This window comes from Cobetia amphilecti (assembly GCF_032923285.1).
GTDB classification, from domain to species: Bacteria; Pseudomonadota; Gammaproteobacteria; order Pseudomonadales; family Halomonadaceae; genus Cobetia; species Cobetia amphilecti.
On the sequence record NZ_CP136695.1, the window covers coordinates 2,303,753 to 2,534,438 of the forward strand.

At 62.2% G+C, this 230,686-nt stretch carries 190 protein-coding genes and 2 pseudogenes (2 of these 192 cut by a window edge); 90 read left to right on the plus strand and 102 right to left on the minus strand.

Translation table 11 applies throughout. The features are described 5' to 3' along the window. A protein-coding gene (locus R1T44_RS09880) for a DUF3581 family protein (protein ID WP_054556084.1) crosses the window boundary here: on the plus strand, positions 1 to 394 show its 3' portion. It extends 329 nt beyond the left edge of the window; the window shows 394 of its 723 coding nt (coding positions 330-723); its start codon lies off the left edge, out of view; it ends in the stop codon at positions 392 to 394. Positions 395 to 603: 209 nt separating this feature from the next. Here R1T44_RS09880 and selD read toward each other — a convergent pair whose 3' ends face one another. After that, positions 604 to 2,967 carry a selenide, water dikinase SelD gene (selD, locus tag R1T44_RS09885; RefSeq protein WP_197738735.1) on the minus strand — a complete coding sequence of 788 codons (2,364 nt, stop codon included), beginning with the start codon at positions 2,965 to 2,967 and terminating at the stop codon, positions 604 to 606. Positions 2,968 to 3,112: 145 nt separating this feature from the next. On the opposite strand from selD, the gene R1T44_RS09890 reads away from it, so the two are divergent. Further along, the gene (locus R1T44_RS09890; RefSeq protein ID WP_279836502.1) at positions 3,113 to 3,736 is read left to right on the plus strand and encodes an ACP phosphodiesterase; all 624 of its coding nucleotides are present in this window, start codon (positions 3,113 to 3,115) and stop codon (positions 3,734 to 3,736) included. A gap of 19 nt (positions 3,737 to 3,755) precedes the next feature. Here the strand turns inward: R1T44_RS09890 and R1T44_RS09895 are convergent, their stop codons facing one another. The 12 genes from R1T44_RS09895 to R1T44_RS09950 all read right to left on the minus strand — a co-directional run bounded on the left by R1T44_RS09895 (position 3,756) and on the right by R1T44_RS09950 (position 17,049). After that, positions 3,756 to 4,562: a carbonic anhydrase gene (locus R1T44_RS09895; protein WP_287020983.1), complete on the minus strand. Its 807-nt coding sequence runs from the start codon at positions 4,560 to 4,562 to the stop codon at positions 3,756 to 3,758. A 232-nt stretch (positions 4,563 to 4,794) separates the two neighbouring features. Next, a complete protein-coding gene (locus R1T44_RS09900; protein WP_287020984.1) occupies positions 4,795 to 6,114 on the minus strand; it encodes a molybdopterin molybdotransferase MoeA in 1,320 nt (439 codons plus the stop codon). Then, entirely contained in the window at positions 6,104 to 6,634 is a 531-nt protein-coding gene (gene moaB, locus R1T44_RS09905) for a molybdenum cofactor biosynthesis protein B (RefSeq protein WP_043333541.1), read from the minus strand. Before moaB ends, R1T44_RS09900 begins: the two co-directional genes overlap by 11 nt. A gap of 2 nt (positions 6,635 to 6,636) precedes the next feature. Beyond that, on the minus strand, positions 6,637 to 6,981 hold the full coding sequence (locus R1T44_RS09910; RefSeq protein WP_213113822.1) for a DUF1244 domain-containing protein: 345 nt from the start codon (positions 6,979 to 6,981) through the stop codon (positions 6,637 to 6,639). A gap of 279 nt (positions 6,982 to 7,260) precedes the next feature. Further along, on the minus strand, positions 7,261 to 8,307 hold the full coding sequence (locus tag R1T44_RS09915; protein WP_394805753.1) for a formate dehydrogenase subunit gamma: 1,047 nt from the start codon (positions 8,305 to 8,307) through the stop codon (positions 7,261 to 7,263). A gap of 9 nt (positions 8,308 to 8,316) precedes the next feature. Next, positions 8,317 to 8,976, minus strand: coding sequence for a formate dehydrogenase FDH3 subunit beta (fdh3B, locus tag R1T44_RS09920; RefSeq protein ID WP_043333544.1), 660 nt, complete (start codon positions 8,974 to 8,976; stop codon positions 8,317 to 8,319). Between the two features lie 130 nt (positions 8,977 to 9,106). After that, complete coding sequence (locus R1T44_RS09925) at positions 9,107 to 11,953, minus strand: molybdopterin-dependent oxidoreductase (protein ID WP_082388779.1); 2,847 nt, start codon at positions 11,951 to 11,953, stop codon at positions 9,107 to 9,109. Between the two features lie 214 nt (positions 11,954 to 12,167). After that, entirely contained in the window at positions 12,168 to 12,395 is a 228-nt protein-coding gene (locus R1T44_RS09930) for a twin-arginine translocation pathway signal (protein WP_175088725.1), read from the minus strand. Positions 12,396 to 12,480: 85 nt separating this feature from the next. Then, a complete protein-coding gene (locus R1T44_RS09935; protein WP_175088726.1) occupies positions 12,481 to 13,257 on the minus strand; it encodes a TorD/DmsD family molecular chaperone in 777 nt (258 codons plus the stop codon). 4 nt (positions 13,258 to 13,261) lie between these two features. Beyond that, complete coding sequence (locus R1T44_RS09940; RefSeq protein WP_175088727.1) at positions 13,262 to 15,178, minus strand: 4Fe-4S dicluster domain-containing protein; 1,917 nt, start codon at positions 15,176 to 15,178, stop codon at positions 13,262 to 13,264. 519 nt (positions 15,179 to 15,697) lie between these two features. After that, positions 15,698 to 16,495: a DUF3306 domain-containing protein gene (locus tag R1T44_RS09945; RefSeq protein WP_175088728.1), complete on the minus strand. Its 798-nt coding sequence runs from the start codon at positions 16,493 to 16,495 to the stop codon at positions 15,698 to 15,700. Next, positions 16,492 to 17,049 (minus strand): DUF3305 domain-containing protein, encoded by a 558-nt coding sequence (locus R1T44_RS09950; RefSeq protein ID WP_175088729.1) that lies wholly within the window; start codon positions 17,047 to 17,049, stop codon positions 16,492 to 16,494. The genes R1T44_RS09945 and R1T44_RS09950 overlap by 4 nt, the downstream gene beginning before the upstream one ends. A gap of 208 nt (positions 17,050 to 17,257) precedes the next feature. Here R1T44_RS09950 and R1T44_RS09955 point away from each other — a divergent pair, with 208 nt between their 5' ends. After that, positions 17,258 to 18,193, plus strand: a complete 936-nt coding sequence (locus R1T44_RS09955; protein ID WP_175088852.1) for a formate dehydrogenase accessory sulfurtransferase FdhD — start codon at positions 17,258 to 17,260, stop codon at positions 18,191 to 18,193. After that, positions 18,193 to 19,242 (plus strand): helix-turn-helix transcriptional regulator, encoded by a 1,050-nt coding sequence (locus R1T44_RS09960; protein WP_175088730.1) that lies wholly within the window; start codon positions 18,193 to 18,195, stop codon positions 19,240 to 19,242. Before R1T44_RS09955 ends, R1T44_RS09960 begins: the two co-directional genes overlap by 1 nt. Before the next feature lie 276 nt (positions 19,243 to 19,518). Here the strand turns inward: R1T44_RS09960 and R1T44_RS09965 are convergent, their stop codons facing one another. Further along, positions 19,519 to 20,157 carry a helix-turn-helix domain-containing protein gene (locus tag R1T44_RS09965; RefSeq protein ID WP_175088731.1) on the minus strand — a complete coding sequence of 213 codons (639 nt, stop codon included), beginning with the start codon at positions 20,155 to 20,157 and terminating at the stop codon, positions 19,519 to 19,521. Positions 20,158 to 20,729: 572 nt separating this feature from the next. Then, positions 20,730 to 21,662, minus strand: a pseudogene (locus R1T44_RS09970) (histone deacetylase family protein); the annotation flags it as partial. A gap of 201 nt (positions 21,663 to 21,863) precedes the next feature. On the opposite strand from R1T44_RS09970, the gene R1T44_RS09975 reads away from it, so the two are divergent. The 4 genes from R1T44_RS09975 (at position 21,864) to R1T44_RS09990 (ending at position 28,575) form a co-directional block, all read left to right on the plus strand. Continuing rightward, positions 21,864 to 24,953: a bifunctional acetate--CoA ligase family protein/GNAT family N-acetyltransferase gene (locus tag R1T44_RS09975; protein WP_317291938.1), complete on the plus strand. Its 3,090-nt coding sequence runs from the start codon at positions 21,864 to 21,866 to the stop codon at positions 24,951 to 24,953. Positions 24,954 to 25,438: 485 nt separating this feature from the next. Further along, entirely contained in the window at positions 25,439 to 26,647 is a 1,209-nt protein-coding gene (locus R1T44_RS09980; RefSeq protein ID WP_043333554.1) for a quaternary amine ABC transporter ATP-binding protein, read from the plus strand. After that, on the plus strand, positions 26,644 to 27,501 hold the full coding sequence (locus R1T44_RS09985; protein ID WP_043333557.1) for an ABC transporter permease: 858 nt from the start codon (positions 26,644 to 26,646) through the stop codon (positions 27,499 to 27,501). Before R1T44_RS09980 ends, R1T44_RS09985 begins: the two co-directional genes overlap by 4 nt. A gap of 153 nt (positions 27,502 to 27,654) precedes the next feature. Then, a complete protein-coding gene (locus tag R1T44_RS09990; protein ID WP_225348063.1) occupies positions 27,655 to 28,575 on the plus strand; it encodes a glycine betaine ABC transporter substrate-binding protein in 921 nt (306 codons plus the stop codon). Between the two features lie 170 nt (positions 28,576 to 28,745). On the opposite strand, the gene R1T44_RS09995 is transcribed toward R1T44_RS09990, so the two are convergent. From R1T44_RS09995 to R1T44_RS10015, 5 genes are all read right to left on the minus strand, one after another. Then, positions 28,746 to 29,417 (minus strand): RluA family pseudouridine synthase, encoded by a 672-nt coding sequence (locus R1T44_RS09995; RefSeq protein ID WP_153635733.1) that lies wholly within the window; start codon positions 29,415 to 29,417, stop codon positions 28,746 to 28,748. A gap of 84 nt (positions 29,418 to 29,501) precedes the next feature. Beyond that, positions 29,502 to 30,029 (minus strand): hypothetical protein, encoded by a 528-nt coding sequence (locus R1T44_RS10000; RefSeq protein WP_153635734.1) that lies wholly within the window; start codon positions 30,027 to 30,029, stop codon positions 29,502 to 29,504. A gap of 333 nt (positions 30,030 to 30,362) precedes the next feature. Continuing rightward, on the minus strand, positions 30,363 to 31,013 hold the full coding sequence (gene pdxH, locus R1T44_RS10005; RefSeq protein WP_043333565.1) for a pyridoxamine 5'-phosphate oxidase: 651 nt from the start codon (positions 31,011 to 31,013) through the stop codon (positions 30,363 to 30,365). A 70-nt stretch (positions 31,014 to 31,083) separates the two neighbouring features. Next, the gene (locus R1T44_RS10010) at positions 31,084 to 31,458 is read right to left on the minus strand and encodes a branched-chain amino acid transporter permease (protein WP_153635735.1); all 375 of its coding nucleotides are present in this window, start codon (positions 31,456 to 31,458) and stop codon (positions 31,084 to 31,086) included. Further along, positions 31,455 to 32,345, minus strand: coding sequence for an AzlC family ABC transporter permease (locus R1T44_RS10015; protein ID WP_215824395.1), 891 nt, complete (start codon positions 32,343 to 32,345; stop codon positions 31,455 to 31,457). Before R1T44_RS10015 ends, R1T44_RS10010 begins: the two co-directional genes overlap by 4 nt. A 339-nt stretch (positions 32,346 to 32,684) precedes the next feature. Between R1T44_RS10015 and R1T44_RS10020 the strand changes: the two genes are divergently transcribed. Continuing rightward, positions 32,685 to 33,443 carry a cytochrome b/b6 domain-containing protein gene (locus tag R1T44_RS10020; RefSeq protein WP_284726110.1) on the plus strand — a complete coding sequence of 253 codons (759 nt, stop codon included), beginning with the start codon at positions 32,685 to 32,687 and terminating at the stop codon, positions 33,441 to 33,443. 136 nt (positions 33,444 to 33,579) lie between these two features. Here the strand turns inward: R1T44_RS10020 and R1T44_RS10025 are convergent, their stop codons facing one another. The 4 genes from R1T44_RS10025 to R1T44_RS10040 form a co-directional block, all read right to left on the minus strand. Continuing rightward, complete coding sequence (locus tag R1T44_RS10025; RefSeq protein ID WP_172978663.1) at positions 33,580 to 34,068, minus strand: c-type cytochrome; 489 nt, start codon at positions 34,066 to 34,068, stop codon at positions 33,580 to 33,582. Between the two features lie 284 nt (positions 34,069 to 34,352). Further along, entirely contained in the window at positions 34,353 to 34,760 is a 408-nt protein-coding gene (locus R1T44_RS10030) for a DUF2069 domain-containing protein (RefSeq protein WP_153635739.1), read from the minus strand. Continuing rightward, positions 34,761 to 35,393: an NAD(P)H:quinone oxidoreductase gene (wrbA, locus tag R1T44_RS10035; RefSeq protein ID WP_043333572.1), complete on the minus strand. Its 633-nt coding sequence runs from the start codon at positions 35,391 to 35,393 to the stop codon at positions 34,761 to 34,763. It lies immediately after the preceding gene. A gap of 76 nt (positions 35,394 to 35,469) precedes the next feature. Next, positions 35,470 to 35,829: an arsenate reductase family protein gene (locus R1T44_RS10040; RefSeq protein WP_043333573.1), complete on the minus strand. Its 360-nt coding sequence runs from the start codon at positions 35,827 to 35,829 to the stop codon at positions 35,470 to 35,472. A gap of 105 nt (positions 35,830 to 35,934) precedes the next feature. On the opposite strand from R1T44_RS10040, the gene R1T44_RS10045 reads away from it, so the two are divergent. From R1T44_RS10045 to smrA, 6 genes are all read left to right on the plus strand, one after another. Beyond that, complete coding sequence (locus R1T44_RS10045; protein ID WP_317291939.1) at positions 35,935 to 37,218, plus strand: YihY family inner membrane protein; 1,284 nt, start codon at positions 35,935 to 35,937, stop codon at positions 37,216 to 37,218. 544 nt (positions 37,219 to 37,762) lie between these two features. After that, on the plus strand, positions 37,763 to 38,896 hold the full coding sequence (gene potA / locus R1T44_RS10050) for a spermidine/putrescine ABC transporter ATP-binding protein PotA (RefSeq protein WP_153635742.1): 1,134 nt from the start codon (positions 37,763 to 37,765) through the stop codon (positions 38,894 to 38,896). After that, the gene (gene potB / locus R1T44_RS10055) at positions 38,893 to 39,774 is read left to right on the plus strand and encodes a spermidine/putrescine ABC transporter permease PotB (protein ID WP_153635743.1); all 882 of its coding nucleotides are present in this window, start codon (positions 38,893 to 38,895) and stop codon (positions 39,772 to 39,774) included. Before potA ends, potB begins: the two co-directional genes overlap by 4 nt. Continuing rightward, positions 39,771 to 40,553: a spermidine/putrescine ABC transporter permease PotC gene (potC, locus tag R1T44_RS10060; RefSeq protein ID WP_043333579.1), complete on the plus strand. Its 783-nt coding sequence runs from the start codon at positions 39,771 to 39,773 to the stop codon at positions 40,551 to 40,553. Before potB ends, potC begins: the two co-directional genes overlap by 4 nt. Position 40,554: 1 nt before the next feature. Then, the gene (locus R1T44_RS10065) at positions 40,555 to 41,631 is read left to right on the plus strand and encodes an extracellular solute-binding protein (RefSeq protein ID WP_197738736.1); all 1,077 of its coding nucleotides are present in this window, start codon (positions 40,555 to 40,557) and stop codon (positions 41,629 to 41,631) included. Between the two features lie 155 nt (positions 41,632 to 41,786). Beyond that, positions 41,787 to 42,428 (plus strand): DNA endonuclease SmrA, encoded by a 642-nt coding sequence (smrA, locus tag R1T44_RS10070; protein WP_317291940.1) that lies wholly within the window; start codon positions 41,787 to 41,789, stop codon positions 42,426 to 42,428. Positions 42,429 to 42,577: 149 nt separating this feature from the next. Here smrA and R1T44_RS10075 read toward each other — a convergent pair whose 3' ends face one another. Beyond that, positions 42,578 to 43,135 (minus strand): hypothetical protein, encoded by a 558-nt coding sequence (locus R1T44_RS10075; RefSeq protein ID WP_284726108.1) that lies wholly within the window; start codon positions 43,133 to 43,135, stop codon positions 42,578 to 42,580. 267 nt (positions 43,136 to 43,402) lie between these two features. Here R1T44_RS10075 and R1T44_RS10080 point away from each other — a divergent pair, with 267 nt between their 5' ends. The 3 genes from R1T44_RS10080 to R1T44_RS10090 all read left to right on the plus strand — a co-directional run bounded on the left by R1T44_RS10080 (position 43,403) and on the right by R1T44_RS10090 (position 49,978). Then, positions 43,403 to 45,430 carry a BCCT family transporter gene (locus R1T44_RS10080; RefSeq protein WP_153635745.1) on the plus strand — a complete coding sequence of 676 codons (2,028 nt, stop codon included), beginning with the start codon at positions 43,403 to 43,405 and terminating at the stop codon, positions 45,428 to 45,430. A gap of 499 nt (positions 45,431 to 45,929) precedes the next feature. Further along, positions 45,930 to 47,663 carry a BCCT family transporter gene (locus tag R1T44_RS10085; protein WP_284726107.1) on the plus strand — a complete coding sequence of 578 codons (1,734 nt, stop codon included), beginning with the start codon at positions 45,930 to 45,932 and terminating at the stop codon, positions 47,661 to 47,663. A gap of 650 nt (positions 47,664 to 48,313) precedes the next feature. Continuing rightward, complete coding sequence (locus tag R1T44_RS10090) at positions 48,314 to 49,978, plus strand: AMP-binding protein (RefSeq protein WP_248378447.1); 1,665 nt, start codon at positions 48,314 to 48,316, stop codon at positions 49,976 to 49,978. A gap of 140 nt (positions 49,979 to 50,118) precedes the next feature. Here the strand turns inward: R1T44_RS10090 and R1T44_RS10095 are convergent, their stop codons facing one another. Together R1T44_RS10095 and R1T44_RS10100 are read right to left on the minus strand one after the other, a co-directional pair. Next, positions 50,119 to 51,375 (minus strand): dicarboxylate/amino acid:cation symporter, encoded by a 1,257-nt coding sequence (locus R1T44_RS10095; RefSeq protein ID WP_284726105.1) that lies wholly within the window; start codon positions 51,373 to 51,375, stop codon positions 50,119 to 50,121. A gap of 189 nt (positions 51,376 to 51,564) precedes the next feature. Continuing rightward, entirely contained in the window at positions 51,565 to 51,795 is a 231-nt protein-coding gene (locus R1T44_RS10100) for a hypothetical protein (RefSeq protein ID WP_317291941.1), read from the minus strand. Between the two features lie 228 nt (positions 51,796 to 52,023). Between R1T44_RS10100 and R1T44_RS10105 the strand changes: the two genes are divergently transcribed. The 6 genes and pseudogenes from R1T44_RS10105 to R1T44_RS10125 all read left to right on the plus strand — a co-directional run bounded on the left by R1T44_RS10105 (position 52,024) and on the right by R1T44_RS10125 (position 58,858). Then, positions 52,024 to 53,334 carry a thiamine pyrophosphate-dependent dehydrogenase E1 component subunit alpha gene (locus tag R1T44_RS10105; protein ID WP_284726232.1) on the plus strand — a complete coding sequence of 437 codons (1,311 nt, stop codon included), beginning with the start codon at positions 52,024 to 52,026 and terminating at the stop codon, positions 53,332 to 53,334. 149 nt (positions 53,335 to 53,483) lie between these two features. Further along, a complete protein-coding gene (locus R1T44_RS10110; RefSeq protein ID WP_284726104.1) occupies positions 53,484 to 54,452 on the plus strand; it encodes an alpha-ketoacid dehydrogenase subunit beta in 969 nt (322 codons plus the stop codon). A gap of 21 nt (positions 54,453 to 54,473) precedes the next feature. After that, positions 54,474 to 54,632 (plus strand): annotated as a pseudogene (locus tag R1T44_RS17500) (biotin/lipoyl-containing protein); the annotation flags it as partial. 138 nt (positions 54,633 to 54,770) lie between these two features. Beyond that, positions 54,771 to 56,282 (plus strand): 2-oxo acid dehydrogenase subunit E2, encoded by a 1,512-nt coding sequence (locus tag R1T44_RS10115; protein WP_457851505.1) that lies wholly within the window; start codon positions 54,771 to 54,773, stop codon positions 56,280 to 56,282. 40 nt (positions 56,283 to 56,322) lie between these two features. Then, complete coding sequence (locus R1T44_RS10120; protein ID WP_317291943.1) at positions 56,323 to 58,212, plus strand: protein kinase domain-containing protein; 1,890 nt, start codon at positions 56,323 to 56,325, stop codon at positions 58,210 to 58,212. A gap of 157 nt (positions 58,213 to 58,369) precedes the next feature. Next, positions 58,370 to 58,858, plus strand: coding sequence for a hypothetical protein (locus R1T44_RS10125; RefSeq protein WP_107334819.1), 489 nt, complete (start codon positions 58,370 to 58,372; stop codon positions 58,856 to 58,858). A gap of 137 nt (positions 58,859 to 58,995) precedes the next feature. Here R1T44_RS10125 and R1T44_RS10130 read toward each other — a convergent pair whose 3' ends face one another. After that, the gene (locus R1T44_RS10130; RefSeq protein ID WP_234368313.1) at positions 58,996 to 60,405 is read right to left on the minus strand and encodes an aspartate ammonia-lyase; all 1,410 of its coding nucleotides are present in this window, start codon (positions 60,403 to 60,405) and stop codon (positions 58,996 to 58,998) included. A gap of 321 nt (positions 60,406 to 60,726) precedes the next feature. Between R1T44_RS10130 and R1T44_RS10135 the strand changes: the two genes are divergently transcribed. After that, positions 60,727 to 61,659 (plus strand): LysR substrate-binding domain-containing protein, encoded by a 933-nt coding sequence (locus R1T44_RS10135; protein WP_054556694.1) that lies wholly within the window; start codon positions 60,727 to 60,729, stop codon positions 61,657 to 61,659. A gap of 150 nt (positions 61,660 to 61,809) precedes the next feature. On the opposite strand, the gene R1T44_RS10140 is transcribed toward R1T44_RS10135, so the two are convergent. From R1T44_RS10140 to R1T44_RS10150, 3 genes are all read right to left on the minus strand, one after another. Then, entirely contained in the window at positions 61,810 to 62,964 is a 1,155-nt protein-coding gene (locus R1T44_RS10140; protein ID WP_107334817.1) for a bifunctional nicotinamide-nucleotide adenylyltransferase/Nudix hydroxylase, read from the minus strand. A 388-nt stretch (positions 62,965 to 63,352) separates the two neighbouring features. After that, positions 63,353 to 64,306, minus strand: coding sequence for a nucleoside hydrolase (locus R1T44_RS10145; protein WP_317291944.1), 954 nt, complete (start codon positions 64,304 to 64,306; stop codon positions 63,353 to 63,355). A 142-nt stretch (positions 64,307 to 64,448) separates the two neighbouring features. Further along, positions 64,449 to 65,369, minus strand: a complete 921-nt coding sequence (locus tag R1T44_RS10150) for a ribokinase (RefSeq protein WP_054556692.1) — start codon at positions 65,367 to 65,369, stop codon at positions 64,449 to 64,451. A 170-nt stretch (positions 65,370 to 65,539) separates the two neighbouring features. Here R1T44_RS10150 and R1T44_RS10155 point away from each other — a divergent pair, with 170 nt between their 5' ends. Both R1T44_RS10155 and R1T44_RS10160 read left to right on the plus strand, forming a co-directional pair. Then, positions 65,540 to 66,202, plus strand: coding sequence for a hypothetical protein (locus tag R1T44_RS10155; RefSeq protein WP_317291945.1), 663 nt, complete (start codon positions 65,540 to 65,542; stop codon positions 66,200 to 66,202). A gap of 21 nt (positions 66,203 to 66,223) precedes the next feature. Further along, on the plus strand, positions 66,224 to 67,471 hold the full coding sequence (locus tag R1T44_RS10160; protein WP_317291946.1) for a hypothetical protein: 1,248 nt from the start codon (positions 66,224 to 66,226) through the stop codon (positions 67,469 to 67,471). 122 nt (positions 67,472 to 67,593) lie between these two features. On the opposite strand, the gene R1T44_RS10165 is transcribed toward R1T44_RS10160, so the two are convergent. Beyond that, positions 67,594 to 68,646, minus strand: coding sequence for a D-2-hydroxyacid dehydrogenase (locus tag R1T44_RS10165; protein ID WP_317291947.1), 1,053 nt, complete (start codon positions 68,644 to 68,646; stop codon positions 67,594 to 67,596). Positions 68,647 to 68,965: 319 nt separating this feature from the next. On the opposite strand from R1T44_RS10165, the gene R1T44_RS10170 reads away from it, so the two are divergent. From R1T44_RS10170 to R1T44_RS10230, 13 genes are all read left to right on the plus strand, one after another. Beyond that, a complete protein-coding gene (locus tag R1T44_RS10170; protein WP_043333602.1) occupies positions 68,966 to 69,190 on the plus strand; it encodes an FmdB family zinc ribbon protein in 225 nt (74 codons plus the stop codon). Positions 69,191 to 69,337: 147 nt separating this feature from the next. After that, complete coding sequence (aspS, locus tag R1T44_RS10175; protein ID WP_284726098.1) at positions 69,338 to 71,125, plus strand: aspartate--tRNA ligase; 1,788 nt, start codon at positions 69,338 to 69,340, stop codon at positions 71,123 to 71,125. 280 nt (positions 71,126 to 71,405) lie between these two features. Next, complete coding sequence (ruvC, locus tag R1T44_RS10180; RefSeq protein WP_043333606.1) at positions 71,406 to 71,984, plus strand: crossover junction endodeoxyribonuclease RuvC; 579 nt, start codon at positions 71,406 to 71,408, stop codon at positions 71,982 to 71,984. A gap of 312 nt (positions 71,985 to 72,296) precedes the next feature. Further along, complete coding sequence (ruvA, locus tag R1T44_RS10185) at positions 72,297 to 72,911, plus strand: Holliday junction branch migration protein RuvA (RefSeq protein ID WP_043333607.1); 615 nt, start codon at positions 72,297 to 72,299, stop codon at positions 72,909 to 72,911. A gap of 240 nt (positions 72,912 to 73,151) precedes the next feature. Next, positions 73,152 to 74,195, plus strand: coding sequence for a Holliday junction branch migration DNA helicase RuvB (ruvB, locus tag R1T44_RS10190; protein WP_043333609.1), 1,044 nt, complete (start codon positions 73,152 to 73,154; stop codon positions 74,193 to 74,195). Next, on the plus strand, positions 74,192 to 74,626 hold the full coding sequence (gene ybgC, locus R1T44_RS10195; protein WP_317291948.1) for a tol-pal system-associated acyl-CoA thioesterase: 435 nt from the start codon (positions 74,192 to 74,194) through the stop codon (positions 74,624 to 74,626). Before ruvB ends, ybgC begins: the two co-directional genes overlap by 4 nt. Before the next feature lie 135 nt (positions 74,627 to 74,761). Further along, complete coding sequence (gene tolQ / locus R1T44_RS10200; protein WP_054556734.1) at positions 74,762 to 75,439, plus strand: protein TolQ; 678 nt, start codon at positions 74,762 to 74,764, stop codon at positions 75,437 to 75,439. A gap of 14 nt (positions 75,440 to 75,453) precedes the next feature. Continuing rightward, a complete protein-coding gene (gene tolR, locus R1T44_RS10205) occupies positions 75,454 to 75,900 on the plus strand; it encodes a protein TolR (protein WP_284726097.1) in 447 nt (148 codons plus the stop codon). Between the two features lie 3 nt (positions 75,901 to 75,903). Next, entirely contained in the window at positions 75,904 to 77,103 is a 1,200-nt protein-coding gene (gene tolA, locus R1T44_RS10210) for a cell envelope integrity protein TolA (protein WP_284726096.1), read from the plus strand. Beyond that, a complete protein-coding gene (tolB, locus tag R1T44_RS10215) occupies positions 77,100 to 78,392 on the plus strand; it encodes a Tol-Pal system beta propeller repeat protein TolB (protein WP_107334808.1) in 1,293 nt (430 codons plus the stop codon). The genes tolA and tolB overlap by 4 nt, the downstream gene beginning before the upstream one ends. A gap of 70 nt (positions 78,393 to 78,462) precedes the next feature. Further along, the gene (gene pal, locus R1T44_RS10220; protein WP_054556684.1) at positions 78,463 to 78,972 is read left to right on the plus strand and encodes a peptidoglycan-associated lipoprotein Pal; all 510 of its coding nucleotides are present in this window, start codon (positions 78,463 to 78,465) and stop codon (positions 78,970 to 78,972) included. Between the two features lie 138 nt (positions 78,973 to 79,110). After that, positions 79,111 to 79,896, plus strand: coding sequence for a tol-pal system protein YbgF (gene ybgF / locus R1T44_RS10225; RefSeq protein WP_107334807.1), 786 nt, complete (start codon positions 79,111 to 79,113; stop codon positions 79,894 to 79,896). Between the two features lie 240 nt (positions 79,897 to 80,136). Further along, positions 80,137 to 80,901, plus strand: a complete 765-nt coding sequence (locus tag R1T44_RS10230) for a YciK family oxidoreductase (protein WP_054556682.1) — start codon at positions 80,137 to 80,139, stop codon at positions 80,899 to 80,901. A 227-nt stretch (positions 80,902 to 81,128) separates the two neighbouring features. Here the strand turns inward: R1T44_RS10230 and R1T44_RS10235 are convergent, their stop codons facing one another. Beyond that, positions 81,129 to 81,809, minus strand: coding sequence for an HAD-IA family hydrolase (locus tag R1T44_RS10235; protein WP_284726230.1), 681 nt, complete (start codon positions 81,807 to 81,809; stop codon positions 81,129 to 81,131). A 2-nt stretch (positions 81,810 to 81,811) separates the two neighbouring features. Next, positions 81,812 to 82,573 carry a bifunctional 2-polyprenyl-6-hydroxyphenol methylase/3-demethylubiquinol 3-O-methyltransferase UbiG gene (gene ubiG / locus R1T44_RS10240; RefSeq protein WP_240916590.1) on the minus strand — a complete coding sequence of 254 codons (762 nt, stop codon included), beginning with the start codon at positions 82,571 to 82,573 and terminating at the stop codon, positions 81,812 to 81,814. A gap of 225 nt (positions 82,574 to 82,798) precedes the next feature. Here ubiG and mtnA point away from each other — a divergent pair, with 225 nt between their 5' ends. From mtnA to R1T44_RS10255, 3 genes are all read left to right on the plus strand, one after another. Continuing rightward, on the plus strand, positions 82,799 to 83,983 hold the full coding sequence (gene mtnA / locus R1T44_RS10245) for an S-methyl-5-thioribose-1-phosphate isomerase (protein WP_317291949.1): 1,185 nt from the start codon (positions 82,799 to 82,801) through the stop codon (positions 83,981 to 83,983). Between the two features lie 185 nt (positions 83,984 to 84,168). After that, positions 84,169 to 85,053 carry a UTP--glucose-1-phosphate uridylyltransferase GalU gene (gene galU, locus R1T44_RS10250; RefSeq protein ID WP_054556681.1) on the plus strand — a complete coding sequence of 295 codons (885 nt, stop codon included), beginning with the start codon at positions 84,169 to 84,171 and terminating at the stop codon, positions 85,051 to 85,053. Positions 85,054 to 85,056: 3 nt separating this feature from the next. Then, complete coding sequence (locus tag R1T44_RS10255; protein ID WP_284726094.1) at positions 85,057 to 86,343, plus strand: nucleotide sugar dehydrogenase; 1,287 nt, start codon at positions 85,057 to 85,059, stop codon at positions 86,341 to 86,343. A gap of 191 nt (positions 86,344 to 86,534) precedes the next feature. Here the strand turns inward: R1T44_RS10255 and R1T44_RS10260 are convergent, their stop codons facing one another. Together R1T44_RS10260 and R1T44_RS10265 are read right to left on the minus strand one after the other, a co-directional pair. Next, the gene (locus R1T44_RS10260; RefSeq protein ID WP_284726093.1) at positions 86,535 to 87,662 is read right to left on the minus strand and encodes an alcohol dehydrogenase family protein; all 1,128 of its coding nucleotides are present in this window, start codon (positions 87,660 to 87,662) and stop codon (positions 86,535 to 86,537) included. 417 nt (positions 87,663 to 88,079) lie between these two features. Continuing rightward, positions 88,080 to 88,664: a superoxide dismutase gene (locus R1T44_RS10265; RefSeq protein WP_317291950.1), complete on the minus strand. Its 585-nt coding sequence runs from the start codon at positions 88,662 to 88,664 to the stop codon at positions 88,080 to 88,082. Between the two features lie 654 nt (positions 88,665 to 89,318). Between R1T44_RS10265 and R1T44_RS10270 the strand changes: the two genes are divergently transcribed. From R1T44_RS10270 to tamB, 3 genes are all read left to right on the plus strand, one after another. After that, entirely contained in the window at positions 89,319 to 90,527 is a 1,209-nt protein-coding gene (locus R1T44_RS10270) for a hypothetical protein (protein WP_284726092.1), read from the plus strand. 153 nt (positions 90,528 to 90,680) lie between these two features. Further along, positions 90,681 to 92,744 carry an autotransporter assembly complex protein TamA gene (tamA, locus tag R1T44_RS10275; protein ID WP_284726091.1) on the plus strand — a complete coding sequence of 688 codons (2,064 nt, stop codon included), beginning with the start codon at positions 90,681 to 90,683 and terminating at the stop codon, positions 92,742 to 92,744. A 92-nt stretch (positions 92,745 to 92,836) separates the two neighbouring features. Beyond that, positions 92,837 to 97,054: an autotransporter assembly complex protein TamB gene (tamB, locus tag R1T44_RS10280; protein ID WP_317291951.1), complete on the plus strand. Its 4,218-nt coding sequence runs from the start codon at positions 92,837 to 92,839 to the stop codon at positions 97,052 to 97,054. A gap of 176 nt (positions 97,055 to 97,230) precedes the next feature. Here tamB and R1T44_RS10285 read toward each other — a convergent pair whose 3' ends face one another. Next, positions 97,231 to 97,707, minus strand: coding sequence for a YchJ family protein (locus tag R1T44_RS10285; RefSeq protein WP_284726089.1), 477 nt, complete (start codon positions 97,705 to 97,707; stop codon positions 97,231 to 97,233). A gap of 49 nt (positions 97,708 to 97,756) precedes the next feature. On the opposite strand from R1T44_RS10285, the gene msrA reads away from it, so the two are divergent. Beyond that, positions 97,757 to 98,395 carry a peptide-methionine (S)-S-oxide reductase MsrA gene (gene msrA / locus R1T44_RS10290; protein ID WP_131432038.1) on the plus strand — a complete coding sequence of 213 codons (639 nt, stop codon included), beginning with the start codon at positions 97,757 to 97,759 and terminating at the stop codon, positions 98,393 to 98,395. A gap of 189 nt (positions 98,396 to 98,584) precedes the next feature. Here msrA and R1T44_RS10295 read toward each other — a convergent pair whose 3' ends face one another. From R1T44_RS10295 to can, 10 genes are all read right to left on the minus strand, one after another. After that, a complete protein-coding gene (locus tag R1T44_RS10295; protein ID WP_131432039.1) occupies positions 98,585 to 99,754 on the minus strand; it encodes a dicarboxylate/amino acid:cation symporter in 1,170 nt (389 codons plus the stop codon). Positions 99,755 to 100,086: 332 nt separating this feature from the next. Continuing rightward, complete coding sequence (locus tag R1T44_RS10300) at positions 100,087 to 101,145, minus strand: hydrolase (RefSeq protein ID WP_043334253.1); 1,059 nt, start codon at positions 101,143 to 101,145, stop codon at positions 100,087 to 100,089. Positions 101,146 to 101,492: 347 nt separating this feature from the next. Beyond that, a complete protein-coding gene (gene pepQ / locus R1T44_RS10305) occupies positions 101,493 to 102,857 on the minus strand; it encodes a Xaa-Pro dipeptidase (protein WP_317291952.1) in 1,365 nt (454 codons plus the stop codon). A gap of 129 nt (positions 102,858 to 102,986) precedes the next feature. Next, positions 102,987 to 103,898: a LysR family transcriptional regulator gene (locus R1T44_RS10310; protein ID WP_279838429.1), complete on the minus strand. Its 912-nt coding sequence runs from the start codon at positions 103,896 to 103,898 to the stop codon at positions 102,987 to 102,989. Positions 103,899 to 104,249: 351 nt separating this feature from the next. Then, on the minus strand, positions 104,250 to 105,329 hold the full coding sequence (locus R1T44_RS10315; protein WP_317291953.1) for an ABC transporter ATP-binding protein: 1,080 nt from the start codon (positions 105,327 to 105,329) through the stop codon (positions 104,250 to 104,252). Beyond that, the gene (locus R1T44_RS10320) at positions 105,326 to 106,378 is read right to left on the minus strand and encodes an ABC transporter ATP-binding protein (RefSeq protein ID WP_317291954.1); all 1,053 of its coding nucleotides are present in this window, start codon (positions 106,376 to 106,378) and stop codon (positions 105,326 to 105,328) included. The genes R1T44_RS10315 and R1T44_RS10320 overlap by 4 nt, the downstream gene beginning before the upstream one ends. 20 nt (positions 106,379 to 106,398) lie before the next feature. Further along, positions 106,399 to 107,382 (minus strand): ABC transporter permease, encoded by a 984-nt coding sequence (locus R1T44_RS10325; RefSeq protein ID WP_284726086.1) that lies wholly within the window; start codon positions 107,380 to 107,382, stop codon positions 106,399 to 106,401. Further along, positions 107,379 to 108,425: an ABC transporter permease gene (locus R1T44_RS10330; protein ID WP_317291955.1), complete on the minus strand. Its 1,047-nt coding sequence runs from the start codon at positions 108,423 to 108,425 to the stop codon at positions 107,379 to 107,381. Before R1T44_RS10330 ends, R1T44_RS10325 begins: the two co-directional genes overlap by 4 nt. 319 nt (positions 108,426 to 108,744) lie before the next feature. Further along, positions 108,745 to 110,340 (minus strand): ABC transporter substrate-binding protein, encoded by a 1,596-nt coding sequence (locus R1T44_RS10335; RefSeq protein WP_284726085.1) that lies wholly within the window; start codon positions 110,338 to 110,340, stop codon positions 108,745 to 108,747. Positions 110,341 to 111,357: 1,017 nt separating this feature from the next. After that, positions 111,358 to 112,011 (minus strand): carbonate dehydratase, encoded by a 654-nt coding sequence (can, locus tag R1T44_RS10340; protein ID WP_043334249.1) that lies wholly within the window; start codon positions 112,009 to 112,011, stop codon positions 111,358 to 111,360. A gap of 383 nt (positions 112,012 to 112,394) precedes the next feature. On the opposite strand from can, the gene gorA reads away from it, so the two are divergent. The 4 genes from gorA (at position 112,395) to R1T44_RS10360 (ending at position 120,240) form a co-directional block, all read left to right on the plus strand. After that, entirely contained in the window at positions 112,395 to 113,783 is a 1,389-nt protein-coding gene (gene gorA / locus R1T44_RS10345; protein WP_043334248.1) for a glutathione-disulfide reductase, read from the plus strand. A 542-nt stretch (positions 113,784 to 114,325) separates the two neighbouring features. Beyond that, complete coding sequence (locus R1T44_RS10350; RefSeq protein ID WP_215824541.1) at positions 114,326 to 115,309, plus strand: TAXI family TRAP transporter solute-binding subunit; 984 nt, start codon at positions 114,326 to 114,328, stop codon at positions 115,307 to 115,309. Between the two features lie 528 nt (positions 115,310 to 115,837). Continuing rightward, positions 115,838 to 118,420: a TRAP transporter permease gene (locus R1T44_RS10355; protein WP_225346674.1), complete on the plus strand. Its 2,583-nt coding sequence runs from the start codon at positions 115,838 to 115,840 to the stop codon at positions 118,418 to 118,420. A gap of 413 nt (positions 118,421 to 118,833) precedes the next feature. Next, the gene (locus tag R1T44_RS10360; RefSeq protein ID WP_043334244.1) at positions 118,834 to 120,240 is read left to right on the plus strand and encodes a PhoH family protein; all 1,407 of its coding nucleotides are present in this window, start codon (positions 118,834 to 118,836) and stop codon (positions 120,238 to 120,240) included. A 189-nt stretch (positions 120,241 to 120,429) separates the two neighbouring features. On the opposite strand, the gene R1T44_RS10365 is transcribed toward R1T44_RS10360, so the two are convergent. Beyond that, complete coding sequence (locus tag R1T44_RS10365; protein ID WP_284726084.1) at positions 120,430 to 121,395, minus strand: DNA-binding protein; 966 nt, start codon at positions 121,393 to 121,395, stop codon at positions 120,430 to 120,432. 482 nt (positions 121,396 to 121,877) lie between these two features. Here R1T44_RS10365 and R1T44_RS10370 point away from each other — a divergent pair, with 482 nt between their 5' ends. Both R1T44_RS10370 and R1T44_RS10375 read left to right on the plus strand, forming a co-directional pair. Beyond that, a complete protein-coding gene (locus R1T44_RS10370; protein ID WP_225346676.1) occupies positions 121,878 to 123,140 on the plus strand; it encodes a tyrosine-type recombinase/integrase in 1,263 nt (420 codons plus the stop codon). A 112-nt stretch (positions 123,141 to 123,252) separates the two neighbouring features. Beyond that, positions 123,253 to 123,684, plus strand: a complete 432-nt coding sequence (locus R1T44_RS10375; RefSeq protein ID WP_054556665.1) for a SufE family protein — start codon at positions 123,253 to 123,255, stop codon at positions 123,682 to 123,684. A 198-nt stretch (positions 123,685 to 123,882) separates the two neighbouring features. On the opposite strand, the gene R1T44_RS10380 is transcribed toward R1T44_RS10375, so the two are convergent. The 9 genes from R1T44_RS10380 to R1T44_RS10420 all read right to left on the minus strand — a co-directional run bounded on the left by R1T44_RS10380 (position 123,883) and on the right by R1T44_RS10420 (position 131,003). Beyond that, a complete protein-coding gene (locus tag R1T44_RS10380; protein WP_225346677.1) occupies positions 123,883 to 124,617 on the minus strand; it encodes an RES family NAD+ phosphorylase in 735 nt (244 codons plus the stop codon). Next, positions 124,614 to 125,015 carry an MbcA/ParS/Xre antitoxin family protein gene (locus R1T44_RS10385; protein WP_052384668.1) on the minus strand — a complete coding sequence of 134 codons (402 nt, stop codon included), beginning with the start codon at positions 125,013 to 125,015 and terminating at the stop codon, positions 124,614 to 124,616. Before R1T44_RS10385 ends, R1T44_RS10380 begins: the two co-directional genes overlap by 4 nt. Positions 125,016 to 125,164: 149 nt before the next feature. Continuing rightward, positions 125,165 to 125,446, minus strand: coding sequence for a membrane protein insertion efficiency factor YidD (gene yidD, locus R1T44_RS10390; RefSeq protein ID WP_206752250.1), 282 nt, complete (start codon positions 125,444 to 125,446; stop codon positions 125,165 to 125,167). Positions 125,447 to 125,483: 37 nt separating this feature from the next. Further along, on the minus strand, positions 125,484 to 125,930 hold the full coding sequence (gene hisI, locus R1T44_RS10395) for a phosphoribosyl-AMP cyclohydrolase (protein ID WP_225346678.1): 447 nt from the start codon (positions 125,928 to 125,930) through the stop codon (positions 125,484 to 125,486). A gap of 95 nt (positions 125,931 to 126,025) precedes the next feature. After that, complete coding sequence (locus R1T44_RS10400; protein WP_043334239.1) at positions 126,026 to 126,850, minus strand: metal ABC transporter permease; 825 nt, start codon at positions 126,848 to 126,850, stop codon at positions 126,026 to 126,028. Positions 126,851 to 126,928: 78 nt separating this feature from the next. Then, positions 126,929 to 127,759, minus strand: a complete 831-nt coding sequence (locus R1T44_RS10405; protein ID WP_082388762.1) for a metal ABC transporter ATP-binding protein — start codon at positions 127,757 to 127,759, stop codon at positions 126,929 to 126,931. 112 nt (positions 127,760 to 127,871) lie between these two features. Next, a complete protein-coding gene (locus tag R1T44_RS10410) occupies positions 127,872 to 129,062 on the minus strand; it encodes a metal ABC transporter solute-binding protein, Zn/Mn family (RefSeq protein WP_317291956.1) in 1,191 nt (396 codons plus the stop codon). A gap of 76 nt (positions 129,063 to 129,138) precedes the next feature. Continuing rightward, positions 129,139 to 130,476, minus strand: coding sequence for a dihydroorotase (locus R1T44_RS10415; protein WP_317291957.1), 1,338 nt, complete (start codon positions 130,474 to 130,476; stop codon positions 129,139 to 129,141). A 59-nt stretch (positions 130,477 to 130,535) separates the two neighbouring features. Beyond that, positions 130,536 to 131,003, minus strand: coding sequence for a Fur family transcriptional regulator (locus tag R1T44_RS10420; RefSeq protein WP_043334236.1), 468 nt, complete (start codon positions 131,001 to 131,003; stop codon positions 130,536 to 130,538). 283 nt (positions 131,004 to 131,286) lie between these two features. Between R1T44_RS10420 and R1T44_RS10425 the strand changes: the two genes are divergently transcribed. Next, positions 131,287 to 132,000, plus strand: coding sequence for a DUF1826 domain-containing protein (locus R1T44_RS10425; RefSeq protein ID WP_317291958.1), 714 nt, complete (start codon positions 131,287 to 131,289; stop codon positions 131,998 to 132,000). 141 nt (positions 132,001 to 132,141) lie between these two features. On the opposite strand, the gene R1T44_RS10430 is transcribed toward R1T44_RS10425, so the two are convergent. The 3 genes from R1T44_RS10430 to R1T44_RS10440 form a co-directional block, all read right to left on the minus strand. Further along, complete coding sequence (locus tag R1T44_RS10430) at positions 132,142 to 133,158, minus strand: alpha-L-glutamate ligase-like protein (protein ID WP_043334235.1); 1,017 nt, start codon at positions 133,156 to 133,158, stop codon at positions 132,142 to 132,144. A 1-nt stretch (position 133,159) separates the two neighbouring features. Then, a complete protein-coding gene (locus R1T44_RS10435) occupies positions 133,160 to 134,722 on the minus strand; it encodes an inactive transglutaminase family protein (protein WP_043334234.1) in 1,563 nt (520 codons plus the stop codon). 102 nt (positions 134,723 to 134,824) lie between these two features. Continuing rightward, positions 134,825 to 135,655: an ATP-dependent zinc protease family protein gene (locus R1T44_RS10440; protein ID WP_054556656.1), complete on the minus strand. Its 831-nt coding sequence runs from the start codon at positions 135,653 to 135,655 to the stop codon at positions 134,825 to 134,827. A gap of 1,236 nt (positions 135,656 to 136,891) precedes the next feature. Between R1T44_RS10440 and R1T44_RS10445 the strand changes: the two genes are divergently transcribed. Then, positions 136,892 to 137,476 (plus strand): DUF3833 domain-containing protein, encoded by a 585-nt coding sequence (locus tag R1T44_RS10445; RefSeq protein ID WP_284726083.1) that lies wholly within the window; start codon positions 136,892 to 136,894, stop codon positions 137,474 to 137,476. A 76-nt stretch (positions 137,477 to 137,552) separates the two neighbouring features. Here the strand turns inward: R1T44_RS10445 and R1T44_RS10450 are convergent, their stop codons facing one another. The 6 genes from R1T44_RS10450 to nfuA all read right to left on the minus strand — a co-directional run bounded on the left by R1T44_RS10450 (position 137,553) and on the right by nfuA (position 145,461). Beyond that, entirely contained in the window at positions 137,553 to 139,448 is a 1,896-nt protein-coding gene (locus tag R1T44_RS10450; protein ID WP_284726082.1) for an EAL domain-containing protein, read from the minus strand. A gap of 275 nt (positions 139,449 to 139,723) precedes the next feature. Continuing rightward, positions 139,724 to 140,116 carry an ectoine synthase gene (locus R1T44_RS10455; protein ID WP_043334232.1) on the minus strand — a complete coding sequence of 131 codons (393 nt, stop codon included), beginning with the start codon at positions 140,114 to 140,116 and terminating at the stop codon, positions 139,724 to 139,726. Between the two features lie 159 nt (positions 140,117 to 140,275). Further along, positions 140,276 to 141,541 carry a diaminobutyrate--2-oxoglutarate transaminase gene (gene ectB, locus R1T44_RS10460; RefSeq protein WP_043334231.1) on the minus strand — a complete coding sequence of 422 codons (1,266 nt, stop codon included), beginning with the start codon at positions 141,539 to 141,541 and terminating at the stop codon, positions 140,276 to 140,278. Positions 141,542 to 141,823: 282 nt separating this feature from the next. After that, positions 141,824 to 142,381 (minus strand): diaminobutyrate acetyltransferase, encoded by a 558-nt coding sequence (gene ectA, locus R1T44_RS10465; protein WP_378080068.1) that lies wholly within the window; start codon positions 142,379 to 142,381, stop codon positions 141,824 to 141,826. A 341-nt stretch (positions 142,382 to 142,722) separates the two neighbouring features. Continuing rightward, the gene (locus R1T44_RS10470) at positions 142,723 to 144,522 is read right to left on the minus strand and encodes a sensor domain-containing diguanylate cyclase (RefSeq protein ID WP_317291959.1); all 1,800 of its coding nucleotides are present in this window, start codon (positions 144,520 to 144,522) and stop codon (positions 142,723 to 142,725) included. A gap of 348 nt (positions 144,523 to 144,870) precedes the next feature. Continuing rightward, the gene (gene nfuA, locus R1T44_RS10475) at positions 144,871 to 145,461 is read right to left on the minus strand and encodes a Fe-S biogenesis protein NfuA (RefSeq protein WP_054556652.1); all 591 of its coding nucleotides are present in this window, start codon (positions 145,459 to 145,461) and stop codon (positions 144,871 to 144,873) included. A gap of 408 nt (positions 145,462 to 145,869) precedes the next feature. Between nfuA and metH the strand changes: the two genes are divergently transcribed. The 6 genes from metH to R1T44_RS10505 all read left to right on the plus strand — a co-directional run bounded on the left by metH (position 145,870) and on the right by R1T44_RS10505 (position 157,812). After that, complete coding sequence (gene metH / locus R1T44_RS10480; RefSeq protein ID WP_317291960.1) at positions 145,870 to 149,595, plus strand: methionine synthase; 3,726 nt, start codon at positions 145,870 to 145,872, stop codon at positions 149,593 to 149,595. 363 nt (positions 149,596 to 149,958) lie between these two features. Continuing rightward, positions 149,959 to 151,287, plus strand: a complete 1,329-nt coding sequence (locus R1T44_RS10485; protein WP_284726078.1) for an MATE family efflux transporter — start codon at positions 149,959 to 149,961, stop codon at positions 151,285 to 151,287. A 197-nt stretch (positions 151,288 to 151,484) separates the two neighbouring features. After that, the gene (locus R1T44_RS10490) at positions 151,485 to 152,825 is read left to right on the plus strand and encodes an ABC transporter substrate-binding protein (RefSeq protein ID WP_317291961.1); all 1,341 of its coding nucleotides are present in this window, start codon (positions 151,485 to 151,487) and stop codon (positions 152,823 to 152,825) included. Positions 152,826 to 152,880: 55 nt separating this feature from the next. Beyond that, a complete protein-coding gene (locus R1T44_RS10495) occupies positions 152,881 to 155,325 on the plus strand; it encodes a putative bifunctional diguanylate cyclase/phosphodiesterase (protein WP_317291962.1) in 2,445 nt (814 codons plus the stop codon). Positions 155,326 to 155,615: 290 nt separating this feature from the next. After that, complete coding sequence (locus R1T44_RS10500) at positions 155,616 to 157,268, plus strand: nitrite/sulfite reductase (RefSeq protein WP_284726075.1); 1,653 nt, start codon at positions 155,616 to 155,618, stop codon at positions 157,266 to 157,268. Continuing rightward, complete coding sequence (locus R1T44_RS10505) at positions 157,261 to 157,812, plus strand: DUF934 domain-containing protein (protein WP_082388755.1); 552 nt, start codon at positions 157,261 to 157,263, stop codon at positions 157,810 to 157,812. Before R1T44_RS10500 ends, R1T44_RS10505 begins: the two co-directional genes overlap by 8 nt. A 187-nt stretch (positions 157,813 to 157,999) precedes the next feature. Here R1T44_RS10505 and R1T44_RS10510 read toward each other — a convergent pair whose 3' ends face one another. Then, entirely contained in the window at positions 158,000 to 158,173 is a 174-nt protein-coding gene (locus tag R1T44_RS10510) for a DUF2970 domain-containing protein (protein WP_284726073.1), read from the minus strand. Between the two features lie 301 nt (positions 158,174 to 158,474). Between R1T44_RS10510 and R1T44_RS10515 the strand changes: the two genes are divergently transcribed. Then, a complete protein-coding gene (locus tag R1T44_RS10515; protein ID WP_284726072.1) occupies positions 158,475 to 158,834 on the plus strand; it encodes a hypothetical protein in 360 nt (119 codons plus the stop codon). Positions 158,835 to 159,109: 275 nt separating this feature from the next. On the opposite strand, the gene R1T44_RS10520 is transcribed toward R1T44_RS10515, so the two are convergent. Further along, positions 159,110 to 159,409, minus strand: coding sequence for a hypothetical protein (locus R1T44_RS10520; RefSeq protein ID WP_288388138.1), 300 nt, complete (start codon positions 159,407 to 159,409; stop codon positions 159,110 to 159,112). 464 nt (positions 159,410 to 159,873) lie between these two features. On the opposite strand from R1T44_RS10520, the gene R1T44_RS10525 reads away from it, so the two are divergent. The 10 genes from R1T44_RS10525 to R1T44_RS10570 all read left to right on the plus strand — a co-directional run bounded on the left by R1T44_RS10525 (position 159,874) and on the right by R1T44_RS10570 (position 174,607). Then, positions 159,874 to 162,363, plus strand: a complete 2,490-nt coding sequence (locus R1T44_RS10525; protein WP_317291963.1) for a cache domain-containing protein — start codon at positions 159,874 to 159,876, stop codon at positions 162,361 to 162,363. Positions 162,364 to 162,699: 336 nt separating this feature from the next. Beyond that, positions 162,700 to 163,497, plus strand: a complete 798-nt coding sequence (locus tag R1T44_RS10530) for a FadR/GntR family transcriptional regulator (protein WP_225996562.1) — start codon at positions 162,700 to 162,702, stop codon at positions 163,495 to 163,497. Between the two features lie 97 nt (positions 163,498 to 163,594). Continuing rightward, complete coding sequence (dgoD, locus tag R1T44_RS10535) at positions 163,595 to 164,743, plus strand: galactonate dehydratase (protein ID WP_317291964.1); 1,149 nt, start codon at positions 163,595 to 163,597, stop codon at positions 164,741 to 164,743. A 96-nt stretch (positions 164,744 to 164,839) separates the two neighbouring features. After that, complete coding sequence (locus R1T44_RS10540) at positions 164,840 to 165,631, plus strand: SDR family NAD(P)-dependent oxidoreductase (RefSeq protein WP_317291965.1); 792 nt, start codon at positions 164,840 to 164,842, stop codon at positions 165,629 to 165,631. Next, on the plus strand, positions 165,628 to 166,665 hold the full coding sequence (locus R1T44_RS10545; protein ID WP_317291966.1) for a 2-dehydro-3-deoxygalactonokinase: 1,038 nt from the start codon (positions 165,628 to 165,630) through the stop codon (positions 166,663 to 166,665). Before R1T44_RS10540 ends, R1T44_RS10545 begins: the two co-directional genes overlap by 4 nt. A 121-nt stretch (positions 166,666 to 166,786) precedes the next feature. Then, complete coding sequence (locus R1T44_RS10550) at positions 166,787 to 167,401, plus strand: 2-dehydro-3-deoxy-6-phosphogalactonate aldolase (protein ID WP_317291967.1); 615 nt, start codon at positions 166,787 to 166,789, stop codon at positions 167,399 to 167,401. A gap of 40 nt (positions 167,402 to 167,441) precedes the next feature. Then, positions 167,442 to 168,368, plus strand: a complete 927-nt coding sequence (locus tag R1T44_RS10555) for an SMP-30/gluconolactonase/LRE family protein (protein ID WP_317291968.1) — start codon at positions 167,442 to 167,444, stop codon at positions 168,366 to 168,368. A 44-nt stretch (positions 168,369 to 168,412) separates the two neighbouring features. Continuing rightward, the gene (locus R1T44_RS10560) at positions 168,413 to 170,635 is read left to right on the plus strand and encodes an alpha-galactosidase (protein ID WP_317291969.1); all 2,223 of its coding nucleotides are present in this window, start codon (positions 168,413 to 168,415) and stop codon (positions 170,633 to 170,635) included. A gap of 70 nt (positions 170,636 to 170,705) precedes the next feature. Further along, positions 170,706 to 172,694, plus strand: a complete 1,989-nt coding sequence (locus R1T44_RS10565) for a beta-galactosidase (protein ID WP_317291970.1) — start codon at positions 170,706 to 170,708, stop codon at positions 172,692 to 172,694. 524 nt (positions 172,695 to 173,218) lie between these two features. Continuing rightward, positions 173,219 to 174,607 (plus strand): GntP family permease, encoded by a 1,389-nt coding sequence (locus R1T44_RS10570; RefSeq protein ID WP_317291971.1) that lies wholly within the window; start codon positions 173,219 to 173,221, stop codon positions 174,605 to 174,607. A gap of 153 nt (positions 174,608 to 174,760) precedes the next feature. Here R1T44_RS10570 and R1T44_RS10575 read toward each other — a convergent pair whose 3' ends face one another. The 7 genes from R1T44_RS10575 to R1T44_RS10605 all read right to left on the minus strand — a co-directional run bounded on the left by R1T44_RS10575 (position 174,761) and on the right by R1T44_RS10605 (position 182,227). Beyond that, positions 174,761 to 175,084: a hypothetical protein gene (locus R1T44_RS10575; RefSeq protein WP_054556636.1), complete on the minus strand. Its 324-nt coding sequence runs from the start codon at positions 175,082 to 175,084 to the stop codon at positions 174,761 to 174,763. Between the two features lie 140 nt (positions 175,085 to 175,224). Beyond that, positions 175,225 to 177,468 (minus strand): FUSC family protein, encoded by a 2,244-nt coding sequence (locus tag R1T44_RS10580; RefSeq protein ID WP_317291972.1) that lies wholly within the window; start codon positions 177,466 to 177,468, stop codon positions 175,225 to 175,227. 3 nt (positions 177,469 to 177,471) lie between these two features. Beyond that, complete coding sequence (locus R1T44_RS10585; protein ID WP_317291973.1) at positions 177,472 to 178,452, minus strand: efflux RND transporter periplasmic adaptor subunit; 981 nt, start codon at positions 178,450 to 178,452, stop codon at positions 177,472 to 177,474. A gap of 104 nt (positions 178,453 to 178,556) precedes the next feature. After that, the gene (locus R1T44_RS10590; protein WP_054556634.1) at positions 178,557 to 178,799 is read right to left on the minus strand and encodes a DUF1656 domain-containing protein; all 243 of its coding nucleotides are present in this window, start codon (positions 178,797 to 178,799) and stop codon (positions 178,557 to 178,559) included. Positions 178,800 to 179,222: 423 nt separating this feature from the next. Continuing rightward, entirely contained in the window at positions 179,223 to 180,518 is a 1,296-nt protein-coding gene (locus R1T44_RS10595; RefSeq protein WP_131432069.1) for a TRAP transporter large permease, read from the minus strand. Next, a complete protein-coding gene (locus R1T44_RS10600) occupies positions 180,508 to 181,014 on the minus strand; it encodes a TRAP transporter small permease (RefSeq protein WP_317291974.1) in 507 nt (168 codons plus the stop codon). The genes R1T44_RS10595 and R1T44_RS10600 overlap by 11 nt, the downstream gene beginning before the upstream one ends. Before the next feature lie 223 nt (positions 181,015 to 181,237). Further along, a complete protein-coding gene (locus R1T44_RS10605; RefSeq protein ID WP_317292934.1) occupies positions 181,238 to 182,227 on the minus strand; it encodes a DctP family TRAP transporter solute-binding subunit in 990 nt (329 codons plus the stop codon). Positions 182,228 to 182,966: 739 nt separating this feature from the next. Here R1T44_RS10605 and R1T44_RS10610 point away from each other — a divergent pair. Beyond that, positions 182,967 to 184,568, plus strand: a complete 1,602-nt coding sequence (locus tag R1T44_RS10610) for an MFS transporter (RefSeq protein ID WP_317291975.1) — start codon at positions 182,967 to 182,969, stop codon at positions 184,566 to 184,568. A 200-nt stretch (positions 184,569 to 184,768) separates the two neighbouring features. Here the strand turns inward: R1T44_RS10610 and R1T44_RS10615 are convergent, their stop codons facing one another. After that, entirely contained in the window at positions 184,769 to 185,527 is a 759-nt protein-coding gene (locus R1T44_RS10615; RefSeq protein ID WP_317291976.1) for an RNA polymerase sigma factor FliA, read from the minus strand. A gap of 471 nt (positions 185,528 to 185,998) precedes the next feature. On the opposite strand from R1T44_RS10615, the gene R1T44_RS10620 reads away from it, so the two are divergent. Continuing rightward, a complete protein-coding gene (locus tag R1T44_RS10620) occupies positions 185,999 to 187,273 on the plus strand; it encodes a FliC/FljB family flagellin (RefSeq protein WP_317291977.1) in 1,275 nt (424 codons plus the stop codon). 211 nt (positions 187,274 to 187,484) lie between these two features. On the opposite strand, the gene fliE is transcribed toward R1T44_RS10620, so the two are convergent. Further along, positions 187,485 to 187,847: a flagellar hook-basal body complex protein FliE gene (gene fliE, locus R1T44_RS10625; RefSeq protein WP_317291978.1), complete on the minus strand. Its 363-nt coding sequence runs from the start codon at positions 187,845 to 187,847 to the stop codon at positions 187,485 to 187,487. A 269-nt stretch (positions 187,848 to 188,116) separates the two neighbouring features. On the opposite strand from fliE, the gene fliF reads away from it, so the two are divergent. From fliF to fliR, 13 genes are all read left to right on the plus strand, one after another. Further along, positions 188,117 to 189,895, plus strand: coding sequence for a flagellar basal-body MS-ring/collar protein FliF (fliF, locus tag R1T44_RS10630; protein WP_317291979.1), 1,779 nt, complete (start codon positions 188,117 to 188,119; stop codon positions 189,893 to 189,895). Continuing rightward, the gene (gene fliG, locus R1T44_RS10635; protein WP_288388090.1) at positions 189,888 to 190,886 is read left to right on the plus strand and encodes a flagellar motor switch protein FliG; all 999 of its coding nucleotides are present in this window, start codon (positions 189,888 to 189,890) and stop codon (positions 190,884 to 190,886) included. Before fliF ends, fliG begins: the two co-directional genes overlap by 8 nt. An 8-nt stretch (positions 190,887 to 190,894) precedes the next feature. After that, complete coding sequence (locus R1T44_RS10640) at positions 190,895 to 191,800, plus strand: flagellar assembly protein FliH (protein ID WP_317291980.1); 906 nt, start codon at positions 190,895 to 190,897, stop codon at positions 191,798 to 191,800. A 10-nt stretch (positions 191,801 to 191,810) separates the two neighbouring features. Next, the gene (gene fliI, locus R1T44_RS10645; protein ID WP_107334754.1) at positions 191,811 to 193,169 is read left to right on the plus strand and encodes a flagellar protein export ATPase FliI; all 1,359 of its coding nucleotides are present in this window, start codon (positions 191,811 to 191,813) and stop codon (positions 193,167 to 193,169) included. Between the two features lie 40 nt (positions 193,170 to 193,209). Then, positions 193,210 to 193,659, plus strand: a complete 450-nt coding sequence (gene fliJ, locus R1T44_RS10650) for a flagellar export protein FliJ (RefSeq protein ID WP_153635812.1) — start codon at positions 193,210 to 193,212, stop codon at positions 193,657 to 193,659. Between the two features lie 26 nt (positions 193,660 to 193,685). Next, positions 193,686 to 195,176: a flagellar hook-length control protein FliK gene (locus R1T44_RS10655; RefSeq protein ID WP_317291981.1), complete on the plus strand. Its 1,491-nt coding sequence runs from the start codon at positions 193,686 to 193,688 to the stop codon at positions 195,174 to 195,176. Between the two features lie 178 nt (positions 195,177 to 195,354). Beyond that, on the plus strand, positions 195,355 to 195,843 hold the full coding sequence (gene fliL / locus R1T44_RS10660; RefSeq protein WP_054556624.1) for a flagellar basal body-associated protein FliL: 489 nt from the start codon (positions 195,355 to 195,357) through the stop codon (positions 195,841 to 195,843). Positions 195,844 to 195,849: 6 nt separating this feature from the next. Further along, positions 195,850 to 196,866 carry a flagellar motor switch protein FliM gene (gene fliM, locus R1T44_RS10665; protein WP_107334751.1) on the plus strand — a complete coding sequence of 339 codons (1,017 nt, stop codon included), beginning with the start codon at positions 195,850 to 195,852 and terminating at the stop codon, positions 196,864 to 196,866. Continuing rightward, positions 196,859 to 197,329, plus strand: a complete 471-nt coding sequence (gene fliN / locus R1T44_RS10670; RefSeq protein WP_317291982.1) for a flagellar motor switch protein FliN — start codon at positions 196,859 to 196,861, stop codon at positions 197,327 to 197,329. The genes fliM and fliN overlap by 8 nt, the downstream gene beginning before the upstream one ends. 13 nt (positions 197,330 to 197,342) lie before the next feature. Further along, positions 197,343 to 197,966 (plus strand): flagellar biosynthetic protein FliO, encoded by a 624-nt coding sequence (gene fliO, locus R1T44_RS10675; RefSeq protein WP_317291983.1) that lies wholly within the window; start codon positions 197,343 to 197,345, stop codon positions 197,964 to 197,966. Next, positions 197,963 to 198,763, plus strand: coding sequence for a flagellar type III secretion system pore protein FliP (gene fliP / locus R1T44_RS10680; protein WP_394805754.1), 801 nt, complete (start codon positions 197,963 to 197,965; stop codon positions 198,761 to 198,763). Before fliO ends, fliP begins: the two co-directional genes overlap by 4 nt. Before the next feature lie 134 nt (positions 198,764 to 198,897). Then, positions 198,898 to 199,167, plus strand: coding sequence for a flagellar biosynthesis protein FliQ (fliQ, locus tag R1T44_RS10685; protein ID WP_054556620.1), 270 nt, complete (start codon positions 198,898 to 198,900; stop codon positions 199,165 to 199,167). Between the two features lie 60 nt (positions 199,168 to 199,227). Beyond that, complete coding sequence (gene fliR / locus R1T44_RS10690) at positions 199,228 to 200,025, plus strand: flagellar biosynthetic protein FliR (RefSeq protein ID WP_317291984.1); 798 nt, start codon at positions 199,228 to 199,230, stop codon at positions 200,023 to 200,025. 120 nt (positions 200,026 to 200,145) lie between these two features. Here fliR and flgL read toward each other — a convergent pair whose 3' ends face one another. The 11 genes from flgL to flgB all read right to left on the minus strand — a co-directional run bounded on the left by flgL (position 200,146) and on the right by flgB (position 211,688). Beyond that, complete coding sequence (gene flgL, locus R1T44_RS10695) at positions 200,146 to 201,405, minus strand: flagellar hook-associated protein FlgL (RefSeq protein ID WP_317291985.1); 1,260 nt, start codon at positions 201,403 to 201,405, stop codon at positions 200,146 to 200,148. 10 nt (positions 201,406 to 201,415) lie between these two features. Further along, positions 201,416 to 203,047, minus strand: coding sequence for a flagellar hook-associated protein FlgK (gene flgK / locus R1T44_RS10700; RefSeq protein WP_317291986.1), 1,632 nt, complete (start codon positions 203,045 to 203,047; stop codon positions 201,416 to 201,418). Positions 203,048 to 203,209: 162 nt separating this feature from the next. After that, entirely contained in the window at positions 203,210 to 204,685 is a 1,476-nt protein-coding gene (gene flgJ, locus R1T44_RS10705) for a flagellar assembly peptidoglycan hydrolase FlgJ (protein ID WP_317291987.1), read from the minus strand. Further along, complete coding sequence (locus tag R1T44_RS10710; protein WP_054556615.1) at positions 204,685 to 205,824, minus strand: flagellar basal body P-ring protein FlgI; 1,140 nt, start codon at positions 205,822 to 205,824, stop codon at positions 204,685 to 204,687. Before R1T44_RS10710 ends, flgJ begins: the two co-directional genes overlap by 1 nt. A 176-nt stretch (positions 205,825 to 206,000) precedes the next feature. Next, positions 206,001 to 206,702: a flagellar basal body L-ring protein FlgH gene (locus tag R1T44_RS10715; protein ID WP_394805777.1), complete on the minus strand. Its 702-nt coding sequence runs from the start codon at positions 206,700 to 206,702 to the stop codon at positions 206,001 to 206,003. A gap of 88 nt (positions 206,703 to 206,790) precedes the next feature. Beyond that, entirely contained in the window at positions 206,791 to 207,573 is a 783-nt protein-coding gene (flgG, locus tag R1T44_RS10720; RefSeq protein ID WP_054556613.1) for a flagellar basal-body rod protein FlgG, read from the minus strand. Between the two features lie 26 nt (positions 207,574 to 207,599). After that, complete coding sequence (locus R1T44_RS10725) at positions 207,600 to 208,367, minus strand: flagellar basal body rod protein FlgF (protein WP_317291988.1); 768 nt, start codon at positions 208,365 to 208,367, stop codon at positions 207,600 to 207,602. Between the two features lie 172 nt (positions 208,368 to 208,539). Further along, positions 208,540 to 209,940: a flagellar hook-basal body complex protein gene (locus R1T44_RS10730; protein WP_317291989.1), complete on the minus strand. Its 1,401-nt coding sequence runs from the start codon at positions 209,938 to 209,940 to the stop codon at positions 208,540 to 208,542. Between the two features lie 132 nt (positions 209,941 to 210,072). Beyond that, entirely contained in the window at positions 210,073 to 210,762 is a 690-nt protein-coding gene (locus R1T44_RS10735) for a flagellar hook assembly protein FlgD (RefSeq protein WP_317291990.1), read from the minus strand. Between the two features lie 54 nt (positions 210,763 to 210,816). Continuing rightward, positions 210,817 to 211,293, minus strand: coding sequence for a flagellar basal body rod protein FlgC (flgC, locus tag R1T44_RS10740; RefSeq protein ID WP_054556609.1), 477 nt, complete (start codon positions 211,291 to 211,293; stop codon positions 210,817 to 210,819). Then, positions 211,293 to 211,688 carry a flagellar basal body rod protein FlgB gene (gene flgB / locus R1T44_RS10745; RefSeq protein WP_317291991.1) on the minus strand — a complete coding sequence of 132 codons (396 nt, stop codon included), beginning with the start codon at positions 211,686 to 211,688 and terminating at the stop codon, positions 211,293 to 211,295. Before flgB ends, flgC begins: the two co-directional genes overlap by 1 nt. 668 nt (positions 211,689 to 212,356) lie before the next feature. Between flgB and flgA the strand changes: the two genes are divergently transcribed. From flgA to R1T44_RS10760, 3 genes are all read left to right on the plus strand, one after another. Beyond that, on the plus strand, positions 212,357 to 212,938 hold the full coding sequence (flgA, locus tag R1T44_RS10750; RefSeq protein WP_317291992.1) for a flagellar basal body P-ring formation chaperone FlgA: 582 nt from the start codon (positions 212,357 to 212,359) through the stop codon (positions 212,936 to 212,938). A gap of 315 nt (positions 212,939 to 213,253) precedes the next feature. Further along, positions 213,254 to 213,532: a flagellar biosynthesis anti-sigma factor FlgM gene (gene flgM / locus R1T44_RS10755; protein WP_317291993.1), complete on the plus strand. Its 279-nt coding sequence runs from the start codon at positions 213,254 to 213,256 to the stop codon at positions 213,530 to 213,532. Continuing rightward, positions 213,529 to 214,002: a flagella synthesis protein FlgN gene (locus R1T44_RS10760; protein ID WP_317291994.1), complete on the plus strand. Its 474-nt coding sequence runs from the start codon at positions 213,529 to 213,531 to the stop codon at positions 214,000 to 214,002. The genes flgM and R1T44_RS10760 overlap by 4 nt, the downstream gene beginning before the upstream one ends. A gap of 233 nt (positions 214,003 to 214,235) precedes the next feature. Here the strand turns inward: R1T44_RS10760 and R1T44_RS10765 are convergent, their stop codons facing one another. The 14 genes from R1T44_RS10765 to flhD all read right to left on the minus strand — a co-directional run. Further along, entirely contained in the window at positions 214,236 to 214,676 is a 441-nt protein-coding gene (locus R1T44_RS10765) for a flagellar protein FlhE (protein ID WP_317291995.1), read from the minus strand. Positions 214,677 to 214,903: 227 nt separating this feature from the next. Beyond that, positions 214,904 to 217,000 carry a flagellar biosynthesis protein FlhA gene (gene flhA, locus R1T44_RS10770; RefSeq protein ID WP_317291996.1) on the minus strand — a complete coding sequence of 699 codons (2,097 nt, stop codon included), beginning with the start codon at positions 216,998 to 217,000 and terminating at the stop codon, positions 214,904 to 214,906. A gap of 198 nt (positions 217,001 to 217,198) precedes the next feature. Further along, a complete protein-coding gene (flhB, locus tag R1T44_RS10775) occupies positions 217,199 to 218,539 on the minus strand; it encodes a flagellar biosynthesis protein FlhB (protein ID WP_317291997.1) in 1,341 nt (446 codons plus the stop codon). Positions 218,540 to 218,802: 263 nt separating this feature from the next. Then, positions 218,803 to 219,561, minus strand: coding sequence for a protein phosphatase CheZ (gene cheZ, locus R1T44_RS10780; protein ID WP_317292936.1), 759 nt, complete (start codon positions 219,559 to 219,561; stop codon positions 218,803 to 218,805). A 123-nt stretch (positions 219,562 to 219,684) separates the two neighbouring features. After that, positions 219,685 to 220,074, minus strand: coding sequence for a chemotaxis response regulator CheY (gene cheY / locus R1T44_RS10785; protein WP_131432094.1), 390 nt, complete (start codon positions 220,072 to 220,074; stop codon positions 219,685 to 219,687). Between the two features lie 167 nt (positions 220,075 to 220,241). Next, complete coding sequence (locus R1T44_RS10790; protein WP_317291998.1) at positions 220,242 to 221,462, minus strand: protein-glutamate methylesterase/protein-glutamine glutaminase; 1,221 nt, start codon at positions 221,460 to 221,462, stop codon at positions 220,242 to 220,244. 176 nt (positions 221,463 to 221,638) lie between these two features. Continuing rightward, entirely contained in the window at positions 221,639 to 222,484 is an 846-nt protein-coding gene (locus R1T44_RS10795) for a CheR family methyltransferase (protein WP_317291999.1), read from the minus strand. Between the two features lie 71 nt (positions 222,485 to 222,555). Next, positions 222,556 to 224,352: a methyl-accepting chemotaxis protein gene (locus tag R1T44_RS10800; RefSeq protein ID WP_317292000.1), complete on the minus strand. Its 1,797-nt coding sequence runs from the start codon at positions 224,350 to 224,352 to the stop codon at positions 222,556 to 222,558. A gap of 281 nt (positions 224,353 to 224,633) precedes the next feature. Further along, entirely contained in the window at positions 224,634 to 225,173 is a 540-nt protein-coding gene (locus R1T44_RS10805) for a chemotaxis protein CheW (RefSeq protein WP_176503356.1), read from the minus strand. Positions 225,174 to 225,248: 75 nt separating this feature from the next. Further along, on the minus strand, positions 225,249 to 227,591 hold the full coding sequence (gene cheA / locus R1T44_RS10810; protein ID WP_317292001.1) for a chemotaxis protein CheA: 2,343 nt from the start codon (positions 227,589 to 227,591) through the stop codon (positions 225,249 to 225,251). 82 nt (positions 227,592 to 227,673) lie between these two features. Beyond that, complete coding sequence (gene motB, locus R1T44_RS10815; RefSeq protein ID WP_317292002.1) at positions 227,674 to 228,648, minus strand: flagellar motor protein MotB; 975 nt, start codon at positions 228,646 to 228,648, stop codon at positions 227,674 to 227,676. A gap of 176 nt (positions 228,649 to 228,824) precedes the next feature. After that, positions 228,825 to 229,694 (minus strand): flagellar motor stator protein MotA, encoded by an 870-nt coding sequence (gene motA / locus R1T44_RS10820; protein ID WP_176677172.1) that lies wholly within the window; start codon positions 229,692 to 229,694, stop codon positions 228,825 to 228,827. 269 nt (positions 229,695 to 229,963) lie between these two features. Beyond that, positions 229,964 to 230,530 carry a flagellar transcriptional regulator FlhC gene (flhC, locus tag R1T44_RS10825; protein ID WP_054556600.1) on the minus strand — a complete coding sequence of 189 codons (567 nt, stop codon included), beginning with the start codon at positions 230,528 to 230,530 and terminating at the stop codon, positions 229,964 to 229,966. Beyond that, positions 230,527 to 230,686, minus strand: partial view of a flagellar transcriptional regulator FlhD gene (gene flhD / locus R1T44_RS10830; RefSeq protein ID WP_166018115.1) — the final stretch only. The gene runs 173 nt beyond the window's last position; only the last 160 of its 333 coding nucleotides appear in the window; the start codon falls outside the window, past its right edge — the gene reads right to left on this strand; it ends in the stop codon at positions 230,527 to 230,529. The genes flhC and flhD overlap by 4 nt, the downstream gene beginning before the upstream one ends.

The following is a 230,686-nucleotide window of genomic DNA, read 5'->3' on the forward strand; positions in this document are numbered from 1 at the left end:
CGATACCACCCATGACGAGGAAGTGGTCGCCAATTTCACTCGCCAGTATATCGCCTTCTCCGGGCGCAACTTCCCGCACTTCCTGCAGCCGTTGATGCTGGAGAAGGGCGTGATGTTCAACCCGGCCCGCCCGCTGGTGATCTACGACAGCATGGGCTTCTGTTTCGAGCGCCTGGATATCGCCGACCTGCACCTCGACTTCGTGGGGTCCTCGCTCGAGGTCAACGGCAAGCGCGGCGATACCCTGCTCGAGTTCAGCATCCATGATGGCGAGCAGTGCATCGGCAGTGGTTCCAAGAAGCTGGTCGTCAGTGGGCTGCGGGATTACTGCGCCGAGACCATGGATGCGTTCGTGGAGTCCTTCGAGGCGCTCAAGCGCGAAGCCGAAGCCTGAGGTAGCCGGTCAGTCTGAGGCTTGTTGCCAGACGCCCCGCGCATGAGTCGCCAGTCATGAAGATGCCCGCCAGAGAATTCTCTGGCGGGCATCTTGGCATCTGAATGTCACAACGCTTAATGTCACAACGCTTGTGAAGCATCGCTGGGTGTCGCCGGTTGTCATTGACCGCCAACTGGCTGGCTCACCGTGTGACCCTCTAACCGTGCTCAGTGCTTGATGCTGATCGGCGCCAGTGCATCGCCCTGGGGGGTGATGCGCCCGATGATGGCGCTGGCGTGATAGCCGGCGGCCTTGAGCGCGGCCAGACAGGCCTCGGCTTCCCCGGGCGGCACACTGGCCAGCAGGCCACCGGCCGTCTGCGGATCGAACAGCAGCGGATAGCGCGGATGATCGATGACGCCGGCTTGGTCCTTCAGGGCACGCTTGAGGCGCAGATTGGCCGGTTGCAGCGAGCTGACCACGCCGCGGGCGACACAGTCCTCGGCGCCGTCGAGCACCGGCAGGGCATCGATCTCGAGCTCGGCATCCACGCCGCTGGCGCGGGTCATCTCGACCAGATGGCCGAGCAGACCGAAGCCGGTGACATCGGTGGAGGCGCTCGCCTGATGCGTGCTCAGAATATCCGCCGCGCGCTGACTGGATTGCTGCATGCTGTCCAGCGCGGCGTCGATCCAGCGGCCGCGGGCTTCCAGGCGTGCGTGCGCTGCCAACAGCGTGCCGGTGCCGATGGCCTTGGTAAGCAACAGCACATCACCCGGCTGCATGCCGCCCTTGCAGGTGACGCCGGCCAGGCTCTCCTCCACCAGACCATTGAGCGCGAAGCCCAGTGCCAGCTCCTGACCTTCGCCGGTATGGCCGCCGACCAGACTGCAGCCCGCCTCGTTGAGCACCTCGGTCGCGCCTTGCATCAGCTCGCGTACCAGCGGCTCGACCTTGCGCTCGACCCCCTGTGGCACCGTGGCCACCGCCGTCGCCGTATGCGGCGTCGCGCCCATGGCGTAGAGATCGCCCAGCGCGTGATTGGCGGCGATGCGCCCGAACAGATAGGGGTCATCGATGAAGGCGCGGAAGAAGTCGACGCTGTGCACCAGCGCCTGTCCTTCGGGCACGCGCACGATGGCGGCATCATCCGGGGCATGCAGCCCGACCAGCACGTCCGGGTTCTCGCGCGGGGCCAGACTCTGCAGCGCTCGCGACAGCACGCTGGCGCCGACCTTGGCCCCGCAGCCGCCGCAGCGCATCGCCAGTGCGGACAGGGCCTGGTGTGCCTCCTGCTCATCCAGCTCGGCTGTCAGGTGCGGATGCAGCTTGCCAACGCGTCCCCTGAGTGCCTGCCAGGCAGCGCTGATGCGCTGGTGCAACCCGGAAAGGTCGCCGGCATTCGCGGCGTCCTGCATGCTGGGCAGTTCATTGAAGCGAGCCATGAACTGGCGGTCGATATGGTCCTTCCAGCGCCACAGCCACGGGCGCAGACGCGGCGCGACCAGCCCCAGCTTGCCGCGTGAGGCGATGGCATCGCGATCCCCGGTGCTGATCAGCGCCAGCCAGCGCGACTGCGGCACATGGTCCTTGAGTGGCTCGCCGCGCACGGCCCGTCGCAGATTGTCGGCCAGCGGCCGGGCCTGGCGCACGGCAAACACGCCGGCCTTCTCGCGGGGATGGTTGAGCTGATGTGCGATATCGCCCGCGGCGAAGATGGCGTCATCCTCAAGTGTCTGCAGGCTATCGCGAACCTTGAGGAAGCCATCCTCGTCCAGGCTCAGTCCGGTCTTCTCCAGCCAGCGCGCACCACCGGCCCGTGTCACCCAGATGGCCTCATCGGCCTGATGGCAGGCACCGCTGGCACTGATCAGCTGGCGCTGGGCGGTCGAGGATGCGCGTTCGACGGCCGTGATCTCCTCACCGAAATGCACCTGGATACCGCGCTCGTGCAGGGTAGTGGCAAGCGCCTCACTGACCGTGTGCGCATGGGTGGGCAACAGACGCTGACCGCGGGTGATCAGCGTCAGGTTCGGCGCGAGCGCATCGGGCAACTCGGTGGCAAGGCGCTGCTGGATGGCCAGCAGCAGTTCGACACCGCCGGCACCGCCGCCGACCAGCACGATATCGAGCGGACGCTCGGCGCTCCTGGCGCGCTCGAGCAGACTCAGCCAGCGCTGCTGGAAGGTGCTGATCGGCTTGACCGCCACCACGGGGGCGTCTGCGGCTTCAGGGTCACCGATACCATCGATGTGGGACAGGCGAGGCGTGGAGCCGATATTGATCGACAGCAGGTCGTAGTCCACCGCCGGGCGCTCGGCGCAGATCACGCGGCGCTCGCGGCGGTCGATGTCGATCACCTGATCGCGGTAGAAGCGGGCGCCGGCGAACTGACACAGCCGGCGCAGGTCGATATGCACATCGTCGAACGTATAATGACCGGCGACGTAGCCCGGCAACATGCCGGAATAGGGCGTGTCGGTGTCGCGACAGATGACGGTCAGGCGGACACCGGGCTCTGGCTGCATGGCAAAGCGCATCAGCACGCCGACGTGGCTGTGCCCACCGCCGATCAGGACGATATCACGCACGATAGGCGCTTTGACTGGCATGGAAGCGGACGGCATCGTGAATCTCGATAGTCAGTAGAGTTGGGAAACAGGAGCAGGGTATGCAGAGCCAGGGCGCGCCAGATGAGACCGGCGACAGGATTCGCAAAAGCAGGAGTCTAGCAACTTGAACTTTCTCGGTCATGCACGCCTGAGTCTGGCGGGCAGCGATAACTTCCTGTTTGGCAACCTGATTGCCGATGGCGTGCGCGGCAGTGACCTGAGCGGCTGGTCGCCGGAGGTAGAGGCGGGCATCCGCTTTCACCGCCGCTGTGACGCGGTGATCGACGCTCATCCCGAGACACGCTGGTTGTTGACCCAGGTGCCGCCTTCGTCGCGACGTGTCGCCGGTATCGCCTTCGACATGATGTGGGATCACCTGCTGGCCGCCGAGATGCACGATGACGATATCGACCGCCTCTATCGCCTGCTGGCGCGTGAGGAGGTGCCGTCGCGCCTGTCGAGCCTGATCGAATGGATCCAGGTGCGCGATGCACTCAGGCGCTATCAGGAGCTGGAGTTCACGCTCGCGACCATTGCCAGCATCGGCGAGCGCATGACGGCCAGACGCCGCTTGCGCCAGACAAGTGATACTCGCAATGGAAGGCATACGCACAAGGTGGGCAATTTGGATGCAGGCACCAATCCGCTGGCGGACATGACGCCGTGGCTGGCGGATAACCGCGCGATGCTCGAGGACAGCTTCGCGCGGTTGTGGCCGGACATGCTGGCATTGCGCCAGCCGGCCTAAGTAGACGTGTTTTTGTCAATCAGCGCTGAAGGGGGCGGGCATTCTCTCCGCCTTGCCATTCATGGTAGGCGTCGATCTGTGCTTGGGAGGCTTCGATCGGCGTCTGCATGACAAACCAGGTGACGGGCTCAGAGCATGGCGGGGTGGTAAGCGAGCCGGAGTACTGCCAGCCGGCATGTTCGCGTGGCAGCAGCAGGTTGGCAGACAGGCCGCTTGTCAGGGTCTCGGAGAGGCCGCGCTGGGGCAGACGGCTCAACAGGCGGCTGAGGGCCAGGTTGTCATGCCCTTCCTCGACCAGTACGGCCAGCACGGCCAGCTTGCCTTCCGGCGTGCTGTGCACCAGATGAATTTCCATGGCGGCACGCTTGCCGTCGATGGCGTGCTCTGACGGCACATGCAGGTGCACCTGCGACAGGGTGTACTGGGTGCCATCCAGCGTCATGGTATTGCCGCTGGCCCCTTCGATCTGCAGGGTGTGGCCCGTATCGCGCGTGACGAGCAGCGGCGAATGGTAGTCGAGTTTCGGGCCCGCTTCATTCAGCGTGCGTGACTGGCTGTCGATATCGATCGGCGACTGCTGGCTGCCGACCGAGCACTCGGCATAGCCCGGGGTGAGCTCTCCCCAATGCTCGGGGCCATTGGCTCCGGCGTTGGTGTCATCCGCGGATTCACTCGCATAGCTCCATTCGGTGACCGACGTGCCCGGCGCAGGCGACGTGGCAATGTCATCGGCGAGCGCCGGCAAGGATGACGACGTGGTGGCAAGCAGCACAGCCATGGCAAGTGGGCGTAACAGCGCGCGGGGCGACGAGGAAGAGGCTGGCATTGAGTTGTCCTTGCTCAAGAGTCCGTAACCGATCAGTGTTCTGAGCCGCCCTAGGCAGTCAGAACTCAGATGAATGAAGGCAGTCAGTGTGCCGGACTCAGGGGCGAGGTCAAGATGACGCTGGAGTGTCACTAGGGTGTCGCATTCCAGCGTCAGTTGTCGTGACAGTTATCGCGTCAGTAGTCACGACAGTTGTAAAGACAGTTGTGAAAACAGGGAGGGGGGAGCGGTGTCAGCGCTCGAGCCACAGGCATTCCACGCTGTCACCGTGGTTGAGCTGTGCGTGGGGCGGAATCACGGCCAGTGCCTGAGCACCGGCGCAGGAGGAGAGTACCGCCGAGTTCTGGTCCGGGAAGGCATGCGCCTCAAGCTTCCCATCACTGCCGGGCGCCAAGGTGACGCGCAGATGATCCTGACGGATGGCAGTGCGAGCTGAGAAGGCCGCGCGTACCGTGAGACGTTTCAGCTCGCGCAATGCAGCGCAGTCGGTCATCTCGCCCAGTAACGGACGAAGGAACAACCAGCCACCGACCCAGCTGGAGACTGGATTGCCCGGCAAGCCCACGACACGCACCGCGTCACCCCGAGGGCTGTTGATACGCCCCAGCGCCAGTGGTTTGCCCGGTTTGATGGCCAGACGCCACAGATCCAGGCTGCCGAGCGCCTCGATGGCGGGGCGGACGTGGTCTTCCTCGCCGACGCTGACTCCACCGCAGGTGACGATCAGGTCAGCCTGTTGCGCCGCCGAAGCGAGGGCGTCACGAGTGGCCTCGAAGGTATCGGCCACATTGAGCGGTGCCAGCACCACCTCAGCCCCGAAGTCGCTGAGCATCTGGCTGAGCATCACGCGGTTGGAGTTGTAGATCTGGCCGGGCTTGAGCGGCTGGCCGGGTTCGATCAGTTCATCGCCGGTCGCGAACAAGGCCACTCGTACTTTGCGGCGCACCATCACGTGACTTGCCCCCTGGCCATACAGAAGGCCCAGCGCGGCAGCGTCTAGTCGCGTGCCCGCCGCGAGCAAGCGATTGCCCTTGCTGACATCCCGGCCTTGAACGCGAATGTTGTCGCCGCGGGTGCGAGGCCCGGGCAGCCAGGCCAGGGTGGTGCCATCTTCGCCTTCACGCAGTGTCACCTCTTCCTGCATGACCACCACGTCGGCGCCGTCGGGGATTTCCGCCCCGGTGAACAGGCGCGCACAACTCGCCACGGCCAGTGGCGTGGCAGGCTGACCTGCCGCGATACGCTGACTGATCGGCAGCCAGGCACCGTCACCGATGTCTGTCACGCGGGCGCAATAGCCATCCATCTGGGAGTTGTCGGCAGGCGGTACGTCAAGCTCGGCATGCACGTCCTCGGCGAGCACACGTCCTGCTGCGTCACTGACTGCCACGCGCTCGGCTGGCATCAGCGGACAGCTGTCACGTAGCGCGGCGAGTGCACTGGCCAGGGGCGCCAGCCCCTTGGCGCCGACAGGCACGGCGTCGCAGCCACATTCTGCCGCCGCGGAAGGCGACGGGCGAGAATGCGGGTCTTTACTGGCGTCAGTGGGCATGGGTTCCGCGCTCCGGGATCACCAGGTTGGCGAAGTTGCAGGGGCGGTGGCGGCTGTCGAGCTGCTCCTTCAGGATGCCGTTCCAGGCCGTCTTGCAGGCGCCGGTGGAGCCGGGCAGGCAGAACACCACGGTACGGTTGGCCAACCCCCCAAGACAGCGGCTCTGGATCGTCGAGCTACCGACTTCCTGGTGGGAAAGCTGACGGAAGAGTTCGCCGAAGCCCTGGATTTCCTTGTCGAGCAGCACGCGAATGGCTTCCGGCGTGGAATCACGTCCGGTGAAGCCTGTGCCGCCCGTCGTCAGGATGACCTGCACGGCCGGGTCCGCGATCCACTCGCTGACCACGGCGCGCAGCTGGTAGACGTCATCGGGCACGATACGCTTTTCATGCAGCGTATGGCCAGCCGCCGTCAGGTTGTCGACCAGTGCGTCCCCGGAGCGGTCATTTTCTGCGGTGCGTGTATCGGAGACGGTCAATACTGCGATGGTGAGGCCGATCTGTTCGTCATTGCCGCTCATGATCAGTCCTTCTTGCCTTGTTGACGTGCCTCGAGCGCTGCCAGCTGCTCAGGGGTCGCCTTGGCTTGGTGATGTGTCTTCCACTCGGAATAGGGCATGCCGTAGACATGCTCGCGCGCCGCGTCGTAATCGAAGCTCACGCCACGCTCCTCGCCAGCGGCCATCAGCCACTTGGAGAGGCAGTTGCGGCAGAAGTCGGCGAGGATCATCAGATCGATGTTCTGGACATCCTTGTTGTCATCCAGATGCTTGAGCAGACGACGGAACGCGGCCGCTTCCAGTTCGGTGCGGGTCTGTTCGTCCAGTTCGCTCAGGTCTTGTACGGCTTGAGGGGTCGGGTCGCTCATCGAAATCTCCTGAGAAGGCGCAGCCAAGCGCCAGCCTTCATGCTGTCGGGGCGCCTGGTGGGCCCAGGCGGGATATCTGAAACTTTACGCAACTAATGCAGAGCTGTGAACCAGCGCTGCACGCCTGTGGTTTGGTCTGTGGTTTGGCAGGCGGGTTGGCCGGTGGAGTGCCAGTGGGTGGCAGAGTCGCGAAAGAGTGTGCGCTGGCAAGCGAAAACGCCCGGCAGGCGAACCTGTCCGGGCGTATCTTTACTCATCCAGCGGATGTCTGGCGCCGCGCTAATTCGGACGTTGCTGACGTGCCAGGCTATCGTCAGGTGCCGTGGCGGGATCTGCTGCCGGGTCCGCCGCTTCGGCCTGCTTGACCTCGTCGTACCACAGATTGTGGTGCTGCTTGGCCCAGGTCTCATCGACATAACCGGTCTTCATGCCCTCGAAGGCACCCTCGGTACCGGCGGTGCCGATATAGATGTGGCCGAAGGACACCGCGATCAGCATCAGCGAGGCGATGCCGTGGAAGACATTGGCCCACTGCATGTTGTCCCGCGTCTGGCCGAAGATCGGGAAGTCCAGCACCAGCCCGCTGGCAATCACTACCAGGCCGACCGTCGCCAGAATCCAGTACCAGGCCTTTTCCCCGCCGTTGGCGAAGCCGGCGTCCGGATGCTTGCCCTTCATCATGCCGCCACCCTGACGGAACCAGTCAAGGTCATGCTTCCTGGGAAGATTGAGCTTCAGCCACTTGGCCAGCACCAGGATCAGCATGATCGAGAACAGGGGCCCCACATAGTTGTGGATCACCTTGGTCGCCATGATCATGTTGGCCCAGAACACGTCCCCGAACACATTGCGGAACACGAACTTGCCCCACAGCAGATTGATGCCGGTGATGGCCAGCGTCAGGAACAGCGTCGCCAGCGTCCAGTGCATGGCACGCTCCAGCGCCGTCCAGCGCAGCATCAGCTTGCCGCTGCGCGGGTGGTCCAGATTGTTGCGTCCCACCAGCAGGTAGAAGATCACCAGCACGGCCAGCATGCCACCCAGTGCGATCAGGCCACCCGGTGAGATCCAGCGATTGCGGATCTGACGCCAGGTCTCGCCGCTCTGATTGATCAGGCTGTAGTTGGAGTCATGTCGGCTGTCGATGGAGTTGCCCCCATCCTTGACCTGCCGCCAGGTATCGGCGTCCACCGTGCCGACCGCCTGACCGATCTCGCCGTCAGGGTTCGCGGCCAGTGCCTGAGGAGCCAGCCAGAGACTGGCCAGCATCAGGCACAGGAACATGGCGACCACGGTCAACCGTGAAGCTGTAAAGTGCGCGCGCATGTCGCCTCCTTACCCCTTGCGGGCTGCGTCGTAGGCCAGGTGGTCCGCCTGCTGAACGCTGCTGGTGGTCAGGTTGGCAGACGTCTCCGGGTGGCTGGCCTTGTCGACCGGCGACCAGGCGCCGTCTTCATGGCCACGGTAGACCACACGCTGACGGAAGATGTCGGAGACGGTCTCGGCATCGCCGGCCAGCAGGGCCTTGGTGGAGCACATCTCGGCGCACAGCGGCAGCTTGCCTTCGCTGATGCGGTTGGCACCGTACTTCTCGAACTCTTCTTCCGGGCTCTCGGCCGGGCCGCCGGCGCAGAAGGTGCACTTGTCCATCTTGCCGCGCTCGCCGAAGGCGCCTTGCTGCGGGAACTGCGGGGCGCCGAACGGGCAGGCGTACAGGCAGTAGCCGCAACCGATGCAGATGTCCTTGTCGTGCAGGACGATGCCGTCATCGGTCTTGTAGAAGCAGTCGGTGGGGCAGACCGCCATGCACGGCGCGTCATCGCAATGCATGCACGCCACCGAGATGGAGACTTCACTCGGCTTGCCGTCGTCCAGGGTCACCACGCGGCGGCGCTGAACGCCCCACTCGGTCTCGTTGGCGTTCTTGCAGGCTGTCACGCAGCCATTGCACTCGATGCAGCGCTCTGCATCACACAAAAATTTCATCTGGGCCATGGTGCTTCTCCTTCACGGCCTGTCGCCGGGTTCCTCGGTCAACAGGCCGGATGATTCTGGTAACGGATACGTCCGATCGTGTCTTGCGCTGCGTCCGGGCCGCGTCACTCGGACGCGGCCGTCACTCGAGTCAGGCAAGGCTGACGCGGCACAAGGTGACCTTGGTTTCCTGCATCAGGGTCACGGGGTCGTAGCCGTAGGTGGTCGCGGTATTGGCCGATTCACCGAGCACATAGGGCACGGTGCCTTCCGGATAGCGGGACTCGAGGGATTCGCCTTCGTAATGCCCACCGAAGTGGAAGGGCATGAAGACGACATCCGGACCGACACGCTCGGTGACCATCGCCATCACCTTGACGCGGCCGCCCTCGGCGCCCTCGACCCACACCATGTCGCCGTCCTTGATGCCCTGGTCATTGGCCAGAGCCGGATTGATCTCGACGAACATCTCCTGCTGCAGCTCGGCCAGCCACGGAATGGAGCGTGTCTCTTCGCCACCCCCTTCGTATTCCACCAGGCGGCCCGAGGTCAGGGTGATCGGGTACTTGGCGCTGACGTCCTTCTCCTGGATGGAGGCGTAGAGTGTCGGCAGGCGATAGATGGACTCGGAATCCGGCCAGGTCGGGTAGTCCTTCACCAGGTCGCGACGCGCGGTGTACAGCGGCTCGCGGTGCTTGGGGATCGGGTCCGGGAAGGTCCAGACCAGGGCACGCGCCTTGGCGTTGCCATACGGCATGCAGCCATGCTTGATGCACACGCGCTGGATGCCGCCGGAGAGATCGGTCTTCCAGTTCTTGCCTTCCGCCGCCTGCTTTTCCTCGGCCGTCAGGTCATCCCACCAGCCCAGCTGCTTGAGCAGCTTGTCGGTGAACTCCGGATAGCCATCCTCGATCTCGGCGCCCTTGGACCAGGAGCCTTCCGCGAGGATGTTGGTGCCGTTGTGCTCCACGCCGTAACGCGCGCGGAAGTTGCCGCCGCCCTCGGCCACCGTCTTGGAGGTGTCATACAGGATGGGAGAGCCCGGGTGACCCATTTCCGGCGTGCCCCAGCACGGCCACGGCAGGCCGTAGAAGTCGCCATTGGCCGGACCGCCACGGGCCTTGAGCGTCTCGAAGTCGAAGGTGTGCCAGTTCTGCTGGTGTGCCTTCAGGCGCTCAGGGCTCTGGGCGGTGTAACCCACTGTCCACATGCCGGCATTGAACTCGCGCGTGATGTCCTCGACGACAGGCACGCTGCCCTCGACCTTGATGTTGCGGAACAACTCGTCGGCGAAGCCCAGCTTGCGAGACAGCAGGTACATGATCTCGTGGTCAGGCTTGGACTCGAACATCGGCTCGATGACCTGATCGCGCCACTGTAGGGAGCGGCTTGAGTTGGTCACGCTGCCGGTGGTCTCGAACTGGGTCGCGGCCGGCAGCAGGTAGACGCCGTCGGTACGGTCGTGCATGACGGCGGCGATGGTCGGGTAGGGGTCGACCACCACCATCATGTCCAGTTTGGCCATCGCCTTCTTCATCTCCGGCCCGCGGGTCTGGGAGTTGACGGCATGGCCCCAGTAGAACATCGCCTTGAGTGCGGTCCGCTGGGAGATACGGTCCGGGTTCTCGAGCACGCCATCGACCCAGCGCGAGACGGTGATGCCGTTGGTGTGCATCGGCTTGCCGTCGTGATATTCGGTCTGGTCGTAGCGGTTCTGGATCCACTCGAAGTCGACGTTCCAGACCTTGGACCAGTGCTTCCACGCGCCTTCTGAGAGGCCGTAGTAGCCCGGCAGGGAGTGGGACATCAGGCCCAGATCCGTGGCGCCCTGGACGTTGTCGTGGCCACGGAAGATGTTGGCGCCGCCACCGGACTTGCCGATGTTGCCCAGCGCCAGTTCCAGGATGCAGTAGGCGCGGGTGTTGTTGTTGCCGGTGGTGTGCTGGGTGCCGCCCATGCACCACACGACGCTGCCCGGACGGTTCTGGGACAGGCGGCGCGCGACGTCGAGCATGTCGGCCTCGGCTACGCCGGTGATGCGCTCGACTTCCGCCGGCGGGAACTTGGCGACTTCGGCACGCACTTCATCCATGCCGTAGACACGCTGCTGGATGTAGGCCTCATCTTCCCAGCCGTTCTCGAAGATGTGCCACAGCAGGCCCCAGATGTAGGCGACATCGGTGCCCGGACGCAGGCGCACGTACTTGTTGGCCTTGGCGGCGGTCCGCGTGAAGCGCGGGTCGACGACGATGATCTCGGCGTTGGAGCGCTCCTTGGCCAGCAGGATGTGCTGCATGGCCACCGGGTGCGCTTCGGACGGGTTGGAACCGATGAACAGGATCGAACGACAGTTGTGCATGTCGTTGAAGGAGTTGGTCATCGCCCCGTAGCCCCAGGTGTTCGCGACACCGGCAACCGTGGTGGAGTGGCAGATACGCGCCTGGTGATCGACGTTGTTAGTGCCGAACAGGGCCGCGAACTTGCGCATCAGGTAGGCCTGTTCATTGCTGAACTTGGCCGAGCCCAGCCAGTAGATGCTATCGGGGCCGTGCTCCTTGGTGAGCTCGAGCACCTTGTCGCCGACTTCCTCGATGGCCTGCTCCCAGGAGAGCTTCTTCCACTTGCCACCTTCGAGCTTCATCGGGTACTTGAGGCGACGGTCAGAGTGACCATGCTCACGCAGGGATGCGCCCTTGGCGCAGTGTGCGCCACGGTTGAAGGGGTGATCGAAGGCGGGTTCCTGCTTGGTCCAGACACCTTCCTGGACCTCGGCATAGACGCCGCAGCCCACGGAGCAGTGTGAGCAGATGGTGCGCTTCGTCTCGACCGGCGCATCAGACACTTCGGTCTTGGCTTCGGCGCGTTTCATCATCGGGGCGGCCATGAAGCTCGCGGCGGCAAGGCCGCCGGTGGCGACACCGCTGCGTTTCAGGAACTGGCGGCGGTTGATACCGAGTCCTGAGGTCTCTTTGGCAGAGGGGGTGGGGGTCAGTCGCATGACATCATCTCTCCTCGTCACCCGAATCATTGCCCGGGCCGCGTGAGCGGGTCAGGGGGCAATGTCGGGAGCGGCGGTCTTTCAGATCAGGGGCAGTCCTGATCCGTGCCGACTTGTCACTGTCGATGGCGGGCGGAAACCTCTCCGCGCTGCCCGTTGTTCAGGCCGCTGGCCGCGCGCATGGCGCTGGCTCGGGACACTGTCTGTCTAGCATTCAGTCACGCAGCGTGGCGTAGAAGGCCTTGACGTGATCACTCTCGCGATAATTGTCAGTGCCCTTGTCCTTGGCGGGTGCCTCTGGCGCGGCCTGGTCCGGAATCACGGCACCGGCCAATGACCCTGCTGCGGCTACCCCTACGGTGCTGGCGCCCAATACGCGCAGGAATTTGCGGCGCCCCTGGCGCGCCTGGTTATGGCTGTCTTTTGCGTCATCAGTCTTCATGCTGATCTCCTGTCGGCAATGCTGCTGGGTGATGCGAGATGGATAGCGTTGCAGTCTCGAATGTTGCTTCACGTCATGCGTGACATCAGTGTCTTGCGTCGGGCGCCACACTGGCTGGCGTGACGAGCTGGACGGCCTCGGCCGTCACCTGCTCGCCAGACCTGTTTTCGGTTGCCGCATGCAGCGGGATCGAGTCACCGAGGTTCAGGCGCTCTGCCCGCAGGAAGGCCTGCCCCAGGTAGCCGACGGCGGCATAGAAGGGGCTCTCGCGTCCCGCGAGGTCGGCGCAGCAGCGCTCGCCCCAGCTGGCCAAATGGCGGCGGAAGAAATTGACCTGCTCGCCGGGCACCTCATCGATCAGCATGGCCATCACTTCGCACAGTGCGCCGAGATGATCCTCGGGCTCATGCACATCGCTCTGGCGTTCGAAGCCGAGGCGTTTCAGGTCCTGGCGCAGGGCGACCAGCGGCATTTCCATCAGCGAGCCGGTGAGGTACCAGCTGGCGTAGGGCACTACCTCGCCCTGCACCACGCCTACCAGGCTCTGGAAGAAGTCGTCTTCCAGCCGGCGCGAGTCGCTGACGCGGGCGGCCAATGACAGCGACGCCAGCGCGCGCGGCAGTTGCTGCTCGGCGGCCCCGGGCAGGCTGATGGCGTCATGGTCGAGTTCGGCCAGAAAGTCGATCAGTTCCGCATCCGGCGCCGCGCGCAACAGCCGCGCCAGCAGCCGGTAGAGGTCGGCGCGCAATGCCTGCTGTTCTTCACTATGGCTTATCAGAGAGTCGGCCGCAGGGGTGTCAGGTGCACGATCGTCAGTCCCACCTGCTGCAAAGTCGTCGGGAGTCGACGTGGGTGATGTCATTGGCTCAAACCTTGAGTTGGGCATCGGGATTACGTGCCATTTCGTGCCAGATGTCCTTGACGCGGCAGTCGCTGCACATCTTCAGGCGCAGTGCGCCATCGCCCTGGAAGTAGGCATGCGAGGCCAGTTTGGTCTGCATCGCCGTGATGGTGGCGGTGGAGCCGAACGGCGTGCCACAGCTGATGCAGGGGAAGGGCACATCCTGCTTGATCAGCTGCGGTTCGCGGCGCACGTCGGGCTGCGGAGCAAAGCCTGGTGTCAGGGTGATGACCTGCTCCGGGCATGCCTGCTCGCACAGGCCACACTGCACGCAGTCACCTTGAGTGAAGGATAGTGCAGGCGACGTGCGATTGGCCGAGAGGGCGCTGGTCGGGCAGACGGCGACGCATCCCTGACACAGCGTGCAGTTGTCGCTGTCGACGTTCACCACGCCGAAGGGCGCGCCTGTCGGCACGGCGACGCTGTCCTGCGCCAGGTCCGCGACCGACAGTGTCGCCAGGTGGTCGAGCACCCGATTGAGGCGTTCGCGCTTGCCGGGGCGTGCCTGCGGCTGACCCAGCAGCCAGTCACGTGCGATCGGCTGGCTGGGCTGCTGCTCTTCTTCACTGTCCGCGCCCGGTGCCAGAGCGACACACAGCGGCGTGATCAGGGGCAGGGGGTCAGCCTCGTTGCTATCCATTTGTGGCAGGGCGGATGGCAAAGAGACGAAGCGAATGCGCGGCTCGCCACTGGCCGCATTGGCAAGCCCCATGCTGTCGAGCAGGGTCAGCGCCAGGCGACGTTCGCTATCGAGCTGCTGGTGTTGGCCTGCGGGCAGGTCGTGGGGCAGTTCGACGATGACCTGCGTCGCGCCGAGTGCGAGAGCGGCCAGCCACTCGTCGTGCCCGGTGGCGGAGATTTCCTCGAGGGTGATGTCGAGGCAGCGCTCCTGGTCGACACTCGCCAGGGCAGTCTGCGAGGCAGGGGATTGCTCCAGGCGATAGCGCAGCAGCGGGTAGAGGCCACCGCCATCCTGATAGCGCTCCAGCAGGCGCTGGATCTGCTCCATGCGCTGCTCGGCCGGGGGCTGGGTAAAGCTCAGCGCGCCGGTCGGACAGGCGCTGACGCAGCTGGCTGCGCCGTGGCACAGGTAAGGGTCGATCTCGATATGCGCATTGCGACGACCGGCTACCGAGAAGATAGCATCAGCGCTGCACGACGAAAGGCAACGCGTACAGCCGATATTGCCGGCACTGGAATGCGCGCAGGTATCGAGATTGACGGTCACGTAATTCGGTTTGTCGAAATTGCCGATCAGGCCTGCGAACTGCATCGCCCAGGCGGTCAGCTGTGACAGTGATTCCTGAGAGGCCTCAGTATCGGCGACCAGCTGATCCAGCTCGGCGATGACGTCCGCGCCGGCTTGCAGATAACCGGGCGGTGGCAGTTCCGCCTGGTTGAGCGGCTGGCTGGACAGGTCGGCGATCAGGTCGAAATGGGTCGCGCTGCCGGCACCTGCCGGCACCAGCGCGGCGGCCAGATTGACGCCATCACTGGCAAGGCTGAACTGGCCGAGGTGACCGCTCAGCGCGAGCATGTCACGCGGAGCACTGTGCGCAGGCAGCGACTCACTGGCGGCGAGATGCTGTTCATCCATCGTCACCAGCGCACTGTTGTCCTGCTCACTGATCAAGAGTGCCACCGGCAGCTGAGCGGTAGCCGGCAGGCGGGTCAGCAGACTCGCCAGTGCTCGCACTCGTGCTTCGCTGCCGATGATCACGGTGCGTCCCTGACTGTGATAGCGGATGGGGGCGCTACCGGCATCCGTCGCCAACAGCGGCAGACTGGAGGCAGGCGAGCCACCCATGGCGGATGACAGGGCGCGTTGGCGTGCTTGTTGATTGAGGGCGCGCTGAGCGCTCTCGAGGCTTGAGCTGAGCATCCTCATCCTTATTCGGTCGTGGCGGACCTTGCATGCAAGCTGCCGTCAGGTGGCAGGCGGATGATGCAGGTCCCGGTCGTCGCTGATTCTCGCGGTCTTTCGCGGTCTTTCGCGGTTAGGGCCGGGTCGGCGATCGACAGTCGTTCAGTGGGGGATTCATGACAGGCCAACCATCTTTGCATGCTGTTGATGACATTGCTGTTTTCACGCCCGGCGAGAAGAGGGGCGCGGTCAGGTCGCGCAGGCACTCATCAGCGCAGGCGGTTGACGTCAGTCATAATCTTCAAGGGTTGGCATGTCATGCTGAATCTTGCATGTGCGTTGCAGTCAGTGCGCCTTGATGAGGCGCGTCAGGGTGACCCATGAGGCATCAGGATGACCTCGGTCAGGCGTATCCGGCTTTCTCGTGGGTCATAATGACGCATTTTGATTGTGCGGCGCGTCATCCTGACGCCCTGGTGTCCTGAGCCCTGACGCGCTCAGCCCTGGCGCTGGAGGCGTTTATGGGGCCAGCCCGGGTCACGGCTTGTGGCGGACCCCGCTGTCATCATCTGACGCGGGAGCTGGCTCGCGCGAGTCTTCTGCTGGTATTGCTTGCGGGTCAGGCGACTCGACTATCTCGTCGCTGGGCGTCGCGTGTGACTCGCCCACTGGCACCTCACCGTCAGGCGCCTGCTCAGCGATCTGGTCGTCTGTCTCCTGCGCCGTATCCGCCGTGGGTGTCTCGCTTGCCTCATCAAGCTTTTCCAGGCCTTCTTCGACCTTGCGGGTCCAGCTGCGCAGCGTGTCGGCGACACCTTCGGCGAGCGGGCGCATCTGGGAGAAGTCCTGGTCGTAGTCATCCAGCCCATCGCGCACCGAGTGCTCGCCACCCATGAAGATACGTCGCAGCGCACGTTGGCGTAGCGTCGGGTCCACGCCGCTCTGCATGAAGGCGCTGATGTCGGCGTCTGGAGTCAGGGTGTCGGGGTCTGGCAGCTCGATGACTGGCGCTTCAGCGTTGTCAGCGTCTGCTGCCTGCTGATCGCTCTCGGTTGATGCCTGTTCTGCTGGCTGTTCGGCTGACTGCTCTGCTGCCGAGGAGGGGCTGTCGCCGCCCAGGGCTTCGTGCTGCGAGCCACTCGCTGCAGGGGCGTCAGCGCTGTGGTCAGAGGCGACTCCCACCTGTGACGGCGGGAGGCTGTCGCCCTTGGTCACCTCGGCGCTGTCCGGCTGTGCCAGTTGGTCTTCACGGCGGCTGTCGCCTTGCTTGCGGCGTGACCAGCGCGAGAACAGGCCTTCATTGGCAGGGCTTGCGTTATCGTCGTGCTGGCTCATGACGTGCTTTCCGTACCATCACCGGGCTGATGCGTCTTGTTGGGCGTCGCGGCGAGCTGCTCTGCCTGACTGGCGCGCCCGGCGCCCTTGCGTTTCTTCTTCTTGCCCTCGTCGAGTCGTTCGCCGTGACGCGCGAGGTAGGCTTCCAGCCACACCATCAAGGCAGGGGGCATCGGCACGTCCAGCACCAGCTGGTCGCCATCCATCCAATGCGATGCTACCTCCTGACAGGCCGTCACCACGCGGGGCTGCATGCCGTCGGCTTCGCGCTCGTCGCATTGGACGAACAGACGCGGCTGCTCACAGCGCAGGTTGTAGCGGTAATCGGTGCGCTCGGTGAGGTGAAGCTGCAGCGGCAGGATGCGGCGATGCGCTACTTCATCAGCGGTGGCAGGCTCTGCTACGTGCGATTCCGTCTCTGGCGTTGCAGAGGGCGAGAGGTCGGCAATCCGCCAGGTGTCGATGCTGAAACGCCCCAGCTTCTGCGTGGTGGGTGCCAGGGTGACGCTCAACCAGCGGGTGTCGTCACTGCGGGGAGGGATGGATTCAGACATGGCTTCCTTGTTCACTGCTGTACCCGCAAGCGGGTCTGAAAAGAATGCTGCGATGGTGCTAGTGTGCAAGATACATGCCGGCGCATGCGATATCAGGGTCACCGTGAGTCAGTGCGGGGACAGCTCTGCCATCAGGCTGGTACTCTACGGCGATTCAGCGCAAGAATTGCCATTCCAACCGGCTCGATCAGGGAGACCCGAGTTCATGATGCCCTCTGCACGGCCAGCGATCAGTCGCGCCACACTACCCACTACGCTGGACATCGAAGTCATGGATGAGCGCGGTGAGCGCCATCGGCAGTCCATTGCCGCCGAGCGCTCGCTGACCATCTATCTCAATCGTCGCGAGATCGTCACCTTGATGACCCTGGGTGCCGAACCTGAGGCGCTGGTGGCCGGTTATCTGCGCAATCAGGGCCTGCTGGGTGAGCTTGAGGACCTCGAGGCGCTGCAGGTGGACTGGGAAGTCGAGAGCGCCTCGGTGGTGACGCGTCATCTGCCCGAGGATATCGAGCAGCGCCTCGGCAAGCGCACCGTGACCACCGGCTGTGGGCAGGGCACGGTATTCGGCAATCTGCTGGAGCGTCAATCGCTGGCCGCGCTGGACGCAGGCCCCTTCAGTCAGGCCTTGTTGTATCGCCTGCTGGAGGCGCTGGCGGCGCACAACGCGACCTATCGCAAGGCCGGTGCGGTTCACGGTTGCGCCCTGTGTCGGGATGATGAAGTGCTGGCGTTCATCGAGGATGTCGGCCGCCACAACGCCGTCGATACGCTGGCGGGGCTGAGCTGGTTGGCGCCCTTGAGTGATGATGACAGTGATTATCAGGGGGCCAACATCTTCTACACCACCGGCCGCCTGACCTCCGAGATGGTACTGAAGGTGGCTCAGGCGGGGATCTCGGTGCTGGTCTCACGCTCCGGCGTCACGCAGAAGGGGGTGGAGCTGGCGGAACGCTTTGGCGTGTTGTTGATCGCGCGCGCCAAGGGGCGCCACTTCCAGGCGGTGGACCCTGCCGGGCGGCTGGTGCTGGACGCCATCCCGCCGCTGCGTGCCGGCGACGCTCTCAAGTCATCGCGCCATGATGCGTCAGGCAAGCCATCTTCAGCAGACGGCGCAGCCGGATATGACAAGGGGGCGCAGTGATGAGTCGTCTTTCTTCGCCGCTGGGCGTCATACCCTCACAGGGATTTTCCTCTGAACTCGGCGCGCCTTCAGGTGGCTCTGTCGCTGAGTCTTCAGGCGAGCCCCTGAATGCGGCCACCGGCCGGCAGGCTCCCGTCCCCCACGACAACCCCTTTCTGACGGTGCAGGAAGTCGCGCGCCTGCTGCACCTCAACGAGAAGAAGATCTATCAGCTGGCCAGTGACGGGACCATGCCGGCGACCAAGGTGACCGGCAAGTGGTTGTTTCCGCGGCGCCTGGTGGAGCAATGGATTCTCGAGTCCAGCCATCATGGTGTGCTGGCGGATCGCCTAATGATCACCGGCAGTGATGACCCGCTGCTGGCTGCGCTCTCCATGCGCCTCAATCAGCAGCATGCCGGTAGCTCCTTCTATGGCATGAGCGTCACCGGCACGCGTCTGGGGCTTGATCTGCTCAGCCAGGGGCGTGCTGACGTCTGCGCCATTCACTGGGGGCGCGCGGAGGAGGCGGCGCTGCGTCACCCGGCGCTGATTCGTGGTCACGATGGCTATCGCCAATGGGTGATGGTGCGGCTTGCGCGCCGTACCCAGGGGCTGATCATCCGCAATGATGATCGCCATCTGTCCATCGACCCAAGCGGCCTGTTCGGTTCGCAGCGGCGTTGGGCGGTGCGACAGGAGGGGGCGGGTTCGCAGCGCTTCCTGCAGGAGTGGCTGTCCGGCCATCAGATGCGTGCCGAGCAGCTCAATACCCTGGCGATCGCCTATTCCGAGCGTGAAGTGGCCTCGATGGTGGCGCGGGGCGAGGTGGACGTCGGCCCCGGTACGCTGTCGGCCGCCAATGAGTTCGGCCTCGGCTTCGTTCCGGTCTGTGAAGAGGCCTTCGATCTGGTGGTGCCGCGCAATGTCTATTTCCGCGATCTCTTCCAGGGATTGCTGGACTATCTGGCCACGCCGAATGGCATCCAGCTGGCGCAATCCCTCGGCGGCTATGATCTGCGCGAATGCGGTCAGTTGATCTGGCGCGGCGATGCCGCACAGCACGATTGAAGTGCTCGGTACGCTGAACACCCAGCGGATGCTGGCGGTCAGGACTCGGCGCAAGGCATGAGCGTCTTTGCGACATCCAAAAAATCGCCCATTAGCGCATGGCTAGTGGGCGATTTTTTTATTGCGGGCTGACGGCGAGCATGGTCAAGCAAGTCGTTGTTTTGAATGGACCGGCCAGGTGACGCTCGCGTGAAGGCTATCTTTACGGTTTAGCTTCCCGCCAGCGCGTTACGTGCCTATCTCACTTCAACACAGCCCGGCTCACTTCAAATCGGCTCAGCTCAGATCCGAATCATTGCGAGTGCACACCGACAGCACGATGGCATCTTCTTCGCTGGTAGAAACCAGGGCGTGACCCATGTCGGAGTCGAAATAGATGCTGTCCCCTTCGCCCAGCGGCAAGGGTTCATAGAATTCCGAATAGAGCAGAATGCTGCCCGCCAAGACCATCAGGAACTCCTCGCCGTCGTGACGCACCCAGTCGGGGAAGTCATCGAAGCTGCGCGCACGCACGCGAGTCTTGAAAGGAATCATGCGTTTCTGCGCCAGCTGCCACGACAGCAGCTCGTGCTCATAGGTCGGTGTCGGGTGGGACTTGCCATCACCGACGCGCGTCAGGTCGCGACGCCCGAGAGTGCCACTCTGGCGCTTGGGCGGGCTCAGCAACTGCGGCAGGTCGATGTTGAGACCATGAATCAGCTTCTGGACCGCCGTGAAGGTCGGCGAGATCTGCTCATTCTCGATCTTGGACAATGTCGAGCGTGCCAGTCCCGTGCGCTGGCTGACATCTTCCAGCGTCCAATGATGGGAGAGGCGGATCTGCTTCACGCGTTCGCCAAGCTTCAGGGGCTCAACGAAGGGTTTGCGACCGGAGGCGATCCGGACGGCGGCGTCCTTGTCTGTCGGTGTGCTCATGAGAGTAGCTTCGCTATGGGCGTGATATTGGCGGCGCACGACATCGGGAGTCGCAGTGCTGTCAGCTGGCGATAAAGTTTACTATCGGAAACTTTATCGCCAGCTTATCACAGCATGGCAAGTGCGCATCATCCCGACACGTAGCCAACATGGCAGTCCGCGACATGGCTGTTCGCGATACCTAAGGCTCGCTGGTACTCCCTTGATGCAGCGACAGGTTTCCTGGCTGCGGGAAACCTGTCGTGAGGTGTGATGTGCGCCAGGAGTGAAAGTCACCGGTGCGGGGGATGCCCAGCGCTAGAACAGCCGGGCACTAGAACAGCCAGGCGCTAGAATAGCGGGTGATCACGCTCATCCTCGGCGGGCTTGGAAAGCGGCGGCTGTACGCTGTCTGGTGTGCCAGAGGCGGAGCGGGGTGGTAGGGCATCCACGGTGGGAGGCGCGAGATCGAGCTGGTCTGGTTCGGGTTTCTTTGACTCGGGTCGCTCTGACGTGGGTTGCTCAGAAGCCGGTGGCTCTGAAGGGAGCTGGGCTGATGGGTGCTGGCTGCCGGCACGTGCATCGAGGCCATCCTGCATCGGCAAGCCCGCCAGCGCCTTGAGATGCGCCTCGGTGCTGCGCCCTAGCGCCTCCAGGCAATACCCGCCCTCCAGCACGGAGACGATACGCCCGTGGCAGTGACGCCGCGCGACATCCATCGCCAGTAGGGTGACCCAGTAATAGTCGTCATCTTCCAGGCACAGTTCTGCCATCGGGTCTTCACGGTGCGCGTCAAAGCCCGCCGAGATCAGGATCAACTCCGGCTTGAAATCATCAAGCTTCTTCAGCCATTGGGCTTCAATGGCGCGCCGGAAGGCCAGTGAGCCGCTGCCTTCGCTCAGGGGCGTGTTGTGGATGTGCTCCCAGCGGCTCTCCAGGTAGCGCCACGGGTACATGGCGTCCTGAAAGGAGGAGCACACCAGCGTATCGGGGTCATGCTTGAAGATATCGACGGTGCCGTTGCCCTGGTGTACATCGAAATCGAGGATCGCGATCCGCTTCACGCCGTAATGCTGGCGGGCGTGCAGAGCGCCCACCGCCACGTTGTTGTAGAAGCAGAAGCCCATCGCATCGGCGCGTTCGGCATGGTGGCCCGGGGGGCGCACGGCGCAGAAGACGTTGTCGGCCTGATCACGCATCACCTGGTCGACCCCGCGTACCACCGCGCCGGCGGCCAGTCGCGCCGCGACCAGGCTATCGGCACACATCACGGTGTCTTCGTTGATGGTCAGCAGCTGCCCGGCCTGGGGCGGACATTTCTCCAACGCCTGCAGGTGGCGCATGGGGTGCACGCGCGCCAGCTGCTCAAGCGTTGCCGCTCGCGCACTGTATTGCTGGACATGCTGAATCACGCCGCTCAGCGCCAGCTGACGCTCGATGGCCTGCAGACGCAGTGGGCTCTCGGGATGGGTGGGGCCCATGAAATGCTGACCGCAGTCGCGATGGGATATGTAGGAGGTGATCATCGGCATGCCTGCGTGAGTGTGCGGGTCATAATGGTCTGCACCATGACGTAACAGTAAGAGTCGTCAATGGCATGAGCCAGTCGCCGATGGTCTACCTTGTTTCACGCATGAAGGGCGCGAGGATGGCTGTTCAGACCTGCGCTTTCGCGGCATGCTGCTCATATCGCGCTGACGAGGCGCAACCGCTGACAGGACAAGCCTATGGGAACGCGATTTCTGCGCAATTTCTTCGAGCCCGCCAGTATCGTGGTGATCGGCGCCTCGGAAAAGCCGCATTCACTGGGCGGGCAGGTACTGCGCAATCTGCTTGAAGGGGGCTTCAAGGGCGCCCTGACGGTGGTCAACCCCAAGGGATATGAGACGGTGCATGGCGTGGCGTGCGTCAAGCGGGTCAGTGAGCTAGAGCAGGTGCCGGACCTGGCCATTCTGTGCTCACCGCCGGATACCTTGCCGCGTGTGGTCGAGAAGCTGGGCCGGCGCGGCGTCAAGGCGGCGCTGCTGATTTCGGGAGGTGTCGCGCCGACACCGGTCAGCTCGCTGGCCCGCGTCACCGGCAAGGGGCTTGAGATGCTGTCACGCCGCGACGGGCTGAACTTCACTGCCCCGCGTCTGCCGGGCATTCACAGGTCCACTACGGGCAAGCCAGGCCCCGAACCCTCCGTCACCGAGGCGTCGTCTTTGGATGAGGCCGGCGAGCCTGCCGCGCCGAGCGCCGAGCGCTACCCGCGGATCGCCGACAGCACGGACGACGTGCTGGATGCCTCGCAGGCACGAGAGCCGGGTGTCGAAGTCCCGCGTATCCACCGTGATCAGGAAAGCCTCAACAGTCGGTTGCTCAAGGCCGCCCGAGGCAGTGGGATTCGCCTGCTCGGGCCGGAATGCATGGGCATCTGCGTGCCAAATCGGCACCTGAATGCCTCCTTCAGCGGGCAGCCAGTGGCCAAGGGCAAGGTCGCCTATCTCGGCCAGTCGGGGATGCTGGGCAATGCGATGATCGACTGGGCGGCAGGGCGCGGCATCGGCTTCTCGCATCTGGTGACCCTGGGCGACAGCGTCGATGTGATGCTGCCCGATCTGATCGACTATCTGAACCAGTACGGGCCGTCGCAGGCCTTGCTGTTGCACCTGGAGCGCATTCACGACCCGATGCACTTCATGACCGCGCTGCGCGAGGCGTCCCGCAATCGGCTGGTGCTGGCGATCAAGAGTGGCCGTACCCCGGAAGCCGACCTGTTCGGCACACATGTCACACGTGGCGTGCCCAATCGCGACCGGATCGTCGATGTTGCCCTCGCGCGTGCCGGGGTGGTGCGCGTCAATGACAGCGAAGACATGTTCGATGCGCTGGAGACGCTGAATCGCATGAAGCCGTTGCGCGGTGATCGGCTGGCGATCGTCTCCAATGGGTTGGGCCCGGCCTTGCTGGCCATCGACAAGCTGATGGCGGGTGGCGGCAAGCTGGCCGAGCTGAGCGAGGAGAGCCGCCAGGCGCTGCTCAAGGCCGAGCTGGATGTCAGCCTGCCGGGGCGCAATCCGGTGGATCTGGGCGGCAATACCACGCCGGAAGATTTCCTGGCCGCGGTCAACATCGTGGCCAATGACCGTGGCGTGGACGCCGTGCTGGTCGTGCATGCGCCGACACGCCTTGCTCCCTCACGGGCAACGGCCGAGGCCCTGGTGGCGCATCGCAAGCAATTCCGACGCAACCTGCTGACCAGCTGGATGGGGCTCGAGCAGGCGCTTTCAGCCCGCCATGAATGCCATCTGGCCGGCATTCCGACCTATCTGTCGCCGGAGAAGGGCGTCAAGGCCTTCTTGCAGATGGTCGATTACCACCGTGTGCAGACACTGTTGCAGCAGACGCCGCCGAGCCTGGCCTTCTCGACCAGTGCCGAGATCCGCGCCCGCGCCCATGATCTGGTGCACAGTGCGCGGCGTGCCGGCCGTGAATGGTTGACCCACTCGGAAACGGCGCAGGTGCTCGATACCTACGGCATCGCGACCGCGCCCAGTCGCTATGTGCTCGACGCCGCCGAAGGCGCGCGCGCCATCGTCGAATTGCAGCGATCTGCCACGGATGACGACAAGCCTTCTCGCCAGGGCCCCTATGCGCTGCGCGTGGTGCATGAACACAACAGCCAGCCGTTCCGCTATCGCCGCTACCCACAGCGGCTGTCTTCCGGCGTGGTGCAGGACCTTTCCGGTCCGGAGGATATCGCGCTGGCGATTCGCCGCATCACCCAGAAGGTGGCGGAGGGCGATGCCGAGCGTGGCCGCGGTGACCACGAGCGCACGCGCATTCATGAGTTCTGCCTGCAGCCGATGCAGCGTGGCAAACACTCGCTGCAGTTGAGCGCAGGCATCACGCGCGATGACGAATTCGGCCCGGTGATCGTGTTCGGTATCGGCGGTTACAAGGTCAATGTGCTGGCGGACCGCCAGGTGGCCTTGCCGCCCCTCAACATGACACTGGCGCGTGAGCTGATCTCGCGCAGCCATGCCTCCCGCCTGATCGCCGAGCACTCGCCGGACCCGGAGCGCGATTTCGAGCGCGTCAGCACGCTGTTGATCAAGCTCTCACAGTTGGCATCGGATTTGCGTGACATAAGAGGGTTGGAAATCAATCCGTTGTTGCTCAATCGCGAGGAGGCCGTGGCAGTGGACTTCGCGCTGGATCTCGGCAAACCGGCCCGTTTCGCGATCATGCCGTATCCGGAGGAGCTGCGTGAATGGGTGTCGCTGGACAATGGCATGCACGTCGAGGTTCGCCCGATACGCGGCGAGGATGCGCCCTTGATCACGGCCTTCCATGCGCGGCTATCCGAGGAGAGCATTCGTTTCCGCTACTTCCACCACAAGGCGGCGCTGACTCAGCGAGATCTCGCGTTGCTCGCCCAGATCAATTACGACCGCCAGATGGCCTTCATCGCCGAGCGTGAAGTGGAAGCCCAGTCAGGTGAGTCGCCGCAGCGCGAGATGCTGGGGGTGGTGCGGGTATGGAATGACCCGGACAACATTCGCACCGAATTCTCCGTCATCATCCGTGATGACATGCAAGGCGAGGGGATCGGCAGTCTGCTGATGGAGAAGATGCTGCGCTATTGCCGCTCGCTGGGCACGCTGGAGATGGTCGGCAAGATCATGATCGACAACCACCCGATGCGCGCCCTGATGAAGCACCTCGGTTTCACCTGCCGCTACAACATGGAGGAGCAGGTCATCGATGCCAGCATCCGTCTCAACGAGCCAGTCAGTGATTGGCAGCGCCTGAGGCTGGAAGCCAAGGCCTGATGCGCCTTGATGGTGCAAGGGCCTGTTGATAGGCGTGTGCCTGGGCCTGTTGATAGGCGTGTGCCTGGGCTTGTTGATAGGCGTGTGCGGGGGTTGTTCAAGGGCGCGTGCGCGGGCTTGCCAGGCGGTTCTCGGCAACACGCAATGCGTCAGGGAATGGAGAGCAATAGACCAATAACAACATGCAATGTCGTGATTCAGGGAGGTATCAGCAGAAGCGTCAAGGGCATACCACCTTGGTCGTATAAGCGTCTGTTCGTGTTTGAGCGCTTATCAATAAAACTGTATTGTAATTACAAATATAAGAATCCTTTATGGATAATGGCGCAGGGGATGACACAGTATTCTGTCAGCAGGTCGGCAAGCGATGCTTGCGGCCAGATTGCGCGATGTCAGCGGCAGGGCGAGCCATTCTCCCTGCCGGATTGAGTGCGTAATTGACAGAATCCGTGGATATTTCCTGCCCGCTGACGACAGGAAAGCCAATGACTGACACTCGCGACGTGAAGATTCGAGTGCGCAATCTGAGCAAGGTGTTCGGCAATCAGCCCGACAAGGCGCTCAAATTGCGTGATGAGGGCATGAAACGCCCCGAGATTCTCGAGAAGACTGGCCAGACGTTGGGGCTTTCCAACGTGGACTTTGATGTGATGGAAGGCGAGTTGCTGGTCATCATGGGGTTGTCCGGTTCCGGAAAATCGACCCTGATCCGCTGCCTGAACCGGTTGATCGAACCGACGGAGGGCGAGATCCTCATCGACGGCGATGATGTCGCCAAGCTGGATGACAAGTCGCTGCTGCGCTGTCGTCGCAAGCATTTCTCGATGGTGTTCCAGAATTTCGCGCTCTTCCCGCACCGCACCGTGCAGCAGAATGCCGAGTTCGGGCTTGAGGTGCGCGGCGAGGAGAAGGAAGTCTGTTATCAGCGCGGTCGCGATGCGCTCAAGCAGGTCGGCCTTGATGGCTGGGAAGATGCCTACCCCAGCCAGCTCTCCGGCGGCATGCAACAACGTGTCGGCCTGGCGCGAGCGCTGGCCAACGACTCCACGGTGCTGTTGATGGATGAGGCCTTCTCGGCGCTTGATCCCCTGATCCGCAAGGACATGCAGCAGGAATTGCTGGCGCTGCAACACAAGATGAAGAAGACCACCATCTTCATCACCCACGATCTTGATGAAGCCCTCTCCATCGGCGACCGCATCATCCTGCTCAAGGATGGCGAGATCGTGCAGATCGGCTCCCCCGAAAGCATCCTCACTTCCCCGGCCAATGATTATGTGGCGCGCTTCGTCGAAGGCGTCGACATGTCGCGCATCCTCACTGCCCGCTCGGCGATGACCGATGTCCGTGCCACCGCACGCGATGATGATGGCCCGCGCACGGCGCTGCGCAAGATGGGCGACAACGGCCTCGATAGCCTGTTCGTGGTGCGTCGTGATCGCACTGTGCTCGGGATCATCACCGCCGAGGATACCGAACGTGCCGTGCGCGAGAATCTCACCGATCTCTCGAGCATCATCCACTCCGATTGCTGTCAGGTCTCGCCGGAAGAACCGCTGCACAACCTGTTCGCGATGTTTGCCGGTCATCACCATCCGCTGGCGGTGGTCGATGAGCAATCCCGCCTGTTGGGCGTGGTGATCAAAGGGTCCGTACTCGCGGAACTGGCGGAAGCAGGGGAGGCACACGCATGAGCGACGCAACCGGTTTTACCATCCCGAAGATAGAGCTGGGTGACTGGATCGAGACGGGGCTTGATTACCTGACGACCAACTACTCCAGCATCACGCGCGGCATCTCCAAGTTCACCGAGACCGGCATCGACGTCCTGAACGATGCGCTGATGTGGCTGCCCGAGTGGGCGCTGATCGCCCTGGTGACGCTGCTGTGCTGGCGGCTGGCCGGCACGCGCCTGGCCATCGGTTCCGTACTGGGGCTGGGACTGATCTGGAACCTGGATCTGTGGGACCCGATGATCGAATCGCTGACCCTGGTGGTGATCGCCACCCTGGTCGCCGTGGTCATCGCGGTACCGCTGGGGATACTGGCGGCACTCTCTGACCGCTTCTACAAGGTCATCATGCCGGTGCTGGATTTCATGCAGACGATGCCGGCCTTCGTCTACCTGATCCCGGCGATTCCCTTCTTCGGCATCGGCTCGGTCTCCGCCATCTTCGCCACCGTGATCTTCTCGATGCCGCCAGCGATTCGCTTCACCACGCTGGGCATTCGTCAGGTGCCCAATGACCTGATCGAAGCCGCCGATGCCTTCGGCGCCACCCGCAGCCAGAAGCTCTTCAAGCTGCAGCTGCCGCTTTCCCTGCCCACCGTGATGGCCGGCATCAACCAGACCATCATGCTGGCACTGTCGATGGTGGTGATCGCGGCCATGATCGGCGCCGATGGCCTGGGGAATGAGGTCTGGAAAGCCATCCAGCGCCTGCGTCCGGGAGATGGTTTCGAAGCGGGCATCGCGGTGGTCATCCTGGCCATGCTGCTCGACCGCCTGACCCAGACCTTCAGCAAGGAAAAGAAGCCCCGTTCATGAGGGGATTCACCAGCGGCCTCCGTGTATTGCCTGGCCCATGCGGAGGCCGCCTCGAGCACTTCCATACCCGACTCAACGTTTGGCCGTCGACACACGTTTTTCGACAGACGTGCTTCGATAAACAATGAGTAAATTCGAATAAAGGGGAAAATGATGAACAAGCAAGATGCCTCCCACACTACCTTGAACGTCACCGCGAAGATGAATGCCGCCACCAAGGCATTGCTGCTCGGCGCTGTCATGTCCTCCTCACTGGCCGGGGCAAGCGCCGTGTATGCCGCCGGTGACAAGGGCGATGTGACGCTGGCCTACGTCGAATGGTCCTCTGAAGTCGCCTCCACCAATGTGGTCAAGGCGGTGCTCGAATCACAGGGCTACAACGTCGAACTCAAGGCGCTGTCTGCGGCGGCGATGTTCCAGGCAGTCGCCTTCGGCGATGCCGACGGCATGGTCGGTGCGTGGCTCCCCACCACCCACGAAGACTACATGGCCAAGATCGCCGACAAGGTCGACGACCTGGGCGTCAACCTCGAAGGCACCAAGCTCGGGCTGGTCGTGCCGTCCTACAGCAAGCTCGAGACCATCGACGACATCAAGACCCACGCCGAGGATATCGATGAGCGCATCGTCGGCATCGAGCCGGGCGCAGGTCTGACGCGTCTGACCGAGCAGGTGCTGGAGGACTACGATCTCGAGGACATCGACCTGACCACCGGCAGCGGTGCGACCATGACCGCCGCGCTGAGCAATGCGATCAAGGGTGAGCGTGAGATCGTCGTCACCGGCTGGACGCCGCATTGGATGTTCGCCCGCTGGGACCTCAAGTATCTGGATGACCCGAAGGGCGTCTACGGCGGTGCCGAGGAGATTCACACCCTGGCGCGCAAGGGGCTCGAGGAAGACATGCCGGAGGTCTACGCGATTCTCGACAACTTCGCCTGGACCCCGGCTGACATGGGCGAAGTGATGCTCAACAACCAAGAAGACGACGCTGACCCCTACGAAACCGCCAAGGCGTGGGTGGAAAGCCATCAGGATATCGTCAAGGAATGGCTGCCGGCCGCGGCTGAGTGATGCCTGACGCATGACTCGCTGAGTCATGAATGACGAAACGCCCCCACAGGGTCTCCTGTGGGGGCGTTTCGTTGTGTGCCTGCAAATGACGCGTCGCTCACCCCGGGCGAGCGGGAGCGGAATGGCTCAGAACGGACTGGCTTAGCCTGACCTGATCAGAACGGGCGGGCTCAGAAAGGACAGGGACTGCGCACTTCCATGCGCTCACCACTCACCGGGTGATCGAAGCTGATCATCTCGGCATGCAGCATCAGGCGCTCGGCCATGAAGAAGGCCTCATCCGTCGCATAGAGGTCGCAGCCCAGGATCGGGTGGCCGATCTGCTGGCTATGGATGCGCAACTGATGCGTGCGACCTGACACCGGCGTGAACTCGACTCGCGTGCGCGCCGGATTCTCCAGGCGCTCGATGACGCGGAAATCGCTGATGGCGGTCTTGCCGGTCTCGTGGCAGATCTTCTGCAGCGGGAACTGGTCGACGTCCTTGGCGATGGGCAGCGAGATGCGCCCGCTGTCCTCCTCCAGATGGCCATGCAGGATCGCGGTGTAGGACTTGCCGATGTTGCGGTCCTGAAACTGGTGGGTCAGGTTGCCGTTGGCCGGCTTGTTGAGCGCGACCAGCATGATGCCGGAGGTGCCGAAATCGAGCCGGTGCAGCAGCTTGGCGCTGGGGTATTCCTTGACCAGGCGATGATGCAGCGAATCCAGATTGAGCGGATGCTTGCCGGAAAGGCTGAGCAGGCCACTGGGCTTGTGGATCAGCAGGATGTCATCGTCGGCGTACAGCACCGCGTAGGTTTCGTGGCAGACGGGAACGATGAACGGGTCGGCTTGTGGCTGCATAAGGGCTCGTCAGTGACATCAAGGAGGGCGGGGCGAAACGGCAAGTGAGGCAATTGCTGGCGTGCTCTAGAGCGCTGGCGCGGTCTAGAGCGCGATATCCTGCCAATGATACTCGTACTCGTCGTCCTCACCATCCTCTGGCGCACGACCGATGAAGAGGCTGGCGGTGAAGGCGCGCACGAAGATCACCTGGCTGCCATCCAGTGCGGTCAGCAGCTCACCCTTCTTGAGCTTCTTGATCTTGCGCTTGCGTGCTGCGGCGGCATCACGCGCCGCGCGGGTGTCGGCGCGCCACTGGGCGGCAATCTCACCGGGCGCTGTCGACTGTTCGAGCAGCTCCTCGGGGCATTGCAGCGGAATGTCTGGCGTGCCTTCGTCACGGATATGGTATTCCCAGCGGCTGGGGTCACCATTCTTGGGAGCCTGCATCAGGTGCTGGCGAATGAAGGTATGGCCGTGAGGATGTTCCAGCACGGTATACAGCACATTGCCGACCACGGCGTGATCGACCAGCGAGATGCCATGACTGTCGGACGGCGTATAACCGGCCAGCAGACGGTCTACCAGTGTCTGACGTGCCACCTTGGGGGTGCCGCTGTCATCCCAGGCCATGAAGCCTCCAATCTGAGCGTGTCTGGCATCGCAGGCCATGTCGGATGCGCTATGAATGACGCAGGCTGACTGGCGTTCGAGAGGCCGAAAGGGCGGCCATTGTCCGGCTTGTGCCCGGCGAGGGCAAGCCGCTGAACGCGCGAATCTGCGCCGGCGGGGTCTCAAGGAATAGCGCAAGCGATAACACAAGCGGCAACCCGGCCGGCGCCCCGCACGGTAACCCGAACGGCAACGCAAGAGGCCCCGCATGAGCGGAGCCTCGAGAAGAGCGCCTGTTGTGGCGCAGACTGGCTATCGGCACAGACTGGCTAGCGGCAGAGACTGGCTAGCGGGTCAGGGTGCCAGCAGTTGCTTGTGCCATTCGCCGTCTTCCGTGTCCAGGCGCTGGTAGCGTACGCGATCGTGCAGGCGCGAGGGCTGCCCCTGCCAGAATTCGATCATTTCCGGCACTACGCGGTAGCCGCCCCAATGCTCCGGACGCGGCACTTCGGTGGTGGCATAGACCTGCTCGAAGCGACCCTGACGCTCGCTGAGCCATTCGCGATCGGGAATCTCGACACTCTGCTGCGAGACCCAGGCGCCCAGCTGGCTCTCCTTGGGGCGTGAGGCGAAGTACTGATCGGAGGTGGCATCCGCGACCTTCTCGACGCTGCCTTCGATACGCACCTGGCGCTCCAGCGCGGGCCACCAGAAGGTCAGCGCGGCGAAGGGCACATTGGCCAGCTCGCTGCCCTTGTGGCTCTGATAGTTGGTATAGAAGATGAAGCCTTCACTGTCGCAGCCCTTGAGCAGCACGATGCGCGCATGCGGCTTGCCCTGGCTGTCGACGGTGGAGAGCGTCATGACATTGGCGTCGTTGTCATCGGCGGACAGGGCGCTGGTCAACCACTCCTGAAACAGCTCGAAGGGTTCCAGCGGTGTGTTCGCAAGGCTCAGGCCATCACCGGAATAGGTTCTGCGCACATCGGCGATATCGCGGTTCATGGTGGGCTCCCTTGATGAATTGCTCATGTAATGACATGACTGTGACCGCTCACGTGCTGGATCGCAAGCCTCAGACACCGCCCAGCTGCAGCCACGCCATGTAAAGCCCGGTACCGACGGCAATCGAGAGCAGCGCATTGCGTCGCCACAGATGCAGTCCCGCCACGCAGAGGGCCGCGACCAGCATGCCGGCGCCCTCGGCGCTTACGAGCCAGCTTTGCCAGGCCGAGATGTGGTGCGCAGACTCTGACATGTCAGGCAGTTGCATGGCCGACAGCGAGACGATGATCAGCACGACCATGACGATGGCCGGCAGATAGCGGCCCATATGCAGAATCAGCGGATGGGCCGAATGGCGGGACAGGAACACGAAGGGCAGCGCGCGCGTGGCGAAGGTCGCGCCGGCTGACACGGCGATCAACAGCAAGGCCTGCAGGGTCGTCATGGGGTGGTGTGCTCCGAGGCTTGATTGTGTTCAGTCCGGCGCGCGCCAGACTTGCCGTGTGGGGGATGATCGTCACGCGGGGCAGGCGTGACGTGTGGCTGTTGTTTGCCACGCTGGTAATGATACTGCCCGAGCAGGAGGGCGCAGGCTGCCGCGATGCTGCCCAGCAACAGCTGATCTTCCGGCAGCAGCCACAGGCCCGCGAGCGTGACCAGCAGGCCGAGCATGAAGGGCCAGCGCTCGCGCAGGGCGAACCATTGTTCGATGCCCAGCACCACGAACAGCGCCGTCAACGCGAACTCGATGCCGCTGCTGTCAAAGCTGAGCTGTCCGGCTGCCAGACCCAGCAGCGTCCCCAGTACCCACCAGGATTGGTTGAGGAAGGTGATGCGCAACATCAGGCGCTGGTCATCACGGCGCGCCACGGGATCATCGCGTTCGCCGCTGCGTGGCAGGCTGGCCAGCAGCGAGTAGGTTTCATCGGTCAGCCCGAAGATGAGATAGAGCTTGCCAAGCCCCGCCGCGCGGAAGCGCTCCAGCAGCGACAGGCCGTAGAAGAGGTGGCGCGAATTGAGCAGCAGAGTGGCCACAAAGACCTCGGTGATGCCGGCGCCCGCACCGAGCAGCGCTACCGCCAGGAACTGGCCGGCCCCGGCCAGGATGACCAGTGACATCAAAAGGCCCAGCCAGGGGCTCAACGGCAGCTGGGTGAACAGCACGCCGAAGGCAGCGCCCAGCGGGATATAGCCGAACATCACCGGCAGGGTCTTGTTGAGTGCCTGTTGCCATAGGTGACGACTGCTGACTGGCTGCCGGGGAGGCGAGCCCGCACAGGTGGTGTCGTCCCGGGAGGCGTGCGAGGTACCGGCCGTGGAAGGCGATGACATGGCGAGAGTTCCGTTCTGCGCAGGCGGGGTGAAGACGGGCGACACATGCCGGGAGCCTTCAAGAGGCCGAGACCCGGTAAGCCGCAGGCAATCTACGCAGCATATAATGTCATCAAGCGTCAGGCGATGCTGCCAAGGTGGCAGCTGGCAGTGGAAAGTGCTGAATCAGCGCTTCATTGCTGATATTTCACATGTCTCATGGCGGCACGGCCGATTGATTTGCCGTGAGCCGCCAGACCGAGTCCACCTATACTGGCCTGTAGTCGCTCGTTGGCTGCCTATCGCTGCCTGATCACGTGTCGTGCCATCAAAGGTTCATTCGCTGAGGGAGTCATCAGGATGAGTTCGAACCGATTCCGCAAGTCCTCGTCTGAGACGGTGCTTCATGATCAGGGTGAGCCTTCGCCGCTGCGCAGTGTCGTGATCTGGGGGCTGGCCATCCGGCTGTTTCACCTGCTGCTGATTCTGGCGATCATCGGCATGTGGTACACCGCCGAGGTGGGCGCAGGACTCGATTTTCCGATGGTCTGGCACGCACGGTTGGGATATTGCGTGATCGGGCTGGTGGCGTTTCGCGTCATCTGGGGGCTGGTGGGCAGCGGGCATGCTCGCTTCAGCCGCTTCGTGGCGTCACCGCGCACGACCTGGCGCTACGCCGCTGACTTTCTGGCGGGACGCGCGCCACGCCATGCAGGCCACAATCCCCTGGGTGGCTGGATGACGCTGGCCATGTTGCTGGTGCTGGCGATTCAGGCCTCGAGCGGGCTGTTTCTCACCGATGATCTGCTGTTCGAAGGGCCCCTGCATGATCGGGTCCCAGCGAGTGTCGCCGAGGGGCTGGCCTGGGTGCATCACACCAATATCACGCTGCTGTGGGGGCTGATCGCCCTGCATCTGATGGCCATCGTCTGGCATGGCCTGCGCGGTGAGTGGCTGATCTGGGCGATGGTGCATGGCCGCAAGCATTTCAGGCGCGATGAATCGGTAGTGGATGAGGGCGAGCCAGTGCCACCTTTACGCCCACGCAGGAGGCTCGCGCTGGGGTTGGCGATCGGCATTGCCGTTCTGGTCATCTGGCAGGGGGCGCAGTTGCCGTAAGCTCTGCTCGCTTTCACTCATGCTTTCGCTATGACTTTTACTCTCACTTTCGCCCTCATGTATGCCAAGACGCAAAAGCGCCGCCACGAGCAATCTCATGGCGGCGCTTTTGCGTCTTGACGGAGCTTTGGCTATATCAGTCAGCGCGATACTGCTGATGACAGCCCTTGCAGGTCTTGGCTGTCTCGACGAACTGGCTGCGCAGGGCATCAAGGTCCTGACTGGCGGCGGCGTCAGCCAATGCCCGGCTCTGGGTCATCAGCGCCTCGGCACGCTTGTCGAAGCCTGCACGGTCGCTCTCTATCTTGCTCAGCGCGTCGGTATCACCGTCATAGGAACCGGCGATGAAGCCCTCCCATGGCATCTGAGCCAACAGCGCCAGTCGCTCGGCGCGGGTGCGAAACTCCTCGGCATCATAGTCCTGCTTGCCCTTGACCATCGCACCCATCGGACTGAACTGCCACGCCAGCGTCTGGAAGACTGCCTGGCGATACTGGATGGCATCTTCCGTCTTGTCAGCCAGTGCCGCTGGCGACGCCAACAGGCTGGCAAGCACCACGCCAGCCGCCAGCACGCCAGTGGTCAGGCGGTTGCGCGATACGCCCGCAGGGCGCGGAAAAGACAAGTGTGTTGTCAGGCCGATCATGGCAAAGCCTCGCTGTAATCAACTCGCAAAGCCGATACAGCATGGGCGGCTCGCGATGGTTGAGGAGACACGCTGGGAAAAGCAGTGGGTAGCGGCGGGGTAAGTGGCAAGCCGCCGTGGGAGGGCGCAAACCGATACCCGCCATTCTAGTCGGCTATTTTACGGCTATTCTAGTCGCCTATTTTAGTCGGCTATTCTAGCCGCCAATTTTAGTCGATTATGGCGCGACGAGAAGGGCGGGCAATGGAGAGGCCAGGGCTTGATCAGGCCTGCGGCTGACGCTTGAGGTTGCGCGAGCGGAAACGGGCGTAAGCCATGCTGGAAATGAACAGCCCCAGTGCCGCCAGTGCTTCCAGAACGCCGATGACGGCGTGGCCAGGCACACCGGCCAGCATCACGCCCTGCATGATGTAGAGCAGGCTGACGAAGGCCAGCCAGACATGGCCACGTGCCCGGCGGGTGAAGATGGCGGGCAGGAATAGTGCGATGGGCAGCAGGCGGATCAACAGCGGCAGCAGGCCGCTGTTCTCGCTCTGCGCCATTAGCTGAATGCCGCCGATCAGCAGCAGCAGGGCGACGGCCGCAAAACTTGCGATCACACCGCGACGGCTCTTGGCTTCGAGCGTGTCGAGGCCCTGCTCACGTTCCAGTCGTTCAAGCCAGGCGCGCATCTATTTCGTCTCCCTGAGAGGTTGCATGGCAAGGGCCAGGCGAGCGATACGCTTGCCTTGCGCCAGTGCCAGGCGCTGTTCGTTGTCATCGACATCGTTGTCGCCACGCTTGCCGCTGACGTGGGTCGTGCCGTAGGGCGTGCCGCCCTGGGTGGTCTCGAGCAACTCGGTGGCGCTGTAGGGCACACCGGCATACACCATGCCATGATGCAGCAGCGGGATCAGCATGGTGATCAGCGTGGTTTCCTGACCGCCATGCAGAGAGCTTGAGGCGCTGAAGGCGGTGGCAGGCTTGTCGATCAAGGCGCCGTTCATCCACAGCTCGCTGGTGGAGTCCAGGAAGTACTTGAGCGGCGCCGCCATGTTGCCGAAGCGGGTCGGACTGCCCAGCGCGAGGCCCGAACAGTGACGCAGGTCGTCCAGCTCGACGTACATGGCCCCGCTGTCGGGGATTTCCGGCTCGGTCTGCTCGCAGGTGGCCGAGATCTCGGGCACCCGGCGCAGGCGTGCCTCGACACCGCTGATGGACTCGATGCCGGCGGCGATCTGCTCGGCCAGCGTGCGGGTCGCACCATGGCGCGAGTAATAGAGGACGAGGACGTACGGCGTCGCGTCGGGGGTCGTTGCGGACATGAGCTTCCTCAGGTGGATGACAATCTATCGAAAGGGGCAAGCGGGGCTTGCGTGAGCACACTCTGTCATCAGGGGATCAGGCGTCGCTCAACAGCACCAGCACATCTTCGGGCGGGCGACCGATGACGGCACGGGTGCCATCATCGAGAATCGGCCGCTGCATCAATTTCGGCGTTGCGGCAATCGCGTCAAGGCGTTGCGCATCGCTGGGGTCTACAAGGCCCAGCGCCTTCCACTCGGCTTCGTTCTCGCGGGTCAGAGCCCGCGCCCCGCCTTCCACTCGGGCGGCCAGGGCCTCGAGCTGCTCACGATCGAGGGGGTCTTCCAGGTAGCGGACGGTCTCGAAGGCATCGCCCTCGAGGCGCGCGGTCAAAAGCGCCAGTGTTTCCCGTGACTTGGAGCAGCGTGGGTTATGGTAGAGTTTCAATATTGACATGACTGTCTCCGTTTCCGGACAGGTGATGGGTTTCACGCAAGCGCTACTGGCCATGGCCGGCGGTGGCGAATGAATCAGGAACGCATTGTAGAGGGGCGCACAAGAATGCCACAACTGCCAGGGATCTCGCGGGTCATGCCCGCCATCGGCGTCATCCTCAAGCTGGTATCACGTTTCAACTATCACGACGGCAAGAAGACCGCGTCGGCACTGACCTATACGACGCTGTTCGCCATCGTGCCCTTGATGACGGTCATCTATGCGATGTTCGCCGTCATTCCGAGTTTCGACGGCGTGGGCGATCAACTGCAGACCACGGTGTTCTCCCAGTTTCTGCCCTCGACCGGCGCCACGGTGCTCGAGTATCTCAACGAGTTCTCCGGTCAGGCGCGCAATCTGACCTCGGTGGGTCTGATCTTCCTGTTCGTGACCTCGGTGATGATGATGATCACCATCGAAGGCGCCTTCAATGCCATCTGGCAGGTGCCGGAAGGGCGCAAGGGACTGTCGAGCTTCCTGATGTACTGGGCCGTCCTGACGCTGGGGCCGCTGATGCTGGGCTCGGGCTTTCTGCTGTCGTCCTTTCTGACCTCGCTGTCCTTCTTCGACTCGGCCGCCGAGATGCTGGGCGGCAAGGCACTGTTGCTGCGTCTGTTGCCGCCGCTGTTGAGCGCTGCGGCCTTCACCTTCATCTATGCCGCGGTGCCCAACTGCAAGGTTCGCCTGCGTGACGCCGCGGTCGGCGCGCTGACCACGGCGCTGGCGCTGGAGCTGGCCAAGGCGGGCTTCTCGCTCTACGTGACGCATTTCCCGTCCTATCAGGCCATCTACGGCGCCTTCGCGGCCGTTCCGCTCTTCCTGCTGTGGGTGTTCCTGTCCTGGTGCATCGTGCTGCTGGGGGCGGAAGTCGCGGCCTGGATGGGCGAGCGCTCCAATGCTGACTGGCATCGCTGGCCACCGTTCTGGCAGACCCTCGGTGCCGTGATGCTGCTCAAGGATGCCCATGAACGCGGTGAGCCGCTGTCCGATGATCGACTCACGGAAGTGCTGGGCAGTCGTTACCGTCGTGTGCTCAAGCCGCTGATCGCCGAGAACATCGCCAGCCAGACCCAGGATGGCCAATGGGTGCTCGGGCGTGATCTCAGTCATTACTCGCTGTGGGAGATGGCGCACGCCTTGCCGTGGGAACTGCCGGCCGGCGAGGCGGGCGAAGCGCCGCATCCGCGCCTGGAACCCCTGCGTGAGGCGCTGGCGCGTGCGCGTGCTGCCGAGAAGGAGCGCATGACCTGCGGTCTGGTCGAGGTGCTGCCCAGTGTCGGTGAGGTGGGTGATGAGGCCATGACTCAGGAGGAAAAAGACCCGCAAGATCAGCGACTTGCGACTTCCTGAGCGGCACAGGAACGTGATTGCAAGGTGACAGCCTGAAGCCGAATGGGCAGAATGCGCACCCTGTGCCGTCTGCTCATCCCGACGGGGGTTGAGGCGGATGCCGATGCCCCGATATCGAAAGCGATGACGGCAATGAAAAGGCCCGACACCTGTTCGGGCCTTTTCCTTTGTCTCTCGCACATCAACCGGAACCGCTCGCCTGCCTTGCCGCAATTCGGCCTGCACGCTGGAGAGCCAGGGTGAGGAGTGAGCGAGGTAAGGGTGAGGCGTGGTCGAGGCATGAATGAGACAGGTCAGCTGGCAGCGGCTCGCCGGGCAGACACGCAAGTGAAAGGTTGGCATGCCAGACTGGCGACGGCGCCTTTCCGCTGTCTGATGTGACCTTTGCGCGACCTGCGCGCCAGCGCCAAAGCGAGCGGCGAGAGCTGGCAGTCAGCCGGTGGCCAGGCACGATGGAATTGACGATGTGGCGTGCCAGTCCCTGGCGCGCCTGACATGCATGAGGGTGCCGTTCGCGACGCCCGCTGGAGGTGACAACCCGCCGATGAAAAGCTCTGCTCCTGAGAAGGCCCCGCTGGTCAAGCTGCGTGGCATTTCCAAGACCTTTGGTGATCGCAAGGTGTTGGACAGCCTTGACCTGGATTTGAACGATGGTGAGTTCGTCACGCTGCTGGGCCCGTCCGGTTGCGGCAAGACCACCGTGCTGAGAATGATCGCCGGCTTCGAATCGCCGGATAGCGGCACCATCACGCTCGAGTCGACGGCCTTGCATGAGCGTCCCGCTCACCAGCGCCCGGTCAATACCGTCTTCCAGAGCTATGCGCTGTTTCCGCACATGAACCTCTACGACAACGTGGCCTTCGGGCTGCGCATGGAAAAGGTCGCCAAGGCCGAGATTCATGAGCGGGTGCGCGAAGCGCTGGAGATGGTGCAACTGGCCCATCTGTCGGACCGCCGCCCGGACCAGCTCTCCGGCGGGCAGCAGCAGCGCATCGCGATTGCCCGCGCCGTGGTCAAGCGTCCCCGCGTCCTGCTGCTCGATGAGCCGCTCTCGGCGCTGGATTACAAGCTGCGCAAGCAGATGCAGAACGAGCTCAAGCGCCTGCAGCGTCGCCTAGGCATCACCTTCGTGTTCGTCACCCACGATCAGGAAGAGGCGCTGTCGATGTCCGATCGCGTGGTGGTGATGCGCGAAGGCGGTATCGAGCAGATCGGTACGCCGCGTGAGGTCTATGAATCGCCGAGCACGCTGTTCGTGGCGCGCTTCGTCGGTGAGATCAACCAGCTGGCGGCGCAGGTCGTGCGCCCCGCGGCGACGGCCGGGCGCATCGAGATCACGCTGCTCGGTCAGACGCTGGAACTCAGCAGCCATGGTCGCACCTATCAGGGCGGAGAGGCGGTGCAGGTGTTGCTGCGCCCGGAAGACATGCGACTCAAGGGCGCCGAGGACAGCGAAGGTTTCCCGGCGCGCGTCATCGAGCGCAACTACAAGGGCATGACCCTGGACACGGTGCTGGAGCTGGACAGCGGTCAGCAGTTGTTGGCCAGCGAGTTCTTCGACGAGGATGACCCTGACTTCGATTACCGCCTCGGCGAGCGCGTGCGCGTCAGCTGGGTACCGGACTGGGAGATCATCCTGCCCGATGATGAGCCGGCCGTGACGGGGGCGGGTGCATGAGTCTGGTGCGCAATCCCTTCAAGACCGCCACCCTGACCATCATCTGGGGCTGGCTGATCGTGCTGGTGCTGGCCCCGACGCTGCTGGTGGTGCTGGTCAGTCTGATGCCGGAAAACACCGGCCAGCTGCTGGGCGGTGAGCTGACGCTGAGCACGCTTTGGCAGGGCTTTCTGACCAACTATGGCCAGATGGTCAGTCCGGTGTATCTGAGCGTCTTCGGCCATTCGCTGTGGATCGGCCTGATCACGACGCTGATCTGTCTGCTGCTCGGCTATCCCTTCGCGTGGATGATCTCGCGGGCCAGCCCGCGCCTGCAGCCCTTGCTGCTGCTGTTGGTGATCATTCCGTTCTGGACCAACTCGCTGATCCGCATCTATGCCCTGCGCACGCTGATCGCGACACGCGGCCTGCTCAATGATGTGCTGATGAATCTCGGCCTGATCGATGCGCCGCTGCGTCTGCTGTATACCGAGGAGGCGGTGATCGTGGGGCTGGTCTACATGCTGCTGCCGTTCATGATCCTGCCGCTGTATGCCGTCTTCGAGCAGCTGAGCCGCCCGACGCTGGAGGCGGCCCGCGACCTTGGTGCCAATGGCCTGGCCACCTTCCGCCATATCGTGCTGCCGCTGACCATGCCGGGCATCATCGCGGGCGTGCTGCTGGTGTTCCTGCCGGCGATGGGCATGTTCTATGTCTCGGACCTGCTGGGCGGCTCGCGCCATCCGCTGATCGGCAACATCATCAAGGGCCAGTTCCTGGAGGCCAACAACTGGACCTTCGGCGCGGCGATCAGCGTGATGCTGACACTGGTGATGGCGTTCCTGCTGCTGGCCTATTACCGCAGCGTCAAGCTCTTCAAGCGTGAGGTGACCCTATGAAGGCGAGCGCCGCGCTGCGTTGGTTCAGCCGCTGTTACCTGACGCTGATCTTCACGCTGTTGTATGTGCCGATCCTGGTGTTGATCGGCATCTCGTTCAATGACTCACGCAATCCCTTCGTGTGGGGCGGCTTCAGCCTGCGCTGGTACGACAAGCTGCTGGGCAATGGCAATCTGATGGAGGCTGCGCTCAATACGCTGTGGCTCGGGGTGACGGCGGCGACGCTGGCGACCCTGATCGGCACGCTGACGGCCACCGCGCTTTATCGCTATCGCTTCCGCGGCAAGCCGCTGCTCAATGGCATGCTGTTCACGGTGATGATGATGCCGGACATCGTGATGGCGATCGCCTTCCTGGCGCTGTTCATTGCGTTGGGTATCCAGCTGGGCTATTTCTCGCTGCTGGTCTCGCACGCCACCTTCTGTCTGCCGTTCGTGGTGATCACTGTCTATTCCCGCCTGACGGGCATTAACCCGCAGTTGCTGGAAGCGGCGCGTGATCTCGGTGCCAGTGAAGCCCGCGCCGTCTGGCACGTGCTGGTACCGGCGCTGATGCCGGCGATCGCCTCCGGCTGGCTGCTGAGCTTCACCCTGTCGCTGGATGATGTGGTGATCTCGACCTTCGTCACCGGGCCGACCTTCGAGGTGCTGCCGCTGCGCATCTACTCGATGGTGCGACTGGGGCTCAAACCTGAAGTGAATGCATTGGCAACCCTGCTGTTGGGGCTGTCGCTCTGTCTGCTGTTGATTTCACAGTTGTTGCTCAAGGAGAAAAAATAACATGCAAGGTACCCGTTTCCCGCTGCGTGCCGCTGGCCTGATGGCTGCCGTCAGCCTGGCTTCCGTGGCCACATCCGCCCCCGTTCTGGCCGCGGATGACAGCGACAAGGTCCTTTACGTCTACAACTGGACCGAGTACATGCCCGATGAGGTCATCGAGCGCTTCGAAGAGCAGACCGGCATCGATGTCGTCTACTCCACCTTCGATTCCAACGAAGCGATGTACGCCAAGCTCAAGCTGCTGGACAGCGACAACAGCTACGACCTCGTCTTCCCGTCGACCTATTACATCGACAAGATGGCGCGTGAAGGTCTGCTGCAGAAGCTGGATGTCAGCAAGCTCGACCATTTCGAGGACCTCGACCCCAACCTGGTCGATCGTGACTTCGACAAGGGCAACCAGTACAGCGTGCCTTACATGTGGGGCAGCGCCGGTATCGGTTACAACCCGGACTATGTCGAAGAGGGCGCACTGACCAGCTGGAACGACCTGTGGAACGACAAGTATCGTGACAAGCTGCTGCTCTCCAACGACATGCGTGAAGTCTTCCATGTCGCACTGGCAAGCCTTGGCTTCAGTGGCAACACCACGGACCCGGACGAGATCAAGGCGGCCTACGAGAAGCTGACCCAGCTGATGCCCAACGTGCGTGCCTTCAACTCCGACGCGGCGCGCGTGCCCTTCATGCAGGGCGAGGTCGATGCCGGTCTGATCTGGAACGGTGAGGTCTATCAGGCGAACCAGGAAGGCGTGCCGGTCGAGTATGTCTATCCCAAGGAAGGCATCATCCTGTGGATGGACACCATGGCGATTCCGTCCAACGCGCGTCACGTCGATGCGGCCTATCAGTTCATCGATTACCTGATCAGCCCGGAAGTCAGCAAGGAAATCAGCGAGTACGTGGGTTACACCACGCCGAGCCTGGCGGCCAAGAACATGATGGACCCGGAAGTGCGTGACAACCCGGTGGTCTTCCCGACTCAGCAGGATCTCGCCCGCGGCGAATTCCAGACCGATGTCGGCGATGCGCTGTCGATCTATCAGAAGTACTGGGAGCAGCTCAAGACCGGGCATTGATCCGTCCTTGAGGCGTGATGACGCAAGAAATCACGTCAGCGACTTGAGCTGAACCGACGCCCCGAGGCATGCTCTGTCTCGGGGCGTCGTCGTTTGTCGACCTTGACTGCGCGCTCCACGTAATTGACACGTCCTGGTGAAGACTGGAGGGTGCCATGTCACGTTTTTCCCCTGCAATGATGTCGGCGGCGCATGCCCGTGAGTTGAGCAGTGCCGAGGCGGATGATCTGTTCAGTCGTGAGATGCAAGGCGTTGCTCCCCTGAGGCGCGGCAAGGACCGCGCCGATGTCACCACGGCCCGCAAGGGCCCCAGCGAGGCTCAGCTGGCACGGCGTGAAGACGCGCAGAAGACCCTGGGCAATGAGCTGGACGGGCTGTCCGACAGCTACGTGGAGCATCTCTCGCCGCATGACCCGGTCGAGTTTCGCCGCGATGGCACCCAGACCGGTGTGCTGGAGCGCTTGCGCCAGGGCGGCTACCCACCCGAGGCGCAGCTCAATCTGATGCGTCGCCCGCTCATCGAGTGTCGCCGTGAGGTGCATCGCTTCATCCAGGACGCCTGGCGCAGCGAGTTGCGCTGCCTGCTGGTGATTCATGGCAAGGGGCGTGACAGCGAATCGCATGCCGCCTTGATCCGTGCCTACCTGGTGCACTGGCTGGAGCAGATGCCCGAGGTGCAGGCCTGGAGCAGTGCCACGCCGCGCCATGGTGGGCTGGGGGCGACGCTGGTGATGTTGCGCAAATCCCGCGCGGCGCGTGACAACAACCGCGAACGCCATCAGAAGCGGCGCGGCTGATCGCCACGAGCAGCAAAACCCGCAAGCAGTCAAATCCCGCAAGCAGTCAAATCAGACGACAGAAAGCCGACAATAGACTCAAGAAAGCCCCGCCAGGCCGCGATCATCGCGAGCTGGCGGGGCTTTTTCATGCTCATGGCTCAAGCTGACTATTGCACGCTGTAACCGCGACCGGTGAAGCAGGCACTCAGCGCGCGGCGATAGGTGTCTGCGTTGCTGGCGGTCACGGGCGGTGCCGCGGAATTGGCTTCGGCGCCACTCTGCTGATTGGCCCAGCGATGGCACTCATAGCGATCACGCGCTTGCTGGTCTTCGCTCTGGCCCTTGGTGGGGTAGGCGATGACATCGACTGCCGCGGCCGTGAGTGTCGCCTGAGCGGGGGCCTGGACGGGCAGATACTGCTGCTGACTCTCTTCCCACAGGTAATAGGTGCCTGCCGCCAGGAAATACAGCGTAGCGCCCACCCAGACACCGCGCGCCCCTGCGGGCAGGCCATGACCGTGCCCCGGGCCACCCGGTGCCCAGCGAATCAGCCGACCGGGCTCACCATGCCCGATCACGATGTCGGGGCCTATGTAGCCCGGACCATCGAAGCGCCCATGCCCCGGGCCCGCCATGGCGGACGTGGCCGGCAGGGCACTCAACAGGGCGAGAGACAGCGCGAGCGCGCGCAGGGGGCCCTTGCCGGAATGACGATTGCGACTCATGCGTTTACTCCTGTGTGACCAGCATGGCATTTGAGTGTGCCGATGACGTTGGGTGCCAGCGTGCAAGCATCAAGAAAACAAATGGCATCCTGCGCCATGTGTGCGCCGAGAAGTTGGACGGTAGTTGGACAAGACATTGGTCATGTAGGCATTAGGTGATATTATCCGCGCGCAATCTGATCATGTTTTTTCATTATAGTGTTGTTTGCCAGCAGGGCGCCGAGACAGCTCACGGCGTCTCTCCCGGACACTCACAAGGAAATCTCCATGCGCAATACCCCTGCAGCGGGCGGTGGCGAAGATGCCAGTGCCGAGCCGCGCACCGGCTTGTTTGCCAAGGTCAACCCGCCGGTCTTCTTCGGCGCGAATGCCATCATCCTGTTATTGGTGATCTTCACCGCGGTGTTCTCGGACACGGCCATGTCCGTGTTCGAGTCGGTCCAGCATTGGATCACCAACACCGTGAGCTGGTTCTACATCCTGTGCGTGGCCATCGTGCTGATTTCGGTGGTGTATGTCGGCTTCTCACGCCATGGCGAGATTCGCCTGGGGCCGGACCACTCACTGCCGGACTACAGCAACGTCACCTGGTTCGCGATGCTGTTCTCGGCGGGCATGGGCATCGGCCTGATGTTCTTCGGCGTGGCCGAGCCGGTGATGCACTTCCTCAACCCGCCGACGGGTACCCCGGAGCAGGTCGAGACCGCGCGTGAAGCGATGAAGCTGACCTTCTTCCACTGGGGGCTGCATGCCTGGTCGATCTACGCCATCGTCGCGCTGATTCTGGCCTACTTCAGCTATCGCCATGACCTGCCGCTGACGCTGCGCAGTGCCTTGTATCCTCTGATCGGCAAGCGCATCTACGGCCCCATCGGCCATGCGGTGGATATCTTCGCCATCGTCGGCACCGTCTGTGGTGTCGCCACCACGCTGGGCTACGGTGTGGCACAGGTCAATGCCGGGCTCTCGCACCTGACCGGCATGCCGAACAACGACTGGACCCAGGTCGCGATCATCGTCGTGATCACCGGCCTTGCCACCATCTCGGTCGTGACCGGCCTGGACAAGGGCATCCGCATCCTGTCCGAGATCAACCTCGGCCTCGCCGTGGTGCTGTTGCTGTTCGTGCTGCTGCTCGGCCCGACCGCCTTCCTGCTCAAGGCGTTCGTCCAGAATTCCGGCTTCTACATGGCCGATATCGTCGGCAAGACCTTCGAACTCTACGCCTACGAACCCAATGACTGGATCGGTGGCTGGACGCTGCTCTACTGGGGTTGGTGGATGTCCTGGTCTCCGTTCGTCGGCATGTTCATCGCGCGTGTCTCGCGTGGCCGTACTATCCGGGAATTCGTGATCGGCGTGCTGTTCGTGCCGGCCGGTTTCACCCTTTTGTGGATGACCATCTTCGGCAACACCGCCATCTCGATGATTCTGGAGCAGAACGTTACGGCGCTGGTCGACACCGTCAACGACAACTATTCGCTGGCCCTGTTCACCTTCCTCGAGCAGCTGCCGCTGTCGTCCATCACCTCGGTGATCGCGCTGGTGATGGTCATCGTGTTCTTCGTCACTTCGGCGGATTCCGGCTCGATGGTGGTCGACATGCTGGCCTCCGGTGGTCGTGAAGACACCCCGATCTGGCAGCGTATCTACTGGGCCTTCGCGGTGGGTCTTTTGGCCATCGTGCTGATGCTGGCCGGTGGGCTGGGGGCGCTGCAGACCGCCACCATCGCTACCGCCTTGCCGTTCGGCATGATTCTGCTGGCCGCGATCTTCGGGCTGCTGCGCCAGCTCAATCTCGAGTCCGTCAAGCGCCGCTCGCTGTCGGTGAACACCGCAGCCGCGACGCCGATGGGCGAGAAGGGCAACTGGCGCAAGCGTGCCCAGCACCTGATGAGCTTCCCGACGCGCGCCATGGTACGTGGCTTCCTGCGCGGCACAGTCGCGGAAGGCATGCAGGAGCTGGCCGAAGAGCTGCGCAGCCAGGGACTGGAAGTCGACGTCACCATCAGCCGTGATCGCGTCTACTTCAATGCACGCCACGGTGAGGAAGATGACTTCATCTACGGCGTGCGCATTCGCTCTCACCTGCGTCCGGACCTCAATCTGGATCAGGAAGACGAGGGGGATGAAGAGGATTACTGTCGTGCCGAAGTCTTCCTCAAGGAAGGTGGTCAGTCCTATGACCTGATGGGCTACAGCAAGGACCAGGTCATCAATGATCTGCTCGAGCAGTACGAGCGTCATATGCACTACCTGCACCAGCTGCGTCTGAGCCAGTCCGTCGGTCAATGATCCGAGCGGGCAGTCAGTGACGCTTCACGCGTCGCCATGACGCAAAAGCCCCTTGTGGAGAGATCCGCCGGGGGCTTTTGTCTGTCTGGATGAGATTCCCTGAAGGAACCGGCCTGGATAGGACGTCTGTCGAAAGACGCTGCAATGTGAGGCCTATTTTTTGGGCTCAGGCATTAGCGCTGCTTATCCAGGCGGCGTCGAGATCTTATTGGTCTCGCAAGCGGGGGGCTATAGCATGGACTCTCCCCATAAAGTCGCATACCGGCTGGGGTCAGATGACATGCCGTGGTGTTGTCGTCTGCCAAGGTTCCCGCCCATGACTGACCGAAGGTGAACGCGATCTGCCCGCAATGTCCCCATGACGACTGAGGTTCCTTGAGCCCCGGCATCCGCAGTCATGAACAACGATACCGCTGTCATGAACGACGGTACTAATGTCACGAACGACGATAGCGGCATCATGAAAAATGATAATAAAAACCCGTCACGAGGTAGAAACATGTTGAAAGGAAAGGAACTGGATGCACTCATCGAGCAGCGAGGTGTCCTGAAGGGACTCAACTCGACGCTCGGTATCACCGCGATCACCATGACCGTGTTCTTCATTCTCTATGCGATTCTGTTGGGCAAGACGGCCAGCGATCAGTTTCTGGGCATCAAGGCCTGGATAGAGAGCACCCTGGGCTGGTACTACGTGCTGGTGATGTTCTCGACCTTCGTGGTCTGTCTTTACGTGATGTGTTCGCGTGTCGGCAAGATTCGGCTGGGGCGTGACGATGAGCGTCCCGAGTTCAGCAATTTTGCCTGGTTCTCGATGCTGTTCGGCTGCGGGACCGGCGCGGGCATGCTGTTCTTCTCGATGTCCGAGCCCATGATCCATTTCGCGAGTGACTGGAGCGGCGGCAATCCGTTTCTGAGTGCTGACGTCAAGGCGGCCGTTGCCGCCTTTTTCGAGGCCAAGCAGGCAGCGCTGGCGAGTGGTCTCATGCCGGGGGACGAAGGCTTCCCGGTGCCTGACAGCCGCGTAGCGGAAGCGGCCGCCGGTGGCATCAAGCTCACCGTCTTCCACTGGGGCACGATCGCCTGGGCCATGTATGCCATCGTCGGGCTGTCACTGGCTTATTTCGCCTTCCGCAAGGGCCTGCCGCTCTCGATGCGCTCGGCCCTCTATCCGCTGATCGGCAACCGGATCTACGGGCCCATCGGGCATACCGTCGATATCCTGACCGTGTTCGGTACCATTTTCGGCATCGCCACCACGCTCGGTCTGGGCGTCGAGCAGATCGGCTCCGGCCTTATGTCACTGGGCCTCATCGAAGAGAAGTCGCGCATGGTGACCGTGGTCTCCATCGTATTGATCAGCGCGATCGCTACGCTGTCGGCGACCAGCGGCGTGGCGCGTGGCATCAAGCTGCTTTCCACCTTCAATACCTGGGTATGCCTCGGCATTCTTGCCTACTTCCTGCTGATGAGCGACGCCAACTATCTGATCGCGAGCTCCATCACCGCGCTCGGGGATTACCTCACCGATGGCGTCTCGATGACACTGTGGACGGCGCGCACGCCGGACGAGCAAGTGTGGCAGGGCGGCTGGACCATCTTCTACTGGGGCTGGTGGATCGCCTGGGCCGGTTTCGTCGGCATGTTCATTGCCCGCATCTCGCGCGGCCGGACCATCCGTGAATTCATTCTCGGGGTGATGGTCATCCCCTCCATCGTGGCGCTGGTCTGGTTCGGCGTCATCGGCTCGGCGGGGATCTATCAGTCTCTGTACGGGGCCGACATGGGCATCTACACGGCTGCGGTCACCAACTGGGACTACGCCGGCACCCTCTACCACTCGTTCGAGGTGCTCACGCCCGGCATTGCCGCGACCGTGGCCAAGGTGGCCGCGCTGGTCGTGGTAATCATCTTCTTCGTCACGTCTGCGGATTCCGGCACCCTGGTGCTGGGACGCCTGCTGGCCTTCGGTCGTCGCCCCCCGGTTCAGCAACGCATCATCTGGGGCATGATGCTGGGCGCCGTGACCTTGATCCTGCTGTTGCTGGGGGGCGATCAGGCGCTCAAGTCCCTGCAGGCGGCCTCGATCGCCGGCGCCTTGCCGTTCACCTTCGTGCTGATCGCCATGATGATCGGGCTGTTGAAATCGCTGCGCGAGGACGGCGAAACGATGATCGAGAATGAGGAGCATATCCGCAAGATGATCGAGAACGAGGTCCGCGACCTCTCCTGAGCAGCCGTTTGCCAGACGTATGCGTCTGATGTGTAACTCCGGCGCGTATGCGTTCGGTGTGCAAGACATGAGGCCTCTGCCCCCGGGCAGGGGCCTCGTTGTTTCTCGCTTTCCGGACAGGGCTGTTTACCTCCTTGGGCTCAGGGCTGCTTCCCTACTTGGACTCAGGGCTGCTTCCCTACTTGGACTCAGGGCTGTTTCCTTGCTCCAGAGCAGGCACGCGCATGTCACCAAGGTCGCAAGGCAATATCAAACGTACGTATGTTCCAATGCTGACAGGTCCATCGATTCCGCCAACGGCGCGCAGCATCGGTTTGCGGCTATGCTGTCGACAGTGAAGGGCCCACAGGCTGATACCCACCCGATGGAGTCCCGACAGCGCCTCACCACGCATCTCACCACGATGTCTTTCGACCTGGTCTCACGACGACGTCTTGCAACGACGTCTACAACAACAAGGTAGCGGGGGCAGTGACACCGTACGCCCCACGTACTGATCAAGGAGCAACGCCATGCATGATCCCCTAGCGGCTCGACCCGATGAGTCAGGCAAGTCCACTAGCGATTCCACTGCCGAGTCCACTACAGAACCTTCCCACATGGCAGGTGCCTCGCCCGACGCTTCGAGAGCACAGCCAACGACTGGCGACATGAGCGGCATGTCGTGCCTGCGGTCTTCTCAGGAGGTGGATTTCAGCGGCTACGACTCCCTGATGGACATGCTGGAGAAGGCTTGCACAGCGCATGGCGAGCGTCCTGCCTTTACCTGCATGGATCGCACCATGACCTTTGCGGAGCTGGATGCCACCAGTCGTCAGCTGGCGGACTGGTTCCAGCATGAGACCGACCTCAAGCCGGGCGATCGGGTCGCCATCCAGCTGCCCAATACGCTGATGTTTCCGGTGGTGGCCTTCGCCGTGCTGCGTGCAGGCCTGGTGCTGGTGAATACCAATCCGCTGTATACCGAGCGTGAGATGGAGCATCAGTTCAATGATTCCGGCGCACGGGCGTTGGTGGTGCTGGCCAACATGGCGGACAAGGTCGAACGCGTGCGGGAGCGCACTGGCCTCGAGTACGTGCTGGTCTGTGAGTTGGGCGACATGCACCCGGCCTTCAAGCGGCTGTTGATCAACACCGTGGTCAAGCACGTCAAGAAACTGGTGCCGAGCTATCACTTGCCCGACGCCATCCCGCTGCGCACGGCCATCTCGCAGGGTAAGGCCGAGCGCTGGGAGCGGCCGACACTGGCACTCGATGATGTCGCTGTGCTGCAGTACACCGGCGGCACCACCGGGGTCGCCAAGGGCGCGATGCTGACTCACCGCAACCTGCTCGCCAACATGCTGCAAGGCAAGATGGCCCTGACGCAGGGTTTGAACCCCGGCCACGAGACGTTGGTGGCGCCGTTGCCGCTCTATCACATCTACGCCTTCACCATTCATCTGGCCTGCATGCTCAGTGAGGGCAATCACACCCTGTTGATTCCCAATCCGCGCGATATCCCGGGCTTCGTCAAGACGCTGCAAAAGCATGACTTCACGATGTTCGTCGGCCTCAATACGCTGTTCGTGGCGCTGTGCAACAACCCCGGCTTCCAGGCACTGGACTTCTCGAAGCTCAAGATCACGACCTCAGGGGGCGTGGCGCTGACGCGCAAGGCGGCAGAAGAGTGGAAGCGGGTCACCGGCAGCGATATCTCCGAGGGCTACGGTATGACCGAGACCTCGCCGATCGTGTCGTTCAACCCGCTGGATGCCATTCAGCTCGGCACCATCGGTCGGCCGATGCCCTCCACCGAGGTGCGTCTGTATGACGATGAAGGCGCGCTGGTCGCGATGGGGGAGCCGGGCGAGCTGTGCGTGAAGGGGCCGCAGGTGATGAAGGGCTACTGGCAGCGTGAGCAGGCGACCAAGGATAGCTTCACTGCCGATGGCTTCCTGCGCACCGGTGATATCGCGGTCTTCCAGGACGATGGCTATATGCGCATCGTCGATCGCAAGAAGGACATGATCATCGTCTCCGGCTTCAACGTGTATCCCAATGAGGTCGAGGACGTCATCGTGCGTCACCCGGACGTGCTCGAGGCGGCCGCCGTCTCGGTGGTGGATGAGCGCAGTGGTGAGGCGATCAAGCTGTATGTCGTGCTCAAGGATGGCGCAGAGCTCGAGGCGGATGCGCTGCGAGACTGGTCGCGCAAGGAACTGGCCAGCTACAAGGTGCCGCGTCAGGTGGTCTTCATCGACGAGCTGCCCAAGACCAACGTCGGCAAGGTGCTCAGACGGGAGCTGCGCGACTCGCCGCCGGAATCTGCCTGACCTTGCCCTTGTTTTCTCCCCTGCGTGATAGCCTGAAACATGGAGCCTAAACACAGCCCTTGAAACACGAACGCCCCGCTCATTGAGCGGGGCGTTCGTGTTTCAAGGCAAGGCGCTGGCGAGAAGGCCTGCGCCTGGCGTCAGGCGTCCTTCTTGGGCTGGGTCGCGTTGTAGACCTCGAGGTCCAGCTCGTTCTCGGACTTGCCGACCAGGGTGGTGACCATCAGGTCGCCCGCGACATTCACGGTGGTACGCGCCATGTCGAGGATACGGTCGATACCGGCGATCACCGCGATGGCTTCCAGCGGCAGGCCTACCTGGCTCAGCACGATGGAGAGCATGATCAGGCCGGCGCCCGGCACACCGGCGGTGCCGATGGAGGCCAGGGTACCGGTCAGCACGATCATGCCGTAGTCCATCATCGACAGCTCGATGCCGGTCATCTGGGCGATGTACAGTGCCACCACGCCCTGGTAGATGGCGGTGCCATCCATGTTGATGGTCGCGCCGACCGGCAGCACGAAGCCAGAGACACCTTCCGAGACGCCGAGGTTCTTCTGGGCGCAGCGGATGGAGATCGGCAGGGTGCCGGAGCTGGAGGCCGAGGAGAAGGCCACGACCAGCGCATCGACGATACCGCGCAGATAGCGCACCGGATTCAGCTTGCCCAGTGTCGCCAGCAGGCCGGAGTAGACCACCAGCACGTGCACGATGCTGGCCAGATAGGCCACGCCGATCACCTTGGCCAGCGGCAGCAGCACATCGAGGCCGTAGTTGCCGGAGACATGCGCCATCAGGCCGAAGACACCGAACGGCGCGAAGGCCATCACGAATTCGGTCAGCTTGTACATGACTTCGGCGAAGCTATCGAAGACGCGCACGACCGGCTCGCCCTTGTCGCCGATCATGATCAGCGAGATGCCGATCCCGATGGCGAAGACGATGATCTGCATGATGTTGCCATTGGCCAGCGCATCGATCGGGTTGCTCGGCACCAGGTCGACCAGAATCTGCACCAGCGAAGGTGCGTCCTTGGTTTCCATCGCCTTGTCGAAGTTGAACTCGAAGCCGGCACCTGGCTGGAAGATGCTGGAGGCCAGCATGCCGATGGCGATCGCGAAGGCGGTCGTCAGCAGGTAGAGGGCGATGGTCTTGCCGCCGATGCGGCCCATCTTCTGCGGGTCACGCATCGAGGTGATACCGACCACCAGGGTGCTGAAGACCAGCGGCACGATCAGCATCTTGATCGCATTGATGAAGATATCGCCCAGCGGCTTGAACATGCTGGCGCTTTCTCCCATCAGGGCACCAGCGAGTACCCCCAGGGCGAGGCCGCCCAGGATCTTCTGCCACAACGGCAAACGGCGCCACAGGTTAGGGCGGGAGGAATCACTCATGGAACTGTCCTTAGGTGTCTAGCGATGATCATCGCTGATGATGCTCAGGGCGCGCCCGAGTCTGTCGTCTCGATGCCTTGTCACGATTGCGCACTGCATTAAGCACTTTTTTGGTGCGGGAAGGTTAACAGTCAGCCTTCACTCACCCTCTGCACCTTTAGTCGCAAAAAAGCGTTCTTACACGCGAATTCAGCTTTCCATGCCGAACGCGCATGAGCCCATGCCGCAAAAGGTTCCACCAAAGAAGTAGTTGTCAGGCAGGCATATCGTCTGTCTTTGCGTTACCTTGACGTTAACGTTAACTGTTAGGCCGCCAGAGCGACTTTCCACTAGTCTGATGGTAGGCACTGTTGTCATCGTCGAATCGACAGCTTCCGGTTCGACAGCTTCCGGTTCGACAGCTTCCGGTTCGACATTCATGAAGGTACGCCATTGCCTGCCCGGCCTCACGAGGGCTGGGTAATCCCTCAAACGCCTGATCGGTAAGAGAGGACGCTGAGCATGTCCGATACAACAACACGCGGACCCGTATCCCCGGGGACCGCGCCGCCCGATGGCTCACAGCCAGAGCTCAATGACCTGACCGCCATGCCGACGGCAGACCAGATCGCCCCGCAGGGGCCGACGGTACTGCATCACCTGGCCTTCATGACCGGCGATGAACTCTGCATCCCGATCTTCAAGCGCCTGCGTCAGGACGGCACCCTTTATCCCGTCGATGCGCCACAGGGGCAGAGTGACGATACCCGGGGAGGCCAGTCGCAGGACAGTTCACCTATCGACCGCGACACGGCGCTCAAGATCTACCGGACGATGCTGTTCACCCGGGTGCTGGATGAGCGCATGCTGGCCGCCCAGCGCCAGGGGCGCTTGAGCTTCTACATGCAATGCACCGGTGAGGAAGCCACGGTGATCGGCAGTGCGGCTGCGCTCCAAGACGATGACATGATCATGGCGCAATACCGTGAGCAGGGCGCGCTTGCCTGGCGCGGCTTCAGCTGCGACGAATTCATGAACCAGATGTTCGGCAACGAGCGCGACTACGGCAAGGGCCGTCAGATGCCGATCCACTATGGGTCGCGTGACCTGCACTACATGACCATCTCCTCGCCGCTGGCGACCCAGATTCCCCAGGCGACCGGCTATGCCTACGGCCAGAAACTGGCGGGCAAGGGGCAGTGCACCATCACCATCTTCGGTGAAGGGGCCGCCTCCGAGGGCGATTTCCATGCCGCTCTCAACATGGCCTCCGTGCATCGGGTGCCGTGTATTTTCCTGTGTCGCAACAATGGCTATGCCATTTCCACCCCGTCGTGCGAGCAATTCGCTGCCGATGGCATCGCGCCCCGTGCCTTCGGCTATCACATGCAGAGCATCCGGGTGGATGGCAATGACGTGATCGCCGTCTACGAAGCCACCCTGGCGGCGCGCAAGATCGCGGTCGAGACCAATCAGCCGGTATTGATCGAGGCGATGACCTACCGTCTGGCGGCGCACTCTTCTTCGGATGATCCCTCCGGGTATCGCAGCAAGAAGGAGGAGGCCATCTGGCGCGACAAGGACCCCATCCTGCGCATGCGCAACTGGCTGGAGGCGCAAGGCTGGTGGAGCGAGGAGGAGGAAAAGGCCACTGGCGATCAACTGCGCCGCGAAGTGCTTGAGTCCATGAAGCGTGCCGAGAAACTGGCGCCACCGGCGCTGGACACGCTGATCAGCGATGTCTACGACACGCCGACGCCGTTGCTCACGCAGCAGCTCGAAGACGTGAAACAGCATATTCGCAAGTATCCGCATGCCTATCCCAAGGGCGCCGCCAGCATGGGGTTCACTGCGCAGGAGCTGGAAGACAGTCGCAAGGCGTATCAGGCACGTCAGCAGCGCATGCAGAGCCATCAGCCTGTTGAGAACCATCAGCCGGTAGTGAGCCATCAGCCTGTGGATGGAGACCAGACATCATGAGCGAGCAGATGAGTGAGCAGCCGTTGGAGAAAACACCAGTGACAGACTCAGCGACAAGCGACTTAGCTGCGGTGGGTTCAGCGGCGAAAGAAGCGTCTGTCGCGCCTGGCAGCAAGGATGCAGCAGCCTCGGGCTCGGGCAAGAAACAGATGAACATGCTGCAGGCGATCAACAATGCGTTGGATATCGCCATGGCCGCCAATCCCCGTGTGGTGCTGTTCGGGGAGGACGTCGGGGTATTCGGTGGTGTCTTCCGGGCTACCAGCCACCTGCAGGATAAATACGGTCGAGAGCGCTGCTTCAATACGCCACTCACCGAGCAGGGCATCATCGGATTCGCCAACGGGCTGGCGGCGCAGGGCTCGACGCCGGTGGCCGAGATCCAGTTCGCCGACTACATCTTCCCCGCCTTTGATCAGATCGTGAACGAGGCGGCCAAGTTCCGCTATCGCTCCGGTGATCTGTTCGATGTCGGCGGCCTGACGATTCGCACGCCCTATGGTGGCGGCATCGCAGGCGGGCTCTATCACTCCCAGTCGCCCGAGGCCTATTTCGCGCATACCCCGGGCCTCAAGATCGTAATGCCACGCAATCCCCACCAGGCCAAGGGGCTTCTGCTGGCGGCGATTCGCGACCCCAATCCGGTACTGTTCATGGAGCCCAAGCGGCTCTATCGCGCCTCGGTGGGCGAGGTGCCAGAAGCCGATTACGAACTGCCACTGGGCGTGGCCGACGTCATTCGTGAAGGCCGCGATATCACGTTGCTCGGCTGGGGCGCTCAGATGGAGGTCATCGAGAAGGCCGCCGCGCTCGCCGAGCAGGATGGCATCGACTGCGAGATCATCGACCTGCGCAGCATTCTTCCCTGGGACATCGAGACGGTGTGTGACTCGGTGCACAAGACGGGGCGTCTGGTGGTCAGTCATGAAGCGCCGCTGACGGGAGGCTTCGCCAGCGAGATTGCCGCCACCGTGCAGGAGCGTTGCTTTTTGTATCTCGAGGCGCCGATCCGACGCGTCACTGGCCTTGATACGCCGTTCCCGCTGGTGCTCGAGAAGGAGCATCTGCCGGACGAGCTCAAGATCTACGAGGCCATCAAGCAAAGCTTGAATTACTGATGACAGGGAGTGATGCGCGCCATGAATGATTTCATCCTGCCCGATATCGGCGAAGGCATCGTCGAGTGCGAGCTGGTCAAGTGGTTGATCAAGGAAGGCGACGTGATCGAGGAAGATCAGCCGGTGGCCGAGGTCATGACAGACAAGGCGTTGGTGGAAATCCCCGCGCCCCATGCCGGTACCGTGGTCAAGCTTTACTGTCAGGAAGGTGAGATTGCCCGTGTCCATGCGCCGCTGTTTGCGGTGGATGATGGCAGTGACAGTGATAGTGACAAGACCGGACACGGCGAGCGTGAGGATGACCACGCCGGTGATGTCATGACGGTTGCAGCGCCTGCTCGCTCGACGGCACAGACTCAGTCAGCCGCCAGCCAGTCGGCCAGCAGTCAGTCGGATGTCACAACGTCAGCACCCGCGGCGGCAGCTGCCAATGGTGCAGCCGCCACGCCGACAGCCGCGGCCCTTGAGCGGCGCTCGCGTGATTTCATCCTGCCGGATATCGGCGAAGGCATCGTCGAATGTGAGGTGGTCACCTGGCACGTCGCGGAAGGCGACACGGTGGAAGAAGACCAGACGATCGTGGATGTTATGACCGACAAGGCGCTGGTCGAGATCACCGCCTCGGAGCCCGGGCGTATCGTGCGCTTCCATTACGCCCAGGGCGAAAATGCCCGAGTGCATACGCCGCTGTATGCCTATGTGCCTGATGAGGAGGCAGAGGCTGAGAGCACTGAGAGCGACGTCACCGCGCCTGAACACAAGCAGGTTCAGCCAGAGCGTCTGGCGGAGCACCGCCAGGAGGGCGACGACAAGAGCGACAAAAAGAGTGGGCAAGACGGGTGTCACCAGGAGAGCCGGCCTCGCATACCCGCGACCCCTGCCGTGCGCCGCTTATTGCGCGAGCATCAGCTCGATATCCAGGCCATCGCAGGCTCGGGGCGTAACGGCCGGGTGCTGAAGGAAGATGTGCTGGCATATCTCAAGCAATCCGAGGCTCACGAGACTGACGTGACACCTGATGACTCTCACAAGGTCGGCGCGGCCGCCGAGACCGACAAGGCAGCTGCCGAAGCGTGTGCTGTGGCCAGTGACGTGGCCAGTGACGAGGTGCGATCGTCACGCCTTGAGTCGAAAGCGGTACCGCTCAAGGGCGTCGCGGCGGTGATGGCTCGGCGCATGGTGCAGGCCAGCACCCAGATCCCGCATTTCCATTATGGCGATGAGCTCGATATCACTGATCTGCTGGCGTTGCGGGCCCGCCTCAAGGTACGCGCCGAGCAGCAGGGCATTCGCCTGACCCTGATGCCGTTCATCATGAAGGCCATGGCGCTGGCGGTCATCGAGGAGCCGATTCTCAATGCGCGCCTCAGTGAGGATGAGAGCGAGATTCTCTATCAGGGCGCCTGCAACATCGGCATGGCGGTGGACAGTGCCAGCGGGCTGATGGTGCCGAACGTGAAGGGCGTCGAGCGTCTGAGCATTCTCGAGATCGCGCGTGAGGTCGGGCGGCTGACCGAGGCTGCACGCAGCGGGCGCGTTGCCCAGGCGGACCTCAAGGGCGGCACCCTGTCGATCTCCAATATCGGGGCTCTGGGTGGCACCTATGCCGCGCCGATCATCAACCAGCCGGAGGTCGCCATCGTCGCGCTGGGGCGCACTCAGCGTCTGCCGCGCTTCGATGGCGAGGGCAATGTCTGTGCGCGTGACATCATGACCATCACCTGGGCGGGGGATCATCGCATCATCGATGGCGGTACCATCGCGCGCTTCAGCAATCTGTGGAAGCACTATCTCGAGCACCCTGACGAAATGCTGCTGTCGCTGTCATGAGGCGCTGTCTGATCCAGGGTCCGGCTAGAGAGCATCCTGCATGAGTGATGCGCGCGCCCACGAGCGCCTGCAACAGTTCTATATCCCGGAAGAGCAGTCGATCTATCTGCTCTCGCATCATGATGCCAAGAAGCTCAAGGACTGGGTGGCGCTGTGCATCGCCCAGCTCGAGGGGCTGGGCTACCGGGATATCCATCTGGTCGGCAAGGGCGCCTACGGTTTCGTGTTCGCGGGCTGGCGCCTGGGCGAAGACCGGCGCACGCGTGATGAGCACGTCTTCAAGTTCACGCGGGTGACTTTGCCCCAGGCACTGCAGGACCGCCTGGAGGAAGAGGCCTATATGCTCGACCAGGTCGCTCACCCGCTGATTCCGCGTCTGGTCAGCTATCAGCGGGTACGGCGGCAGTCGATTCTGGTCATGCAGCGCGCGCCGGGTATCAATCTCGAGGAATATTCGCTGCGTCACGGGCGCATGTCGCCGCGTCTGGTGGTCAAGATCGCCAGTCAGCTGGCCGACATTCTCAAGTCGCTGCGTGGGGCATCGACGGGAGCGGGCACGCCACCGGTCGTGCATGGCGACATCAAGCCGTCGAATCTGGTCTTCGATGTCGAGCGGGAACAGGTGGCATTGATCGACTGGGGCAGTTCGGTATTCGCTCAGCTCGATGAGCATCAGCAGTTCATCACCACCAACGTGATGCAGCTGATGTCGGATAACCTGCAACAGACCAATGCGCGTCTGGGCGATGTCTATTTCATCGGTGAGGAGCAGCTCAATGGTGCGCTGTCCTCGCCGCGCTTCGATGAGCAGGGCGTGGCCGCCACACTCTATGCGCTGGCGTCTGGCCAGTCGTGTCGCTTTGGCGTGCGCGCCATCCCGGCGGTGTCATTGGGGTTGCCCCGGGAATTCGCGCGTCTGCTCGATGGCATGCTGGCGGATGACCCGCAGCTGCGCATGCAGGCCGGCGACTACTTCCTGCGCGAGATGGGCAGGATCGCACGGCTGGTGATGCCGGAATTGCCTCTCGAGCCGCCACAGTCTCTGCTGCCGGTCTGGGTGAGGCCAGCAACGCGCGAGATCGACACGGTCGTGTATACCTCGCGGAAATCCTTCCTGCGTGAGGCCTTCGAGGCAGACGAGACCGGCGAACATGCTGGCAACGCGCTGGACGCCGTCAATGATGTCCAGCTGGATCGTTACTACAAGAACTTCATGCAAGGCATGGGCGGCACCGAAAAAGCCTTCCTGGCCGCGGTCAGTCGTCTGGGCAAATACCCGATCGTCGGCGGTCTGGCGATTCGCTGGGAGCCACAGGGCATCTTCGTGGATACTGCGCTGCATCTGCATGACCCTGCCTTGAAGGCCGCTTTCGTCGTCGCGATCAACAACATGGTCGCTCTGGCACGTGCCATCTATCGCCAGGGCGTGTTCAAGGCGTGTCTGTTCAATGCTCGCGATACCCTGCACCTGGAGCGGGAAGACCCGGAGGCCGCCTTCGTCTTCGCGCCGACGGCAGACGGGGAGGCTAGACCTCGCTTGAGCTATGAGGTCAGTGCGGTGCCGGAGCTTGAGGATGACTCGCGCGTGCACTCCTACTTCGAGGACGGCCCGGACCCTGAGGAACTGCTGGTGCTGCCCGAGAAGATATTGAAGGCACTGGAGTCACTCAATGCCATCCATCACACCGGCATGCTGATTTTCGAAGCCCTGCCACACCACCTCAAAATTCACAGTTACTACCGGCTGCTGGATCCCTCGCGCGAGCACGAATTCGCGCGTCTGCTGGCGGACATTCTCGATGCCGTGCCACTGATCTCCGGGTTGGGAATTTCCGGCTTCATGAAGATGCCCTACAAGAACACCAAGCATTTCGATCATATCGAGGCGCAACCCGAACGCTTCTATCCTCGAGACCCGCGCGCGGTGTGAAAAGGAGTTTGCCTCGGAAGGCAGTCGCATAGTGATGCCGATTTATATAACCTTGATTATCGTGATTCGTGTTAGTGTCACATCGCGTGATCATTGCTGATCTTGCTGAACTCAATAATCAGATCGATAAAATCGATAACCTACAGGGAACGTACTCATGTCTCGATCTCTCGCTCGGAAATTGCGTCAAGCTTCAGGTGGTCTGGCTATTTTGGCGCTGCTGGCAGGATGTAGCGCGCATACGACGATCAGCAGCCCGTCAGAGACGGCGCGAATCAACTTGAAAGATGTCTCCAGAGGTCAGTCTACCGTTCAAGAAACGCTACCCACCACCAGCTTCGGCAATTACGAGTTTGAAGTAATGGATGACAACAAGATGCCGATGTATGGCATTCTGCCGCTGAAGTTCAATGGCGGTTATCTGGCGCTTGATATCCTGTTCTTTGCCCCCGCCGCATTCTTCAATCTGCGTGAAGTCCACCCTTACTATGAAATTGACCATGACGAAGGTGTTGTGCGTTATCGTGATGAAAAGGGCGGAGAATGGACGACCTATACACCCACCGTGGAAGAAGCTGAGCGTGCACGCAAATACTTTGCCGCGCATCGTGATGATGTAATCTCGCAGTCCAGCGCACAGCAGTAAGCGTGATGCCCGAAGCCAGTAAAGTCGTCTGATTTATGGCCTTGATACGACAGCGCCGCACCAGAGGCTTTCTGGTGCGGCGCTGTCGCATGTGACAACAGGTTGATGCGGCAAGAGAGCAGACTCTCGCTGAAGGGTCAGTCCTTCATCTGACGCGGGCGCGTCATGGCCTGCGGGGACAGCAGTGACTCCAGACGTACTTCATCCAGCAGGCCTTCCTCACGTACCAGTTCCAGCACGCTGCGACCGCTGACCAGGGCTTCCTTGGCGATGCGGGTGGCATTGTCATAGCCGATATACGGGTTGAGCGCAGTGATCAGGCCGATGGAATTGTTGACCAGCTCGGCGCAGCGATCACGATTGGCGGTGATGCCGATTACGCAGCGATTCTTGAGCATGGTCATGGCGCGGCTCAGCTGGCGGATGGAGTCGAGCAGCTTGTAGGCGATCAGCGGTTCCATCACGTTGAGCTGCAGTTGGCCGGCTTCCGCCGCCATGGTCAGCGCGGTGTCGTTGCCGATGACATCGAAGGCGACCTGATTGACGGCTTCCGGAATCACCGGGTTGACCTTGCCCGGCATGATCGAGCTGCCCGGCTGCTGAGGCGGCAGGTTGATCTCGTTGAAGCCGGTGCGCGGGCCTGAGGACAGCAGGCGCAGGTCGTTGCAGATCTTGGACAGCTTGACCGCCAGGCGCTTGAGCATGCCGTGGAACAGCACGAAGGCGCCCATGTCGCTGGTCGCCTCGACCAGGTCCGACGCCGGACGGAAGTCGATGCCGGAACGACGCGCCAGAGCCTCGATCGCCAGTGCGCTGTAGCGCGGGTCGGCATTGATGCCGGTACCGATCGCGGTTCCGCCCAGATTGACCTCCTTGAGCAACTCATTGAGGTTGGCGATGCGATCGACGTCTTCACGCAGAGTGTTGGCGAAGGCGCGGAATTCCTGGCCCAGCGTCATCGGGACCGCGTCCTGCAGCTGGGTGCGACCCATCTTGACCACGTCATCGAATTCCAGCGCCTTGCTGGCGAAGGCATTGGCCAGTTCGCTCAGCGCGTCCACCAGCACCGAGTGGCTGCGCAGCAGGCCGACACGGATGGCGGTCGGGTAGGCGTCGTTGGTGGACTGAGCCATGTTGATGTGATTGTTGGGGTGCAGCTGCTGGTAATCGCCTTTCTCGTAGCCGAGGAATTCCAGGCCCAGATTGGCGATCACTTCGTTGGCATTCATGTTGGTCGAGGTGCCGGCGCCACCCTGAATCATGTCGACCACGAACTGATCATGATGATCGCCATTCATCAGACGCGCACAGGCGTGCTGGATGGCATCGTGCTCGCGCGTCTCGAGATAGCCCAGCGCATGGTTGGCTTCGGCGGCGGCGGCCTTGACCAGCGCGAGCCCTTCGACGAGACGTGGGAAGTGCGACAACGGCACGCCGGAGAGATGGAAGTTGTTCAGCGCGCGCTGGGTCTGCACACCGTAGTAGGCATCAGCCGGCACCGGCTCGCGCCCGAGGAGATCCTTTTCAAGTCGGAAGCCGTTGGCCAGTGCCTCACGCTCGGCATGGCTCAAGTCGGCCGGCGTGGAAGTTGCCGGGGTGGCATTGGCGGCGATGGGGGTTTCCGAGAGATGGTTCACTTGGGCGGAACTCCTGGCTGAAGTACACTGTGGCGCTTGAATGGCGGCTAGGTGGACAAGGGTAACCAGCGCAGCCCCTCGGCGGCCAATGCCATTCAACGCTGCCGTATACGTCAAACGCATAAGACGAAGGTGGTGGTGCGCCGCGACGCACCATTCTCCATGACAAGACCCTGCATGACCGGCCAGGCAAGCCTCGCTTGGGCATGTTCGACATTTTTGGGAGTTCGGGTGAACCTGGAAACTAAGTGGTTGGAAGATTTCGTTGCGCTGTCCAATACCCGCAGCTTCTCCACCTCGGCTCGCCTGCGACACGTTACCCAGCCTGCGTTCAGCCGCCGCATCCGTGCGCTTGAACAGGCCGTGGGCACTACGCTGGTCGACCGCTCGACGACCCCGGTCAGTCTGACGCCAGAGGGCCAGTTGTTCCTGGTCACCGCGCGCAACCTGACAGAGCAGCTGTCAGAGTGTCTCGCCCACCTGCGCGGGCTGGGCATGGCCAACGAGACCCTGGATATCGCGGCCGCGCATTCGCTGGCGCTGGCCTTCTTCCCCAAGTGGATCTCGCGTCTCCAGCAGGGCCTGGGGGAGTTGCCGACACGCCTGTCCGCGATGAATGTCGGCGACGCCATTCACTCGCTGCGCGAAGGCAACTGCGACTTGATGCTCGCCTATTACGACCCTTACGCCAGCATGCAGCTGGACGCCGAGGCCTTCCCGTCCTTCTCGGTCGCCAAGGTCAACATGCTGCCGGTGTGCGTGCCGCTGGAGAATGGCGAGCCACGCTTCCCGCTGACCGGGCAGAGCGAGACCAGCCAGGATGCGATTCCCCTGCTGTCCTATACCCAGGGGGCATTTCTGGGTCGCAGCGTGAAGATGCTTTTGAAGAATGATCCGCTGCGCCTGCGCCTGCGCACCGTCTACGAGATGGCGATGGCCGAGGGCCTCAAAGGCATGGCCTTGCAGGGCGTCGGCATGGCGTGGATTCCGGATTTCTGCATTCGCGATGAGCTGGAAAGCGGCAAGCTGGTGCGCGCAGGCAACGAGGCGTGGGATATCCCGCTGGAGATTCGTCTCTATCGTTGCTCCCTTGTCCACAAGCCCGGCATCGACAAGCTGTGGAAGCAGCTGATGAATCTGCCGCGAGATTTCCTCGAAGCCTAAGCCCGAGAGTTGCAGGCGAAGACAAAGACAAAGGCGAAGACAAAAGAAAAGCCAGGTGTCTTCTGACGAAAACGGCAGCCCCGCGGGGCTGCCGTTTTCGTTGTGCTAATGCAGGGAAGTGTGCGCACCTGCATAGGCCGTTCCGGGAAGTCAGAAACTGCTTTGGCCTGCATGCAGGCCGAGGAAATTCTGAATGATGAAGAAGTGGTCCTCGAAGAGGGTGTCAGGCTCCAGATCCGCCAGCGCGACCCAGCGTGCCTGCTCCTCGTTCTCGCCGCCGCCGCTTCTGAGTTTAGGGAGCTGCTGCTCCGGTCGCAGGGCGAAGTAGAAGGCCTCTGCCAGGGTGCGTCCGCGCCAGCTGCGATGCGGCGCGTCAAACAGACGCTGTCCGCGCAGAGAGCCACGTAGCACAGGTTCCGGCACCTTGAGGCGCACACGCTCCTTGAGCTCACGCAGGCAGGCATCCAGCAGGCGCTCCTGGGGTTGCACGAAGCCGCCAGGCAGGGCGTAAAGCCCCTTGCCGGGTGCCGCGCGACGTGTGGTGAGCAGCACATGACCAGACTGCACCACCACGGCGTTGACCGTAATGAACAGTGGCGGGTAGGGCGCATCGCTCCAGGCGGCGCGATATTGCTCCAGCAGGCGACGTTCCTCGACCAGCCCTTGCCACGCAGTCTCATCCAGGAAGCCATGCAGGTGCTGAGCCACCGGCGGTGGCAGCAGCTCCAGTCCCTCGTTGTCCAGCCAATCCTCGGCGCGGGCGCGCTCGGTGAAGATGACCTCACGAATACGGCTGGCCTCCATCCCCTCGCGCAGTGGCACCGCCACTGACTCCCACTGCGGGAAGAGGCTCAGGTAGTAGCTTGACTGGCTGTTGCTGTCACGACGATTGGCACCGATCAGTGCGATTCTCGGCATCCGGTTGGCCTGCGGACGCGCGATATCGCGTACCTTGCGCTGCACATCACGTACCCAGACATCGTCGTTGTAGAGGGCGTCTAGCAACGGCACGATTTCCAGGCGCGCATTGTCGGCATCGTCAAAGCAACTGCGGATCATGCGCGTGCGTTCAGAGAAGGTGAACGGGTTGCGCAGTGAACGTGCCTGCCAGGCAGAACCGACCAGCACGATGACCTGCCGCGCGAGGCGCAAGGCTTCTTCCATCACGGCAACATGGCCATGGTGCATGGGTTGGAAGCGACCGATGAAGACTAGACAGTCGTACTGGGTGTCGGCGATCGCGGGAGAATCCTGAGTGCGAAGCGTTGCAGCGGGTGCAGAGGGCAACGTTGTTGTCGAAGGCATGATGAGCTCCGTGGCAGGCAGGATGGGGCGGCGTATGAGGCGCTTGCCCAGTGAGATTCCGCTAGCGTATCAGATTATGTGCATGCGCCGAACGGCTTGCCATCCACTCCTGTCTGGTAAGGGTTATTCAAAAATTTATCCCGTTATCTTGCTGAAGAAAACTCAATAATCTAGCAACTTCTCGGTCTTCGGGGACATGGGGAGGCCGTTGCGGTAAAGGAGAGACGCCAAAGAGGAGAAGAGGGAAGGGAGGAAGGAAAGGGGAAAGTGAACTAGCGCGAATGCACAAACCGAGACAACGCCCGCCAGCAATGACGCTGACGGGCGTTGTCTCGGTTTGTGGCAAGTCCGATGGCAGGCCCAGGCGGGCCTGCCATCGGGCGCCGGATCAGGACGCTTTGGCGGTCAGCACGTCGGTGATCCACTCGACGACCTTGTCGCCCTGGGCATTGACGCAGACGTCGACCAGTGGCGTCTGGGACCACTGGTTGCCGAGGAATTCGCGACCCTTAGGGGCGAACAGCGTCTGACCTTCGGCCAGGCCTTCGACTTCGACATTCAGGTGGCCGCGCTCGGTAGTGAACAGCTCCGGCTTCATCAGCCAGGCGAGGGCACAGCTGTCGTGCGGGCAGCAACCATCGATGCCGCGCGCTTCCTGATAGAAGGCCTTGTAGAACTGATAGCTGCCGGACAGCACTTCGCCGAGTGCGCCCTGCGCGACGCGGATGCGCTCGACATGGGCCGGAGACAGCACGCAGCGGTGCGTCGCATCGAGACCGACCATGGTCAGCGGCCAGCCGGCGGTCAGCACCTTGGCGGCGGCATGCGGGTCATTGAAGATGTTGGCTTCGGCGACCGGTGAGACGTTGCCGCCTTCACGGATGGAGCCGCCCATGATGACGACCTGCTTGACCTTGCTGATGATGCTCGGGTCCAGCTGCAGTGCGGTGGCCAGATTGCCCAGCGGGCCGACGGCGACGAGGGTGATCTCGCCCGGACGCGCATTGACCTGCTCGACGATGAACTGCGGTGCGCTGATGGACAGCGCCTTGCCCTTGGGCTCCGGGATCTCCATGTTGCCAAGACCATTGGCGCCGTGGATGTGCGCCGGCGCCGGGAACTTGTCCTTGACCAGCGGCTGGGCAGCGCCCTGGGCGACCGGAATCTCCTGACCCGCCAGTTCGCCCAGCAGCAGGGCGTTGGAGGTGGCCGTCTCGATGGTAACGTTGCCGAAGGTGGTGGTCATGCCGAGGAATTCGATGTCCGGATGCGCCAGACAGATGGCAATCGCCTGGGCATCATCCACGCCCGGATCGGTATCAAAGATAATCGGTGTTTTCATGCTGACCTCGTGAAAGAAGTGACCTGCAATAGAGGGCGTTACGCCAACAGGGCGCCCATGAGGTGACACGGGCACGGCACGGGCCACGTGGTAGTGCCCCGTGCAGGTAGTTCAGTCGTTCAGAGACTTGTTGCTCGAAGACTCAGTTGCTCAGGACGTCGAGTGTCGGCCATTCGGCCAAGGCAGCGGCGACATCACTGGCCAGCGGGATGCTCGGCGCTGCGCCTTCGCGGCTCACGCACAGGGCAGAGGCGGTGCTGGCACGACGCAGGCTTTCCTCGATGCTCTGGCCTTCGATCTGGCTTGCCAGGTAATAGCCGATGAAGGTGTCGCCTGCCGCGGTGGTGTCCACGGCATTGACGCGGTGCGCCGGCAGCTGGATGCGCTGTTCCCCCAACTGGTAGCAGACGCCTTCACTGCCCAGAGTCATGACCACTTCGGTATCAGGCAGACGAGTGTGCAGCGCGGCGAGCAGGGTGGCGACAGGCGCGCTCTCTTCCAGCTCGACCAGCTGTGCCGCTTCACCGCGATTGAGGAACAGCACCTGGCAGTGTTCCAGCGGCAGGCGCAGGACATCAGCACCCATCGGGGCCGGATTGAAGGCGATCTTCATGCCCTTGGCATGTGCAAGCTCGATGACCTTGCCCAGTGCGTTGCACTCATTTTGCAGCAGCAGCCAATCTCCCTGTGTCACGCCGGAGAACAGCGTCGCGAGATGCTCATCGGTGAAACCGTGATTGGCACCCGGATGCAGAATGATGCTGTTCTCGGCGTGGTCGTCCACTTGGATGATGGCGTGGCCACTGGCGCTGGCGCTCAGCTCGACCTGCGAGGTGATGACACCGGCGCTTTCCAGCGGCTCAAGTGCCCAGCGATCACTGTTGCCAAGGCGGCCCCAGTGCGTGACGTCGCCTCCGGCGCGCGCAAGCGCGAGCGACTGGTTGGCACCCTTGCCACCCAGTACCTGACGGTAGGAGAGACTCGCCAGGGTTTCACCCGGTCGTACCAGGTGAGGTACCCGGTAGACGTGATCGATATTGATAGAACCGTAGTTGTAAAGCATGCAGCCTCCTTGGGGGCGAGCATCCTAGCAAAGCCTTGGCCGCCTGTCCCCAGTCGTATCACCAAGGTCTGACCTTTAGGTCATGTTTAAGCGTTGAAGCTATTAGCCTCTTGGAACGCAAGAGAAAGTGCATACTTCCTGTCATCTCGCTGGATTCAGGATAGTCGCCCATGTCGGAGTCGAAGCAACCCGCCGTCACGATCAAGAAGTGGGTCTGGCGAGCACTCTTCACCAGTACCATGATTCCGTTGCTGTTGGTCGAGACCGCCCTGGTGGCGGTGTATTTCGTGTCCAATGACGAGATTCGTGATGCCAACCTCAATTACCTGCAATCCCAGTCGAGCAGTGAGCTCAATCTGGCGATGCTACGGGAGGCCAAGTCACTCAGCGAGCAACTGGAACATGTCCAGAACCTGTCACGCGGGCTCGGTGCCCAGGCAGGCGAACTGGCCATGGGCGACGCCAGCACTGGGGTGGCGGCTCGCGAGATTGCCCGTCACGCAAGCTTGCTAAGCGGTGTCTGGGCCAGTCAGCAGACGGCGGACAATCAGGGCAGCGGCTTCTATCCCGCCTTGCCAGGCCTCGAGCAGGACATTTCCCTGGCACTGCGCATGACAGCGGTCGACCCGATCATGCGCAGTGTCGTATCTTCGCACTCGGCCGTGGTGCAGTCCTTCGTCACGATGGCCGACTGCTATGTCCGCCTTTTCCCCTATGTCGATCTGGCCTCGCTGGTGCCAGCCGACCACGATTGTCGGGATTTCTCCTTCTTCTATCTGGCCGCGCCAGAGGCAAATCCCTCGCGAAACACCATCTGGACCGATATCTACTAAGACCCGGCCGGCAATGGCTGGATGGCGTCGGCCGTCAGTCCCTTCTATTCCGAGCAGGGCGAATTTCTCGGCGTCGCCGGCGTCGACATGACCCTGGACGTGATCGTCAATCAGGTGCTGGCGATGGAGCTGCCTTGGCAAGGATTCGCGATGCTGTTCGATGCCGAGGGACGCTCACTTGCCGTTCCGCGCGCCGGTGAGCAGTTGTTGTCGCTGCTGCCGCTGGAGCTTCCCGATGCCAATGACCTGCAGGAAGAAGATGTCATTCGGCCCGCCCAGTTGGAGCTGAAAGGTCATGACGTCTTCAAGAGACTCGCGCCCCGTATCCTCGAGCAGCGGCGTGGCCTGGAGAGCGTCAATGTGGCGGGGGCAGTCTACAAGTTGGCGTGGGAGCGCTTGCCGGGCAATGGCTTGATCATGTTGAGCATGGTCGAGGAGAGCGCTGTCTTCTTTCGTACCGCCGAGATCGGGCGCAACTTCCAGCTGGTGGGCATGGCGTTGGTCGGTGGCCTGATCCTGTTCTATTTCAGCTTCTTCATTCTCATGAGCTGGCGTACGCACCACATCAGCCGTCGCCTTTCGTTGCCGCTGGCCGAGCTGCGTGAGCGCCTGCATCGCATCGGTATGGGCGCGGATGTCGAGTCCGCCGGTTACAGTGGCATCGGCGAGCTGGATGATGCCAACGCCACCGCCGAAGAGATGTACCAGCGGCTGCGCCAGACCCAGAGGGAATTACAGTCCAGCGAGCGTCGTCTGCTGGACTCTCTAGTAGCCAGCGGCGATAGCCTGTGGGAAATGGACATTCCTGCACGCATCGTTCAGATCCATCCCAATCTATGGAAGATGCTTGGTGCTTCGGGTCACGAGCCGTTGGCGATGCGCGAAATGGACTTCGATCGCTTGATCCACCCGGAGGATCTCGAGCAGGTGCATGCGCTCAGGCACAAGATCATCACTACCTACGGCGAAAGCTGTGAGTGCCAATACCGGATGCGCGCGCCGCAGGAAGAGGACCTTCTGCAAATCGAGGCGATGGGAATGAGTGAGGCAGGCATGGACGCCGGAACAGGCAAGGCTGGCGATATGTCCCTGCAACAGCGGAGCATGGCTGTTGACGATGGCGGTGTGCAGGAGGGAGGTGCGCAAGAGGGCGACGAGAGAGAGGGCGGCACGCGGTGGGTATTGTTGAGCTCACGCGGTCGTGTGGTGTCGTGGGACGCTGAAGGCAATGCCCTCAAGGCGGCGGGCATGCATATCCGCATCCGCTGATGCCAGGCGACTCATAAAAAGCCCCCGACTCGGCGTATATGCCGGTTCGGGGGCTTTTCGTGACGTGCCGATCACACCTGCCACTCGGCGTCAGTGGCTGTCACCGCGAGGCTGTGGCCGTGTCAGGCGTGTTCGCTCAGGAATGTCTCGATATTGGCCAGACTGAGATCGAGCATGTTCTGGCGCGCCTCCTGGCTGATCCAGGCATTGTGCGGCGTGACGATCAGGTTCAAGGGCGCACTCGCCGAATGGTGCTGGCTTTCCAGGGCCGAGAGCAGCGAGTGGCCTTCACGTGGCGGCTCCTCCGGCAGGCTATCCACCGCCAGGCCGCCGAGTTGTCCGGTGGCCAGTGCCTCCAGCGCTCCGTCCTCGTCGATGATGCCCCCGCGGGCACAATTGACCAGCAGTGCACCGGGCTTCATGGTGGCGAGCGCCTGCTCGTCGATCAGATGGTGCGTCTCTGGGGTCAGCGGGCAGTGCAGACTGATGGCGTCAGCCTGGGGTAGCAGGCTTTCCAGCGCGGGGCGCTCGGCAGTGGGGGCTGTGCCCGGTCGGGCGGCAAAGGACACGCGCATGCCGAACGCCTCGGCCAGCCTGCCCACCGCAGTGCCCAGCTCTCCCTTGCCGATGATGACCAGATGCTTGCCGGACAGCTGCATCACGGGGCGTCCCATCAGGCAGAAGGTCGCGCTGCGTTGCCACTCGCCCGCGGCGATGTCGGTCTGGTATTCCGGCAGGCGGCCTGCCAGTGCCAGCAGCAGCATCCAGGTGTGCTGCGCCACCGAGTGAGTGCCGTAGGCATTGACGTTCATGACCCTAATGCCGCGTGCTTCGGCGGCCGCCATATCGATATTATTGGTGCCGGTCGCCATCACCGCAATCAGCTTGAGGGTCGGCAACTCATCCATATGGTGCGCCTCGATACGTACCTTGTTGACCAGCACGATGGAGGCACCGCCCAGCCGTGGCACCACTTCCTCGGGCGCGGTCGCGTCATGACAGACCAATCCTTCCAGACGGGCCTCGAGGCGCGAGAAGTCCAGCCCGTCACCGACGGAGCCGGCATCGAGCATGACGGCCTGCGGGGCGCTGGTGGACGAGGCGGGCTCGTACTGAGAGGAAGCGGGCGTGGAAGAATGAGAGGGAGACTGCGCAGTACGATCGTGATCGGACATAGGTGCCTCATGATGGCGTAGGAAGATAGATAGAAAGACAGAAAGGCTGGCCCGGAAATGGCGAGTACGTAGCGTCTGGGCCGGTTTGTGCTTGGGTGTTGCCCCGCACGGGGCCGAGCACGCTATAATGTGCCCCTTTCGCTTTGACTTGAAAGCCGCTCAACTGGCCTTATTGTAGGCGTCTCTTGCTGGTGCTTGCGAAAGCTCTCATGTTGGGGCCGCAGGTGCGCTGAACGCAAGACGCGCCGCAAGGCATAACATTGTCATGGTTCACGGTGCTCAGACAGCCCCGTGACCAGTATTGTCAGGAAAGAAAACCATGCCGATCTATGAATACCACTGCAAGGCCTGTGGCCATCGGATGGACAAGTTGCAGAAGATCAGCGCTGCGCCACTGACGGAGTGCCCGGAATGCAAGACGGACCAGCTCGAGAAGCTGGTCTCCGCCGCCGGGTTCCGTCTGGCAGGCAGTGGCTGGTACGAGACGGATTTCAAGTCCGGCAGCAAGAAGAATCTGGCCGGTGGTAGCGACAGCACCGCCTGACACAGCTGGGATAGTGCGTCAGGCATCAGCGTGATGAGGGTCAGGGGCGCCCAGCGGGTACCCTTGACCCTCATCGCCAACGGCAGGCCCTCTGAGACAGATGCGCATAAGCGCGTCGATCATGAATTTGAGCAACAAGGAATCAACATGCGCAGCCACTATTGCGGCAAACTGAACGAGACCCTGATCGATCAGGATGTCACTCTGTGCGGGTGGGTGCACCGCCGTCGCGACCACGGTGGCGTCATCTTCCTCGACATGCGCGACCGTGATGGCATCGCCCAGATCGTCGTCGATCCGGACACCGTCGATGCCTTCGCCACTGCCGACAAGGCGCGCAGCGAGTTCGTGCTGCGTATCAAGGGCCGTATCCGTCTGCGCCCGGAAGGCACCCAGAATCCGAACATGCCGACAGGCATGATCGAAGTGCTGGCCAAGGACGTCGAAGTGCTCAACACCGCACAGACGCCGCCGTTCCAGCTCGACGACCACAACAAGGTCGGTGAGGAAGTTCGCCTTAAGTATCGTTATGTCGACCTGCGTCGTCCCGACATGATCGAGAAGCTGCGTCTGCGCTCGCGCATCACTCACAGCGTGCGCACCCAGCTCGAAGCCCTGGGCTTCCTCGATATCGAAACCCCGATCCTGACACGTGCCACGCCGGAAGGCGCACGTGACTATCTGGTGCCGAGCCGCACCTACGCCGGCAGCTTCTTCGCACTGCCGCAGTCTCCGCAGCTGTTCAAGCAGCTGCTGATGGTCGCCGGTGTCGATCGTTACTACCAGATCGCCAAATGCTTCCGTGATGAAGACCTGCGCGCTGACCGTCAGCCGGAGTTCACCCAGATCGACCTCGAAGCCAGCTTCGTCGACGAGCAGGACATCATGGGCATGACCGAGACCATGATCCGTGGCCTCTACAAGGAAGTGCTCGATGTCGAGCTGGGCGACTTCCCGACCATGCCTTACTCCGAGGCCATCAGCCGCTTCGGTTCCGACAAGCCGGACCTGCGTATCCCGCTGGAACTGGTCGATGTCGATGACCTGATGAGCGGCGTGGACTTCAAGGTCTTCTCCGGTCCGGCCAAGGACGACAAGGGCCGTGTCGCCGCACTGCGTGTGCCGGGCGGTGCCAGCCTGTCACGCAAGGAAATCGACGCTTACACCAAATTCGTCGGCATCTACGGTGCCAAGGGCCTGGCGTGGATCAAGGTCAACGAACGTGCCAAGGGCGTCGAGGGTCTGCAGTCGCCGATCGTCAAGTTCATGGAAGACGTCGTGGATGAAGTGCTGGACCGCTGTGGCGCCGTCGATGGCGACATCGTGTTCTTCGGCGCTGACAAGGCCAACATCGTGGCCGAGGCCATCGGTGCGCTGCGCGTCAAGCTGGGTGAAGACCTCAACCTCTACACCCGCGAGTGGGCACCGCTGTGGGTCGTCGACTTCCCGATGTTCGAAGCCGATGCCAACGGCCGCCTGAGCGCGCTGCACCACCCGTTCACCGCGCCGTCCTGCACGCCGGAAGAGCTCAAGGCCAACCCGGAAGCGGCACTGTCTCGCGCCTACGACATGGTCATCAACGGCACCGAGCTGGGTGGCGGCTCCATCCGTATCCACGATCAGGCCATGCAGCGTACCGTGTTCGAGGTGCTGGGCATCGGTGAAGAAGAAGCGGAAGAGAAGTTCGGCTTCCTGCTCGACGCCCTGAAGTTCGGCGCGCCGCCCCATGGTGGTCTGGCCTTCGGTCTCGACCGTCTGGTGATGCTGATGACCGGCGCCAAGACCATTCGTGAAGTGATTGCCTTCCCGAAAACCCAGAGCGCCGGCTGCATGATGACCGACGCCCCGGGCGTGGTCAGCGGTGAGCAGCTCAAGGAGCTGAACATCCGTCTGCGTCAGAAGGTCAAGGTCGAGGACGAAAGCGGTCAGGCCTGATTCAGCGGCGCATGACCGAGAGAGTGACTGGTGGGGCCGTCTGGACTGATTCGATCAGTCAAGGACGGTCCCGCAGTGGCAGGTTTGTCCCTTTGGCCTGGTAGGCGAGGGGGCGAGCAAGCCCGACAAGGCGGTGCGAGACTGTTTGCTGGCGTTCACGTCAGGCAATGACAGTGTCGCACCGCCTTTTTTGTGGCATGGTGGCTGGTTATATACACAGTAAGAGCGATGGCGCGATGACGACAGCGAAGACGCAAGGTGTGAGAAGCGAGGCGGCAGCATGATCATTCTTGGCATCGACCCGGGCTCACGTCTGACCGGGTATGGGGTATTGGATGTCTCTGCGGCTCAGCCTCGCTATGTGGACAGTGGCTGCATTCGCATGTCACAGGTCAGCCTGGATCAGCGCCTGGCGCAGATCTATGCCGGTATCAGCGAGGTGATCGCCCTGCATCGCCCCGCGGAATTCGCCATCGAGCAGGTCTTCATGTCCAAGAACGCCGATTCGGCGCTCAAGCTGGGCCAGGCGCGCGGGGCTGCCATCGTGTGTGCGGCCAATCACGGCTTGCCGGTGTTCGAATATGGGCCGCGGCAGATCAAGCAGGCCGTGACCGGTACCGGTGCCGCCGAGAAGTCTCAGGTGCAGCATATGGTCACGCATACGCTCAAGCTTTCCGCCACGCCGCAGGCCGATGCCGCCGATGCGCTGGCCATTGCCCTGACGCATTGTTTCGCGCGTCGACGCCTGACGCCCGGCAATGACCAGCTGGAAGCCTTGGGGTTGGGGAATACCAGTCGACGCAAGGGGACCCGCGTGCGGCGTAGCAGCAGCTGGCGAGACTTCGAGCCCGACGCCTGACATGCCGCTGAGCGACAAATGCGGTATTGTGCTCAATTAATAGCGATTTTTCAGTCACTTGTAGAGTGTCTGCCGAGCCTGGCAGCAGCCGATTGCGTGATGCGCCAAGCCGCGTGGCATCAGGCTTCGTGCCATCACCCAAGGTATGACTGTCAGAAAGATGCGACAAATTCGTCGTGACACTGGGACATGCCGCCTACGCTTCATCTTTGGTAGGCTTGCCCGCATTGTAACAATCCGTGCAGAGAATCGGGTCTGTGAGCAGCACGATCCCACCGAACACGTTCTCTGCCGAGCAAGGACAGCCGCAACATGATTGGACGCCTGACCGGGACATTGCTGGAAAAACAACCGCCGCAGCTGGTGCTTGACGTACAGGGTGTCGGTTATGAACTGGAAGCTTCGATGAACACCCTGTTGGGCTTGCCGGCCGTGGGCGAACATTGCCAGCTTTACACCCACCTGGTGGTGCGCGAAGACGCGCAGTTGCTGTATGGCTTCGGCAAGGAGCCCGAGCGTCGGCTGTTCCGTGAATTGATCAAGATCTCCGGTGTCGGTCCGCGACTGGCGCTGGCGATTCTGTCGGGAATGGAGCAGTCCGATTTCATTCGCTGTGTTCACGATGAAGACAGCCGGGCGCTGACACGTCTGCCGGGCGTCGGCAAGAAGACGGCGGACCGACTGATCATCGAGATGCGTGATCGCCTCAAGCATTGGACGCTGCCGGCGGATGATGGGCTGGATGAAATGGCGCGTGCCTCCCAGCCGCAACCGCCGGTCACCCATCCTCTGGCGGATGCCGAAGCCGCGCTGGTGTCTCTGGGCTACAAGCCTGTCGAGGCGGCCAAGATGCTCTCCGGGCTCGAGACCGGCGCCTCCACGGAAGCGCTCATCAAGGCGGCGCTGGCGCGCAAGATGGCCAGCTGAAGCCCCGCCAGGGCAGCAAACATGCGCCCTATAGTTTCCGTGAAGGAAACGGCGCATCGTGATTGGATTTATTGACTAGGGGTTGGCAGGTTACTGGGGTAGAAAGTGCGCGCTTGAATGCAGATGCGCTAGATCGTTGCACCGCCCTGGCAAACCTTGCCACCTGCCACTGACGCACGTTCATGGCCCATGACCCGCGTCATGTGCGTGACCTGCGTCATCAGGAGTTGAGCAAGCATCATGATGGAGTCGGACCGACTGATCTCCGCGGCGACGCATGATCCGGAAGAGCGGATCGATCGCGCCAATCGGCCACGCACGCTGAGTGACTACATCGGACAGCCCATCGTCCGCGAGCAGATGGAAATCTTCATCAGTGCCGCACGAGGACGAGGCGATAGTCTGGATCACACCCTGGTCTTCGGCCCGCCCGGACTCGGCAAGACGACGCTGGCGCATATCATCGCCAGCGAGATGAGTGTCGATATCAAGTCGACCTCCGGGCCGGTGCTGGAACGGGCAGGGGACCTGGCAGCGATGCTGACCAACCTGCAGGAAGGCGATGTCCTGTTCATCGACGAGATTCACCGCCTGTCACCGGCCGTCGAGGAAGTGCTCTATCCGGCGATGGAAGATTATCAGCTCGACATCATGATCGGTGAAGGCCCCGCGGCCCGCTCGATCAAGCTTGAGCTGCCACGATTCACCCTGGTGGGCGCGACGACACGCGCGGGGCTGCTGACGGCGCCGCTGCGCGATCGCTTCGGCATCGTCCAGCGCCTCGAGTTCTACGATATCGAGTCACTCACCGACATCGTGGCACGCAGTGCCAGGCTTTCCGGCATGGAAGTCGAGATGGAAGGGGCGCTGGAGATTGCGCGTCGTTCCCGCGGCACGCCGCGTATCGCCAATCGTCTGCTGCGCCGAGTGCGTGACTTCGCCGAAGTGCGCTCGGATGGTCGCTTGACCCTGGAAGTGGCCGACAAGGCGCTCAACATGCTCAATGTCGACAGCCACGGCCTGGATCACATGGACCGTCGACTGCTGCTGGCGATGATCGAGAAGTTCGATGGCGGGCCGGTCGGGGTCGATTCACTGGCGGCGGCCATCGGGGAAGAGCGCGATACCATCGAGGATGTGCTGGAGCCCTACCTGATTCAGCAAGGCTTCATGATGCGCACGGCGCGTGGGCGTCTGGTCACACGCTCGGCCTATCTGCACTTCGGGATCACCCCACGTGAAGAGCAGGCGCGGCTGGGACAGGAAGGAAATGACGCGTCATGACATCTGAAGACGCAGGAAATACGTTGAAGGGTGAAGCTGCATGTTTTCACCACACTGTGCGCGTCTACATCGAGGATACTGATGCCGGTGGCATCGTCTACTACGTGAATTATCTGCGCTTCATGGAGCGCGCGCGCTGTGAATGGTTGCGAGCGAAGGGCTTCACGCAGCAAGCCTTGCTTGAAAAAGGCATTCAGTTGGTAGTACACAGTGTAACAAATCGTTATCTTCGTCCTGCGCATCTGGATGACCTGCTGACCGTGACGGCAACGGCAGGCGCCTTGCGCGGTGCTCGCTTGACGTTCACCCAGAAGGCGCTGCGCGGTGAGCAGATATTGAGCGAAGCGGAAGTCGTGATCGCTTGCGTCGATGCCACGACCTTGCGCCCAAGACGCTGGCCCGGGGAATTGCTTGCGGCTCTTGAGGTCTGAGATCACAAGGCGCAGATGAGGCCGCTGCCAGCCAGGTGCCGAGACGCCTGGCTGATGAACAGATTATTTATCGTGTCACTGATTGACGGTGGCACAGACTGAACCAAGTAAAGAGGGATTTCCGTGGAAGATTCGATGTCGATCATTTCGCTGTTCGTGAACGCCAGTCTGGTCGTTCAGGCAGTCATGTTGCTGTTGCTGGCAGCTTCCATTGCATCCTGGGTGGTGATCTTTCAGCGCGGGATGGCATTGTCCCGTGCCAAGCAGGCTTACGCGGCCTTTGAAAAGCGCTTCTGGTCCGGGGTCGACCTCAATCACCTCTATCGTGAATTGCCGACGGATGAAGAATCCACTCCGGGAGCCTCTGGCGTCTTCCGTGCCGGCTTCCGCGAGTACAGCCGCCTCAAGCCCAAGTCCAGCAATGCCGATGCGGTGATGGACGGTGTGCAACGCAGCATGCGCGTCACGCTGTCACGTGAAGAAGAGCGCCTGAACATTCACCTGCCGTTTCTGGCCACGGTCAGCTCCGTCAGCCCCTATGTCGGCCTGTTCGGTACCGTGTGGGGCATCATGGGCTCCTTCCAGGCACTGGGTACGGCTCAGCAGGCAACTCTGACCACCGTCGCCCCCTGGATTGCCGAAGCACTGGTCGCGACTGCCATGGGCCTGTTCGCGGCAATCCCGGCCGTCATCTTCTACAACCGTCTGGCCAGCCGTGCTGATCAGCTGCTGGGTCGCTATGAAGACTTCGCCGAAGAACTTCACTCCATTCTGCATCGTAATCTGCACGGTCGTGGCAGCAACGACGCTTGAAGGGAGGCGAGTCAATGAAAGGACCGTATAGCAGAGGCCACAAGCGCAAGCTGTCCTCCGAGATCAATGTGGTGCCCTTCATCGACGTCATGTTGGTGTTGCTGGTCATCTTCATGATCACCGCGCCGATGATGACGCAGGGGGTTCAGGTCGAATTGCCCAAGGTCACCTCCAAGCCGATCGACAATCCCGATGATGTGACGCCATTGATCGTCTCGCTGGACGACAGCGGCAATTACTACATCGATCTGGGGTCGGATGAAGACAAGCGCACGCCGGTGGCGCTGGACGAACTGGGCAGCAAGGTCGCGTCCATCGTGGCCGAGAAGCCCAAGACGCCCGTGCTGGTCAAGGGTGCCAAGACGGCGCCCTACGGCGATGTCATGGGGCTGATGAGCACGCTGCAGGGTGCCGGTGTTCCCAATGTCGGGCTGATTTCAGAACCACCGATCGAGGGCTGATGGATGAGTCAGCCAGAGATAGAACAGCGGGTCGGGTTGGGATTGCCTGTGGTGCTGGCCGTTGGCCTGCACCTGGGCATCTTGATTCTGACTCTGGTGAGTTGGCCAGAATCCGAACCGGAGAAGACCAACACCACCATCGTCAACGCGACACTGGTCAGTACCGAGACCACGACCAATCAGGCCCAGCAGGCGAAGTCCAGCAAGGCGCGTGATGCGGCCGAAGAATCCGATCAGCGCCAGAGCGCCAAGGAAGAGGCGGCCAGAGAGGCAGAGCGTGCAGCGAAGCAGCAACGCAGCGCCGCCGAGGAAAAGGCGGCTGCCCAGAAGGCGCAACAGCAAAAGGCGGCTGAGCAGGCCAAGGCGGCGGAGCAGTTGAAGGCTGAGCAGGCGGCGGCCGAAAAGGCCAAGGCAGAAGCGGCCAGGCGTGCAGAGGAAGCCAAGGCGATTGCCCTTGATCGCAAGAAAGCCGAAGCGGAAAAGCAGGCCAAGGCCGATGCCTTGAAGAAGGCGGAAGCCGAGAAGGCTGCCAAGGCCAAGGCGGAAGCCGAAAAGGCCGCCAAGGTAAAAGCCGCAGAAGAAGCGCGCAAGAAAGCCGAAGCAGAGAAGGCAGCCAAGGCCAAGGCAGACGCTGAAGCCAAGAAGGCGGAAGCCGAAAAGGCAGCCAAGGCCAAGGCAGCAGCGGAGAAGGCCGAGAAGGAAAAGGCGGCCAAGGCGGCAGCCGACAAGGCCGCCAAGGAAAAGGCAGCCAAGGCCAAGGCGGCGGAAGAAGCGCGCAAGAAGGCGGCCGCTGAAGCCGCACGCCAGAAGGCACTTGCCGAGAAAGCGGCGCAGGCCTCTGCCGGCTCGCTGGATAGCCTGATAGACAATGAAAGCGACGCCATCAGCGGCGCCAAACAGGCCGCTCAGGCTGCCAACAGCTTCGAGAACCTGCTCAAGAAGTATGTCGGACAGAATTGGAATCGGCCCTCGGGCTCCGTTCCCGGTATGACGGTCACGCTGAGAGTGTCATTGTTGCCGACAGGCGAATTGGTATCGGCAGCGGTCAGCAAGAGCAGTGGTAACGCCGCCTTTGATCGCTCCGCGATTCAGGCGATCCAGAAAGCAGCGCCGTTTACCGAGATGCAGGACCTGCCGGCTGGCGCCAAGAGCCAGTTCCGAAACTTCAACCTGTACTTCAATCCAGAGGACCTGGGCCGATGAGACGATTGACCGCATGGATGATGGCAGCCGCCTTGCTGGCAGTGACCAGCCTGGCAAGAGCTGACCTGACCATCGAGATCACCAAGGGCAATGACAGCGCCACACCTATCGCTGTCGTGCCGTTCGAGAATCTGACCGGGGGAAGTCTGCCGCAGGACCTCGCACGCATCATCTCCGATGACCTGGCGCGCAGTGGCCAGTTCGACCCGATCAAGCGCGACAATCTGATTGCGTTGCCGGGCACGACGCAGGACGTCTTCGTCAATGACTGGAAGCGTCTGGGGGCCAGTTACCTCGTGGTGGGTCAGGTAAAGACGGCCAGCAATGGCGGTTATAGCATCCAGTATGAGTTGATGGATGTGCTGGGCAACAAGCGCATGCTTGGCGAAGTCATCACCGGAAGCAATGGTGAGCTGCGCGCGCGCGGCCATTATATGAGCGATGAAATATTTGAGGAAATCACTGGAATTCGCGGTGCTTTCTCGACAAAAATCGCATACATTACCGCCAATGGTGTTGGCGACAATATTCGTTTTGCCCTGTACGTGGCGGATTCAGATGGCCACAATAGTCAGGAGATTCTGGCCTCCGATGAACCGATCATGTCACCGGCATGGTCGCCGGATGGCAAGAAGCTGGCCTATGTCAGTTTTGAAGCCGAACGTCCCGCTATCTATGTGCAGGAATTGGGCAGTGGTCGTCGTGCAAAACTGACAGGTTTCCGAGGCATCAATGGTGCCCCGGCCTGGTCGCCGGACGGACGTAAACTGGCAATGGCATTGTCAAAGGATGGCCAGCCGGAAATCTATGTGATGGATATTGCCAGCCGTCAGTTCCAGCGTCTGACCAACAATCCTGCGATCGATACCGAGCCGGATTGGTTGCCGGATGGCAGCGGTATGGTGTTCACCTCTGATCGTGCAGGCTCCCCACAGATCTATCGTCTTGATCTGTCCGGCGGCACGGAACGTGTGACCTATACCGGCAATTACAACTCCCGCGGGCGCATCTCACCCGATGGAGAGAACCTGTTCATGATCAACCGCGCAGGCAACGGTTATCAGGTTGCCAAGCAAGATCTGAAGAGCGGTCGGGTTACCTCCCTGACCGATACTCAGTGGGATGAATCACCAAGTGTTGCGCCGAATGGCACTATGGTGATATATGCCACTCAGCAAGGAACCCGCGGGGTCCTGGGCCAGGTGTCGGCAGACGGAAGGGCACAATTCTCCCTGCCGTCAGCACAAGGCGACGTGCGTGAACCTGCGTGGTCGCCGTTCCTGAACTAAACCACTAGAATGCAACTGAGCCACCAAGAAAGGCTTGGCATTCGTACCCATTAGAGCAAGGAGTTTCACAATGCAGTTCACCCCGTATGCAAAAGGTCTGTTGGTTGCCCTGTCCCTGAGCGTCATGGCAGGTTGTTCCAGCAGCGGCGGCGCTCAGGACGGCGACATGGATTCAGCCAACAGCGGTGCGAACACTGCCGGCATGAACACTGGTGCCAACAGCAACGCCAACCAGATGAGCAACGCCACCATGCCTGACGTGCGTACCATCTACTTCGCCTTCAACAAGGACACCATCCGTCCTGAGTTCGAAAGCGTCCTGATGGGTCACGCTCAGTATCTGAAAGCCAACACTAGCGCCAATGTCGTTCTGGAAGGCCACGCTGATGAACGCGGTACTCGTGAATACAACCTGGGTCTGGGCGAGCGTCGTGCCAAGTCTGTCGCACGCTTCCTGACTGTCCAGGGCGTGTCTCCGTCACAGATCGAGATCGTCTCCTACGGTGAAGAGCGTCCGGCAGTCCAGGGCCACGGCGAGTCTTCCTACGCCAAGAACCGTCGTGTGGTCTTCGACTACTAAGTACGGTTCATCTTCGCGATTCTCTGAGGAGGCGCGGAGACGCTAGAAACTTGTGTTGAGCTGGCCCGGGCAAGAGGCGTGTCCTTGAACCCCGGGCTTGCTTGCGCGATACCATGATGATTCGGCGGAGCCGACAGCATGAAACACAGCCTGAAAGGGTTGTTCGGTGCGGGAGCCTTGTTGCTCCCGTTGTCCGTTTTGGCCGCACCGACGGTCGAGGACCTCACTGGGCAATCAAACTCGCTCTATCAGCAGGCCAATACTCGTTTGAGTGGCGGCGGCACCCTGACCCTTCTCAATCAACTCGACGAACAGGCACAGGAAATTGCCCGACTTCGCGGCCGCATCGATGAGCTGGAATACCAGTTCAAGCGTCTGACCGAGATGTCGCAGCAACGCTACCTAGATCTGGAACAGCGGGTTTCTGGCGGCGCTTCCGCCGGGGAGAACGGTCAGGTTGTCGATTCACAGGCAGCAGCGGCAGTCACTGGCGGCGCAAGTGCCGGTGGTGCAGCCAGCACCAATGGCGCCAGCAATGCCGACAGCGGTGCAGCTGCCCAGAAGGATTACGAGAATGCCTTCGCCAAGGTGCAGTCTCGCGACTTCGACGGTGCCATTGTCGCCTTTGAAGCCTTCGTGGTGGACCATGGGGATTCCAATCTCGCCGCCAATGCCCATTACTGGCTGGGCGAGCTGTATTCGGCCAAGAACCAGCTGGATGCTTCTGCCCAGGCCTTCGACACCGTGATCAGCGAATTCTCGCAATCCAGCAAGGTGCCGGATGCGATGTACAAGCTGGGTCTGGTCAAGGCGCGTCAAGGCAAGGCGCAGGAAAGTCGCTCCTTGCTCGAGAAGCTGGTCCAGCAGTATCCGGACAGCAAGGCTGGCACCATGGCCAAGGACTTCCTGTCCTCCGGCGCCTGAGTGCCCGTGGCCATTGGCCACCTGTATTCCCCAAAGCCCGCGCTTGGTATTCTACCAGGTGCGGGCTTTGTGTTATGTGGCGCTCGGCGCCTCATGCCATCGTCAGACAACCCGGGTGCCATCGGCAGCCGACCCGGGTGCGCTTCATTCGATTCATGTGGCCGAGCAAGTAATAATGCCGGTGAAGAGACAGTGGCTCTCATCGGCGGTTGACGACAGATCTCAGACAGGGATATCACCATGGCAGAGTGCAAGATCGACTATCAGGCCCCGGACGACATGCTGAAAGGGCGGATCATTCTGGTGACCGGGGCGGGGTCCGGCATTGGACGTGAAGCGGCAGTCGAATATGCGCGTCATGGGGCGACGGTGATATTGCTGGGCAGAACCATTGCCAAGCTGGAAGAAGTCTACGACGAGATCGAGGCCTTGGGGGCACCACAACCGGCCATCTATCCGCTCAACTTCGAAGGGGCATCCCTCAAGGATTATCAGCAGATGGCTGATACCCTGCACAGCGAGTTCGGTCGTCTGGATGGCCTGCTGCACAACGCGAGCCTGCTGGGCAAGATTACTCCATTCGAGCAGTATGATCCGGCGCTGTGGGAGCAGGTCATGCAGGTCAATATCAATGGCCCCATCTGGATGGTCCAGGCATTGCTGCCGTTGCTCAAGGCCTCGAAGGACGCCTCCGTCGTGCTGACAAGCTCCAGTGTCGGGCGCAAGGGGCGTGCCTTCTGGGGCGCCTATAGTGTCTCCAAGTTCGCTACGGAAGGCTTCTCGCAGATGCTGGCTCAGGAACTGGAGAATACCAGCCAGGTGCGGGTCAATACGCTCAATCCCGGTGGGACGCGGACCCCGATGCGCAAGTCGGCGTTCCCGGCCGAAGACCCCGATACCCTGCGTACGCCCGCTGACATCATGCCGACCTATCTGTGGTTGATGGGGCCGGACAGTCGTGGTCATACCGGCGAGATGTTCGACGCCCAGCCGCCGAAAGTCTGAGCCATTGTCAGCTGTCATCTCCTCACTGGATGACGAGTGACGCCGCCAGGCGGGTCATTCGTCATACCCTGCAACAAGAACGCCGACGGCCATGGCCGTCGGCGTTCTTGTTTCTAGCTGTCTGTTTCTAGCGGCTTGTGTCTATCTTCTGATGTTCATCTACGGATCACCCGCTCGTGGGGGCTGGTTCGTGCGAGCTACGTGCGAGCTACGTGCGTGTCGCTCGGTCAGCGCAGGTCCGCTGCCCGCAGCGCGGCATTGATGACTTCTTCCGAGGTGTCAAACCACACATCGGCAGGCCAGGCGTCCACATCGTCGCCCTCACGGACATAGCCGTAGCGCACTGCGACCGCCAGCATGCCCGCCGCGCGTGCCGCCTGCATGTCACGGTCGTGATCCCCCAGATACCAGCATTCGGAGGCGTCGACGCCGAGGCAGCGTGCCGCCTCCCACAGAGGCTCTGGATGCGGCTTCTTGACCGGCAGGTCATCGGCACACAGCAGGCAGCCGGGCGTGAGCTTGAGCGCGGTGATCAGCGGCTCGGCGAACTGACGGGGCTTGTTGGTCACGATGCCCCACGGCAGGCCTGCGCGCTGACAGATCTCGATCAGGGCGTCATAGCCCGGGAACAGCACACTGTGAGCCGCGACATCGCGGGCATAGAATTCCAGCAGGCGAGTGCGCTCGCTGGCATGCTCGGGGTGATCGAGCTCATGGCCCAGGGCCAGGGTCACCAGAGCGCTGCCACCATGCGAGACTTCGGCGCGAATCACGTCGTAGTCCAGCGCCGGCAGGGTGTGATGCTGACGCAGCTCATTGGTGGCGCGCGCCAGGTCTGGCGCGGTGTCCACCAGGGTGCCATCGAGATCGAAGATCAAGGCGGCGGGGCGAGGTAGCGCTGCCGGCAGGCTCACGCAAGCTCTTCCTCGGTCGGGCGACGCGTGTGCATCAGGTAGTTGACGGACAGGTCGGAGGAATTCAGACGATATTTGCGCGTCAGCGGGTTGTAGGTCATGCCGGTGGAGCCTTCCATCTTGAGTCCCGCATCGCGTGTCCAGCGACCCAGCTCGGCCGGACGGATGAACTTGCGATACTCGTGGGTGCCACGCGGCAGCATCTGCAGCACATATTCCGCGCCGAGAATCGCGAAGGCATACGCCTTGGGATTGCGGTTGATGGTCGAGAAGAACACCATGCCGCCGGGCTTGACCAGCCGTGCGCAGGCCGCGATCACCGAGGATGGGTCCGGCACGTGCTCGAGCATTTCCAGACAGGTGACGACGTCGAACTGGCCGGCCATCTCTTCTGCGGCGGCTTCGGCGGTGGTCTGGCGGTAGTCCACCTCGACACCGGACTCCAGCTGATGCAGGCGGGCAACGGACAGCGGCGCCTCACCCATGTCGATGCCCGTCACCTGGGCGCCACGATGCGCCATGGCTTCGGAGAGAATGCCGCCACCGCAGCCGACGTCGATCACTCGCTTGCCTGCCAGGCCAGCGTGGGTGTCGATATAGTCGACCCGCAACGGATTGATGTCATGCAGCGGCTTGAATTCACTGTCACGGTCCCACCAGCGACTGGCCAATGCCGAGAACTTGGCGATCTCGCTGGCATCGACATTGCCCAGATGGTCCTGGGGCTGGGCATCTTGCTGGGTGTCGTTATCGCTCATCTTTGCATCCTTACCGTTACGGAAGTGCTGTTCGGGAAGTGGCAGGCCTGTACAGGCACCTTACCCTCGGGCACGATTCCACCATTCTAATCCGACTGCCGTCGCGGGTCAGCGTCCAGCGCAAAAAACTCATCATGACGGGCACTTGCGTTACGATGGGGCGGGGCGTCGCGCCATGCGCGATGACCAGTCGTCATTATTGTCATGTAGCAACGGGGAGTGGTCATGAGCCTGGTTCCGATTCGCTGGGTAAGCCAGCAAGAGTGTGCGTCGCGGGAAGAAGACACGGCAGGCACCCCGCCCGATGCCAGCACTGACGTCACTCCTGATGTCACTTCTGATGTCACTCAGCCGGCGGTGAAGCTTGCACTGCTCGACCAGCGCCTGCTGCCGGGTGAGACTCGCGAGGTGCTGCTCGAGGATGCACGCGGGGTCGCGACTGCCATTACCGACATGGTGGTCCGCGGTGCACCGGCCATCGGGATCGCCGCCGCCTATGGCGTGGCGCTGGAGGCTTTCGTCATCAACCGCGAGGGCGGCGACTGGCAGTCACGACTGGCCAGCGCCTGTGATGTGCTGGCTGCCTCGCGCCCGACAGCGGTCAACCTGTTCTGGGCGTTGGATCGCATGCGCAAGGTGATTGCCGCACACGCCACCCGGTCGCAGCCCCCGTATGAGGCGTTGCTGAAGGAGGCCGTGCGTATTCATGAGCAGGATCTGGACGACAATCTGCGCATGGCCGAGTTTGGCGCTCAGGTGATTGCGGCCTCTCTCGCGCGGGGCGAGACGCGGTGCGAGGCCATGACCCACTGCAATACCGGCGCGCTGGCCACCGGCGGCCATGGCACGGCGTTGGGCGTGATCCGTACCGCCTACGCCCAGGGCATTCTCGGCCGTGTGCATGTCAACGAGACGCGTCCCTGGTGGCAAGGCTCTCGCCTGACGGCGTGGGAGCTGGTGCAGGAGAAGATTCCCGCGCGTCTGGCCGTGGAAGGCGCAGCTTCGCTGATCATGCAGCAGGGTGCCCGAACGCCGGAAGGGGTGCGCTGGTTGATCGTCGGCGCGGACCGCATTGCCGCCAACGGCGACACGGCCAACAAGATCGGTACCTTCTCGCTGGCCGTTCAGGCGCGCGCCCACGGCATCAAGGTCATGGTGGTGGCCCCGCTGGCCACGTTCGATGGCACCCTGGCCAGTGGCGCGGACATCCCCATCGAGACGCGCGACGCCGCCGAGCTGCGCGAGGCGGGCGGTCGTCAGATCGCGCCGCAGGACATCGATGTCTTCAATCCGGTCTTTGATGTCACACCGCATGAGTATATTGATGCCATCGTCACGGAACATGGCGTGGTAGAGTCGCCCGATAGCGACAGTGTCGGTGCGCTGCTCGGGCGCGCCATGCGCCGCTGATGGCGTTTCACAGGGTGGTAGCGCTTACCAAGCCTCGGATAGTGCAGGAATTTCGCACTCCTTGATCAAACTGGCATAATCTCTGCCTATGATGAAGGATGGTCGTTGATTGGCTTCGACGACAGTAACCCGGTGAAGGTCCTTCGACGGGCTTCACCACGACATAGACACAAGGAAGACGCTACATGATACGCAAGGCTGTTCTGCCTGTTGCTGGTCTCGGCACACGTTGCCTCCCGGCCTCCAAGGCCATCCCCAAGGAAATGATCACCATCGTCGACAAGCCGGTGATCCAATATGTGGTGGAAGAAGCGGTCGCAGCCGGTATCAAGGAAATCGTGCTGGTCACCCATTCCAGCAAGAATGCCATCGAGAACCACTTCGACAAGCACTTCGAGCTGGAAACCACCCTGGAAGCCAAGGGCAAGCTCGAGCTGCTCGAACAGCTGCGTAACATCATTCCGGATGACGTCAAGATCATCAGCGTGCGCCAGCCGGAGCCGCTGGGCCTGGGCCACGCCGTGCTGTGTGCCAAGCCGATCGTCGGTGATGAGCCGTTCATCGTCATGCTGCCGGACGTGCTGGTCGATGGCGAAGGTCTCGAGAAGAATGACCTGGCGCGCATGATGGAGGCCTACGAAGCCACCAACGCCGCTCAGATCATGGTCGAGAATGTCCCGCAGGACATGGCCTACAAGTACGGTATCGTCGCGATTGACGGTGACACGCCGGAAGCCGGCAAGTCCGCCCTGATCAATGGCATGGTCGAAAAACCGGCCCCGGGCACCGAGCCGTCGACCTTGGCGGTCATCGGCCGTTATCTGTTGCCGGGTCGTATCTTCGAGCTTCTGGAGAACACTCCGCCGGGCGCGGGTGGTGAGATCCAGCTGACCGATGCCATCGACACCCTGCGTGACGACAAGGCCGTCGCGGCCTACCGCATGGCCGGTGATACCTACGATTGCGGTCACCAGCTGGGCTATCTTGAAGCGACTCTTTCCTTCGCCAAGCGTCACCCGACCTTCGGTGAAGGCTTCCGCGAGCTGCTGACTCGCTACCAGGAGAAATAAGCCATGCAGGTGCTGGTGCACGGAAGCGAACTGGCGGCGGCAACGGCCAGCGCCGCTCTGGCGAGCGTGGGTCACCGTGTCTGGTGGTGGCCACATGAGGACATGGACTGGGCTGCCCTGGAACGCGTCGACTGGTTGAACAGTGAGCCAGGCCTGCGCGAACGTCTTGATCGCCATCGGGAGCGGGGCGATCTCACTCTCATCGAGGACCTCGAGTCACTGCGGCGCATCGATATCCACTGGATCGCCGTCTCGCCGGACCAGCGCGAAAGCGCGCTGAGCCGAGTCGAGCAGCTGGTGGCGACCCTGGATGAGCCGCTGGTGCTGGTCAACAACTCGACCTTCCCGGTGGGTACGACCGAGCGTTTCGAGGCGTTGCTGCCGCGTGACGACCAGTACGCCGTCGCCTTGCCGGACATGCTGGAGGAGGGGCGTTCATTGGCCACCTTCGAGCGTCCGGCCCGTTGGTTGCTGGGCAGCGAAGCGGAACCTGCCACCCTGCGGGTGCAGGAGCTGCTGCGTGCCTTCAACCGGCGTGAAGATGTCTTCCAGATCATGCCGCGCCGCGCCGCCGAACTGACCAAGCTGGCCATCAACGGCATGCTCGCGACGCGTATCAGCTACATGAACGAAGTGGCGGGTCTGTCCGACTCCCTCGGCGTCGATGTGGAATATGTGCGTCAGGGCATGGGCGCCGACCCGCGTATCGGCTTCGGCTATCTCTATCCGGGCTGTGGGTTCGGCGGCCCGAACTTTTCGCGTGACCTGATGCGTCTGGCCGATGTCCAGCACCAGACAGGGCGGGAATCGATGCTGCTCGAGCATGTGCTCGACATCAACGAGGCCAAGAAGGAGACGCTGTTCCGCAAGCTGTGGCAGCACTTCGATGGTGAATTGCGCGGTCGTACCGTGGCGATCTGGGGCGCGGCCTTCAAGCCGGGTACCGCGCGTATCGACCATGCGCCGGTCTTGACCCTGCTTGAGGCGCTGTGGGCCCAGGGCGTGCGCGTGCGCGTGCATGACCCCGCGGCCTTGTCGGCGCTGGGTGAGGCCCGTGGTGCGCACCCGTTGCTGGAGCTGGTCGATGGCAACATGTATGACGCCCTGGAGGGCGCTGATGCCCTGATGCTGGTCACCGAGTGGAAGTGCTACTGGAACCCGGACTGGCAGCGCCTGAAGCGTGAGCTGGGCGCGGGCCTGGTGCTCGATGGCCGCAACATCTTCGACCCGCGTTACGTGGCAAGCCAGGGACTGGTCTATCGCGGCATCGGCCGCCGTGCCAGCCCCTGACGGGTATCTCGGTGGGTCAGGCTGACGCGCTCTGAAGTTGATGTTCTCTCAGACTGACGCACCTTCAGGCTGACCCTTGCGTACTCGGTATGCAAAAGCCCTCGTCCGGTTCCGGATGAGGGCTTTTTGTCGTGGGGCTCAGGTTTGAAATCTAGGCCGCCGGGCTTTACATCATGACCGCCAGGCTGTCTTCAGGCCCAGGGCTCGAGCACGAACTTGCCCACGTGGCCCTTGCTCAGAAACTGCTGTTGCGCAGTGACGATCTCGGTCAGCGGGAAGCTGGCCGCGATCAGCGGGCGAATCTCGCCTTGCTCCACATAGCGGATCAGATTGGGGAAGGTGGCTTCACACCAGGCAGTGGTGCCAAGCAGGCGCAGGTTCTTGAGGTACAGGTCGCGCAGGTCCAGCGTCACCATCGGGCCGGCGATGGCGCCGGTGGTCACCAGACGGCCGCCACGCGCAAGCAGTTTCATCATGACCGGGAAGTTGTCACCCGCGACATTGTCGACCACCAGATCGACGCTTTCGTGGCCCAGCAGCTCGAGCAGGTCGGCCTTGCGGTCCAGAAGCCTGTCGGCGCCAAGGTCTGCAAGAGCCTCATGCTTGGCAACGCCCGCCACGGCATACACCGTCGCGCCGCGGCGCTTGGCCAGCTGCAATGCAGCGGAACCGACCCCGCCCGAGGCGCCCAGAATCAGCACACGCTCGCCCGCCTTGAGCTCTGCCTGTTCGAGCATGTTTTCCGCCGTGCCATAGGCGCAGGGCAGGGAGCCAAGCTCGACATCGCTCCAGTCACAGTCCACCGCGAACACTTCACTGGCGCGCACGCTGACGAACTGCGCGAAGGCGCCGTCGAAATCCGAGCCCATCCATTCATTTTCCAGTGAGTCCCAGCCCTCGCTGCGCATGCAGGAGCGTACCAGCACGCGCTTGCCCAGCAGGCTGGCATCCGCATTCGGGCCCAATGCCACCACCTCGCCACAGCAATCCGTGCCCTGTATCAGGGGAAAGGGTGTCTCTCCCTTCCAGCCACCTTCCGGCGGCGCCGGCTTGTCGGTCGCCGCGTCTGCATCCGCGTTGTCATGCGCGCTGCTGGCCTGTTGGGTCGCGGTAGTGATCGTGGAGGAATACCAGCCCAGGCGCGTATTGATCTCGGTGTTGTTCATGCCAGCCGCCAGCACCTTGATCAGCACCTCGCCTTCACCGGGTGTCGGCACCGGGCGCTGCTGCGTCTCGAGGCATTCATAACCCCCATGGCCGGTGGTCACGATCGCCAGCATGGAGTCGGGCAGTGAGGAGGTCGAGGTGTCAGTGGGCATCGGTATTCCCTTTTTTCAAAGTATGTATTTCAAGCAGTGTGTGCCAACAATGTCGTCGAGTCTCTTGTCGTCGAATCCCTGTGAGCGATCAAGGGTACGCAACGAGGTAGAGCATACGTTCTACCTCTGCATCATTAGATAGGGGCAACGCCGTCATTTGCAAGTCGTCAGACGAGATTCTTCTCCTGGTGGTGCATACAGCGTAGCCAAGCCTTGCGTGTAGCAGGCTCGCGGCTGGGTGACGTTGTCTTGAACGAAAAAAACCCCGCCAGGTGGCGGGGTTTTCAGAGCAGGGCATCCAGGCGTCATATCAGGGTGACGTTGAATGCCTTGGCTCAGCTGGAGTCTCGAGCGGTAAACGACTCGACCTCCTGAGGCTAGCCAAGCTCGATCTAGCCAAACTCAAGCTGGAAAAGCTCAGGCTGCGAAGTTCTGTGCAGCGAATTCCCAGTTGATGATGTTCCAGATGCTTTCCAGGTATTTCGGACGCGCATTGCGGTAGTCGACGTAGTAGGCGTGCTCCCAGACGTCGACGGTCAGCAGCGGAGTCTGACCAGACTTGGCGATCGGGGTGTCAGCGTCGTCAGTGTTGACGATTTCCAGCTCGCCCTGGGCGTTCTTGACCAGCCAGGTCCAACCGGAACCGAAGTTGCCAGCGGCGGAAGTGTTGAAGGCTTCCTTGAAGTCAGCAACGGAGCCCCACTTGGCCACGATGGCGTCTGCCAGCGGGCCGGACGGCTCGCCACCACCATTCGGGGACAGGCAGTGCCAGTAGAAGGTGTGGTTCCACACCTGAGCTGCCTGGTTGAACAGACCACCCTGGGCGCTCTGGATGATCTCTTCGAGAGATTTTTCTGCGTCAGCAGTGCCTTCGACCATGCTGTTCAGCTTGGTGACGTAGGCTTGGTGATGCTTGCCGTAATGGTACTCAAGGGTCTCGGCAGAGATGGCCGGCTCGAGTGCGTTCTTTTCGTACGGCAGTGCTGGAAGTTCAAATGCCATGGGGATCAGCTCCTTTTCCTCACCAATTGGGTCGTACTCTGCCTTCGTGGGGCTTGGGGCTGAGTATTTCAATGCCTGACCTGCCATCGCGTGATGGAAGAGGGTCAGACAAGCACAGACTCAAGCTCCGCGACCAGCATCACTCCCGGCCCTGAAACTGGCCACCCGCTCAGGCAGCGGGCAAGGGCGAAAGTGCATGACTCGCCGTGCATCCTTCATGCCGTGGCTACGCGCATGAAATGTGCAATCAGCGTGAAAAACCTTGTGAATCCAGATAGCTACGAAGACAGAGGCTGCGCGTATCGCAGTGTCTGGCACTATAGCACCCAGACATCGACAGGCCAACGCTGGTGGGCACTGACCGCGGGGTCCTCTCAAGCGTCTTGCAAGGCTCGCGTGCATTGCCAGGCTTTTGCCATATTCCTGCCACTTTGCCCTCGATGACGGGCCGTGGCGGGAACCTGATGAGATGACCGAGGTCAGCTGTTAGACTCGATTTCCTGTACGTGAACCGTGACTTATCTTTTGCAGAACCTGCATGACTGTATTTTTATACAGAAAGGCGAAAAAGCGCACTTCCGGTCGTCTTGCGCCGCCCTGAAGATGCTGCGCTGAACCTTTCGCTGCTGATCGTTTGCCGGACCTGGAGCCAGAATGCGGCCGCACAACGCTGAACCGTCTCTCAATGACTCACCGGACGATGCGCTGGTCGCGCGTCCCGACGATGCGCTTGGCGTGCATCACACCCGTCCCCCCGCGCCCAGACGCTGGCCGACGTGGCTTTGCCTCCTCGCCCTGGGGGGCGTGGTGGGCTGGCAACAGTGGCAGCTGCATGACCTGCAGACCCTCGGGGGCGATCAACGCGATCAGCTCGGCGCGCGAGTCAGCCAGCTCGAACGTTCCGTGGTCCAGCTTGAGCAGCAGGGCGATGAGCGCCTGAGCGAGCTGCGTGATGCATTGGGTGAGCAACTCAGCGCCCTGGACAGCCAGTTGAATGACACTGTCGTGCCGGCGCTGACCACCCTGCAGGAGGACAAGGCGTCCCTGTCCAGTGAGGCCGTCGCACGCCTCGAGACGCTGGAAGACAAGGTGGCGAAGGACGCGGATGACGCTCAAGAGCGTCTGACCGCCATGGACGAGGCGCTTGATCGCCTGGATGGTCGCGTCACGACGCTTGCCCAGACAGGTGATAATCACGCGACCCTGATCACGGCGCTGCAAGGCTCGATGGCGGCGCTGGAATCCCTCAGCCGTGATGGCCGTGCAGCGCTGGGCGCGCGTCTGGATGCCCAGTCGGCCACGCTTGAGCACCTCGAGCCGCTGGTGGAAAAGACCTCCAGCACTCTGGATACGCTGGCTTCCCGCATCGAGAGCTTGCAGAGCGATATTGAGAGCGAGGTTGAGAGCAATATTGAAAGCGTTAGCGCCGAGCAGTTGGCCTCGCTCGAGACTCGCCTCACGGCACTCAAGACGGACCTGGCCACGCAACAGACCCAGACGCGCGCCTTGCAGCAATCGCAGCAGCAACTGGGCGAGACGCTGAAGGCACTGCCGGAGCCAGTGGCGGCCGCCGATGGTGATGAACTGGCCAGCAAGCTCAAGGGCCGTTTCGCGCCGCTTGACGAGCTGGCAGCGCTTGAGACCGCGCAACGCTCACTGGACTCCCAGCTGGGTGAGCTGCGCCGTCAGCAGACAGCGCTCAGTGCCGGCCTGGAAGCCAGTTCTCAGGGGGCGTCAGAGGACACGCGAGAGCAGTTGCGCTCGCTGGACGCCAGTCGCCGTCAGCTGAGTGGCCGTGTCGCGTCGCTGCTGGGCCAGGTATCTGAGCTTGAGCAGCGCGTCAGCCGACTGGAACGTCGCTGAGCTGGCTCCGCAGGTATATAAGCAATGAGATATGGCGTGGTCCGCCACTCTGGCGGGTCATGTGACACGCCCCGTGATGACCGAGCGCCGCACGACATGATGAATGGGAACGATGGACAGTGCTTTCCACCAGCACTCAACAAAGGACGAATCATGAGTGGCGACAACAAAGAGTCTGCTCGAGCGACCGGGACGCGCGGTTTGCCGCATCGCTATCTAACGCCGCTGATCGTGTGTGGCGGCCTGTGCTTCGCGCCGCAGGCCCTGGCGATCGATGCCGCCGTCAAGGGCGTCAAGGGCGCGACGGCCACTAACGTGGTCAACTTCCTGGCCGGGATGACGCTTGAGGGCGATGCACCGGCCGAGCGTTATGAGGATGAGATCATCCGGCGCACTCAGGAAGCGCTGCAGGCCTTCGGTTACTACGATGCCCAGATCACGCTCAGCTATCCCGAGAAGGGGTTGCTGGGCGGCGATGATGTGGTCGTGACGGTGGATGCCGGTGAGCCGGTCACCATCGAGACCTTGGAGCTGCGACTCGAGGGCGACGCCGCACGCGACAAGGTCATGAAGAAGGTGCTGGCCGACGCCGACCTCGAGGAAGGCGATGTGCTGCGTCACTCACGCTATGACAGCCTCAAGTCGACCCTGACGTCACTCAGCCTCGAACGCGGCTATTTCGACACCTCCTTCTCCCAGCAGCGTATCGAGGTACGCCCCTGGCTGCACTCGGCACGCATCTATCTGGTCATGCAGAGCGGTCAGCGCTACCGCTTCGGTGATATCAACTACCTCAACAGTCAGATAGAGCTGGATCGCGTCAAGGCCATGCAGCCGTTCGAGGCTGGCGATTATTACGAAGCCGGCAAGTTGACCCAGTTCAACCAGCGGCTGAGTGAGGCCGGCTGGTTCCGCTCGGCCGCGATCAAGCCACAGCTCAATCCGGGCGCCGAACTCAAGACCACCAGTCCCGACAGCGAGATCAAGACTCCCTATGCCGAGGCACAGGGGTATGAGGGCTCATGGCTTGCCGATGTCGAAAGGGCTGAAATCGAGACGGGGGATGAGAGCCGCCGCGCTGACGCGGCGTCCCGCTCGGACACGACGGTCTCTGCTGCGCAGGCCACCGTGAATGCTGATGATGCTGACTCCGCTGTGGCTGGCACTACCGAAGCCGCCGGCAACGGCACGCCGGTGCTGACGGGCGATGCGCTGGAGGCCGCGGTCAAGACGGCCAACGGCCCCATCATCCCCGTGGACATCAGCCTGATTCCCGCTGACCGTCACAAGTTCGAGACCGGTATCGGCTACGCGACGGATGTCGGGCCACGGCTGCAGTTCAGCTGGGAGATGCCGTGGGTCAATCGCTATGGTCATAGCCTGACCAACAGCCTGTTCCTGTCTTCGCCGGAACAGACCTTCGAGGGCGAATACCGCATGCCGCTCGAAGACCCGCTCAAGGATAGCTATGTCCTCGAGTACGGGATGTCGAACACCGATGATGAAGATACCGAGAGTCTCGAGACCACCGTGCGCTTTACCCGCGAGTGGAAGTTCGACAACGGCTGGACCCAGCGCGTGTTCTTCGGTTCCACCTATGAGGACTACACCCAGGCGGACGAATCCGGGGCCGTATTGCTGCTGTATCCCGGCGTGAGTTGGAACCGTACCCGCACGCGCCCCAAGACCTTCCCGATGTGGGGCGACCGCCAACAGCTGACCTTCGAATACGGCGATCAGATGTGGGGCTCGGACGTGACCTTCCTGCGCTCCCAGTTCAACACCAACTGGATACGCTCCATCGGCGACAACCATCGTTTCGTGGCGCGCATGGGCGTCGGCCACGTCGATACCGACAACTTTGATGACATGCCACCTTCGATGCGCTTCTTCACCGGGGGCGACAACAGTGTGCGTGGCTATTCCTACGAGACACTCGCCCCGGAAGATGACGACGGCGACCTGGAAGGCGGTAGCTCGTTGCTCACCAGCAGCCTGGAATACGATTACCGCCTGACCGGCGACTGGTGGGGCGCGACCTTCTATGACGCCGGTAACGCCTTCAATGGCTGGGACGCACTCGAGCTCAAGACGGCGGCCGGTATGGGGATTCGCTGGATCTCGCCGGTAGGGCCGATTCGTCTCGATATCGCCCATCCCTTCGATGACGATGACAACGATTACCGTATTCACTTCTCGATCGGGCCGGAATTCTGAGCGGCTCGCGTCTCTTGAGCGAGTGTCGTGCGGATCAAGCGCCAGCAAAGGACCATCAGCTGAGCGGGTGAGCTGATAAAAAAGATATGGAGATGTTGGAATTGTCTAATCCCTATGTACGTCGGGGCGGCCTGGTCATCCGGTTGCTGATATGGCTGCTCGTGTTCCTGATCGGGCTGACGATGCTGCTGGTCGGGGGCGTGCTGTCCCCGTGGGGCACCGGGCTGGTGCTCGATCAGGCGCGCTCGCGTGGCTTCATCGATTACTCTCAGGCCTCCGGCTCACCGCTGGATGCACTGTCGCTCAAGGACGTCTCGCTGGACCTGCCGGGGCTGGCCGTCAATGCCGATTCCCTGTCGCTGGCCTGGGGCGAGGACTGTCTGCTCAAGGGCAAGCTGTGTCTCGAGTCGCTGGAGTCCAGTGGCCTCGCGATCACTCTGAGCGATAGCGGTGCCAGCGCTGAGCCGGAACCGGAGAGCGGTGAGAGCCTCAACGTGCCCATCGTGGTGCCGATTCCCATCGAGGTGCGCAAGGTCGCCATTGATGACTTCGCCCTGGCGCTGGCGGATGGCAGTCGCGTCACCTTCGATCATTTCCATACCTCGGCTGCGCTGTCAGTGAGTACGCTGACGCTGGGCGAGACACGGCTGATCACCAGTCGTTTCATTCCGGCCGATGCCGCCGCGGCTCAAGCGACGTCAGACACTGCCAGCCTCGAGGGAGTGAGCATCACGCCTGAGGCTCAGCAAGCGGCAAGTGCAGTGGTCAGCACTCAGGTCGTGGCGTCTCAAGCCGAGAGCGCCGCCAAGGCCATCTCGAACAAGGCCATCACGGATGACGCCGTAGATGTGTCTGGCAAGACTGCCGCTGAAACCACGGATGAGACAGCACAGGCCGGACGCATCGCCTTGCCGGAAATCTATATTCCGCTGACCATCGAGGTTCCCGACCTCGCCATCGAAGACTTTGCACTTGAGGGGCCAAGCCCGTATGAGGTCAGTCGCCTGTCGCTGGCGCTCAAGGCGGAAGGGCATGACATCACGCTCTCGCGTCTCGAGGTCGACTCCCGCGACGTGAACGCCGATCTCGTGGCGCAGGTCACCTTGAAGGACGAGTATCCCCTGAGCGCCACGCTCAATGCCGAGACCCTGATTGATCCCGTGCGTCATGAAAAGCTGCGCCTGTCTCTGGAAGGCTCGCTGGCGGATCTTGAAGCCTCTCTCAAGGCCGACGGCCCACTTGCCGCTGAGCTTGTGGCCAGCGCGGATGTACTGGACAGCGATCTGCCCTTCGAGGCGCGCCTGAGCTCCGAGCGGATCACCTGGCCCTTTGCTGCCGTCACTGATGCCTCTGATGCCTCTGATGCCTCTGATGCCTCTGATGCCTCTGATGCCTCTGATGACACCTCCGCTGATGCGCAGAAAGGCGCTCAGACAGCGACCCAAGCCAAGGATGGCAAGAATACGTCTGGCACCGCTGCCGCTGCCTCCTTCACGCCCGACTATAGCGTCGAGAATCTGGCTCTGGTCGCCAAGGGCTCACTGTCGGGGTATACGACCACGCTGGACGCCATCATCGAGGGGCGTGACATTCCGCGCGCCACCTTGTCATTGGCAGGCGACGGCGATCTCGCGCATTACCGCTGGCAGCCGCTCAAGATCGCCCTCAAGCGTGGCTCCGCCACCACCCGTGGCGAGATTCACTGGCAGGAAGGTATCCAGGTCGCCGCTGAGCTGGCCCTCGACAAGCTGCATCCCGAAGACTTGCTGCCGGCCCCGGCCGGAGGAGGACAGAAAGCCGTGCGTGGTGAGCTGAGCGGCAATCTCGTGGCCAGCTTCCATCAGCCGCAGCAAGGACCGTGGGCCGTCGATGTCAGCAAGCTGGATATCCATGGCACCTTGCTCGAGCGTCCGCTCACGCTGACCGGCAAGCTTTCAGGCAATGCCGACATGCAGTGGGACGTCAACGCGCTGGAGCTGCGCCAGGGCCAGAACCGTCTGAGCGCCAATGGCAAGATTGCCAAGACCATCACCCTGGCGGCCAACATCGATTTTCCGGCGCTCTCGACCCTGATGCCGGATATCGCGGGTGAGCTCAAGGGCAAGATCGATGCCTCGGGCACGCTCGATAAACCTCAGCTGGCCAGCAACTTCACCGCACGGCGCCTGCAGATCGGTGAGAACCGTATCTCCGACATGGCGCTGTCAGCTGGGGTCGATGCCCGCAAGCGGGGCATTGATGACCCGGCGCTGGATATCGCCCTCAATGCCGATGATGTCAGAGCTGGCGGACAGCAGATCGCGACGGTCGCGCTGACGCTGGGGGGCTTCCTGAGCGATCACACCCTGCAGTTCGATACCGAGATGGCGGGTGAGATGCCGCTTTCTCGTCTGGGGCTGACCCTCAAGGGGGGGCTCGACAGGGCGCGTGAGCATTATCGCGGTGCGCTGTCTCCGCTGACGGCGAATACCGATTTCGGGGACTTCAACTTCGACACACCGGCGAGCTTCGATGCCAATCTCGCCAAGGGCAGCGTGCTGGTGCAGCCGTTCTGTCTGAGTCGCGAACAGGGCGGCCAGATCTGTGTCGCCGAGCCCTTGAGCGCGGGTAACGACGGTCAGGCCGTGGTGACTCTCGAGGGGATTCCGCTGGACATGGCCCAGAGCGCCATGCCGGAGAGCTGGACCATCGGCGGTGCCACGGGCGGCAAGATCACGGCAAGCTGGCAGCAGGGTGGCCAACGCTGGAATGCTGACGCGGAGCTGGCGGGCAAGTTGACGCTGGCCGGCGAAGACGCCGACGGCAATGCCTGGTCACTGCCCGAGACCACCCTGCAACTGGCGCTGGAGGCCACACCCGACAAGGCCGATCTCGATACCCAGATTCGCCTCGACAGCGCTGGCGGCATCGGTCTCACCGTGTCGGTCCTCGACCCGGCCGGCGCAGGCCAGCTGGATGGCTCGCTGGCCATCCGCGACATCGACCTCTCGCCGTATCGTCCGCTGGTGGCGGGCATGACTCAACTGGAAGGCAAGCTGGCGGGTGACGTCGAGGTCGGCGGCAACCTGAGCCTGCCGTCGTTGACCGGCCCGATCGCGCTGACCGGCGTCAAGGTACAGGGCGAAGGCCTGCCGGTGTCGCTGTCGGATGCCCAGTTCACCGTCGACTTCGATGGCAACAGTGCCGATATCGATGGCTATCTGGTGGGCAATGATGCGCGCTGGGGCATCGATGGCGAGGCGGCCTGGCCGACGCTTGAGGACTGGACGGCGTCATTGAACCTCGACGGCGTGAAGAATCCGCTCGAGCTGCATATCGCCGGGATCGGCCGCATGCGCGTCGCGCCGGATCTCGAGATCAATGCCAGCCCCACGCTGCTCAAGCTGCGGGGGGACGTCAAGGTGCCGTGGACACGCATCGAAGTGGACCAGGTGCCGCCGTCTGCCGTGTCACCCTCCAGTGACACCATCATCATCGAGCGCCCCAATGATGAGGACACCTCCAACCCGGCCGAGCTTGCCGATGGCAGCGATACCGCCAAGGCGCTCAACGAAGCCGGCATGGCGCTGGATGTGCGTATCGGCATCCATATCGGACCGGATGCACGCCTGGAGGCGATGGGACTCAAGACCAAGCTCAGAGGCGATCTCGATGTGCGTCAGTCCAAGGGCGGCGTGCAGGTTTTCGGTGAGGTCAATCTGGTCGACGGGACCTACAAGAGCTTCGGGCAGGACCTGCAGATCAGCAAGGGGCAGGTGTTGCTGGCCGGGCCGCCCTCGAGCCCGCGTCTGAATATCGAGGCGATCCGTGATCCTGACAACACCGAGGATGACGTGACCGCAGGGGTGCGTGTGACGGGGCTTGCCTCGTCACCCAGCGTCGAGATCTTCTCGGACCCGTCGATGGATGAATCCTCGGCACTGAGTTATCTGCTGCGCGGCGAAGGCCTGGACAGCGACACCAGCAGTGACAGTGCGGTCACGTCCGCCTTGATCGGCATGTCATTGGCGCAAAGTGGCCAGGTGGTCGGCCAGATCGGGGAAACCTTCGGCGTGCGTGACCTGAGTCTGGATAGCTCCGGCAGCGGCGATGACAGCCAGGTGGTGGTCAGCGGCTATATCGCCCCGGACCTGAAGCTCAGTTACGGCGTCGGGCTGTTCTCGCCGATCGCGGAGCTGACACTGCGCTACAAGCTGTTCCGCAATCTGTATGCCGAAGCGGTGTCCGGCACGGCGCAGGCCGTGGATCTGCTCTACAGCTTCTCGCTGGGTCGCAGCGAGCTGGCGCCCAGAGTCGGCAAGGACAGATGACACGTCAGGCCAATTGATTGCCACAGGTTCAGCCCCCATCGACAGGTTCGGTGGGGGCTGTCTCGTTTTGGAGGGGGCGTTTCAATGAGCTTGTCTCAAAGCGCTCGTTTCGAAGGGCTCGCAACGCTTATGCTCGAGAGCTCAAGCGCACGCGCGTCAGCACAAGACGCTGACGGTCACGCAGTGCAGCAACGCTTGATCTTCTTGCCGCTGCCACAGGGACACAGGCTGTTGCGCCCCGGCGTCAGTGTCTGCCACTCGGCATCACCGTCGACATAACGCCAGTGATGGCCATCGTGATGAAAGCGGCTAAGTTCCTGCAATTGTTGGAACTTTCCCTGCTCGAAGAAGGTGGCATGAAAGCGTACCATGCCGGTATCGGCGTCTTGTCCGCTGTCCAGAATCTCCAATGCCAGCCACTGCGGGCCAGCGCCTTCGAGTTCGGCGCGTGCCGGGCAATGGGCCGGGTCCCAGCTGTCGATCAGGAAGTCACTCAGCGACAGGCAGAAGGCACTGTAGCGAGCGCGCATCAATTGCTCGGGGCGTTCGGCGCGGGTGATGTCAGCATGAATCGGCTGACAGCAATCGGCGTAGCGTCGCGCCTTTGCGCTGTTGGGCTGGCAGGGGCAGATCTTGGGGGGCAGAGATGACATCATTGAACCTATACACGATTGCACGACGCGACACAGGAGAGAGTCCGCCATGTGGATAACGGAAGATAAGCAGACCATTCCTTCAGCGCAGGACAGCTTGCCAGGGCGCAGTGAAGCGGTACGCATCAGCGGCGTTCATCACGTCAATGGCCGCTCGATTGTACCGCCGTTCGACAGTGAGTGTGAGGAGATCGTGCTGGGGCTGGGCTGCTTCTGGGGAGCCGAGCGCCTCTTCTGGCAGCTGCCGGGCGTCAAGGTGACGGCGGTCGGTTATGCCGGCGGCCATACGCCGAACCCGAGTTATGAAGAGACCTGCACCGGCAAGACAGGCCACACCGAGGTCGTACGCGTGATCTTTGACCCGACGGTGATCGGCCTGCCGGAGATCCTGCGGGCCAGCTTCGAGGCCCATGACCCGACCCAGGGCATGCGTCAGGGCAATGACATCGGCAACCAGTACCGCAGCGCAATCTATTACACCCGCGAAGACCAGCGCGCCATCGTCGAGAAGAGCATGGCCGACTACCAGCAGGCGCTGGACCAGTCCGGTCTCGGCCGCATCACCACCGAGGTCGCACCGCTGCGCGAGTTCTACTACGCCGAGGAATATCACCAGCAGTATCTGGCCAAGAATCCGGGTGGCTACTGCGGCCTGAAAGGCACGGGAATCAGTTGCCCCATCGGCTGAGAGCCCGGCAGTCATGACAGGCAGGGCATGCCGTCATGAGACGAGAGATTGCCGCTGAGAGACACGAAAGCCTCATGGTCGCCGCGCAGTACACGGCCGCCATGAGGCTTTGTTCTTTCAGAAACAGATTTCGGTCAGAAACAGCTTTTGTCAGAAAACGCTGTCGGTCAGGTGCGGCGAGGCACAGTGTCAGCGGTAGCGCTGTCGATCCTGCTCGGCTTCCGCAAAGCGATCGATCCACTGCACCAGGGCACCATCGCCGGTGACGTTGCACGCGGTGCCGAAGCTGTCCTGCGCCAGATAGAGCGCCATCATCAGGCCGACGGCGGCGGCATCGAAGCCCAGCAGGCTCTGCAATACGCCCACCGAGGTCATCGCGGCCCCACCGGGCGAGCCGGGTGCGGCAATGATGGTCACGCCCAGCGCGGCGATGAACGGCAGCAGGGTGGTGAGCTCGGGCGTTGCCAGTGAGGGAGTGACCAGCATCACGCCAATGGCGCACACGGTCAGCGTGATGGCACTGCCGCACATGTGGATGGTGGCCAGCAACGGCACCGCAAAGCTCGCCACGGACGGCGAGATGTGATTGAGGTGCATCTGGCGCACGGTGACCGGAATCGTGGCCGCGGAAGACATGGTGCCAGCGGCGGTGAAGTAGGCGGGCAGCATGTGGGCCAGCGCCTTCATGGGCGAGCGACCGGTGCTGGTGCCGCTGGTGACGTAGAGCAAGCTCAGCCACAGCCAGTGCAGGGTCAGTGCCAGCAGCAGGATCATGCCGAAGCTCTTGAGGGTATTGGCTACCGTGCCGGCGATCGTCATCTCGCAGAACAGGCCGGCAATATAGAACGGCAGGGCAGGAATCAACGCCTTGGCAATGAAGCGTTCGACGATGTCGCGGCCGCCGTCGGCCAGCTGGCGCATGCCGTCATGCTCGGTGGCGGAAATGCCGATGCCGAACAGGAAGGCCGTCACCAGGGCGGTGCTGATATCGGTCAGCGGCGGAATATCCAGCGTGAAGTAGGGGCTCAAGTGCTTGATGGCATGACTGACCGGCAGCTGGTCCTGTTGCACGATATGCGGCACGACCTCCAGCCCGACGATGCCCGCCAACAGTCCTGCCAGCGTGGTCGAGGCATAGGCCAGCACGATGGTCAGGGTCAGCAGACGGCCCGAGGAGCGCTCGAGACGTGCGATCCCGCTCATGATGAAGAACAGGATGATCAGCGGAATGGCGTATTCCAGCAGCTCACCGAACAGTACCTTGAAGGTCAGCAGGGCGCGGATCAGGGATTCGGGAGCCCATTGTCCCAGCAGTATGCCAGCCACGATGCCGAGCACCAGGCGAAAAATCAGGTTCATTATCAGGCCAGTAGAGTCTTGAACGTAGGATGGGCGCGCAGTCTACCATTCTCCCTGAATCGTGACAGTGATCCGTGTCACCCTACACGCGATACTATCTATATACCGTTATCATTTTTGTTGCTCAAGATCTGGCCATTCTGAAAAGCATACGGTCATAGGCAGGGTTAAGAGCTTCCCACCGGATCTGAGGGTGGGAAGGCGAGCAAGGGCGGGAGAAACGAAAAGAGGCGAGGAAAGCCGAAGACAAGAAAGCCAGGGAGGGGAAGCGTGTGGCGCCTGAATCACGGACGATGCAGCCAGTTCGATGCAGCCGGTTCAATGCAGCCAGCTCAGTGCGCTTCGCTCTGCACCTCTGCCTGCGCTTGCGGCTTGGGCAGCCCGCTCCAGGCATCCAGCTGCTGACTGACACGACGAGCCAACCAGGAGCTCAGTCGCCCACGGCGCCACTCGACGAAGCCGACATGCCCACCGCGCTCACTGAGCTCGATACGCACGGCCTCGGAGGGTTGGTGGAAGCGTGCGAAGAGATCGCGTGGCATGAAGGGGTCATCCAGTGATTGCAGTATCAGCGTCGGCAGTTCGATCTCGCTCAGCAGACGCCCCGCCGAGGAGCGCGTGTAGTAATCACTCGCTGAGGTGAAGCCGTGCAGGGGCGCGGTGACTTCGTTGTCATAGGCCCAGAAACTGTTGAGCTGGGTCAGCTGATGCGCTCCGATCGAGATGGGTAGCGGGCCATTGGCAAGCTTCGCCGCCACCTTGGCCTTCAAGCCCTTGAGCAGATGGCGCTGGTAGAGACGCGAGAAGCCCTGATTGAGCACGTCCGCGCTGGCCGCCAGGTCCAGCGGGGCGCTGATGGCGATCGCGCCGGCCAGGTCCAGACCATCACCGCCTTGCTCGGCCACCAGCTTGAGCAGCATGTTGGCGCCCAGCGATACGCCACAGGCGACCTTGATGGCGTGCGGGTAGCGTCGCCCCAGCTCGCCGAGCACCCAATAGGCGTCTGCGGTATCTCCGCTGTGATAGGCGCGTGGCAGGCGGTTGGGAGATTGCCCGCAGCCACGGAAATGCATCATCACCGGTCGCCAGCCCATCCGGGCGGCCGCATTGAGCAGCTCACGGGCGTAGGGCGAACTCAAGTCACCCTCAAGGCCATGAAACAGCACGAACAGGGGCGCATCGTCGCTCAGGGCCGTCGTACGCTCCCGCTTTTCATGACCGTCGCTGATGACCCAGGCGAGCTCGACGAAGTCACCATCGGGAAGATTGAGAATCTCGGTGCGTCGACTCAGGGGCGCGCGGGGCAGAAATCGGGGCAACAAGGTCTGGACATGGCGATTGCGCAGGCCAAGGGCAGGGCGAAACTCTGACGTGAAGATGGAGTGCGGCATGTGAGGTAGCTCCAGTGGCAGGCCAGGGCGATGACGTTGGTGGTCGGGTGATGGACATGCCCTTGATGGCGGTGGCCTGCAGCAAGATCTGACAGGAATTTCTGCATGGATATCGTTGGCATCATTTCACTTGGCGACGCCAATCGCTAGTCGCAGTGCAGCATACGCATCGATGTCAATGGCGAAAGCTTGGCCCTGGATCACATTGTTTGCCTAGTGCTCGAATACTCAGCCTCGGGCTACGCGACAAAAAGCCGCCATCGGCACAGGGCCCATGGCGGCGTGAGGCAGGCATGTGACGGCAATCGTCACAGCGAGAGACCCGGACAGTGTTGTGACAGGCCTGATTACAGGCCCGTGGCCGGGCTGCGCGTCAGATTGAGGGCACCGTCTGTGGTGATGACCAGATTGTCCTCGATACGCACACCGCCATGCGGTGCCAGCGCCTCGACCAGCTTCCAGTCGATATGCTCACCACGTGCATCGTTGCGCAGCGGCTCCAGCAGCATGGGGATGATGTAGCAGCCCGGTTCGATGGTGATGGCCATGCCGGTCTCGAGCACACGCGTCAGGCGCAGCATCGGGTGACCTTGCGGCGGATGACGGATGTCGCCGGTGGTGTGATCAGGAATGCGACCCGCCACATCATGGACCTGCAGCCCCAGCAGGTGCCCGAGACCATGTGGGCAGAAGGCTGCCGTGATGCCTTGAGCGACCTGATCCTCGGCGGGCAGGGACACCACGCCCAGTTCCCGCAGCAGCTCACCCAGCTCACGATGCATCTCGAGGTGCAGGTCGACGTAGTCCACCCCGGGCGCGAGTCTTGCGATCAGACGCTTCTGCAGCGCCTCCACGCCCTCGATCAGCGCGCGATAGAGCGGCAGCGCATCATCGCCCGCCCAGCTGCGCGTGATGTCAGAGGCATAGCCGTGCACGCTGGCGCCGGCATCCACCAGCAGGCTGTGACGGGCGACGGGGGCCTGCAAAGCATAATGCTGGTAATGCAAAACCGCGGCATGCGCGTTGAGACCGACGATGTTGCCGTAGGGCACATCCGATTCCCGTTGCCGAGACGCGCCAAGATAGGCCAGCTGGATATCAAGCTCCGCGCCGCCTTCCATGAAGGTGCGCCGGGCAGCCAGATGGCCACGCGCGGCGCGCAGGCTGGCTTCTTCAAGACAGGCGATCTCGAATTCGCTCTTGCAGACGCGCCCCTCGTCGAGCTGGCGCACCAGGCCGACCGGGTTGGGCAGTGCCTCAAGCTCACTGACCACCTGCGGCTGAAGCTCGGCGATCTCGCCCAGCAGCGCCACGCGACCCTCGGGACGCTGTGGCAGTGTCGGCTTGCGCAGATGGACGATCTCGAACTGCTCGGCCCAGGGCGCAGTGTCCGGCGTCGGCAGGCTGGGTGACAGATGCCAGAAGTCATCGGGGGCATAGAGGTAGAGCGTCGGGCGCTCGCCCGGGCGAATCACCAGCCAGCTATCGCTGAGACCCGCCATCGGCACCCAGTGCAGGAAATGGGCATGGGATTTGAAGCTGGCATCCTGATCATCGGCGAAATGCCGCTTCGGTTTGCCACTGTGCAGCACGATGGCGTCCAGATCATGCTGCTGCATGGCAACTTCGTAGCCGGATTGCAGCGCCGCCAGATGCGCGCGGTGTGCCGCGGCGTGGGTGAGTGTCGGGTCGTTGAGCTGGCTGTCAGACATCATGTTTCCTTGCAAACGGTCGGCACGCCTGACCTGGGTGAGTAAACGTCAATGGCGTGAGGTGATGGAGAATGAGGGGGGGCGAGAGTGCCACAGAATCAGCGCCTGCGACCCTCCTGCCCGGATGGCTCACGAGAAATGGGCTTCCAGCTGGTGCCAGAGTTCACTGACACTGTCGTGGCGCGGCACGCGCGGGCGATACAGGCGGATATGCAGACTCAGGTCCCAGCGCGGGTCACCGGCACGTACCAGCTTGCCACTGGCGATTTCCTCTGCGGCCAGACGCTGCGGCAGCCAGCCGATGCCATAGCCCTGCAACACCAGCGCCTTGATGTTGGCCGCCTGGATATTCTCGTTCATGGTGACCAGATGCGCCTGAATCGGGACCTGAGCGAGATGGGCCATCAGCGAGGTGGCGATGACGGCGCGCGGATGCGGGCTGATGAACGGCAGCGGATTGCGCCGCGTGCCCGGCAACTGATGGCGGGGTTCGCCATCCGCGCCGGGCGCGCACAGCGGAATGAAGGTTTCTTCGCCGACCACCAGGTATTGGTAACTGTCCAGCTCAAAGCCCAGGTCCACACGCGCCTGGGGCCAATAGCACAGCGCCAGATCACATTCGCCGCGATCCAGCCCGTGGAAATAGTCGGCCGCCAGCCAGCCGGTGGCACGCAGATAGGGCAGCACCTGTTCACGCAGCTGAAGCTGATCGAGCCAATCAGGCAGGAAGTGCGACACCAGAGACTGCGGTGCCCCCAGCGATATCTTGCTGGCTTGCTGCTGGGCCATGTCCTGCAGGCGTTCGCGTGTGATGCGCACGCGCTCGGTGATCTGCTCGCACAGCTGGAGAAACTCGTCTCCGGCGGGAGTGAGCGACAGCGGCAGGGTCTGACGATTGATCAAGGTGGTGCCCATCTCCTCTTCCAGCAACTTGATGCGGCGGGAAAAGGTGGGCTGAGAGACATTCTGTGCATCGGCTGCCCGCGAGAAATGTCGGGTCTGAGCCAGAACGATGAAATCTTCGAGCCAGCGAATTTCCATGTAATCGGAGTGCCTCGTCGGCCTGGGAACAGGCCATGTCAGGAGGTCGGGCGCACATCTCTTCGGACGTGTCACACCAGAGTATCTTGGGGATGCGTCATCGGGGCCCGGTGCCACGCTGAATCTTCTTCAAGCATCGTGGGCAATGGCGCCAATTGACCTGTTGGTCAGTAACGGATGTGCGAAATCTTGCCCACACAAAACGCGAGATGCAATCGTCAATGAGGGCAAGACGCAAGGTTGCCGATGACAATGGCAACCTTGCGCGGTCTTTCCTTGCTTGGGGCCGGAAATGCAATGATCGATGGCGCCCATCACATCGCCGTCATCACTTTCGTCACTGCCATCACATCAGTCGATGCGGCCTTCTTCCACGGCGTGGCAGGCGACCTGACCGGTGTCCGTGGCGATCAGGCGCGGAATCTCCGTGCGGCAACGCTGATTGGCATGCGGACAACGGCCATGGAAGACACAGCCCGAAGGCAGATTGACCGGCGTCGGCACCTCGCCCTCGAGGCGAATGTGATTGGGTTTGTCATCGTGCAGGCGCGGGATCGCCGACATCAACGCCTGGGTGTAGGGATGACGCGGGCGGGCGAACAGTGAACGGGTGTCCGCCAGCTCGCACAGCGTGCCCAGATACATCACCGCGACACGGGTGCCGAAGTGCTCGACCACGGCCAGGTCGTGGGTGATGAACAGATACGTCAGGTTGCGTTGCTCCTGCGCCTCCATCATCAGGTTGAGCACCTGCGCCTGGATCGACACGTCCAGCGCCGAGATCGGCTCATCGGCGACGATGAATTCCGGGTCCACCGCCAGCGCGCGGGCGATCGAGATACGCTGACGCTGACCGCCGGAGAACTCGTGGGCGAAGCGCTTGCCCCAGTCCGGGTCGATGCCCACCGAGCGCATCACCTCCTCGATCTTGTCGCGCACCTCGCCATCCTTGAGCGTCGGCTGATGGAAGCGCAGCGGCTCCTCCAGCGTCTGCTGGATGGTCATGCGCGGATTCAGCGACGCATAGGGATTCTGGAAGATCATCTGCATGCGACGACGGTAGGGCAGCAGGTCCCGCGGGGCCATATTGTCGATGCGGGTGCCGTCAAAACGGACCTCGCCACCGCTGGGCTTGAGCAGCCCCATCACCGTGCGCGCGACCGTCGACTTGCCGCAGCCGGATTCCCCGACCACGCACAGCGCCTCACCGCGTTTGACGTCCAGGGTGACGCCATTGATGGCGTGCACGTATTCCTGCTTGCGACGCAGGCGTCCCTTCTCGAAGGTCAGTTGCTCGAGAAAATCACCGGACAACGAGAAGCGCTTCTCGAGATCACGGATTTCCACCAGGGTTTCGCCAAGCTCGGCGCTATCCACACGGGTGGAGGCCTGGGAGGGGGACTGAGCGTCCTTCAGAATTGCCGCGCTCATGCGTTCACCTCCGTGCGGTGGCTGTCAGTGGGAGTGGCGCCATTGCCGTTGGCATCGGAGATGATCGGGATCCAGCGCTCGCCGGCCACCATGGCATCGACCATATGACAGGCCACCTTGCAGTTGCCGGAGTGGGCAAAGGCCGGCACCTTCTCGAGGCAGATGTTCGCCGCGAAATCACAGCGCGGATTGAAGGCGCAGCCGGCCGGAATCTTGGTCAGGGTCGGCATCGAGCCACGAATCTGGTTCAGACGGCTGCCGGGAGTGGCCATCTGGGGCAGGGCGTTGATCAGCCCCTGGGTGTAGGGGTGCTGAGCATCATTGATGATCTCGCGGGTCGGTCCCTGCTCGATGACGCGCCCGGCATACATCACCAGGGTGCGCTGGGTGACCTGGCTGACCACGCCCAGGTCGTGGGTGATCAGGATCAGCCCGACGTTGTGCTTCTCGCACAGCAGCAGCAACAGCTCCATGATCTCGGCCTGGATGGTCACATCCAGCGCGGTGGTCGGCTCATCGGCGACGATGATGTCCGGGTCCAGCAGCAGCGCGATGGCGATGATGATGCGCTGACGCATGCCGCCGGACAGCTCATGGGGGTACTGATCCAGGCGCTTTTCCGGTGAGGGAATGAAGACCTGATTGAGCTTGTGCAGGGCGATGGCGCGCGCATCCTTGCGGGAGATGCGGCGGTGCGCCTTCAGGCACTCGATCATCTGCTCGCCGATGGTCAGCACCGGATTGAGCGTCATCATCGGGTCCTGGAAGATCATCGAGATGCGGTTGCCGCGAATCGACTGCATCGCCTTGGGCTTGAGGGTGTTGAGCACTTCACCATCGAAGGTGATCTCGCCGCCGGCGATGTAGCCGGGCTTGGCGATCAGATTCAGGATGGTGAAGGCCGCGACTGACTTGCCGGCCCCTGATTCACCGACGATTCCCAGGCGCTCACCGCGTTCCAGGGTGAAACTGACGTCGCGCAGGGCGCGGACCTCACCGCCTCGCATGGCGAAGCGGACGTCGAGGTTGTTGACTTCAAGTAGTGCCATTGTCTTGACTCCTCTCGGCCTCAGCCCTTGTAGAGACGCGGGTTCATGACATCACGCAGCCAGTCGCCCAGCAGGTTGATGACCAGGACCAGCACGATCAGCACGCCACCGGGGATCAGCGTGATCCACCAGCTGCCTGACTGCAGGTAGTCGAAGCCGGACTTGATCAGTGACCCCAGCGACGGCTGGGTCTCCGGCATGCCGAGACCGAGGAAGGACAGCGCCGCCTCCGAGATGATCGCGTTGGCGATCTGCACCGTGGAGATGACGAAGATCGGCGACAGGGTGTTGGGCAGGATGTGACGGAACATGATGCGACGTGAGCGGAAGCCCATCACCCGCGCGGCATCGACGTATTCCTTGTTCTTCTCCGCCAGCACCGAGGCGCGGACAGTACGCGCATACTGCGGCCATTCCGCCAGCCCGATGATCAGGATCAACAGGATCAGCGCGTAGTCCGAGAAGGCAGCGCCGCCGAAGGTCGCCTTGATGATGGCACCCACCACGATGGCCACCATCAGGGTCGAGAACGACAGCTGGATATCGGCCATGCGCATCAGGAAGGCATCGATACGCCCGCCCAGATAGCCCGCCAGTAGCCCGAAGGTCACGCCGAGAAATGCCTGCAGGATGACCGCGCCGAAGCCGATCAACAGCGACACGCGCGTGCCGTAGAGAATGGTGGAGAGCAGATCACGCCCCTGGGCATCGGTACCCAGCAGGAAGGCCGGATCACCGCCCGCCATCCACGCCGGCGGCAGCTCCGAGTTCATGATGTCGATGCTGGCCAGGTCATAGGGATCAGCCGGGGCGATCCACGGCGCGAGGAAGGCCCCGAGCACCATGGCGATGAACACCAGCAGACAGGCCTGAGCCATCCAGTCACGCTTGAAGCTGTAGACCAGGTAGGACTCGCGGAATCGCTGCCAACGGCCGGGGACCACGATGGAGCTGGTCTTCGGGGTGACGGGTGCGTTGCTCGATTGGGTATTGGATTGGCTCATGCCGGTTTCCCCGCAAGCTTGACGGTGGGGTTGACCAGTCCGTAGATCAGATCGACGAGGGTGTTGGTGATCACGAAGATCACGCCGACCATCATCAGGTAGGCCACGATCAGCGGGATGTCGGAGCGGGTGATGGCCTCGAGGAACATCAGGCCCATGCCCGGCCACTGGAAGACGGTCTCGGTCAGGATGGTGTAGGCGACCATGGTGCCGATCTGCACGCCGCCGACGGTGATCACCGGCAGCATGGTGTTCTTCAGTGCGTGCAGGAAGTAGATACGCTTGAGGCCGATACCCTTGGCGCGCGCGAACTTGATGTAGTCCGACTGCAGCACTTCCATCATCTCGGCACGAATCAGGCGGATGAACAGCGGCAGCATGATCGAGGCCAGCGAGATGGCCGGCAGCACCAGGTGCCAGAGGCCGTCGGCGGTGAAGAAGCCGCTCGACCAGGTGCCCGCGACGTGTACCAGCTCACCACGTCCGTAGGAGGGCATACCGCCATCGGTGGACAGCGTGCCGTTCAGGACACTGCCCCAGGTGGTGTCGCTGGGGAACCAGTCCACCGTCACGCCGATCGCGAACAGCTGGATCAACACGATGGCGGTCAGGAAGACCGGTACCGAGATACCGATGATCGAGGTACCCATGAATAGGCGTGACAGCCAGTTGCGCGGGCGAATCGCCGCGAACACCCCGATGGGCGCCGAGAGCAGGATGATGATCAGGCTCGAGGCCATCACCAGCTCCAGCGTGGCGGGCAGGTGCTTGAGAATCACCTCGGTCGCCGGCTGCTTGTAGAAGTACGAGTTGCCGAGATCGCCCTGCAGGGCATTGCCGGCAAAACGCAGATATTGGGTGATGAAGGGGTCGTTGAGGCCCATTTCATCGCGCATGACCTCACGCTGGGCTTCCGACACGGCCTGGCCGGTCATCTCGCGCAGCGGGTCGCCCAGGTTGTCCTGGATGGCGAAGCTGATGATGCTGATCACGAACATGACCAGTACGGCGTGCATCAGGCGTTTGATCAGAAAGGCAATCATGGATCGCCACCTTCCTCGTGAACATCACGGTCTCGCGCGCGTCGGCTCTATCCATGCTGGCCGATCACGCTGGGTGTCAGGTATCCCGCCTGTCGCTGGCCTGCCATCGGGCACAGGCTCCCCAACCCATCACCGAGAGGCGATGGCGAGGAAAACGACAGGCGGGGGTAAGTCGTCTCGTTCAGGTCAGCAGGGCAACCAGAGAGTTCGCTTAGGCTATCTCCGGTTGCCTGACTTACCTGTCGCGAGGGGTGCGTGGCCAGGAACATGGCGCTGAACGATGCAAGGCGGTTCAGTGCCTGTCACTCATGGCGTGGGATCACTCCTGGTCGATGACCAGATCCCCCAGGTACGGGAAGTTCATCACGTTGAGGACCGGCTCGATGTTGACGCCATCACGCGCGCCCCAGGCCAGGTTCTGCCAGTGCAGCGGCACGAAACCGGCATCGTCGTAGACGGCTTTCTCGGCGGCCTGCAGCATCTTGGCGCGCTTCTCGGTGTCGGTCTCCAGGTTGGCCTCGGTGACCATCTTGTCGACGTCCGGGTTGCAGTAGTTGCCGGAGTTGTACTGACCGACACCGCTGTCGGCATCCGGGCAGAAGGTCAGGAATTCGAAGAAGTTGGCACTGTCTTCGGTGTCCGAGTGCCAGCCGATCATCATCATGTCGGCAGCACGCGCATCATATTCCGGCCAGTACTGGGCCTTGGGCAGGGTCTTCAGGTCGACCGTGATGTTGATCCTGGCCAGCATCGAGGCCACGGCCTGGGCGATCTTGGCGTCGTTCACATAGCGGTTGTTGGGCGCCATCATGCTGATCTCGAAGCCATCATCGTATCCGGCTTCCTTCATCAGCTCCTTGGCCTTGGCCACGTCATAGCGTGGGGTCAGCTCGGGGTTGTGGCCCTGATAGCCATCCGGCGACATCTGGGCGGCGGGGGTCGCGAAGCCTTTCATCAGCTTCTGGGCGATGCCTTCCTGATTGATGGCGTAGTTGACGGCCTGACGGACACGCTTGTCCTTGAAGGCTTCGACACGCTCCTGGTTCATCTGGAAGGTGATGATGCGGGTGCCGCCCATTTCGACCAGATGCACGCCATCCTGCTTGCGAATGCGTTCCAGGTCGGTCGGCGGTACCGGCGCGATGAAGTCCATGTCACCCGACAGCAGCGCCGCGACACGCGTGGCGTTTTCCTTGATCGGCGTCAGCACGATGTCATCGACGTTACCCGGCGATTCGGTATCCCAGTAATCCTCGAAGCGCTCGAAACTGATCTTCACGCCCTGCTGACGGTCCGCGACCTTGTAGGGGCCCGTGCCGGACTCGTTGCGTGAGGCGAAGGTGTTGGCCGCCTTGGCGATCTCATCCTTGGCCTTGCCGTCTTCGGTCTCACCGGAATAGAACGCGCTGTCCATCGGGAAGATGTAGGTGGCGGCATTCAGCACCAGCGGGAACGGCTTGTCCGTCACCAGGTCCACGGTGTAGTCATCGACGGCCTTGACGTCGGTGAACGGCGCGAAGATGGCCTTGAAGTCGGCACTCTTCTTGAGGCGCTCGATGGTCCAGACCACATCCTTGGCGGAGAAGTCATTGCCGGAGTGGAACTTGACGCCTTCGCGCAGATGGAAGCGCATGGTGTTGTCATCGACACGCTCCCAGCTCTTGGCCAGGCGGCCATCGAAGCCGAGGTCCTTGTTCCAGCGAATCAGCGGGTCGTAGACCATGTGCGACAGCTGCAGGGTGCCGCCGGATAGCTGTTCGTGGATATCGAGGGTCACGGGGTCAGCGTCGTAGGCCATGCGCAGGGTGACGTCTTCGGCCATTGCCGGAGCCGCCATGGCCAATGTCGCGCTGCCGATCAGCGCACACAGGGTCTTCTTGGGCAAGAAAGACTGGAGGGCATTCTGACGGGTCATGAGCATCCCTTTGCTTGTGTAGTTTGATTGTTGTTGTGGCGATCCTGCGCGGCTGACGAGGCAGGCGCGCAGGATGCGTTCTAACAGTAGAGAGTCACTTGGTCGCGGGACAATCGAAATGTTGAGTAGCCGGATGCAGGTGGTGAATAGCCTTTTCCTGACCACGCAACGTCATCCAGGTTGGTGCAGGGCGCGAGATCGACGAAGCGACAGCCCGGATGTCACACGGCAACGCCATCTCTCACCTCAATAACGCCGTGAGCTACGCGCGCTTCCTCTCAGGGCAATACGGAGCGATTCAGCACTTCCATATGCTGGGAAAGCCGCCGTGACTCTGGCCTGCCTCGTTCACACTGCAAGCCTTAACGACAAGTAAAATCCAATACAATCAACTATTTGAAGCAAGCATGATGATCGAGATTTGAGGGATTTATCGGGCGCTGCATGGACGTGGTGTGTATCAGTTCCGTCAGCCGACAGCGCCTGGTTGAGTGACATTGCGTACGCTGAATAGCGCCAACCCGGCTTCACGCCACCTGGCGATAAACAGACACCATCAGCGGCAGAAAAGCCGACAGGATAGGCAGTGATTCTCCACTGCGTGCAGTCTCTGCACTTGATTGGTGCGCCTAGCGTTCTGCGACCAAAGTTGCGCCTCAGAGGCCCTCCACGAAGGGCTGCAAGGTCGATACTGCGCTGTCAAATTCCCGAACGCTGCGCTGAAAACACGTGAAAGACTTTCCAGCGCTGGTGACTGCCAGGCCTGATTCCATTCAATAGACGCCAAACCCTAGGTGATCAGAACCGACGAAGGGTTGCCGAGGAGGCAAGCAAGGATATTGCAAAAAGGGACAGTAAAAGGGAGGGACATAAAGAGCAGAAAGCAGACCCAGTTCGGCGCGATCGCGCACGGGAGACCTGAAACGCGACGCGCCTCCCGGGTGGGAGGCGCGTTGGAGGGCGCTGATGTTGCTACCGGCATCCTGCAGCACCGGCAGCTGGATCAGGTCGGCCTGATCAGTCCTGCTGCGGCAAAGGCTCGATGCGGTCCACACGATACAGCTGCGGCACCTGTGACAGGTTGCTGATGGTGCAATCGAGATTGTTCACTCGACCATCGGACAGGCCGTAGACCCAGCCGTGCACTTCCAGCTTCTGACCGCGCTCCCAGGCGCGCTGCAGGATCTTGGTTCTGGCCAGGTTCTGCACCTGAGAGCGGACATTGAGCTCGCACATGCGGTCGACCTGCTCATCCAGCGGCAGGTCCTTGAGCTCGTCATAGTGCAGGTTGTAGAGCTCACGCAGGGTGTGCAGCCAGTAGTCGACCATGCCATTGTCACCGCCGGTGATCGAGGCACGCACGCCACCACAACCGTAATGGCCGACGATCATGATGTGTTCGACCTTCAGGACATCGACGGCGTACTGGATCACCGACAACGCGTTCATGTCGTTGTAGTGGATCAGGTTGGCGACATTGCGATGCACGAAGACTTCGCCGGGCGGCAGGTCGATGATCTGGTTGGCCGGTACGCGGGAATCCGAGCAGCCGATCCACAGAAAGTCAGGATTCTGCTGGTCCGATAGGCGCTTGAAGAACTCAGGGTCGCGCTCGGTCATGGATTCAGCCCAGACCTTGTTTTGCTCAAGCAGCTTTTCGATATTGCTCATGGCAGGGAGACCACTTTTTCAAATGACGGGGGCAGGGGACGGTTGTCGCACAGGGGCGTTGGCCGTGATGCCTCTCGGGCGCAGAGCCTCTTGGCTCAGGCCAACAGGCAGGCATTCACGGCAGCGTCAGGCAAGACGTAAGAGCGCTAAGGTTACGAGCAACAATGTTACGCGCCCGCAGAGCGCTTCGCCAATGACGGTGCTAGCCCCTGTGCCAGCACGTTGTAACTTTTGTCTAACATGCTTGTTGGACATATTTACCGTGTCAGAGGCCACAGGGTCAACCTGAAGGCCGATACGCGGGTAACCGTGCCCAGCGACACGGGACTCCCGAGGCCGCGCGAGTCCTGATACCATGTGGCCAATTCATCAAGGAGATTCCCGTGACCGATCAGACCCATCAGCCTGCGACAGGCCAGTTTGACTTCGACCTGTTCGTCATTGGTGCCGGCTCCGGCGGCGTTCGCGCTGCCCGGACCGCCGCCGCGACCGGCGCCCGCGTTGCCGTGGCAGAAGACCGCTACCTCGGCGGTACCTGTGTCAATGTCGGTTGCGTGCCCAAGAAGCTCTACTCCTACGCTGCCCACTATCATGACTCCTTCAAGGACAGCGCCGGCTTCGGTTGGGATCTGGGCGACGCCCCGCGCTTTGACTGGGCGACCCTGCGTGATCGCAAGACCGCCGAGATCTCTCGTCTGAACGGCATCTATCGCAATCTGCTCAACAATTCCGGCGCCACGCTGATCGAAGGCCGTGCCAGCATCGCCGATGCCAACACCGTCGTCGTCAATGGCGAGCGCCACACCGCGGCCAAGATTCTGGTCGCCACCGGTGGCTGGCCGTTCCTGCCGGACTTCCCGGGTCGTGAACATGCGCTGGATTCCAACCGCATCTTCGATCTGGAAAGCTTCCCGAAGCGCTTCTTCGTCATCGGTGGTGGCTATATCGCCGTCGAGTTCGCCAGCATCTTCAATGGTCTGGGTGCCGAGACGCATCTGAGCTATCGCGGCGACCTGTTCCTGCGCGGCTTCGACAACGAAGTGCGCGAGTTCACGCGTGACGAGATGGCCAAGAAGGGCGTCAACCTGCACTTCAACACCACGGTCGAGTCCATCGACAAGCAGGGCGACGTCTACAGCGTGCGCCTGAGCGATGGCCAGGTGCTGGAAGTGGATTGCATCCTCGCCGCCACCGGTCGCAAGCCGAACATCGAAGGCCTGGGGCTGGAGAATGTCGATGTGGCGCTGAATGTCGATGGCACCGTACGCGTCAACGAGCGCTTCGAGACCACCACCCCGTCCATCCTCGCGCTGGGCGACATCATCGGCGGTCCGGAACTGACGCCGGTGGCGCTTGAAGAAGCCATGCACCTGGTGCGTGCGCACTTCGGCGATGGCGTCGTGGGTGGCCTGGACTACGACAGCATCGCGACAGCGGTATTCTGTCATCCGAACATCGGTACCGTCGGCCTCAGCGAGGAAGCGGCGCGCGAGAAGTTCGACAGCATCCGCGTCTACACCGCTGACTTCCGTCCGCTCAAGCACACCCTGTCCGGCAGCGATGAGCGCAGCCTGATGAAGCTGATCGTCGATGACGCCAGCGACAAGGTCGTCGGCGTGCACATGGTCGGTGATGAAGCGGGTGAGATCATGCAGGGCATCGGCATCGCCGTGCGTGCCGGCCTGACCAAGGCCGACTTCGACCTGACCGTGGGCATTCACCCGACGGCAGCGGAAGAGTTCGTCACCATGCGCAGTGTCACGCGCACCTGACAAGCCAGTCGCAAAGACGGCTCGTCTAAATGACTGAGCCTCGGAAAGACTGAACGCCGAAAAGATTGACTGAACGTCGAAAACAGAACGCCCCACGGCCTTGCCGTGGGGCGTTTTTGCATGCGTCTTCTGCGTGCTCCCAGGCGCAAATCAACTGCGAAAGGGGAGTCATGGTTACTGAGTAACGTTGCAGGTTACACAGTCAGCAACAGCGACTATCTGAATCCGTACTGAAAGTTGCACGCAATGAGGAAGCGGCAATCCTCGTCTGGCGAGGGACTAGTCGCTGTCTGCGCAGTTCACTGCCAACACCTACACCTTTCGTAGCATAAAGCATGACAAGCTGGTACTCGCGCACTTCAGCTATGCTAGTCTCAGTGCAGCGTTATGCACCTCAAATTACTGAAATATCAGCCATGTGGCAGTGGATAAGCCTGAAAATCGGCCTGTTTCACACGCGATACAAGCAAGGGCCTGGCCGGTATCGAGGTGCACGACGGCAAGACCAATAACAAGCCAGCAAAGGGAGTTTCAACATGACCATGATCAAGAAGTCGCTGACAGCGGCGGTCGCGACCGCAGGTCTTGGCCTGATGGGGATCTCCGGAGGCGCCAGCGCCGCCGAGCAGACCTTCGTAACCATCGGCACCGGCGGTGTAACAGGCGTTTACTATCCGGCTGGTGGTGCAATCTGCCGCTTGGTCAACCGTGGCAAGGCCGAACACGGCATTCGCTGCAGCGTCGAGTCCACGGGCGGTTCCGGCTACAACCTGAACAGCATCCGTACCGGCGAGCTGGACATGGGCGTTGCCCAGTCTGACGCGCATTACAATGCCTATGAAGGCAAGGGCGATTTCGAAGACTTCGGCCCGAACAAGGACCTGCGTTCACTGTTCTCCCTGCACCCGGAACCGTTCACCGTCGTCGCTCGCAAGGACAGCGGCGTGACCGAGTTCGACCAGCTGGAAGGCAAGCGCATGAACATCGGCAACCCGGGGTCCGGTCAGCGCTCGACCATCGACACTCTGCTGTCCTCTCAGGACAAGGACACCAGCGTGTATTCCGTGGCCTCCGAGCTCAAGGCCTCCGAGATGTCTTCCGCACTGTGTGACAACAAGATCGACGGCTACGTCTACGTCGTGGGTCACCCGTCCGGTTCCATCAAGGAAGCGACCACCACCTGTGACGCCAACATCGTCAATGTCACCGGCGACGCCGTCACCAAGCTGGTCGAAGAGAAGCCTTACTTCTCCGTCGCGACCATCCCGGGTGGCATGTACCGCGGCAACGATGACGACGTGACCACCTTCGGTGTCCGCGCAACCATCGTCTCCAGTGCCGAAGTCGAAGATCGCGTCGCCTACGAAGTGGTCAAGGCCGTGTTCGACAACTTCGATCAGTTCCAGCGCCTGCACCCGGCGTTCCAGGTCCTGAAGAAGGAAGAGATGGTCAATGCTTCCCTGACGGCGCCGCTGCACGATGGCGCCAAGCAGTACTACAAGGAAGCTGGCCTGCTGAGCGAGTGATATGCCCTGCGCGCCTCGCCTGCGAGGCGCCGTGCATGAACGCTCACCCTGCGCTCAGGGAGCCGAGCATAGGGAGCACAGGGAATTCCCGGAGACCGCACTCGTTGCGGTCTCCGTGCTTGTGGAAAGTCTGCATTCCCGGGCGGCCACTTAAGTCGAGCAGGAAAAGGCCGCGCAGGAAAGGGCCAAGCAAGAAAAGGCCAAGCAGGGAAAGCACAGCAGAGACACCCGCCGTCATTGCGTAATCAAGACCTGCCTGCGAGTGGCAAGTGGCGTGACGGCAGCCGCAGCATGGACAAGCGTGACCATACAAGGTCTCACGCTCGTCACGAGCCTAGCTCGCTGCCCGTTCAGGAAATCGTTCAGGAAATTTACGCCCTGAACGGGTGAATCAATGGAAACATCTGTCAGGCCGGACATACTGAAGACGTAACCAGCTTGATAAGCATGTGGTTGAGCAGGGCCTTCTGGTCGAGCAAGAAGGTGACCTGTCAGCCATCGCCTGACTCGCGTACCGGATCACAAAAAATGACCAAAACCCAAACTGCAGCAACGTCTCAGGCGCCAGACGCCGAGACGCATCATGATGCTGAAGTCCTCGAGATGCTGGAGTCGGAAACCGGCGGCCGTCATCCCGTAGGCTTCGTGGGCCGCCACTTCATGTGGCTGATTCCACTGGCATGGTCGTTGTTTCAGCTTTACCACGCCTCGCCGCTGTCACTGCTCAATTCCGACACCGCGCGCGCCGTGCATCTCTGTTTTGCCATCTCGCTGGCCTTCGTGGCGTACCCGGCCTACAAAGGTGCTCCCGCCAATCGCATTCCCCTCTATGACTGGGCCCTGGCGATCTTCGCCGTGGCGGGTGTCGCCTATGTGCTGATCTTCAGTGATGAACTGGCACGTCGCGCTGGCGCCTATACCACCGTGGACCTGGTGTTCTCGGGAATCGGCCTGGTCCTGCTGCTGGAAGCCACACGGCGCGCACTCGGGCCGCCCCTTGCGGTCGTCGCCAGCGTCTTTCTTCTCTACAGCCTGTTCGGCGCCTACATGCCCGATGTCATCGCGCATGCCGGGGCCAGTCTCAACAAGCTGCTCGGCCACCAGTGGCTGACCACGGAAGGGGTGTTCGGGGTCGCGCTCGGCGTTTCCACCGACTTCGTGTTCCTGTTCGTGCTGTTCGGTGCCTTGCTGGAACGTGCTGGCGCCGGCAACTATTTCATCCGCATGGCCTTCTCCATGCTCGGCCACATGCGGGGCGGACCGGCCAAGGCCGCCGTCGTCGCCTCTGGCCTGTCCGGTATCATCTCCGGCTCCTCCATCGCCAACGTCGTCACCACCGGCACCTTCACCATCCCGCTGATGAAGAAGGTCGGTTTCCCGGCCACCAAGGCGGGTGCCGTGGAAGTGGCCGCGTCCACCAATGGCCAGCTGACGCCGCCGATCATGGGCGCCGCGGCCTTCCTGATGGTCGAATACGTCGGCATTCCTTACCTTGACGTCATCAAGCATGCCTTGCTGCCGGCATTGATCTCCTACATCGCCCTGATCTACATCGTGCACCTGGAAGCGTGCAAGGCCGGCATGGAAGGCCTCAAGCGCACCCAGAAGACCAGCATGATCGCGACTCTGCTGACCTTCCTGACCGTCTTCATCGGCATGGGGATACTCACGCTGGTCGTCTACTACGGCATCGGCTGGATCAAGACCCTGGCGGGGGATGGTGCGGTCTGGATCGTGCTGCCGCTGCTGCTGGCTTCCTATGTGGCATTGATCGCCTATTCGGCACGCTTCCCGGAACTTGGGGAAGGCGACATCGATGAACTGCCGCCGGTCGGCCCGACCGTCAAGGTCGGTCTCTACTTCCTGCTGCCGGTCGTGGTGCTGGTGTGGTGCCTGACCGTCGAGCGCATGTCACCGGGGCTGTCGGCGTTCTGGGCCGTGCTGTTCATGATCTTCATCACCGTGACCCAGCGTCCGCTGGTGGCCATCTTCCGCAAGGAAGGCAATGTCGGTGGCGCCGCACAACGCGGTGGCGAAGACCTCTTCCATGGCCTGGTGATCGGCGCCAAGAACATGATCGGCATCGGCGTGGCCACCGCGGCGGCAGGTATCGTCGTGGGCACCGTGACGCTGACCGGGCTGGGCCTCAAGATGACCGCCTTCGTCGAGTTCATCTCGGCCGGCAACCTGATGCTGATCCTGCTCTTCACCGCCGTGATCAGCCTGATTCTGGGCATGGGCCTGCCGACGACCGCCAACTACATCGTCGTCTCGACGCTGATGGCGCCGGTCATCGTCAATCTGGGCGCGGAAAACGGCTTGATCGTGCCGCTGATCGCCGTCCACCTGTTCGTGTTCTACTTCGGGATATTGGCCGATGACACGCCACCGGTGGGGCTTGCCGCCTTCGCGGCGGCTGCGATCGCCAAGGCAGACCCGATCAAGACCGGTATCCAGGGTTTCACCTACGATATCCGCACCGCGATCCTGCCGTTCATGTTCATCTTCAATACCAATCTGTTGCTGATGAACATCGACAGCTACTGGCATCTGGCGATCACGGTGGCCTCGGCCGTCGCGGCGATGCTGGTCTTCGCGGCGGCGACGCAAGGCTACTGGCTGACGCGCACGCGCTGGTACGAGACCATCGGTCTGCTGCTGATCACCTTCACGCTGTTCCGTCCGGGCTACTGGTGGGACATGATCTATCCGCCGACCACCATGGCCGCGCCGCAGCAGATCGAGACGCTGATCGCCGAAGCGCCGGTGGACAGCAAGCTGCCGATTCACGTCTCGGGCATCAATCTGGATGGCGACGAGGTCTCCAAGACCGTGTTGCTGCCGGTCTCTGACGCTGAGAGTGGCGAAGCCCGTCTGACCGATGTCGGCCTGACGCTGGATATCAGCGACGAGCAGGTACTGGTCAGCATGATCGAGTACGGCAGCGTGGCACAGCAGGCCGGCATCGATTTCGACTACACCATCGATGGCATCCAGCAGACGGCTGAGCGTCCGCCGAAGGAAATCGCCATGCTGCCGGCACTGGCATTGCTGTGGCTGATCGGCTTCCTGCAGGTACGTCGACGCCGTCAGCAACCCGCCGTAGCCTGACGCCCAAGCGCTATCCGCGTGACAAGATAGCGTTTGAGCACCAACCCTCACGGCTGATGCTGTGAGGGAATAAACAAAAGCCGCCCCCGAGATGCTCGGTGGGCGGCTTTTTCATGCCTGCGGCGCTGTCTTATGCCTGAGGCGCTGACTTTGCCTGCGGCGCTGTCTTATGCCTGAGGCGCTGACTTTGCCTGCGGCGCGGCTGGCTCTCTCTGCTGCCAGGTGGCGCTGCTCAGCATGATGCTGTCAGGCACCAGGCAAGAGGGCATTTCATGAGGGAGCAACAGTATGCGCCTGCCTTGCGTGACCTGTCTGCAAGGCTAGCGTGAAATATGAACGCGTTTTTGCAACACGATCGACATATTCATCATGCTAGCTTCAAGGGGCACACTCCAACGGAAGGCATGTCGCCAATGGTAAGAGTCGAGAAGCAGTCCCGTCGTCTGTACGTCCTCGATACCAACGTGCTGATTCACGACCCCTCAGCCTTGTTCCAGTTTGACGAGCATGATGTCGTCATTCCGATGACGGTGCTGGAGGAGCTGGACAAGCACAAGAATGGCAACAAGGAGATTGCCCATACCGCCCGCCAGATCAGCCGTACGCTGTCCGATCTCACCGCGGATGTCACACCTCAGGAAATCCTGCGTGGAATTCCGCTCCCGCCTTCCATGAATGGCGCGGGCAACCTTCACTTCCTTTCCGGCCATGTCGATCAGAGCGACGCCTGCGCCGACAATCGTATTCTCGCCGAGACTCGCAGCCTGTCTGCACGTTGTCAGGACGCCTCGGTCATCCTGGTGACCAAGGACATCAATCTACGCATCAAGGCCGCCGCCCTGGGCATGGCGGTGGAAGACTATCTGACGGATCGCGCCTTCACCGACAGCGACGCCATGATCGAGGGCGTCAAGCTCTTCCATGAGGCCGGCCACGACGGCCAGGGCGTCTGGGACGACATGCAGGTCGATGTCACCGTCACGCGCGAGCACCATCGCACCTTCTATGAGCTGTCAGGCCAGATGCCCAAGGACTGGTATCCGGGCATGCTGATCGCGGATTGCGATGGGGATGATGGCGCCAGCTTCGAGGCCATCGTGCGCGAGCTGGAGCACGACTATGCACGCCTGGAAGTGCTGCAGAACTATCGCAACGAGCGCAGCGCCTGGGGGGTGAATGCCCATGACAGTCGCCAGAACTTCGCCCTCAACCTGCTGATGGACGACAGCGTCGACATGGTGTCGATCGCGGGCAGTGCAGGCACCGGCAAGACTTACATGACGCTGGCTGCCGCGTTCGAGCAGACACTGGAGAAGAAGCGTTTCGAGCGCATCATCTTCACCCGCGCGCCGATCGCGATGGGCGAAGAGATCGGCTTTCTGCCCGGCACCGAAGAAGAGAAGATGTCGCCGTGGATGGGAGCCTTCCATGACAACATGGACAACCTGCTGCGCAAGGAGGGAGAAGGCACCAGCGCCTGGAACGAGGAGGCCACGCGCGCCTGGATCGGCAATCGTGTCCAGATTCGTTCACCATCCTTCATGCGTGGCCGCACGCTGAGCGATACCTTCCTGATCATCGATGAAGCCCAGAACCTGACGCCCAAGCAGCTCAAGGGCCTGCTGACACGGGCGGGCGCCAACACCAAGGTGGTACTGCTGGGCAATGTGGGCCAGATAGACACTCCCTATCTGACCGCCAACACCTGCGGCCTGGCGGTGGCAGTGCAGCGCTTCAGCTCATGGCCGCATGCCAGTCACGTGACACTCAAGTGCGTCGAGCGCTCACGTCTGGCGCTGGTCGCGGAAGAGCTGCTGTGAGATGTTCGCCACACTTTTGACAACCTGATTCACCCGATGGCGTCGCCATCACGACACTGACGGTTTTGATATCTCAACAGCACTGACAAAAAACGCCGCCCATCAGGGCGGCGTTTTCGTGTGCATTGCATCACGTCAGTCATGGAGATCATCACGCCGCAAGTGCGTGGCGATCACTCGGCAAGGCTTTCAGCATACGAAGGGCGGCAAGGGCGCAAAGGCCAGGCGTTCCTTGAGCAGCTTGTTCTCATGCGTCAGCTGCCCCAGCTGGGCCTCCAGGCGTGAGTATTCCGCCGAGGAGTGCTCCAGCTGCGCGCGCATGTCCTTGAGCTCCGTCTCGCGCTGCTGGCGAGCCGAGGTCTCCTCAAAGCGGCGACGCTCTTCTTCCTGCAGCTGCTTGCGTTGCTCGGCTGCCTGGGCATCGAGACGCTCGACGCGCTTCTCGAGCTGCTCCTGACGACGTCGATGCTGCTTGTCGAGCTCGCTCTTCTCGAGGCGCGCATCATCCAGCATCTTCATCAGGCGCGTTTCACTGGCCTCATGGCGCGCCTCTTCCTGTGCGAGGCGCTCCTTCCACTCGCTTTCCTGCGCCTGGATCGTCTGCTGATGGCGCTCATGGTCCACTTCGCGCGTGCGCTCCATGGCCGCGATGTCTTCCTGGGCCAGGGTCAGGCGCTTTTCGAGCTTGTCCTGCAACTGCTGCCAATGTTCCTGCTCATTGGTCAACGTCGCCAGGGCCTGCACACGCTCTTCAAGGCGCGCCTGCACCTGGGCCAATTGCTCGGACAGGGCGCTGAGGCGCTGTTCGGCATCTTCCGCGCGGCGCTGTGCCTGCGCTTCGGCTTCACGCGCCTCGACGGTCTGCTTGTCCGCTTCCTGGCGATAGTGCACCAGGCTTTCATTGGCCAGTGACTGCGCCTCCTTCCAGACCGTGGCCAGGGTCTCGGTGAGACTGTCAGGCATGGTCTGGCTCAGCGGCTCATCACGCTTCTCGGCGCGCCGCTGGCGCCAGTCACGCAGGTGATCGCTGATGGTGGTGAAGCTGCCAGTCCCCAGCACTTCACGAATCTTCTGCACGCTCGGGGCCTCGCCCCGTGCCATCAGTGACTCGATGGCTCGTTGTACATCCTCGTACTGGACGCCAGTGCGCGCCATGGGAATCTCCGTCCGTAGTCCGTCATTGATACGTCGTCAGTCGTTGCTGCTTGACCGCCATTACGCCACGAAGCGCGGCCAACTACCACTCTCCAGCACGCGCTCTCATACACGTAAAGGCAGCGGATGGGCCAAGCCATCTGGCGAGAGCAATACCTTGGATGCCGCTCGCCTTCTTCTGCCGTCAGCCTGTCATCAGCATGGCGCCTATCTTAGCGATGTTTTCTGACAAGATAAAGATAATTACATATTACGTAATACGTAATTTACGATACGGATAGAACTATAAATTCATGATTACGCGCCTTATCTTGAATTATCATGGTCGTAACGTCACAATCAGCCCCAAGGACAGGCCAAGCTAGGACAGAACAGGGAAGGGCAGACAAGAGAAGGACAGGGGCGCCACAGAGCGGCGCACGCCTGATATGACGCCCCAGACGGGCCATATACAGCCAAGATGCTGCAACGGGAGTTGATCGGTGGAAGAAAGCACGCATGACGGCATCACGGCGCTGGTCGGACATCTGGAGGGCGAGCTATCCAGAGCGCATCAGCATGCCCAGCTGACGGCCGCTGACGAACGCTCACTGATTCGCGCCCGCACGGATGTCGAAGCCGTGGCCGCCTGGCTCAACGAATATCGCCACAGCGCTCAGACGCTGCGCGCCTACCGCAAGGAGGCGGAGCGCCTGCTGCTATGGCTCAAGGCCGAGGGAGAGCAGGGCAGAGAATCTGCCCTGGCCAGTCTGGATCGCGAACGCCTCGAGCACTTCGAGGCGTTTCTGGCCGACCCTCAGCCTGCAGAGGTCTGGATCGGCAGCGTGCGCGCCCGCAAGCATCCGCAGTGGCGACCCTTTCGCGGCCCGCTGGCCCCCGCCAGCCGCCGTCAGAGCCTGGTGATCCTGCAGGGCATGTATGCCTGGCTGATCGAGGCCGGCTACCTGTCACGCAATCCGTTCCGCCTAATGCGCGACAAGCGGCGCATGGACAACCGCACGCTGCGCATCGAACGCTATCTCGAGCGCCCGCTATGGGACTGGCTGTGGGGGCGTATCGAAGCGCATTGCGAGGAGCTGACACCGCTCGGTGCTTCACCTGAGGATGAGGTGTCCCGCGAGCGCTTCGTGGCCGAGCGCCAGCGCTTTCTGTTCGCGTTCGCCTATCTGATGGCGCCACGCATCGCGGAGATGGCCGCCGCGAGGATGGGCGATATCGTCAAACGGGAAGGCCAGTGGTGGTGGCGCGTGATAGGCAAGGGGGCCAAGCTGGCCGAGATTCCGCTGCCGCCGCCGATGCTCGAGGCGCTGGTTCGCTGGCGACGCCTGCGCGGGCTCAGTGATCTGCCGCAGGTGCTGCCCGCCGACGAGTCGCTGCCGCTGCTGGCGCGCCTGGATGGCACGACACCGCTCGGCGACAACCAGCTCTACCGCTTGATCAAGCAGACATTCACACAGGCTGCCGCTGACATGCGCCAGCGAATCCAGAGTCCTGGCGACGCCAGCGAGCTGATGGCACGCACCCTCGATCAGGCAAGCCCTCACTGGCTGCGCCACACCGCGATCACCCATCAGGCACAGGCCGGGGTAGAGCTGCGCTTTCTGTCGCGCTCCGCCAGACACTCGCGACTGGATACGACATCGCGCTACCTGCACGCCGAGGACAGCGAGTGGCAGCAGCAGATGGCCAGACATTCGCTGGCGACGCCAGGCCATCCGCCTGAGGCGCCAGAACACGACTCATGAGCGCTGCCACACGCGCTCATGCCCGAAGGCGCCGTGCGTCCGGCGAGGTCAGGCGTTATCATGGCGACAGCGTATCTTCAGACACTTTGCAGTGACATCATCGGGAGTCAGCATGAGCGACGCGCAACAAGCGCAGGCGGAACTGGTCGAGGAATTCAGCTTCTTCGACAACTGGATGGACCGCTATCAGTACATCATCGACATGGGCAAGGCGCTGCCGGAATACCCGGAAGCGCTGAAAGGCCCTGAGACCAAGATCGACGGCTGCCAGTCCAACGTCTGGATTCATCCTGAAGTGCGTGGCGAAGGCAGCGAGCAGCGCCTGCATTTCCAGGCGACCTCGGACGCCGCCATCGTGGCAGGCTTGATCGCCGTGGTGCTGCGCATCTACAACGACCGGACGCCGCAGGAAATCGTCGCCACCCAGCCGACCTTCCTCAACGAGCTCGGCCTCGACAAGCACCTGTCGCCGACGCGCTCCAACGGCCTGCATGCGATGCTCAAGCGTATCTACGGCGTCGCCGAGCTGCACGCCAACGCCTGAGGCCTGGCGCTTTAGCTCTGATGCTTCAGGCCTGACGCTTTAGCTCTGGCGCTTAAGGTCTGGGCCGACACGAGTAACGCAAGACGCCCGCCATTCCAGTCTCGAGATTTCGAGCGGAATGGCGGGCGTCTTTTTTGGGTTTTTCTCAAGAATTTCTCAGGGCTTTCTCAGGTCGTTCGGCAGGGCGTCTGCACACCCTCAGCGATGCTCGCGCACCTCCAGCACATGCGTCATGGCCTGATGCTGACCATCCCAGACATAGCGCAGGTGTGGCCCCTGAATGGGGATGCTGACCGCCGGCGGACGCAGGATGGCAGCGCACTCGGCGCTTGCATCCACCTGAGCGTGGCGCACGCTGGGGTAGAGCAGGCCAAAGCTGCCAGCCTCTCGCAACCTGGCGGCAAAGGCCTGGCCGGCAGGGTAGCTGGCCATGTCTGGCTGACAGAGGGCGTCATGGCCCTCGCGGATATCATGCAGTGGCTGCGTCACGCGATTGACGTAACTGCGCATGGTCATTTCCTGACTGGGCTGCGCAGTATCGGCCAGAAAGCGTGCCATGTGGAAGCGAGTCTCGCTGATCGCGGTATCCAGCGTACTGGCGCAGTAATAGACCCCGAAACTGCCATCGGTGAAGCGCGAGGCACGCCCAATGTGCGTGAAGGCTGCCATCACCGGCGTGGAACCCGGCCCGCTGATGCGGTCTTGCGGCGCGACACGGCTCAGCTCGCCGGCTTCTTCGCGCAGACGGTCATTGGTCAGCGCCTCGATGGCAAACGCCATCTCCAGCTCATCAGGCTCGAGAATATCCTCGAATACCGAAATGGGCGGGAAGGCGCTGGAGATCACGCGCCAGGCGTTCTGCCAGTCCGGCAGCGTCAGCGCGGGAAGGGCGGAGTCATCGACATGCTTGCCTTCGCTCGTCCATTCGCTCATCCACGCACTCCGTCGAGATAACGGCGGGTGTCGGCCAGCGAGACCACCTGACCGGCCAGCATGTAGTCCAGCGCACTCTGGCCATTGAAGGGCGCCGCACGATTGGGGCGACGTACCCATTCATGGGCCATCTCGGGCGTATTGCTGAACAGGATGCGCAGGGCCTTGTGAATCCCCATCACGTAGGAGATACGCTCCAGGGTGTCGTTGGGCAGGCGCACTTCCGGCAGCTTGCGATACTTGTGATAGGTGGTGGTACCGATGCCCCCCAGCAGCACGCGCTGATCCGCCGCGCTGCACTGCCACTTCTCCATGATGTTGAAGAAGGACTTGAGGGCAACGCGGCCCGCACTGGGGCTGGTCGGGGACACACGATCGAGGGCGGCTGCGGTGGACATGACATTCTCCTGCTGACTGACGATGGCGTCACAGCTGACGCCATACACATGTGAATAATAACACAGAAATACTTCACATGCGTACAGCCAGCCGCAAGACTCCGCCGCTCGCAGGGCACTCGACCCAGTCACTCACAAGGCGTATGCCCTCAAGGCCTGGGCGCGTCGTCCTGATCATGCGCATCACAGCAGCTGGCAGACGAGGCGTGACCCTTGCGCGGTGGCACAGGGTCCACGCCACCCGGCCCGCCCAGCGGGTGGCAGCGCGACAGACGCCTGGCCGTGAGCCAGCACCCCTTGAGGGGCCCATGCACCTTGATGGCCTCCAGTCCGTAACTGGAGCAGGAAGGATAGAAGCGACAGCGCGGCCCCAGCAGCGGGCTGAGCACCAGCTGATAGCCGCGCAGCAAGCCGGTCAGCAGGCGCGTCATGACCGACGTCACGCCGCGCCTGAGGGAGTGGCGACGTTCAGGCGTTGCCATACAGGGTGTTCGGGTCAATGATCGGTGCATCGGTAATCTCGGCACCTTCAGCATCCAGGCGCCAGTAGAAGCAGCTCTTGCGCCCGGTATGGCAGGCAGGACCTGTCTGATCGACCTTGACCAGCAGGGTATCGCCATCACAGTCCAGATGTGTACTGACCAGCTTCTGCTGTTGGCCCGAGCTCTCGCCCTTGCGCCACAGCTTGCTGCGCGAGCGTGAGAAGTAGCACACGCGACCGGTGGAGAGCGTCTCGCGCAGGGCTTCAGCGTTCATCCACGCCATCATCAATACCTCACCGCTGTCATGCTGTTGCGCGATGGCGGGAATCAGGCCGTCGCCATTCCAGGGCAAGGCGGCGATCAGTGTCTCCAGCGCGACCTTCTCGCCGATATCGGCATTCTCCAGCGATTTGAGCAGTTCATCCTGTGCCATCGAGGGTGTTTCCTTGCAGAGTCCATATCGAAGCCCCTCAAGCGTCATGTCACGCTGGCAGGGGCTCACGCAGTATCAGTATCACAAGCCGCGAATCAGCGACGCAGCCCGCCACGGGCGCTGCGCCAGATGAGCGACAGCAGGTAGGCGACACCGGCCACCAGCACGATCGTCGCGCCGGCGGGCAGGTCGAACTGCCATGAGAGCGCCAGCCCACCGGTGGTGAAGGCCATGGCCGCCAGACTCGCGATCACGATCATCATGCCCAGTGAGCGGGCATGATGGCCAGCAAGCGCGGCAGGCAAGGACAGCAAGGCCAGCACCATGATCAAGCCCACCGCCTGCAACAGCAGCACGACGGTGATCGCCACCATCACCAGCAGCAGCAGGTAGAGCGTCTTGACCGGCACGCCCCGCAGACGCGCGAACTCTTCATCGAAGATCACCGCGGTCAGCGGGCGATGCACCAGCAGCAACACCAGCGCCAGACCTCCCACCATCCAGGCCAGGGTGCCGATGGCATCCGCGGGCACCAGCAGCAGGTTGCCGAACAGGTAGCTCATCAGGTCGACCTTGTAACCCGGGGTCTGACTGATGAACAGGATGCCGGTGGCCATGCCGATGGCCCACAGCGCACCGATGACGGTGTCTTCCTGATCAAAGCCCTTGAGACTGATGTAACCGATCAGCAGGGCGGCGAGAATGGCGCTGATGAAGGCGCCGACCAGCGGGCTTGCGCCCATGAAGTAGGCGATCCCCATGCCGGCAAGCACGGTATGGGCGATACCCCCGGCCAGATAGCCGATGCGGCGTACCACGACATAGGGGCCGACCAGACCGGCCGCAAGACTGGCCAGCAGGCCGGCGAAGAGGGCGTTCTGGAGAAAATCCTGGCTGCCCAGGGCGGTGATGAAATTCATGTAATGTAAGCCTAGAGCGCAGAGCGGGCGACGTGAAGGAAGTGAAACAGGCCAGACGGACAGTCACCGGCCGCGACATCAGTGATGGTGATGGATCATCTGGACGTTTTCACCATAGAGTCGCTCGATCGATTCAGCGGTGAGCGTCTCGGTGTCATGGACGATCATCTTGCGGTTGAGGCAGGCGACCCGATCGACGTAATCGCTGATGAAACCGAGATCGTGACTGATCACCACCACGCTCATGCGATTGGCCAGACGATTGAACAGCTCGAACAGGGAGCGCTCGCCATCGCTGTCGACACTCGCGGTGGGCTCATCCAGCAGCAATAGCTGAGGCTCGGCCGCCAGGGCGCGGGCGATCAGCACACGCTGCAGCTGACCGCCGGAGAGGGCATCGATATGCCGACGGCGCAGATGACTGATACCGACTTCTTCCAGCACCGCACCGATCGCCTCACGGTCCGCGCGTGGCCAGGGACCCCACTGACGACGACGCCCCTGGCGCCCCATCAGCACGACATCTTCCACGCGGATGGGGAAGCGCTTCACGAAGTTGGCAAACTGCGGCACATAGCCGATATGGCGCGCGGCGGCCTTGGGCGTGCGCCCCAGCACCCGGACACAGCCAGCCGCCGGCTTGTGAAGACCGAGTATCAGCTTGAGCAGCGTGCTCTTGCCGCCACCGTTGGGCCCGATCAGTCCCACTATCTCGCGCGCGCCGACCTGAAAGTCGACATCGTCGAGAATGACCTGCTCGCCATACCGGAAGGTCACGCCGCGAATATCAATGGCATCCGGTGCATCTGCCGGCACCGGGCGAAAGACCGGTCCGACACTGCGCCCGGTGGCTGACGCCTCCGGATGGCTGTCCGTGCGCGGGCGCGCGACGGAGATGGGGCTGACCATGACGTAAGGTACCTCGTTGCAACGCAGAAGGGCGCATGAGCGCCCGTCTGACTTTTCGATGGGGCAGGGCATTGTGCAAGATCAGACGATATGCGCAATACCCGGCCGGCAATTACTGGCTGTCAGTCAACTCGAAACCCGCTTTCAGCGCTTCGGTGGCGTGCTTCAGGTTGTCGAGATAGTCCTCTGCCAGCGGGTCCAGCACGGCCACTTCGGCCTCCAGCGAGCTGGCGATCCGCTTGGCCGCCGTCTGGGAGAACTGCCCCGAGACGAAGATGGTGCCGATGTTCTCATCCTTGGCACGCGTGATCAGCGTGGCCATCTCGCGCGGCGTGGGCTCACGACCACTGACTTCAATGGCATGCTGCTCGAGCGAGTAGCGGTCCGCGAAGTAGCCGAAGCTGGGATGGAAGATCAGGAAGTTGCGGCCCTTGTAGGGGGCCAGCGTCTGAGCGATCTGCGCATCCAGCTCGCTCAGAGTCTTGAGCAGACGCTGCTCATTGGCATCGATCTCGCTGGCATGCTGTGGCAGGCGTGCCTCGAGCACCTCGGCGGCACGCTCGGCGACGGTCTGCATGCGCTGCGGGTCCAGCCAGAGGTGGGGGTCGGCTTCGCCGAGGTCCTCATCCTCGTCATGCTGGGCACCATGCTCCTGATGATCAGCGTGCTCATCGTGGTGCTCGCCGTGATGTTCTTCGTGACCTTCGTGCTCGCCGTGATGCTCTTCGTGGGCCTCATGATCAGCATGCTCGTCGTGATGCTCGTCGTGCTCATCATGATCGTCGTGATCACCATCGTGATGCGCGTCCTGCTCATGAGCATGCGCTTCATCATGACCGTGGTCATGCGCCTCACCACTGCCGAAGTGACGTGTGTTGAGACCCTCTTCCAGATGCACGACCTGCATCTCGGCGTTGTTCTTCACCAGGCGCGGCAACCACACCTGCTCGAAGGGCACACCGATGGCGAGATAGAGCGGAACCGTCGACAGCTCGGCCACCTGGCGCGGGGTCGGGTCGTAGGCGTGCGGGCTGTCGCCCGGCTTGACCAGCGTGGTGATCTCGACATGCCCACCGGCCAGCTGATCGACCATCCACGCGATGGGCGGCACGCTGACGGCCACATGCAGAGGGGCGCTGTCCTGGGCGTGGGCGGCAGGCGTCGCGAACGCGGAAAGCGCGCCCAGCACACTCAGCGGCAGGGCACGCGCAGCCCGCAGACCCAGCGTGCGCTGGACCCGGGACAGCAGCTTTTCACACAACACTTGGCGAGACGCCAGGGGAGAGCCCGCATGCATACTCATGACACCACTTCCTTTGCTAGTGATCACGGCATGATGCGGGCAGGACGTGCCGAGAACCGGCACGCCAGGACCGCCATCAGCCGCGGTTGAACGAGAGTCGCTGGCCGTTGGCCACCGGATTGACGGTCTTGCCGTCATAGGCTTTCACGCCGTTGACGAAGGTCGCATCGATACGCGCCTTGAAGGTCACACCATCGAAGGGGCTCCAGCCACACTTGTAGAGCACGTTGTCACGCGTGACGCTGGTCTCGCCATTGAGGTCGACCAGCACGAAATCTGCGAAGGCCCCTTCACGGATATAGCCGCGATCGACGATGGAGAAGCGATCCGCCACGTTGTGGCTGGTCTTCTGCACCAGGGTCGCCAGGTCATAGATGCCGTCCTGAACCTGGTCGAGCAGTGACAGCAGGGCATGCTGCACCAGCGGCAGGCCGGAAGGCGCCTTGAAGTACGGGTTCTGCTTCTCTTCCCAGGTATGCGGTGCGTGATCGGTGGCGATGATATCGATACGGCCATCCATCACGGCAGCGCGCAGGGCGGCACGGTCTTCGGCGGTCTTCACTGCCGGGTTGCACTTGATCAGGCTGCCACGGGTGTCGTAATCGGCGTCGCTGAACCACAGGTGGTGCGCGCAGACTTCGGCGGTGATCTGCTTGCCCTTCATCGGGCCGGCCTTGAACAGCGCCATTTCCTCGGCGGTGGTCAGGTGCAGGACATGCAGCTGGGTACCGTTGCGGGTTGCCAGGTCGATCGCCAGACGCGAGCTCTTGATGCAGGCTTCGCGCGAGCGGATCAGGCCGTGTTCGGAGAAGGGCACGTCTTCCCCGAAACGCTCACGCCAGCGCGCCTCGTTCTCGAGAATCATCGGCGTGTCTTCGCAATGCGTGACGATGGGCGTCGGTGCATGCTTGAAGATGCCTTCGAGAATCTCCGGATCATCGACCAGCATGTTGCCGGTAGAGGCGCCCATGAAGATCTTGATGCCGCAGGTCTGGTTCGGATCCAGCGTCTTGATCGCTTCCAGGTTGTCGTTGCTGGCACCCAGATAGAAGGCATGGTTGGCATGGGCACGACCGGCCGCCACGGCAAACTTGGCTTCCAGTGCATCGCTGTCCAGGGTCGCCGGCTTGACGTTGGGCATGTCGAAGAAGGTGGTGATCCCCCCGGCCACGGCAGCAGCAGACTCGGTGGCGATGTTGCCCTTGGCGGTCAGGCCCGGCTCACGGAAGTGCACCTGATCATCGATCATGCCCGGCAGCAGATGGCGGCCGGCGGCATCAATCACTTCGCGTGCATCGAGGTGAGACAGGTCGCTGCCGATGGCGTGAATACGCCCGTCCTTGATGCCCACATCCTGAGTGGAAATGGTGCCTTCGTTGACGACTTGCGCCTGTGAGATGCGGATGTCCAGCATGTGACGTCCTCCGTGGGAAGCAAATGTTATATCGTATCAAAAGCGCTCGCAAGCGCCGTTCACTGAGCGTTTTCTGCCATGGCAGCTGCCTGAGAGGTGCAATCCTGGCAACGCCCCTCGAGTTCGATGGTCTGACGTTCGATCGAGAAACCATGGCGATCGGCGCTGGCGACTAGCCGGGTGCCGAGATCGTCATCATGCATTTCCTCGACACGACCGCAGCCGCGGCAGATCAACAGCTGAAAGCCGTGCTGATGTTCCGGGCAGTGGCAGGCAAGGTAGGCATTGAGTGATTCGATGCGATGGACGAGGCCCTGTTCGAGCAGGAAGTCCAGTGCACGATAGATCGTGGGAGGGCGGGCAGCGCCATGTTCCTTGGCGAGCTGATCCAGCAGGTCATACGCCTTGAGTGCGCCATGACTGGTCGCGATCATTTCCAGTACACGTCGCCGAATCGGCGTAAATCGCACACCGCGCGCCAGACATTGACGTTCGGCCTGGTCGATCAGCGAAAGTGGCTCTGGCATGAAGAATCCTGAGTGTCGTGAATCCCGGATGTCAAAAGGCGTCAAGCGCGATGAGGGCAAGTGCGTCAGCGCGCAGCCTGAATGACCAGATGCTTATTCTAGGGCAAATGGGCCATGACGGGCCACCGGCAAAGGCATCGGGGCCGTGTGAGTCACGTAAAGGCAACGCACGGCGCAGGGGCCGACATGAAAGCGTGGACAAGCGATCAATATGATATAACATAACAATTATCGCTTTCTGGTCGCGGTGATAGACCCGCGACCATCCTGACAGGAGGAATTCATGGCCCAGTTCGAGGCGCTGCACCCACCCCTTCACACACGGCCCGAGCCACGCCTGGCAGCCAGTTCGTCACCTTCGACCCTCGCGTCGGCGCCAAGGCCTGCGAGCCATTGGAATATCGGTCACGAGGCACATGACCTGGGAGCCATCTTCGACCCCGACATCAGCCTGGCCGTGATGCAACGCCGCATCGATGCGGCATTGAAGATGGCGGTCAAGGCTCAATCTTCGGGTGCCTACCCGCTGCGCATGCGCTGGCGCGGCCCGATCAGTGATCTGCGTGAGGCGCTGGAGCGCTACCTTCCGGCACCGGATGCCGGGGCTGCGCTGATAGAGGATATCCGTGTGCTGGGTGAGGCCATGGGCGAGCTCTTCGAGGTCAAGGATATCGGCATGCGACTGGAGATGACTCAGAGCGCCATGTGCCCGCGCTTTCATGTCGATCGCATCCCGGTCAGATTGGTGACGACCTACGACGGCCCGGGCACCCAGTGGCTGCCGGACCATGCCGCCGACAGACTGGCGCTGGGCCACGGCCAACCCGGCCATCAGGACATCTGCCTGGCCCCCGGCGAGATACATGAACTGCGCCCGGGCAGCCTGGCGTTGCTCAAGGGCGAGTGCTGGCCGGGCAACGAAGGGCGAGGGCTGATCCATCGCTCACCGGTGGTGCCCAATGGTAGTCGCCTGATGTTGAGCATGGACCCCGGCTGAGCAAAGGCTTCGCTTGCGACTCACCAAACAGAAACACCCCGCCAAGGCGGGGTGTTTCTGTCTTTCCACACACTGGAGCAGTCGATCAACCAAGGCATCGGTCAGCAGAACAGTCGTTCGGCAGGCCCAGGGAGACCGGCATCAGTCCGCGATGGGCGCCATGCCGACATTGGCGACATCTTCCTTGCTGCGCGAGAAGTGCTTGCGCGCAAAGGCGACACGCTCGGCGACCGGCACGCCGTCGGGCTGACGCTCGATCAGCTCGAGCCGCTTGCGCAGGCCCTCGCCATTGGCCATCTGGATGGCCAGCCCCGGTCGGGCGTTGAGCTCCAGAAGCATCGGGCCATGGCGACGATCCAGCACCATGTCGGTGCCCAGATACCCAAGTCCGGTCATCTCGTAACAGCCGGCAGCCAGCTCGAGCAGGGTGTCCCACTGCGGCACCTTGAGCGAGAAGATATCGTGCCCGGTATCAGGGTGCGCGAACTGCGGGCGATCGTACTGCACGCCGCGCACCGCCCAGCCACTGCCGATATCCAGCCCGACACCGACCGCGCCCTGGTGCAGGTTGGCCTTGCCATCCGAGGCCGCCGTCGACAGGCGCATCATCGCCATCACGGGATAGCCCTTGAAGACGATGACGCGAATGTCCGGCACACCCTCATAGGTGAACTCGGCGAAGGCCTGATCGAAGGAAATCAAGCCTTCGACCAGCGCCACGTCCGGAGAGCCGCCCAGCGAATAGAGCCCTGACAGGATGTTGGAGACGTGGCGCTCCATGTCGGCACGCGTGATGCGCGCGCCGCTGGGCTTCACATACTCTTCGCCATCATGGTGCTCGATGACGAGGATCCCCTTGCCGCCTGAGCCCTTGGCCGGCTTGATCACGAAGCCCGCGTGATCGCGCACCATGTCGACGACGCGCTCGACCTCGAACTGGCTGGCGACCTTGCCGATCATCTCCGGCGAGGCCAGGCCGTACTTCTGACACAGCAGCTTGGTCTGCAGCTTGTCATCGACCAGCGGATAGAGGCGGCGGTCGTTGTATTTCGAGATATACCCGATGTTGCGGCGATTCATGCCGACAACCCCCCGGGCGCGCAAGGCGCCCGGCGTGGTCCAGTTGCGCGACCAGCGATTCAGCCATGACGAGAGCATCTCAATCCTCCGTCAGCGGCTTGAAGCGGCGCAATTCCAGCAGACGATAGCCGGTGTAGTTGCCGAGCAGCAGGATGAAGGCCATCAGCACCAGTTGCAGACCGAGGAAGTTGAAGGTCAGGTGACGCACCCACGGATTGTTCATCGCCAGATAGGCCAGCACGGCGGTCAGAAGGCTGCCACCACCTTGCTTGAGCACTTCCTTGGGACCTTCTTCTTCCCACAGGATCGACATGCGTTCGACAGTCCACGACAGGATGATCATCGGGAAGAAGGTGATGGTCAGGCCGGCGTTCAGACCAAAGCGATAGGCGAGTACCGAGAAGATGGAGATGATCGCGATCACCGTGATGATGACCACCGAGACCCTCGCCACCAGCAGCAGGTTGAGCCGTGACAGGTAACTGCGGATCACCAGGCCCGTCGCGACGATCAGCAGGAAGCCGATCAAGCCGGTCACCAGACTTGTCTGGATGAAGGCGAGGGCGATCAATACCGGCATGAAGGTACCGGAGGTCTTGAGACCGACCAGTACACGCAGCAGCACCACGACCAGCGCGCCGATCGGGATCAGCAGGATGGTCTTGAACAGCGCCTGCTCTTCCAGCGGCAGGGAGTGGATCGAGAAGTTGAGCAGCTCGTCATTGGCCAGCTTGTTGCGCACCGCGACGGCCGCCGGCTCGTTGTGACGGATCATCGAGAAGCTGACACGGGAATTCACGCCGCCTTCGACTTCCAGCATCGGCGCGCCACGACCTTCCCACAGCAGCAGGTTGTCCGGCTCACCCTGCTTGCCGGTTTCCGGGTTGATCAGCACCCAGTCGGTGTTGATGTCTTCAGCATCGGCGGCCTCGACATCCACCGCCTCGTTGCCTTGCGGCGTTTCGGCGAAGACCTGCAACCAGGACGAGACCGTCTGGCGACGACGACCGTCTTCCAGGCTCAGGCCGCTGACCAGACGCGCACTGACACCGGCCTCATTGAGCAGGCGCAGCATCAGCTCGGGACGCTCGAACTGGGTCAGCAGCAGGCGCGCATTCTCGCCCTGACGCTGATTGTCGAACTGCTTGATCAACTCACGTGCGAAGGTAAAGGAATCGGCACTGCGCTCACGGGCCTGATCGATGACCTGGGCCGCGGCGGTATCGTAGGGACGCTCCCAGGAGACTTCCTGAGGGGCCGGCAGGCGCTTGATGGCCGCAGGCGTCGCGTTGTCGGACTCCAGCATGGTCACGGTGTAATACAGCAGCTGCGAGCCTGCCGCTTCACGGATCGACCATTCGGCACGACGGCCCGGCAGGTCATCCAGATAGGACAGCCCGAAGCCCGAGGACGCCGTGTTCTCGGTCAGGACGCTGTAGCCTTTCTGGTTTTCCGGCAGCGCCAGCGACGCCTTGACCGGACCGCCAGTGGCCGTGAAGGCCACCTGGGCTTCGATATCCCACACTTTCTGCTGTGCACCGGGCACCCAGGGCACATCAAACGAAATATGGCGATAGGCGGTCAGGCCCACACCGATCAGCATCAACAGGCCGACCAGAAGATAGAAAGCAAAACGCGACATGGGAGTCCTTGAAATGTCTGGAGCAGTCATGATGGCTCGGTGGAGCACCGAGCCATGTCAGGCAGCGAAGCCGGGCAGAGGAGACAGGAGGGCGCTTGCCACTCAGTCGCGGTTGCCTTCGTTCGGGTCCTCGTCCTTGGCCGCTTCGTTACTGGGGGCACTGCCCGGGTACTCCGGACGTGCATTGATGAAGGTACGGCTGACGTCCACCGCAGCGATGTCCATCATGAAGCGACGGCCCAGCAATACCGGATAGGTGAGATCACGACGATCATTGAGGGTGAACTCGACCTTCTGCTTGATGTCACCCAGCGTCATCAGCAGGCTGACGACGGGACGCTCTTCGCGGCCGGAGGCCTGGATGATGGTCACCGTGCGGCTGACCTGGGCTTCGACCCACTTGTCACGATCGCCTGACACGAAATACTTGCCGTCATCCCGCAGTGCGAGCTTGAACTTGACCCACTTGGCGCCGTCGCGCTCGAATTCGGTGATATCACGCGCCGACAGCGACGAGGTATTGGCACCGGTATCGATGCGTGCCTTGAAGTAGCTGCTGATGGTCGGGAAGCCAACCCACTCGACGCGCCCAAGCAGGGTCTTGTCGAGGATGGGGTTGTCGGTCACGGCCTTGCAGGCTTCCACGGCCTGCGGCTGTGCGGGCTGCTCCATCTCGGCATGGATCTGGCGCAGCTGGCTGCCGACTTCTCGCACGTCACGACGCAGAGAGCGGCTCAGCGCCTGCTGGTCGGCAAGTTGCTGCTGTTGGACGTTGCATTGGCCTGCCAGCTGCTCCTGCAGGGCATCGATGCGCTGTGAAAAGGCATCTGGCGTCAATACCGGTTTCTGCGGTTGCGGTTGTGCCGGGACGCAGCCGGCCATGACGACGACACTGGTCAAGGTAACAGGCAATAGCAGCTTGCGGATCAGCATAGGGGAGAAGGTTCCTGTTCAGCCTTGCTGCCGCTCTACAACCTGTGTGAACGGCAGACATAATTCTTGTCCATCGTCAGTCAGTCAGCACACTGACCCGACGATGCCTGGGTATTCCCTTGTATAGCTTGGGCGTTATAGCACCGAAGCGTTACTGGGGGCGATCATACGTAGCCCGAATGGTGACTGTCCATGTTTCAGCACCTGACGCCGAGCCATTGCCTGCGATTCACCAACGTAGCGATCACTTTCTGTCGCCAGTCGAGGACAGACCACACGAGCTCCCGCCAGGCGTGGGTCAGGGCCGCTGTCAGCTGGCTGGACGTATAACGCCAGCTTGGCTTGCGTCGCCTTCAGGTGACGAAAACCTTGATGGAATCCAGCCCCCAGACAGGAGCAGCCTTCGCGGCAGTTTGCACAGCCAGACCTCACTGTTTGCGCATTGTTCAGGATATCAGCGCATCATCAACGCGGGATCACAGCATGGTAGTGACACGATCTCGGATGAGAGCCCGCCAACGAAGCGAGTCAGACTGTCGCCAAACTGATCAAATGCAGACCACTCAGCAAAAGATAGGCGGGAACGTCGACTGACTCCATCGGCTGACTTTATCGACTGACTTCATTGACAAGCAGAACCTGAGGTTCACAAGCAGCTATGCAGAAGCTGTCATGCACGCGGAGGAGGTCAGGTGCCTGAAGATCGACGCTCAAGCATTGACGTACACAGCCCGGATGAACAAAGCCCGGATGAACAAGGCACCGACGTATGCAGCTTGAGCACGCTCACGAACTACCGTATTTAACATAATATATATTATACGAACTACGAGGTGTGCGGGTTCATGAGTGATCCTGGGCGCCCGTATGGTCAGTTGCTTTGGTCCATCAGGTCAGGTCTATCAGGTCGAGTCGTCGGGCCAAGTCCAGCGAGTTGAACCTGTCGCTTGCATCAGCGACGGCAAGGATCACGATCCACTTGAGCTCGCACCAGGCAATCCAAGCCATTTTTCCAGAGTCCGTGTGCAAACAGCCCGTTAGCCCAAGAGCGCGAAAAAAATTTGTCCTTGATAGAATTAACGCACAAGTGTTGTAGAATAATTCGAGCCACATGTGACCCACACCGCTCATCTAGTCACTCAACCTTGCCGCGCGCCGTGATGACTCACGCGTCGGCGCGAATCGGAGTCAGCGATGCCCTCCATCCCGTCCTGTCTGTCAGCTAGCGCTGGATTCATGCACAACGGCATTCGACGCCTTCGGCGCATCAGCGGCCGCGCAGCAGTGTTGATCATGGCAGCGGGATTGTCAGCCTGTAGCGGGCCTCAGATAGAGGATTACGCGGGCAGCGGTCCTGAACTTCGCATCGATGACTACTTCCTGGGCCACACGCGTGGCTGGGGCATGGTGCAAGATTACCGTGGTGAGGTGACGCGGCGGTTCGTGGTCGATGTCATCGGCAGCATGCAAGGCAACCAGCTGATTCTTGAGGAAGACTTCGTCTATGCCGATGGCGAGACACAACACCGCCGCTGGACCTTTACCCCTGCGGGTGATCGCCAATGGATCGGTCGAGCGGCGGATGTGATGGGCGAAGCGACAGCGACGACCCGCGGTAATGCCTTGCGCATGAACTACGTGCTTCAAGTACCGATCGACGACAGTACTTGGGAGTTCAGCATGGATGACTGGATGTATCTGCAACCGGACGGCCGCATCCTGAACCGGACTTCGATGCGCAAACTGGGGCTCGAAGCCGCTAATATCACCCTGGCATTTCAGCGTTGTCCCTGTGACTCACCGGCATCTGAGCCGCTATGACAGCTCTTGCGCGGCAATAACGTGAGCCTTTGATGGCTCAGTCCTTGATAAGCGCCAGCATCTGATAGCCTAGTCATCATGTGTCGGCGGATTTATCAGCATGCGGCTCAAGAGAGCTTTCCACCCTAGCCTTCCATTTACCGTAATCCTCATCTGGCGCCATCGGCTCTCCGAAAGCGTATCCCTGCAATTGATCAAAGCCCAGATCAACCATTGCCTGACGATGGCGTGAGTGTTCGATGCCAACTGCGATGGCGGATATATCCAGGGCATGCAATGCCGCTGTCCAGGCTTTCAACAGACGCCCCTGACGCGTATCGGTCTGCAATAGACTGATCCAGCGCGGATGCAGTTTCACGCTGGCGATGGGCAGCATGCTTAATAGGCGCAGGCTGTCATGCTCAGGGCCGAAACGGTCGACACAGAAACTGATGCCGTCATTGGCCAGCGATTTCATCGCCGAGACCAAGGGCTCCGGCGTCGCGATAAAACTCTCGACACCGCTGATATCAAGGCGAAGGCAATCTCCCTTGAGTCTGTAAAGGCGAAGAACGCGCCGCAGAACATCCATATACTCGGCTCCAACCAGACGCGACGCCGTGACGTTTAACGACAGCGGCAACACGGTAGTCCCCTCCGCCCTAGTCGAAACCCAATGGCTCAGCAAAGCGCAACTTCTGCGCAAGACCCAGATATCAAGCTCCTCATCCAGCCCCGCATGTCTGGCGATGCGCAACATCTGATGGGGTGTGATCCAACGATTCTTGTCCTGCCAGCGCAGTAGCACTTCCTGACCACTGAGGCTTCGACGGCCAGCAGAAACGATGGGCTGTAGGTGGATGCAAAGCTCATTGTCGCGCAGCGCTTGGGCAAAGCGGTTGTTCATCTCCAAGCGCAGATTTAGATTGTCAGTAAGATCTGCGAATTGAACGCTCTTATCTTTCGGCGCCCACTCACTAGCACAATCAAGCTCCTCTTCCACCACATCGACCAGCTCCGCCCCTGACATGTCATCGCTGATGAAGGTGCCTGCTCCGATCAGTAAATCAGGTCGGGTGTTGGCGGAGAGATGCAATAGCCAAGGTTGTTCCACGAAGCGATGCCAGCGCATGCCGTGCAATGCCTGATCACGCGGCAACAGGATCATCAGTGTGTCGTGACTGACGCGCCCCTTTAACAGGCCCTCGTCATCGAAGTTTTCATTGAGCTGGTGCGACAGTGATTGCAGCACGCCTTCATAGAAGTCGACGCCCTGCTGCTTTCGCAGCCTTTCGGCATTCTGCAGCTTGACCAGGATGACCTGCAGCGCCCCCTGGCTGGCGCGCTTCTGCAGCCAAGCCGTCATTCGCTGCAGGTAGCGACGACGCAGACTGTAGCCGGTGATAGGGTCGATATTGGCTTGCAGGGTGGCGCGTGCGCGCTCTGCCAGCAACGCATCACGCTGGATGAGCTCGTTCTCGACCAGCAGTGCACAGCGCTCCAGCCGCTCCAGCTGGGCCGTATCCAGTTGACGGGGCTTGTGATCGATCAGGCACAGAGTCCCCAGCGGCAGGCCGCTGCTGTCACGCAGCACGGCCCCCGCGTAGAAGCAGACATGCGGTGGCCCCGTCACCAGGGCGTTATCAAAGAAGCGCTCATCCTGGCGCGCATCATTGATGACCAGAAAGCGCTCTTCATGCAGCGCGTGGGCGCAGAAGGCGAGATCCCTGCCCGTCTGCCGCGCATCCAGCCCACAATGGGCCTTGAACCACTGTCGGTCTTCGTCCACCAATGACACGAGGCAGATGGGCACATCAAAGATATCGGCGACCAGGCGCGTCAGATCGTCATAACGCTTTTCATGATCACTATCCAATACATGCAGAGAATGCAGACTATTCAGACGTTCTTCTTCACACGGATGAGGTGCCGCCGGTCTGAAGCCAGGCCGGCCGCCGGGCGCGAGGGTCGTCTTAGGGATGGAATCTGCCATGGCCTACTGCCTCATTGGAATTTCCAGGAGATATAACCGCATGTTCTTACTTGAGCATACTCGTCTCGACTGTTGACTGGCAGGGCCGGCAACTAGCTTACCACTAACGATAATTGAGCGTGGAAATCCCTTCACACACCGCTAAGCGGCAATCACACAGGGTGGTCTTTCACCACCACCACGCAGAAAGCCCCGCAGCAAGGCTACGGGGCTTTCCGGATGACTCATGTTCTACCGCGGTCAGCGCTTCGCGCCTCACTCATTACATAACCGGATCAGGCTTCGGCAGGTGCATAGGAGCCATCTTCACGATGGACTTCCTTACCGGTCAGGCCCGGGGTGAACACGCAGGCCAAGTGCATGGTCTTGGTGGCACGCAGCAGGTGATCATCATGCTCGTTGAGAATATAGATGTCGCCCGGCTTGATCGGCCAGATCTTGCCATCGGCCAGTGTTTCGACCTCACCCTCACCTTCCATGCAATACACCACTTCATAGTGATGCTTGTAATGGATGTGGGTCTCAGTGCCTTCAAAGATGCGGGTGATGTGGAACGAACACTTGCCACCATCTTCATCGAGCAGCAGGCGGGTGCTATCCCAGTTGCCATTCTCCGCCTTGACCAGACGATCGGTGCTGCGGGCTTCTTCGAGATTGCGAACGATCATGTGTTTTCCTCACTAGGCTGCCTAACATCGACAGTTGACAGATGGCGATTACCGTAACGAAGGAGTGACCTGGATGGGCAATCGGTGGGGATGGCAAGCCAGAGGCTCACCAACGACCCGCGGGGCGCCGATGACCGGGCGCCCCGCGGGAAGACAGCGTTACTTGGACAACACTGCGGCAGCGTTTTCTTCGATGATATCGAGGGCTTCCAGCAGGTCTTCGTCGCGGATGGTCAGCGGGCATAGGCACTTGACGACCTGACCGGAGTGACCACTGGTCTCGATGATCAAGCCCTGTTCGAAGCAGCGCGAGGTGATGGCATCGGCCAGCTCACCGTCACGGACATCGATACCGCGCATCAGGCCACGGCCCTTCTCGTGCGCTTCGAAGCCGTTCTCACGGGCCTTGGCGGCAATCTTCTGGAAGCGGTCTTCGACGATACGGCCCTTGCGCTGGATATCGCGCTCGAACTTGTCATCGCTCCAGAAGTGGCGCAGCGCGGCGGCGCCGGTCACGAAGGCCAAGGCGTGGCCACGGAAGGTGCCGTTGTACTGGCTCGGCTTCCACTGGTCCAGCTCGGGACGCATCATCACCATCGCGAACGGCACACCGGAGGCAGACAGCGACTTCGAGTTGCAGACGATATCCGGCACGATGTTGGCGTGCTCGAAGCTGAAGAACTTGCCGGTACGACCACAACCCGCCTGGATATCATCGACGATCAGCAGGATCTTGTGCTCCTTGCACAGCGCATCCAGACGCTGGAGCCATTCGATGGAGGCCGGGTTGATACCGCCCTCACCCTGTACGGTCTCGACCAGCACTGCTGCCGGGCGATCCAGACCGCTGGAGGAATCTTTGAGCAGCTTGTCGAGATAGGCAACGGTGTCGATGCCCTCACCCATGTAGCCATCGTAAGGCACGAATTGCGCACCCTGCGCCGGCAGGCCTGCCGCATCGCGGAACTTGGCGTTACCGGTGGTGGCCAGCGCCCCCATGGTCACACCATGGAAGCCGTTGGTGAACGACACGATGTTGTGGCGGCCGGAGACCTTGCGCGCCAGACGAATGGCAGCTTCGACCGCATTGGTGCCGGTCGGCCCTGGGAAGTGGACCTTGTAGTCCAGACCACGCGGCTTGAGGATCACTTCCTCCAGCGCTTCGAGGAAATCGCGCTTGGCGGAAGTCCACATATCGAGGCCGTGGATGATGCCATCATTGCTGATGTAATCGACCAGTGCCTTCTTGAGTACCGGATGGTTATGCCCGTAGTTGAGCACACCGGCACCGGCGAGGAAATCGATGTAGCGCTTGCCGTCCTCGGTGAACAGGTGGGCATTCTGCGCCTTGGTGAAAACGGTCGGGAAAGAACGCGAATAAGTGCGTACCTCGGATTCCATCTGTTCGAGAATCTGCGTATTCATGCTGTCACCTCCCTGGTGATGGATGGCCGACTACTGAAATGGCCATACCAGAATGTAAAGACGATCCAACGAATGACACTGACCCTACCTCACTCACACATTGGGTCAGCAGGAGATGTCACAACCTTCCTGTCGTGAACATCTGCCGGACGGGACGTGATTCTTCTCGACGACCGACACAAGAATCATGACGGCGTCCCGTCCGGGACTTCTTGCGGCTTGCTATTCGCCCGTGCTGCACATGGGCTCTGGCGGCACAAGGGCCATGAGCGCGTCGAGCACTCAGATATCGCTCGGCAGGAACGGGCCAATGCGCACCAGGTTTTCGGCAAGGTGCTCGCCACCCAGCTGGTCTGCAGAGAAGTACTCACGCGAGTGCAGCGGCACCTGCCAGCGTTCGGCGAGGCGAGTGAACAATGCCCAGGACGCCTCGTTGTCCGGCGTGATGGTGGTCTCAAGATGACGCACGTGCGCCATTTCGGGACGCTTCATCACGGCTTCAATCAAACGACGTGCCAAGCCAGTACCACGCGCCTTCTCACCGACGGCGATCTGCCACAGGAAGAAGGTCTGCGGGGCGTCGTTGCGGGTGTAACCGGAAACGAAGCCGACGACCTCACCTTCCTCATCTGTCGCGATGGCGCAGCTGTCACGGAACTGCGTGGCCAGCAAAACGTACGAATACCCTGAATTGAGGTCCAGCGGCGGGCAGGCCTTGACCAGCTCATAGATGCCCCAACCGTCATCGGTAGTCGGCTGACGGATGAACAACGGCGCGCTGGCGCGGTTGATCACGGCATCGTGGGTGTGGTGGGCCAGGCCCTGAATCGTGGAAGTCATTGTCATGGTTTTCATAAAATATTTCGCAGTTGGCGAATTCGCTATAAACCATAACAAACCGTTATGGATGTCGCAAACCATAAATTATTCTCGTGAAGCGTATGGATAACGTAGAATTATCCCAAGCCCCGTGTCGGTGAGCGCGCAAGCCGGGGCCAGTACCAGTACCGGGCAATACTCGCCCTTGCCCACCGCCCGCAGGTGGTTTGTCCCCACCAGACGCAAGACGGCGCCCCGAGGGGCGCCGTTAGATTGCCTGCTCATGCGGCATCTAGCCTTGCTATCGTTGCTATTGCCGCTGAGGCGGCTTCTGCACTAGTGCTTGCACCCCAGGGCTTCCGTCACTGCTGTTTCTGGGCCTCACGCTTCTTACTGGCGGTCGCGACAATCTGGCCCAACTCATCATGGCGGCTGAACTGCACCGCGCAATTGCGGCCTTCATTCTTGGCGGCGTACAGCGCCATGTCCGCATTGTGTGATAGCTGTTCACGGTCGGTGCCATGTTGAGGGGCGATGGCAATCCCGATGCTGCAGCCCACTTCCAGCTTGTGCTCTTCATACAGGAATGGCTTGCCCAGGCTGTCGATGATGCGCTGGGCCAGCTGAGCGAGTTCCCCGTGGCGACCCAGATTCGCCTGGATGTCGGCATTGTGGACCAGCACCACGAACTCATCGCCTCCCAGACGCGCGACGAAATCGCCCTTGCGCACCACCTGATTGAGTCGCTCCGCGATCACCTTGAGCGCCACATCCCCGGCGGCATGGCCATGGGTATCATTGATGGGCTTGAACTTGTCGATGTCCAGCATGAGACACGCCAGCTGCCCGCCTTCGTCACTGACGCTTTCGAGCCAATGCTCGACCCGCTCATAGAAATGCTGTCGATTGGGCAGCCCCGTCAGAGAATCATGCATCGCCAGTTGCGTGATGCGCTTCTTGTAGTTGTTGCTCTCGATGATGTTGTACTTGAACTTTTGCAACGCCCGCGCCATCTGACCCACTTCATTGGTGTGCTGGGTGCTGTCGATCACCACGCTGACATCGTCATTGGCCAGGGTATTCATGGTCTGGGTCAGACGACGTATCGGCACCAGCACATAACGCCCGAACAGCCACATCGAGATACCGATCAGCACCACGATCATCGCCAGCGCCAGGCCATTGACCACCGGGGCCACCGTGGCCAGCAGCTTGAGCGTCTTGCTTACCGCGGCAGAGGTGGCTCCGATCCGCATGCGGCTTTCGTGATCCAGCACCGCCAGTGCGTCAAGCGCCGGCGCATCATTGACCTTGACCAGCTGATCGACCTCACGCGGAGAAAGGTCTGCCTGCTCGTCATGCAGCTGGTTGACCTTGTTCAAGCGGTCACTGTAGGACTGGATGACATCGGCGATATCGCGGATGGCACGTTGCTCGGCGGTGTTCATGCCCATCTCACGATAAGCCGCCAGGGTGGCGCGCAGAGACTCGATGTCCTGCGCCGCCTGCTGACCGTAGATGGCGTCGCTGCGCAGCACATAATTCTTGAAGTGGTGGATCATCTCGCCATAGCCGAGGTCACGGCGCAGGTTGGCCACCAGGCGAGCCTTGCCCATGCCGTTCTCGAGCGGATTGTCATTGTCACGCAGCTCCGCGATGGAGATACGCCGCAGGGTATCCAGCCCCGAGACGGCCTGGAAATCATCGATCTGAACCAGCTTGTCGATATCGGCACTCGAGCGCCCCTGCTCGATCATCGTGCGTATTCTGGGCACCATCAGCTCATAGCGGCTGATGGTGGCACGCAGGCCTGCCACCGCATTTTCCTCCCCCTGGGTCAGTCCAAGGTTCTGGTAACGGCTCAGAGCGCTGCGAGCGGCACCGATCTCGTTATGCACCTCGCCGATCAGCTCGAGGTCCTGACGCAGCACGAGATTCTTGAAGTCATGCACCATGCCGCCATAGCCCAGGGCCTTGGTCAGCTGACCTTCCAGGCGCGGCTTGTCAGAGCGCGCCTGCTGATATTCCTGCCAGTCACGCTGCAGGTCGGACACGTTGCGGGTAATGAATGCCAACACGACCAGCAACACCAGTCCCGCCAAGGCGGAAAGCACACAGATGATGATGTTGATGGTGCGAAAGCGCAGGTTGGCCAGACTCATGAAGGCTATCTCTTGACGATGGGAGGAAACGTTCGACGGAGAACGCGTCACGCCGGCCAGCCGATGGGCGCTGCCAGCATGAAAAAGATACTGCCACGATACCAGATAAATCTAATACTTTACGCAGCGACTTCCCCGAACCTCCCTTCATACGCTGTATGCCCTGGCCTGGATGTCACAGGCTCGCGCCAGATTTCCTCAGCCCCTGACAGGCCGACGTCGCGCCCATAAAAAATCTCCCACCGAAAATCGATGGGAGATTGCATTCCTGGCCTGTGCTTGGCTTCGACCTTGGCCCACGTCATGGGCCTGGCCACGGGTCTGAAGCCAGGCCCGACCTCAGCGGTATCAGCTGTAGTAGGCGTTGGTCGTGTCGGTGTGATCGGTGACGTCTCGCACACCGGTCAGTTCCGGGATACGCTCCATCAGCGTCTTCTCGACACCATCCTTCAGTGTCAGATCGACGGCGGAACAACCTTGGCAACCGCCACCGAACTGCAGCACGGCGACCTGCTCTTCGGTCAGCTGCACCAGCTTGATCTCGCCACCGTGAGCTGCCAGACCCGGGTTGATCTCGCTGTAGAGCAGGTAGTTGATGCGGTCTTCCAGCGGGCTGTCCGCGTTGACCTTGGGCATCTTGGCGTTCGGCGCCTTGATGGTCAGCTGACCACCCATGCGATCGGCATTGAAGTCGACGGTCGCTTCTTCCAGGAACGGCACGCTGTGCGTGTCGAGATAGACCTTCAGCTTCGGCAGATCCAGGATCTCATCCGTCGGCTCTTCTTCGCCGGGGCGGCAGTAGGCGAGACAGGTCTCGGCATACGGCGTGCCCGGCTGGGTGATGAAGATGCGCACACCGATACCTTCGACGTTCTGCTTCTCGAGCAGCTCGGCAAGATACTCTTGGGCGCTATCGGTAATCTGGATGCTCTCACTCATGGCGCAGAGACTCTCTTGATGTCAGGTGACTAATGGCTCCATGTTAAGGAAAACCTTCTGCACTCGCAATCCTGAGCAAATCACTCGGGTTTGATGTCCTGCGCGCGCCCACTCCCTTGTGGGCACTCCTGACTGACTCATGTTGCGCATGAATCATGCTCATCGTGACGATTCTGCAGTCTGATACGATATCCCAAACTGGCCAGGCGGGGATTTCGTGAACGGATCCTTCGCCAGCGCCTCTCAATAGCAATGAGTTCGCGCCTGTGGCGTGTGACTTTCTCGGCAAGGTACTGGGCTCAGAAGGTACTGGCTTGGCAAAGTACTGACTTGGCAAAGGATTGGCCTAGCAGAGAACGCTACACGCCCGGGATACAACGCGACAGGTCACGCACGCTGGAGTCCGTCATGGCGCAAGCCCTATCCACTGTTCCCTATTCTCTGCCCCTGCCCGACGCGCTGAGCCAGGCGCTGCAGGAACGTATCCTGATACTCGATGGCGGCATGGGCACCATGTTGCAGAGCTACGGGCTGGAGGAGGAAGACTTCCGTGGCGAGCGCTTCGCCGACTGGCCAAGCGACATCAAGGGCAACAACGACCTGCTGGCGCTGACCCGGCCGGACATCGTCGAAGCGATCCACCGCGCCTACTTCGAGGCCGGCGCCGACATCGTCGAGACCAACACCTTCAATGCCACTCAGCTGTCGCAGTCCGATTACGGCATGCAGGCGCTGGTCCACGAGATCAATCTCGAATCGGCACGCCTGGCGCGCAAGACGGCGGACGCCGTGGCCGCCGAGACTGGCATCCCGCGCTTCGTCGCCGGGGTGCTCGGCCCGACCAGCCGCACCTGCTCCATCTCGCCGGACGTGAATGACCCCGCCAAGCGCAACGTCACCTTCGATATCCTGCGCGACAACTACCGCGAGGCCGCATTGGCGCTCTTCGAGGGCGGCGCGGACCTGATCCTGATCGAGACCATCTTCGACACCTTGAATGCCAAGGCGGCGATCTACGCCCTCGAGGAGCTGTTCGACGAAGGTCATCCGCGCCTACCGGTGATGATTTCCGGCACCATTACCGATGCCTCGGGACGTACGCTGTCCGGCCAGACCACCGAAGCCTTCTGGAACTCGGTGCGTCACGCGCGCCCGCTGAGCATCGGCCTCAACTGCGCGCTGGGCGCCGAGGAGCTGCGCCCCTATCTGCGTGAGCTGTCCGAGAAGGCCGATACCTTCGTCTCCGCGCACCCCAACGCCGGCCTGCCCAACGAATTCGGCGAGTACGACCAGACCCCGGACAAGATGGCCGAGATCATCGGTTCCTTCGCCGCGGCGGGGCTGCTCAACATCATCGGCGGTTGCTGTGGCTCCACCCCGCAGCACATCCAGGCGGTGAAGCGTGTGGTGGCCCAGTACCCGCCGCGCAAGGTGCCAAAGATCGCGCCGGCCTGCCGCCTGTCGGGGCTTGAGCCCTTCAACATCCAGCCGGACTCGCTGTTCGTCAATGTCGGTGAGCGTACCAACGTCACCGGCTCCGCGCGCTTTCGTCGCCTGATCAAGGAGGAGGACTACACCACCGCGCTGGAAGTCGCCCTCGAGCAGGTCGAGAACGGCGCCCAGGTCATCGACGTCAACATGGATGAGGGCATGCTGGAGTCACAGGAGGCCATGGTGCGCTTCCTGAACCTGATCGCCTCGGAGCCGGACATCTCGCGCGTGCCGATCATGGTCGATTCCTCGAAGTGGGACATCATCGAGGCGGGGCTCAAGTGCATCCAGGGCAAGGCGGTGGTCAATTCCATCTCGCTCAAGGAAGGCGAGGAAAGCTTCCGGCAGCAGGCGCAGATCTGTCGCCGTCACGGTGCCGCCGTGGTGGTCATGGCCTTCGATGATGTCGGCCAGGCCGATACCTATCAGCGCAAGATCGAGATCTGCGAGCGTGCCTACCGGATGCTGGTCGATGACATCGGCTTCCCGGCCGAGGACATCATCTTCGACCCCAACATCTTCGCCATCGCCACCGGCATCGAGGAGCACGACAACTACGGGGTCGATTTCATCGAGGCCACGCGCTGGATTCATGACAACCTGCCCCACGCGATGATTTCGGGTGGCGTCTCCAACGTGTCCTTCTCGTTCCGTGGCAACAATCCGGTCCGCGAAGCGATCCATTCGGTATTCCTCTATCACGCCATCCAGGCGGGCCTGAGCATGGGCATCGTCAACGCCGGCCAGCTGGCGCTCTACGATGACCTGCCCCGGGAGCTGCGCGACGCCGTCGAGGACGTGGTGCTCAACCGCCGCGATGACAGCACCGAGCGTCTGCTCGACATCGCCGACAAGTACAAGGGCGATGGCAGCAGCGGTGAGAAGAAGGAGGACCTCGAATGGCGCAGCTGGTCAGTCAACAAGCGCATCGAGCACGCGCTGGTCAAGGGCATCACCGTCCATATCGAGGAAGATACCGAAGAGGCGCGCCTGCAGGCAGCCCGGCCCATCGAGGTCATCGAAGGGCCGTTGATGGACGGCATGAATGTGGTCGGCGACCTGTTCGGTGCGGGCAAGATGTTCCTGCCCCAGGTGGTGAAGTCGGCGCGCGTCATGAAGCAGGCGGTCGCCCACCTGATCCCCTTCATAGAGGCCGAGAAGAGCGGCGAGACCCAGGCCAAGGGCAAGATCGTCATGGCAACCGTCAAGGGCGATGTCCACGACATCGGCAAGAACATCGTCGGCGTGGTGCTTCAGTGCAACAACTACGAGGTGATCGACCTGGGCGTGATGGTACCGGCGGAGAAGATCCTGCAAACCGCCATCGACGAGAAGGCCGACATCATCGGGCTTTCGGGGCTGATCACGCCGTCGCTGGACGAGATGGTCAATGTCGCCAGGGAGATGCAGCGCCGTGGCTTCGAGTTGCCGCTGCTGATCGGCGGCGCGACCACGTCCAAGGCACACACCGCCGTCAAGATCGAACCGCAGTATGAGCAGCCGGTCATCTATGTCACCGACGCCTCGCGCGCGGTGGGGGTGGCCTCGCGCCTGCTGTCGCCGGAACTCAAGGCAGCCTATGTCGATCAGATTCGCACCGAGTACGCCGTGGTACGCGAGCGCAACGCCAAGCGCCGCCCCAAGGCCGCGGATCTCGACTACCGCGAGGCGCGCAAGCGCCGTTTCCAGCCGGACTGGGAGCATTACACCCCGCCGGCCCCCAGCTTCACCGGCCTCAAAGTCTTCGATGACTACGATCTGAATGAACTGGTCGAGCGCATCGACTGGACGCCCTTCTTCATGAGCTGGCAGCTGGCGGGCAAGTACCCGAAGATTCTGCAGGATGAGACGGTCGGGGAAGCGGCGCGTTCGCTGTTTGCCGATGCCAGGGTGATGCTGCGCAAGCTGATCGATGACAAGGTGCTGTTGGCGCGTGGCGTGATCGGCTTCTGGCCGGCCAACTGTATCGACGACGACACCCTGGAAGTCTACGCCGATGAGTCACGCACCCAGGTGGTCGAGCGCCTGCATCACATCCGTCAGCAGATGACCAAGAACCGTGATGGTGTCTGTCACAGTCTCGCCGACTTCATCGCCCCGCGTGACAGCGGCAAGCCGGACTGGATCGGTGGCTTCGCCGTGACCACCGGGCATGGCGCGGATGAACTGGCCAGGGAGTACGAGGCGGCGGGCGATGATTACAACGCCATCATGGTCAAGGCGCTGGCCGATCGTCTCGCCGAAGCCTTCGCCGAGCGCCTGCACGAGCGCGTGCGCAAGGAGTTCTGGGGCTACGATAGCCAGGAATTGCTCGACAACGAGGCGTTGATCGCCGAGAAGTATCGCGGTATTCGCCCGGCACCCGGCTACCCGGCCTGTCCGGATCACACCGAGAAGGCCACGCTGTTCCGCATGCTCGAACCGGAAACGCATGCCGGCATGGTGTTGACCGAGAGCTTTGCCATGTGGCCGGCGGCCGCCGTGTCTGGCTGGTACTTCGCGCACCCGGAGTCGAAGTACTTCTCCACCGGCAAGATCACCCGCGATCAGGTGCAGTCCCTGGCGAGCCGCAAGGCAATGGAGCTTTCCGAGATGGAACGCTGGCTGTCGCCGGTGCTGAGCTACGATCCCGACGCCGATTGATCCCCTCCATCAGCCGTCCCGGCGGTTGATGCAGCCAATGTCAGCTTTACGCGCCTCACCTCTCAGGAGGTGGGGCGCGCAGACGTCTGAGAGGCGATGTCTTCAGTTTGCTGAGCGCGCTATCATGGCGCTCTTCCTTATCTGCTGTCGTGAGTCGCCCGTGCTGCCGTTGTCACTGCTTTGTTTATCGATGCTTTGTTTATCACTGCTCTGTTTGTCACTGCCCTGTCTATCACTGCTCGGTTTCTCGCTGTTCTGTTCATCGCAGCCCAGTTCCCTGGTTTCCCGCTTGTCAGCCGACTTCGAGGCTTTTGACCCCTCCTGCTCCTATCACCTTTCCGACTCCCCGCGTGGGAGCGTCTGATGCTGGGGGATCTTGCGCGCAACACACGAATTCTGAAGCTGGCGCTGCCGATCATCGGGGCGATGCTGTCGCAGAGTCTGCTCAACCTGATCGACGCGGCACTGGTCGGCAGCCTGGGCGAGACAGCGCTGGCCGGTGTGGGGATCGGTGGCTATGCCATGTTCATGGTCACGGCGCTGATCTTCGGGCTGTCCTCCGCCGTCCAGGCCCAGACCTCGCGACGCCTGGGCGAGGAAGCGCCTGAGCGTTGTGGCGAAGGCCTGAATGCCGGTCTGGTGCTCGCGTTGTCGATCGGCATTCCCGCCACCCTCGCCTGCCATCACTGGGCTGGGCCACTGCTGTCGCTGATCAATGACCAACCGGGCGTGCATGAAACCGCCGCCTCGTATTTCCAATGGCGGGTGCTGGGGCTGATACCGGTCGCCATGGCGTTCTGCTTCCGAGGCTTCTGGAATGGCCTGCAGCGCACCGGCATCTATCTGCGCATCATGCTCATCACCCAGGCGGTCAATGTCGTGCTTAGCATCATCCTGATCCACGGTCTGTTCGGCGCCCCGCAGATGGGCGCCGATGGCGCCGGGGCCGGTACGACGCTGTCCCTGCTGGTCGCATTGGCGCTGTGGATCAAGGCGACGCTGGGCGAGCGCAGTCTGCACGGTGTCCTGCATGCCTGGCCGCCGATGACGCATTACCTGACGCTGCTCAAGCTGGCGGTGCCCCACTCCTTTCAGCAGCTATGGTTCGCGGCGGGCTACGCGATGCTGTTCTGGATACTCGGTCAGATCGATGCGGCCAGTGTCGCGGTCGGCCATGTGCTGGTGAATCTCTCCCTGCTGCTGATATTGCCCGGAGTCGGGCTTGGGCTTGCCGCCATGAGTCTGGTGGGCCAGGCACTGGGCAGCGGCGAGCATGAAGAGGCCCATCGCTGGGGATGGGACACCGTGCGCGTGGCACTGCCGTGTCTGCTGTTGCTGGGCTTGCCGCTGTGGGTCGCGCCCCAGAGCGTGCTCGGGCTGTTCCTGCATCGCCCGCCATTGATCGAACTGGGCCTGCTGCCGCTGCAGATGACAGCCGCCATGATCGTGCTCGACTGCACTGCCATCGTGCTGGCCCAGGCTCTGCTGGGCGCCGGCGCCCATCGCACCGTGATGCTTGCCACCTTGAGCCTGCAATGGCTGATCTTTCTGCCCGCGGCCTGGTGGTGGGGCGTCCATCAGGAAGGTGGCCTCGTCGCCATCTGGGCGATCCAGCTCGCCTATCGCCTGCTCAACTCGCTCGTCTTCGGGCTTATCTGGCAACGCAGAGCGTGGCAAGTTTTGCGCCTTTGAAGATGTTCTCTGGTGCAGCTAGCCAGCAGCCTTTGCTGCCACTCGCGCCTATAGCCCATGGAAGACATCAAGAGATAATGATATATGTCGTTCAATCGTTGAAGCTTGGTAAATGGCAGTCTTGTTGAAGTCCATACCCTGCTTGCCCAGTCGCGTACCCTGATAGAAACAAAAGTCAATGCACTAGGGAGAACGCCATGTCCGCTGCCACCAACAGGACAGAACGAGCACAACTTGGCTTGCCAAGGTTGATCATCCTGTGTGGTTGCCTTGCCCTCAGCGGGCTGGTCAATGCTTCATCCTCTGGCTCTTACTCCTCCGATCTCACGCCTCGAGCCTCCGAAAACACTCAAGCCCCTGCCTACCCTTCAGGCCAATCGAGGGCGCGTGGTGCACTGGAGGCGATTCCAGGACGCCCGCTGACCGCCACCTTCGTGAACCCCGGACTGCGTGGCGAACGCTTCTGGGACATGGTGACCGACACCATGCAAGCAGCCGCCCTGGACCTGAATATCTCACTGGAAGTCGTCTACGCCGAGCGCAATCCCTACCTGCTCAAGAAACTCGCGATTCAGGCTTTGGAAAGCCCTGCCGCTCCGGATTACCTCCTGCTGGTCAATGAAGAGCAGGCGGCCTCCGAGTTGTTGACGATTGCGGATGGCCACGACACCCATGTCGTGATGCTGTTGAACGGACTGACCCGCGAAGAGGCGCTGACCCATGGCACCCCGGGGTCCCTCCACTCCTCCTGGATCGGCAGCGTCATCCCCGACAACCATACTGCGGGCAAACGCATGGCGACCCAGCTGATCAAGGTGGCGCGAGAAGGCTCGCCCACCGGCCAACTGCATGGACTTGCCTTGATCGGCGATACCCGAACCCCAGCCTCGATTGCCCGCAATACCGGCATGGTGGCCGGCTTTTCCCAGGACCAGGGCGTCCAGATAGACCGCATACTCGAGGCGCGCTGGAATACCCGGGATGCCGAACATCTTACTGGGCAATATCTCAAGTGGGTCAGCCGCTCAAGCGGTCAGAATGATCTGATCTGGGCGGCGAATGATGCCATGGCCGAGGGGGCCATTCTTGCGCTCGAGTCAGCGGGCCTCACGCCCGGCGTGGATGTGCTGGTGGCAGGGCTCAACTGGTCACCGGAAGGGATCAGCATGGTCAAGGACCAACGCATGCTGTTGACGGACGGCGGGCATTTCATGGCGGGAGCCTGGGCGATGGTGATGGCAAGAGATCATGCCGATATCGAGGGCTGGTCCCCCAGAACCGTCAACTTTCCGATGAGCGCCATCACGCATGACAATGTGGCGCGATACGGCCCGCTTTTGGAAAACCCTGACTGGGAAGCCGCAGATTTCGCCGCCTTCGGATTGCAGGCATCGCGGGATGACTATGGGTTTGATCCGATGAGGGTATTGACGCAGATGCTTGGTCACCAGGCCGCGGCATCTGGATTGCCCCCTCAGGCACCTGCTACCCAGAAGAAGACTGCACGTTCCAGCGCGCTCATGGACGCCCCTCAATGAGGAGGCGCAAGGAGAGCTCGCAGGGCAACGTCCATCGCCACCGAGGGAGAACAGCGTGATCAATGATGGTCAGAAACTCGCCAAGGCCCCCGGTAGGGCGCCCGAGAGTGATGGCGAGCATGCGTCACCACTCAGATGGCGAATACTGCGGATACTTGCACCGCTGGTATTCACCATCTGTGCCATCAGTGGAGCCGTGAGTTATTACCTGTATGCCAGCGAGGCCGTCGAGCACATGCATGATGACCATCAGGAAATGATGGATATCGTGGCGCTGTCGATGCCGGACGCCATATGGAACTTCGACAATGAGAGAATCCATGCCTACCTCGAGACTCTCAGTCACCACGCCAGTGTTCATGCCGTGCGCTACTTCAATCATGAGGGGGAGCTTGTCGAGGAGATTGCCAAGAGCGGCACAGCATTGGATCCGGTCACGCATTCGAAGCCACTTGTCTATCAGAACTCGCTGGTCAAGCAGGCCGTTGGCAGGCTTGAACTGGAGAGCACCAACGCCCCGTTGCTTGCCGCCCGTTACCAGGGTGGAGCTGTGCTGTTCGGGATCGCCCTGACCATCATTCTGTCGATCCTGCTGATGCTTTCCTGGCAGTTGAAGCGCTATGTGATGACCCCCTTGAGCAAGGCCGTGAGGCGCATGCGGCAGCTGGAGGGCCAGCATGCCACCTTCCAACGCATTCCACCCGTTCACTCGCGCGAGATCAACAAGGTCATCGTGGAGCTGAACAAGCTGGGGGGGCGAATCTTCAACATGATGGAAGCGCTGCGTGACAACGAAGAGCGCTATCAACACTTCTATCGTGATACCCCCGCGTTGCTGCTGGTGATCGACGACAAGGGCACTGTGCAGGATGCCAGCGAGCAAATGCTGGAGGTGACCGGTTGGGCACGTGAACATCTTGTCGGCATGCCCTTCCATGCTCTCATCAGCAGTCAGAATGGCAAGCACATCCATCGCATCAGCACGGCCTTGCGACTGGGCAATGCCTGCAACGATCTGGTGATGACATTGAACTGCCAACACCAGGAAGACCGTCAGGTTCAGGTGGTCATTCCCGCCGCCAATGGCAGCCAGGCCCGGGGCACGATGATGCTGCTGACGGACATCACCGAACTGACCAGGACCCAGCAACGGCTGTTGGAGCATGAGCTGATTGACCCCTTGACGCAGTTACCCAACCGGCTGTCGCTCAATCAGCATGTCCAGCAGTTGATCGCACGTGACGCTGTCTTTGGTTTGCTGCTGGTCAATATCGATCGATTCCACAGCATCAATCACCACCTGGGGCCGATGGATGGCGATCTTCTTTTGAAAGAGGTTGGCGCACGGCTCAAGGAGTGTGACCCCGACTGGATCGGACGTACTGGGGGTGATGAATTCGTCATGACCTGTGATATCAATGACTTGCGCCCACTTGTCCATCGGATTCAAATCGCTTTCTCCCATCCGCTGCTCAAGGCTGGCGAACCCATCCATCTCAGCCTGAGCATGGCGGGCCTGCAGGCACAGGCAGATGACGAGAGCCCCAGCCGCCTGATGCGTCTACTGGAACTTACCGTGGTGGACATCAAGCACGAGGGGGGCAATCAATACCGCACCTGCGTCCGCGATAGCGCGCTGGAAGACGGTGAGCCGCTGTTCCTGAAGGAGCGCATGATCCGCGAAGCCTTGACCATGGGCTGGTTCCGCCTTTATCTACAGCCCATCTTCCGGGCGGCCAGCGCGGACCTGGAGGCTCCGGAACTGCTCGGCGCGGAGGCACTGATCCGCCTTGAGCACCCTGAGCTCGGCCTGGTGCCCCCCGATGAGTTCATTGCGGCGGCAGAAAAGACCGGACAGATCGTCGAGATCGGCAACTGGGTATTGGAAGAGGCTGCCGTCATTCTGTGCGAATGGCGACGACTCGGGATCGAGGAGCGCTATCTGTCCGTCAATGCCTCCGTCATCCAGTTCAGGGATCAAGGTATTCTGCACCAGCTCGAGTCACTGCTCGAGCGCTACCCGATTCATCCCTCGCAGCTGGTAGTCGAGGTCACCGAGAACCTGATGCTCGACAGCAAAGACAGCCTGCGTTATCAACTGCAGGCCATACGCAGACTGGGCGTCAACCTCTCGCTGGATGATTTCGGGACAGGCTTCTCATGTCTCTCCTATCTGCATGATCTGCCTTTCGGCATCCTGAAGGTCGATCGCTCCTTCGTCATGAATGTCGAGACCAGTCGCCGGGACAGGGAGCTGGCACGGGTCATCGTCGCGATGGGCCAATCACTCGGCATGCAGGTCGTTGTCGAGGGGGTCGAGGAGCGGGGGCAAGCCGAAATCTTCCAGGCCATGGGCGTCCACGCCTTTCAGGGCTATCTCTTCGGTCGCCCGATGCCGCAGCAGGCCTTCGAGACGCGCTTTCACGCCAACGCGGATGCGCGTGTCAGTCTGCTGAACGCTGTCAGGAGCACACCAGGCACAGACAATGACCCGGGCTGATGCCACCTGACTGAGGCCCTCCATTGTGCGCAAGCCCGGCATGTGGCAGGCCCTTACCTGTCGTGAGACCCCGGGCAACATGACCAGACGCCTTTCCCTCCGGCGGCTGGTCTTTTCTTTTTCGCTGCTGGTAGGCAAACTCAACGCGCCTTCTTAATAACGCCATCGTCGAAAACTATGAGGATTTATTCTTTTAAAGAATAAAGAATAGAGGGTATGGTGGCTTCAGCATCAACAAGATTCGCATCAGTGGACGATCATCTGATGCCCGACCGCAGGACACCCCTGACATGTATCGCTATGACACCTACGACCAGACACTGGTCGACGAGCGGGTAGCTCAGTTCAAGGACCAGATGGATCGCTATCTGGCGGGCCGTCTGGGAGATGAAGAATTCCGCCCTCTGCGCCTGCAGAACGGCCTCTACATCCAGCGTCATGCCCCGATGCTGCGTATCGCCATTCCCTACGGCATGCTGAGCGCTGTCCAGCTGCGCGCCATGGGGGCCATCAGCCGTCGTTATGACCGTTCCTATGGACACTTCACGACTCGCCAGAATCTGCAGCTGAACTGGCCGAAGCTGGAAGATGTCCCGGCGATTCTCGCCGAACTGGCTCAGGTCGAGATGCATGCGATCCAGACCAGCGGCAACTGCATCCGCAATACCACGACTGACCAGTTCGCCGGTATCGCGGAAGACGAGACCGTCGATCCGCGTCCCTGGTGTGAACTGATCCGTCAGTGGTCCACGCTTCACCCGGAATTTGCCTATCTGCCGCGCAAGTTCAAGATTGCCGTCACCGGTGCCAGCGCCGACCGTGCTGCTATCCAGGTCCACGATATCGGCATTCGTCTCAACCGCGCCGACGATGGCAGCGTCAAGGCCACCATCCTGGCGGGTGGCGGTCTCGGCCGTACGCCGATGGTCGGCGACATCGTGCGCGAAGACCTCGACTGGCAGCACCTGCTGACCTATCTGGACGCCATCGTGCGTGTCTACAACCAGTGGGGCCGTCGCGACAACAAGTACAAGGCGCGCATCAAGATCCTGGTCAAGGCACTGGGAATCGAGGAATTCCGTCGCCGCGTCGAGGAAGAATGGGCCCACCTCAAGGATGGCCCGGAAACCCTCACCGACTCCGCCGTCACCAAGGCGACCAGCTACTTCCCTGAGCCTGAGCGCCGTGAAGTCAGCGCCGAGGCCATCGAGGCCTATGAGACCCTGCGCCGCGAGAACCGTGCCTTCGCGCGTTTCGTGACCAACAATGTCGTCGGCCACAAGGTGCCGGGCTACAAGGCGGTCACCCTGTCGCTCAAGCGCCGTGAACTGGCCCCGGGTGACGTCACTGCCGACCAGATGGACGCCGTGGCTGACCTCGCGGAGCAATATGGCTTCGGTGAACTGCGCGTGACACACGAGCAGAACCTGGTGCTGTCAGACGTGCCGGTCGATGAACTCGAGACACTCTGGAAGGCGCTGGAAGAACTCGGCATGGCCAACCCGACCGTGGGCACGCTGGCAGACATGATCTGCTGCCCGGGTGGCGATTTCTGCTCGCTGGCCAATGCCAAGTCGATTCCCATCGCTCAGGCACTGCAGGACCGCTTCGAAGACCTCGACTTCCTATACGACCTCGGCCCGCTGGACCTGAATATCTCGGGCTGCATGAACGCCTGTGGCCATCACCACGTCGGCAACATCGGCATCCTTGGGGTGGACAAGAAAGGCCAGGAGTTCTACCAGGTCTCGCTGGGCGGGCGCAGCGACGACAACGCCACGCTCGGCAAGATCCTCGGCCCGTCCTTCAATGCCGAAGACATGCCGAACGTCATCGACAAGGTGCTGCAGGTGTACGTCGAGCAGCGTCTGGAAGATGAAGTCTTCGTCGATACCTACCACCGCATCGGCATGAAGCCGTTCAAGGAGCGGGTCTATGCCTGAGGTGACTGCAGAAATGACATCAGCACGTGAATTGACCGATCAGCGCCAGGGTGGCGTCATCCGTCAGAATCAGCTGGTGAGCGAAGATGCCTGGCAGGTCGTGCGTCTGGATGAAGACGGCAATCTGCCGAGCTACCAGCAACCCGCCCTGCTGCCGCTGGCAGAATGGCAGGCGCTGGTCGCCGCCGGCGAAGGCTCTGATCATCTGGCGCCCTGGCTTGCCAGTGACACCGAGCTCACGCCGGAACTGGGCAAGGCACTGGCGGACGCACCGCTGCTGGCGGTCGACTTCCCGAACTTCAATGATGGCCGCGGTTACACCATCGCCCGCCTGATGCGCGAGCGCTTCGGCTATCAGGGTGAGATTCGCGCCATCGGTGACGTGCTGGTGGATCAACTCCACTACATGAGCCGTTGCGGCATCAGTGCTTTCGCCCTGCGTGACGATCAATACGTGGAAGATGCCTTGCATGCCCTGAGCTCGTTCAGCGTCAGCTACCAGACCGGCGTCGACCAGAAGACGCCGCTGTTCGCGCGTCGTTGATCGCCCGCTCTTGATCACTCACTGTTTCTGCCTTCGGATAGACACTGGATAGAAGGCAATCACAGCCGAGTGTGCCAAGCAAAAGCCCCCGTCCAGGATACTCTCCTGGGCGGGGGCTTTTTTCATGCCGGATGTTTCATATCTGGAGCGTCTTGTCTGACGTTTCGTCTCTCACCTGAGCGCCTCATCAGCCGGCGACGACCGTGGACAGCAGCGCCATCCCTCCCACCAGCAGTGCGGCCATCACCAGTCCCACCACCAGAAAATCCAGCGCATGGCCGTGCTCGAAATCACGCTTGCGATTGACCTCCTTCTGGACACCAAAGAATGCTGCCAGTACGGATTTGACTTCATTGATCATGATCGCCTCCTTGTCGGTGACCTCACGCAATTCATCTTCTGGGCACAGGGTTGTCTGAGGACAGGGTTGTTGAAGCCAGAGTTGTTGAAGACAGAGTTGACTGGGGACAGCACAGGATGCTCGCGCGCATTCCAGCAGAGGGAGCTATGCTCAACTCAGCTCAGGTTGCGAAGCCTGTGCCACTAGACACCAGCCACTATCACTATTGGTCACAATAACGCCAAACACCAGCCGCCCCGCAGGTATTTCCCCCAAGGTTTGCACTCATCAGCTATCAGATACCATGAGACAGGAGTCCAGAATGCCAGTCGCCAATCAACCGATGCAGCCTTTCGCTGCCATGTTCAGCACCCCACTGCCCTGGATGAATCGACCCGACGACCTCGTGCATCCCCTCGCCCCCTTGATGCGTTGTCAGCAGGTATGGTGGACCCTGAGCCTCAAGGCATATGAGCAGGAAATCGAGTTTATTCGCATGTGGCAGACCAAGAGCATGGAAATGGGCCAGTGCCTGCTATCGACCGGGTTCGTTGACCCACGCGAGTCGAAGGAGTGCCTGACGGAGATCGTAAGTGATGTGCAGGAACATACCGTCAAGCGCCTGCAACGCCTGCAAGGCCTGACAGATGAATTGAAGGAAGCCATCTGGGAGGAGATCTAGGCCCAAGCCCGAGATCGAGGGCCGGTGGGAGCGTTGCCGAATGAAGCTTGCCGTCAAACAGGCAAGCAGTTTCGTCGCTAAGCCGGCAAGCCAATAATTCGCTAAGCCGGCAAGCCAATAATTCGCTAAGCAGGTAAGCCAATAACAAGACGTCAGAAAATCTATCGGGCTAGATAACCATTGGATCCAGATGCGCCAAGCGAGAAACGCACAACGCCCAGCCTTCAGTAAGAAGTGCTGGGCGTTGTGCAAGAGAAATCAGGCAAGACGAGGGCTTACGCTGACTCCTCTGAATCCGCGTCTCCCTTGAAGTCCTCAAGCTCACGCAGCCATGTCTGGGCGGCCTCGCGATCGAGATCGAATTCCGCGATCAGACTCTCGAGCCGCGCCACGAACTCCGCTTCACGCTGCTGGGCGCGCGCGTCGTCGGCATCGTGGTTCGACTCAGCGGCGGGCGCCGGCTGAGAAGAGCGATCCAGCGCATTCAGCTCTTCCGCCAACGCCTTTTCGAGCTCATCAAAGAGAGCACGCTGCTTGCGAGCACTGGCAATGATCTTTTCATCATGTCGGTTCATGCACGATTTTCCACTTTTGATCTTGTCGACAACAAGAAGACAACGCTATGAGTTCACTGCAGGACGATGAGCGACAATTTGACTTGCAGCTTATGCACGACACCTTCAACACTCGACCGGCGCGCCTCAAATCAAGATGTTAGCGAGCCTCTTCTGGACAGCCATAGACAAATGACAGATATCTTCTTGAAAGCCATACAGAAAACTAGCTTCATCATGCCCCTTTCAACGCCTGCTCGCAAGACATCGCGCGATACGCAAAGCGCGCAAGTACCCTGAACTGGGGCTTCACGGAGTGTTGGGCACTCTCACTTGGCATCTGGACGGCAACACCGTAGCGTTGGCTAGATGACGTCGATGCCTGAAACGACATCTCATGGGTGTTGCGCTAGCCGCTATGCTCGAAACAGTGCCATCATCGCCCTTCGCAGCGCCACCGCATCACTCATGGATGACGTGACTCGATGATCAAGGATAGTGATCTCTCTCGACATGGGCCAGATACCGGCCCGCCCGATCTTCGCTCCCCGGACAGACAGCGTCCGTTCGGCAAACCCTTGCGCCTGTGGCTGGGGTTGACCGCACTCTCCTGTCTCTCGCTTGGCGGCCTGCTGGTATTTCAGGAATCGCAGAGTCGCGAACAGGACATTCTGCAGGCCCAGGCGACCCAGATGCTGGTCGCCAGGGAGCGGCGTCAACAGGCCAGCCTGATGGTGGAGCAGACACTGGGCATGATCGCCTCGCGACATCGCGATTACGAGCATCGTCTGCAACGTCTTCTCATCACCACCATGCGCTCACCGTCACTGGGCATCAGCCATCTGAGTGGTCGTGATCGCTCCTTCGTCAGCACCGAACTGTTGCGCCAGTTCCCGGACCTGCGCATCAACCCGGACTGGATCGACATCGTGCAGCTCCCCACCACGCTCCACCCTGACTGGTGGAATCAGGAGCTGAATCAGCGCCTCAACGCGGGCATGCGCAAGGCGCAATTCCTGCGCGGCACGGATGCCGGACTGGTGTTTGCCGTGCCTCTGGGGCAAGAGGAAGACAGCCCCGGCGCCGTGCGCCTTGATCGACGACAGCAGCCTGCCCCTTGGGCGCTGGTGCATATCGACCCGAAGATGGTGGCCTTTCTGGTCGCCAATGAGCTGAGACAATCTCTGCACGCGAGTATCGAGCGCGAGGAAAGCCGCTATGTCTGGATCAACGATATCCTGGACCCGGCCGGCGGTGAGGGCTATGCACGCCGCTTGATCCATCCTCTGCTGCCCGACACCGAAGGCAAGCTGCTGTCGACCGAGTACCAGGACAGCAGTGGCCGCTTCCCGTATCGCACCGAGCTCGAGGGTGTCTTGAACGGCAGTGGCATCTACTTCGATTACCGCTTCCCCAAGCGCCCGGGCGCCGAGCAGGTCGATAAGACCGCCTACGCCGCCCTGTATCCCCCCTTCCAGTGGATCATCGCCAGCGGCGTCTATCTCGATGACATCAGTGAAGCCGCCTTCAAGGCGCACGCAGACTTGATGAAGAAGAAGCACGCGTTGGAGCGTTGGCACTTCCTGATCACCCTGCTGGTGACCTTGATGCTCTGCCTGGCCTTTGGCTACGCCTTCCTGCGCCAATATCGTGAGCGACAGCTGCAGATGCGCCAGCGCATGAATCAGCTGGAGCATGAGCTTGAACAGCGCGGCGAAGACAGGCTCGGGTCGGTGATGCGCATGATCCGCGAGGAACGCTGCCCCGAGCGCTCGGGAGAAGACTGGCTGGCCGCCAATCTTGTCAGCGCCATCGCGACACGACTCGGGATGGACCGCCAGGAAATCGCCACGCTGGAACGCGTCGCCATGCTGCACGATATCGGCAAGCTGGCGCTGCCTGACTCACTGCTGCGACCACGCGATGAACTCCATTTCGATCAGTATCACTTGCTGCGTCGCCATGTCGAGATCGGGGCACGCATGATGGAAGACGCCCTGATGGCGCCCGCCGAAGCTGACCTGCTGCGTGCCAGCCAGCAGTTCATGCTCGGTGCCTGCAGCAGGTTGGCACCGCATGCAAACGGCAACGCTGATGCGCTCTCCCAGCCCGCGCAGTCCTCTACAACACCTCCTGCTGCGTCTCCGTCCGGGTCTCCTTCTGCGCCTTTTAATGCAGACATCCCACAGGCGGAGCAGGCTTCTACCGATATTGCTGCAACGTCGCTTGGCGAGACGTCCCTCGCTGCCAGCACTCTGGCGCTGGTCGTGCAGGTCATCGAGCTGGTGCGACACACCGGGGTCAGTGAGGCCCAGGCGCTGTGCGATATCGAACACCGTCATGGCCATCTACCGCCAGAGTTGCTGCAGGCGGCGCGGGAAGTACTGACGGAGCAACCGATACCGCCGGCGCCCACCCTGCATCGACTCTGCCCGCAGCAGGTAGAACGTGACCCGAACCGGTGGCGCGACAGCCACAGTGGCTGCTTCACCCGTGCGCTGCTGGATGCCGCTCTCGAAGCGCTGGCCCGCGAGTGTCAGGACGCCATGGGGCAGCACATCACGCTGTGCCATCTTCGCCTGAGCCGGAAGGGAGGCGCGCGACGCGATGCTGGCGACAGGCTACTTGCGCCACTCGATGCCCAGCTTGGCCCGCATCTGAATGCCTGCTTCTATCCGTTGCGTGTCTTCCGCGTCAATGAGGGCAACTTCATCGTGATGGGCCATCAATGTCGGGATATCTCGCCTGCGCAGAAAGCGACTCGCCACCCCGAAGGCAATGAACCACTGTTCGAGGCGCCAGCCAATGGCACTGCCTCGCCGCCCACCGCCGATTCCCTAGCATCGCTGCTGTCATCACTGGTGGACACCGCGACGCTGGAGATCACGCTGCTCGATCTCTCCTGTGCCCAGACTCTCAAGGAATGGCAATTGACCCTCAATGGCCACCTGGCTCGCTACCCGCCATCGGCTTGACCTGGTCATGGCGCTTTGCATGTGACCCGCCTTCCCAAGGCCACATGGCGTGACAGGGGCCAGACATCGCGTCTGGCCCCTGTCGTTCTGGCCGCACTCTTTGTTACTCCCCCCTTGTTACCCGCCTTCTTGTTAGCTGCGCCCTTGTTAGCTGTGTCGGGCGGGCTTCTCGCGCGACCAAAGTTGAAGTGTTTGCGTCTTGTTGAAATGTCCGACATTTATTAATGTGTGTTCAGACATTTATTCTGATGCTCGGAACCTCATGCGTCAGCGCCGCACTCGCAGGCGACGCGATGCAGTGACTCACCTGACCATCTCCTCACGACAGGCACCTCAATGACCGACTCTCTGGCGACAGCCGCGCTCGCCACTGACAGCGCCTCGGCGGACGACGCGACCCCGCGCAGCATGGAGGCCATCGCCACCTGCATGGCGCGGGAAATCCTCGCGGGCAGCTTCGGCCCCGGTGACAGCTTTCCGCGTGAACTGGACCTCTGCCAGCGCTTCGACGCCAGCCGCAACCGTGTTCGCAACGCCCTGGCTCAGCTGGTGAGCGCCGGGCTGCTGGAGCGCACCGCCGGGCGCGGCACCATCGTGCGCGAGATGAGCGAATGGCAGCTGCTGGACCCGCTGATGAGCCATTGGGTCAGCGGCCTCGACGGTATCAACCCGGACCTGATGCGCGAGATCTACGCCTTCCGCCTCTCCGTCGAGCCCTATGTCAGTGCGCTGGCCGCGATGAAGGCCAATGCCCAGGACCTCGCGCGCCTGGAGCGCGCCTTCGAAGGCATGGTCAATACCGCCAATGACAGCTCGCGCGAGGCGCATGCCGAGCACGATGTCGCCTTCCACGAAGCCATCTACCACGCCACGCACAATCTGGTATGGACACAGCTTGGCAGCCTGCTGCGCCCTTCCATCAGCCAACTGATCCACAGTACCCAGCAGTCCGCGCAGCAGCATGATCACAGCCATCATCGCGCCAGCCTCGATCGTCACCGCGCGGTGATGGAGGCCATTCGCCTGCGCCAGCCCGAGATGGCACGCACCTGTGCCGAGCGGGTACTGGAGACCGCAGCGCGCGATCTCGGCTTCTCACCGGACCACCCGCAGCTGGGACACCGCCGCTTCTGATGCTGATCGGGCGTCAGCTGATGACGACCGATTCCACCACCCGCTTCGCCTGGCGCTGAGCCTCGTTCAAACGCCCATTCTCAACAAGGATGCATCCGTGAAAATCACCCGACTCAAGACCTGGCAAGTTCCGCCGCGCTGGCTGTTCCTCAAGATCGAGACCGATGAAGACTGCTATGGCTGGGGCGAGCCGGTCATCGAGGGCCGCGCCGCGACGGTCGAGGCCGCCGTGCACGAGCTGTCCGATTATCTGGTCGGCCAGGACCCGCGCAATATCGAGCACCTGTGGAACGTGATGTACCGCGCGGGCTTCTACCGTGGCGGCCCGATCCTGATGTCTGCCATCGCCGGCATCGATCAGGCGCTGTGGGACCTCAAGGGCCGTGATCTGGGAGTGCCCGTGCACCAGCTGCTCGGCGGCCCGGTACGCGACAAGATGCGCATGTATGCCTGGACCGGTGGTGACCGCCCGTCAGATGTCGGCGCAGGCGCCAAGGCGCTGGTCGATCAGGGCTTCACCGCCTTCAAGATGAATGGCACGCCAGAGATGCAGATCGTCGATTCGCACAAGAAGATCGATGACGCCGTGGCACGTGTCGCCGAGGCCCGTGACGCGGTAGGTCCGGATGTCGGCATCGGCATCGACTTCCATGGTCGCGTGCATCGCCCGATGGCCAAGGCGTTGCTGCGTGAGCTGGAGCAGTTCCACCCGATGTTCATCGAGGAGCCGGTCGCGCCTGAGCACCTGCCGTCGCTCAAGCACATCGCCGAAGGCATCGCGACGCCCATCGCCACCGGCGAGCGCCTGCACACCCGCTTCCAGTTCCGTGATCTGCTGGCGGACGGCATGGTCGACATCATCCAGCCGGATCTCTCCCACTGTGGCGGCATCAGCGAAGGCCTGAAGATCGCCACCCTGGCCTCAGCCTACGATGTGGCGCTGGCCCCGCACTGCCCGCTCGGCCCGCTGACGCTGGCGGCCTCGCTGCAACTGGACGCGGTGTGTCACAACGCCTTCATCCAGGAACAGAGCATGGGAATCCACTACAACAAGGACAACGACGTACTGGATTACCTGGTCGACAAGGATGCGCTGGCGATCAAGGACGGCTTCTGCGCCATTCCGCAGGGCCCGGGGCTGGGCGTCGAGATCGACGAAGCCTTCGTCGAGGAGCGTGCCAAGGTCGGCCATCGCTGGCGCAACCCGCTGTGGACCCACGAAGACGGCTCCGTCGCCGAGTGGTAATGCCGAGCAAGCCGCAACGCACACACTGACAACACAGACGCCATGCCAGGACAGGTCTTCCGCCGAAGGCCTGTCACGCTCAAGGAAGGATTCGACATGACTCGTACCGCATCATCCGAACGCCCCGCCTTCGCCGACTTTCGCTACCCGGACCTCGAAGGCGCCAGCGTCTTCATCACCGGCGGTGGCTCCGGCATCGGCGCCGCACTGACCGAAGGCTTCCTCGCCCAGGGCGCCAAGGTCGCCTTCGTCGGCCTGTCCGATGCCAGCGAATTCTGTGACGCCATGGAAGCTCGCTACGCCAATCGTCCGCTGTTCATCCCCTGCAACATCCAGGATATCGAGGCGCTGCAGGCCGCCGTCGCTCAGGCGCGTGAGGCCCACGGCCTGATCAACGTGCTGGTCAACAACGCCGCGCGTGATACCCGTCATACGCTGGATGAGTGGACGGTGGAACAGTGGGATGAATCCATCGCCACCAACCTGCGCCCGCAATTCTTCACCGCCCAGGCCGTCGCCCCCGACATGCGCGCGCTGGGTGGCGGCGCCATCATCAATCTGTCCTCCAACAGCTACATGCTGGGACTGGGCGGCTACCCGACCTATGTCACCGCCAAGGCCGGCATCATGGGCATGACCAAGGCACTGGCGCGCGAGCTGGGCCCGAACGCCATTCGCGTCAACTGCCTGATTCCGGGCTGGGTGATGACGGAGCGTCAGCGCGAGCTGTGGGTCAACGACAAGGACTTGAACGAGTGCATTGATCAGCAGTGCCTGAAAGAGGCCATTCCAGTCGAGGACATGATCAATCCGTGTCTGTTCCTGGCCTCCAGCGCCTCGCGCATGATGACCGGCCAGCCGATGGTGGTAGACGGAGGCCGAGTGTGAGCGCCGTCAGCGTCACGCCGGCCTGGATCGCCGTCGACTGGGGCTCCAGCAATCTGCGCGCCTGGGCCGTCAATGGCGACGATGCAGTCATCGCTCAGGCCAGCAGTGCCCGCGGCATGCTGGGACTGGCGGCCGATGAGTTCGAGGATGTGCTGCGCGTGCTGATCAATGACTGGCTGCCCGACGATGCGACCTCTCCCATGCCGGTGCTGATCTGTGGCATGGCCGGCGCGCGTCAGGGCTGGCAGGAGGCGGCTTACCTGCCGCTGCCCACGGACAAGACGCCTTCCCCTGATGTGCTGGGGGCACTCTCCGAGCAGCTGACCCATGTCGCGACCCGCGACAGCCGCCTTGCCGTCGCCATCGTGCCGGGCCTCTGCCAGCAGCAGCCGACCTACGATGTCATGCGTGGCGAGGAGACCCAGCTGGCGGGCCTGGTCGCCGCCCAGCCCGACTACAGCGGTGCGGTGTGTCTGCCCGGCACCCACGCCAAGTGGGCACATCTCGCCAGTGGCGCCATCACCGGCTTCAGCACCTTCATGAGCGGCGAGCTCTACAAGCTGCTCAGTCAGGATTCGGTGCTCAAGCACTCAGTCGCCGCGGGAGATCTCAGCGACGCCGCCCAGCGCGATGCCTATCTGGAGGGCATCGACACGGCGCTTGCCGCCCCGGAGCGCACCACCGCGCAACTGTTCGGCATTCGTGCCCGCGATCTGCTCGATACGGCTCTGCCTGAGGGTGATGCTCGCAAGGCGGTACTCGGCTCACGCCTGTCAGGCCTGGTGCTGGGGCTTGAGCTGGCGGGAGCCACTGCGGAGCTTTCGGATCACGCCACCATCACCCTGATCGGCGACGCCGTGCTGTGCCAGCGCTATCAGGTCGCGCTGGCACATCTGGGCTATCAGGTCACCACCGCAGCCAACGCCGACATGATTCTGGCGGGGCTCGGACGCATTCAGCGTGCACGATCATCCGCGCAGGCATCGTCATCGGCCCGTGCGTCGTCATCGGATCGCGCCTCTGTGAGCCATTGATTCAGCATTGCTGGCATTGCCAGTCAGTGAGCCACGTCATTCCTCACTTCACACAGCCCTTATTCAAAGAGCTCCTCTTCAAACAGCTCCTCTTCAAACAGCCCCATTTCTGGAGATCGCCATGAGCCTGCCTCTGGTCGCCATACTGCGCGGTGTGACACCGCAAGACATCCTCGCCATCGCCGACGAGATCATCGCCGCCGGCATCACCCGCATCGAAGTCCCGCTCAACTCCCCTCAGCCGCTGGAAAGCATCGCCGCGCTGGTCGAGCACTGCGAGCGCGCGCATGGCGGCAAGATCCTGATCGGCGCCGGCACCGTGCTGACCCCGCAGCAGGTGCGCGATGTGCACGCTGCGGGCGGCCGTCTGATCGTCTCACCCAATGCCGATGTCGATGTCATCCGCGAAAGTCGCCGGCTGGAGATGGTCTCGCTGCCCGGCATCGTCACGCCGACAGAAGCCTTCGCCGCCCTCGCTGCCGGCGCCTCGGGCCTCAAGCTGTTCCCGGCGACTCAGGTCGGCATCGTCAACATGAAGGCCATGCTGGCCGTGCTGCCCAAGGACACCGAGCTTTATGCCGTCGGCGGCATCGGCAGTGACAACTTCGCAGAATGGCGCGCGGCGGGTGTCCACGGCGCTGGCCTCGGCACGGCCATCTACACGCCCGGCCTGAGCGCCGCCGAGGTGGGCGAACGGGCCCGCACGCTGGTCGCAGCATGGCAGGCGGCCGACTGAACAGCGTAAAGAGCCCACGGATATCGCAAAGGAGCAGCAGATGACGTCATCACCATGCCTTGGCACTGCCAGGCGCCTCGTCGCCAGTGGCTGCGAGCTGGGCGAAGGGCCGGGCTGGACGCCCGCGACGAACACCCTGCCTGCGCGAGTGCGCTGGCTGAACATACTCGCCGGCGAGCTGCATCACGCCGCCGCTGACGGCAGTGATCACGTCATCACTCAGCTTGCGCGCCGCACCTCCTACGCAGCCGTTACCCAAGACGGCGATTACCTGCTGGTCGCGCAGGGAATGCTGTCGCGCTTCACCCCCGAGACCGGCGCCGTGGAGGACATCATGCCCTTCGAGGCGGACACGACGCCGGCCACGCGCAGCAATGACGCGCGGGTCGATCGTCACGGCAGTCTGTGGCTGTCGAGCATGGGCTGCAACGCCGAGACCGGTGCTGGCAGCCTCTATCGGCTGCATCGCGGTGAACTGACCCGCGTGCTCGAGGGGCTTACCATTCCCAATGCGCTGTGCTTCTCGCCGGATGGCCGCTTCGCCTATTTCACCGACACCGTCACCGGTCAGGTGATGCGCTGGCAGCTGGACGCCGATGGCTGGCCACTCACCTCGGCAGGTGAATACAACGCCCCTGAGGTCTGGGCCGATCTGCGGGATGCCGGTGGTGGCCCGGATGGCGCCGTGATCGATGCCGATGGCCATATGTGGATCGCGCTCTGGGGAGCCGGCCGCGTGGCAAGGCTGGACCACGGCGGCAAGGAAATCGCCCATGTGGCGCTGCCGGTCAGCCAGCCTTCGTGCCCGCTGTTCGGTGGCGAGGAGCTGAGCACGCTGTATATCACCACGGCACATGAAGGCATGACCGCGCCGGATCATGCGGCGGGTGACGGTGACCTCTTCGCGCTGGACCTGTCAGCACACGGCTTCAAGGGACTGGCAGAGCCACCGCTGGTGCTGGGCTGACACTGCCATTCCGTCTCTGATCTTTCTTCATTTCTGGACCTCTCATGATGACCGCAGACGCCCCATCTTCCCGACCGTCGGCTGCGCCCGATGCGACCTGGTCAAGCGATCAGCAGTGGTTGAGCCTGAGTGCCGATGGCATCCAGCTGCAGCTGGATCTCGCCGATGGCCTGCTCAAGCTGGCCCATTTCGGGCGTATCGCGCCCATCAATCCGGCTCAGCACCGCCTGATGAGCGCTGCCGCCACGCCCCAGGCGAGCCTGGATCAGCTGCCGCCCAACACCCTGTTCAATGATGCCGGTCTCGGCTTTGCCGGCTATCCGGCACTGATCGGTGATCGCGAAGGCCGCGACTGGCTGACGGCGATGCGCCTGAGCGATGTAGCCTGCTCGACGGATGCCACCGGCGCCCACGCCCGCCTGACGCTTCGCGACAGCCTGAGTGAGCTGGAAGTGCTGCTCGCGCTGACCCTCACCCGCGAGGGCGTATTGCGTCAGCAGACGACCCTGAGCAATCAGTCATCAGCGCCCTACCGGCTCGTATGGCTGGCGGCCGCCTGCCTGCCGCTGCCGGTCCGCTTCGAGGAATGCCTGAGTTTCGGTGGCCGCTGGGTGCAGGAATTCACCGAGACGCGTCATCGTCTCAGCGAAGGCACCTTCACGCTCGAGAACCGTCGCGGGCGCAGTTCGCATCAACGCGTGCCGACGCTGATCACCGGCACGCCAGGCTTCAGCGAGCAACGTGGCGAACTCATCACCGCGCATCTGGCGTGGAGTGGCAACCATCGCGCCCTGATCGAGCGTCAATTCGATGGCAGCACCCAATTGCAGATGGGCGCCCTGCTGCTACCCGGTGAGCAGATGCTGGCCGCCGGCGACAGCGTGACCACTCCGGAAGTGGTGATGGCCTGGTCGGATACGGGCATCAATGGCGCCAGCCAGCGCATGCATCGCACCCTGCGCGCGCGCCTTGACTGGCCGGTGGCAGACAAGCCGCGCCCGGTACACGTCAACACCTGGGAAGCGCTCTACTTCGATCACGATTCGACGCGTCTCGAGGAGTTGGTCGTTGCCGCCGGTGAAGTGGGTGCCGAGCGTTTCGTGCTCGATGATGGCTGGTTCGTCGGCCGGGATGGCGAGCGCGCCGCCCTGGGCGACTGGTATCTGGATACTGGCAAGTACCCGCAGGGGCTGGGGCCGCTGATCGAGTCCGTACACGCGCACGGCATGGAATTCGGCCTGTGGGTCGAGCCCGAGATGGTCAATCCGGACAGTGAACTCTTCCGCACCCATCCGGACTGGATTCTCGGGCTGGAGGGGCGTGAACAGCCGCTGGGACGTTATCAATGCGTGCTGGACCTGACCCGCCGCGAGGTCTGTGACTACCTGTTTGCGCGCCTCGATGCGCTGCTCAGTGAGTACCCGATCAAGTATCTGAAATGGGACATGAATCGCGACCTGACCCACGCGGGAGGCCAGTCGGAGCAAGGTCGCGGCAAGCCTGCCGCGCATGCTCAGGTCAGCGCGCTCTACTCGCTGCTGGCCCGCCTGCGAAAGGCGCATCCCGGCGTCGAGATCGAGAGCTGTGCCTCGGGTGGCGCGCGCACCGATCACGGCATTCTGCGACACACCCATCGCGTCTGGACGTCTGACTGCAACGACCCCCACGAGCGCACGCATATCCAGCGTGGGGCCAGTCGCGTACTGCCGCCGGAGCTTCTGGGCGCCCATATCGGGCCGCAACACGCCCACACCACCTCGCGGCGCACGACGCTCGCCTTCCGCGCCTCCACGGCACTGTTCGGTCATCTGGGGCTGGAGCTGGATGTCAGCCAGCTCGATCAGGCGGAGCGCAGTGAGCTGCGCGGCTGGATAGCGCGCTACAAGTCGCTGCGTGGTCTGCTGCACAACGGTGTCAGCTGGCGTCTGGATTGCCTGGATGACAATCAGCATGCCCATGGCGTGGTCAGTCAGGATGGCCAGCATGCCCTTTTCAGCATCAGCCAGCTGGCCATGCCACGTCACGCCGTGCCCGCCGCCCAGCCGCTGACCGGCCTGCAAGCCGACACGGCCTACCGGCTCGAGCTGCTGGAACTGCCGGAGCACCCGGAGCGACGCATGAAGCAGCTGCCCGCCTGGATCAGCCGACAACAGGCCGGCGAGCCGGTCGTCGTCTCCGGTGAGTACCTGATGCGTGAAGGCCTTATCCTGCCGGTGCTGGACCCTGACCAGGCGATCCTGATTCACCTTCAGGCGGTGGCGGCATGACCCGTGCCGCGCAGGCCGTGATGGCCTGCGCCGCGCTCGCTCCCCATTTTCAGCTTCAAGGATGAACCCCATGCAGCTCGGTGTCTGTTACTACCCGGAACACTGGCCACGTGATCGCTGGCCACAGGATGCTCGCGACATGATGGAAGCCGGCATTCGTGTCGTGCGTATCGGTGAATTCGCCTGGAGTCGCCTGGAACCCAGCGCGGGCGATCTGCGCTTCGAGTGGCTGGATGAGGCCGTCGAGGTCCTGGCGGCGGCCGGTCTCAAGATCGTGATGGGCACGCCCACGGCGACACCGCCGAAATGGCTGGTGGACGCCCACCCGGAGATTCTGGCTGTCGATGAGAATGGCGACACGCGTGGCTATGGCTCGCGCCGTCATTACTGCTTCTCTTCGCCGTCGTTTCGTACCTTGAGTGAGCGCATCGTGCGCCTGATGGGCGAGCGCTATGCGCACCATCCCGCGATCATCGCCTGGCAGACCGACAACGAGTACGGCTGTCATGACACCATCCTCAGTTACTCCGCGGCCGCCCGTGCCCGCTTCCCCACATGGCTCGAAGCACGCTATGGCACGGTCGAGGCGCTCAATCAGGCCTGGGGCACGGTGTTCTGGAGCATGGAAGTCAGCGAGTTCTCCCAGGTCGAGGCGCCCGTCGGCACCGTGACCGAACCGCATCCGGCCATCGTGCTCGATTATCGACGCTTCTGCTCCGACATGGTGGTCGAATACAACCGCCTGCAGGTCGACACCCTACGTGCCGCGGGTGTCAGCGGCGATATCGTGCACAACTTCATGGGCCTGTTCACCGAATTCGATCACTTCGATGTCGCCCGTGATCTGGATATCGCCAGCTGGGACAGCTACCCGCTGGGCTTTCTGGAGCGCGGTGCCCACGACGATGCCACCAAGGCCCATTATCGCCAGCAAGGTCATCCGGACTTTGCCGGCTTTCATCACGACCTCTACCGCGCCATGTGCAAGGGCCGCTGGTGGGTGATGGAGCAGCAGCCCGGCCCGGTCAACTGGGCGATCAGCAACGCCGCGCCCCTGCCCGGCATGGTGCGACTGTGGAGCCACGAAGCCTTCGCGCATGGCGCAGAGGTCGTCTCCTACTTCCGCTGGCGTCAGGCGCCCTTCGCCCAGGAGCAGATGCACGCTGGACTGCTGCGCCCGGACGGCTCGCCCGCCTCGGCCTGGCCAGAGCTTTTGCAGGTGCGCGATGAGCTGGCGACACTCGCGGAACATGACACGACGCCTGCCCAGCAGGCGCCCGTCGCCCTGATGTTCGATTACGCCTCCATCTGGGCCTGTCAGATCCAGCCTCATGCCGAGAACTTCAACCCGCTCGAGCTGTACCTGAGCTGGTACAGCGCGCTGCGGCGGCTCGGGCTTGATGTCGATATCGTCTCACCGCGCGATGCGCTCAGTGGCTATTCGTTGATCGTGCTGCCCTGCCAGGTGATCGCTGATGAGGCACTGGCGGCGCGTCTTTGCGCGGCGCGCGATTCAGGCAGTCGCGTGGTGATCGGCGCACGCTCCGGCTCGCGCACGCCGGAGTTTCAGATACCCGCGCAGCTGGCGCCCGGCGCACTCAGCGAGCTGACGGGCGTCACGGTCGATCGAGTCGATGGCCTGCGCCCAGGCGCCGAGCCAGCCGTCACGCTGAGCAACGGTGCACGCGGTCACGCTCTGCGCTGGCGCGACCTGCTCGATCATCAGCGCACCCGCGCACAGGTGGTAACGCGCTTCGAGGATGGCGAACCCGCCATCCTGCATCAGCGCGCTGTCAGCTATCTGACCGCCTGGTTGAGTGAAGACACTCTGGTGGCGATTCTGCAGGCGGAGTGTCAGGCCTGCGGCATCACCACCCATGCGCTGCCCGACGGCGTGCGTCTGCGGCGGCGCGGGCCGCTCTGCTTCGCCTTCAACTATGCGCCTGAGCCGCGCTGGCTGCCCGAAGGCCTCGTCAATGACAGCGGGCTGCTGGCCGGTAGCCGGGTGCTGGCACCCGCTGACGTCTGTATCTGGTTCAGTGACGAAAAGCGCCTCTGAGTGCGGCGGCGCCTGCCCACTCATTCAACGCGAAAATCGACTTTGCTTGAAAGCAGGACATCTCTCGGATTTCGCGACCGGCAGACTGTTCGATCACTTGTCGCGGCGCCTTCGGGCGCCGCTTTTTTTTGAACAACTATTCTGGGCATCCATGTCACCTGCCCAGGCTGCATGAGTGATTACAACAGCGTGCTGACACAACTCCCCTGCTTACCGTATGACTGAGGTTGCCATATTGTCGGAATAAAGCAGACATATGATAACGGTATATTGTTCAATGTAAAACGACCTCTCTTTTCGCTGCGCAAGGCCAGATGGAGTTTGCCCTTGAGGGCTCGCTGACCGCACAGCGCTGCCACTTAAGGCGCATTGTTCTCATGTCAGACAATCTCTAGTGTGCTGGATGTCTCTGTATATAAGCCAATAAATAGCAAAAACAACAGGCCACGCACCTGTAAACAGGACAACCGTCGTCAATGGCAGACGACCCACGACTACGATAACGCCAACTACGAGATACCCCCATGAGTATTCTTGCCATTCTGATATCGCTCGGGCTGCTGATGTTCCTGGCCTACCGCGGTATCACCGTTCTCTTGCTTGCCCCTCTGATGGCCGCCCTCGCCGTCGTCCTGTCAGGAGATGCAGCCGCCCTCCTGCCCAGCTACACCGTGACCTTCATGAGTCAGCTGGGCGGCTATCTGGCCAAATTCTTCCCGCTGTTCATCCTCGGCGCCCTGTTCGGCCAACTGATGGCCGATTCCGGGGCCGCGCATGCCATCTCCGAAGGCCTGGTCAAACGCCTGGGGACACGCCATGTGATCCTGACCGTGGTTCTGGCCTGTGCACTGCTCACCTATGGGGGCGTCTCGCTGTTCGTGGTCGCCTTCGCCGTCTACCCGATTGGCGCCCAGCTCTTCCAGCGCACCGGCACGCCCAAGCGACTGCTGCCCGCGGCCATCGCTCTCGGCTCCTTTACCTTCACCATGACGGCACTCCCCGGCACACCTGCCATCCAGAACGCCATCCCGATCCCCTACTTCCAGACCAACAGCTTTGCAGCGCCGGGCCTGGGTATCATCGCAGGCCTGATCATGCTGGGGCTGGGTACCTGGTGGCTGAAGGGACGTGCCAGCAAGGCTCAGGAACAGGGGGAAGGCTACGGTGTCCACAAAGATGAAGCGCTTGAAGAATCCCCGGCACCCGCCGCACAGATGGGCATGATCACGGCGCTGATTCCGCTGGTGATGGTCATCGGCCTGAATGCCCTGCTGACCTATCTCGTCTTCCCGCGCATCGATTTCTCCTACCTGAGCGAGGCCTTCCCGGAGCTTGACCCGGCGGGCGCCACCGGCATGTGGTCGATCCTGATCGCGCTGGCCTTCGCGTCCACCTGGCTGGTCATTTCACGCTGGAAGCAGTGGGCCGACCTGAAGACCACCGTCAACAATGGCTGCTTCGGCGCCATGCTGCCGGTCTTCAATACCGCCTCAGAGGTGGGATATGGCGCGGTGATCGCCAGCCTGGCCGGCTTCGCGATGGTCAAGGAGGCAGTGCTCGGCCTGTATCCGGCCAATCCGCTGATCTCGGAAGCGGTGGCAGTCAACGTGCTGGCCGGCATCACCGGCTCGTCATCCGGCGGCATGAGCATTGCGCTGTCGACTCTGGGCGAGACCTACCGCGAGATGGCCGTCAATGCCGGCATCGACCTGGAGCTGATGCACCGCGTGGCGGCGCTGGCGGCGGGCAGCATGGACACCTTGCCGCACTCCGGCGCGGTCATCACCCTGCTGGCGATCTGCAAGCTGACTCATCGCCAGTCCTACGGCCAGATGTTCATGATGACGGTCGCCTTCCCGATGCTGGCCCTGATTGCCGTCGTGACCCTGGGCAGCCTGGTCGGCAGCTTCTGACCTGTGACAGCTTCTTAACAGCGGGCAGGTTCTAGACCGTGGGCAGTTTCTGGCCATGAGTGGAACAAAATAGCGCCAAACCAATGACAATAAGGCCACCCGAATGGGTGGCTTTATTGTTGAATATCACGCTGGCCAGCACATGCTGACACCTCAATAGACGTGGTGAGCCCGCTTCGGGTCCAGCGTCTCATGGCGTGCCCGCGTCTTGATCCAGAGCGTCAGGTCATCGCGGTCGGCGCCGGGATTCTCGGCGACCCACTCGACGATACGCGAGGCAATGAATTCGGCATGAAACTCGTCGTCGAACTGCAGCAGCATGAGGTCCTCGCCCGCTTGGGAGATGCGCAACAATACCTCGCTTGCCGGCAATACATAGAGATTCAACTCATGCAGATATTGCGTCGTGAAGGTCACGCGCCGAAAACGCTCGGGAACATTGCGCCCACTGTTGCTGATATCGTTCATGAAAGCCATGGCTCTCTCCTACAGTAAGGCGCTAATACATTTCGCTCATTTTTGAGCTGACCTTCTTATCATAGCGCAGAAGATATGCTGCGGGCCGGTTTATAAGAACATTTTGTTGGAATCTGCAAGTGACTCTCATTAACGCAATATCAGCTGCGTTGTTGGCGCAGGGCATCACTTTGCAAGGTTAGCTGAACTCGCGTCAGCCAGCCCGCCAGCAGCGCCTGCTTATGCCGACTCATGGTGCGATGTTGCTCGATCACTTCGCATAATCGGTCGCCGGCCGCGCGCATCCTGGTGGGACTCTCTCCTCGGGCACAGCGCTGATAATCATCCGCCAGCGCATGGATCAATTCGCGCAAGGCGTGCTGTACCGGGCGTGGCACATCGTTGCCCAATTCCCGCCGCACGAAGCCTATTCCGCGTCCGATATCCATCCCTGTCAGCCCCAGCGTCAGTAGCGGCATGCCGAGCACTTGCTGCTGCGCATCATCGAGCTGACCACTTGCATTCTCGCCACTACGACGCGCTTCCTGTTCACGACTGCGAGACTGTTCATGCCTGGCGAGACGCAGCAGCCTGTCGCCCATGCGCCCGCCGAACCAGCTGTCCAGGCGCTCGGTGGAGCGTTCCGCCAGCTCACGAATATCACTCGCCGTGGCGCGAATCAGCTGGCGCTTGTCCCAGCCGGCCCCCGGCACGGGAATCAGGCGGAAACCGATGATGGTCACGATGAGACCGATCCCGGCCGCCAGACTCCGGTTGAGGGTATAGGCGACATCGAAGGTCATCCCGTTGTCCGGCATCACCAGCAGAATATTGAACACCACGAAGGGCAAGGCGATCCCCGCCAGCGCCGGCACGACAGAGCCCATCAGGCCAAGGAACAGAGGGATACTGAAGATGATCACGAAGGGCACGAAGTGCTGGGCGTGACTGAGCATGACATTGCCGAACAGCAATACGCTCGGCACCGCCAGCAGCAGGCCCTTGAGCACCATCGGAATGATCGGTGCCGGATCACCGCGACTGACGAAGATGCCCGAGAACAGCGTGCCCAGCAGCATGGCCACCGCGCCGTTGTCCCACGCCGTCGCAAGCCAGAAGATCGCCGTGGCACTGAAGATGGCCATCGCGCGCAGCGCATCGATGGCGGCACGTCCGTGATCGCGGTGCCAGCTCATGCTCGGCTGACGCAGCTGATGACGGCCGGGATGATTGATGACCTCGCGTGCCTGCAGGATGACCAGCGCATGCCCCAGCACCTCACGCAGACTGAACAGCAACCTGGCTTCCAGCGCGGTGATGCTTCGCTGACCGCGCGACAGGCGCAGACATTCCCCGCGCAGCTCCTTGAGCGTCTTGCGCGCCTGGGCCGTGCCCTGATTGTCGGCCATGCTCTGAAAGGCCGCGCCCAGGCGTTGCATCAGGTCCTGCGTCGGCTGACTGAAACGTTCGGCTTCCTGTCTCTGGGTCTGGGTCTGGTTCAGCTCACCCGTCGGTGCCATCGCCTCACCGTCATCGCCTTGTGAAGGCACAAAGAACTCGGGATGACGCAGCTGGTGCAGGGCCTTGAGGGTCGCGTAGAGACGCATGCTTCGCCGCGTCAGCAGGTGTACGCCGCGAATGCGCCCCTTGCCCTGGGGGCCTTCATAACGCGCCGAGTGGGCATCGATCTCGAGATTGTTGAGCGCATCCAGCCCGGTCATCATCTGCTCGAGCATCGCCATGCGTTCGCGTTGCTGATCTTGTGAATGAGCTTGTGACTGACCGGCAGTGTCTTGGCTCCCAGCCCTGTCCGCCTCGAGCGGCATCGAAAAGGCCAGCGCCATATAACGGAAGGTGGCATTCACCGCCGTATCCGCCAGCTGGCCGAGATGATCACGTACACGAATCGGCCAGACCAGCGCACTCACGACGACAGCACACAGCGCGCCCAGACTCAGCTCGCTGAGACGTGCCAGCGCCACCGAGAAGAAGTCATCCGGTGCCGAGGACGTCAGCACCACGATGATCATGCAGGCCACCGCCGCCATCACACAGCCATAGGACAGGTTGTTGTGCGTCAGCGAGGCGCCATAGATGCATAGCCCGATCCACAGCGTGACCGAGCCCAGCGCCAGTTCCGGCACCTGGGCAAAGCAGCCCATGATCACCACGGCCACACAGGTACCGACGAAGGTACCCGTGACCTGACAGATGCCCTTCTCGACCACCATGCCCGACATCGGGCGTGTCTGCAGAAACGCCGCCGAGATCAGCGCCCAATAGGGTCTATCGAGATCGAAGAAGAAGGCGGCGTAGAGGGCCAGCGCCATCGCCAGCACACCCTTGGTGGCGAACTTGAGCGCGAACGGCGAAGGCCTGAGGAAGGCGGCCAGAGCGGGAGACATGGATCAGTGCTTCCCATCTTCGTCTTGGACGGCCTTAGCTGTCTCGACCGATTCCGCCTCGACAGGTGCCGCCTTGGCCTGCGTCGCCTCATCATTGCCATCTTCCGCAGTGATCAGCCTGACACTCGCCGTCATGCCTGCGGCAAGATTGACACCTGAGGCACGTACCGCCTCGATATCATCGAATTCCACCCGCACCGGAATGCGCTGCGCCAGACGCACCCAACTGAAGGTGGCGCTGACCTGAGGCAACTGCTGGGCATTGGTCGCGGTATTGTCATCGGCGATGCCTTGGCCTATCCCCACGACTCGCCCCTTGAAGTCTTCATTGCCGCTCATCAGCGTGATCTGGACCGGATCGCCCGGACGCACATGCTGCAACTTGGTCTCCTGGAAGTAGGCGCTCAGGTAGAAGGAGTCATCCTTGATCAGCGCCATCACCGCCGTGCCTGCCGTGACGTAATTGCCCTGACTGAGGTGCATGTTGAGGATGCTACCGTCGGCGGGTGCCACCAGACGCGTACGATCGAGATCCAGCTGCGCGGATTGCACCGCGGCTTCGGCCTGTTGTACATCAGCGCGGGCGACCTCGGCCTCCAGGCGCGCACTGTCGCGCTCTTCCTCGCTGATGGCACGATTGGTCAAGCGACCACGACGATTGGATTCATGCTCCTTGAGGCTCAGGGTCGCCTTGGCACTGGCGAGACTGGCCTCGGCCTTGGCGAGCGCCGCCTCATAGCGCGCACGATCGACCTGAAGGATGACATCCCCCTCCTTGACCCGCGTGGTATCCGCCACGTTCAGCTCACGCACCCAGCCGGAGACATCCGGGCTCAGCGTGATCACCTCGGCGCGCACCCGGGCATCCCGCGTCCAGGGGCTGTACATGTAGGTATTCCACAGCCACACCGCACACCAGGCTGCAGCCGCCACCAGACATAGTGTAATGATCCATTTGACGGCTTTCTGTCGCAGGTTGCGCATGCGGTTTCCTTGGGGATAGAGGGGCTGGAGGAAATGGGTGCCACGAAAGGATTCGCGGGGAAATCAGGATGACGAATGGCGAGACGCTGGGGCAATGACGTACGTCACGTCACGAGGGCCACCACCGCCGCCAGACAGATGACAAACAGCGAGATATCGAACCAGGCCTCGAACCAGAGCTCGTGATTGGCCAGCAGACGATGCAGCAGCGTGCGTATGAGCCCCGCCGCCAGCAAGGCGACCAGTGCATAGACCAGCATCGGGCTGATCAGGAATTCCCCGACCACCATTTCATGCAGCGCATTGAAGCCAGACGTAACATCATTGCCTGCGGCGATTTCCTTCATCGAGATGTCCTTGACTTGCGTTGTGCGAGAGCTGGCTTGCGTATGCGATAGCTGAATAGCGACTGCCATGCGTGCAATCAGCGTTCAACGATGGTGGCTGCCTGGCGTGCATTCAAGACCCGCGGGTGAACTGTTCCACTGCGCGAATCTTGAGGGCAGCGTCATCGCCGAGAATATATGCAGGCTAACATTTTTCGCCGCCGTGCACCGTTGCGTGAGAAGAATCACCCCATTCCTTGCACAGCGCGCGACCAGAATTCGCTCTCCATTTGGCTGCGCGCTAACCGGGACAACCAGCCTGGACACCGGGCATCCAGGTGGTAGCAGCTGCCAAGGTGGCCTGAAACGCAAAACGGCTTACCCATAAGGCAAGCCGTTTCATTTCGCACAGTGAAGACCACAAGTGATGATCGTGAGGGTCGACTACACCGCGTAGCCGAGCACGCGTGGCAGCCACAAGGCGAGCTCAGGGAACAGCATCACCACCGCCAGCGCCGCCAGCATCGCCACCACGAAGACCATCGCCCACCCGACCGTCTTCTCGAGTCGAACCCCGGCCACGCTACTGGTCACCATCAGATTGACCGCGACTGGCGGGGTGAACTGCCCGATCGCGATATTCATCGCCAGCAGGATACCGAACCACACCGGATGCCAGCCGAAGTGTTGCATCACCGGAATCAGCACCGGCATCAGGATCAGGTAGATGGAGACCGCATCCAGCAGCATCCCGGCGATCAGCACCGCCACCATCACCAGAATCAGCAGCGTCGTTCCGCTATCCGACAGCGTGATCAGCCATTCGGCGAGATGTCGGAAGGTACCCAGCATGGTGCCCGCCCAGGCGAATATGCCCGCCAGCGCGATGATCAGCATCACCACACCGGAGATGACGGCCGCCTCTCTGAGCAGCTCCCACACCTGAGAGAGCTTTAGCTCACGGGTGATGAAGAGCCCGACACACAGCCCATAGGCGGCCGCGACCACCGCCGCTTCCGTGGGCGTGAAGAGGCCAGAGCGCAGCCCGCCGAGGATGATCACTGGCGCCAGCAGGGCCGGGATCGCCGATCTGAACGCCGGCCCCAGCGCGATACGCTCGACCTGAGTCGGGTCTTCCCAGCGATAGCGACGCGAGAGGAACCAGGCCGGCAGCAGCAAGGCCACGCCGACCAGCAACCCCGGAATCAAGCCCGCAGCAAACAGTGCGCGTAGGTCCACCCCGGGCACCACGATGGAGTAAAGAATCAGCGCGATGGACGGCGGGATCAGGATCGCCGTGGAGGCCGAGGCCGCAATCAGCGTCGCCGAGAACGCCTTGGGATAGCCCGCCCGCGTCATGCTAGGGATCATCACCATCGCCACCGCGGCGGCATCCGCCGGGCCGGAACCACTCATGCCGCCCATGATCAGACACACCAGCACCGCCACCAACGCGAGACCGCCATGCCGTGGGCCGATCAGCGCCTGGGCGAAGCGCACCAGCCGCGCCGCCACTCCGGCACGCTCGAACACCAGGCCGGTCAGGATGAACAGCGGAATGGCGATCAGCGGATACTTGGCGATGCTGTTGTAGGTGTTGGTGCCGAGGGTAGCCAGCATGCTGACCGGCAGCCCCGCGACGATACCCACCGCCCCCGAGAGCCCCAGCGCGAAGGCCACCGGCACGCCGAGAATCAACAGGGCAGCAAAGCTTGCGAGCAACCAGAGATCAGGACTCATGATCAGACTCCTTGTGCTCCGGCGACGCATTCTGTGCGGGCCCCTGCCCAGGCCCTTGCGCAAGACGCTCGACACACTGCTGCAGCTGACGCCAGGCCATCGCCAGTGCCAATATCGGCAGCCAGATCACGTACCACCAGTTGGGCAGGCCCAGTCCCGGCGACAGCGAGTCCCACTGATACTCCTCCAGCGCGAAGGTACCCCCGAACCACACCACCAGCCCCAGCACGACCAGCACCGCCAGGGTCTGCACTATCACGACCAGTCGCCAGAGCGGCAACGGCAGCACGTCTTCCAGCAATGCGATACGAATATGTGCCTGACGGCGAATCGCCACCGAGGCGCCCGCCAGCGTCAGCAACACCAGCAGGAAGACCGAGAATTCCTCGGTGAAGGCAAAGGAGGCATCAGTGGCGTAACGCACCACCACGTTGGCCAGACTGATGATGCCGATCAGGCCCAGCGCCAACGCCGCCAGCCAGGATTCCGGCCGCACGCGTGGCGGTGGCCTGTCCACGGGGGCAGGCGCTGCGCTGGTGCCGGTTTGATGTGAGGCTTGTTGATAGGTTTGTTGCGACTTTTGCGACATGACACGCGATCCACACGAACGCCGAGGCTGTCAGGCCCCGGCGTGGTTCTTCACTCAATAACGCGCACAGACCGCATTATTCCCGATGTCATCTGCTCAGTGAGCAGCGGCGATGGTGGCCCTGGCCGACTCAGCGCGAGGCCTCGACCTCGGCACGTGCCGTCTCGACCAGCGCCTCACCAATCTTGGGTGTCCAGCTGGCGTAGACCGACTGGGTGGCGTCACGGAAGGTCTGCATCGCATCCTCATCGAGCTTGACGACATTCACGCCGCGCGCCTCGATGTCCGCCAACCGCTGGGCATTGCCCTCACGACTCATGGCGATCTCCCAGGCACCCGCTTCCCTGGCAGTCTCGGTGAGCAGAGTGCGCTCCTGTTCACTGAGCGACTTCCACACGCGCTGGTTGGCGGCGAAGATCAGTGGGTCCGCCATGTAGTGCCATAGCGTCAGGTGGGTCTGACCGACCTGATCGATGCGCGCGACATCGAACACCGACAGCGGGTTCTCCTGTCCATCCACCGCGCCGGTAGTCAGTGCCGGCTTGGCATCCGCCCAGCTCATCTGGGTCGGGTTGGCGCCCAGCGCCGTGAAGGTGTCCTGGAACAGCGGCGAGCCCACCACACGAATCTTCAGGCCCTTCAGGTCATCCGGCGAGGTGATCGATTTCGAGGAATTGGACACCTCACGGAAGCCGTTCTCGCCCCACGCCAGCGGCTTGATGCCCTTGGACTCGATGGCGGCGAAGACCTGCTTGCCGGACTCGCCCTGGGTCAGCGCATCGATGGCGGCGTGGTCCGGCATCAGGAACGGCAGCGAGAACAGATTGAGCTCCGGCACCTGGGGCGACCAGTTGATGGTCGAGCCCACCGCGAGATCGATCAGCCCCTGACGCATGGCCGAGAACTCCTTGGTCTGGTCTCCCGCCACCAGCTGGGCATTCGGATAGACACGCAGAGTGAGCTCGCCACCGGAGCGCTCCTCTACCAGCTCCGCCCACTTCTCGGCCGCCTGTCCCCACGGGAAGGCATCCGACAGCACGGTGGAGACGGACAGCTCACGCGCCTCGGCATCACTGGCCATCAGCGGTGACAGCAGAGCCAGGCCAAGCACGCCCGCCATCAGGGCAGAGCGCCCCGTGGCAGCGACACGCGGACGGGCGGTATGGCTTTGAGAAAGAGCTGGAGAATGATCCGAAGAGCGGTGACGCAGGTGACGACAGGCGGGGCCAGCGTTGGCGTTTGCAGCGGTCAGGGTCATGAATAACCTCTTGATTATGATGTTGTTGAGTGTGTCCAGAGGCAGATTCGCATCTACTTTGGTCGCTGACCATTCGACCATGCGACAGATCGGCGCTTTTTCGACGCTCACATGCTGTCTTGCTGCATTACCCGTCACTGTATATGCATCCACCTCTCGGGTTTTCCGAGACCTCTTGGGTACGAAACGCTCGACCATGTGGTGTCATCAGCGTGTATTGCCAAGGAGTGTGCCCACCGACTCAAGAGTGCCAACACTCGCGCAGGCCCCGCCAGCAGGGAGTTTGACGATATTGCCCTTTGCAGGATGCCGTGCTCTTACAGCGCCAGCGTGTCCCGAGTCCGTGTCGGGTCATGATTTCATTAGGAACTGTATGTTCATCCACCCCATTACATCCTTGAGACAAATTTCACGATATGTCGCCTTTCAACCACGCAATGGCGTACCACGGGTCGCAGACTCCGGATTCGGTCGGTAGACTGAGCGCCGTTCCCGCAAGGACCGACCACGACTGACCAACATCACGCACGCAAGTGTCGTACCTGACATCTCGTCGGCACCGCTCCCACGGTCCCGACCCTGACCGATGAGGCCCCCTTCCATGCCGAACCCCCAGCAGGAAGCCATACCCACTCCCACCTTCGAGACCGAGCCGCTCGACACCTCGCGTAAACGACTGCAGCCGACCAGCAGTCTCGGCGCAGCGGTCGTTCTGTGGTCGCTGCTGCTGGGAATGGGGATGCTGATGCTGGCCAACGGACTGCAGGGCAGTCTGTTGGGGATTCGCGCCTCCTCGGAAGGCTTCAGCAACACCATGACGGGCATCATCATGTCGGCGTACTTCGCCGGCTTCCTGCTCGGCTCGACACTTGCGCCACGCAAGCTGCGCCGGGTCGGCCATGTGCGCACCTTCGCGGCGCTGGCCTCCATCACCTCGGTGTGCATCCTGATCCACGCACTCTATGTGGTGCCCGAGGTGTGGATCGCCATGCGCTTCATCACCGGCTTCGCCTTCGCCGGCCTCTACGTGGTCGCGGAGAGCTGGCTCAACAGCCAGGCGACCAACCAGATGCGTGGCCGTCTGCTGGCCATCTACATGGTGATCACCTATCTGGGCATGGGCGGCGGCCAGTTGCTGCTCAACGTCGCCAACCCGGACACCTATCTGCTGTTCATTCTGGTGTCGGTGATCATGTCGTTGGCGCTGGTGCCGATGCTGCTGTCCGCCTCACCACAACCGGAAGGCGCGCAGCCGGAGGCGATGGGGATCGTTCGTCTGCTGCGCCTTGCACCGCTGGGCACCCTGGGCGGCTTCGCCACCGGTATCGCCAACGGCACCGTCTTCGGCATGGGCGCGGTGTACGCCGACCGCGCCGGCCTGCCAGTACAGGAAGTCTCCTGGTTCATGGGCGCCTTCATTCTGGGTGCCGCCCTGCTGCAATGGCCGCTGGGCAAGCTCTCCGACAAGCTGTCGGCCAAGAAGGTGATTCTGGGCTGCAGTCTCGGGGCGATCGCGCTGTCCATCGGTGGCGTGCCGTTCAGTGGTGGCAGCATGCTAACCATGGCGCTGATGGGTGCAGGCCTCGGCGGGTTGATCCTGACCCAGTACTCGCTGTTCCTGGCGGCGGCCAACAACCTGCTGACCACGCCACAGATCATCTCCGCCAGCGGCACGCTGGTGCTGATGCATGGCGCGGGCGCGATTCTGGGCCCGCTCACCGCGGGTCTACTGATGGAGCGCTTCGGGGCCGTCGGCTTCCTCTATACCCTGACCGCCATTCACGTGCTGATCGTGATTCTGGCCGCCAGTGTCACCAGCAAGCCGCGCCAGGAACTGGATGCCGAAGAAGGCGATCACCCCGGCCACTATGTGGTGGCGCCCTCCACCACCAGTCCGCTGAGTGCCGCCTGGGTCGAGGAGGCCATCACCGAGCCGGAAACCGGTCAGCTGGAATTCGACTTCGATGCCGAACCTGAGCCGGAACCGAGCGAGGAAGAACTCGCTGCCCAGCAACAGGAAGCCGCCGCTGAATCAGAGGAAGGGGTCGTTCAGCAGGTCGACAATGAGGAAGGCGTGATGAACGACCGCGTCACCGGCATGGAAGACGACTGGCATCTGGATGGCCATATCGATGAGCAGGCCCAGCACCTCAGCGAAGAGGAGCGCCGCGTCAAATCGGAGCCGGAGCGTGAGAGCTACTGATCACGTCTGACGACATGCTCGAGTGATAGACAAGAACACCGCCTCTCAGGGCGGTGTTCTTGTTTTGGGCGGGCGAAACTGAGACAGGAGAAACTGAGACAGCAGAAAGAAGGCAGGCGTAACAGCAAGACGGTTCAGCGAGAGGATAAAGTTCGGGGAAACGAAGAAGGCTCACAACGATAGAGACTCAGGATAGAGGCTCAGCGACGACGCTTGCCCGCACGTGCCACCAGATGCGGTGCCAGCACACCCTGCAGACGGCGCACGGCCTGGGAATGCAGCTGCGAGACACGCGATTCGGTGACATCGAGTACCGCGCCGATCTCCTTGAGGTTGAGCTTCTCCTGATAATAAAGCGCCATCAACAGCTTCTCGCGCTCGGGCAGCCACGCGATGGCCTCATTCAAGGCCCGCCGCGTATCGGCCTCTTCCAGCGCATCATGCGGCAAGGCAAACGGCGTGGCGAAAGGCGTCGCTTCAGGCGAGGCATAACCACCCGCCAGCCCGCCTTCCTCGTCCATCATCTCGTCCAGCGACATCACCATGCCGTTGTTGGTGTCCAGCAGCAGCCGTCGATAGTCCTCTAGCTCAAGCCCCATGGCAGCGGCGATCTGGGTCTCCTCGGGGGGATAGCCCAGACTCTGCTCCAACTGCTGGATCACGCTCTCAAGCTCGCGCCCGGCCCGGCGCACACTGCGCGGCAACCAGTCACGCGAGCGCAGCTCATCGAGCATCGCACCACGGATACGCTGACTGGCATAGGTGGCAAAGCTGGCACCGTGACCCTGCTCATAGCGGCCTACGCATTCACACAGCCCCAACATGCCGGCCTGAATCAGATCCTCGAGATCGACACTCGCTGGCAAGCGCACCTGCAACTGCAGCGCGATCCGGCGCACCAGCGGCTGATACTCGGTGTAGATATCCTGCTGGGCCATGCGCCCATTGGCGGTATACATCGGCGTCCTGGTCCTCGCTTGCATCCCTCGGGGTCGTTTGACTCAGGGTCGTGCCCCCATCCTCGGGACTCCTGTTCCCAGCGTATTGTCGCGCCCCCGCCACAAACCATTCGCTCGAATAGCTACCCTCAGCGACGGCTTTCCTGCCTTACGTCGCATCTCCGCCTCGGGGAGGCGGAGATGAAGACACAAAGGAAGAGACAGTGAGTGAGCGCGAGACACGCACAACGCCCACCAGCCGGTCAACAGAATGTCGCGAGGGTGAAGCGAGAGTGGAGCGAGGATGTCACGAGGAGCGCCCGTATGAAGAGCACATGAGGAAAGCCAGAGGGACAGCGGGAACGAGAAAGGTCAAAAGGCCGCAAAAAATTTCTAAAGTTCTGTCGCGCCGCGACGATAACTGAAGCAACGGCACAGGAGTCGTTACTGGCGACACGCCATCTATCTCCCCATTACGACAGGAAGTGACACATGGCTTCAGTGATCAATACCAACACGCTTTCCATGGTGACTCAGCAGAACCTGAATCAGTCCCAGAACGCCCTGAACACCTCCATGGAACGTCTGTCCTCCGGCCTGCGCATCAACAGTGCCAAGGACGACGCCGCCGGCCAAGCCATTGCCAACCGCATGGATGCTCAGATCACTGGCTTGTCCCAAGCGCAGCGTAACGCCAATGATGGTATTTCACTTGCACAAACTACTGAAGGGGCTTTGAATCAAGTCAATGATAACCTTTTGCGGGTACGTGAACTGACGGTCCAAGCACAAAATGGTACCAATAGTGCAGAAGACCTTAGCTCCATACAAGATGAAATTACCCAACGTATGGCCGAAATAGATCGCATTTCAGATCAAACAAATTTCAACGGCACTAACGTTCTCGACGGATCCAAATCAGAAGTTGTGATCCAAGTCGGTGCAGATGACAATCAGTCAATTTCTATTAACCTGAAAAACATGGACATTGAGTCTTTAGGCCTAAGTGACTTCAGCGTAAGTGAGGGCATAGATGTAGATGACATTGCCAGCACTGCAAGCACCAAAGCAAGAGTCGGTGATGATGTAGCATTATCTTCAACAGGATTCACCAAACCCAGTGGCGGTGACGGTACATTTGGCGATTTCAAGGTCGATGATTCTGGTCAATACTATGTCGAGTATGCCGGTGATTCAACGCCCGCTAATAATGGCACGTATAACGTCACAATTGATGATGACGGCACAGCAACATTGGGGACAATAAATGCCTCCCCAGGGGATAACCTTGAGAGCGTCGAAGAGGTTAAAAAGAATGTAACTTTATCTGGAGACGACGCAACTAATACATTCGCCTATACAGGAAGCGACGAAGATGCTCCTGAATACGTGATAAAGGATGATAGTGGAGACACTACTGTCTATTATAGCGCTGGAATAAGTGATACAGGCGAAGTTACTCGCGGCGAAGAATTACATGCAGGAGGTCCTACACCCGATCCTCTGAAGACAATTGATGCTGCTTTGAGCATGGTCGATGATATGCGTTCTGACCTTGGTGCCGTGCAGAACCGTTTCGATTCTGCGATCACCAACCTAGCAACCACTGAAACCAACCTGGCCTCTGCCCAGTCGCGTATTCAGGATGCCGATTACGCAGAAGAAGTGTCCAGCATGACCACTGCACAGATTCTGCAGCAGGCGGGGACTTCCATGCTGACCCAGGCCAACCAGGTGCCGCAGAACGTGCTGTCACTGCTGGGCTGATCTCTGGCTCGCATGCTGCATAGGCCTGTCACTCAGCAAGAGTGGCAGGCCCGTCGCTGGCAGAGGATAGTGGCCTTGTTGATATTGGTCCTTTTAGTTGACAGAACTCGTGCATTTCAACCTCCGCCAGCGATATCCAGCACCACCGCCAGAAAACAAAAAAGGGCAGACGCATCGCGTCTGCCCTTTTTCATTGGAATGCGAACATGAATCACACCGCCATATTCATGATTTCCTTGTAGGCGCTGAGCAGCTTGTTGCGCACCTGTACGGTCATCTCGAATTCCAGTGAAGCCTTCTGGCCCGCCACCATGACCTGATCGAGGCTGACACCCGGGCTGCCCAGCTCGAAGGCCTTGGCCTGCCCCGCCGCGACCTGCTGTGACTGGCTGACGCGCGCCAGCGAATCCTTGAGCATGCCGGCAAAGCCCTGTGCATCAGTACCGCTGGCATCTGACACTGCGCCCACCGATTGAGCGTTGCTCCCGGCCGCCTGCGCCGCCATCTGATCGAGCTGCTGCAGACTGCCCGTCATCGCGGATGACATCGCCGCGCCGACTGCCTCAATCGCCATCCCGCCTCTCCTTTCTCAACACGCGCCATTCGTCTGCCGCTTTCAGTGGGGCTCAGACTACCAGTCAGTCGAGCGGCTGAAAGTGACTAATACCCCTGTTTTGCGACGCTATTCGTCTGATTGGATGTGCGCCCAGCTTCGATAATGGCCAGCCTACGCAAGAAGGCGCTGCGAAACGCGACATTGTTGATCCATCGTTTTCATGTTTCGCCCTGCTTGCTGGAATCACCCGCTGCGAGTTCAGACCACGGCGCTTATCGGACATCTGCATGAGTACACCCAGCCAGACAGCGCCCCAGTCGGGCACTTCGACGACGTCACAATCACCGGACAAGCCAGCCAATCCCTTGTTGGCGCGCCTGGCGGCATTGCCACGTCTGCCGCTCATCATGGCGGCCGCCTTCAGCGTGGCTGTCATCGTCGCGTTGTTGCTGTGGGGCGCTGGCACCCAGTGGAGTGTGCTCTATCGTGATCTGCCCGCCAGCGAAGGCGGCGAGATCGTCGCGCAGCTGGAGCAGACCGGCGTGCCCTATCGGCTGAGCAATGAAGGCGCCACCGTCGAGGTCCCCAAGGAAGATGTCTATCGCCTGCGTCTGGCACTTGCCCAGCAGGGCCTGCCCAGCCAGGGCGGTTCCGGCTTCGAGCTGATGGATACTCAGGCCTTCGGCATCAGCCAGTTCTCCGAACACGTCAATTATCAGCGCGCCCTGTCCGGCGAACTGTCGCGCACCATCGCCAGTCTCGAGCCGGTCTCCAGCGCCCGTGTGCACCTGGCACTGCCGGAAGATTCCGTCTTCGTGCGCGAGCGCCGCCCAGCGACGGCGTCCGTGGTGGTTGAACTCAAGGGCGGCCAGCAGCTCAAGGCACGTCAGATCCAGGCCATCCAGCATCTGGTGGCCGGTAGCGTGCAGGGCCTGGCTAGCGAAGACATCACCGTCGTCGACCAGGACGGCAATCCGCTGTCGCGCCCGGCTGGCGATGCGCTCAATCTCGATGGCAGTGCGCTGGAATATGCCCAGGCACTGGAGCGCAGCTATCAATCGCGCATCAATGCCCTGCTGACGCCACTGGTGGGACGCGACAACTTCCGCGCCGAGGTCAGCGCCCAGCTCGATTTCTCCCACGCCGAAGAGACCGAAGAGCACTACACGCCCAACCAGCAACCGGGCAGCGCAGCGGTGCGCAGTGAACAGCTCAACAACACCGGCGCCGGCGTGATGCTCGGCATCGGCGGCGTGCCGGGTGCCCTCTCCAACACGCCCCCGGGAATTGCCGCCTCGCCCATCAATGCCGATGACGCGGCGAATGCTGACGGCGCGACACAGACTGACGACGCGACCAGCGGTCTGAGCAACTATCAGCGCAGCAGCACCATCAACTATGAAGTCAACAAGCGCGTGCGCCATACCCGCGCGCGCCTGGGTCGCCTCGACAATCTCTCGGTGGCGGTGGTGATCAATCACCGTCGCATCATGGACAGTGACGGCAACCCGGCCAGTGAACCGCTGGCAGCCGACCAGCTGGCACAGATCGATTCGCTGGTGCGCGAGGCGATGGGCTTCGATGCCGAACGTGGCGACAGCCTGAGCGTGATCAATGCGCCCTTCATGACCGCCGAACAGCAGAACGCCGGCCCGCCGCAGCAGTGGTGGGAGAAGTGGCTGAACAATCCCGAGATGCAGGCGCTGGCCATCGAGCTTGGCCGCTACCTGATCATCGGCTTCATCGCCTGGCTGCTGTATCGCAAATTGCTGCGCCCGCTGTTGCAGCCGCTGCTGCGTCCCCAGGAGGCCTACCAGACCATCGGTCAGCCGCCCGGCACACCGACCGCCGGCAGCGCAGTGGGTGGCATCGGCGCCATGGAGTCTGGCCTGGCGACGGCCAATGGCGACCTGGGCAGCATGATGGCGAGCCAGACCGCACCGGCCAGTGGCCCGCGCACGCCGACCACCTATCAGCAGAACCTCAAGGATGCACGTGACATGGCCCGCGATGACCCGCGCATGGTCGCCATGATCCTCAAGAACTGGATGAGTCATCATGAGTAAGACACTGACAAGCATGGAACGCAGCGCGGCCCTGATCATGAGTCTCGACGAGGACAGCGCCGCAGAGGTCTTCAAGTTCCTGTCTGCCCAGGAGATCCAACGGCTCAGCGCGACGATGACCAACATGCCGCAGGTCACCCAGGAGCAGATGGCGAAGACGCTGGAGGAATTCCACGCCGACAGCGAGCAGTTCAGCGCCGTCAATCTGCTGTCTACCGACCATATCCGCTCGGTGCTGGTGAAGGCGCTGGGGCAGGAGCGCGCCAGCTCGCTGCTCGAAGACATCTACGAGAGCTCCGGTCAGAACAATGGCATCGAGACGCTGAACCTGATGGAGCCGCCGCTGGTGGCCGAGATGATCCGCGACGAACACCCGCAGATCATCGCCACCATCATGGTGCATCTGGAGCGCCATCAGGCCTCACAGATTCTCGAGCACTTCTCCGACACCCTGCGCAACGATGTGCTGCTGCGTATCGCCACCTTCAGTGGCGTGCAGCCGGCGGCGCTGCAGGAGCTGACCGAAGTGCTGAGCAACATGCTCAGCGGGCAGAACCTCAAGCGCAGCAAGATGGGCGGCATTCGTACCGCGGCCGAGATACTCAACCTGATGCCGGGACAGCAGGAAGAGCAGGTCCTCGAGGCGGTACGCAATCACGACGAGAGTCTGGCGCAGCAGATCATCGATGAGATGTTCGTGTTCGAGAACCTGGTCGGGCTCGAGGATCGCTCCATCCAGCTGCTGCTCAAGGAGATCGACAACGAGACGCTGGTCACGGCGCTCAAGGGCTCCCCCGAGGCGATCATCCAGAAATTCCTGCAGAACATGTCGCAGCGTGCTGCCGAGATGCTGCGTGATGACATGGAGGCGCGTGGCCCGGTGCGCGTCAGCCAGGTCGAGGCCGAGCAGAAGAGCATCCTGCAGACGGTACGTCGACTGGCCGACAGCGGCGAGATCGTGATCAACAGCGGTGGCGAGGACTATGTCTGATGAGGACCATGTCCAGTTCTGATCCGCATCATGACGCGCCTGACCCGTGGGCCGAGCGCGACGTGGCAGGCAGCGATGACATGCATCAGTGGCAGCCGCTGGAACTTGACGCGCTGGATAGCAAGCCCGCGGCGCCTCAGTCGGGTGGCGGCTTTCAAGCCGGCATGCCGCACACTGCGGCGCCGGATGTCGGCCTGATTCGGCGCATGGCGCAGCGTGCCCGTTCGACCTTCGAGCAGGAGACGCTACAGCAGCAACAGGCGGCACGTGACGAGGGCTATGCCGCGGGCGAGAAAGCCGGTTATGAAGCGGGTCTGGCGCGTGCAAGGCAGGAAGCCGTCGAGCAGGCGGCGCGTCAGGCCGAAGCCGCCCAGCTGGCGCTCGAACAACAGGCTGCCCGGCTGGCACCGCTGATCGAGAACCTGCAGCAGTCACTGGCGTGCCTGGATGAGCAGATCAGCGATGAGCTGGCAGCACTGGCCATCAGCGTCGGTCAGCATCTGGCCCGTGAGGCATTTCGTGCCCATCCGGAGCACATCATCGACAGCGTGCGCAGCCTGCTGGCGGCGGATCCGCCGCTGATCGGCCGTCCGCGTCTTTACCTGAATCCGGACGACCTGCCGCGCGTCGAGCAGGCGATGGGCGAACAGCTCACCAAGCTGGGCTGGCAATGTCTGCCGGATGCCAGCCTGAGCCTCGGCGGGTGTCGCGCCGAAGCCGACAGCGGCTGTCACGATGCCAGCCTCGAGAGTCGCCTGGAGATGCTGTCATGCCAGCTGCGCCATCGCGGCAGCGCCGACGGCAGCCTGCATGGCAAGGATGAGGCCAGCGGCTCGCGCATCGTGCAATGCCAGTCGTCAGAACATGCACAGCCAGAGCAGGCACGCACTGAGCTGGCAGGAGATCGCACATGAGTGACACGCCATGAGCACCTCTTCCGCACAGCAATGGCGCAGCGCGCTGGGCGCCATTCGTGAGCGCGTCGAGAGCCTCGAGCCCCAGCGCAGCAATGGCCGCCTGGTACGCGCGACCGGCCTGGTGCTGGAAGCGGTCGGCCTGCGCCTGCCGGTGGGCGCCAGCTGTCTGGTCGAGCTGGGCGCGAACCTGCCGCCGGCCGAGGCCGAGGTGGTCGGCTTCGCCGATCAGACCCTCTACCTGATGCCCATCGACCCGCTCAGCGGCGTCGCACCAGGCGCGCGAGTGTTTCCCCTCGGGCATGGCAATGTCGGCGAGCGACGCTACCCGGTCGGCGAAGCACTGCTCGGGCGGGTCGTCGATGGCGTGGGTCGACCGCTGGATGGCCTCGGCCCGCTGGAAGATGTCGAACATGCGCCGCTGGAGAGCCGTCCGCTCAACCCGCTGGAGCGCGCGCCCATCGACACGCCGCTGGATGTCGGCATTCGCGCCATCAATGCCTTGCTGAGCGTCGGCCGTGGCCAGCGCATGGGGCTGTTCGCCGGCTCTGGCGTCGGCAAGAGTGTGCTGCTGGGCATGATGGCGCGCTTCACCGATGCCGATGTGATCGTGGTCGGCCTGATCGGCGAGCGCGGGCGCGAGGTGCAGGAATTCATCGAGAACATTCTCGGCGAACAAGGTCTCAAGCGCGCCGTGGTCGTGGCCACGCCGGCCGACATGACACCGCTGCATCGCCTCAAGGGCGCCAGCTACGCGACACGCATCGCCGAATCCCTGCGCGACAAGGGCCAGAATGTGCTGCTGATCATGGATTCGCTGACCCGCTATGCGATGGCCCAGCGCGAGATCGCCCTGGCCATCGGCGAGCCACCGGCCACCAAGGGCTATCCGCCTTCGGTCTTCGCCAAGCTGCCGGCGCTGGTGGAACGCACCGGCAACGGCCGGCGTGGCGGCGGGTCGATCACCGCCTTCTATACCGTGCTGACCGAAGGCGATGACCAGCAGGACCCCATTGCCGACAGTGCCCGCGCGATTCTGGATGGACATATCGTGTTGTCGCGGCGCATCGCGGAAAGCGGCCACTACCCGGCCATCGATATCGAAGCCTCCATCAGCCGCGCCATGTCGGCGGTGGCGCCGGAGCGGCAGCTCACCCGCGCCCGTCGCTTCAAGCAGTTCTATTCCAGTTATCAGCGCAATCAGGACCTGATCGCCATCGGCGCCTACCAGCCCGGCAACGACAAGGTGCTCGACGCCGCGGTGCGCCTGCACGAGCCGATGGGACGTTTCCTGCAACAAGGCACTACACAGCACGCAAGTCTTGCCGATAGTACGAACATGCTCGAACAATTGCTGGCCCAGCCATGATGGCCGCCTTCACCTGTCATTGATCGGGAATTCTCACTGAATGGCCATCTCATCGTCACGCTTTGACACCCTGACCCAGCTGAGCGAGCGCCGGCGTGATGGCGCTGCACGCCAGCTCACCAGCCAGCGTCAGCGTCAGGAAACCGCCGCCCAGCAACTGGTCACCCTCGAGCAATACCGTCTCGACTACTGCCAGCAGATGCAGGCACGCCTGACTCAGGGGCTGGACCCGGCCAGCTGGCACAACTATCAGGCCTTCATCGCATCGCTGGACAAGGCGATTGCCCAATGTCGCGCACGGGTAGCCCAGGAGCAGACCCAGACGCACCATCAGCATCAGCGGCTGGTGAAGGAACAGCAGACCCACGCGGCCTGGCAGGGCCTGGCGGATCGCGCCAGCCTGAGCGCCGCGTTGCAGGCGCGCACCGCCGAGCAACGTCAGAGTGATGAACAAGCCACCCAGGCCTGGTTACGCCGTGCCAATGGCTGAAGACGGCCAGTCGGAGGAGTGACACCATGACAGACACTGCACGCATCTCGATGTTGTCGGCCACCTCGCCAACCAAAGCGCCGACCAGCACCAAGGCCTCCTCTGAGGAAGCTCGCTCGCGCGACGACATCAGCTCAGCTTCCTCAGAGAGCGCCTTCGAGGCACATCTGTCACGCGCCCAGCGTGAGGATCGCCAGCAGGACAGGCAAGCGGTGCAGACGCAAGCGCAAGACGCACAGCAGCAGCGTATCGAGCATCGCGAGGCCGCCGAAGACAAGCATGCCCAGCACCTCGAGCAGGCTCAGGCAGCGTCGTCAGAGACATCGCCCACTCCGGGCCCCGCCGCTGCCGCCCTCCAGAATGGCAACCTCCCGCCTGCCCAGCCCTCATCGGCAAGCCAGACAACAGGACAGCCATCAGCGCAGCCACTCGAGGCCTCACGACTGGATAGCAGCGTCGAGCGCGGCATCTCGCGCATGCAACAGCTGCAGCTACTCACGCAAGGCGGTCAAGGAGCCTCTGGCGGCGACGAGGCAGCGCTGAACACGACATTTTCTACAACAACGGGAACGGCAACGCCCGCTGGCGCGCAGGCGCTCTCTACAGCGGGTAGCACAGCGGCCAACACGGCAGGCAGCACGGCGCTGCAAGGTGACTGGATCGCCGCGCTGCGCAATCCTGCGGCGGCGGGACTGGATGGCGCCATTGCGGATCAGTCGCCCAGCAACAGGACCTCCGCGACAGCGGCAGGCAGCCTGAGCACGGATGCGCCCTCCTCGCTGACGGACGGCGCGCTGGGCCCGCTGACCGAGGAGGCCATTGAAGGCGTCACCGCCAAGGCCGACGGCGCCCTGCTTGATGCGAATTCTTCACGTAGCGGTGGCGATCCGTCCCTGCTCTCGGGTGCGTCAACGGCTGGCGTATCAGCCGGCGTGTCGAATTCGAGCGCTGCCGGCAGCGGCGCCATGCTCAATGGCTCGGGCAATCCAGCAGCCAATCCAGCGGGCATGGCATCACAGGCGGGAGCCTTGATTCCCGCAAGCGTCGGCACTCAGGCCTGGCAACAGGCACTCAGCGAGCAGGTAGTACGCATGCAGCTGAGCAAATCGCCACAGGCCGAGATCGCGCTCAATCCGGCCAATCTGGGCAAGCTGACCATTCGCCTCAACATCGGCGAACAGGGCACCAGTGCGCACTTCGTCGCGGGCCACCAACAGGTGCGCTCGGCTGTCGAGTCATCCCTAGGGGAGCTGCGTCAGGCGCTGGAATCCCGTGGGCACGAGCTGACGGCGATCACCTTCAGTGCTCAGGACGACACACCGGGCGACACTCCGGACGGGGCGCCGGACAACTCGGCCAATCAGGGTCAGTTCGCCCAGCACCTCGAGGGTCAGCCGGCGAGTGATATCAGCACAAGCGCTGACGCCATGGAGGGGAGCCTCGCCGCGGGCAATCTCACAAGCAATCTTGCAAGTGCATCCCCGGCAGCCTGGGGGCAGCGTGAATGGCAGGCATGATGGGCCTGACGCTTGCCAGTTGCATCTGTCAGCGGCTCCCGTCAGGTAGCTGTCTGATGAGTCCGCCTGGCGCGTCATCATTCAAGTAAGCGCTCGCACGTGGCGTTATTCCGCCGTTCGATAACCACGCCTTCGGTCATACTGGCCCCGCCACCGACTCCAGGGACACCGCACCACGATGTCAACGATTATCACCACCCCCGCCAGTCAGCGTCGCTCCTGGCTGCTGATCGGGGTCATCAGCCTGATGAGTGCCGTGATCGCGGCGCTAGTGGCCGTCTATTTCGCACTGCCGATGCTCAGTGATCAGAAGGCCGCACAGGACGCCGAGCCGGAAGTCGTGGTCGTGCCACCGCCGGTCTTCATGCCGCTGGCGCCCTTCACGGTCAACCTGGAAAGCCCGCGCGGCAATCGCCTGCTCTATATCGGCATCACGCTCAAGATGGCCGATCAGGACGCGGTGGCGCGCGTGGAAGAACTCAAGCCCGAACTCAAGAGCCGTCTACTGCTGTTGCTGTCGGGCCAGAGCCCGGATGAGCTGATCACCCAGGCCGGCAAGCAGACGCTACAGAGCACCCTGACCGAGGCGCTTTCGCGCCCCTACAGTGAAGGCGGCCAGCCACTGGCCATCTCTGGCGTGCTGTACAACGACTTCATCGTGCAATAACTGGCCATGGCTCAAGACGATCTGCTGTCACAAGACGAAATCGATGCTCTGCTCTCCGGCGTGAACGGTGACAGCGGTGCAACGGCTGACGCCTCGAGCACGCCCGGCGAAGCGCGCATTCGCCCCTTCGACCCGGCGAGCCAGCACCGCATCATCCGGGATCGCCTGCATGCCCTGGATATCATCAACTCGCGTTTCAGCCGCCAGTTCCGCATGGGGCTGTTCAACCTGATCCGCCGCGGCGCCGATATCACTGCCGGGCCGGTGCAGTTCCTGAGCTACAACGAATTTTCTCGCAACGTGCCGGTGCCGACCAACATCAACCTGTTCACCATGAAGCCGCTGCGCGGCACCTCGATGCTGGTGTTTCCGCCCAGTCTCGTGTTCATGGTGGTCGACAGCCTGTTCGGCGGTGACGGCCGCTTCGTGACCAAGTCAGAGGGTCGCGAATTCACGCGCACCGAACAACGCGTCATCCAGCGCCTGATGCAGCTGGCCTTGAATGCCTACCGCGACGCCTGGTCGGCGGTCTACGCCGTGGAAACCGACTATCTGCGCAGCGAGATGCAGGTCAAGTTCGCCAATATCACCAGCTCTCCCAACGAGATCGTGGTGTGCACCAGCTTCCATCTGGAGGTCGGCAATCACAGCAGCGACTTCCAGATCTGCCTGCCCTACTCGATGATCGAGCCGCACCGCGAGCTGCTCTCGAGCCCGCTGCAGGAAACCAGCGCCGAGGGTGACAGCCGCTGGGGCGAGCGCCTGCGCAAGGAAGTGCGCGCCACCGATGTCGAGCTGCACGCCGACTTTGCCAGTATTACCACCACGCTGGGCGCCTTGGCCGAACTTGCCGTGGGCGATGTGCTGCCCATCGAGAAGCCCGAGCGCGTCAACGCCTACGTCAACAATGTGCCGGTGCTCGAAGCCGGTTTCGGTCGCGCCAATGGCCACCGCGCCCTGCGCGTGACCCGCATCATCAATCATCCGATCAACACTGCCAGCGAGGACAGCGGCGATGAGTGAGCCCAATTCGCCAGACGCGCCCGCGCCCAAGGCCACCCCGAATTCCCCGACATCCGGTACTGACGACCCCTGGGCCGATGCGATGACCGAGCAGATGGGCGACGAGTGGGCCAAGGCGCTGGAAGAACAGCAGAGCGAGGCTGCCCCCCAGGGCGGCGACATCTTCGAGCCCCTCGATGGCAGCGGTGGCGGCACACGTCCGCGCGAGCTGGACATGATCATGGACATCCCGGTCAAGATGACCGTGGAGCTGGGGCGCACGCGCCTGACCATCAAGCAGCTGCTGGAGCTGTCGCAGGGCTCGGTGATCGAGCTGGATGGCCTGGCCGGTGAGCCGATGGACATCCTGATCAACGGCTACCTGATCGCCCAGGGCGAGGTGGTCGTGGTCGAGGACAAGTACGGTATCCGCATCACGGAAATCATCACCCCCAATGAGCGGGTACAGAAGCTCAACCGCTAAGGCTGTTCCTGTCATGACCTCCGATGCCCCTGACGGCGCGATCTTGCTGCCGGATGCCAGCCCCAATACCAACACCAGCGCCAGCACTCAGGCGCCGTCACCGGCCTTTCTCGGTAGCGACGCAAACCTGAATGCCGATACAGGCCACAACTCACCGCTGGGCGCGGCCAGCCTGGTCAATACCGGGCTGGCGCTTGCTGCGGTGATCGGTGTGATCCTGCTGCTGGCATGGCTGATGAAGACGTTCGGGGGTGCCCAGACACTGCGCGGCAATCGCATTGCCCTGCGCCCGCTGGCGCGGCTGGCGCTGGGTCACAAGCAAAGCCTGGTGGTGGTAGCGGTGGGCAACCAGCAATTGCTGCTGGGCGTCGGGCCGGCGGGTATCACCTCCCTCGGTGAGCTGACGGCCGAGAATGGCGGCCTGTTGCCCGCAGACGATGGCAGCAATCCGAATGACGCATCGCTGGCCTCGTCTGCCTCCGCAACCGGCGGGAGCGGTGCCGCGGCCGGCTTTGCCGAGCTGCTGCGCGATCGTCTTGCCAGACGCTCGCCGACTGCCACATCCGCCACAACGCCCTCTGATGTGACGCAAACTACTACCTCAGACAAGACAGATGACGCGGAGCCTCACTCATGACGTGGCTGGTGAGGTTGTCGCCGGGCTTGAAGAAAGCAGGAAGGTTGAAGACAAGAGAGCTGCTGACAGGGTTATTGATCGCATTGTCGGCATGCCTGCTGACCAGCCAAGCGGCGCACGCCGATGTGCTCAGCGGCCTGACCAGCCAGCCACTGCCGGACGGCGGCGAGTCCTGGTCGCTGAATATCCAGACGCTGATCCTGCTCAGTGGCCTCGCCCTGCTGCCGGCGGCCTTGCTGATGATGAGCGCCTTTACCCGCATCATCATCGTGCTCGGCCTGCTGCGCACCGCGCTGGGTACCGCGTCTGCGCCGCCCAATCAGGTGCTGGTCGGCATCGCGCTGTTTCTGACCTTCTTCGTGATGTCGCCGGTGCTGGAGCGCATCTACGACGAAGCCTGGCAACCCTATGACAGCCAGGCCATCAGCCTGCAGGAAGCCATCGAACGCGGTGGCGATCCACTGCGCGAATTCATGCTCGGTCAGGTGCGTGAGCCGGATATCGCCCTGTTCGCGCGCCTGGCCAAGGTCGAGGAAATCCAGACCCCGCAGGATGTGCCGTGGCGGGTGCTGCTGCCGGCCTTCGTCACCAGCGAGCTGAAGACCGCCTTCCAGATCGGCTTCAGTCTGTTCGTGCCCTTCCTGATCATCGACCTGGTGGTGGCGAGTGTGCTGATGGCGCTGGGGATGATGATGGTGCCACCCGCCACCATCTCGTTGCCCTTCAAGTTGATGCTGTTCGTGATGGTCGATGGCTGGCAGCTGCTGCTGGGGTCGCTGGCCGAGAGCTTCTACTGAGAGAGCTGCTACTGAGAGAGCATCTACTGAGCCAGGCCCAGACATCACGCCGTCACCGGGCTTTCTAGTCGTGCCGCGCAACCGTGCACTGCCAGACTCGACACCTCCCATCTGCCCATCGAGAACGCGCCGCCATGACACCTGAAGTCATCACCAGCCTGGCCTCGCATGCCATGTACATCACCCTGTTGGTGGCAAGCCCGCTGCTAGCCAGTGCCCTGTTCATCGGCCTGATCGTCAGCCTGTTCCAGGCCGCGACCCAGATCAACGAGATGACCCTGTCCTTCATCCCCAAGATTCTCGGCGTGTTCGGCACCCTGGTACTGGCCGGCCCCTGGTTGCTGGAGACGCTGATGGACTTCACGCGCAGCGTCTTCACCGGCTTCCCGCACCTGATCGGATGAGCGATGCACCGATGAGCGTCACCGCAAAGCCCGACGCAAGCCCGGTGGGAGGACGCTCCATTGCCGAATGACCTGCTGTCCCCCGAGCATCTCCAGGCCCTGCTGCTGAGCGTGATGTGGCCCTTCGCGCGCCTGTCCGGTTTCATGATCAGCGCGCCGCTGTTCGGTCACCGCAGCCTGCCCACGCCGGTGCGCCTGTTGATGGCCTTTGGCCTGGCGCTGATCATCGCGCCGCTGGTCAATAGCCCACCCCCGGTGGATGTGCTCGGCCCGGCCGCCGTCTGGCAGCTGGCATTGCAGATGGGCGTCGGCCTGGCACTGGGCCTGGTGATGCGCATCACCTTCGCCATCGTCGAGGCGGCCGGGGAATTCATCGGCTTGCAGATGGGGCTGGCCTTCGCCAGCTTCTTCTCGGCCGACACCGGCACCAATACCCAGGTGCTGTCGCGTCTGCTGGGCATGCTGGCCATGCTGCTGTTTCTGGCCTTCAATGGCCATCTGCTGGTATTGGAAATCCTGGTCACCCACTTCCACGAGATTCCCCTCGACCTGCGCCGCATGGGGCCTATCGGGCTCGAGAATCTGTTGCTGTGGAGTGCCAGCCTGTTCAGTGCCGGCCTGCTGCTGGCCTTGCCGCTGGTGGCCTCGCTGCTGGCGATCAATCTCGCGATGGGCGTACTCAACCGCTCGGCGCCGCAGCTGTCGGTGTTCTCGATCGGCTTCCCGCTGACCCTGCTGCTGGGCATCGCGATGCTGTGGCTGATGATGCCGGGCATGACGGACTGGCTGTCGCTGTTGTTCCGTCAGGCGCTGGGCGCCTTCCAGGCCGTGCATGAAGGCCTGGGCACGCTGCCATGACACGCAAGCACTGATCTGAAAAGCAATCATCAGAACGCAAGAGCCGCACCGAATGCCATCGCGAGAGCGAGTATCCAGTGCGGCTTTTTCATCATTTCTCGAGCGCGGTCACGCCATCACTCAGCGCAGATAGTCGAACAGCGACATGCCCGAGATATCCGAGAACGCCTGCTGAGAGGCCTGCAGCCCCACCTGGGTCAGCGAGTAGTCGGAGATCGCCTCGTTGTAATCCAGATCGATCAGGTCGGAGCGTGTCGAGGCATAGTTGAGCTCGCGGTCATCCCCGATGATATCCAGTGAATCCAGCTCGTTGAGCTTGGTGCCGACATCGGCGCGCACCGTCAGCACATTGTCGAGACTGTTGCTGAACTGGCGACTGGCGGTCGAGATGGCGTTGTTGAAGGCGGCCTGGTCGGCCTCGCTCTCGATCGGCGTGCTCAGCGCAGTGATCAGCCCATCCAGATTGGCGAACAGATCGGCGCTGGCTTCACCCTCCTCGACCACCAGCTGGGTAGCCTTGCCGGAGGTCTGAGCTTCAGCGACCTGTTGCTCATCACCGGACAGCGTCATCGACAGGCCATTGAACGCAAGCGTCATGCCATCGCTGTACGCCACGGGCGATGGCAGCGGGTTGCCTTCGTCATCCAGGGTCGGGAGATCATTGCCGTCAGCATCGGTGCCGCTGATCGTGACGCCAGCGGCATCAATGCTGACGCTGTAGGCCGCACCATCGACCCGCGCCGCGGCGTCAATGACTTCCGGTCCCTTGAAGGTGATCGGCAGTGACGACTCGCTATCGCTAGTCTGGCGGGCCAGCTGCTGATTGCCGGATGCCACGCCGCCAAAGATCTGGCTGCCGGTATGATTGACCTCCATCAGGCGCGAGCTGTCGACGCGTTGCTGACGCTGCTCATCATCGCCGCGATAGCTGCCATCCTCGCCAAAGGGCGCCGTATCACCGCTCATGCCGCCGAACAGATAATTGCCGTTGCCGTCGGTGCTGTTGGCCAGCCCCAGCAACACTTCGCGACTGCCTTCAAGCTCGGTGGCCAGCGCATCACGGTCACTGTCACTGAGAGTGCCGTTGCCCGCCTGCACGATCAGGCTCTGGACACGCGTGATGGTATCGGTGACCTGATTAAGCGCGCTCTCCTCGATGGACAGGTTGTTGCGTGCCGTGGTGCGGCTGTCGCTGAACTGTTCATTGACGGCCTGGGACTGCGAGATCGTCACCGCCTGGCTGGCCGCGCTCGGGTCATCCGAGGGATTGACCACGCGCTTGCCGGTGGCCAGCTGCTCGGACACCTTGGAGAACGCTGCCTGCTGATCCAGCATCGAGGTGACGCCCTGGGCATAGAGGGTTTGGGTACTGATGCGCATCACGGCCTCGTTAACGGATGTTCAGAATGGTATCCAGCACCGTCGACGCGGTCTGGATGACCTGGGCGTTGGCCTGGTAATACTGCTGATAACGGATCAGGTCCGCGGCTTCTTCATCCAGATTGACCCCAGAGATCGACTGGTCTGCCGCCGACAGCTGCTCGGTCAGGCCCTGCTGAGCCTCCAGGTTGACCTGCACCTGACGTGTCTGGTTGCCGACCTGGCTGACCAGTGACGCGTAGTGATCATTGAAGCTGCCGGCGCTGCCCAGGGCGTCGCTGCTCTGCAGTGACTGCAGAGCGAGAATGTTGCGGTTGTCGAGACTGGCATCGCTTGAACCCGCCGCGATCTCGGCACCCTCGTCGATCGCGACCCCGAAGGTGTCAGCGATATTGCGCGTCGGCTGGATGGTGAAGCTGTCGCCGTCCGCCATGCCGGTGGCAGTGAACACCAGGCCATCCTGGCGCATCACGCCTTCACTGTCCGGAGTCAGGGTCTGCACGGCGCCGCTGCTGAGGTTTTCCAGCTGGTAGGTGCCGCCGTCAAGACTCAGGCGGTAGTCATCGCCGGTCAGCGCGACACTGTAGAAGTCGTCACCTTCCTGCTGAGTGGCGGGGGCGAATGTCACCTCAAGATCCGCTCCGGCGGCGTTGCCGCTGGTCGGCAGCACTTCCGGATCACCAAGGGTGAAGAAGTCGCCCCCCGTGTTGCCATTGGCGTCGACACCGTCGGCGTGCTGAGCATTGAAGGTCAACGCCAGACCCGCAGCCAACTGGCCGAGCTGATTCTGGGTCGGCTCGAGGCTGTCGGCGCGGAAGCTCAACAGCCCGCCCAGGGTGCCGCCTTCGAGCTGCGCCTCATCGATGGCGCTGGTCACGCCCGGCGCCACGCTGTAGGTGACCACCGAACGACTCATGTCCTGCGGGTCTGGCTCCACGGCCAGTTCGTTATTGCTGCTGCCGTTGACCAGCAGCTGGCCATTGCCGAGGCTGACGCTCAGCCGACCATCCTGCTCCTGTACCTCGACGCCGACCAGCGTCTGCAGGCCGGTCACCGCCTGATCGCGCTGGTCCAGCAGGCCGAGTGGCTCTTCGCCGGTACGCGCACGCGTCAGGGAAATCTGCTCGTTGAGCGAGGCGATCTGGCTGGTGGCAGTGTTGATGTCGCCGACCACATCGCCGAGCTGTGAATTGACCGCAGCGTCCATGTCATCCAGATAGGCGGAGAAGGCATTGAACTGCCCTGCCAGGCTCTCGGCACTGCCCAGCAGGCTCTCGCGCGCCGCCGGGTCACTCGGCTGACTGGCCACGCCTTCGATGGCGCCGAAGAACTCCTGCATCAACGGCGCCAGGCCCGCCTCGTCATCGGCGAGCAGATTGTCGATCTGGCTGATGTTGGCTTCGTGGGTCTCAAGCGCCGTGCTGGCGCTCATGGCGCTGTCCAGCTGCGCCGAGAGATAGCTGTCGGTCTGACGGCTGATCGACGCCACACTGACACCGCCACCACTGCTGCCACTCAGTTCGACCGTTTCACGGCTATAGCCCGGCGTGTAGACGTTGGCGATGTTGTTGCTGTTGGTGGCAAGTGCCGTCTGGGCGGCTTGCAGACCACTGACACCGATACTCAACATGCTGCTGGCCATGGCGTTTACCTGAAAGGAACAATGGGAAAAGGGAGAAGGTGAATGACGCCACACCGGCGTACGGATGCTGTGATTATCGGCGAGTCAGACGCCAACTTAAGGCCCCAGGCAGCAATAGTTGCCAGCAATTCATCAACAGTGAATCGTCATAAGCGGCGCTCTCTAACGGATCAGCGGCTCTGAACGACCCATCGCCAATTGGATGGCCCCTGATGCATTACTTTGACTGCCAGCACCGATCTCCTTATTCGTCGCAGAGGCCACAGACGCCACACCCGTCGCAGACGCCACACCCGTCGCCGACGCCGCAGACGCCACATCCGCCGCAGACGCCAGCTCGACCAGCGGCTCAGCATCGCGCGCATCGAGGGCAAACAGCGGCGCGGAGGCCTCAAGCAGACCGCGTGGGGAGCTTGAGTTGGCGGTTGCGACAGGCGCTGACGCAGGCACGGCATCGCGTGACGCCAGGCGGGCCTCCTGTGTCTCGAGAGGCCCGCTGGCCTCCAGCGGGCCGACACGACTCATGATCGAGATCAGCTTGTCGGCATAGTGCGGGTCAGTGGCGTAGCCCGCTTCCTGCAAGGCGCGCGCGGCACTCTCGGCGTCCGGCGACCGGGTCACGTGGGCATAACGCTGGGCGCCGGTCAGCAGCGCGGCATGATCGCGCAGCGCACTGGCCTGATCGGGATAGACGCGGAAGCTGTCCTCGAGACGCATGCGGCGCCCATCACGATACTCGGTAGTCAGCACCGTGGTGCTGTCGCCCTGCCAGCTGCTGCCGGCCTTAATGCCGAACAGATTATGGCTGTCGGTGCCGGCCTCGGTGTGGATACGGCGCTGACCCCAGCCCGTTTCCAGCGCGGCCTGGGCCAGAATCAATTCTGCGGGCAGCCCGCTTTCACGACTGGCCGCCTGTGCGGCGGGGCCAAATTCCGCCACGAAGCGCTGCACATTCTCGGGCTGACGACGTTGCTGCTCGCTGAGCGCTGCCACGTCGGTCACTGTCACCGGGCTGACGGTGTCAGACACGTCATCCTTGCCTGTCGTCGCCATCGGCAGCTCGGCGTAGACGCCTCGCGCCGTGTCGCCGGGCGCCAGCGTATCGAGCATCGCCATGAAGCCGGTAACCTCGTCTGCAGCGTGTGTCTCCACCGCCGCCTGCCAGTCATCTTCGCGAGCCGCGCCCATCTCCGGGGTCAGGCCCACCGCCGACAACCAGCCGTCGGCACCCTGTTCATCAACAGACTTCCCATCGGCTGCTGCGCTGGGGGAGATTGCGGTGCTGCTATCCGTGTTCGTGCCCGTCGCCGTGCTGGAGGACAGCTGCTGAATCAGGATCTTCGACAGGCCGATACCGTCACCGACACTGGCCAGTTGCTGGGAGAGCTGCTGGTCCAGCATCGAGGTCATCATCTCTTGCTGCTGGGAGCCGGTCAGCGCTGAATTCTCGGTCGCCGAGCGCATCTGCTTGAGCATCATGTTGAGCATCAAGGCCTCGAATTGGCGCGCACTCTCCTCCAGCGCCTCCTGCTGGCGCTCGCCGCCACTGCTGGCCGCCCCCTTGAGGCTCGCCAGGCCCTGAGTATCGAAGGCCAGACGACCGGCATCCACGTTGGCACCGCTACCAAGCACACTCATCAGATCACCTCGAGATCAGCACGCAGCGCACCGGCTGCCTTGAGCGCTTCCAGAATCGAGACCAGGTCCTGCGGCGTGGCGCCCAGCGCATTCAGGCCATCGACGACCTCCTGCAGGCTGGCAGTCCCCTCGACCATGCGCAGCGCACCGCCCTGCTGGTTCACGCTGATATCGGGGTCATTGACCACTGCCGTCTGCCCCTGGGACAGCGGCGCAGGCTGGCTGATCACCGGATTGGCGTCGATCACCACCGACAGATTGCCGTGGGTGACCGCGGCGCGCGCCAGGCGCACTTCGGAATTCATCACCACCGAGCCGGTCCGTGCATTGACCACCACACGTGCACGCGGCACGCCCAGGGCGACCTCGATGTTCTCGAGTCTGGCGATGAACCCGACACGCTGACTGAGATCACGCGGTGCCTGCACCACGATATCGCGGCTGCTGAGCGGCGAGGCCAGCGAGCCGCCGAAGTTGCGATTGATGGCGCTGGCGACGTTCTGGGCATGATTGAAATCGCCCTCGAACAGGTCGAGATGGATCACGCCATTCTCATCCCCGAGACGCGTCGGCACGCCGCGCTCCACCGTCGCGCCACTGGGAATGCGCCCGGCGGTCAGCTGGTTGACCTGCACGCTGGAACCGCCGGCCTGGGCACCGGCGCCACCGATGATCAGATTGCCCTGCGCCAGCGCATAGACCTGGCCATCCACGCCCTTGAGCGGCGTCATCAACAGGGTGCCACCGCGCAGACTCTTGGCATTGCCCAGCGACGACACCACGACATCAATGGGCTGACCGGAGCTTGCAAAGGCCGGCAGGCTGGCGGTAACCATGACCGCCGCCACGTTCTTGAGCTGCATGTTGGTACCCGACGGCACCGTCACGCCCAGCTGGGAGAGCATGTTGGTCAGACTCTGGCCGGTGAACGGCGCCTGGGTGGTCTGGTCCCCACTGCCATCCAGCCCCACCACCAGGCCGTAGCCGACCAGCGGGTTGTCGCGCACGCCGCGCACCTGGGCGAGGTCCTTGATGCGATCGGCCTGCGCCGATTGCAGCGTCAAGGTCAGGCAGCTCACCAGCATCAGGCAGGCGGCCAGCGCAGCGCGCCAGCGGGGATAAGGGAGCATCTCAGGCATCGGATAGCGACTCATGATGGGACAGCGTGGTGAGAAATCGGGACAGACCCTTCAGGGCGGGGCCATTCGCGGCACAATTCTTCGCAGAACAAGTCTTTGCAGAACAAGTCAGTGCACAACAAGTCTCTGCAAAACAATTCTCTACAGAACAAGCCGCGGCAATTGCCACGCCAGGCTCAGAACGGCGCCAGATTGAGGAAGAAGCGCTGCATCCAGCCCATGTTCTGTGCCTCGTTGATATAGCCATCACCGACATATTCGATGCGTGCACTGGCCACCTGGGTGGACTGCACCGTATTGGCCGAGGAAATCGTGCGCGGATTGACCACTCCGGAAAAGCGAATCGACTCGGTGCCCTGATTGATCGCGATGCGCTTCTCGCCACGCACCTCCAGATTGCCGTTCGGTTGCACCTGACTGACCGTCACGGTGATGGTGCCGGTGAAACTGTTGTTGGCATTCGAGCCACCACTGCCGGTGAAATCATTCTCGCCCTCGATATCGGCATCGGTGCCATCCAGCAGCCCCGTCATGAAATCGGGGATGGCGGTCAGCGAGAAACCGAGGCTGCCGTCACGGCTGGCATTGCTGGCCGAGCTCTTGCTGGCGCTGACATTCTCGTCGAGCAGGATGGTGATGATGTCGCCGATGGCACGCGGGCGGCGATCCTCGAACAGCGGCTGGTTGCCATACAGCGGCTGGAAGATGGCGCCATTGGCCATCGGTTCCGGGCGCGGCTGCATCGTCGATTCCATTGGTGTGGTATCGACCAGCGGCTCGCTGGGGATATGGGCGCACCCGGCGCCCATCAGCGTCATGGCCAGCATCGCCAATCCGGCCAGCGCGCGGCGCCAGCCAGGCAACGTCAAGCCGGGCATCGCCAAGCCCTTCTGGCGTGGGCAAACAGCTGCCAGGGATGGCAGTGCCACCACCGGGAGATCACGCGAAAGCGACATGCGACAACCCTTACATCTGGACCAGACGCTCCAGCATCTGATCGGTGGTGGTCACGGCCTTGGAATTGATCTCGTAGGCACGCTGGTTCTGGATCATGCCCACCATCTCTTCCACCACGTTGACGTTGGAGGTCTCGACGAAGCCCTGGTAGAGAGTGCCCGCACCATTGAAGCCCGGCACATTGTCACTGCGCGGCCCGGAGGCGTCGGTCTCGGAATACAGATTCTCGCCGCGACTGAACAGGCCCGTCGGGTTGATGAAGGTAGACAGCTGCAGCTGACCGACCTCTGTACTGTTGGTGGAACCGGGCTGGGTGACGCTGACCACGCCATCGGAGGCGATATCGACACTCAGGGCATTGGCCGGAATGACGATCGCCGGGTCCAGCGGGTAGCCACTGGCGGTGACCATCTGGCCGGTACTGTCGAGCTGGAAGGAGCCATCGCGGGTATAGGCATTGGTGCCATCCGGCAGCATCACCGCGAAGAAGCCCTGACCATTGATCGCGACATCCTTGGAGTTCTCGGTCTGCTCCAGATTGCCCTGGATGTGCAGACGCTCGGTGGCCACGGTGCGCACCCCGGTGCCCACCTGCAGCCCCGAGGGCAGCTCGGTGGTGGCAGAGGAGGCAGCGCCGGGCTGGCGCATGTTCTGGTAAAGCAGATCTTCAAACACCGCGCGCGACTGCTTGAAACCATTGGTCGAGACGTTGGCCAGGTTGTTGGCCGTGACGTCCATCTGCATCTGCTGAGCTTCAAGGCCGCTCTTGGCTGTCCATAGGGCACGAATCATCAGGGGGCTCCGCCGTGATTACGGGGTCAGTCGGTACCAAGCAGGCTGTTGCCACGCTCGGCCATGCGCTCTGCCGTGTCGATGCTCTTCATCTGCATCTCGAAACTGCGCGCGTTGTTGATCATGGCGACCATCGCGTCGGTCGCCGAGACGTTGCTGCTCTCCAGGGCGCCGGAGACGACCCGCACCAGCGGGTCGGCAGCCAGCGGTGGCGCGGCCTCTCCCGCCGCAGTCGGCGGCTGAAGGAAATAGCCGTCCTCGCCGCGCACAAGCGCCGGGCTGCCGGGAATGGCCTCGGGATTGACCAGCTTGAGCTGGGCCTGCAGCACCATGGTGTCAGGTGCATCCGCCGCCGAGCGTGCACTCACGCTGCCATCGGCGGAGATATGCACGATGGCGTTGAGCGGCAGCTCGATCGGCCCGCCATCGCCCAGCACCGGCAAGCCGCCGGAGGTCAGGACACCATCGGCATCGATCTGCAGCGCGCCGTTGCGGGTGTAGAGCTCCTCGCCATTCGCGCCCTGCACGGCCAGCATGCCTGGGCCGTCCAGCGCGACATCCAGCGCGCGATCCGTGGTCTGGATCGTGCCCTGGGCCATCGAGGCTCCCGCGGTGGTCAGCTGACTGGAGACGCGTGTCGCCAGCCCTTCACCCTGCACATCCACCGCACGCGACAGCGTCAGCATCTCGCGAAAGCCGGTGGTCGAGAGGTTGGCCAGGTTATGACTGGCGACATCCTGAGCCGCCAGGCTGCGCTGGGCGCCGCTCATGGCGGTGTAGAGCATTCTGTCCATCCGCTATTCCCTCACACCTTGCCGTGTTGCCGTCAGCGCCCGCCCCTCAACGACCGCTCTTGACGAGCTGGTCCGCCGCCTAAGTACTGACGCTCGAGATAACCCGGTTCGCCCCGACATCTCTGCTGTTTTCATTGCAGAAGACGAACCGAGTCACATGTCAGGAGTGGCATTAGCGCATGTTGATGACGCTTTGCTGGACCTCGTCCTGGACCTTGATGGTCTGGGCGTTGGACTGATAGTTGCGCTGAGCGATGATCAGATCGACCAGCTCGGTGGTCAGGTCGACGTTGGAGGCCTCGACGACCCCGGATTGGACCTCACCGAAGACGCCCTCACCCGGCACACCGACCAGCGGAACACCCGAGGAAGCGGTGGCGACCCAGCCGTTGTCGCCATTGGGCTGCAGACCCTGCTCATTGGCGAAGTTGGCCAGCGCGATGGTGCCCAGTGTCTGCTTGAGCTCATTGGAGTAACTGCCGATCACGCGACCATCTTCCTCGAAGGACACGCCGACAAGACTGCCGGAGGTATAACCATTCTGGGACAGAGTTGTGACTTCAAAATCATTGGCATACTGCGTGCTGCCAGTGAAGTCGATACTGAAGCTAAGCTTTGCAGCACCATTATCAAGCTCATGATTTTGAAGTTGAGGCTCATAACTACTTAATTGCCCATTGCCTGCAAAACTTATTGTCTCAAGCTGTGGATCAAATAAAGCTGCTGCATCGGCCTCGGCCTGTTTAGCTTTTACAAGCTCTTCCTGCGCCTCATCCAACTCACTTTTCAATTGATCTACCAGGTCATCCAAGCCATTTTCTTCACCATCGGCAATACTTGCTTCCAGCTCTTCGACCTTCGCTTCTATAACAGTTAACTCATCAGATGCAGTTTGATACTCAGAAGCTTTGCCCGAAAAGTCCATTACATGGTGGACATCCCAGGAATTATTGCCTGTCTTGGCATAGAAGGACGTCACGACATGTTCATCGCCAAGACTGTCATACACCGTCATCGCCGAGGCGTAGTTGTAGGTCGCGGCATCCGTCGGATCAAAATCGGCAGTGGCCGGCTCAGGGTCCGCGGCATCCAGATTGAGCGCGACTTCAGCGCCATAGACCTCGAGAGCGATGTTGTCCTGCGTCGCTTTTGCCGCCAGTGGGGCTGTCGGAATCTGCAATACCACGGGCTCCCCGGTGACACCTTCACCGGAATAGCCTGTCAACTGGGCACCCTGGGCCGTGACGATATAGCCCTCGGCATCGATGTTGAGCTGGCCATTGCGCGAATAGACGATCTGACCACTGGTGTCCGAGAAACGCAGGAAGCCATCTCCGGAAATCGCCAGATCGAGATCGCGTCCGGTGGATTCCAGCGAGCCGGAAGTGAAGTCCTGGGCAACGGATGCCAATTGCACCCCGATCCCCGCTGCCTGTGAGCCGGCATAGATGTCGGAGAATTGCGCCTCAGAGGATTTGAAACCCACCGTTTCCGAGTTGGCGATGTTGTTGCCGATCACATCCAGATTGGTAGAAGCCGCACTCAAACCGCTCAATGCCTGTGAAAACGCCATGGACTGTCCCTTTGATCGCGATGAAGATGAAAGCCCGAGACCTGTCAGCGAGCTCGGGGGCGGCCAAACGGCCTGAAACTGGTGGCCCGTCCGGCGGGCTCGCTGGCGCTATCCCGGCGCCATGGGCTCAGCTCAAAGCACCTGACGCACGGCGTCCAGACTGACGACACCCAACACCGGACCCAAGTCCAGCTGAGCACCGCTGTCGGTCTGATTGACGCCACTGACCACGCCATAACTCAGCGTCTGCAGGTCGTCATAGCTCTCGCCTGCCCGCTCGGCCGTCACGGCCAGCTGGTAGGAGCCATCGGCGGCTTCAGTGCCATCATCCAGCAAACCGTCCCAGACGAAGCCATGAATACCCGCCTCCAATGCGCCCAACTCGAAGGTCTTGACCACAATGCCATCCGCGCCCAGCACCTCGACGGTGGCATTGTCGACATCGTCAGCCAGCTCAAGACCGAAGGGTGTCGAGGTCGCGTTGCCCACCAGCACCGCATTGCCGCCGACCAGCACGCCCTGATCGAGCAGACTGGCCGCCTGCAGCGCTTCACTGCTGGAAATCTGCGCCGTGATGCCCTCAAGCGTGGTGTTGAGCTCTTCGATACCACTGACGGTGCTGATCTGGGCCAGCTGCGCGGTCAGATCGGAATTCGACACCGGGTCCATCGGGTCCTGGTTCTGCATCTGCGCCACCAGCAGGGTCATGAACTGATCATTGAGCTCCTCGGTACTGCTCACCGACTGCGTGCTGTCGGTGACGCCGGAGGTCGTGGTGGTCTGGTTGATGCTGTTGAGCACACTGGTGTCTAGCGTCGCCATGCGGTTACCCGAAATCAGAAGAAGCGGTCAGAAGGCCAAAGCCCCGAGCGAGGGTCATTCCCCCAGCGTCAGTGTCTTGCGCAGCAGGGACTTGGAGGTATTGAAGACCTCGACATTGGCCTCGTAGGACTTGGAGGCCGCGATCATGTCGACCATCTCGGCAACCGGATCGACATTGGAGAAGGTCACATAGCCCTGCTCGTCGGCGAGGGGATGATCGGGGCGATACTCCTGGCGCGCCGGGGCATCGCTCAGCTCCACCGAGCTGACCCTGACACCACCGAGGCCTGCACTGCGCGACGCCATCTGTGTCGCCAGACCGCCACCGGCCAGGTTGGCCGTCGCCAGCGAGGCATTGGCCTGACGCGCGAGGGGCGCGTATTCGAACACCACCTGACGCGCCTGATAGGGCTTGCCATCCGGGCCCGCCACACTGTCAGCGTTGGCCATGTTGCTGGCCACGGCATTGATGCGCTGCGACTGGGCCGCCATCGCGGAGCCCGCGACGTTGAAGATGCTGAACGCTGCCATCAACTGTTCTCCGATTGCATGGCCAGACGCAGGCCCTGGATCTTGCCGGTCAGAAGCTCAAGGCTGGCCTCGTAATGCAGACTGTTGTCCGCGAAATTGACCCGCTCCACATCCATGTCGACGGTATTGCCGTCCAGACTCGGCTGTGTCGGCACGCGATAGAGCAGGTCCGCGCCCAGCGACAGCCCCGCCCCGCTGGCGGCCTGGTGGCCGGCCTGGGTCGTGTTCAGCGCAAGCGGCCCCGCCGCGGCATTGCCCGCCGTCGCCTTGGCCAGGGTGGCGGAGAAGTCGATATCGCGCGCCAGATAGCCCGGCGTGTCGGCATTGGCGATATTGGTGGCCAGCACCTGCTGACGCTCGGCGCGAAGGCCCAGCGCCTGCTGGTGAAAGCTCATGAGGGAATCAAGTCGATCAAACATAGAAGTGCCCCGCTGTCGGCACCTCGCCCTGATGTGAGCGAGGGAACATCCATCGATCAGCTCACGCGTAGGGGAGCATGACGGAAAGCAGGACTGAGAATAGTCAGCCAGCGCCAGGATGAAGGTAAGAACAAGCCACTTTATCGCGGCTATTTCTGGCCATGCCGGTGTCAGGGGCGGCTTACAATCTCTCGCGGCACTGATCCAGCGCCCTGAACCTTGTGCCCTGAACCAGGGGCGCTTGACCCCGCCTTCCGCCCCGGACGCCACTCGCGATGAGAGACAGCATGCCGAAAATCAGCGTAGCGAAAGGTCTGTCTGTGGCTAGAGGACTGTCTGTTGCAAAAGGACTGTTTGTGACAAAAGGCCTGACGACGGCAACAGGCCTGTGGCGCACCATTGCCAGCACCGGGCTATTGGTCCTGCTGCCCGTGGGCGCCGCTGTGCATGCCAACACCTCAGACACGATCGGCTCTGCCATTCAGCTGTCTGCCGCCCAGGCATCAGCATCAGCAACAACCTCATCAATAGCCTCAACAACAGCGCCTTCAGTCAAAGACGCGCAGACACGCGCCGTCGAGGCCCTGCGCTGGCAATTGAGCGACTTCTTCACCGCCGAGGCAAGCGGCCCCGTCAGAGTGCGCATGCCCGGCGAGCCGCCGCTGGGCGCGCCCAGCGAGGCCTCAGTACAACTCGAGCTGCGGCGCCTGCCCGCCCGCCTGAAAGAATGCTCGGCGCCCCAACTGAGCCTCAACGCCGCGCGCAGTGACCGCCACACACCGGGACTCAAACGCCTGCAGCTGCTGTGCGCCAACGGCCAGCAACATATCGTCAGCGTTCGCATGGAACGCTACGCCTGGCGCCAGAGCACGCCACAGCCGCTTGCGAGCGGCACGCCGCTGGCACCCGCGAGATTGACGTCGGTACTGACGCCACTGGGCAAGTTGCGTGGCAATGGTTTCGAGAGCGCCGCGGCGCTGTCAGGCTTCGAGGTACGCCGCCGCCTGCGCGCCGGCGAGGTCATCACCCGCAACAGCGTGCGCGCCATCCCGCTGGTAAACTTCGGCGATACCGTGACCTATCAGGTCAGCGGCACAGGCTTCAGCATGCAGCGCAGTGCGCGGGCACTGGAGGCTGGGGGGCTCGATGAGCGCATCCGCATCGAACTCGCTCCGGGCGACTGGGTGCGCGCCCGCGTCATCGGGCCGCGGCGGGTAGCGCCATGATGACTTCAGTTGAGATGAGATGAGCCGAGCTGATCCGCGCCGGGCCAACCCGAGTCATCCTGTTGACTGTGCACGCCCAGCCACGACACGCTGACGCACCGGAAAGACATGCTGACGCTCGAAGGCCGAAATGCTTGATACTGACAAGTCGCCACCCGCACCAGATACCTCATCCCTGAGGGACCATATTGCCTGTGTGGGGTAAAGCTTGTGCTGGCATGGCCGATAGTCGACTCAAGCGCGCAGATGACGCACGCAACCCATCCATGACAGGCTCGTCGTCGAGCCCGGCCCGACGGCCAGAGAGGACAGTCAATGAAGATTGAACATGGCGGCCCGATACAGCGCAGCGATACCCAAGCCCCGCGCGAACTGCGTCCAGAGACGGCCAAGGACACCACCGCCACCCCGGCGGCGATCTCCACGGCCGACTCCACCCAGGTCGAGCTTTCCAGCAGCGCGATCGATGCAGGCCAGGACATCGACCAGGCGCGCGTCGACAGCCTCAAGCAGGCCATCGCCGATGGCAGCATCAAGATCGATGTCGATCGCATCGCACAAGGGCTGATCGATGCCTTCGAAGGTGACGCATGACACTCGATGACGCCTCGACGGCCTCGCTGGGCGAGATCTTTTCCGGCCTCGAGCAGGAGCTGAATGACTTCATCGCCCTGCTCGAGGAAGAACAGCGCCTGCTGGGCCAACGCCTGCCGAGCGCGGCAGACCTTGAGGCCTCGCGCGAAGCCAAGCTGGCCAACGCCGCCCGCCTGGAAGCGCTGGAGAGCCGCCGGCGCAGCTGGCTGAGCAACGCCGGGCTCACCAATGACCCACTGGAACTGCATACGGTGCTCGCCAGCCAGCCGCTACTGGCTACCCAGTGGTGGCATCTGGTGACGCTGACGCGCCGCGCCCAGGCACGCAATCGCCTGAATGGTGAGCTGATCGGTCAGCGCATGGCACTGCACAGCAAGATTCTCGACAGCCTGCATCAACGTTCCCCCGGCCATTACGGCGCCGATGGACGACCTGCGGCGGGAGTCTCACGCCTGAACGTCTCGGCCTGAGCGTCCTGACCTGACTGTCCTGGCCTGAGCGTCCTGACTTGAATAGCTAAGGCGTTAGGCTCGCGGGCTGCACACCCCGACTGTCTTTCCCTTTATTGACGACCCAGAAACACGCGAGGCCCGGCATTCTGCCGAGCCTCCAGACACTGCTGCTGCACTCCAGTCACTAGCCATTCAGCCAGCTGATCGTCAGCCATTCAAAGCCAGCCCCCTTTCGCTGACAACGCCGCCAGTCACGCACCTTCCAGGCTTTCGACGTCGATCACCAGCTGGATGTCATCCAGATGTGCCGCCGGCTTGAGTACGCCACGTCCATTGCGATAGACCTTCAGCGAGAATGGCGCCGTCGCCAGCTCTCGGGTCGGCAGGGTCAACTTGCCACGCCTCGCCGCGAGCATGGCGCAGCGCTCCTCCAGGCAGAGCATGACCTGCCATTCCCCCGGCGCACTCGTGAGCGAATAGCGCCAATGAATCGCGGTGACGCGCGTCCTGTCAGGCGCCATCAGCCCTGAATCACGCACGGCATCTGCCACTGCCAGAGGGCGCATATACCAATGCCCTCGCTGAGCGATTGTCAGCGACTCGACGGACATCATCACCGCCGCGCTGGCGGCCTGCACCGGCGTGGATAGCGTCGCGGCCCACAGCGCTGCTGCAGTCATCAAGGCCGCCATCGGTGCCGTCCTGCTTCCAGGCTTCGCACTCAGCTTCGCTCTCGACGCCACTCCCGCCCTGGATTTCCTGAATCCTGTCGCCACACGCCTTCTTCTCTGCACCGCTGACTCCTTCAGATCCGTCTTGCTGCAGACGCTCGACACACCCCTTGCCGGCGCCTTCCCTGTCGCATTTATCTGCCTTTGCGGCATGTTGTTGTCTTGCTCAGTGGTGAGCCGCGCTGGCGTCACGCCGCACGCCCCCCGATCATCTGGGTGACCCGCAGCTCGCGGTCATCGGGAATCTCTGCTTGGGACAGCACCGCCAGACTCTTGAAGCGACGACGTAGGAAGCGCCCCACCAAGGGTCGCAGCGCGTGCCCGACCACCAGTACGCTGGGCTCGCCATTGGCGTCCTGCGCGGCGACGGCATTCTCGGCATGCTGCATCAAGGTATCGGCAAGGCCGGGTTCCAGCGCATTGCCGCTGCTCAAGGCCTGCATCAGCACCTGCTCGAGCTGCGCCTCCAGACCGATCACGCGCAAGACACGCTCGGCGCCGAACCAGTACTGGGTGATGGCACGCCCGAGGGCGACGCGCACCATGGCAGTCAGGTCGTTGGGGTCCTTGCTGTGCGGGGCATGCTCCGCAAGCGCCTCGAGGATGGTACGCATGTCGCGAATCGAGACCTCCTCATCCAGCAGGTTGTGCAGGATACGCTGCAGGGTGCCCTGACTGATCAAGGCCGGCACCACCTCCTCCACCAGGCCGCCATCCTGCGGGCCCAGCTTCTCGAGCAGCTTGCTGACCTCACTGCGCCCGAGCAACTGATCGGCATGGCGGGTCATCAGATGATTGAGGTGGGTCGTGATCACGGTCGGGGTATCGACCACCGTGTAGCCATAGACCTGGGCCTGCTCGCGGGTTTCCGGCTCGATCCAGGTGGCGGCCAGGCCGAAGGCCGGCTCGGTGGTGGCCACGCCCGGCAGCTTGCCGGACACCTTGCCCGGATTGATCGCCAGCCAGCGGCCCGGATAGGCCTCGCCCCGCCCGACCTCGGCACCCTTCAGGCTGATGACATACTGATTGGGCCCAAGCTCGAGGTTGTCGCGGATATGTACCACCGGCGGCAGGAACCCGATCTCCTGGGCGTACTTGCGACGCACTCCCTTGATGCGCGCCAGCAACTCACCGCCCTGGCGCATGTCGACCATAGCAATCAGGCGATGACCGACCTCCATCGCCAGCGGCTCCACCAGTCGCACATCATCCCAGCTGGCCTCGCTGACCTCCTGTACGGCCGCCGCAGGCGCGGGCGCCGCCTCTTCCTTTGCCTCGCTGCTGACCTCCTTCTCGCGCTGGGAGGCCCACCACCCAAGCCCCGCCAGCAGCAAGGTGAAGAAAATGAAGACCATGTTTGGCATGCCCGGCACCAGACCCAGCAACCCCATCACGCCAGCCGCCAACCACAGTACCTGCGAGCTCTTGAACAGCTGGCCGATCATCTGCTGACCGACGTCTTCATTGGTGTTGACCCGCGACACCATCACGCCCGCGGCGGTCGAGATGACCAGTGACGGAATCTGCGCCACCAGACCATCGCCGATGGTCAGCAGCGTATAGGTGCGCGCCGCATCGGACATGCTCAGGTCGTGCTGCCCGACCCCGATGATCAGCCCGCCGATGATATTGACCACCATGATCACCAGTCCCGCCACCGCATCGCCACGCACGAACTTGCTGGCACCGTCCATCGAGCCGAAGAAATCGGATTCCTGCGACACTTCCCGGCGGCGCTCGCGCGCCTGGTCTTCGCCGATCAGGCCGGCGTTGAGGTCGGCATCGATCGCCATCTGCTTGCCGGGCATGGCGTCCAGCGTGAAGCGTGCGCCGACCTCGGCGATACGCCCGGCGCCCTTGGTGATGACCATGAAGTTGATGATGACCAGAATCGAGAACACCACCAGACCGACGGCGAAATTGCCGCCAACCAGAAACTGACCGAAAGCCTCGATGACCTTGCCCGCCGAGTCACCGCCGTTGTGACCTTCCAGCAGCACCACCCGCGTCGAGGCGACATTGAGCGACAGGCGCAGCAAGGTCGAGAACAGCAGCACCGCGGGGAAGGCCGAGAAATCCAGCGGCTTCTGCGCAAACATGCTGACCATCAGGATCATGATCGACAGCGCGATATTGAAGGTGAACAGCAGATCGAGGATGAAGGGCGCCAGCGGCAACACCATCATCGACAGGATCATCATGATCAGCAGCGGCCCGGCCAGCACCTTCAGCTGGCTGGAGGTATTGAGCCCCACGCGGTCAAACAGTGTCAGCAAGGTATTCATGCAAGCGGCTCATCGATCGTGAAGGGCGTTGCGCGTGCTGCGCAGCGGCCCGGGCTTGGGGAGCAGAAATGGCGGTCAGTCATGGGGTTCGGTTGGCAGCATCAGCCAGCAGGACGGTTATCAAGTTCGGGCCTCAACTTCGATCAGCCACGCCGGTCATCAACTGCGGTCATCAACTGCGGTCATCAACTGCGGTCATCAACTTCCGACACGAGGATCCGTCGTCGCATCACTGTCCGGCCCGGGCTTGGCGCTGGGCTGGAACACCGCCCCGGCATCGGCGTCATCAGAATCATGATCAGAAGACATCGCGCCTGCGGCTGACGCGTCAGATTCGACTGTCGGCTCCCCGTCATCACGCTCGGCGCCTGGCGGGCCAGCCTCCTCAGCCGTCCCTTGCGCCTCCTCGGGTACCTGATACTCATCGGGAACGGACAGATCTGCCGGCAGGCTCGGCCGCAGGCCACCCTGCTTGCGCGCCCGCTTGAGTCGCATCGCCCAGGCCAGCACCTCGGCGATCACCTGATAGAGCGCAATGGGAATTTCCTGCTCGAGATCGACATGGGTGTGCAGGGCACGCGCCAGGGGCGGCGCACTCAGCATCGGCACCCCGTTCGCCTCGCCCACTTCGCGAATGCGCAGCGCCACCTCATCACGCCCCTTGGCCACCACCCGCGGTGCGCGCATGTCGCCCTCGTGATAGACCAGCGCCACCGAGTAGTGCGTCGGATTGTTAACGATGACATCGGCATTGGGTACGGCGCTCATCATGCGCGCACGCGCCATGGCCTGCTGCTGCTGACGGATGCGCGCCTTGATCTGCGGGTCGCCATCCGTTTCCTTGTGCTCGCGCTTGATCTCCTCGAGGCTCATGCGCAGCTTCTTGGCGTGACTCCACAGCTGATACGGCACATCCATCAGCGTCGGCACGATCAGCATCAATATCGCCAGCGCCGTACAGCGCGCCACGATCGCCAGCGCATCCGCCATGGCGTTGCCCAGCGGCATCATCATCAACGCCATCAATTCCTGGCGCTGGGCATGCAGATACATCACCACCACGCCACCGACCAGTATCGACTTGGCGATGGTCTTGAGCAGCTCGGCCAGCGCCTGGGAGGACACCATCCGGCCCAGCCCCTTGACGGGATTGAGCTTGCCCAGCGACGGCGCCAGTGACTTGGTGGAGAACATCCAGCCGCCCAGCAACACCGGGCCGACCAGCGCCAGTACCATCAGCAGGGCAAACAACGGCAACAGTGCCAGCAAGGCCTCCTGGCCCAGCATCAAGGCATTGGCAAGCATCACGCGACTGTCGAGTGCCTGAGCGCGATCAAAGCCGAACGAGGCGCCCAGCACACGCTCCAGGGTGTCGCCAAGCGGCCCCGCCAACAGCCACAGGCCTGCTGCACCTCCGCCCAACAACAGAAAGGTCGCAAGCTCCCGCGAGCGGGGCACCTGCCCTTCCTCGCGGGCCTTCTGTATTCGGTGGGGCGTGGCGTCTTCTGTCTTGTCGTCGCTGCTCTGCTCGTCAGCCACCGGCTACTCCGCTTGCCTAGGATCGCATCTACCTGAACTGCCGAAGAGCATGACGCTCGCTCACACTGGCGCGCACGGCGAACGCTTCATGCCGATAATGGGCCTCATTGTGCCAAGCACGGCGGGGATCAAAGCGCGGAATAGCGCCCAAAAACGCCCTTGCCCGCCTCACGGGACGTGGACGGGCAAGGGCATGACGGGCAGGGTTTGAAGTGCAAGGTATGAAGAACAAGGACCAGCAGGTGCCACTACCGAGAAGGCGGCTAGAAACCGAGGCTATCCAGCAGGTCATCGACTTCATCCTGACTGGCGACCACCCCCGGTGCATCGGCTCGCACCTGGGGGCCATTGAGCAAGGCACCAGACTGGGCATCCCCGGCACTGGATGCTGCCTGCTCATCCAGCGCCGAGGCTGAAAGCGCTGCTGCCGAAAGCCCCGCAGCGGCCGCCGGGGTGGCGGCCTGCCCGGAAGACGCCATCGCCGAACGTGCATGACCCTCCGGGACATTGTCGAGCAGCAACTGCAACAGCTGCATCTCGATCTGCTGGATGACATCCATCATGCGCTTGATCACCTGACCGGTGAGGTCCTGGAAATCCTGCGCCATCATGATTTCGAGCAATTCGCTGTTGGTGGCGCTGGTCTGATCAGGCACCACGGCCAGATAGGCACGCGTGTCGATCACCAATTCACGCGCCTGATCCAGGGCCACCGGCTCGGCAAACCAGGCGTCCCAGCGCCCGCTGAGCGACTTCGCCTCACTGGCCAGAGCATCCTGCAGCGGCTGGGCCCGCTCACAGGCATTGAGGGCACGATCTGCCGCCTGCTCCGTCTTGCTGGCCACGTAATTGAGGCGATCACGAGCATCGGGGATCGCCTCGGCAGCACGTTCGATCTCCCGATCCAGCCCCAGTTCACGCATGTTGTCGCGCAGCATGCGTGTCAGCTGGCCGATACGCCGAATCAGGTCTTCGCTGCTGTCCCCCGTCCTGGCGGGATTGGCCGCCCCATCGCGCGCCATCACACCAGGATCAGCGCCCGAGGATGACTGGGGTTCAGATGATGATTCCAGATGACTCATGACACCCTCCTTGATATGACCAACGACGCGATCAGCGTGGCCCGGCCAGCGTGGCGCGATGGCTCAGAGGCCGTGTTTCTCGAAGACCTTGCCCAGCTTCTCTTCCAGCACCGCCGCCGTGAAGGGCTTGACCACATAGCCACTGGCACCGGCCTGGGCAGCGGCAATGATGTTTTCCTTCTTGGCCTCAGCGGTGACCATCAGCACCGGCAACGTGGCCGTGGCGGGATTGGCACGCACGCGTCTGAGCATCTCGAGCCCATCGAGGTTGGGCATGTTCCAGTCGGAGATCACCAGCTCGAAGCTGCCTTGATTCAGGAACTCCAGGGCCTGTTGCCCATCTTCGGCTTCCTCCACATTGGTGAAGCCGAGCTCCTTGAGCAGGTTGCGCACGATCCGACGCATGGTGGGAAAGTCGTCGACGACGAGGATTCGCAGGTTCTTGTCGGCCATCAGCGGTCGGGCTCTCTTCCAGAATCACATGAGGGAACGGCTGAAAATTCCAGCCTTGTGAGGGGGTTATCGGCCACAAGCCGGCAGACTTTACCCTCTGCGCCCACCTTCTCCTTGCCGGCAACTCACACCCACTTAACCTCCACGCCCAGGCAGATCGAAGCGGTCTAGACGCGTTGCGAACGCCCGGCCAGCTGTACCAGGTGGAGCAGATGCCCACTGATGCGACTCAACGGCAACACGCTTTCTGCGGCCCCGAGCTCGACGGCTTCCCGCGGCATGCCGTAGACCACGCAGCTTTGCTCGTCCTGGGCGATGGTGTGGGCGCCGGCTTCGCGCATCTGCAACAACCCCCGCGCGCCGTCGCGGCCCATGCCGGTCAGGATCACGCCCACGGCGTTGCGACCGGCCACCCGCGCCACGGAATCGAACAGCACATCCACCGATGGGCGGTGACGATTGACCGGTGGACGCTGATCGAGGGTGACCACATAGTTGGCCCCGCTGCGCGACAGCGTCAGGTGGGCGTCGCCAGGCGCGATATAGGCATGCCCCGGCAGGATGCGCTCACCGTGCGCAGCTTCCTTGACGGCGATACGACACAGCCCATTGAGTCGCTCGGCGAACGAGCGCGTGAAGCCCGGCGGCATGTGCTGAGTCACAAGGATGGCCGGCGCATCCGCCGGCAACGACTGCAACACCGCGCGTATCGCCTCGGTCCCGCCGGTCGAGGCCCCCACCGCGATCAGCTTCTCGCTCGACAGCAATGGCCGGCGGCTGGCAGCAGCGATCGCAGGCGGGCTTTCCTTGTCCTGACTGACCGGGGCGGCGACCGAAGCGGCGACTGACCTGTCTGCCAGACTGGACTGATATGGATGGGACTGAGACAGGCTGGACAGGGCCGAATTGGACAGCGCCGAATTGGACAGGGCCGAGCCGGCCTGTGCACTGCCAGCAGATGGCGACGTCACGGCGCGACCCGCAGGCCGCACACGCGCCCGCGCGGCGGCGCGAATCTTGTCGGCAATCGTCTCGGCATACTCGAGCATGCCGCCACGTATGCCCAGACGCGGCTTGGAGACGAAATCCACCGCACCCAGCTCCAGCGCGCGCAGCGTGATTTCTCCGCCGCGTTCGGTCAGCGAAGACACCATTACCACCGGCATCGGTCGCAGGCGCATCAGGCGCTCGAGGAAGTCCAGCCCATCCATGCGTGGCATTTCCACATCCAGCGTCAGCACATCCGGCTCGTGACGCTTGATCAGGTCTCGCGCGACCAGCGGGTCCGGCGCGGTGGCCACGACCTGCATGTCAGGCTGGGCATTGATGATCTCGACCATCAACTCACGGATCAGCGCGGAGTCATCGACACACAGCACACGGATCATGCGCCCCGCCCCGGCCTGGGTCGTGCCTGCGCCAGCAGCTGCACTTGAGTTCGAATCTGACCTTGAACCAGCATTTGACCTTGAGACCGAGCATGACGATGAAGCGGGGGTAGGCATCCAGACACTCCTGGAGAGTGGGTAAGGGAAAGGGAATCATCACCAGCCATCACGACGCATCACGCGCCCTCCGTCCGGCGGCGAGACAGGGTATAGACCGTCTGGCCGCGCAGCGTGAAGGCATCATTGAGCCATGAGAAATTCTCGGAATGACCGGCAAACAACAGTCCATCGGGCTTGAGCATCAGTGCGAAGCGGTCCAGCAGACGTGACTGGGTCTGCTTGTCGAAGTAGATCATCACGTTGCGACAGAAGATCACGTCAAAGCCGCTACCGAGGTCCCAGTGGCTATCCAGCAGATTCAGGTGGCGAAAGCGCACCAGCTGCTTGATCTCCGGGCGCACCCTCACCTGCCCCTGGCGACTGCCGCTGCCACGCAGCATGAAGCGCTTGCAGCGTTGCTCACCCAGTTTGGCGATGCGCTCGAAGGGGTAGATGCCGAGTTCGGCTTCCCGCAGCGCGTCCGTGTCGATATCGGTGGCGATCAGCTCGACCTGATTCGCCGCGGCTCCCAACACCTCGCGCAGTACCATCGCGATGGAATAGGGCTCCTCCCCGGTCGAGGCGGCGGCACACCAGATACGCAGCGGCGCTCGCTGACCCGACACCTGACGATGCAGGCGCTCGCGCAGGAAGTTCTCGAGCATGACGAAGTGATGGGGCTCGCGAAAGAACGCGGTCAGATTGGTGGTCAGCGCATTGATGAAGGCAGGCCACTCGTCGTGATCACTGCGACTCAGGCTGGCCTCCAGCATGGTCAGATAGTCATGGAAACGCGTCAGACCATGCACTCTGAGCCGGCGCGACAGACGGCTGTAGACCATCTCACGCTTGTGACGCGCCAGCACGATGCCGGCGCGCTGATAGATGAGGCGCGCGATGCGCTCGAAGTCGTCATCGGTCATCACCAGGTCCCGCCCGAGGGCATGGGAGGCCGGTGACGGGGCGGACCAGACGGGTGGCGGCGTGAGATCTGTCACCGTCGCGGACCCTGTGAGCCGCCAGGCACCTGCGCTCGAGTCGCGGCCTGAGCGTGCACAGAAGAAGATTGCTCGGCTGAGGCGTCCCCCGGCAGGCGTGCGGGAATCTGCTCCGGGCCTTCGCCGCCAAAGCGGAAGACGTTGACCGCGTGCGACAGCCCCGCGACCGAACGCTCGAGATCCTGCGCCAGATGGGCGCTGCTCATCACACGCTGGGCGTTCTGCTGGGTGGCCTGGTCCATCTCGTTGATGGCGGTATTGATCTGCTCGATGCCGCCGCTCTGCTCACGCGAGGCCGAGGAGATCTCGGCGATCAGATCATTGACCCGCGAGATGCCGGTCACGATCGCCTCCATGGTGCCGCGCGCCGCCTCGACCTGATCACCGCCATCGCTGATCTCCCGCTGGGTGGTATCGATCAGGGCCTTGATCTCGCGCGCCGCCTCGGCACTGCGGGAGGCCAGATTGCGCACCTCACCGGCCACCACGGCAAAGCCGCGACCATGTTCACCGGCGCGCGCGGCCTCCACCGAGGCATTGAGGGCCAGCAGATTGGTCTGGAAGGCGATCGAGTCGATCACCTTGATGATGTCGGCCATCTTTTCAGAGGTGGCGGTAATCCCCTGCATGCGCGCCACTACCGCCTGCATCGCCTCACCACCCTCATTGGAGGAGCGCGTGGCCTGATCAGCCAGTTGCGAGACCTGGATGGCATTGTCGGCATTCTGGCGCACGGTGCCGGTCATCTGCTCCATGCTGGCCGCCGTCTCTTCCAACGATGCCGCCTGCTGTTCGACCCGCGCCGAGAATTCCTGATTGCCGTGTGCCATGTCGCCGGCGGCAGGCCTGACCACATTGATGCCCGCATTGACCTCGCTGACAATGCCGACCAGTGACTTGCGCATGCTGTCCAGCGCTCGTACCAGACGTGCCATCTCATCATTGCCCGCCAGCGTCATCGACTGGGAAAGATTGCCCGCGGCGATCTGGCGTGCGAAATCCAGGGTGCTGCGCAGCGGACGCACCAGGCTGCGGTAGGTACGCAGTGCCAACCACAGCGACACCACGCCCACGCCAGCGAAGGCGATCCACAGCCCCCACTCCAGACGCGCATGGCTCGCCTCAAGCGCTTGTTGGCGCTGCTCAAGCGCCGCCAGCTGCGCCGCGGGCAGCTCGGCAGACAGCTGGGTCAGCACGGTACGTGCATGCGCCTGGCTATCGGCCAGCACCTGCAGCAGCTCGCTGCCCATCAAGGCTCCGGCCACCAACGGCAGTGCGGCCAGCAGCGCGATACGCGGCGCCATGCGCCACTGGGTGAGGCGCTTGAAGGCCCCCGTAAAACCAGCACGCACGATGCGGCCCTTGCTCAAGCGATAGTCGCGCTTGCCCTGCTTGAGGCCCGCGTAGACCTGCTCGGCCTGGTCGATCTGCTCGCGACTGGCCTTGACGCGCACCGAGGCAAACCCCATCACCTCGCCCTGCTCGATCAGCGGCGTCACACAGGCGTCGACCCAGTAATAGTCGCCATTCTCGCGTCGATTCTTGACCAGTCCCTGCCAGCTTTCGCCTTGCTTGAGCGTCGACCACAGATTCTCGAAGGCGGCTTCTGGCATGTCGGGGTGGCGCACCAGATTGTGCGGCGCACCCATCAAGGCATCACGCGTGAAGCCACTGACCTCGATGAAGACAGAGTTGGCGTAGGTGATGCGTCCCTTGAGATCGGTACGCGAGATCAGGTAGTCATGCTCACCAATGGGGTATTCCCTTGCCGTCACCGGCTGATTGTTTCGCATTGCCCTTGCTTAGCCTCGTACTCGTCACAGCGTGATCGTCATTGACCCGGCGAGACCACTGACCGGCAGCATGACCGTCATTGCCCGGTACAGCCGCCCACGACCTTGTGGTGCACACCTTATCGGCCGCTGTCGGCAGTTCTTGAACGCAAGAGCGCCGCTGACCAGCAGGCCAGCGGCGCTCAAGGCGAAACGGGTGGAAAAGCTTGCGAGATCAGGCGAGCACACGCCGCAGGCAGCATGCCGCCTATTGCGCCTGACTCATGCCGCGAGACAGCAGGTCATGCCGGCTGCGCCGCGGGCTCCATCAGCGCCATTTCATCACTGGTCATCATGTGCTCGATATCCATGATCAGCAGCATGTGATCGTTGACGGTCGCCAGCCCCGCCAGGAAGTCACTGTTCATGCGCGCACCGAATTCCGGCGGCGGCAGCACCTGATCGGCCGCGAGGCTGATCACATCGGAGACGCCATCGACGACGATGCCGACCACACGCTCACCGATATTGATCACGATCACCACCGTCTGCGCGGTGTATTCAGCCTGACCCAGCTGGAACTTCAGCCGCAGATCGACGATCGGCACGATGACGCCACGCAGGTTGGTCACGCCCTTGATGAAGGCCGGTGCATTGGCGATACGCGTGACGTTCTCGTAACCGCGAATCTCCTGCACCTTGAGGATATCCACGGCGTAGTGCTCCTCGCCGAGGCTGAATACCAGGTATTCGCCGCCGTCATTGACCTTGGAGGCGTGGTCCTGCGCCAGGCCGACATTGGACGTCTGCGCCGCGGCAACTTGAGTGTGAGACATGCTCATCTCCTGTCTGTGATGGGGTGGAGCTTCGCGCCGAGGCGCAAGGGGCGAGAATGCGGCCGGTGAACGGCCAGCGCCTCAGCTGACAATGGCGCCCCGGGACATGATGGCGCCCTGAGGCATGGCGGACTCAGTGACGACCTCTGCCTGCCGCTGCACCGCTGGCATCTGGTTGGCGAGGCGATGCAGGTCCGAGACATCCAGAATCAGCGACACCCGCCCATCGCCCAGGATCGTCGCCGAAGAGACGCCTGGCACCTTGCGATAATTCCTTTCGAGATTCTTGACCACCACCTGCTGCTGACCGATCAACTCATCCACCAGCAAGGCGTAGTGACGCCCCTTGCCCTGCACCACCACCACGATGCCCTGCTCGGGCTGGGTCTGGGCGCCCGGCACCGCGAATACCTCATGCAAGGCGACCAGACTCAGGTATTCGTCCCGCACTTTCAGCAGGCGATCATTGCCGACCATGCTGAACAGCATGTCGGCCTGCGGCTGCAACGACTCCACCACCACCGACAGCGGCAGGATGTAGATTTCCTCGCCGACGCGTATGGCCATGCCCTCGAGGATCGCCAGCGTCAGCGGCAGCACAATGCGTGTGGTGGTGCCCTGCCCGGTCACGGAGGCAAGCTCCACGTGCCCGCCCAGCGCCTGGATGTTGCGCTTGACCACATCCATGCCGACTCCACGCCCCGAGACGTCACTGACCTGCTCGGCCGTCGAGAAGCCGGGGGCGAAGATCAGCTGCCAGACCTCGTCGTCGCTCATGCCATCGCTGACCGCCAGGCCGTTGCTGCGCGCCTTGGCCAGAATGCGCGCGCGATCGAGGCCAGCGCCGTCATCCATCACCTCGATGACGATATTGCCGCCCTGATGGCGGGCAGACAGCGTCAGGGTGCCGTGGGCGCTCTTGCCACTCGCCTCACGCTCGCTGGGCGATTCGATGCCATGATCGAGGCTGTTGCGCACCAGATGGGTCAGCGGATCGATGATGCGCTCGGTCAGGCTCTTGTCCAGCTCGGTGTCATGCCCCTGGCTGACCAGCTCGACCTGCTTGCCCAGCCGCGAGGCAAGGTCGCGAATCAGGCGCGGAAACCGCGAGAACACGTAATCCATCGGCATCATGCGCACCGACATCACCGCTTCCTGCAGATCTCGTGCATTGCGCTGCAGCTGGCTGATGCCACTGACCAGCGCCGCCTGATCCGGCGGCGTGGTCGCCGATGCCGTCTGCTCCAGCATCGACTGGGTGATGATCAGCTCGCCGACCAGGTTGATGATGGTATCGACCTTGTCGACGCCGACGCGGATGGAGCCCTGCTCGGTGGGCGCATCAGTGGCGCGCCGCCCCGACTGGCTGCGTCGCTCGCCACTCGCCGGGGCAGCGGCAGATGGCCCTGCCGCGCCAGCGGGGGGCGACTCTTTCATGCCAGCGGAGGACGATTCTGCCGCGCCAGCAGAGGAAAGTCGTGGCGACGAGCCTGCATCGACTGTCGCTTCCGCAGGCGCTGGCTGGTCAGCAAGTTCGACCGCTGCGTCGTCAGCCATGCCGTCGGCGACGTCCTCGGCCTGCTTTTCAGTCAGCGCTTCAACCTGCCCATCCGCTACGCCGCCCACTACGCCGCCCACTACGCCATCAACTACGTCATCAACCTCCGCTGGGGGAGCGGGTGTCGCGGGCTCGATCAGAATCTGCTCCGGCTCGATGACGAAGCACATTACTGCCTCGATATCCGCAGCGCTGACCGTGGTACTCACGATGACGCGACATACCTGCTCGTCACCGCTGCTGGAGATGACCTCACCGAGGTTGGCCAGCTCTTCGATCAGCAGTTCACGCTCGCGGTCGGCGACGAACATCAGAGTGACCGAGAGCAACGGCACACTTGCGTCGGCGCTGGGGTGTGACTCGAGCGCAGACGGCGTGGCCATATCGCTGCCGACTGGCGCAGACGCTTCGCCTGACGGCCCTGGTAGGCTCGGGCCATCAATGTCAGATGGCACTGGTTCGCTCGAGGCATCCATCACCGACGGCTCCTCGCCCAGCTGCTTGAGCACCGCGACGATATGCGCGTAGGCCTCGGGGTCGGGGGACTGGGCATTGCGATAGGCCGCCAACTGGTCGTCGAGCATGTCCTTTGTCTCCAGAAAGCGATCGATATGCTGAATGCTCAACCGCAACTCGCCACGGCGGGCACGGTCCAGCAGGTTCTCGAGGTGATGGGTGGTGTCCTGCAAGACCGTGAAGCCGAAGGTCGCGGCACCGCCCTTGATGGAATGGGCCGCACGAAAGATGGCGTTGAGCTGCTCGGCATCCGGCGCCTCGACATCCAGCGCCAGCAGCAGGCGCTCCATCTCGGCCAGCAGCTCCTGCGCCTCCTCGAAGAAGGTGTCGTAAAACTCACTGATATCCATGCATGTTCTCGCTGGCTGTCATTGCGCTATCACACGGGAAACGGCGCCGCTTGAGTTCTGACATGAGGCGCCTTGAGCGCACTCAGCTGTCCAGCCCGGAAGCGACGGGGCTGTCGGCGACAGGACTGCCAGCGACGGGATTCGTCACGCGTACCGGGCTTGCCAGCTGCTCGAGACGCTCGCGCAGGCTGTTGATGTCCTCGGCGGGCCGGGGATTGACGCCGTTGCTGTCGGTGATATCGCGATAGGCCGACTGGCTGAGCACCATCAGGCTGATGCGACGATTGATGGCGGCCTCAGGGTTCTGGCTGTCGAGGCTGATGCGCGAGCCCATGCCGACCACACGCACGATGCGCTCATAGGGCAGCCCACTGTTGCCCAGCACGCGGCGCGCGGCATTGGCGCGATCGGTGGAGAGCTCCCAGTTGCCGTAGCCGCCTTCACCGACAAAGGGACGATTGTCGGTATGCCCGGTGATGCTCAGATGATTGGGCAGCCGCTTGAGAATCGGCGCCAGCAAGCCAAGCAACTGCGACAGTTGTGGCGAGGGTTGCTTGCTGCCCAACGCGAACATCGGGTGCTGATCGCTATCGGTGATCTGGATGCGCAGGCCTTCGGAGGTCAGCTCGATCTGCAGCTGCTCACGCAGTTCGGCCAGGTCCGCGTCATCGGCCATGCGCTGCGTCATGGTGGTGTCGATCTCGTCGCGAATGGCGGCCATGCGGGAATCATCGGCAAGCGCCTGGCGCTGCAGGCGTTGCAGATCAGCGCCCTTCTCGCCCTGGGTCTGCTCGGCCATGAAGCCGCCGCCGGGAATGGCACTGCTGGAGGCCGAATTGCGATCGCCCCCCAGCAGCGAGACTTCCAGCGGCGCACCGAAGTAGTCGGAGATTTCCCGCAGGTCGTCATCCGAGGCATTCGAGATCACCCACATCACCAGGAAGAAGGCCATCATCGCGGTCATGAAGTCGGCGTAGGCGATCTTCCAACCACCGCCATGATGCCCTTTGACGATACGCGGCCGCTTGATGACGATGGGTCTGCGCTCTTCACTCATCGAGACCTCCGAGCTTCAGTCCAGAGACACCCACTGCCTCGACCACGACAGCCAGCGATACCTGTGTCACTGGCACGCAGGTGACGGACACGCTTGCGACTGACGCACTTGTGAGTGATGCACTTGCGAGAGACGCACTTGCGACTGACGAACTGGCGAGAAACAGCAACGCCATATCAGCCCGCACCCTTGTTCTTGATCTCGCGCACATGCTCTTCCAGCTCGTTGAAGCTGGGGCGCTCGGCGGTGAACAACGCCTTGCGGCCGAATTCCACCGCGACCTGCGGGGCATAGCCATTGAGCGAGGCCATCAGGATGACGCGAATGCACTGCATCATCTTCACGGCCTCATGCACCTCGTGCTGGATCTTGTTGGCGACCGGCGTGACGAAGCCATAGGCCAGCAGGATGCCGAGGAAGGTGCCGACCATGGCATTGGCGATCAACACGCCCAGCTGGGCGGCGCCCTGGTCCGCCGAGGCCAGCGCATGCACCACCCCCATCACGGCGGCGACGATCCCGAAAGCCGGCAGGCCATCAGCCACCGCCGAGAGGGAATGCACCGGAATCTCGGTCTCGTGCTTGAAGGTCTCGATCTCGTGCTCCATCAGCGACTCGAGCTCGAAGGGGTCCATGTTGCCGCTGACCATCAGGCGCAGGTAGTCGGTGATGAAATTCATCAGAATGGGGTCGGAGAGCAGGCGCGGATACTCGGCAAACAAGGCGCTTTCCTGCGGGTTGTCGATGTCCTGCTCGATCGCCAGCATGCCCTGCTGACGGGCACGCGACAGCAGCAGATACAGCAGCCCGATGACTTCCATGTACAGGGACTTGTTGTAGCCACGCGTGCGCTTCAACTTCGAGAATGCCTTGCCGGTGGCCTTGATGGCCTTGCCGTTGTTGCCGGCCAGAAAGGCGCCGACGGCAGAGCCACAGATGATGAGCAATTCCGCGGGCTGCATCAGCACCGCCAGGTGCCCGCCCACCATCAGATACCCGCCCAGGGTGGACCCGATGACCACTAGATAGCCTATGAACAACAACACAATAACCCCCTTGGCATTCGGTCAACGTCGCATGAATCTGACTATCGGCGTCGCTGAGCATGTCTTTAGGGTCACGGCGGAATATTCGTTGAGGCAGTCGTTGCCGAAAGAGCCATGGTCGAATAGTCGGCATTGAGCTAAGCGTCAGAGTAATGGCGCACAACGCAAGAAGGCTTGCCCGGGGATGGGCAAGCCTTCTGGTCTTTGCACGCTCGTCTTGCTCGTTCGCCCGGCGCAATCCTGGCGCCTTCACTGACACGAGACAGCTATCAGCCGAGGCTGGCGACGGCTGCCGACTGCTCCAGTGCCAGTTCTTCACGGGCCTTGCGGCGGGCTGCCGTCTTGCCGGCACGCGATGGCGGCTGGCAGATGCCACACACGTAATCGTGTGATGGCGTGTGGGCGTGCACCACGAAATGGCCACTGCAGGTCTTGCAGCTGGCCACTTCCAGCAGATCACTTTCGAAAAAGCGCACCAGCGTCCAGGCGCGCGTGAGCGCCAGCACCGGCTCGTCTTCGCCGACATGCTCCAGGTAGAAGCGATACGCCTTGACGAAGGCGTTCATGCGCGACGCGCCCTGCGCCTTGAGCCGGCGGTAGAAGCCGTGGAACAGCGACGCATGCAGATTGGGCTGCCAGGTCATGAACCAGTCGGTGGAAAACGGCAGCATGCCCTTGGGCGGCGAGACACCACGAACTTCCTTGTACAGCTTGACCAGACGCGCGCGGCTGATCTCCGTTTCCGTCTCGAGCACCTGCAGGCGGGCCCCCAGTTCGATCAACTCTACTGCCAACTGCAGCTGTTGCAGTTCATCGACGAGACTTTTCTGGGTCATCCGCTGACTCCCCCCTGGCGAAGTCCAGCATCGTTCTGGCGCGCATTCAGCAGCATGGCAGTGTGCATCGCGCTGAAATCCTGGTCGCGCCCACCCTGCAAGACTCCCTTGAGCTGCGAGGCATCATCCAACGCCAGCTCGCACAGCAGTTGATTG

What these genes read in the sequence shown, in the direction of transcription:
- R1T44_RS09895 (WP_287020983.1), bottom strand. Translation starts at nt 4,562, where the DNA reads ATGCCAGCCTCTTCCTCGTCGCCCCGCGCGCTGTTACGCCCACTTGCC.
- R1T44_RS09900 (WP_287020984.1), bottom strand. Translation starts at nt 6,114, where the DNA reads ATGCCCACTGACGCCAGTAAAGACCCGCATTCTCGCCCGTCGCCTTCC.
- moaB (WP_043333541.1), bottom strand. Translation starts at nt 6,634, where the DNA reads ATGAGCGGCAATGACGAACAGATCGGCCTCACCATCGCAGTATTGACC.
- R1T44_RS09910 (WP_213113822.1), bottom strand. Translation starts at nt 6,981, where the DNA reads ATGAGCGACCCGACCCCTCAAGCCGTACAAGACCTGAGCGAACTGGAC.
- R1T44_RS09915 (WP_394805753.1), bottom strand. Translation starts at nt 8,307, where the DNA reads ATGCGCGCGCACTTTACAGCTTCACGGTTGACCGTGGTCGCCATGTTC.
- fdh3B (WP_043333544.1), bottom strand. Translation starts at nt 8,976, where the DNA reads ATGGCCCAGATGAAATTTTTGTGTGATGCAGAGCGCTGCATCGAGTGC.
- R1T44_RS09925 (WP_082388779.1), bottom strand. Translation starts at nt 11,953, where the DNA reads ATGCGACTGACCCCCACCCCCTCTGCCAAAGAGACCTCAGGACTCGGT.
- R1T44_RS09930 (WP_175088725.1), bottom strand. Translation starts at nt 12,395, where the DNA reads ATGAAGACTGATGACGCAAAAGACAGCCATAACCAGGCGCGCCAGGGG.
- R1T44_RS09935 (WP_175088726.1), bottom strand. Translation starts at nt 13,257, where the DNA reads ATGACATCACCCACGTCGACTCCCGACGACTTTGCAGCAGGTGGGACT.
- R1T44_RS09940 (WP_175088727.1), bottom strand. Translation starts at nt 15,178, where the DNA reads ATGCTCAGCTCAAGCCTCGAGAGCGCTCAGCGCGCCCTCAATCAACAA.
- R1T44_RS09945 (WP_175088728.1), bottom strand. Translation starts at nt 16,495, where the DNA reads ATGAGCCAGCACGACGATAACGCAAGCCCTGCCAATGAAGGCCTGTTC.
- R1T44_RS09950 (WP_175088729.1), bottom strand. Translation starts at nt 17,049, where the DNA reads ATGTCTGAATCCATCCCTCCCCGCAGTGACGACACCCGCTGGTTGAGC.
- R1T44_RS09955 (WP_175088852.1), top strand. Translation starts at nt 17,258, where the DNA reads ATGCCCTCTGCACGGCCAGCGATCAGTCGCGCCACACTACCCACTACG.
- R1T44_RS09960 (WP_175088730.1), top strand. Translation starts at nt 18,193, where the DNA reads ATGAGTCGTCTTTCTTCGCCGCTGGGCGTCATACCCTCACAGGGATTT.
- R1T44_RS09965 (WP_175088731.1), bottom strand. Translation starts at nt 20,157, where the DNA reads ATGAGCACACCGACAGACAAGGACGCCGCCGTCCGGATCGCCTCCGGT.
- R1T44_RS09975 (WP_317291938.1), top strand. Translation starts at nt 21,864, where the DNA reads ATGGGAACGCGATTTCTGCGCAATTTCTTCGAGCCCGCCAGTATCGTG.
- R1T44_RS09980 (WP_043333554.1), top strand. Translation starts at nt 25,439, where the DNA reads ATGACTGACACTCGCGACGTGAAGATTCGAGTGCGCAATCTGAGCAAG.
- R1T44_RS09985 (WP_043333557.1), top strand. Translation starts at nt 26,644, where the DNA reads ATGAGCGACGCAACCGGTTTTACCATCCCGAAGATAGAGCTGGGTGAC.
- R1T44_RS09990 (WP_225348063.1), top strand. Translation starts at nt 27,655, where the DNA reads ATGAACAAGCAAGATGCCTCCCACACTACCTTGAACGTCACCGCGAAG.
- R1T44_RS09995 (WP_153635733.1), bottom strand. Translation starts at nt 29,417, where the DNA reads ATGCAGCCACAAGCCGACCCGTTCATCGTTCCCGTCTGCCACGAAACC.
- R1T44_RS10000 (WP_153635734.1), bottom strand. Translation starts at nt 30,029, where the DNA reads ATGGCCTGGGATGACAGCGGCACCCCCAAGGTGGCACGTCAGACACTG.
- pdxH (WP_043333565.1), bottom strand. Translation starts at nt 31,013, where the DNA reads ATGAACCGCGATATCGCCGATGTGCGCAGAACCTATTCCGGTGATGGC.
- R1T44_RS10010 (WP_153635735.1), bottom strand. Translation starts at nt 31,458, where the DNA reads ATGACGACCCTGCAGGCCTTGCTGTTGATCGCCGTGTCAGCCGGCGCG.
- R1T44_RS10015 (WP_215824395.1), bottom strand. Translation starts at nt 32,345, where the DNA reads ATGTCATCGCCTTCCACGGCCGGTACCTCGCACGCCTCCCGGGACGAC.
- R1T44_RS10020 (WP_284726110.1), top strand. Translation starts at nt 32,685, where the DNA reads ATGAGTTCGAACCGATTCCGCAAGTCCTCGTCTGAGACGGTGCTTCAT.
- R1T44_RS10030 (WP_153635739.1), bottom strand. Translation starts at nt 34,760, where the DNA reads ATGCGCGCCTGGCTTGAACGACTGGAACGTGAGCAGGGCCTCGACACG.
- wrbA (WP_043333572.1), bottom strand. Translation starts at nt 35,393, where the DNA reads ATGTCCGCAACGACCCCCGACGCGACGCCGTACGTCCTCGTCCTCTAT.
- R1T44_RS10040 (WP_043333573.1), bottom strand. Translation starts at nt 35,829, where the DNA reads ATGTCAATATTGAAACTCTACCATAACCCACGCTGCTCCAAGTCACGG.
- R1T44_RS10045 (WP_317291939.1), top strand. Translation starts at nt 35,935, where the DNA reads ATGCCACAACTGCCAGGGATCTCGCGGGTCATGCCCGCCATCGGCGTC.
- potA (WP_153635742.1), top strand. Translation starts at nt 37,763, where the DNA reads ATGAAAAGCTCTGCTCCTGAGAAGGCCCCGCTGGTCAAGCTGCGTGGC.
- potB (WP_153635743.1), top strand. Translation starts at nt 38,893, where the DNA reads ATGAGTCTGGTGCGCAATCCCTTCAAGACCGCCACCCTGACCATCATC.
- potC (WP_043333579.1), top strand. Translation starts at nt 39,771, where the DNA reads ATGAAGGCGAGCGCCGCGCTGCGTTGGTTCAGCCGCTGTTACCTGACG.
- R1T44_RS10065 (WP_197738736.1), top strand. Translation starts at nt 40,555, where the DNA reads ATGCAAGGTACCCGTTTCCCGCTGCGTGCCGCTGGCCTGATGGCTGCC.
- smrA (WP_317291940.1), top strand. Translation starts at nt 41,787, where the DNA reads ATGTCACGTTTTTCCCCTGCAATGATGTCGGCGGCGCATGCCCGTGAG.
- R1T44_RS10075 (WP_284726108.1), bottom strand. Translation starts at nt 43,135, where the DNA reads ATGAGTCGCAATCGTCATTCCGGCAAGGGCCCCCTGCGCGCGCTCGCG.
- R1T44_RS10080 (WP_153635745.1), top strand. Translation starts at nt 43,403, where the DNA reads ATGCGCAATACCCCTGCAGCGGGCGGTGGCGAAGATGCCAGTGCCGAG.
- R1T44_RS10085 (WP_284726107.1), top strand. Translation starts at nt 45,930, where the DNA reads ATGTTGAAAGGAAAGGAACTGGATGCACTCATCGAGCAGCGAGGTGTC.
- R1T44_RS10090 (WP_248378447.1), top strand. Translation starts at nt 48,314, where the DNA reads ATGAGCGGCATGTCGTGCCTGCGGTCTTCTCAGGAGGTGGATTTCAGC.
- R1T44_RS10095 (WP_284726105.1), bottom strand. Translation starts at nt 51,375, where the DNA reads ATGAGTGATTCCTCCCGCCCTAACCTGTGGCGCCGTTTGCCGTTGTGG.
- R1T44_RS10100 (WP_317291941.1), bottom strand. Translation starts at nt 51,795, where the DNA reads ATGAATGTCGAACCGGAAGCTGTCGAACCGGAAGCTGTCGAACCGGAA.
- R1T44_RS10105 (WP_284726232.1), top strand. Translation starts at nt 52,024, where the DNA reads ATGACCGGCGATGAACTCTGCATCCCGATCTTCAAGCGCCTGCGTCAG.
- R1T44_RS10110 (WP_284726104.1), top strand. Translation starts at nt 53,484, where the DNA reads ATGAACATGCTGCAGGCGATCAACAATGCGTTGGATATCGCCATGGCC.
- R1T44_RS10115 (WP_457851505.1), top strand. Translation starts at nt 54,771, where the DNA reads ATGACGGTTGCAGCGCCTGCTCGCTCGACGGCACAGACTCAGTCAGCC.
- R1T44_RS10120 (WP_317291943.1), top strand. Translation starts at nt 56,323, where the DNA reads ATGAGTGATGCGCGCGCCCACGAGCGCCTGCAACAGTTCTATATCCCG.
- R1T44_RS10125 (WP_107334819.1), top strand. Translation starts at nt 58,370, where the DNA reads ATGTCTCGATCTCTCGCTCGGAAATTGCGTCAAGCTTCAGGTGGTCTG.
- R1T44_RS10140 (WP_107334817.1), bottom strand. Translation starts at nt 62,964, where the DNA reads ATGCCTTCGACAACAACGTTGCCCTCTGCACCCGCTGCAACGCTTCGC.
- R1T44_RS10145 (WP_317291944.1), bottom strand. Translation starts at nt 64,306, where the DNA reads ATGAAAACACCGATTATCTTTGATACCGATCCGGGCGTGGATGATGCC.
- R1T44_RS10150 (WP_054556692.1), bottom strand. Translation starts at nt 65,369, where the DNA reads ATGCTTTACAACTACGGTTCTATCAATATCGATCACGTCTACCGGGTA.
- R1T44_RS10155 (WP_317291945.1), top strand. Translation starts at nt 65,540, where the DNA reads ATGTCGGAGTCGAAGCAACCCGCCGTCACGATCAAGAAGTGGGTCTGG.
- R1T44_RS10160 (WP_317291946.1), top strand. Translation starts at nt 66,224, where the DNA reads ATGGCGTCGGCCGTCAGTCCCTTCTATTCCGAGCAGGGCGAATTTCTC.
- R1T44_RS10165 (WP_317291947.1), bottom strand. Translation starts at nt 68,646, where the DNA reads ATGTCCGATCACGATCGTACTGCGCAGTCTCCCTCTCATTCTTCCACG.
- R1T44_RS10170 (WP_043333602.1), top strand. Translation starts at nt 68,966, where the DNA reads ATGCCGATCTATGAATACCACTGCAAGGCCTGTGGCCATCGGATGGAC.
- aspS (WP_284726098.1), top strand. Translation starts at nt 69,338, where the DNA reads ATGCGCAGCCACTATTGCGGCAAACTGAACGAGACCCTGATCGATCAG.
- ruvC (WP_043333606.1), top strand. Translation starts at nt 71,406, where the DNA reads ATGATCATTCTTGGCATCGACCCGGGCTCACGTCTGACCGGGTATGGG.
- ruvA (WP_043333607.1), top strand. Translation starts at nt 72,297, where the DNA reads ATGATTGGACGCCTGACCGGGACATTGCTGGAAAAACAACCGCCGCAG.
- ruvB (WP_043333609.1), top strand. Translation starts at nt 73,152, where the DNA reads ATGATGGAGTCGGACCGACTGATCTCCGCGGCGACGCATGATCCGGAA.
- ybgC (WP_317291948.1), top strand. Translation starts at nt 74,192, where the DNA reads ATGACATCTGAAGACGCAGGAAATACGTTGAAGGGTGAAGCTGCATGT.
- tolQ (WP_054556734.1), top strand. Translation starts at nt 74,762, where the DNA reads ATGTCGATCATTTCGCTGTTCGTGAACGCCAGTCTGGTCGTTCAGGCA.
- tolR (WP_284726097.1), top strand. Translation starts at nt 75,454, where the DNA reads ATGAAAGGACCGTATAGCAGAGGCCACAAGCGCAAGCTGTCCTCCGAG.
- tolA (WP_284726096.1), top strand. Translation starts at nt 75,904, where the DNA reads ATGAGTCAGCCAGAGATAGAACAGCGGGTCGGGTTGGGATTGCCTGTG.
- tolB (WP_107334808.1), top strand. Translation starts at nt 77,100, where the DNA reads ATGAGACGATTGACCGCATGGATGATGGCAGCCGCCTTGCTGGCAGTG.
- pal (WP_054556684.1), top strand. Translation starts at nt 78,463, where the DNA reads ATGCAGTTCACCCCGTATGCAAAAGGTCTGTTGGTTGCCCTGTCCCTG.
- ybgF (WP_107334807.1), top strand. Translation starts at nt 79,111, where the DNA reads ATGAAACACAGCCTGAAAGGGTTGTTCGGTGCGGGAGCCTTGTTGCTC.
- R1T44_RS10230 (WP_054556682.1), top strand. Translation starts at nt 80,137, where the DNA reads ATGGCAGAGTGCAAGATCGACTATCAGGCCCCGGACGACATGCTGAAA.
- ubiG (WP_240916590.1), bottom strand. Translation starts at nt 82,573, where the DNA reads ATGAGCGATAACGACACCCAGCAAGATGCCCAGCCCCAGGACCATCTG.
- mtnA (WP_317291949.1), top strand. Translation starts at nt 82,799, where the DNA reads ATGAGCCTGGTTCCGATTCGCTGGGTAAGCCAGCAAGAGTGTGCGTCG.
- galU (WP_054556681.1), top strand. Translation starts at nt 84,169, where the DNA reads ATGATACGCAAGGCTGTTCTGCCTGTTGCTGGTCTCGGCACACGTTGC.
- R1T44_RS10255 (WP_284726094.1), top strand. Translation starts at nt 85,057, where the DNA reads ATGCAGGTGCTGGTGCACGGAAGCGAACTGGCGGCGGCAACGGCCAGC.
- R1T44_RS10260 (WP_284726093.1), bottom strand. Translation starts at nt 87,662, where the DNA reads ATGCCCACTGACACCTCGACCTCCTCACTGCCCGACTCCATGCTGGCG.
- R1T44_RS10265 (WP_317291950.1), bottom strand. Translation starts at nt 88,664, where the DNA reads ATGGCATTTGAACTTCCAGCACTGCCGTACGAAAAGAACGCACTCGAG.
- R1T44_RS10270 (WP_284726092.1), top strand. Translation starts at nt 89,319, where the DNA reads ATGCGGCCGCACAACGCTGAACCGTCTCTCAATGACTCACCGGACGAT.
- tamA (WP_284726091.1), top strand. Translation starts at nt 90,681, where the DNA reads ATGAGTGGCGACAACAAAGAGTCTGCTCGAGCGACCGGGACGCGCGGT.
- tamB (WP_317291951.1), top strand. Translation starts at nt 92,837, where the DNA reads ATGTTGGAATTGTCTAATCCCTATGTACGTCGGGGCGGCCTGGTCATC.
- R1T44_RS10285 (WP_284726089.1), bottom strand. Translation starts at nt 97,707, where the DNA reads ATGTCATCTCTGCCCCCCAAGATCTGCCCCTGCCAGCCCAACAGCGCA.
- msrA (WP_131432038.1), top strand. Translation starts at nt 97,757, where the DNA reads ATGTGGATAACGGAAGATAAGCAGACCATTCCTTCAGCGCAGGACAGC.
- R1T44_RS10295 (WP_131432039.1), bottom strand. Translation starts at nt 99,754, where the DNA reads ATGAACCTGATTTTTCGCCTGGTGCTCGGCATCGTGGCTGGCATACTG.
- R1T44_RS10300 (WP_043334253.1), bottom strand. Translation starts at nt 101,145, where the DNA reads ATGCCGCACTCCATCTTCACGTCAGAGTTTCGCCCTGCCCTTGGCCTG.
- pepQ (WP_317291952.1), bottom strand. Translation starts at nt 102,857, where the DNA reads ATGTCTGACAGCCAGCTCAACGACCCGACACTCACCCACGCCGCGGCA.
- R1T44_RS10310 (WP_279838429.1), bottom strand. Translation starts at nt 103,898, where the DNA reads ATGGAAATTCGCTGGCTCGAAGATTTCATCGTTCTGGCTCAGACCCGA.
- R1T44_RS10315 (WP_317291953.1), bottom strand. Translation starts at nt 105,329, where the DNA reads ATGAGCGCGGCAATTCTGAAGGACGCTCAGTCCCCCTCCCAGGCCTCC.
- R1T44_RS10320 (WP_317291954.1), bottom strand. Translation starts at nt 106,378, where the DNA reads ATGGCACTACTTGAAGTCAACAACCTCGACGTCCGCTTCGCCATGCGA.
- R1T44_RS10325 (WP_284726086.1), bottom strand. Translation starts at nt 107,382, where the DNA reads ATGAGCCAATCCAATACCCAATCGAGCAACGCACCCGTCACCCCGAAG.
- R1T44_RS10330 (WP_317291955.1), bottom strand. Translation starts at nt 108,425, where the DNA reads ATGATTGCCTTTCTGATCAAACGCCTGATGCACGCCGTACTGGTCATG.
- R1T44_RS10335 (WP_284726085.1), bottom strand. Translation starts at nt 110,340, where the DNA reads ATGACCCGTCAGAATGCCCTCCAGTCTTTCTTGCCCAAGAAGACCCTG.
- can (WP_043334249.1), bottom strand. Translation starts at nt 112,011, where the DNA reads ATGAGCAATATCGAAAAGCTGCTTGAGCAAAACAAGGTCTGGGCTGAA.
- R1T44_RS10350 (WP_215824541.1), top strand. Translation starts at nt 114,326, where the DNA reads ATGATCAAGAAGTCGCTGACAGCGGCGGTCGCGACCGCAGGTCTTGGC.
- R1T44_RS10355 (WP_225346674.1), top strand. Translation starts at nt 115,838, where the DNA reads ATGACCAAAACCCAAACTGCAGCAACGTCTCAGGCGCCAGACGCCGAG.
- R1T44_RS10360 (WP_043334244.1), top strand. Translation starts at nt 118,834, where the DNA reads ATGGTAAGAGTCGAGAAGCAGTCCCGTCGTCTGTACGTCCTCGATACC.
- R1T44_RS10365 (WP_284726084.1), bottom strand. Translation starts at nt 121,395, where the DNA reads ATGGCGCGCACTGGCGTCCAGTACGAGGATGTACAACGAGCCATCGAG.
- R1T44_RS10375 (WP_054556665.1), top strand. Translation starts at nt 123,253, where the DNA reads ATGAGCGACGCGCAACAAGCGCAGGCGGAACTGGTCGAGGAATTCAGC.
- R1T44_RS10380 (WP_225346677.1), bottom strand. Translation starts at nt 124,617, where the DNA reads ATGAGCGAATGGACGAGCGAAGGCAAGCATGTCGATGACTCCGCCCTT.
- R1T44_RS10385 (WP_052384668.1), bottom strand. Translation starts at nt 125,015, where the DNA reads ATGTCCACCGCAGCCGCCCTCGATCGTGTGTCCCCGACCAGCCCCAGT.
- yidD (WP_206752250.1), bottom strand. Translation starts at nt 125,446, where the DNA reads ATGACGCGCCTGCTGACCGGCTTGCTGCGCGGCTATCAGCTGGTGCTC.
- hisI (WP_225346678.1), bottom strand. Translation starts at nt 125,930, where the DNA reads ATGGCACAGGATGAACTGCTCAAATCGCTGGAGAATGCCGATATCGGC.
- R1T44_RS10400 (WP_043334239.1), bottom strand. Translation starts at nt 126,850, where the DNA reads ATGAATTTCATCACCGCCCTGGGCAGCCAGGATTTTCTCCAGAACGCC.
- R1T44_RS10405 (WP_082388762.1), bottom strand. Translation starts at nt 127,759, where the DNA reads ATGGTCAGCCCCATCTCCGTCGCGCGCCCGCGCACGGACAGCCATCCG.
- R1T44_RS10410 (WP_317291956.1), bottom strand. Translation starts at nt 129,062, where the DNA reads ATGAGTATGCATGCGGGCTCTCCCCTGGCGTCTCGCCAAGTGTTGTGT.
- R1T44_RS10415 (WP_317291957.1), bottom strand. Translation starts at nt 130,476, where the DNA reads ATGCTGGACATCCGCATCTCACAGGCGCAAGTCGTCAACGAAGGCACC.
- R1T44_RS10420 (WP_043334236.1), bottom strand. Translation starts at nt 131,003, where the DNA reads ATGCCAGAGCCACTTTCGCTGATCGACCAGGCCGAACGTCAATGTCTG.
- R1T44_RS10425 (WP_317291958.1), top strand. Translation starts at nt 131,287, where the DNA reads ATGGCCCAGTTCGAGGCGCTGCACCCACCCCTTCACACACGGCCCGAG.
- R1T44_RS10430 (WP_043334235.1), bottom strand. Translation starts at nt 133,158, where the DNA reads ATGCTCTCGTCATGGCTGAATCGCTGGTCGCGCAACTGGACCACGCCG.
- R1T44_RS10435 (WP_043334234.1), bottom strand. Translation starts at nt 134,722, where the DNA reads ATGTCGCGTTTTGCTTTCTATCTTCTGGTCGGCCTGTTGATGCTGATC.
- R1T44_RS10440 (WP_054556656.1), bottom strand. Translation starts at nt 135,655, where the DNA reads ATGCTGATCCGCAAGCTGCTATTGCCTGTTACCTTGACCAGTGTCGTC.
- R1T44_RS10445 (WP_284726083.1), top strand. Translation starts at nt 136,892, where the DNA reads ATGCACAACGGCATTCGACGCCTTCGGCGCATCAGCGGCCGCGCAGCA.
- R1T44_RS10450 (WP_284726082.1), bottom strand. Translation starts at nt 139,448, where the DNA reads ATGGCAGATTCCATCCCTAAGACGACCCTCGCGCCCGGCGGCCGGCCT.
- R1T44_RS10455 (WP_043334232.1), bottom strand. Translation starts at nt 140,116, where the DNA reads ATGATCGTTCGCAATCTCGAAGAAGCCCGCAGCACCGATCGTCTGGTC.
- ectB (WP_043334231.1), bottom strand. Translation starts at nt 141,541, where the DNA reads ATGAATACGCAGATTCTCGAACAGATGGAATCCGAGGTACGCACTTAT.
- ectA (WP_378080068.1), bottom strand. Translation starts at nt 142,381, where the DNA reads ATGACTTCCACGATTCAGGGCCTGGCCCACCACACCCACGATGCCGTG.
- R1T44_RS10470 (WP_317291959.1), bottom strand. Translation starts at nt 144,522, where the DNA reads ATGAGTCTGGCCAACCTGCGCTTTCGCACCATCAACATCATCATCTGT.
- nfuA (WP_054556652.1), bottom strand. Translation starts at nt 145,461, where the DNA reads ATGAGTGAGAGCATCCAGATTACCGATAGCGCCCAAGAGTATCTTGCC.
- metH (WP_317291960.1), top strand. Translation starts at nt 145,870, where the DNA reads ATGGCGCAAGCCCTATCCACTGTTCCCTATTCTCTGCCCCTGCCCGAC.
- R1T44_RS10485 (WP_284726078.1), top strand. Translation starts at nt 149,959, where the DNA reads ATGCTGGGGGATCTTGCGCGCAACACACGAATTCTGAAGCTGGCGCTG.
- R1T44_RS10490 (WP_317291961.1), top strand. Translation starts at nt 151,485, where the DNA reads ATGTCCGCTGCCACCAACAGGACAGAACGAGCACAACTTGGCTTGCCA.
- R1T44_RS10500 (WP_284726075.1), top strand. Translation starts at nt 155,616, where the DNA reads ATGTATCGCTATGACACCTACGACCAGACACTGGTCGACGAGCGGGTA.
- R1T44_RS10505 (WP_082388755.1), top strand. Translation starts at nt 157,261, where the DNA reads ATGCCTGAGGTGACTGCAGAAATGACATCAGCACGTGAATTGACCGAT.
- R1T44_RS10510 (WP_284726073.1), bottom strand. Translation starts at nt 158,173, where the DNA reads ATGATCAATGAAGTCAAATCCGTACTGGCAGCATTCTTTGGTGTCCAG.
- R1T44_RS10515 (WP_284726072.1), top strand. Translation starts at nt 158,475, where the DNA reads ATGCCAGTCGCCAATCAACCGATGCAGCCTTTCGCTGCCATGTTCAGC.
- R1T44_RS10520 (WP_288388138.1), bottom strand. Translation starts at nt 159,409, where the DNA reads ATGAACCGACATGATGAAAAGATCATTGCCAGTGCTCGCAAGCAGCGT.
- R1T44_RS10525 (WP_317291963.1), top strand. Translation starts at nt 159,874, where the DNA reads ATGATCAAGGATAGTGATCTCTCTCGACATGGGCCAGATACCGGCCCG.
- R1T44_RS10530 (WP_225996562.1), top strand. Translation starts at nt 162,700, where the DNA reads ATGACCGACTCTCTGGCGACAGCCGCGCTCGCCACTGACAGCGCCTCG.
- R1T44_RS10540 (WP_317291965.1), top strand. Translation starts at nt 164,840, where the DNA reads ATGACTCGTACCGCATCATCCGAACGCCCCGCCTTCGCCGACTTTCGC.
- R1T44_RS10550 (WP_317291967.1), top strand. Translation starts at nt 166,787, where the DNA reads ATGAGCCTGCCTCTGGTCGCCATACTGCGCGGTGTGACACCGCAAGAC.
- R1T44_RS10555 (WP_317291968.1), top strand. Translation starts at nt 167,442, where the DNA reads ATGACGTCATCACCATGCCTTGGCACTGCCAGGCGCCTCGTCGCCAGT.
- R1T44_RS10560 (WP_317291969.1), top strand. Translation starts at nt 168,413, where the DNA reads ATGATGACCGCAGACGCCCCATCTTCCCGACCGTCGGCTGCGCCCGAT.
- R1T44_RS10565 (WP_317291970.1), top strand. Translation starts at nt 170,706, where the DNA reads ATGCAGCTCGGTGTCTGTTACTACCCGGAACACTGGCCACGTGATCGC.
- R1T44_RS10570 (WP_317291971.1), top strand. Translation starts at nt 173,219, where the DNA reads ATGAGTATTCTTGCCATTCTGATATCGCTCGGGCTGCTGATGTTCCTG.
- R1T44_RS10575 (WP_054556636.1), bottom strand. Translation starts at nt 175,084, where the DNA reads ATGGCTTTCATGAACGATATCAGCAACAGTGGGCGCAATGTTCCCGAG.
- R1T44_RS10580 (WP_317291972.1), bottom strand. Translation starts at nt 177,468, where the DNA reads ATGTCTCCCGCTCTGGCCGCCTTCCTCAGGCCTTCGCCGTTCGCGCTC.
- R1T44_RS10585 (WP_317291973.1), bottom strand. Translation starts at nt 178,452, where the DNA reads ATGCGCAACCTGCGACAGAAAGCCGTCAAATGGATCATTACACTATGT.
- R1T44_RS10590 (WP_054556634.1), bottom strand. Translation starts at nt 178,799, where the DNA reads ATGAAGGAAATCGCCGCAGGCAATGATGTTACGTCTGGCTTCAATGCG.
- R1T44_RS10595 (WP_131432069.1), bottom strand. Translation starts at nt 180,518, where the DNA reads ATGAGTCCTGATCTCTGGTTGCTCGCAAGCTTTGCTGCCCTGTTGATT.
- R1T44_RS10605 (WP_317292934.1), bottom strand. Translation starts at nt 182,227, where the DNA reads ATGGCGGGCGTGCTTGGCCTGGCTCTGCTGTCACCGCTGATGGCCAGT.
- R1T44_RS10610 (WP_317291975.1), top strand. Translation starts at nt 182,967, where the DNA reads ATGCCGAACCCCCAGCAGGAAGCCATACCCACTCCCACCTTCGAGACC.
- R1T44_RS10615 (WP_317291976.1), bottom strand. Translation starts at nt 185,527, where the DNA reads ATGTATACCGCCAATGGGCGCATGGCCCAGCAGGATATCTACACCGAG.
- R1T44_RS10620 (WP_317291977.1), top strand. Translation starts at nt 185,999, where the DNA reads ATGGCTTCAGTGATCAATACCAACACGCTTTCCATGGTGACTCAGCAG.
- fliE (WP_317291978.1), bottom strand. Translation starts at nt 187,847, where the DNA reads ATGGCGATTGAGGCAGTCGGCGCGGCGATGTCATCCGCGATGACGGGC.
- fliF (WP_317291979.1), top strand. Translation starts at nt 188,117, where the DNA reads ATGAGTACACCCAGCCAGACAGCGCCCCAGTCGGGCACTTCGACGACG.
- fliG (WP_288388090.1), top strand. Translation starts at nt 189,888, where the DNA reads ATGAGTAAGACACTGACAAGCATGGAACGCAGCGCGGCCCTGATCATG.
- R1T44_RS10640 (WP_317291980.1), top strand. Translation starts at nt 190,895, where the DNA reads ATGTCCAGTTCTGATCCGCATCATGACGCGCCTGACCCGTGGGCCGAG.
- fliI (WP_107334754.1), top strand. Translation starts at nt 191,811, where the DNA reads ATGAGCACCTCTTCCGCACAGCAATGGCGCAGCGCGCTGGGCGCCATT.
- fliJ (WP_153635812.1), top strand. Translation starts at nt 193,210, where the DNA reads ATGGCCATCTCATCGTCACGCTTTGACACCCTGACCCAGCTGAGCGAG.
- R1T44_RS10655 (WP_317291981.1), top strand. Translation starts at nt 193,686, where the DNA reads ATGACAGACACTGCACGCATCTCGATGTTGTCGGCCACCTCGCCAACC.
- fliL (WP_054556624.1), top strand. Translation starts at nt 195,355, where the DNA reads ATGTCAACGATTATCACCACCCCCGCCAGTCAGCGTCGCTCCTGGCTG.
- fliM (WP_107334751.1), top strand. Translation starts at nt 195,850, where the DNA reads ATGGCTCAAGACGATCTGCTGTCACAAGACGAAATCGATGCTCTGCTC.
- fliN (WP_317291982.1), top strand. Translation starts at nt 196,859, where the DNA reads ATGAGTGAGCCCAATTCGCCAGACGCGCCCGCGCCCAAGGCCACCCCG.
- fliO (WP_317291983.1), top strand. Translation starts at nt 197,343, where the DNA reads ATGACCTCCGATGCCCCTGACGGCGCGATCTTGCTGCCGGATGCCAGC.
- fliP (WP_394805754.1), top strand. Translation starts at nt 197,963, where the DNA reads ATGACGTGGCTGGTGAGGTTGTCGCCGGGCTTGAAGAAAGCAGGAAGG.
- fliQ (WP_054556620.1), top strand. Translation starts at nt 198,898, where the DNA reads ATGACACCTGAAGTCATCACCAGCCTGGCCTCGCATGCCATGTACATC.
- flgL (WP_317291985.1), bottom strand. Translation starts at nt 201,405, where the DNA reads ATGCGCATCAGTACCCAAACCCTCTATGCCCAGGGCGTCACCTCGATG.
- flgK (WP_317291986.1), bottom strand. Translation starts at nt 203,047, where the DNA reads ATGGCCAGCAGCATGTTGAGTATCGGTGTCAGTGGTCTGCAAGCCGCC.
- flgJ (WP_317291987.1), bottom strand. Translation starts at nt 204,685, where the DNA reads ATGAGTGTGCTTGGTAGCGGTGCCAACGTGGATGCCGGTCGTCTGGCC.
- R1T44_RS10710 (WP_054556615.1), bottom strand. Translation starts at nt 205,824, where the DNA reads ATGCCTGAGATGCTCCCTTATCCCCGCTGGCGCGCTGCGCTGGCCGCC.
- R1T44_RS10715 (WP_394805777.1), bottom strand. Translation starts at nt 206,702, where the DNA reads ATGCCCGGCTTGACGTTGCCTGGCTGGCGCCGCGCGCTGGCCGGATTG.
- flgG (WP_054556613.1), bottom strand. Translation starts at nt 207,573, where the DNA reads ATGATTCGTGCCCTATGGACAGCCAAGAGCGGCCTTGAAGCTCAGCAG.
- R1T44_RS10725 (WP_317291988.1), bottom strand. Translation starts at nt 208,367, where the DNA reads ATGGACAGAATGCTCTACACCGCCATGAGCGGCGCCCAGCGCAGCCTG.
- R1T44_RS10730 (WP_317291989.1), bottom strand. Translation starts at nt 209,940, where the DNA reads ATGGCGTTTTCACAGGCATTGAGCGGTTTGAGTGCGGCTTCTACCAAT.
- R1T44_RS10735 (WP_317291990.1), bottom strand. Translation starts at nt 210,762, where the DNA reads ATGGCGACGCTAGACACCAGTGTGCTCAACAGCATCAACCAGACCACC.
- flgC (WP_054556609.1), bottom strand. Translation starts at nt 211,293, where the DNA reads ATGGCAGCGTTCAGCATCTTCAACGTCGCGGGCTCCGCGATGGCGGCC.
- flgB (WP_317291991.1), bottom strand. Translation starts at nt 211,688, where the DNA reads ATGAGCTTTCACCAGCAGGCGCTGGGCCTTCGCGCCGAGCGTCAGCAG.
- flgA (WP_317291992.1), top strand. Translation starts at nt 212,357, where the DNA reads ATGCCCGGCGAGCCGCCGCTGGGCGCGCCCAGCGAGGCCTCAGTACAA.
- flgM (WP_317291993.1), top strand. Translation starts at nt 213,254, where the DNA reads ATGAAGATTGAACATGGCGGCCCGATACAGCGCAGCGATACCCAAGCC.
- R1T44_RS10760 (WP_317291994.1), top strand. Translation starts at nt 213,529, where the DNA reads ATGACACTCGATGACGCCTCGACGGCCTCGCTGGGCGAGATCTTTTCC.
- R1T44_RS10765 (WP_317291995.1), bottom strand. Translation starts at nt 214,676, where the DNA reads ATGGCGGCCTTGATGACTGCAGCAGCGCTGTGGGCCGCGACGCTATCC.
- flhA (WP_317291996.1), bottom strand. Translation starts at nt 217,000, where the DNA reads ATGAATACCTTGCTGACACTGTTTGACCGCGTGGGGCTCAATACCTCC.
- cheZ (WP_317292936.1), bottom strand. Translation starts at nt 219,561, where the DNA reads ATGGCGCGCGATGGGGCGGCCAATCCCGCCAGGACGGGGGACAGCAGC.
- cheY (WP_131432094.1), bottom strand. Translation starts at nt 220,074, where the DNA reads ATGGCCGACAAGAACCTGCGAATCCTCGTCGTCGACGACTTTCCCACC.
- R1T44_RS10790 (WP_317291998.1), bottom strand. Translation starts at nt 221,462, where the DNA reads ATGATCCGTGTGCTGTGTGTCGATGACTCCGCGCTGATCCGTGAGTTG.
- R1T44_RS10795 (WP_317291999.1), bottom strand. Translation starts at nt 222,484, where the DNA reads ATGACCGATGACGACTTCGAGCGCATCGCGCGCCTCATCTATCAGCGC.
- R1T44_RS10800 (WP_317292000.1), bottom strand. Translation starts at nt 224,352, where the DNA reads ATGCGAAACAATCAGCCGGTGACGGCAAGGGAATACCCCATTGGTGAG.
- R1T44_RS10805 (WP_176503356.1), bottom strand. Translation starts at nt 225,173, where the DNA reads ATGAGCATGTCTCACACTCAAGTTGCCGCGGCGCAGACGTCCAATGTC.
- cheA (WP_317292001.1), bottom strand. Translation starts at nt 227,591, where the DNA reads ATGGATATCAGTGAGTTTTACGACACCTTCTTCGAGGAGGCGCAGGAG.
- motB (WP_317292002.1), bottom strand. Translation starts at nt 228,648, where the DNA reads ATGAGTGAAGAGCGCAGACCCATCGTCATCAAGCGGCCGCGTATCGTC.
- flhC (WP_054556600.1), bottom strand. Translation starts at nt 230,530, where the DNA reads ATGACCCAGAAAAGTCTCGTCGATGAACTGCAACAGCTGCAGTTGGCA.